Annotated in this window: 177 protein-coding genes and 4 pseudogenes (1 of these 181 only partly in view); 90 read left to right on the forward strand and 91 right to left on the reverse strand. The window is 73.1% G+C overall.

Annotated elements, in window-relative coordinates; all coding sequences use genetic code 11:
* Positions 1–259, forward strand: the 3' end of a protein-coding gene (locus IF55_RS17685) for a metal-dependent hydrolase (protein WP_030882675.1). Its footprint begins 533 nt before the window's first position; the window shows 259 of its 792 coding nt (coding positions 534–792); its start codon lies off the left edge, out of view; the stop codon is at positions 257–259.
* A gap of 50 nt (positions 260–309) precedes the next feature.
* On the opposite strand, the gene IF55_RS17690 is transcribed toward IF55_RS17685, so the two are convergent.
* The 3 genes from IF55_RS17690 to IF55_RS17700 form a co-directional block, all read right to left on the reverse strand.
* Positions 310–2,091, reverse strand: a complete 1,782-nt coding sequence (locus IF55_RS17690; protein ID WP_030882677.1) for an ABC transporter ATP-binding protein — start codon at positions 2,089–2,091, stop codon at positions 310–312.
* On the reverse strand, positions 2,088–3,935 hold the full coding sequence (locus tag IF55_RS17695; RefSeq protein ID WP_030882680.1) for an ABC transporter ATP-binding protein: 1,848 nt from the start codon (positions 3,933–3,935) through the stop codon (positions 2,088–2,090). Before IF55_RS17695 ends, IF55_RS17690 begins: the two co-directional genes overlap by 4 nt.
* Positions 3,936–4,130: 195 nt before the next feature.
* Positions 4,131–5,591 (reverse strand): Gfo/Idh/MocA family protein, encoded by a 1,461-nt coding sequence (locus IF55_RS17700; RefSeq protein ID WP_030882683.1) that lies wholly within the window; start codon positions 5,589–5,591, stop codon positions 4,131–4,133.
* A 317-nt stretch (positions 5,592–5,908) separates the two neighbouring features.
* On the opposite strand from IF55_RS17700, the gene IF55_RS17705 reads away from it, so the two are divergent.
* Positions 5,909–7,303: an alpha-amylase gene (locus IF55_RS17705; protein ID WP_245661240.1), complete on the forward strand. Its 1,395-nt coding sequence runs from the start codon at positions 5,909–5,911 to the stop codon at positions 7,301–7,303.
* A gap of 108 nt (positions 7,304–7,411) precedes the next feature.
* Here the strand turns inward: IF55_RS17705 and IF55_RS17710 are convergent, their stop codons facing one another.
* Positions 7,412–10,345 (reverse strand): FAD-binding and (Fe-S)-binding domain-containing protein, encoded by a 2,934-nt coding sequence (locus IF55_RS17710; RefSeq protein WP_030882688.1) that lies wholly within the window; start codon positions 10,343–10,345, stop codon positions 7,412–7,414.
* A 291-nt stretch (positions 10,346–10,636) separates the two neighbouring features.
* The gene (locus tag IF55_RS17715) at positions 10,637–11,080 is read right to left on the reverse strand and encodes a MarR family winged helix-turn-helix transcriptional regulator (protein ID WP_030882689.1); all 444 of its coding nucleotides are present in this window, start codon (positions 11,078–11,080) and stop codon (positions 10,637–10,639) included.
* Positions 11,081–11,215: 135 nt separating this feature from the next.
* Between IF55_RS17715 and IF55_RS17720 the strand changes: the two genes are divergently transcribed.
* Both IF55_RS17720 and IF55_RS17725 read left to right on the forward strand, forming a co-directional pair.
* Positions 11,216–13,105, forward strand: a complete 1,890-nt coding sequence (locus IF55_RS17720; protein ID WP_030882692.1) for an ABC transporter ATP-binding protein — start codon at positions 11,216–11,218, stop codon at positions 13,103–13,105.
* A gap of 154 nt (positions 13,106–13,259) precedes the next feature.
* Positions 13,260–14,567: an MFS transporter gene (locus tag IF55_RS17725; RefSeq protein WP_030882693.1), complete on the forward strand. Its 1,308-nt coding sequence runs from the start codon at positions 13,260–13,262 to the stop codon at positions 14,565–14,567.
* A 342-nt stretch (positions 14,568–14,909) separates the two neighbouring features.
* Here the strand turns inward: IF55_RS17725 and IF55_RS17730 are convergent, their stop codons facing one another.
* The 3 genes from IF55_RS17730 to IF55_RS17740 all read right to left on the reverse strand — a co-directional run bounded on the left by IF55_RS17730 (position 14,910) and on the right by IF55_RS17740 (position 17,532).
* Positions 14,910–15,773: an amino acid ABC transporter ATP-binding protein gene (locus IF55_RS17730; protein WP_169767228.1), complete on the reverse strand. Its 864-nt coding sequence runs from the start codon at positions 15,771–15,773 to the stop codon at positions 14,910–14,912.
* A 161-nt stretch (positions 15,774–15,934) separates the two neighbouring features.
* Positions 15,935–16,720: an amino acid ABC transporter permease gene (locus IF55_RS17735; protein ID WP_030882696.1), complete on the reverse strand. Its 786-nt coding sequence runs from the start codon at positions 16,718–16,720 to the stop codon at positions 15,935–15,937.
* A 14-nt stretch (positions 16,721–16,734) separates the two neighbouring features.
* A complete protein-coding gene (locus IF55_RS17740) occupies positions 16,735–17,532 on the reverse strand; it encodes an ABC transporter substrate-binding protein (RefSeq protein WP_106980419.1) in 798 nt (265 codons plus the stop codon).
* Between the two features lie 139 nt (positions 17,533–17,671).
* Between IF55_RS17740 and IF55_RS17745 the strand changes: the two genes are divergently transcribed.
* Positions 17,672–18,925 carry an amidase gene (locus tag IF55_RS17745; RefSeq protein ID WP_048832120.1) on the forward strand — a complete coding sequence of 418 codons (1,254 nt, stop codon included), beginning with the start codon at positions 17,672–17,674 and terminating at the stop codon, positions 18,923–18,925.
* A gap of 65 nt (positions 18,926–18,990) precedes the next feature.
* On the opposite strand, the gene IF55_RS17750 is transcribed toward IF55_RS17745, so the two are convergent.
* The 4 genes from IF55_RS17750 to IF55_RS17765 form a co-directional block, all read right to left on the reverse strand.
* On the reverse strand, positions 18,991–19,647 hold the full coding sequence (locus IF55_RS17750; protein ID WP_030882705.1) for a LutC/YkgG family protein: 657 nt from the start codon (positions 19,645–19,647) through the stop codon (positions 18,991–18,993).
* A complete protein-coding gene (locus IF55_RS17755; RefSeq protein WP_030882708.1) occupies positions 19,644–21,146 on the reverse strand; it encodes a LutB/LldF family L-lactate oxidation iron-sulfur protein in 1,503 nt (500 codons plus the stop codon). Before IF55_RS17755 ends, IF55_RS17750 begins: the two co-directional genes overlap by 4 nt.
* Positions 21,143–21,931: a (Fe-S)-binding protein gene (locus IF55_RS17760; RefSeq protein ID WP_030882709.1), complete on the reverse strand. Its 789-nt coding sequence runs from the start codon at positions 21,929–21,931 to the stop codon at positions 21,143–21,145. Before IF55_RS17760 ends, IF55_RS17755 begins: the two co-directional genes overlap by 4 nt.
* Positions 21,932–22,064: 133 nt before the next feature.
* On the reverse strand, positions 22,065–23,171 hold the full coding sequence (locus IF55_RS17765; RefSeq protein WP_030882712.1) for an NAD(P)-binding domain-containing protein: 1,107 nt from the start codon (positions 23,169–23,171) through the stop codon (positions 22,065–22,067).
* A gap of 164 nt (positions 23,172–23,335) precedes the next feature.
* Here IF55_RS17765 and IF55_RS17770 point away from each other — a divergent pair, with 164 nt between their 5' ends.
* From IF55_RS17770 to IF55_RS37315, 4 genes are all read left to right on the forward strand, one after another.
* Positions 23,336–23,587, forward strand: coding sequence for a hypothetical protein (locus IF55_RS17770; protein WP_030882714.1), 252 nt, complete (start codon positions 23,336–23,338; stop codon positions 23,585–23,587).
* Positions 23,584–24,099 carry a DUF6879 family protein gene (locus tag IF55_RS17775; RefSeq protein ID WP_030882716.1) on the forward strand — a complete coding sequence of 172 codons (516 nt, stop codon included), beginning with the start codon at positions 23,584–23,586 and terminating at the stop codon, positions 24,097–24,099. Before IF55_RS17770 ends, IF55_RS17775 begins: the two co-directional genes overlap by 4 nt.
* A 6-nt stretch (positions 24,100–24,105) precedes the next feature.
* Positions 24,106–24,957 (forward strand): helix-turn-helix domain-containing protein, encoded by an 852-nt coding sequence (locus IF55_RS17780; protein WP_030882717.1) that lies wholly within the window; start codon positions 24,106–24,108, stop codon positions 24,955–24,957.
* An 89-nt stretch (positions 24,958–25,046) separates the two neighbouring features.
* Positions 25,047–25,244 (forward strand): hypothetical protein, encoded by a 198-nt coding sequence (locus IF55_RS37315; RefSeq protein ID WP_078644598.1) that lies wholly within the window; start codon positions 25,047–25,049, stop codon positions 25,242–25,244.
* A 525-nt stretch (positions 25,245–25,769) separates the two neighbouring features.
* On the opposite strand, the gene IF55_RS17785 is transcribed toward IF55_RS37315, so the two are convergent.
* From IF55_RS17785 to IF55_RS17800, 4 genes are all read right to left on the reverse strand, one after another.
* On the reverse strand, positions 25,770–26,978 hold the full coding sequence (locus tag IF55_RS17785; protein WP_030882718.1) for an LLM class flavin-dependent oxidoreductase: 1,209 nt from the start codon (positions 26,976–26,978) through the stop codon (positions 25,770–25,772).
* 1 nt (position 26,979) lies between these two features.
* On the reverse strand, positions 26,980–28,023 hold the full coding sequence (locus tag IF55_RS17790; protein WP_030882719.1) for an ABC transporter substrate-binding protein: 1,044 nt from the start codon (positions 28,021–28,023) through the stop codon (positions 26,980–26,982).
* A gap of 176 nt (positions 28,024–28,199) precedes the next feature.
* Entirely contained in the window at positions 28,200–29,096 is an 897-nt protein-coding gene (locus IF55_RS17795) for an ABC transporter ATP-binding protein (protein WP_078644603.1), read from the reverse strand.
* Positions 29,069–29,923 (reverse strand): ABC transporter permease, encoded by an 855-nt coding sequence (locus IF55_RS17800; protein WP_030882725.1) that lies wholly within the window; start codon positions 29,921–29,923, stop codon positions 29,069–29,071. The genes IF55_RS17795 and IF55_RS17800 overlap by 28 nt, the downstream gene beginning before the upstream one ends.
* Positions 29,924–30,451: 528 nt before the next feature.
* On the opposite strand from IF55_RS17800, the gene IF55_RS17805 reads away from it, so the two are divergent.
* Positions 30,452–30,874 (forward strand): YjbQ family protein, encoded by a 423-nt coding sequence (locus IF55_RS17805; RefSeq protein ID WP_030882727.1) that lies wholly within the window; start codon positions 30,452–30,454, stop codon positions 30,872–30,874.
* 98 nt (positions 30,875–30,972) lie between these two features.
* Here IF55_RS17805 and IF55_RS17810 read toward each other — a convergent pair whose 3' ends face one another.
* The 5 genes from IF55_RS17810 to IF55_RS17830 all read right to left on the reverse strand — a co-directional run bounded on the left by IF55_RS17810 (position 30,973) and on the right by IF55_RS17830 (position 36,454).
* Entirely contained in the window at positions 30,973–31,965 is a 993-nt protein-coding gene (locus tag IF55_RS17810; protein WP_030882730.1) for a pirin family protein, read from the reverse strand.
* A 419-nt stretch (positions 31,966–32,384) separates the two neighbouring features.
* Positions 32,385–33,482 carry an NAD(P)/FAD-dependent oxidoreductase gene (locus IF55_RS17815; protein ID WP_030882733.1) on the reverse strand — a complete coding sequence of 366 codons (1,098 nt, stop codon included), beginning with the start codon at positions 33,480–33,482 and terminating at the stop codon, positions 32,385–32,387.
* A 187-nt stretch (positions 33,483–33,669) separates the two neighbouring features.
* Positions 33,670–35,151: a peptide MFS transporter gene (locus IF55_RS17820; protein WP_048832121.1), complete on the reverse strand. Its 1,482-nt coding sequence runs from the start codon at positions 35,149–35,151 to the stop codon at positions 33,670–33,672.
* Between the two features lie 72 nt (positions 35,152–35,223).
* Complete coding sequence (locus IF55_RS17825) at positions 35,224–35,847, reverse strand: helix-turn-helix domain-containing protein (protein ID WP_048832122.1); 624 nt, start codon at positions 35,845–35,847, stop codon at positions 35,224–35,226.
* Between the two features lie 211 nt (positions 35,848–36,058).
* Entirely contained in the window at positions 36,059–36,454 is a 396-nt protein-coding gene (locus IF55_RS17830; RefSeq protein ID WP_030882742.1) for a DUF5997 family protein, read from the reverse strand.
* Positions 36,455–36,513: 59 nt separating this feature from the next.
* On the opposite strand from IF55_RS17830, the gene IF55_RS17835 reads away from it, so the two are divergent.
* The gene (locus IF55_RS17835; RefSeq protein ID WP_030882743.1) at positions 36,514–37,326 is read left to right on the forward strand and encodes a LysR substrate-binding domain-containing protein; all 813 of its coding nucleotides are present in this window, start codon (positions 36,514–36,516) and stop codon (positions 37,324–37,326) included.
* Between the two features lie 33 nt (positions 37,327–37,359).
* On the opposite strand, the gene IF55_RS17840 is transcribed toward IF55_RS17835, so the two are convergent.
* Complete coding sequence (locus tag IF55_RS17840) at positions 37,360–37,941, reverse strand: TetR/AcrR family transcriptional regulator (RefSeq protein WP_030882745.1); 582 nt, start codon at positions 37,939–37,941, stop codon at positions 37,360–37,362.
* Between the two features lie 331 nt (positions 37,942–38,272).
* On the opposite strand from IF55_RS17840, the gene IF55_RS17845 reads away from it, so the two are divergent.
* The 5 genes from IF55_RS17845 to IF55_RS17865 all read left to right on the forward strand — a co-directional run bounded on the left by IF55_RS17845 (position 38,273) and on the right by IF55_RS17865 (position 44,266).
* Positions 38,273–38,848: a (2Fe-2S)-binding protein gene (locus IF55_RS17845; protein WP_030882747.1), complete on the forward strand. Its 576-nt coding sequence runs from the start codon at positions 38,273–38,275 to the stop codon at positions 38,846–38,848.
* Positions 38,845–39,837, forward strand: a complete 993-nt coding sequence (locus IF55_RS17850) for an FAD binding domain-containing protein (protein WP_030882750.1) — start codon at positions 38,845–38,847, stop codon at positions 39,835–39,837. Before IF55_RS17845 ends, IF55_RS17850 begins: the two co-directional genes overlap by 4 nt.
* The gene (locus IF55_RS17855) at positions 39,834–41,966 is read left to right on the forward strand and encodes a xanthine dehydrogenase family protein molybdopterin-binding subunit (protein ID WP_030882753.1); all 2,133 of its coding nucleotides are present in this window, start codon (positions 39,834–39,836) and stop codon (positions 41,964–41,966) included. Before IF55_RS17850 ends, IF55_RS17855 begins: the two co-directional genes overlap by 4 nt.
* Positions 41,967–42,154: 188 nt before the next feature.
* The gene (locus IF55_RS17860) at positions 42,155–43,309 is read left to right on the forward strand and encodes an XdhC family protein (protein WP_030882757.1); all 1,155 of its coding nucleotides are present in this window, start codon (positions 42,155–42,157) and stop codon (positions 43,307–43,309) included.
* A 150-nt stretch (positions 43,310–43,459) separates the two neighbouring features.
* The gene (locus IF55_RS17865; RefSeq protein ID WP_030882760.1) at positions 43,460–44,266 is read left to right on the forward strand and encodes a hypothetical protein; all 807 of its coding nucleotides are present in this window, start codon (positions 43,460–43,462) and stop codon (positions 44,264–44,266) included.
* A gap of 582 nt (positions 44,267–44,848) precedes the next feature.
* On the opposite strand, the gene IF55_RS37325 is transcribed toward IF55_RS17865, so the two are convergent.
* From IF55_RS37325 to IF55_RS17915, 11 genes are all read right to left on the reverse strand, one after another.
* Positions 44,849–45,439, reverse strand: coding sequence for a hypothetical protein (locus IF55_RS37325; RefSeq protein WP_245661241.1), 591 nt, complete (start codon positions 45,437–45,439; stop codon positions 44,849–44,851).
* The gene (locus IF55_RS17870; protein ID WP_211270003.1) at positions 45,433–49,629 is read right to left on the reverse strand and encodes an ALF repeat-containing protein; all 4,197 of its coding nucleotides are present in this window, start codon (positions 49,627–49,629) and stop codon (positions 45,433–45,435) included. The genes IF55_RS37325 and IF55_RS17870 overlap by 7 nt, the downstream gene beginning before the upstream one ends.
* A 112-nt stretch (positions 49,630–49,741) precedes the next feature.
* On the reverse strand, positions 49,742–50,845 hold the full coding sequence (locus tag IF55_RS17875) for a hypothetical protein (RefSeq protein WP_030882764.1): 1,104 nt from the start codon (positions 50,843–50,845) through the stop codon (positions 49,742–49,744).
* A 124-nt stretch (positions 50,846–50,969) separates the two neighbouring features.
* The gene (locus IF55_RS17880) at positions 50,970–51,527 is read right to left on the reverse strand and encodes an RICIN domain-containing protein (protein WP_030882768.1); all 558 of its coding nucleotides are present in this window, start codon (positions 51,525–51,527) and stop codon (positions 50,970–50,972) included.
* A 117-nt stretch (positions 51,528–51,644) separates the two neighbouring features.
* A complete protein-coding gene (locus IF55_RS17885) occupies positions 51,645–52,199 on the reverse strand; it encodes an RICIN domain-containing protein (RefSeq protein ID WP_078644612.1) in 555 nt (184 codons plus the stop codon).
* A 44-nt stretch (positions 52,200–52,243) separates the two neighbouring features.
* The gene (locus IF55_RS17890) at positions 52,244–53,686 is read right to left on the reverse strand and encodes an AbfB domain-containing protein (protein ID WP_245661242.1); all 1,443 of its coding nucleotides are present in this window, start codon (positions 53,684–53,686) and stop codon (positions 52,244–52,246) included.
* Positions 53,687–55,230: 1,544 nt separating this feature from the next.
* Positions 55,231–56,103, reverse strand: coding sequence for a TauD/TfdA dioxygenase family protein (locus IF55_RS17895; RefSeq protein ID WP_030882775.1), 873 nt, complete (start codon positions 56,101–56,103; stop codon positions 55,231–55,233).
* A 117-nt stretch (positions 56,104–56,220) separates the two neighbouring features.
* Complete coding sequence (locus IF55_RS17900; protein ID WP_030882778.1) at positions 56,221–56,916, reverse strand: hypothetical protein; 696 nt, start codon at positions 56,914–56,916, stop codon at positions 56,221–56,223.
* Positions 56,879–57,997 (reverse strand): GSCFA domain-containing protein, encoded by a 1,119-nt coding sequence (locus tag IF55_RS17905; protein ID WP_048832152.1) that lies wholly within the window; start codon positions 57,995–57,997, stop codon positions 56,879–56,881. The genes IF55_RS17900 and IF55_RS17905 overlap by 38 nt, the downstream gene beginning before the upstream one ends.
* An 80-nt stretch (positions 57,998–58,077) precedes the next feature.
* A complete protein-coding gene (locus IF55_RS17910; RefSeq protein ID WP_048832124.1) occupies positions 58,078–67,722 on the reverse strand; it encodes a non-ribosomal peptide synthetase in 9,645 nt (3,214 codons plus the stop codon).
* A complete protein-coding gene (locus tag IF55_RS17915; protein WP_063763991.1) occupies positions 67,722–71,741 on the reverse strand; it encodes a non-ribosomal peptide synthetase in 4,020 nt (1,339 codons plus the stop codon). The genes IF55_RS17910 and IF55_RS17915 overlap by 1 nt, the downstream gene beginning before the upstream one ends.
* Before the next feature lie 1,192 nt (positions 71,742–72,933).
* Between IF55_RS17915 and IF55_RS17920 the strand changes: the two genes are divergently transcribed.
* The 3 genes from IF55_RS17920 to IF55_RS17930 all read left to right on the forward strand — a co-directional run bounded on the left by IF55_RS17920 (position 72,934) and on the right by IF55_RS17930 (position 79,055).
* Positions 72,934–75,945: a non-ribosomal peptide synthetase gene (locus IF55_RS17920; protein ID WP_048832125.1), complete on the forward strand. Its 3,012-nt coding sequence runs from the start codon at positions 72,934–72,936 to the stop codon at positions 75,943–75,945.
* Positions 75,946–76,013: 68 nt separating this feature from the next.
* The gene (locus IF55_RS17925; protein ID WP_030882793.1) at positions 76,014–76,691 is read left to right on the forward strand and encodes a 4'-phosphopantetheinyl transferase family protein; all 678 of its coding nucleotides are present in this window, start codon (positions 76,014–76,016) and stop codon (positions 76,689–76,691) included.
* Between the two features lie 144 nt (positions 76,692–76,835).
* A complete protein-coding gene (locus tag IF55_RS17930) occupies positions 76,836–79,055 on the forward strand; it encodes an NADP-dependent isocitrate dehydrogenase (RefSeq protein ID WP_030882796.1) in 2,220 nt (739 codons plus the stop codon).
* A gap of 76 nt (positions 79,056–79,131) precedes the next feature.
* Here IF55_RS17930 and IF55_RS17935 read toward each other — a convergent pair whose 3' ends face one another.
* The 3 genes from IF55_RS17935 to IF55_RS17945 all read right to left on the reverse strand — a co-directional run bounded on the left by IF55_RS17935 (position 79,132) and on the right by IF55_RS17945 (position 81,147).
* Positions 79,132–79,827, reverse strand: a complete 696-nt coding sequence (locus tag IF55_RS17935; RefSeq protein WP_030882799.1) for an HAD family hydrolase — start codon at positions 79,825–79,827, stop codon at positions 79,132–79,134.
* 26 nt (positions 79,828–79,853) lie between these two features.
* Positions 79,854–80,336, reverse strand: a complete 483-nt coding sequence (locus IF55_RS17940; protein ID WP_030882801.1) for an Lrp/AsnC family transcriptional regulator — start codon at positions 80,334–80,336, stop codon at positions 79,854–79,856.
* Between the two features lie 115 nt (positions 80,337–80,451).
* Entirely contained in the window at positions 80,452–81,147 is a 696-nt protein-coding gene (locus IF55_RS17945) for a type 1 glutamine amidotransferase domain-containing protein (RefSeq protein ID WP_030882804.1), read from the reverse strand.
* Between the two features lie 360 nt (positions 81,148–81,507).
* Between IF55_RS17945 and IF55_RS17950 the strand changes: the two genes are divergently transcribed.
* Positions 81,508–83,007 carry an FUSC family protein gene (locus tag IF55_RS17950; protein ID WP_030882807.1) on the forward strand — a complete coding sequence of 500 codons (1,500 nt, stop codon included), beginning with the start codon at positions 81,508–81,510 and terminating at the stop codon, positions 83,005–83,007.
* Between the two features lie 41 nt (positions 83,008–83,048).
* Positions 83,049–84,179: a lactonase family protein gene (locus IF55_RS17955; protein WP_078644621.1), complete on the forward strand. Its 1,131-nt coding sequence runs from the start codon at positions 83,049–83,051 to the stop codon at positions 84,177–84,179.
* A gap of 244 nt (positions 84,180–84,423) precedes the next feature.
* Here the strand turns inward: IF55_RS17955 and IF55_RS17960 are convergent, their stop codons facing one another.
* The 5 genes from IF55_RS17960 to IF55_RS17980 all read right to left on the reverse strand — a co-directional run bounded on the left by IF55_RS17960 (position 84,424) and on the right by IF55_RS17980 (position 89,238).
* A complete protein-coding gene (locus IF55_RS17960; RefSeq protein ID WP_030882809.1) occupies positions 84,424–85,371 on the reverse strand; it encodes a sirohydrochlorin chelatase family protein in 948 nt (315 codons plus the stop codon).
* A 107-nt stretch (positions 85,372–85,478) separates the two neighbouring features.
* A complete protein-coding gene (locus tag IF55_RS17965; protein WP_037965257.1) occupies positions 85,479–86,459 on the reverse strand; it encodes an N-acetylglucosamine kinase in 981 nt (326 codons plus the stop codon).
* A gap of 109 nt (positions 86,460–86,568) precedes the next feature.
* On the reverse strand, positions 86,569–87,381 hold the full coding sequence (locus tag IF55_RS17970; protein WP_030882814.1) for an LURP-one-related family protein: 813 nt from the start codon (positions 87,379–87,381) through the stop codon (positions 86,569–86,571).
* Between the two features lie 24 nt (positions 87,382–87,405).
* Positions 87,406–88,083, reverse strand: a complete 678-nt coding sequence (locus IF55_RS17975) for a uracil-DNA glycosylase (RefSeq protein ID WP_030882817.1) — start codon at positions 88,081–88,083, stop codon at positions 87,406–87,408.
* Between the two features lie 69 nt (positions 88,084–88,152).
* On the reverse strand, positions 88,153–89,238 hold the full coding sequence (locus tag IF55_RS17980; RefSeq protein WP_030882818.1) for a WD40/YVTN/BNR-like repeat-containing protein: 1,086 nt from the start codon (positions 89,236–89,238) through the stop codon (positions 88,153–88,155).
* A gap of 254 nt (positions 89,239–89,492) precedes the next feature.
* On the opposite strand from IF55_RS17980, the gene IF55_RS17985 reads away from it, so the two are divergent.
* Both IF55_RS17985 and IF55_RS17990 read left to right on the forward strand, forming a co-directional pair.
* The gene (locus IF55_RS17985; protein ID WP_030882821.1) at positions 89,493–90,590 is read left to right on the forward strand and encodes an NADH:flavin oxidoreductase/NADH oxidase; all 1,098 of its coding nucleotides are present in this window, start codon (positions 89,493–89,495) and stop codon (positions 90,588–90,590) included.
* A 203-nt stretch (positions 90,591–90,793) separates the two neighbouring features.
* Positions 90,794–91,156: an ArsR/SmtB family transcription factor gene (locus tag IF55_RS17990; RefSeq protein ID WP_030882823.1), complete on the forward strand. Its 363-nt coding sequence runs from the start codon at positions 90,794–90,796 to the stop codon at positions 91,154–91,156.
* Positions 91,157–91,201: 45 nt separating this feature from the next.
* Here the strand turns inward: IF55_RS17990 and IF55_RS17995 are convergent, their stop codons facing one another.
* A complete protein-coding gene (locus tag IF55_RS17995; RefSeq protein WP_030882826.1) occupies positions 91,202–92,545 on the reverse strand; it encodes an FAD-dependent oxidoreductase in 1,344 nt (447 codons plus the stop codon).
* A gap of 843 nt (positions 92,546–93,388) precedes the next feature.
* On the opposite strand from IF55_RS17995, the gene IF55_RS18000 reads away from it, so the two are divergent.
* The 8 genes from IF55_RS18000 to IF55_RS18035 all read left to right on the forward strand — a co-directional run bounded on the left by IF55_RS18000 (position 93,389) and on the right by IF55_RS18035 (position 103,039).
* Positions 93,389–93,580 carry a hypothetical protein gene (locus tag IF55_RS18000; protein ID WP_030882829.1) on the forward strand — a complete coding sequence of 64 codons (192 nt, stop codon included), beginning with the start codon at positions 93,389–93,391 and terminating at the stop codon, positions 93,578–93,580.
* Positions 93,577–94,347 carry a GNAT family N-acetyltransferase gene (locus tag IF55_RS18005; RefSeq protein WP_048832126.1) on the forward strand — a complete coding sequence of 257 codons (771 nt, stop codon included), beginning with the start codon at positions 93,577–93,579 and terminating at the stop codon, positions 94,345–94,347. The genes IF55_RS18000 and IF55_RS18005 overlap by 4 nt, the downstream gene beginning before the upstream one ends.
* Before the next feature lie 196 nt (positions 94,348–94,543).
* The gene (locus tag IF55_RS18010) at positions 94,544–95,833 is read left to right on the forward strand and encodes an ATP-grasp domain-containing protein (protein ID WP_048832127.1); all 1,290 of its coding nucleotides are present in this window, start codon (positions 94,544–94,546) and stop codon (positions 95,831–95,833) included.
* Positions 95,834–96,075: 242 nt separating this feature from the next.
* Positions 96,076–99,342: a formate dehydrogenase gene (gene fdh, locus IF55_RS18015; RefSeq protein WP_030882835.1), complete on the forward strand. Its 3,267-nt coding sequence runs from the start codon at positions 96,076–96,078 to the stop codon at positions 99,340–99,342.
* A complete protein-coding gene (locus IF55_RS18020) occupies positions 99,339–100,331 on the forward strand; it encodes a 4Fe-4S dicluster domain-containing protein (protein ID WP_030882837.1) in 993 nt (330 codons plus the stop codon). Before fdh ends, IF55_RS18020 begins: the two co-directional genes overlap by 4 nt.
* The gene (nrfD, locus tag IF55_RS18025) at positions 100,328–101,317 is read left to right on the forward strand and encodes an NrfD/PsrC family molybdoenzyme membrane anchor subunit (protein WP_030882838.1); all 990 of its coding nucleotides are present in this window, start codon (positions 100,328–100,330) and stop codon (positions 101,315–101,317) included. Before IF55_RS18020 ends, nrfD begins: the two co-directional genes overlap by 4 nt.
* Positions 101,318–101,485: 168 nt before the next feature.
* The gene (locus IF55_RS18030) at positions 101,486–102,181 is read left to right on the forward strand and encodes an HAD family hydrolase (protein ID WP_030882841.1); all 696 of its coding nucleotides are present in this window, start codon (positions 101,486–101,488) and stop codon (positions 102,179–102,181) included.
* Between the two features lie 219 nt (positions 102,182–102,400).
* Complete coding sequence (locus tag IF55_RS18035) at positions 102,401–103,039, forward strand: TetR/AcrR family transcriptional regulator (protein WP_037964875.1); 639 nt, start codon at positions 102,401–102,403, stop codon at positions 103,037–103,039.
* A gap of 96 nt (positions 103,040–103,135) precedes the next feature.
* Here IF55_RS18035 and IF55_RS18040 read toward each other — a convergent pair whose 3' ends face one another.
* Positions 103,136–103,528, reverse strand: coding sequence for a tetratricopeptide repeat protein (locus IF55_RS18040; protein ID WP_037964881.1), 393 nt, complete (start codon positions 103,526–103,528; stop codon positions 103,136–103,138).
* 140 nt (positions 103,529–103,668) lie between these two features.
* Entirely contained in the window at positions 103,669–104,532 is an 864-nt protein-coding gene (locus tag IF55_RS18045; RefSeq protein ID WP_030882850.1) for a class I SAM-dependent methyltransferase, read from the reverse strand.
* Between the two features lie 72 nt (positions 104,533–104,604).
* Between IF55_RS18045 and IF55_RS18050 the strand changes: the two genes are divergently transcribed.
* Entirely contained in the window at positions 104,605–105,189 is a 585-nt protein-coding gene (locus IF55_RS18050; RefSeq protein WP_030882853.1) for a TetR/AcrR family transcriptional regulator, read from the forward strand.
* A gap of 119 nt (positions 105,190–105,308) precedes the next feature.
* On the opposite strand, the gene IF55_RS18055 is transcribed toward IF55_RS18050, so the two are convergent.
* The 6 genes and pseudogenes from IF55_RS18055 to IF55_RS18080 form a co-directional block, all read right to left on the reverse strand.
* Positions 105,309–106,010, reverse strand: a complete 702-nt coding sequence (locus IF55_RS18055) for a phosphatase PAP2 family protein (RefSeq protein WP_030882856.1) — start codon at positions 106,008–106,010, stop codon at positions 105,309–105,311.
* Between the two features lie 517 nt (positions 106,011–106,527).
* Positions 106,528–107,466 (reverse strand): M56 family metallopeptidase, encoded by a 939-nt coding sequence (locus tag IF55_RS18060; RefSeq protein WP_030882858.1) that lies wholly within the window; start codon positions 107,464–107,466, stop codon positions 106,528–106,530.
* A 173-nt stretch (positions 107,467–107,639) separates the two neighbouring features.
* Positions 107,640–108,200 carry a DUF5134 domain-containing protein gene (locus IF55_RS18065; RefSeq protein WP_030882861.1) on the reverse strand — a complete coding sequence of 187 codons (561 nt, stop codon included), beginning with the start codon at positions 108,198–108,200 and terminating at the stop codon, positions 107,640–107,642.
* A 203-nt stretch (positions 108,201–108,403) separates the two neighbouring features.
* On the reverse strand, positions 108,404–109,624 hold the full coding sequence (locus tag IF55_RS18070; RefSeq protein WP_048832128.1) for a GDSL-type esterase/lipase family protein: 1,221 nt from the start codon (positions 109,622–109,624) through the stop codon (positions 108,404–108,406).
* Positions 109,625–109,830: 206 nt separating this feature from the next.
* Positions 109,831–110,352: pseudogene (locus tag IF55_RS18075) on the reverse strand (TetR/AcrR family transcriptional regulator); the annotation flags it as partial.
* A gap of 307 nt (positions 110,353–110,659) precedes the next feature.
* Positions 110,660–111,046, reverse strand: a complete 387-nt coding sequence (locus IF55_RS18080; RefSeq protein WP_030882867.1) for a VOC family protein — start codon at positions 111,044–111,046, stop codon at positions 110,660–110,662.
* 102 nt (positions 111,047–111,148) lie between these two features.
* Here IF55_RS18080 and IF55_RS18085 point away from each other — a divergent pair, with 102 nt between their 5' ends.
* On the forward strand, positions 111,149–111,727 hold the full coding sequence (locus IF55_RS18085) for a GNAT family N-acetyltransferase (protein WP_078644630.1): 579 nt from the start codon (positions 111,149–111,151) through the stop codon (positions 111,725–111,727).
* Positions 111,728–111,759: 32 nt separating this feature from the next.
* On the opposite strand, the gene IF55_RS18090 is transcribed toward IF55_RS18085, so the two are convergent.
* From IF55_RS18090 to IF55_RS18105, 4 genes are all read right to left on the reverse strand, one after another.
* The gene (locus tag IF55_RS18090) at positions 111,760–112,689 is read right to left on the reverse strand and encodes an amino acid ABC transporter ATP-binding protein (protein WP_342668319.1); all 930 of its coding nucleotides are present in this window, start codon (positions 112,687–112,689) and stop codon (positions 111,760–111,762) included.
* A complete protein-coding gene (locus IF55_RS18095) occupies positions 112,686–113,597 on the reverse strand; it encodes an amino acid ABC transporter permease (protein WP_030882888.1) in 912 nt (303 codons plus the stop codon). The genes IF55_RS18090 and IF55_RS18095 overlap by 4 nt, the downstream gene beginning before the upstream one ends.
* The gene (locus tag IF55_RS18100) at positions 113,594–114,472 is read right to left on the reverse strand and encodes an ABC transporter substrate-binding protein (protein ID WP_030882895.1); all 879 of its coding nucleotides are present in this window, start codon (positions 114,470–114,472) and stop codon (positions 113,594–113,596) included. The genes IF55_RS18095 and IF55_RS18100 overlap by 4 nt, the downstream gene beginning before the upstream one ends.
* Before the next feature lie 168 nt (positions 114,473–114,640).
* Entirely contained in the window at positions 114,641–115,324 is a 684-nt protein-coding gene (locus tag IF55_RS18105; RefSeq protein WP_030882898.1) for a glycerophosphodiester phosphodiesterase, read from the reverse strand.
* Positions 115,325–115,757: 433 nt separating this feature from the next.
* Between IF55_RS18105 and IF55_RS18110 the strand changes: the two genes are divergently transcribed.
* From IF55_RS18110 to IF55_RS18120, 3 genes are read left to right on the forward strand one after another with little or no spacing between them, the layout of a single operon-like run.
* Positions 115,758–117,155, forward strand: coding sequence for a DUF6421 family protein (locus IF55_RS18110; RefSeq protein WP_030882900.1), 1,398 nt, complete (start codon positions 115,758–115,760; stop codon positions 117,153–117,155).
* A 35-nt stretch (positions 117,156–117,190) separates the two neighbouring features.
* The gene (locus IF55_RS18115; RefSeq protein WP_030882902.1) at positions 117,191–117,952 is read left to right on the forward strand and encodes an SDR family NAD(P)-dependent oxidoreductase; all 762 of its coding nucleotides are present in this window, start codon (positions 117,191–117,193) and stop codon (positions 117,950–117,952) included.
* On the forward strand, positions 117,931–119,031 hold the full coding sequence (locus IF55_RS18120; protein ID WP_030882903.1) for a threonine aldolase family protein: 1,101 nt from the start codon (positions 117,931–117,933) through the stop codon (positions 119,029–119,031). The genes IF55_RS18115 and IF55_RS18120 overlap by 22 nt, the downstream gene beginning before the upstream one ends.
* Before the next feature lie 974 nt (positions 119,032–120,005).
* Here IF55_RS18120 and IF55_RS18125 read toward each other — a convergent pair.
* Positions 120,006–120,734 (reverse strand): lysophospholipid acyltransferase family protein, encoded by a 729-nt coding sequence (locus tag IF55_RS18125; RefSeq protein WP_030882906.1) that lies wholly within the window; start codon positions 120,732–120,734, stop codon positions 120,006–120,008.
* 307 nt (positions 120,735–121,041) lie between these two features.
* Between IF55_RS18125 and IF55_RS18130 the strand changes: the two genes are divergently transcribed.
* The 5 genes from IF55_RS18130 (at position 121,042) to IF55_RS18150 (ending at position 125,775) form a co-directional block, all read left to right on the forward strand.
* A complete protein-coding gene (locus tag IF55_RS18130; protein WP_030882908.1) occupies positions 121,042–121,380 on the forward strand; it encodes a TlpA family protein disulfide reductase in 339 nt (112 codons plus the stop codon).
* A gap of 398 nt (positions 121,381–121,778) precedes the next feature.
* Positions 121,779–122,285, forward strand: coding sequence for a flavin reductase family protein (locus IF55_RS18135; protein ID WP_030882912.1), 507 nt, complete (start codon positions 121,779–121,781; stop codon positions 122,283–122,285).
* A gap of 220 nt (positions 122,286–122,505) precedes the next feature.
* Positions 122,506–123,291, forward strand: a complete 786-nt coding sequence (locus IF55_RS18140; RefSeq protein ID WP_030882914.1) for an electron transfer flavoprotein subunit beta/FixA family protein — start codon at positions 122,506–122,508, stop codon at positions 123,289–123,291.
* 60 nt (positions 123,292–123,351) lie between these two features.
* Positions 123,352–124,314 carry an electron transfer flavoprotein subunit alpha/FixB family protein gene (locus tag IF55_RS18145; protein ID WP_030882916.1) on the forward strand — a complete coding sequence of 321 codons (963 nt, stop codon included), beginning with the start codon at positions 123,352–123,354 and terminating at the stop codon, positions 124,312–124,314.
* Positions 124,315–124,488: 174 nt separating this feature from the next.
* The gene (locus IF55_RS18150) at positions 124,489–125,775 is read left to right on the forward strand and encodes a DUF6986 family protein (protein WP_030882919.1); all 1,287 of its coding nucleotides are present in this window, start codon (positions 124,489–124,491) and stop codon (positions 125,773–125,775) included.
* A 1,009-nt stretch (positions 125,776–126,784) separates the two neighbouring features.
* On the opposite strand, the pseudogene IF55_RS41470 reads toward IF55_RS18150, so the two are convergent.
* Positions 126,785–127,630, reverse strand: a pseudogene (locus IF55_RS41470) (hypothetical protein); the annotation flags it as partial.
* A 422-nt stretch (positions 127,631–128,052) separates the two neighbouring features.
* Positions 128,053–129,090 carry a LacI family DNA-binding transcriptional regulator gene (locus tag IF55_RS18160; RefSeq protein WP_030882924.1) on the reverse strand — a complete coding sequence of 346 codons (1,038 nt, stop codon included), beginning with the start codon at positions 129,088–129,090 and terminating at the stop codon, positions 128,053–128,055.
* 135 nt (positions 129,091–129,225) lie between these two features.
* On the opposite strand from IF55_RS18160, the gene IF55_RS18165 reads away from it, so the two are divergent.
* Positions 129,226–130,197 (forward strand): ROK family protein, encoded by a 972-nt coding sequence (locus tag IF55_RS18165; RefSeq protein ID WP_048832130.1) that lies wholly within the window; start codon positions 129,226–129,228, stop codon positions 130,195–130,197.
* Between the two features lie 119 nt (positions 130,198–130,316).
* Here IF55_RS18165 and IF55_RS18170 read toward each other — a convergent pair.
* Positions 130,317–131,597: pseudogene (locus IF55_RS18170) on the reverse strand (glycoside hydrolase family 27 protein); the annotation flags it as partial.
* 276 nt (positions 131,598–131,873) lie between these two features.
* Here IF55_RS18170 and IF55_RS18175 point away from each other — a divergent pair.
* The 5 genes from IF55_RS18175 (at position 131,874) to IF55_RS18195 (ending at position 138,891) form a co-directional block, all read left to right on the forward strand.
* Complete coding sequence (locus IF55_RS18175) at positions 131,874–133,136, forward strand: ABC transporter substrate-binding protein (RefSeq protein WP_030882942.1); 1,263 nt, start codon at positions 131,874–131,876, stop codon at positions 133,134–133,136.
* Between the two features lie 12 nt (positions 133,137–133,148).
* Complete coding sequence (locus IF55_RS18180; protein ID WP_048832131.1) at positions 133,149–134,132, forward strand: carbohydrate ABC transporter permease; 984 nt, start codon at positions 133,149–133,151, stop codon at positions 134,130–134,132.
* Positions 134,129–135,013: a carbohydrate ABC transporter permease gene (locus tag IF55_RS18185; protein WP_030882946.1), complete on the forward strand. Its 885-nt coding sequence runs from the start codon at positions 134,129–134,131 to the stop codon at positions 135,011–135,013. The genes IF55_RS18180 and IF55_RS18185 overlap by 4 nt, the downstream gene beginning before the upstream one ends.
* A 1,756-nt stretch (positions 135,014–136,769) precedes the next feature.
* On the forward strand, positions 136,770–137,435 hold the full coding sequence (locus IF55_RS18190) for an ATP-binding protein (RefSeq protein WP_048832132.1): 666 nt from the start codon (positions 136,770–136,772) through the stop codon (positions 137,433–137,435).
* A gap of 421 nt (positions 137,436–137,856) precedes the next feature.
* Positions 137,857–138,891: an NUDIX domain-containing protein gene (locus IF55_RS18195; protein WP_398245352.1), complete on the forward strand. Its 1,035-nt coding sequence runs from the start codon at positions 137,857–137,859 to the stop codon at positions 138,889–138,891.
* Positions 138,892–139,024: 133 nt separating this feature from the next.
* Here IF55_RS18195 and IF55_RS18200 read toward each other — a convergent pair whose 3' ends face one another.
* Complete coding sequence (locus IF55_RS18200; RefSeq protein ID WP_030882954.1) at positions 139,025–140,410, reverse strand: dipeptidase; 1,386 nt, start codon at positions 140,408–140,410, stop codon at positions 139,025–139,027.
* 173 nt (positions 140,411–140,583) lie between these two features.
* On the opposite strand from IF55_RS18200, the gene IF55_RS18205 reads away from it, so the two are divergent.
* From IF55_RS18205 to IF55_RS18215, 3 genes are all read left to right on the forward strand, one after another.
* On the forward strand, positions 140,584–141,921 hold the full coding sequence (locus IF55_RS18205; RefSeq protein WP_078644636.1) for a geranylgeranyl reductase family protein: 1,338 nt from the start codon (positions 140,584–140,586) through the stop codon (positions 141,919–141,921).
* Positions 141,922–142,318: 397 nt separating this feature from the next.
* Positions 142,319–143,623, forward strand: coding sequence for a sensor histidine kinase (locus IF55_RS18210; protein ID WP_037965195.1), 1,305 nt, complete (start codon positions 142,319–142,321; stop codon positions 143,621–143,623).
* The gene (locus IF55_RS18215) at positions 143,620–144,285 is read left to right on the forward strand and encodes a response regulator (RefSeq protein WP_030882960.1); all 666 of its coding nucleotides are present in this window, start codon (positions 143,620–143,622) and stop codon (positions 144,283–144,285) included. The genes IF55_RS18210 and IF55_RS18215 overlap by 4 nt, the downstream gene beginning before the upstream one ends.
* Positions 144,286–144,708: 423 nt before the next feature.
* Here the strand turns inward: IF55_RS18215 and IF55_RS18220 are convergent, their stop codons facing one another.
* The 3 genes from IF55_RS18220 to IF55_RS18230 all read right to left on the reverse strand — a co-directional run bounded on the left by IF55_RS18220 (position 144,709) and on the right by IF55_RS18230 (position 148,407).
* Positions 144,709–145,608 carry a DUF2797 domain-containing protein gene (locus IF55_RS18220; RefSeq protein WP_030882961.1) on the reverse strand — a complete coding sequence of 300 codons (900 nt, stop codon included), beginning with the start codon at positions 145,606–145,608 and terminating at the stop codon, positions 144,709–144,711.
* Positions 145,609–146,058: 450 nt separating this feature from the next.
* On the reverse strand, positions 146,059–146,850 hold the full coding sequence (locus IF55_RS18225; protein WP_030882963.1) for a maleylpyruvate isomerase family mycothiol-dependent enzyme: 792 nt from the start codon (positions 146,848–146,850) through the stop codon (positions 146,059–146,061).
* A 213-nt stretch (positions 146,851–147,063) separates the two neighbouring features.
* A complete protein-coding gene (locus IF55_RS18230; RefSeq protein WP_030882966.1) occupies positions 147,064–148,407 on the reverse strand; it encodes an MFS transporter in 1,344 nt (447 codons plus the stop codon).
* Between the two features lie 17 nt (positions 148,408–148,424).
* Here IF55_RS18230 and IF55_RS18235 point away from each other — a divergent pair, with 17 nt between their 5' ends.
* Positions 148,425–149,648 carry an ROK family transcriptional regulator gene (locus tag IF55_RS18235; RefSeq protein ID WP_030882968.1) on the forward strand — a complete coding sequence of 408 codons (1,224 nt, stop codon included), beginning with the start codon at positions 148,425–148,427 and terminating at the stop codon, positions 149,646–149,648.
* A gap of 342 nt (positions 149,649–149,990) precedes the next feature.
* Here the strand turns inward: IF55_RS18235 and IF55_RS18240 are convergent, their stop codons facing one another.
* A complete protein-coding gene (locus tag IF55_RS18240) occupies positions 149,991–150,836 on the reverse strand; it encodes an alpha/beta fold hydrolase (protein WP_030882970.1) in 846 nt (281 codons plus the stop codon).
* Positions 150,837–151,160: 324 nt separating this feature from the next.
* Here IF55_RS18240 and IF55_RS18245 point away from each other — a divergent pair, with 324 nt between their 5' ends.
* Positions 151,161–151,460, forward strand: coding sequence for an SHOCT domain-containing protein (locus IF55_RS18245; protein ID WP_030882971.1), 300 nt, complete (start codon positions 151,161–151,163; stop codon positions 151,458–151,460).
* Between the two features lie 157 nt (positions 151,461–151,617).
* Here the strand turns inward: IF55_RS18245 and IF55_RS18250 are convergent, their stop codons facing one another.
* Complete coding sequence (locus IF55_RS18250) at positions 151,618–152,181, reverse strand: ATP-binding protein (protein ID WP_078644639.1); 564 nt, start codon at positions 152,179–152,181, stop codon at positions 151,618–151,620.
* 273 nt (positions 152,182–152,454) lie between these two features.
* Complete coding sequence (locus tag IF55_RS18255) at positions 152,455–152,805, reverse strand: hypothetical protein (protein WP_030882976.1); 351 nt, start codon at positions 152,803–152,805, stop codon at positions 152,455–152,457.
* A gap of 219 nt (positions 152,806–153,024) precedes the next feature.
* Here IF55_RS18255 and cds1 point away from each other — a divergent pair, with 219 nt between their 5' ends.
* Positions 153,025–154,107 (forward strand): L-cysteine desulfhydrase Cds1, encoded by a 1,083-nt coding sequence (cds1, locus tag IF55_RS18260; protein ID WP_048832133.1) that lies wholly within the window; start codon positions 153,025–153,027, stop codon positions 154,105–154,107.
* A gap of 303 nt (positions 154,108–154,410) precedes the next feature.
* Here cds1 and IF55_RS18265 read toward each other — a convergent pair whose 3' ends face one another.
* The gene (locus IF55_RS18265) at positions 154,411–154,896 is read right to left on the reverse strand and encodes an SRPBCC family protein (protein ID WP_030882979.1); all 486 of its coding nucleotides are present in this window, start codon (positions 154,894–154,896) and stop codon (positions 154,411–154,413) included.
* Positions 154,897–154,961: 65 nt separating this feature from the next.
* Positions 154,962–155,819 carry a DeoR/GlpR family DNA-binding transcription regulator gene (locus IF55_RS18270; RefSeq protein ID WP_030882980.1) on the reverse strand — a complete coding sequence of 286 codons (858 nt, stop codon included), beginning with the start codon at positions 155,817–155,819 and terminating at the stop codon, positions 154,962–154,964.
* Positions 155,820–156,048: 229 nt separating this feature from the next.
* Here IF55_RS18270 and IF55_RS18275 point away from each other — a divergent pair, with 229 nt between their 5' ends.
* Positions 156,049–158,505, forward strand: a complete 2,457-nt coding sequence (locus IF55_RS18275; RefSeq protein WP_398245321.1) for a hypothetical protein — start codon at positions 156,049–156,051, stop codon at positions 158,503–158,505.
* Here IF55_RS18275 and IF55_RS18280 read toward each other — a convergent pair.
* The 4 genes from IF55_RS18280 to IF55_RS18295 all read right to left on the reverse strand — a co-directional run bounded on the left by IF55_RS18280 (position 158,475) and on the right by IF55_RS18295 (position 163,156).
* The gene (locus IF55_RS18280) at positions 158,475–160,928 is read right to left on the reverse strand and encodes a right-handed parallel beta-helix repeat-containing protein (protein ID WP_030882984.1); all 2,454 of its coding nucleotides are present in this window, start codon (positions 160,926–160,928) and stop codon (positions 158,475–158,477) included. The genes IF55_RS18275 and IF55_RS18280 overlap by 31 nt on opposite strands.
* Positions 160,929–161,025: 97 nt before the next feature.
* Positions 161,026–161,631 carry an Rv1733c family protein gene (locus tag IF55_RS18285; protein ID WP_030882986.1) on the reverse strand — a complete coding sequence of 202 codons (606 nt, stop codon included), beginning with the start codon at positions 161,629–161,631 and terminating at the stop codon, positions 161,026–161,028.
* Between the two features lie 171 nt (positions 161,632–161,802).
* Positions 161,803–162,630, reverse strand: coding sequence for an MOSC domain-containing protein (locus IF55_RS18290; RefSeq protein WP_030882988.1), 828 nt, complete (start codon positions 162,628–162,630; stop codon positions 161,803–161,805).
* A gap of 46 nt (positions 162,631–162,676) precedes the next feature.
* Entirely contained in the window at positions 162,677–163,156 is a 480-nt protein-coding gene (locus tag IF55_RS18295) for a DUF6643 family protein (RefSeq protein WP_030882991.1), read from the reverse strand.
* 422 nt (positions 163,157–163,578) lie between these two features.
* Between IF55_RS18295 and IF55_RS18300 the strand changes: the two genes are divergently transcribed.
* Positions 163,579–164,904 (forward strand): TerD family protein, encoded by a 1,326-nt coding sequence (locus IF55_RS18300; RefSeq protein WP_030882993.1) that lies wholly within the window; start codon positions 163,579–163,581, stop codon positions 164,902–164,904.
* A gap of 7 nt (positions 164,905–164,911) precedes the next feature.
* On the opposite strand, the gene IF55_RS18305 is transcribed toward IF55_RS18300, so the two are convergent.
* Complete coding sequence (locus tag IF55_RS18305; protein WP_030882995.1) at positions 164,912–166,081, reverse strand: glycosyltransferase; 1,170 nt, start codon at positions 166,079–166,081, stop codon at positions 164,912–164,914.
* Between the two features lie 215 nt (positions 166,082–166,296).
* On the opposite strand from IF55_RS18305, the gene IF55_RS18310 reads away from it, so the two are divergent.
* The 12 genes from IF55_RS18310 (at position 166,297) to IF55_RS18365 (ending at position 179,007) form a co-directional block, all read left to right on the forward strand.
* Positions 166,297–167,064: a glutamate racemase gene (locus IF55_RS18310; RefSeq protein ID WP_106980424.1), complete on the forward strand. Its 768-nt coding sequence runs from the start codon at positions 166,297–166,299 to the stop codon at positions 167,062–167,064.
* A gap of 106 nt (positions 167,065–167,170) precedes the next feature.
* Positions 167,171–167,737, forward strand: a complete 567-nt coding sequence (locus tag IF55_RS18315) for a hypothetical protein (protein WP_030883000.1) — start codon at positions 167,171–167,173, stop codon at positions 167,735–167,737.
* Between the two features lie 141 nt (positions 167,738–167,878).
* Complete coding sequence (locus tag IF55_RS18320) at positions 167,879–168,376, forward strand: NUDIX hydrolase (RefSeq protein WP_030883003.1); 498 nt, start codon at positions 167,879–167,881, stop codon at positions 168,374–168,376.
* A gap of 98 nt (positions 168,377–168,474) precedes the next feature.
* Positions 168,475–168,915, forward strand: a complete 441-nt coding sequence (locus IF55_RS18325) for a nitroreductase family deazaflavin-dependent oxidoreductase (RefSeq protein ID WP_030883005.1) — start codon at positions 168,475–168,477, stop codon at positions 168,913–168,915.
* A gap of 570 nt (positions 168,916–169,485) precedes the next feature.
* On the forward strand, positions 169,486–171,660 hold the full coding sequence (locus IF55_RS18330) for a hypothetical protein (protein WP_030883007.1): 2,175 nt from the start codon (positions 169,486–169,488) through the stop codon (positions 171,658–171,660).
* A gap of 58 nt (positions 171,661–171,718) precedes the next feature.
* The gene (gene pelF, locus IF55_RS18335) at positions 171,719–173,221 is read left to right on the forward strand and encodes a GT4 family glycosyltransferase PelF (protein WP_030883010.1); all 1,503 of its coding nucleotides are present in this window, start codon (positions 171,719–171,721) and stop codon (positions 173,219–173,221) included.
* A 17-nt stretch (positions 173,222–173,238) separates the two neighbouring features.
* On the forward strand, positions 173,239–174,723 hold the full coding sequence (locus IF55_RS18340; RefSeq protein ID WP_048832135.1) for a hypothetical protein: 1,485 nt from the start codon (positions 173,239–173,241) through the stop codon (positions 174,721–174,723).
* Between the two features lie 86 nt (positions 174,724–174,809).
* Positions 174,810–175,817: an SDR family NAD(P)-dependent oxidoreductase gene (locus IF55_RS18345; RefSeq protein ID WP_030883014.1), complete on the forward strand. Its 1,008-nt coding sequence runs from the start codon at positions 174,810–174,812 to the stop codon at positions 175,815–175,817.
* Between the two features lie 52 nt (positions 175,818–175,869).
* Complete coding sequence (locus IF55_RS18350; RefSeq protein WP_030883017.1) at positions 175,870–176,583, forward strand: nucleotidyltransferase family protein; 714 nt, start codon at positions 175,870–175,872, stop codon at positions 176,581–176,583.
* A gap of 9 nt (positions 176,584–176,592) precedes the next feature.
* The gene (locus IF55_RS18355; RefSeq protein WP_030883019.1) at positions 176,593–177,507 is read left to right on the forward strand and encodes an NAD-dependent epimerase/dehydratase family protein; all 915 of its coding nucleotides are present in this window, start codon (positions 176,593–176,595) and stop codon (positions 177,505–177,507) included.
* The gene (locus IF55_RS18360; protein ID WP_030883021.1) at positions 177,504–178,193 is read left to right on the forward strand and encodes a spherulation-specific family 4 protein; all 690 of its coding nucleotides are present in this window, start codon (positions 177,504–177,506) and stop codon (positions 178,191–178,193) included. The genes IF55_RS18355 and IF55_RS18360 overlap by 4 nt, the downstream gene beginning before the upstream one ends.
* A gap of 7 nt (positions 178,194–178,200) precedes the next feature.
* Positions 178,201–179,007, forward strand: a complete 807-nt coding sequence (locus tag IF55_RS18365) for an endo alpha-1,4 polygalactosaminidase (protein WP_037965201.1) — start codon at positions 178,201–178,203, stop codon at positions 179,005–179,007.
* Here the strand turns inward: IF55_RS18365 and IF55_RS18370 are convergent.
* Entirely contained in the window at positions 178,955–180,085 is a 1,131-nt protein-coding gene (locus tag IF55_RS18370) for an enoyl-CoA hydratase/isomerase family protein (RefSeq protein ID WP_048832136.1), read from the reverse strand. The genes IF55_RS18365 and IF55_RS18370 overlap by 53 nt on opposite strands.
* Positions 180,086–180,230: 145 nt before the next feature.
* On the reverse strand, positions 180,231–180,824 hold the full coding sequence (locus tag IF55_RS18375) for a histidine phosphatase family protein (RefSeq protein WP_030883027.1): 594 nt from the start codon (positions 180,822–180,824) through the stop codon (positions 180,231–180,233).
* A gap of 323 nt (positions 180,825–181,147) precedes the next feature.
* On the opposite strand from IF55_RS18375, the gene IF55_RS18380 reads away from it, so the two are divergent.
* From IF55_RS18380 to IF55_RS18390, 3 genes are all read left to right on the forward strand, one after another.
* Positions 181,148–181,372: a CbtB domain-containing protein gene (locus IF55_RS18380; RefSeq protein ID WP_030883029.1), complete on the forward strand. Its 225-nt coding sequence runs from the start codon at positions 181,148–181,150 to the stop codon at positions 181,370–181,372.
* Positions 181,373–181,417: 45 nt separating this feature from the next.
* Positions 181,418–182,182: a CbtA family protein gene (locus IF55_RS18385; RefSeq protein WP_030883033.1), complete on the forward strand. Its 765-nt coding sequence runs from the start codon at positions 181,418–181,420 to the stop codon at positions 182,180–182,182.
* 172 nt (positions 182,183–182,354) lie between these two features.
* Positions 182,355–184,775 (forward strand): ATP-binding protein, encoded by a 2,421-nt coding sequence (locus tag IF55_RS18390; protein ID WP_030883035.1) that lies wholly within the window; start codon positions 182,355–182,357, stop codon positions 184,773–184,775.
* 24 nt (positions 184,776–184,799) lie between these two features.
* Here the strand turns inward: IF55_RS18390 and IF55_RS18395 are convergent, their stop codons facing one another.
* Entirely contained in the window at positions 184,800–186,701 is a 1,902-nt protein-coding gene (locus IF55_RS18395) for a hypothetical protein (RefSeq protein WP_037965203.1), read from the reverse strand.
* Between the two features lie 255 nt (positions 186,702–186,956).
* Between IF55_RS18395 and IF55_RS18400 the strand changes: the two genes are divergently transcribed.
* The 3 genes from IF55_RS18400 (at position 186,957) to IF55_RS18410 (ending at position 190,584) form a co-directional block, all read left to right on the forward strand.
* Complete coding sequence (locus tag IF55_RS18400) at positions 186,957–187,757, forward strand: 3-hydroxybutyrate dehydrogenase (protein WP_030883039.1); 801 nt, start codon at positions 186,957–186,959, stop codon at positions 187,755–187,757.
* A 179-nt stretch (positions 187,758–187,936) separates the two neighbouring features.
* On the forward strand, positions 187,937–188,596 hold the full coding sequence (locus tag IF55_RS18405; protein ID WP_030883041.1) for a CatB-related O-acetyltransferase: 660 nt from the start codon (positions 187,937–187,939) through the stop codon (positions 188,594–188,596).
* A gap of 245 nt (positions 188,597–188,841) precedes the next feature.
* Positions 188,842–190,584: a carbohydrate binding domain-containing protein gene (locus IF55_RS18410; RefSeq protein ID WP_048832137.1), complete on the forward strand. Its 1,743-nt coding sequence runs from the start codon at positions 188,842–188,844 to the stop codon at positions 190,582–190,584.
* 341 nt (positions 190,585–190,925) lie between these two features.
* Here IF55_RS18410 and IF55_RS18415 read toward each other — a convergent pair whose 3' ends face one another.
* The 4 genes from IF55_RS18415 to IF55_RS18435 form a co-directional block, all read right to left on the reverse strand.
* On the reverse strand, positions 190,926–191,936 hold the full coding sequence (locus IF55_RS18415; RefSeq protein WP_078644644.1) for a helix-turn-helix domain-containing protein: 1,011 nt from the start codon (positions 191,934–191,936) through the stop codon (positions 190,926–190,928).
* Positions 191,937–192,781: 845 nt separating this feature from the next.
* Complete coding sequence (locus tag IF55_RS18420) at positions 192,782–193,573, reverse strand: SDR family NAD(P)-dependent oxidoreductase (RefSeq protein WP_078644647.1); 792 nt, start codon at positions 193,571–193,573, stop codon at positions 192,782–192,784.
* Entirely contained in the window at positions 193,570–196,092 is a 2,523-nt protein-coding gene (locus IF55_RS40695; protein WP_245661243.1) for an MFS transporter, read from the reverse strand. The genes IF55_RS18420 and IF55_RS40695 overlap by 4 nt, the downstream gene beginning before the upstream one ends.
* On the reverse strand, positions 196,089–196,622 hold the full coding sequence (locus IF55_RS18435; protein WP_030883051.1) for a 2,4'-dihydroxyacetophenone dioxygenase family protein: 534 nt from the start codon (positions 196,620–196,622) through the stop codon (positions 196,089–196,091). The genes IF55_RS40695 and IF55_RS18435 overlap by 4 nt, the downstream gene beginning before the upstream one ends.
* 259 nt (positions 196,623–196,881) lie before the next feature.
* Between IF55_RS18435 and IF55_RS18440 the strand changes: the two genes are divergently transcribed.
* Positions 196,882–198,360, forward strand: coding sequence for an MFS transporter (locus IF55_RS18440; RefSeq protein WP_030883054.1), 1,479 nt, complete (start codon positions 196,882–196,884; stop codon positions 198,358–198,360).
* A gap of 66 nt (positions 198,361–198,426) precedes the next feature.
* Here IF55_RS18440 and IF55_RS40700 read toward each other — a convergent pair.
* Positions 198,427–198,585 (reverse strand): annotated as a pseudogene (locus tag IF55_RS40700) (winged helix-turn-helix transcriptional regulator); the annotation flags it as partial.
* 69 nt (positions 198,586–198,654) lie between these two features.
* Here IF55_RS40700 and IF55_RS18450 point away from each other — a divergent pair.
* Positions 198,655–199,062, forward strand: coding sequence for a RidA family protein (locus IF55_RS18450; RefSeq protein WP_030883057.1), 408 nt, complete (start codon positions 198,655–198,657; stop codon positions 199,060–199,062).
* 340 nt (positions 199,063–199,402) lie between these two features.
* A complete protein-coding gene (locus tag IF55_RS18455; protein WP_030883059.1) occupies positions 199,403–201,565 on the forward strand; it encodes an alpha-amylase family protein in 2,163 nt (720 codons plus the stop codon).
* Between the two features lie 38 nt (positions 201,566–201,603).
* Here the strand turns inward: IF55_RS18455 and IF55_RS18460 are convergent, their stop codons facing one another.
* The 6 genes from IF55_RS18460 to IF55_RS18485 all read right to left on the reverse strand — a co-directional run bounded on the left by IF55_RS18460 (position 201,604) and on the right by IF55_RS18485 (position 209,048).
* Positions 201,604–202,590, reverse strand: coding sequence for a TolB family protein (locus IF55_RS18460; protein WP_245661244.1), 987 nt, complete (start codon positions 202,588–202,590; stop codon positions 201,604–201,606).
* A gap of 196 nt (positions 202,591–202,786) precedes the next feature.
* Positions 202,787–205,054, reverse strand: coding sequence for a xanthine dehydrogenase family protein molybdopterin-binding subunit (locus tag IF55_RS18465; RefSeq protein ID WP_078644650.1), 2,268 nt, complete (start codon positions 205,052–205,054; stop codon positions 202,787–202,789).
* On the reverse strand, positions 205,051–206,067 hold the full coding sequence (locus IF55_RS18470) for an FAD binding domain-containing protein (protein ID WP_030883064.1): 1,017 nt from the start codon (positions 206,065–206,067) through the stop codon (positions 205,051–205,053). The genes IF55_RS18465 and IF55_RS18470 overlap by 4 nt, the downstream gene beginning before the upstream one ends.
* A gap of 4 nt (positions 206,068–206,071) precedes the next feature.
* Positions 206,072–206,599, reverse strand: coding sequence for a (2Fe-2S)-binding protein (locus tag IF55_RS18475; protein WP_048832162.1), 528 nt, complete (start codon positions 206,597–206,599; stop codon positions 206,072–206,074).
* A gap of 83 nt (positions 206,600–206,682) precedes the next feature.
* Positions 206,683–207,846, reverse strand: a complete 1,164-nt coding sequence (locus IF55_RS18480) for a MalY/PatB family protein (protein ID WP_030883070.1) — start codon at positions 207,844–207,846, stop codon at positions 206,683–206,685.
* Between the two features lie 92 nt (positions 207,847–207,938).
* A complete protein-coding gene (locus tag IF55_RS18485) occupies positions 207,939–209,048 on the reverse strand; it encodes a hypothetical protein (protein ID WP_030883072.1) in 1,110 nt (369 codons plus the stop codon).
* A gap of 139 nt (positions 209,049–209,187) precedes the next feature.
* Between IF55_RS18485 and IF55_RS18490 the strand changes: the two genes are divergently transcribed.
* The 14 genes from IF55_RS18490 to IF55_RS18555 all read left to right on the forward strand — a co-directional run bounded on the left by IF55_RS18490 (position 209,188) and on the right by IF55_RS18555 (position 226,100).
* Positions 209,188–210,627 (forward strand): MFS transporter, encoded by a 1,440-nt coding sequence (locus IF55_RS18490; RefSeq protein WP_281180990.1) that lies wholly within the window; start codon positions 209,188–209,190, stop codon positions 210,625–210,627.
* A gap of 206 nt (positions 210,628–210,833) precedes the next feature.
* Positions 210,834–212,159, forward strand: coding sequence for an acyl-CoA dehydrogenase family protein (locus tag IF55_RS18495; RefSeq protein WP_037965206.1), 1,326 nt, complete (start codon positions 210,834–210,836; stop codon positions 212,157–212,159).
* Positions 212,160–212,351: 192 nt separating this feature from the next.
* Positions 212,352–213,983, forward strand: coding sequence for an acetolactate synthase (locus IF55_RS18500; protein ID WP_030883078.1), 1,632 nt, complete (start codon positions 212,352–212,354; stop codon positions 213,981–213,983).
* Positions 213,984–213,988: 5 nt separating this feature from the next.
* The gene (locus IF55_RS18505) at positions 213,989–215,047 is read left to right on the forward strand and encodes an LLM class flavin-dependent oxidoreductase (protein WP_030883080.1); all 1,059 of its coding nucleotides are present in this window, start codon (positions 213,989–213,991) and stop codon (positions 215,045–215,047) included.
* Between the two features lie 89 nt (positions 215,048–215,136).
* Positions 215,137–215,850, forward strand: coding sequence for an HAD family hydrolase (locus IF55_RS18510; RefSeq protein WP_245661246.1), 714 nt, complete (start codon positions 215,137–215,139; stop codon positions 215,848–215,850).
* The gene (locus tag IF55_RS18515; protein WP_030883085.1) at positions 215,850–216,983 is read left to right on the forward strand and encodes a carbohydrate kinase family protein; all 1,134 of its coding nucleotides are present in this window, start codon (positions 215,850–215,852) and stop codon (positions 216,981–216,983) included. The genes IF55_RS18510 and IF55_RS18515 overlap by 1 nt, the downstream gene beginning before the upstream one ends.
* Before the next feature lie 154 nt (positions 216,984–217,137).
* Positions 217,138–218,049, forward strand: coding sequence for an ABC transporter substrate-binding protein (locus tag IF55_RS18520; RefSeq protein ID WP_030883087.1), 912 nt, complete (start codon positions 217,138–217,140; stop codon positions 218,047–218,049).
* A 29-nt stretch (positions 218,050–218,078) separates the two neighbouring features.
* Entirely contained in the window at positions 218,079–219,128 is a 1,050-nt protein-coding gene (locus IF55_RS18525; protein WP_030883088.1) for a beta-ribofuranosylaminobenzene 5'-phosphate synthase family protein, read from the forward strand.
* 46 nt (positions 219,129–219,174) lie between these two features.
* Entirely contained in the window at positions 219,175–220,158 is a 984-nt protein-coding gene (locus IF55_RS18530) for a phosphoribosylaminoimidazolesuccinocarboxamide synthase (protein WP_051776161.1), read from the forward strand.
* The gene (locus tag IF55_RS18535; protein ID WP_030883090.1) at positions 220,158–221,516 is read left to right on the forward strand and encodes an adenylosuccinate synthase; all 1,359 of its coding nucleotides are present in this window, start codon (positions 220,158–220,160) and stop codon (positions 221,514–221,516) included. Before IF55_RS18530 ends, IF55_RS18535 begins: the two co-directional genes overlap by 1 nt.
* 84 nt (positions 221,517–221,600) lie before the next feature.
* Positions 221,601–222,857 (forward strand): amidohydrolase family protein, encoded by a 1,257-nt coding sequence (locus tag IF55_RS18540; RefSeq protein ID WP_048832139.1) that lies wholly within the window; start codon positions 221,601–221,603, stop codon positions 222,855–222,857.
* Positions 222,858–222,869: 12 nt separating this feature from the next.
* Positions 222,870–223,964, forward strand: coding sequence for an LLM class flavin-dependent oxidoreductase (locus tag IF55_RS18545; protein WP_048832140.1), 1,095 nt, complete (start codon positions 222,870–222,872; stop codon positions 223,962–223,964).
* Positions 223,964–224,701, forward strand: a complete 738-nt coding sequence (locus IF55_RS18550; protein WP_030883094.1) for a hypothetical protein — start codon at positions 223,964–223,966, stop codon at positions 224,699–224,701. The genes IF55_RS18545 and IF55_RS18550 overlap by 1 nt, the downstream gene beginning before the upstream one ends.
* Before the next feature lie 133 nt (positions 224,702–224,834).
* Entirely contained in the window at positions 224,835–226,100 is a 1,266-nt protein-coding gene (locus tag IF55_RS18555) for a CaiB/BaiF CoA transferase family protein (protein WP_063763994.1), read from the forward strand.
* A gap of 39 nt (positions 226,101–226,139) precedes the next feature.
* Here the strand turns inward: IF55_RS18555 and IF55_RS18560 are convergent, their stop codons facing one another.
* From IF55_RS18560 to IF55_RS18580, 5 genes are all read right to left on the reverse strand, one after another.
* On the reverse strand, positions 226,140–226,703 hold the full coding sequence (locus IF55_RS18560) for a TIGR03086 family metal-binding protein (protein WP_030883098.1): 564 nt from the start codon (positions 226,701–226,703) through the stop codon (positions 226,140–226,142).
* Positions 226,704–226,749: 46 nt separating this feature from the next.
* A complete protein-coding gene (locus IF55_RS18565; RefSeq protein WP_037965211.1) occupies positions 226,750–227,334 on the reverse strand; it encodes a hypothetical protein in 585 nt (194 codons plus the stop codon).
* A gap of 124 nt (positions 227,335–227,458) precedes the next feature.
* Positions 227,459–228,016, reverse strand: a complete 558-nt coding sequence (locus IF55_RS18570; RefSeq protein WP_037965214.1) for an NUDIX hydrolase — start codon at positions 228,014–228,016, stop codon at positions 227,459–227,461.
* Between the two features lie 40 nt (positions 228,017–228,056).
* Positions 228,057–229,214 carry an acyl-CoA dehydrogenase family protein gene (locus tag IF55_RS18575; RefSeq protein ID WP_048832142.1) on the reverse strand — a complete coding sequence of 386 codons (1,158 nt, stop codon included), beginning with the start codon at positions 229,212–229,214 and terminating at the stop codon, positions 228,057–228,059.
* Positions 229,215–229,229: 15 nt separating this feature from the next.
* Positions 229,230–230,390, reverse strand: a complete 1,161-nt coding sequence (locus tag IF55_RS18580) for an acyl-CoA dehydrogenase family protein (protein ID WP_030883104.1) — start codon at positions 230,388–230,390, stop codon at positions 229,230–229,232.
* Positions 230,391–230,686 lie beyond the last annotated feature (296 nt).

Genomic DNA, 230,686 nt, shown 5'->3' on the forward strand with positions numbered 1-230,686 from the left:
CGGCCCCGGCCAGGAGTACCTGTGGCTGGGCCTGCCGATCATCCTGGGGGCGCTGGTCCACGACATCGGGGACGCGCTGACCGTGTCCGGCTGCCCGATCCTGTGGCCCATCCCCATCGGCCGCAAGCGGTGGCACCCGATAGGCCCCCCGAAGGGCATGCGCTTCCGGGCCGGGAGCTGGGTCGAGCTGAAGGTCCTCACACCGGTCTTCATGTTCCTGGGCGGCCTCGGCGGGCTGGGCGCGCTCGACTACATCTGACCGCGCCCAGCCCCCTATCCCCGGACCTCCGGTGCCGGTCCGGCCGGCGGCTACTGGTGCCAGGAGCGCCACAGCGCCGCGTACGCGCCGTCGGCGGCGACCAGCTCGTCGTGGCTGCCCAGCTCGCTGATGCGGCCGTCCGCGACGACCGCGATGACGTCCGCGTCGTGCGCCGTGTGCAGGCGGTGCGCGATCGCCACGACCGTACGGCCCTCCAGCACCCGGGCCAGCGACCGCTCCAGGTGCCGGGCCGCGCGGGGGTCGAGGAGCGAGGTCGCCTCGTCCAGGACGAGCGTGTGCGGGTCGGCGAGGACCAGGCGCGCCAAGGCCACCTGCTGGGCCTGCGCCGGGGTGAGCGCGGTGCCGCCCGAGCCCACCTCGGTGTCCAGCTCCTCGTCGAGGGCGCGCGCCCAGCCGTCGGCGTCGACCGCGCCGAGGGCCGCCCACAGTTCCGCGTCGCTCGCGCCCGTCCTGGCCAGCAGCAGGTTGTCGCGGAGCGAGCCGACGAAGACGTGGTGCTCCTGGTTGACCAGCGCGACGTGCTCGCGCACCCGCTCGGCCGGCATCCGGGCCAGCTCCGCACCGCCGAGCGTCACCTCTCCGGTGCGCGGCGCGTAGATCCCCGCGATCAGGCGGCCGAGCGTGGATTTCCCCGCCCCGGACGGTCCGACCAGCGCGAGCCGGGTGCCCGGCCGTACGTCGAGCGAGACATCGTGGAGCACGTCGTGGCCGGACCGGTAGCCGAAGTGGACCTCGTCGGCGCGGACGTGCCTGCCGTCGGGGGCCACCCGGCCGTCGGCGTCCTCCGGTTCGATCTCCCGCACGCCCACCAGCCGCGCCAGCGACACCTGGGCCACTTGGAGCTCGTCGTACCAGCGCAGGATGAGGCCGATGGGGTCGATCAACATCTGGGCGAGGAGGGCGCCCGTGGTGAGCTGCCCCACCGAGATCCAGCCCCACAGCACGAAGACGCCGCCGAGGATCAGCACGGTGCCGAAGAGCAGCGCGTGCGACATGTTGATCACCGGGAAGAGCACCGTGCGCAGCCACATCGTGTAGCGCTCCCACTGGGTCCACTCCTTGACCCGTTGGTCGGAGAGGGCCACCCGGCGCGCGCCCAGCCGGTGCGCCTCCACGGTGCGTCCGGCGTCCACCGTCTCGGTGAGCGCCGCGGCGACCGCGGCGTAGCCGGCGGCCTCCGAGCGGTAGGCGCTCGGGGCCCGGCGGAAGTACCAGCGACCGCCGACGACCAGCACCGGCACGGCGACCAGCGCGCACAGCGCGAGCGGCGGCGCGGTCAGGCCCAGCGCGCCGAGCAGCAGCGCCACCCACACCACGCCGATGGCGAGCTGCGGCACGGCCTCCCGCATCGCCTCCGCCAGCCGGTCGATGTCCGTGGTGATCCGGGACAGCAGGTCGCCCGTCCCGGCGCGCTCCAGCACGCCCGGCGGCAGTGCCACGGACCGCACGAGGAAGTCCTCGCGCAGATCCGCCAGCATCTCCTCGCCGAGCACCGAACCGCGCAGCCGCACCATGTGCGTGAACACGCTCTGCACGGCCAGGGCGACCGCGAACAGCGAGATGGTGCGCCCCAGATGCAGGTCCTCCGTACCCTCGGACAGGTCCTCCACGAGGCCGCCCAGCAGATACGGGCCGATCATGGACGCGAGGACGGCGACGGCGTTCACCGTCACCAGCACCACGAAGGCCCTCCGGTGCCTGCGCAGCAGTTCGCCGACGTACGCCCGTACGGTCCGGGGCGTGCCGACCGGCAGGGTCGTCGCCGACTCCGGGGCGGCGGGGTCGTGCGCCGGCGGCGCGACGCCGATCATGCGGACTCCTCGATCTGCTCATTCTCGTTGAGCCGCGTCAGCTCGTCATCCAGCTCCGCGGCGGGTACGGGGTCCGGCTCGTCGTCGGTCTCGCGGGTGACGACCGCGCGGTACGCGGGGTCGGTGCGCAGCAGTTCCCGGTGCGCGCCCACGGCCGCCACCGCGCCGTCGCGCACGAACACCACGCGGTCGGCCCGGTCGAGGAGGAGCGGGCTGGAGGAGAACACCACCGTGGTGCGGCCCTCGCGCAGCGACCGCAGCCCCTCCGCGATCCGCGCCTCGGTATGCGAGTCGACCGCGGAGGTCGGCTCGTCCAGCACCAGCACCTCCGGGTCGGTCACCAGCGACCGGGCCAGGGCCAGCCGCTGGCGCTGGCCGCCGGAGAGCGAGCGGCCCCGCTCGGTGATACGGGTCCGCATCGGGTCGCCGGAGTCGTCCGCGGACGCCTGGGCGAGCGCGGTCAGCACGTCGCCGCACTGGGCTGCGGCCAGCGCGGTCTCGGCGGGGACATTCCCCGAGGCGGGCACGTCGAGGAGTTCGGCGAGGGTCCCGGACAGCAGCACCGGGTCCTTGTCCTGGACGAGGACGGCGGCCCGGGCCGCGTCCAGCGGCACCTCGTCCAGGGCGACGCCGCCGAGCCGCGCGGAGGCGGCCGCGGAGTCCTGCGTGCTGTGCCCGCCGAGCCGTTCGGCGAGCCGGCCCGCGGCGTCCGGGTCGCCGCAGACCACCGCGGTCAGCTCCCCGGCCGGGGCCCGCAGACCGCTGGCGGGGTCGTACAGATCACCGGTGAGCCGTTCGCCGTCCGGTCCGGGGCCGCCCCGCTCCGGCTCCCGGCCGCCCGGGTCGGTGACGCGCTCCAGCGCCAGCACCCGGGCCGCGCGCTGGGCGGACGGCCGGGAGAAGGAGTAGGCCATCGCGATCTCCTCGAACTGCCGCAAGGGGAACAGCAGAAAGGTGACCGTGCCATAGACCGTGACCAGCTCGCCGACGCTGATGTGTCCGTCCCGCGCGAGCCCGACGCCGTACCAGACCACCCCGATCAGCAGCAGTCCGGGCAGCGCCACCTGCACCGCCGCGATCAGCGCCCACATGCGGGCGCTGCGCACGGCCGCCCGGCGCACCTCCTGGGAGGCGCGGCGGTAGCGGGACAGGAACAGGTCCTCGCCGCCGATGCCGCGCAGCACGCGGAGCCCGGCGACGGTGTCCGTGGCGAGTTCGGTGGCCCGCCCCGCCTTGTCGCGCTGTTCGTCGGCGCGCCGCGTCGCGCGCGGCAGCAGCGGCAGCACGGCCAGCGTCAGCACGGGCACCCCGACCGCCAGCAGCCAGCCGATCCGGGGCTCGTAGACGATCAGCGCCACGCAGACGGCGACCGTGGTGATCAGGGCCGCCGTGAAGCGGGAGAACGCCTCGACGAACCAGCCGATCTTCTCCACGTCACCCGTGGAGACGGCCACCACCTCGCCCGCCGCGACCTGCCGGGTCAGCGTGGAGCCCAACTGGGCCGTCTTGCGGGCGAGAAGCTGCTGCACTCGCGCCGAGGCGAGGATCCAGTTGCTCACGCTGACCCGGTGCAGCATGGTGTCGCCCAGTGTCATGAGGATGCCGATCAGCGCCATCAGGCCGCCCGCGAGCGCCAGTCGGGCGCCGGAGCGATCGGAGACGGCCTGCACGGCCACGCCCACGGCGGCGGGGAAGAAGGCCACGGCGGCCATGTGGAGCGTTCCCCAGAGCGCGGCCTTGATCTGGCCGCCCAGTTGGTTGCTGCCCAGCCACAGCAGGAAACGCGGGCCGGAACGTACGTCCGGTCGGCCGGGATCGGTATACGGAAGGTCTCTGATCTGCATGGCATCTCACGGGTAGCGGTGCGCCGGCGGGTAGCCGTGAAAGGTTCGCCGTATTCGCCGTCCGAATTCAACTGGTTATCCGGAGTGAGCGGCCTGGCGCGGCCACGGGGCGCTGCCCCGAAGCGGCCCGGGGGCGGCGGCGCGGGTGAGACGCGGCGGCGGGGCCCGGCCGCGCGGGGCGGCCGGGCCCATGGCTCACTCCTCGGGCTTCCGCGAATCCATGCCCGGCCGCTTGTGCCGCCACAGGCCGCGGGTGAAGTCGGGGAATTCCTGCGGCGCGCCCTTCGCCTTGATGGAGGCGTTGCTCAGCGGAACGGGCGCGGTCCAGGTCGCCGCGTCGTACACGTCGAAGTCCGGGACCAGGCCCAGCCGCAGGGACTGCATCAGCCGGAAGATGAGGATGTAGTCCATGCCGCCGTGCCCGCCGGGCGGGTTGGCGTGCTCCTTCCACAGCCAGTGGTCCCAGTGGGCGTACTTCCCGAAGTCGCCCCACTGGTCGTCGGTGTGGTCCGGCTCGATGTAGATCCGCTCCGGGTAGTCCTCGAAGAGGCCCTTCGTGCCGCCGAGGCTGTTGACGCGGCTGTAGGGGTGCGGGGTCGAGACGTCGTGCTCCAGCCGGATCACCCGGCCCTTGGCCGTCTGGATGAGGCTGATGGTCCGGTCGGCCTCGATGTACGACTCCTTCCACGAGGGGTCGCCCGGCGGCACGTGCTCCTTGCGGTAGGCGGCGAGCCCCAGGGAGGGGGAGCCGACGCTGGTGATCCGTACGGCGCGGTCGCCCCGGTTGACGTCCAGGTAGTTGGCGACGGGGCCGAGGCCGTGGGTGGAGTAGATGTCGCCGCGCAGCCGGGTGTGCCACTGCCGCCGCCACCCGTTCTCGTAGTAGACGGGGTCGAAGAGCAGGGCGCGCAGATCGTGGTTGTACGCGCCCGCGGCGTGCAGCAGGTCTCCGAAGAGCCCCGCGTGCGCCATTCGCAGCACCCGCATCTCGTTCCTGCCGTAGCAGCAGTTCTCCAACTGCATACAGTGCCGCCGGGTGCGCTCGGAGAGGTTCACCAGCTCCCAGAGCTGGTGGAGTTCCATCGCCAACGGGCACTCCACGCCGACGTGCTTGCCGCTCAGCATCGCCGTGCGGCACATCTCGAAGTGCCAGTCCCAGGAGGTGGCGACGTAGACGAAGTCGATGTCCCCGCGCGCGCAGAGGTTCTCGAAGTCGTCCTCGCCGTTGGTGTAGACGGCGGGCATGGGCTGGCCCGCGGCGGTCACCTTGGCCGCGGCCCGCGCGGCCTTCTCCTTGACGATGTCGCAGAGCGCGACGACTCGCACCCCCGGCACCGCGAGAAACAGGTCGATCATGCTGCCGCCGCGGTTGCCGAGCCCGATGAGACCGACGCGGACCGTGGACCGGCGCTCGAACGGCACTCCGATCATCGTGGGCCCCCGCCGCTTCGGCTCGGCGGACAGATCTTCGGCCGCGGGCGCGCTCTGGGCCGCGGGTCTGCCGCCGGGCGCGGAGCCTGCGCTGTCGGCGGCGGCGCTCTGGGCGCTGAGCCCGCCGAGCCCCAGGCCGGCGCCGGCGGCGCCCGCCGTCCAGAGCAGGGAGCGGCGGCTGGGACCGGGTTCTTCGCCGTGGTTCTGCGGTGCTGCCTCGTTCATCGACCCTCCAGGGGAGCTGACGGTGCGTGGCCTGCGCAGGAACTTCGGTCAGGACCATGACGGGTGGTGCGGCAGGTGCGCAAGAGGCCCAGGCGATTCCCAAGGGCGAGCGAGGCGGTTCCGACGGCCGTACAGGGCGGTGGGCGACTGCGGTCCATGGCGATCGGCGGCGAGCGGCGGCCCCGTCGTATCCTCGGCGGTGCACCTTGACGTGTTCACCGCCGGACGGCAGTCTCCGTCCCAGAACCCCCACGGTGGCCTGGCGCGTGGCTGCCTTCGAGGGCACCAGCCGTGCCCGTACACCGAAGGAGCCGCACGTGTACCTGCGCACCCGCGTCCTGCGCGGCGCCGTGGCCGGGCTGACCGCCGCCGCCTGCCTCGCCGCCATCGCCCCGGACTCCTCACGGGCCACTCCGGCAGGCGGAAAGACCGTCACCGCCACCCTCTTCGAGTGGAAGTACGACGCCGTGGCCCGCGCCTGCGCCGAATCGCTCGGCCCCGCGGGCTACGGCTACGTCGAGGTGTCGCCCGCCTCCGAACACATCCGGGGCGACCAGTGGTGGACCTCCTACCAGCCCGTCGGCTACCGCGTCGCGGGACGGCTCGGCGACCGGAACGCCTTCCGGAAGATGGTCGAGACCTGCCACGCGGCGGGCGTCAAAGTGATCGCCGACGCCGTCGTCAACCACATGTCGGCCGGATCGGGCACCGGCACCGGCGGCACGCCCTACACCAAGTACGACTACCCCGGCTACTACCAAGTCCAGGACTTCCACGGCTGCCGCAAGGACATCAACGACTACCGCGACCGCGGCGACGTGCAGAACTGCCAGCTCGTCGGCCTCGCCGACCTCGACACCGGCAGTGCGTACGTACGCACCACCATCGCCCGATACCTGGACGACCTGCGCTCGCTCGGGGTGGACGGCTTCCGCGTCGACGCCGCCAAACACATCGCCGCGGCCGACCTCGCCGCCATCAAGGCCAGCATGGCCGACCCGGGCTTCTGGGTGTCCGAGGTGATCTACGGCGCGGGCGAGGCCGTACAGCCCGAGGAGTACACCGGCATCGGGGACGTCGACGAGTTCCGCTACGGAACGCACCTCGAAGCCGCCTTCCGCAGCGGCGACCTGACGAGCCTCCGGCACATCGGCGACGCCAAGCTCAGCAGCGGCAGCGCCCGTACGTTCGTCGACAACTGGGACACCGAGCGCAACGGCTCCACCCTCACCTACCGGGACTCGGCCGCCTACACCCTCGCCAACATCTTCATGCTCGCCTCGCCCTACGGCGCACCCAACGTCTACTCCGGCTACGCCTGGACCGACCGGGACGCGGGCCCGCCGGACGGCGGCGCGGCGCGCTGCGACAACGCCGCCTGGACCTGCACGCACGCCCGGCCGGACATCACCGCGATGGTCGGCTTCCGCAATGCCGTCGCCGACGCCCCGCTGGCCAACTGGTGGGACGACGGCCGCGGTGCCATCGCCTTCAGCCGCGGCGACAAGGGATTCGTCGCCCTCAACAACGGCGACACCGCCGTCAGCCGGACCTTCGCCACCGGCCTGCCCGCCGGGACGTACCGCGATGTCGTCGCGGCACGACCGGACGACCGCGCGGGCGGCACGGTCACCGTCGCGGAGGACGGCACGGCGACCGTGACGGTGGGTGCCAAGAGCGCGCTGGCCCTGCACATCGGCGCCCGGACGTAGCGGCTACGGACGGCCCGGACGTAACGGCTACGGACGCCCGTAGACCGCCCGCCCGCCCGCTCCTACCGGCCCCAGCCCCCACCGGCCGCCGTCCCCCCTCCGACCGCGTCAGACGGCGGAGGGGCGCGTCGCGCGCTCCAGTTCCAGCAGCACCGAGTGGTAACTGCGGCCGGTGGCGTGGTCCATGCCGATCTCGCACATCCGGTTCGCCGACAGATGGGCGTCGTACGGCCGCGACGTCACCTCCGCCGCCTCCCGTGCCGTGGCCGACTGCGTCAACTCCTTGTGCAGCATGCCGCGGTCGCCGGCGAAGGCGCAGCACCCCGCGTCGTCCGGCACCACCACCTCCCGTGCGCACGCCTCGGCGACCGTCACCAACTGCGCCTCGTCCCCCAGATGCCGCATGGAACAGGTCGGGTGCAGAACGGCCGAATCGATGGTCCGCAACACCGTCAGCTCGGGCAGCAGCTCCTCGGCCGCCCAGACCACCGAGTCGACGACGGTCAGCTCCGCGTGCAGCTTCCGGTTGTCCTCGGTGAGGTACGGCACCACCTCGTGGGCGATGCCCAGCGTGCACGATGTGGCGTCGACGACCAGCGGCAGCCGGCCGCCGGCCGTCCAGCCCCACGCGGCCTCGACGATGCGGTTGGCCATCACCGCGTTGCCCTCGTCGTACCCCTTGGAGTGCCAGATCGTCGCGCAGCACGTGCCCGCCACGTCCCCCGGGATCCACACCGGCTTTCCGGCGCGCTCCGAGACCGCGACCACGGCCTCCGGCAGGGAGGGCCCCGTGTACCCCGCGGGCTCCCCGAAGATCCGGTTGACGCAGGCCGGGTAGTAGACGGCGACCGCGCCGACGCGGCGCGTCGCCGGCAGCCTGCGGGCCGCCGCCCCCGGGATCTCCGGCAGCCACTCGGGCATCAGGTCGGGCCGTACGGCCTTGCGCGCGGCCCCGGTCACCGACTCCAGCAGCCGGTCGCTGATCTGCTGCGCCGCGCCCACCGCGAGCCGCGCGGACTTCTCCACCACCTTGAAGCGCTTGGCGGCCAGCGCGGCCGTGCGCTCCTCGCGGGGCGAGTGCCGCTGGTGCCGGAAGTCCTTCATCATCGCGCCGGTGTCGATGCCGACCGGGCAGGCGAGCTTGCACGTCGAGTCGCCGGCGCAGGTGTCCACGGCGTCGTAGCCGTAGCTGTCCAGCAGGCTGTCGGTGACCGGCGAGCCCGGGGACTGGCGCATCATCTCCCGGCGCAGCACGATCCGCTGGCGCGGCGTGGTCGTCAGGTCGCCGCTGGGGCACGTCGGCTCGCAGAAGCCGCACTCGATGCACGGGTCGGCGACCTCCTCGACCCGCGGGATGGTCTTGAGGCCGCGCAGGTGCGCCTTCGGGTCGCGGTCGAGCAGGACGCGCGGGGCGAGGATGGTCCGGGGATCGAGGAGCCGCTTGATGCGCCACATCAGCTCCGTCGCCCGCGGCCCCCACTCCAGCTCCAGGAACGGGGCGATGTTGCGGCCCGTGGCGTGCTCTGCCTTCAGGGACCCGTCGAAGCGCTCCACCGTGAGCGCGCAGAACTCGTCCATGAAAGCGGCGTACCGCTCCACGTCGGACGGCTCGGCCGCGTCGAAGGCGAGCAGGAAGTGCAGATTGCCGTGGGCGGCGTGGCCGGCCACGGCGGCGTCGAAGCCGTGCCGCTCCTGGAGCTCCAGGAGCGCTTCGCACGCTTCGGCCAGCCGCGACGGCGGAACCGCGAAGTCCTCGGTGATCAACGTCGTCCCGGACGGACGCGAGCCGCCCACCGCGGTGACGAACGCCTTGCGGGCCTTCCAGTAGCCGTTGATGACACCGGGGTCGCGGGTGAAGGCGTTGGTGACCGAGGGGACCGGCGCGGTGAGTTCGAGGCCGCCGATCGCCTCGTTCGCGATCCGCTCGTACTCCGTCAGGGCCGCCTCGTCGGGCGCGCGGAACTCGACCAGCAGGGCCGTCGCCTCCTTCGGCAGCTCCGCCCAGTCGGCCGGTACGCCCGCGACGCTGACGGAGGCCCGCAGCGTGTTGCCGTCCATCAGCTCCACGGCGAGCGCGCCCGCCTCGTTGAACAGCGGCACGGCCGCGGCCGCCGCCTGGAGGGTCGGGAAGAAGAGCAGGGCGGTGGAGGTGAGCCGGTGCAGCGGCAGGGCGTCGAAGACGACCTCCGAGATGAACCCGAGCGTGCCCTCGGAGCCCACCATCAGGCCGCGCAGGATCTCCACCGGCGTGGAACCGTCCAGAAAGGAGTCGAGACGGTAGCCGTTGGTGTTCTTGATCTCGTACTTCGCGCGAATCCGGGCCGCTAGCGCGCCGTCCGCCTCGATCTCCGCCTTGAGGGCCAGCAGCCCCGCGCACAGCTCCGGCTCGGCTTCCGCCAGCTTCTCGTCGGCCCCCGGGGCACCGGTGTCCACGACGGTCCCGGACGGCAGTACGAGCGTCAGGGAGCGGACCGTGCGGTACGAGTTCCGGGTGGTGCCCGCCGTCATGCCGGAGGCGTTGTTCGCGACGACGCCGCCCACGGTGCAGGCGATGGAGCTCGCCGGGTCCGGCCCCAGCACGCGGTCGTGCCGGGCGAGTGCGGCGTTCGCCCGTACGACGGTGGTACCGGGCTGGATACGGGCCCGCTCACCGTCGCCCAGGACCTCGATGCCCGCCCAGTGGCGGCGGACGTCGACGAGGATGTCCTCGCCCTGCGCCTGCCCGTTGAGCGAGGTGCCGGCGGCCCGGAAGACCACCTGGCGGCCCTTGGCATGGGCGTAGGAGAAGACGGCCGAGATGTCGTCCACGTCCTCGGCGAGCACGACTACCTGGGGCGTGAAGCGGTACGGGCTCGCGTCCGAGGCATAGCGCACCAGGTCGGAGACCTTCCACAGCACCTTCTCCGGGCCGAGCAGCGCCTCCAGATCACCGCGCAGCGGCTGCGGCGTGCCCTGGGAACGGTCGCTCGCGACGCGGTCGGGGGAGGGCGCCCGCGTCGTGGTCGGCCGGAGTGCGTCGGGGTCGGGCTCCAGCAGCGGCATGGTGCTCTCCTCGTGGTGCGTCTCGGCGCCCATGACTGGGCGCGAGCTTCGTGCGTGGTGTCGTGACGTCGAAGTGTCGAGATGTCGGGTTTGGGCCTCAGGGTCTCGGAATGCCGTACGGATTCATGGTGCCGGGTCGGGGTGTCGTCCCGGGCGGCGGGGTGTTCTCGGGCGGAGGGCGGAGGGCGGAGGGCGGAGGGCGGAGGGCGGAGGGCGGAAGATGGAGGGCGGAGAGCAGGACCAAGGGCCCAGGGCTGGGGCCGGGCCCGGGGCTGGACCCGGGGCAAGGGGTCAGCAGCGGCCGTTCGGCCCGGCCATGAGCTGGGTCAGGAGTTCGCTGAGCGCTTCGCGCTGCTCGTCGTCCAAGGGGGCCAGGATGTCCTCCGCGGCCGTCCGGCGCGCGTCGCGCAGCGCGCGGAGCGTCGAGCGGCCGCGGTCCGTGAGCTCGATCCGGATGACGCGGCGATTGGCCGGGTCCGGCACCCGGCGCACCGCCCCGGCCTCCTCCATCGCGTCGACCAGCGTCGTCACCGCGCGCGGCACGACCTCCAGCCGCTCGGCGAGGTCGGCCATCCGCGGCGGCGCGTCGCCGAAATGCGCGACGGTGCGCAGCAGCCGGGACTGGGCGGGGGTGATGCCCACCGGTTCGAGGAGGCGGCGCTGGGCGCGGTGGAGTCTGCGGTTCAGGCGCAGCAACTGTTCGGCGAGGAGGCCGGTCGGGTCGGGGGCCGTCATGATCACAGGATACAGGACTCCATGCATTGTGAGTATAGGTAACAATGAGCTATGCTCGGCGATGTTTCGTTGTCACACCGCTGAATCCGTTGTGAAACCGCACCTCCCTACACCCGAACCCCTGTGAAGGAGCCCATGCCCCGCGACGACATCGAATGGACGCCCCCATCCGCAGATCCGGAGCAGCCCGCGCAGTTGCGGCGCATCCTCCGGCTCTTCCGCCCCTACCGCGGCCGCCTCGCCCTTGTCGGGCTGCTGGTCGCCGCCTCCTCGCTGGTCTCGGTCGCCTCGCCGTTCCTGCTCCGCGAGGTGCTGGACGTCGCCCTGCCCCAAGGCCGTACGGGGCTGCTCAGCCTGCTCGCGCTGGGCATGATCGCCGCCGCGGTCGTCACCAGCGTCTTCGGCGTCCTGCAGACCCTCATCTCCACCACCGTCGGCCAGCGCGTCATGCACGACCTGCGCACGGGTGTCTTCGCCCAGCTCCAGCGCATGCCGCTGGCGTTCTTCACCCGCACCCGCACGGGCGAGGTCCAGTCCCGCATCGCCAATGACATCGGCGGCATGCAGGCCACCGTCACCTCCACCGCCACCTCGCTGGTCTCCAACCTGACCAGCGTCATCGCCACGGTCGTGGCGATGCTCGCCCTGGACTGGCGGCTCACCGTCGTCTCGCTGCTCCTGCTGCCGCTGTTCGTATGGATCAGCCGCCGAGTCGGCCGCGAGCGCAAGAAGATCACCTCGCAGCGGCAGAAGCAGATGGCCGCGATGTCCGCGATGGTCACCGAGTCCCTCTCCGTGAGCGGCATTCTGCTGGGCCGCACGATGGGCCGCGCCGACTCCCTCACCAAGGGCTTCGCCGCGGAGTCCGAGCGACTCGTCGGCCTTGAGGTGCGCTCCAACATGGCCGGCCGGTGGCGGATGTCCACCATCGGCATCGTCATGGCCGCCATGCCCGCCCTCATCTACTGGGCCGCGGGACTGGCGCTCCAGCTCGGCGGCCCCGCCGTCTCCATCGGCACCCTGGTCGCCTTCGTCTCGCTCCAGCAGGGCCTGCTGCGGCCCACGGTCAGCCTGCTCACCACCGGCGTCCAGATCCAGACCTCGCTCGCGCTCTTCCACCGCATCTTCGAATACCTCGACCTGCCGGTGGAGATCGACGAACCCGCGCAGCCCGTGCACCTCCAGACCGTCCGCGGCGACGTCCGCTTCGAGAACGTCTCCTTCTCATACGACCCGCAGGGGACCGGTGACCCGCAGGAGTCCGGTGCCCCTCAGGAGTCCGCTGACCCGAAGAGCGCGGAGGACCAGGAGACCGCCGACGCCGCGGGCCGGGCCCTCACGCTCAGCGGGATCGATGTGAGCGTCCCGGCGGGAGGCAGCCTGGCGGTCGTCGGGCCCACCGGCTCCGGCAAGAGCACGCTGAGCTATCTCGTGCCCCGGCTCTACGACGTCACGGGCGGCCGCGTCATGATCGACGGGGTCGACGTCCGCGACCTGGACTTCGACACGCTGTCGCGGGCGGTGGGGGTGGTCTCGCAGGAGACGTACCTCTTCCACGCCTCCGTCGCCGACAATCTGCGGTTCGCCAAGCCCGACGCCACCGACGACGAGATAGCCGCCGCCGCGAAGGCCGCGCAGATCCACGACCACATCGCCGCCCTGCCCGATGGTTACGACACCCTGGTCGGCGAGCGCGGTTACCGCTTCTCCGGCGGCGAGAAGCAGCGCCTGGCCATCGCCCGGACCATATTGCGCGACCCGCCCGTGCTCATCCTCGACGAGGCCACCAGCGCGCTGGACACCCGTACCGAGTTCGCGGTCCAAGAGGCGATGGACGCGCTCTCCGCCGGGCGGACGACCATCACCATCGCGCACCGGCTCTCCACGATCCGCGACGCCGACCAGATAGTCGTGCTCGACGGCGGTCGCATCATGGAGCGCGGCACCCATGACGAACTGCTCGCGCAGGACGGCCGGTACGCGGCCCTGGTGCGGCGCGACACGCGCCTCGCCCCCGCGGCCTGACCTCCCAGGGCACCGCGCAGACGCACCGCCGGACCGCGCAGACGCAGCGCGACCGGACCCTGTGCGGACCGAGCGCTGTGCGGACCGGGCGGGTCCGGTACCCCCGGCGTCCCGGTCGCGTTAGTGGGCGGCCGTGCCGGGGGAGTAGCGGATCATGACGAGTACCGATCACATAGCGGCCGGGCGCGGCGAGCCCTCCGGCGCGCGTCCCGTCTCCGCACTCCGCCAGCTCGCGGCGGCCTCTGTCGGGAACGCCGCCGAGTGGTACGACTGGTACGCGTACTCGTTCCTGGCCGTGTTCTTCGCGGATCAGGTCTTTCCCAAGGGGGCCGGGAACTCCCTCGTTCCGCTGCTCTCCACCTTCGCCGTCTTCGCCGTCGGCTTCTTCATGCGCCCCGTGGGCGGCCTGCTCATGGGGGCCGTCGCCGACCGCCACGGCCGCCGCACCGCGCTCACGGTCACCATCCTGCTCATGGGCGGCGGCAGTCTCCTCGTCGCCGTCACCCCCACCTATGCCGCCGCGGGCGTCCTCGCGCCGGTCGTCCTCGTCATCGCGCGGCTCGTCCAAGGGCTGTCCGTAGGCGGCGAATTCGCGGCGTCCACCACCTTCCTCGTGGAATCGGCGGGGCCGGGCCGGCGCGGCCTGTTCTCCAGCTTCCAGTACGTGTCCACCACCATCGGCCAGCTCCTCGCCTCCGGTGTGGCCGCGCTCCTCACTCATCTGCTCACGGACGGCCAGATGGGCGCGTGGGGCTGGCGCGTGCCGTTCCTGATCGGCGCGCTCATCAGCCTCGTGGGGTTCTGGGTCCGGCAGGGGGCGCACGAGACGCGCAGCGCGGAGCAGCGGGCGGCCGCCCGTCCCGCGCTCTTCGAGGCGTTGCGCAGCCATCCCCGCGAATCCCTGCTGATCTGCGGCATCACCGCGGGCGGCACCATCGCCTACTACACCTGGACCACCTACCTGCCCACTTACGCCGAGGTCAACGCGGGCTTCGACAAGGGCGACGCGCTGCTCGTCGGCACCATCTCGCTGGCCTTCTTCGCGCTGCTCCAGCCGCTCGGCGGGATGCTCTCCGACCGCATCGGCCGCAAGCCGCTGCTCCTCACCTTCGCGGTGGGCTTCGCCGCCCTCGCGGTGCCCCTGCTGCACGCGGTCACCGACGCGTTCCTCTCCCTCCTGCTGGTCCAGTGCGCGGGCATGGTCCTGCTCACCGGCTACACCGCGGTGGCCGCCGCCGTGAACGCCGAGGTCTTCCCCGCACGCGTACGGGCGGCGGGCATCGGCTTCCCGTACTCGCTGACCGTGGCGCTCTTCGGCGGGACCGCCCCGTACGTCGGCACCTGGTTCAAACAGGCGGGCCACGCCGGGGGCTTCCCCTGGTACGTCGCCGGGCTCTGCCTAGTCTCGGCCTGCGTCTACTGCGTCCTGCCGGAGACCGCGAAGCGCCCGATGGAGCGCTGAGCACCGCCCGGCGTGCGCTGAGGCACAGCCGCGGACCAGCACGGCACAGTGCAGCGGCAACGCGGCGGCGCCGCACCTCCCTGGGACGGGGAGATGCGGCGCCGCATGGGGAAGGCGTCTGTCAGACGAGCCAACCCACGAAGTGGACGACGCCGGCGAGCAGGTTGGTGAGGATGTTCATGGTGTTGCCTTCTCCTTGGTGCAAATGTGGGACCAACATCCGGCCCGCCATGGGGACTTGAGCCGGATGCGCGATGACGGTCTGCAGCCCGCCGCTTGCGCACCGTAAGCATCATGCGCCACAGGGTGATTTCGCAATCTCTCGCGGCACGATCACGCGTTCTAGCGAACGTCCGACCCCTTGTTCGTGTGTTCATCGGGCCCAGGGCCCGGTCGAGATCCGGGTTCAGGGCCCTCCGGGGAGAGTTCAGGGCTGTCCGGAGGGCCGACTCCGGCATCCACCGCGTCGATCTCCGTCGCCGCCGGGTCGAGTACGCGCGCGAGGAAGGACCGCGTACGGGCGTGCCGCGGGGCGCCGACGACCTGCTCCGGGGCGCCCTCCTCGACGATCACGCCGCCGTCCATGAACACCACCCGGTCCGCGACCTCCCGCGCGAAGCTCATCTCGTGCGTGACCACGAGCATCGTCATGCCCTCGTCGGCGAGCGAGCGCATCACCGCGAGCACCTCGCCCACCAGCTCCGGGTCGAGCGCCGACGTCGGCTCGTCGAACAGCATCAGCTCGGGGTCCATGGCCAGCGCCCGCGCGATCGCGACACGTTGCTGCTGGCCGCCGGAGAGCTGCGCCGGATAGGCGGACTCCTTGTCCGTGAGCCCCACCCGCGCCAGCCGCTCCCGCGCCACCCGCGCCGCCTCCGCCTTGTCGCGGCGCAGCACCCGCCGCTGGGCGATGGTCAGATTGCCCAGGGCCGACAGGTGCGGGAAGAGGTTGAACGACTGGAAGACCATGCCGATCCGCCGCCGCACCCGGTCGATGTCCACCTCCGGATCGGTGATCTCGACGCCGGCCACCGTCACCGTCCCGGACGTCGGCTCCTCCAGCAGGTTCACGCACCGCAGCAGCGTGGACTTGCCGGACCCGGACGGACCGATCACGCAGACCACCTCGCCGCGCGCCACCCGGAAGTCGATGCCGCGCAACACCTCCAGGTCGCCGAAGGACTTGCGCAGGCCGCGGACCTCTATCGCCGTGCCGTCCCCAGCACCCGCCCGGCCGCTCCCGTCTCCGCCGCCGCCCGCCGCGCTGCTCCCCAGCCTGCCGCTGCCGAGGCTGCCGCTGTCCACCTCGCCGCCGCCCACTCCACCGCTCCTCGCCGCGCCGCTCCCGGCGTCGCTCGTCACGCCGCTCACCTCGCCCTCGCCGTACGGGCCTCAAGCCGCCGCACGAGATGGCCGAGCGGCAGCGTGATGACCAGATAGCACAGCCCCGCGATCAGGATCGGGGTGAGGCTGCGATTCTGATTGAGGGCGTCCCGGCCGAACTTGGACAGCTCGTACTGGTCGAGCGAGAGCCCCAGCAAATACACCAGCGACGAATCCTTCGTCAGCAGGATCAGCTCATTGGTCAGCGGCGGCAGCACGATCCGGAACGCCTGCGGAATCACGATCGACACCATTGCCCGGCTCTGCGACATGCCCAGCGAACGCGCCGCCTCCGTCTGTCCCTTGGGCACCGCCTGAATTCCCGCCCGTATCGTCTCCGCCATATATGCCGCGCCGACGAGGCCGAGCGCCAGCATCACCGTCGCGTACTGGTTGATGGCGACCTGGAAGGCGAGCGGGACGCCGAATCCCAGGGCGATGAAGACCAGCAGCGTGGGAACGCCGCGGAAGAACTCGATATAGGTGACGGCCAGCCAGCGGTAGGGCGGGACTTCCGAGAGCCGCAGCAGCGCCAGCAGGAGCCCGAGAGCCAGCCCGAAGCCGAATCCGAGCAGGGTGTAGATGATGGTGTTGACGAGCGCCGTGGTGATGATGTCGGGGAACTGGGCCTTCGCGACGCCGGCGTCGAAGAAGGCGCGCCGGATCTCGCCCCAGTCGGCGGCGAAGACCAGCGTGAGCAGGATGGCGGCGAGCACGGCGTACTGGACGGCGCGTATCGCGCGGGCGCGCTGTCGGCGGGACATGGCCATGTGAGGCGGCCTCCTCACTTCTTGGGGGCGGCGGAGAACCATTTGCGGTAGATACGGTCGTAGCGACCGTCCGCCTTGGCCTTCTTGAGCACCTTGTTGACCTCCTCGCGCAGCGCGTCATTGCCGGTCTGCACGCCGAAGCCGTACTGCTCGCCCGTACGGAATTCGGCGGCCACCGCCAGCTCCGGGTTCTTCTTCGCGTAATCCAGGAGGACGCCGTTGTCATGGACGACCGCGTCGAGCTGTCCCGTCTTGAGATTGGTCAGGAGCAGGGCCAGGTCCTCGAACTGGACCTTGGTCGCCCCCGGGGCGTGCTTCCGCCCGTAGACCTCGCCGGTGGTGCCCTGCTGGACGCCCAGCCGCTTCCCCTTGAGATCGGCCAGGGACCGGTACGGCGCCCCCTTCTTGGCGAGCAGGGCCTGGGTCGCCTCGAAATAGCTGTCCGAGAAGTCCAGGTTCTTCTCGCGCACCGGCGTGATGGTCATGCCGGCCGCGGCGATATCGCACTTCCGGGTATTGAGGTCCTCGCCGGTCTGAATTCCCTCGAAGGGCGTGTCCACGATTTCCTGCTTCACCTTCAGATCCTCCGCGACCAGATCCACCAGATCCACATCGAAGCCCACGATCTTGTTGTTCTTGCGGACCTGGAACGGCTCGTAGGGCAGATGGGTGCAGGTCTTCAGCTTCCCCTTCTCGACCAGGCTCAGCTCCGAGCCGTCCGATCCGGAGACCTTGGTGCTGGTACAGCCGACCAGCAGGGCCAGAGCGGCGGTGGTGGCGGCGAGGGCGGACAGCGCTGAGCGGGTGAACACGACGCCTCCATGCTGCGATCGGCGAACAGTTGCTCATGATCAGTGAGTTGTGCCGCATCCTGCCACCGCCCGCAGCCCCTGTCTGCCCCCGCGCACGCGCCCGGCCAGGGAAAGCACATTGGCTCTAACCTCGGTGAGCATGAGAAAGCCGATGCTGGACACCGACCGGCTCTGCGACCGGATCGAACGGTTGGACGCGGACGTACGGGCCTTCATAGCCGAACCCGGACGCCGCGAGCGGCTGCGCGCCGAGGGCATCGAGGCCGCCGAAAGGGCCGCGCGCCGCCCCGAGGGCGCCGACGAACCGCCCCTGTACGGCGTAGCGGTCGGCGTGAAGGACATCATCCGCGTCGACGGCCTGCCCACGCGCGCCGGATCCGAGGTGCCCGCCGAGGCCCTGCACGGCCCCCAGGCCGTGGTTGTCGACCGGCTGCGGGCAGCGGGCGCGCTGGTGGCCGGGAAGACGGTGACGGCGGAGTTCGCCGTGCTCGCCCCGGGGCCCACCCGCAACCCGCACAATCTGGAGCACTCGCCCGGCGGTTCGAGCAGCGGTTCGGCCGCCGCCGTCGCGGCGGGCATGGTGGAGCTGGCGATCGGCACCCAGACCGTCGGCTCCGTGATCCGCCCGGCCGCGTTCTGCGGCGTGGTCGGCTACAAACCCACCCACGGCCGCATCCCCGTCGCCGGCGTCATCGACAACGCGCCCACGCTGGACACGGTCGGCGCCTTCGCGCCCGACGTCGCGGGCGTGGCGCGGGCCGCCGCCGTGCTCTGCGACGGCTGGCGGGAGGCCGCCGCGTACGACCGGCCGCCGGTCCTCGGCGTCCCGGACGGCCCCTATCTCCGGCGCGCCGAGGACGAGGCGCTCGCCGCCTTCGAACGCCAGGTCGAGCGGCTGGCCGACGCCGGATTCCCGGTCCGCCGGGCCCCGTTCATGGCGGACTACGACGAGATCGTCCGGCAGCAGTTCCTCGTCAACCGCTACGAGGTCGCCCGCACCCACGCCGACTGGTTCCCGCGCTACGAGCAGCACTACCGCGCGGAGACGGCGGCCGCGATCCGGGAGGGCCACGACGTCACGCGGGCGGACTACGAGGGCGCGCTGCGGCACCGCTACGAGTTCCGCGCCCGCCTGTCGCACACGATGGACGAGGCGGGCGTCGACCTGTGGATCACACCCGCCGCGCCCGGACCCGCGCCGCGCGGCATCGCCACCACCGGCAGCTCGATCATGAACCTGCCCTGGAGCTACGCCGGAGCGCCCGCCCTGACCGTCCCCGCGGACCGCTCCGCCGGCGGACTGCCGCTCGGCCTCCAGATCACCGCCGCGCCGGGAGCGGACGAGTACCTGATCGCGCGGGGCGCGGGGATCGAGGGGGCGGTCGCGGGGTGAGTGGGCGGCGTTTGGCGGGCGGGGAGGGGCCGGCCCGGGGGTACGACCGGCCGGCCGCCCGCCCGTCACCCCTCCGCCGCGTCCTCCACGATGATCACTTCGAGGGTGCGCGGGCCGTGTACGCCCTCCACGCGGTCCAGTTCGATGTCGCTCGTCGCCGACGGGCCCGAGATCCAGGTGAGCGGGTGGGCCGGGTCCAGCCGTTCCAGCCCCTGGACCACCGAGTCCACGACGTGGTCGCGGGCCCGTACCACGCAGATGTGGTGGTCGGGAACGAGCGTGATCCGGCGACGCCCCTGGTCGGGGCCGGCGTCGAGGACGATCGTGCCGGTCTCGGCGATCGCGACCGCGCACCCCGTGACGACGCTGTCCACCGCGTCCAGATCGCGCGCCGTGTTCTCGGCCGCGTCGGGCAGCCGCTCGACGTCCGCCTCCGCCAGCCACTCCGGCGGCAGCCCGGCCGGCACGACGACGCTGCGCGCACCGCGCTCGGCCAGCAGCCGGGCGATCAGCGCGGGCAGCTCGGCGGGGCCGCAACGGTGCACGTCGGCACGGTAGTCGGCCAGGTTCTCGGCCAGCAGGCCGACCCGTTCGGCGTGCGTACGGTCGCCGTGCGTCCGCCGGTAGTCGCGCGCCACCGGCTGGTCCTGCGGCCGCTCGTCCCGCGGCACGTCCGCCAGCGCGCGCCGCACCCTCCCCAGCACCCGCTCCCTGCTGCTCACTTCTCGCCCCTCTCGCCGCGCGTACGGGCCCACCAGTCCCGGAACGACTCCGCCGGCACCTCGGGCAGCTCGCGCGTGTCCGTCCAGGCGCGGCCGGGGCCCGGCAGCCGCTTGGGGTGGAACCGGCGGGTGCGGGCCGCGAGCCGCTGGCCGCCGCGGAGCGCGCCCGGATGGTCGAGCGCCCAGCGGGCGGCCCGCATCGCGGCGCGCTCGGCGGCGTGCCCCTTCGCGGGTTTGATGACCGCCTTCGAGCCGCGGAGCGTCACCTCCCCGCCCTCCACGACCCGTTCCCGCAGGTGGATCAGGACCTCCGGGATGTCGATGGCGACCGGGCACACCTCGTAGCACGCCCCGCACAGCGAGGACGCGTACGGCAGCGACGCCTCCAGGGAGCCGCCGACGCCCCGTAGCTGCGGCGTGAGGATCGCGCCGATCGGGCCCGGGTACGCCGACCCGTACGCGTGGCCGCCGGCCCGCTCGTAGACGGGGCACACATTGAGACAGGCCGAGCAGCGGATGCAGCGCAGCGCCTGCCGGCCGACCCGGTCGGCGAGCGTGTCCGTACGGCCGTTGTCGAGCAGCACCAGGTGGAAGTCGCGCGGGCCGTCGCCGTCGGCGGTGCCGGTCCAGGTGGAGGTGTAGGGGTTCATCCGCTCGGCGGTCGAGGAACGGGGGAGCAGTTGCAGGAACACCTCCAGGTCCTGCCACGTCGGCACGATCTTCTCGATCCCGACCACCGAGATGAGCGTCTCGGGGAGCGTCAGACACATCCGGCCGTTGCCCTCGGACTCGACGACGACCAGCGTGCCCGTGTCGGCCACCATGAAGTTCGCGCCCGAGATGCCCACCTTGGCGCTGAGGAACTTCTCGCGCAGATGCAGCCGCGCCGCCTCCGCGAGTTCGCGCGGCTCGTCGCCGAGCCCGTCCGGCGCGGGGCGGCCCCACGCCGCCATCCGCTCGCGGAAGATGTCGCGGATCTCGCCGCGGTTGCGGTGGATCGCCGGGACCAGGATGTGCGAGGGGAGATCGTCGCCGAGCTGCACGATCAGCTCCGCGAGGTCGGTCTCGTACGCGCTGATCCCGGCCTCGGCCAACGCCTCGTTGAGGCCGATCTCCTGCGTCGCCATCGACTTGACCTTGACGACCTCGCGCTCGCCGGTGTCCTGGACGAGCCGGGTCACGATGCGGTTCGCCTCGGCCGCGTCCACCGCCCAGTGCACGGTGCCCCCGGCGCGGGTGACGGACTCCTCCAACCGCTCCAGATAGTGGTCGAGGTGACGGAGCGTCCGGTCCTTGATGGCGGCCCCGGCGGCGCGCAGCGCGCCCCAGTCGTCCAGCTCCGCCACGGCCTTCGCGCGCTTGGCGCGGATGGTGTGGGTGGCGTGCCGGAGATTGCCGCGGAGCTGGGCGTCCTGCGTGGAGGCCGCCGCGGCCTCGGGGAACGGCGCGCGGGAGGCGGCGGGGTGGCTGCCGGGCATGCCGAGGTACGTACGGCTCACCGCGGGCTCCCTTCAACTGCGGCCCGCGCGGCGGAAGGCGGTGCGTCCTCCGTGGCGGCCAGGATCTCGGCGATGTGTACGGGCCGGGCCGCCGCGCCCTGCCGGGCCAGGGTGCCGCCGATGTGCATGAGGCAGGAGTTGTCGACGGCGCAGATGGTCTCGGCCCCGGTGTCCGCGATGGCGCGCGCCTTGTCGGCCCCCATCGCGGCCGAGACCGCGGCGTTCTTGACGGCGAACGTGCCGCCGAAGCCGCAGCACTCGTCCGCGCCCGCCAGCTCGCGCAGTTCGATGCCCCTGACATGCTCCAGCAGCCGCCGCGGCCGGTCGCCGAGGCCGAGCATCCGCAGCCCGTGACAGGTGGGGTGGTACGTGACGGTGTGCGGGTAGTACGCGCCGACATCCGTCACGCCCAGCACGTCGAGGAGGAACTCCGTCAGCTCGTACGTCTTCGGCACCGCGCTGGCCGCGGCCTCGGTCAGCTCCTCGCCCCGCCCCTCGGCCGACGCCTTCGCGCCGATCCGCGGGTAGTTGTCGCGGACCATCGCGGCGCACGAGCCGGACGGCGTGACCACGTAGTCGTACTCCCGGAAGGCCGCGGCGTAGCGGCGCACCAGCGGCTCGGTCTCGTGCCGGTATCCCGTGTTGAACTGGGGCTGTCCACAGCACGTCTGCGCGGGCGGGAAGTCCACCTCGACGCCGAGCCGCTCCAGCAGGGCGACGACGGCCTGCCCGGTGTGCGGATAGAGAGTGTCGTTGACGCAGGTGACAAAGAGCGCGACGCGCACGGAACCTCCTTCGAGCCTGCGGCCATACTGCCCCAGGGGCCTGGGGGTGTGAAGGATTCATCCGATGTCTGTCACGCCTTGCTCATAGTGGCGGGCGTGTCGAACCGCGACGCGAGCGGGGCGGCGCGCGCCGTCAGACGGCGACCGGCACGGGCTCGCGGGCGAGCAGTGCGCGAATGTCGCGGACGGCCATGCGGCCCGCCCGGTTCGCCCCGATGGTGCTCGCCGACGGGCCGTACCCCACCAGGTGTACGCGCGCGTCGCGGACCGCGCGGGTCCCCTCGACCCTGATCCCGCCGCCGCGCTCGCGCAGCCGCAGCGGGGCCAGATGGTCGATGACGGGACGGAAGCCGGTGGCCCAGACGATGACGTCGACGTCCACCGCGCGGGGCGCCTCCCCTCGCGCGCCGCCGTCCCAGGCCACCCCGGTCGGCGTGACGCGGTCGAACATCGGCAGCCGGTCCAGCACCCCGCTCTCCCGCGCCCGCCGCACCGCGTCCGTCAGCGGCAGGCCGGTCACCGAGACGACGCTGCGCGGCGGCAGCCCCTGCCGTACGCGCTCCTCGACGAGCGCCACCGCCGCCCGGCCGGCCCGCTCGTCGAACGGTCCCTCGCGGAAGACGGGCGGCCGTCGCGTCACCCACGTCGTACTGGCCGCCACCTCCGCGATCTCCATCAGATGCTGCGTCCCGGACGCCCCGCCGCCCACCACGAGCACCCGCTGACCTGCGAATTCCTCCGGCCCCGGATAGTTCGCGGTGTGGAGCTGACGTCCCCGGAACGTCTCCTGCCCCGGGTAGCGCGGCCAGAAGGGCCGGTCCCAGGTGCCGGTCGCGTTGATCACCGCCCGCGTCGACCAGTCCCCGTCGGACGTCCGTACGAGCAGCCGCCCGCCCTCGCCCTCCCGCACCTCCGCCACGTCCACCGGCCGGCGAACCCGCAGGTCGAAGGCGCGCTCGTACGCCGCGAAGTACTCCCCGATCACCTCGGACGACGGCCGCGACGGATCGGCCCCGGTCAGCTCCATACCGGGCAGCGCGTGCATCCCATGCACTTTCCCGTACGTGAGCGAGGCCCACCGAAACTGCCATGCGCCGCCGGGGTGCGGCGCGTGGTCCAGCACCACAAAGCCATCGCCGGGCCGGTACCCGGCCCGGCGCAGATGATAGGCGCCGGACAGGCCGGCCTGCCCGGCACCGATGACTACGACGTCCACCTCGCGCGCCCCGAAGTTGTTCATGGTTCTACTAACGGCGGAGGAGGGGGATTCCTTCCCGGCTTGCCAGGCTCGGCGCCGGTCCGACTGTCGAACTGATTTGCGCATTCCGAGACCTCTTGACGGGGGTGGTGAGGCGCAAGACAGTCGAGCAATCGAGTGCAAGTGGATCTGCAGGGGGAGCGGATATGAAGCTGCAATTCCTCGGGATCATCCCGAACACGCCGGATACGGACTCGCCGACGATCTGGCTGGACGAGGACAGCGGTGATCTGCTGATCCAGTCGTATCGGGCCAGCAAGGAGGAGGTGGAGGCGTGCCAGGCCATCGGGTCGGTCCCCGGGCACAGTACGGAAGTTCCGGACCATGAGGTGATCATCCGGCTGCCGAAAGTCATGCGACAGTACCTGCCGCCCCGCAACGGGGAGCAGGAACGATGACGAACCCCGTGCTTGAGGGGCTGGCAAAGGCTCGCCGCTCCGCTGTGCATCTGGAACTGCGCGACACCTATCAGCCCAGTGATCCCGAATTCATCGCGTGGCAGAACGGAAAGCGGCTGGACCCCGCCGCTGACCGTTCGACGTGGTGGCGGCCGTTCCTCGACGTGGTGACGGAGACGACGGCTCGCGGAGTGGTCATACGGCGCGCACGAGTCGTCTCGGAGCCCGTGACGGACTACATCCGGTACGAGTACGACGTGACTTTCCCCAATGTGGCGGCGGGGGAGCTGGTCCGCTGGCTGCCTCGGCGGAAGGCCGCTGACATTGGGCTTCCCGGTTCAGATCTGTGGATGTTCGACCGCGAGTCAGTACTGTTCACGCACTTTTCCGGCCTCGGGGAGGTCGTCGACCGGGAGTGGCGGACCGAACCGGAAGTCATTCGGCTGGTTGAGTCCGCCTTCGAGTCGGTGTGGGAGCGGGCTACTCCCCACGAGGAGTACGAACTGGTCTAGTGAGCCATGCCCCAATCAGCGTCATCCAGTGTCCAGCAAGCCCGGCAGCTCCTCGCTGAGCGCCTTCGGGAGCTGGTCAAGGACGCCGGGCTGGACGGCAAGGACCTTGCCGCGCTGTGCGGTTGGCATCCCTCCAAGGTGTCCAGGGTCTCAACGGCGAAGACGCAACCCAGCGCCGACGACATTCGGGCCTGGTGCCGGGCGTGCGGCGCGGAGGACCAGGCGGGGGACTTGATCGCCTCGCTGCGGGCCGTTGAGGGCATGTGGGTGTCTTGGCGCCGGATAGAGCGCGCGGGGTTGCGACGGTCGCAGGAGGACCGATTGCCGCTGTACGAACGGACTCGCCGGTTCCGCGCCTACTCGCCAGGACTGTTCCCGGGGCTGCTCCAGACGTTCGGGTACACAGAGGACGTACTGCGTGGCGTGCACCGACGGCGACGCGTGGTGATCGATGACGTGGCCGACGCCGTGGCGGCCCGCATGGAGCGTCAACGTGTGCTGAGGGAAGGGCAGCGCCAGTTCGCGTTCCTCGTGGAAGAGAGCGCGTTGGGCAACGCGTTGGGGGATGCCGAAACCCAAGCGGAGCAGCTCGACCACCTGCTGACTGTCGGCGCGCTGCCCAACGTCAGCATCGGCGTGATCCCTGTCGGCCTCGGGCGGCTCCGAATGCCCGTCGAGGGGTTCTGGATCTACGACATGGCGCAGGTCAACGTTGAGCTGGTGTCCGGATACCTCACGATCACGCAGCCCAGCGAAGTCACGATGTATGCGGAGACATTCGCCGAACTGGCAGGCCAGGCGGTGTACGGAGCGAAGGCACGCGCGCTGATGGCGTCGGCCATGGACTCACTCGGGTGAACGCCCCGCAATCGTGTGCAATCGGCTCGAAGTCAGAACGCGTGTGTTCCTAGCGTTGTCGCCATCCGCACAACGCGAAGGAGTCGGGCATGACCGAACCGACGAGATACAGCACGCCGCCGATTGATCTCCCGGACCCAACGCGCGTGGTGGAGCCCGCCCCGGCGCCCGACTGCAAAGGGTGCGCGGAACTGGCGAAGGTACGGGACTGGGCTCGGGCGGGTGGGGACATGACGACCGTGACGGACTGCAACGTGCGGATCGCGCGGCATCCCGAAGGCCACTGATGGTCACCAAGGTCCGCGTCGGCTCCCCGGCAGCCACGCGGCGCGCCTGAATCAAGACTCCGCCCCGCCCGCCTGGTCACTTATTTCCGGGCCGGCGCGGCGGGAGAGAAGCCCGCTCCGGCGGTGGGTCCCTGGACAGGTCGGACGCCGGAGCGGGTGTAACCCAGTCGCGGAGGAAATCCTCCGCGGCCCACGGGCCGCGCCACCGACCGTACGGCGGCGTGGCCTCCTATGAGAAGAGGAGGTCGGTACATGAGTGATGATGTGGCCGTCGAGACGTACGAGACACGCGTGCCTGACGCGGAAGGGTGGCGGGGCGTGCCCTTCCGGCACCCACGCAGCCTGCGACCCGCCCTGCGGGACGGAGGGAAGCACGACGGAGGACCGATGCCCCCGGAGGCTCCCCGTGAGCCGGAGCCGAGCGGGAGCGGCGGGGGCGAATGAGCCCCGGCTGGCCGCTATGACCCGCTGAAAGCGGCCCTGTCCGTGCTGTCCGTCCACACGGCACACGAACAGGGCCGCCCACTACCGCCCACCCCCCAACAGCAGTGGCGCGCCTCCAGGCGCCGAGGCCGGGCGGCCGTTGGTTGCGGGGATGCTGGTGAGCGGTGGGGCGGGGAGGTGGGGGAGGAGGCCGCGTGTGGCCAAATGGGGGGTCACGCCCTCGCCGAACCAGTAGGCCTCTTCGAGGTGCGGGTAGCCGGAGAAAACGAAGTGGTCGATTCCCAGGGCGTGGTACTCCTCGATCCGGTCGGCGACCTCGGCGTGGGAGCCGACCAGGGCCGTGCCCGCGCCGCCGCGGACCAGGCCGACGCCTGCCCAGAGGTTGGGCGAGATCTCCAGCTTGTCGCGGGCGCCGCCGTGCAGGGCCAGCATCCGCCGCTGGCCCACCGACTCGCTCTTGCCGAGGGCCTGTTGCGCGGCGCGCACCGTGTCGTCGTCCAGGTCTGCGAGCAGCCGGTCCGCCGTCGCCCACGCCTCGCGCGCGGAGTCCCGCGCGATCACATGCAGCCGGATGCCGAAGCGGACCGTGCGGCCCTCGCGCTCCGCGAGCCCCCGGATCCAGTCGATCTTCTGTTTCACCTGCTCCGGCGGCTCGCCCCAAGTCAGGTAGACGTCGACGTGCCGGGCCGCGACGGGCCCCGCCGCGGCCGAGGAGCCGCCGAAGAAGATCTCCGGCAGCGGATCGGGCGGCAGCGCCGTGAGACCGCCGCTGATCTGGAAGTGCTCGCCGTCGAAGTCGAAGGGCTCACCGCCCCACACCCCGCGCACGACCTCCAGGAACTCCCCGGTCCGCGCGTAGCGCCGGTCGTGGTCCAACCGGTCGCCGAAGCGGCGCTGTTCGGTCGAGTCGCCGCCCGTCACCACGTTCAGCAGCAGCCTGCCGCGCGTGAGGCGCTGGTACGTGGCCGCCATCTGCGCCGCCAGCACCGGCGAGATCACCCCCGGCCGGAAGGCCACCAGGAACTTCAGCCGTTCCGTGTGCTGGGACAGCGCCACCGTCGTCAGCCACGCGTCCTCGCACCACGTGCCCGTCGGCGTCAGCACCGCCTCAAAGCCCAGCCCCTCGGCCGCCTTGGCGATCTGCGCCAGATACTCGATGTCGGGCGCCCGTACCCCGCTCACCGGAGTGATGCGTGAGCGCTTGATGCCACCGTCCGTATAGGCGTGGCGGTCCACGAGCGTACGTCCGTCGCCGCCCGTCGGCAGGAACCAATGCAGATGCACGGACAATTCAGGAAACCTTTCCGTAAGTGCGCGGCGCGGTGGTGGAGGGCGGCAGGGAGCCGTTGAACCGGCGGTCCACGTAGTCCGCGAAGCGGTACGCGCGGGGGATGAGCCCGAGCCGCGCGAAGGTGTCGACGATCTTCTGTTCTGCGGCGACGGCCGCGTCGTCCACGGCCACCGGCACCCGGGTGCCGGCGCTGCGCCGCACGGCGTCCAGCGCCACCTCGTACGGCAGCCCGGTGTCCTTCGCCCACACCCCGGCCCAGTCCTCGGGATGCCGGTGCACCCAGTCCTGCGCCCGGCGCAGCCGCTCCACGTAGTCCCGCACCGCCGCCGACTTCTTCCGGTCCGCGAGCGCGGCCGGCGCGGCGATCTGGAAGCTCAGGCCGTTGACCACGCCCTGCCCGGTGGTGAGCGTGCGGGCCCCGGCCTTCCGCAGCGCCTGCGAGGTGTACGGGTCCCAGACCGCCCAGGCGTCCACCTTCCCCCGACTGAACGCGGCCAGCGCGTCGGCCGGCTGGAGCAGGCTCAGCCGTACGTCCTTCGGCGACAGCCCGGCCTTCGCCAGCGAGGCCACGAGCTGGTAGTGCGCGGAACTGCCCTGCGCCACCGCGATGGACCTGCCCCGCAGGTCCGCGGTCCGCCGCAGCGGCGAGTCCGCCCGGACCAGGATCGCGTCGGCCGCCGCCGAACCGTGCGTGGCCGCCACGACCTTGACCTTCGACCGCGCGGCGGCGGCGAAGACGGGCGGCGTGTTGCCGACCCCTCCGATGTCCACCGCCCCGGCGTTGACCGACTCCAGCAGCGGCGGCCCGGACGTGAACGTCGACCACTTGATCTTGTACGGCAGGTCCTTCAGCTCCCCGGCGGCCCGCAGCACGGCCTCGGAACCGCCCTTCTGATCACCGACGTTCAGCGTCACCGGGCCCCGTCCGTCCGTACGGCCCCCGCCCGCGTCCGCGACGGAGGAGCCGCCGCACGCGGTCAGGGCGAGCGCCGACAGGGAGAGCAGGAGGAAGAGCGGAGAGGGTGGGCGGAGGAGACGTCTCATGGCAGAGGTCCGTCCGATCGTTGGAGTCGTGCTGACGTGCGCGTCCTGTGCTGTGCCGGCGTGCTGACGTGCGCGTCCTGTGCTGTGCCGGCGTGCTGACGCGTGCGTCCTGTGCTGTGCCGGCGCGCTGATGTGCGCGTCCCGTGTCGTGGTGGCGTGCGCTTTCCGTGCCGCGCTCACGCGGATACCGGCGCCGCTCGCGGGCCGTCAGCGGTCTCGGGTGTGTCGGAGGCCGTCGGGCGGATCAGGCCGCCGTTCGCTTCGGGCGTGGCGGAGGCCGGCTGGCGGGGCGGGCCTCCGTCCGTCTCGGGCGTGTCGCGCGCGCCCGAGACGGCCCCCTCCACGCCGAGCCGCCCGAGGAGTTCGGCGCGCAGGGCCGCGAAGCCCGGCCCGGCGAGGTCGCGCGGGCGCTCCAGGCCCACCGTCCGCTCGTACGCGATCATGCCCCGGTCCATCACCAGTACCCGGTCCGCGAGCAGCAGCGCCTCCTCGACATCGTGCGTGACCAGCAGCACCGCGCAACCGCGCCGCTGCCACAACTCGGCCACCAGGCGCTGCGCCGTGATACGGGTCAACGCGTCCAGCGCGCCGAACGGTTCGTCGAGGAGGAGCAGATCGGGAGCCCGTACCAGGGCGCGGGCGAGCGACGCGCGCTGCGCCTCGCCGCCGGAGAGCGTCGCGGGCCAGGCATCGGTCCGGTGGCCGAGGCCGACCTCCCGCAACGCCTCCTCCGCCCGCGCGCGGTCGGGCCGGCCGGGCAGCCCCAGCAGTACGTTGCGCCACACGCGTTTCCACGGCATCAGCCGGGGCGCCTGGAAGGCGACGGCCCGGCGGCGCGGTACGAACACCTCGCCCGCGATCTCCCGGTCCAGCCCGGCCAGCACCCGCAGCAGCGTCGACTTGCCGCAGCCGCTGCGGCCGAGCAGCGCCACGAACTCGCCCTGCCCCATGGACAGTTCAAGGTGGTCGATGACGGCGCGGTCGCCGAAGGACCTGGTCAGCCCCGAGACCCGAACGGCCGCGGGGCCGGTGCCGGCCGAAGGGGTCACTGGCCCGTGAAGGTCGGTCGCCATTGCAGCAGCAGCCTTTCGAGGGAGCGGACGATGAAATCGGCGACGAGGCCGAGCACGGCGTAGACCACCAGACACACCACGATCACGTCGGTGCGCAGGAATTCCCGCGCCTGGTTCATCAGAAATCCGATGCCGTCATCGGCGTTGATCTGCTCGCCGAAGACCAGCGCGAGCCAGGCGGTGGCGAGGGCGTAGCGCAGCCCGGTCATGGCCCCCGGCAGCGCGCCCGGCAGCACGACATGCCGGACCAGCCCCCACCGGCCGAGCCCCAACGAGTCGCCCGCCTCCACGAGTTGCGGATCGACTCCGCGAATCCCCGCGTAGACGTTGAGGTAGAGGTGGAAGGCGACGCCCAGCGCGATCAGCGCGATCTTCGGCGCCTCGCCGATGCCCAGCCAGATGATGAACAGCGGGATCGCCCCGACCCACGGGATGCTCCGGAGCATCTGCACGGTCGCGTCCAACAGGTCCTCGCCGAGCCGCGACAGCCCGGATACGAGCGCGAGCCCGGTCCCGGCCACCACGCCGACCAGCAGCCCCACGGCGACGCGCCGCACCGAGACCAGCATCGCCGACGGCAGCGTCCCGTCGGCGAGCAGGTCCCGGGCGGTGGCGGCCATCGCCCCCGGCGACCCGAGCGTGTCGGGCCGCAGCACCCCGGTGGCGCTCGCTACCTGCCATGCCACGAGCAGCAGTACGGGGCCCCACGCGCGCCGCAGCCAGCGCGGCGACCACGAGCGGCGCGAACCGAGCGGAACGACACGTTCGAGCGATGGCGGGAGGGGCGGCGGGAGTGAGGTGTCCGGCGGGGCATGACTGACGCTCATCAGGGCTCCGAGGCAGCGGCGGAGTACGCGTCAGCGGCCCTGCCCGGAACGGAACGGGGCACGGCAGCGCGAGACGCGAGGGGAGGACGTACGTAAGGGAGGGGAGGCGCGCGGAGAAGCGCAGCGAGAAACGAGAAAGACGAAAGAGGGGGAGGGGTCAGCGGGCGCGACGACACGCGGCGGAGGCCACCCGCAGCAGGTCGATATGACCGCGCGTGATGAGCCGGGCTGACGTAGACATGCCGTGAACGTAGCCATCCCCGCGCCGCCCCGGCAATGGCCGTCTCACCAGGCGGACCTTTGTTGCGGCGGCCTTACGGGCGTACGTACGGGCCGGCGCATACGTACGTGGAGACGGGGCAGCGCGTACGGGCGTGGGGGCGGCGCGTACGGACGTACGTACAGGTCGGCGCGTACGGGCGTGCTCACCCGGCAGGGCCGGGGCCGCGCTGGGCCGGAGCGGGTCAACCGGTCGAGCGTCGGCGTCGGCGTGTGCGCGAGCGCGGGGGCATGCGTGAGGATGGAGCCATGGCAGACGCTTTCCGGACCAGCACCCTGGACATCACCACCGGCTCCGAGCAGACGGTGTACGACCTGACCGGCGACTGCGAGGCGTTCCTCCGCGACGCGGCGCCCGACCAGGACGGCCTCCTCAACATCTTCGTGCCGCACGCGACCGCCGGCGTCGCGATCCTCGAAACCGGCGCGGGCAGCGACGACGACCTCATCGCGATCCTGCGCGACCTGCTCCCCGCCGACGACCGCTGGCGCCACCGCCACGGCACCCCGGGCCACGGCCGCGACCACGTGCTCCCCGCCCTGGTCGCACCCCACGCGACCCTCCCAGTCCTGGCGGGCCGACTGGCGCTCGGCACCTGGCAGTCGATCTGCCTCGTCGACACCAACGTCGACAATCCGCAGCGCCAGGTACGGCTGAGCTTCCTGGGCTGAGGCGGCCCGGAACCCCTGCCACTTCGGCGGCGCGGGGTCGCGGATTCGCGGGCTGGTGGCGTTTAGGGGTCGCGGTCGGCGGCCTGGGGGTTCCCAGGTCAGCGGGCGCGGCCGCGGGGCTTGAGCGGGGCGTTCGGCAGTTCGGGGGCGGGGAGCGGGGCGCCGTCGTATCCGCTCACCTCGCCGTACCGGCGACCCGCCGCCCAGTCCTCGCGGGCGCGCACGATGTCGTCGTGCGAGCGGCCGACGAAGTTCCACCACATGACGATCTCCTCGCCGAAGGGTTCGCCGCCGAGCAGGACGAGGCGGGCCGGCCCGTCGCCGTCGTTCGTCAGAGTGAGGCGGGGGCGGCCGGGGGAGAGGTAGCCGAGTTCGGCCGGGCGCAGAGGGGTGCCGTCGGCCGTGACCGTACCGCTGTCGACGAGGACGCCGTGTTCGAAGGAGCGGTACGTGTCCAGGGACACGCCGGACCCGGCCGGCACGGTGATCTCCGCGCCCAGCAGGGGCGTGAAGACCCGCACCGGGGAGGACTGGCCGCACAGGTCGCCCAGGAAGACCCGTACGGTCGCGTCCCCGTGCTCGACCGGGGTCGGCACGTAGTGCTGGAAGTCCCGGGGCGCGTCGCGGTGGGCGTCGGGCAGCGCGAGCCACAGTTGCACCCCGTGCAGGATGGTGGTCCGCGGGGTCGACACCTCCGAGTGGCAGATGCCCCGCCCGCCCGTCATCAGATTCAGTTCGCCGGGCCGCACCGTCGCGTGTGTGCCCAGGCTGTCCCGGTGTTCGATCTCGCCGGTGAACAGCCAGCTCACGGTCTGGAGGCCGGTGTGCGGGTGCGGCGCGACGTCCATGCCGCCGGTGACGGCGACGTCGTCGGGGCCGTAGTGGTCCGCGAAGCACCAGGCGCCGATCAGGGAGCGGGCGCGCTGGGGGAGGGTCCGCCGTACGGTCATGGCGCGCGGGCCGCCGAGCGGTACGGCGCGCGGGGTGAGGACTTCGACGCCCGCGGGCCGCTCGTCCGCCGCCGGCTGCGGGTCGGTCGTCGCCTCCCGGCCGCACCGGATCTCGACGGGGCTCGTCTCGGCGTTGCTCATCGGCTGTCCACTCGCTCTCTGCCGCCTGGGCCGCTTCTGCCGCCGCCTGATCTGCGGCGTGGGCGGCTGCCATCAATGGTGGTTTTATCATCAACCATCGTGCGGTGCGGGCGGGGAGCGTCCGCCGCGCGGGACCACGCGCCGCCCGCCGAGCGGCACCGTCGGCTGCCTGGCCGCGTACGGCCGTGACTCGTCCGTACGGTGGTCCGGCGGCGTACGGCCCGTGGTTCGTGCGCCCGGTGACCTGGCCGCGTACGGCCCGTGGCCCATCCCGTACGGCGGCCTGATCGCGTACGGCCCGTGACCCGCCACACCCGCTGCCTGACCGCGTACGGCCCGTGGTCACCCCCTGCGCCCGCGTTCGGCCGCCCCGCGCCAGGGGCGGCCTTCGCGTCCGGCTTCCCCGGCCCCGCCCCCGCTCAGCGCAGCGGGTCGTACGCCGCCAGGTCGATGCCCGGGGCGGCGCGGAGGGCGAGGCGTGCGGCGACCGCTCCGGCGTAGGGGCCGATCGTCAGCCCGGAGGGGCCCAGGCCGTTGGCCACGATCAGGCCGGGGACCTGGGGCACGGGGCCGAGCAGCGGCAGGATGTCGGGGCCCATCGGGCGGAACCCGATGCGGGTCTCCATGTGCGTGGCGTCCGCCAGCCCGGGAGCCACCGCCAGGGCCTCGCCGAGCACCTCCGCCATTCCGGCGGCGGTGACCCGGTGGTCGAAGCCCGTGCCGTCCTCGCGGGTCGCGCCGACCACGACGCGCGAGTTCTCGAACGCCAGCAGGTAGTGCGGTGTGCGCGGCAGCACCACCGGCCAGTCGGCGGTGTCCGCGCCGGGCAGCCGCAGGTGCATGATCTGGCCGCGCTGCGGCGTGACGCGCGCCCGGACGCCGATCGGTTCGAGGAGCCGCGGCGACCAGGCGCCGGCCGCCGCGATCACGGCGTCCGCGCCGATGAACTCCCCGTCGACCCGCACCCCGCGGACCCCGCCGTCGACGACGATCGCGGCCGTGCCCTCGACGGTCCGGGCGCCGCGCCGGACGGCGGCGCGGCGCAGCGCGTCACGGACCGCGCGGCCGTCCAGGCGCGCCGCGCCCGGCAGGTGGACGGCCGGGCCGTCGTGGGCGAGGGGCGGGAACAGCTCGCGGGCCCGGCGGGCGCTGACCAGCTCCGCGTCCCCGGCCATGGGGGACTTCGCGGCGCGCTCCGCGACGAGCCGCAGCGCGTCCTCGGCCTCGGCCTCGGTGACCAGCCGCAGCGCCCCGACCCGCCGGTAGCCGAATTCGGTCTCCCCGTCGGCGGCCAGCGAGGCCAGCAGTTCCGGGTAGTGCTCCGCTCCGGCGACGGCGATTCGGTGCCAGTCCGGGTCCTCCACGCGGGACGACCACGGGCAGACGATGCCCGCTCCGGCCGATGTCGCGCGGCCCGGGGCCGTCGAGTCCACCAGGACCACGTCCGCTCCGGCCCGGGTGAGTTCGTAGCCGGCCGCCGCGCCGACGATGCCGCTGCCCACGATCACCACTCGCATGTCTCGCTCCTCCTGGTTCGGATGTGCTGCGCTTCGTTTCTTCCCGCCAGTTCTTCTCGCCGCGTCGCCTGGCCGCGTCTCCTCGCCCCTGCCTCGCCGCGCTCCCTCTCCCGCGTCTCCTCGCCCCCTCCTCGCCGCCCCCCCCCGCGCTCCCTCCCCACGTCTTCTCACCGTGCGGCGCTTTCTCTCACCGCACATCGCCCATGCGCCGCTGTATCCACGGAGATATCAGGTGCATGACAATGCCGGTCCCCATCACCGCGCCCCCGACCCCGGCGAAGTAGGCGATCTCGGTCGTCGGGCGGTAGAGCTGGACCAACTGCGCGTTGATGCCGCCGGCCGCGGCGGGGGCCAGGAACCACAGGCTCATCATCTGGGCGAGGAAGGCCCGCGGCGCGAGCCGGGTCGTGGCCGAGAGGCCGACCGGCGACAGGCACATGGACCCGCAGATCACCACGGCGTAGCTGGCCACCAGCCACCACGGGCTGGCGAGCGCGTCCACGCCGTGCAGCAGGCCGGGCCCGGCCATCAGCACGAACGAGGCGCCGCCGAGCAGCAGTCCGGTGGCGAACTTGCGCGGCGTGGCGGGCTGCCGGTTCCCGAGCGCGAGCCACAGCCACGCGAAGACCGGGGCCAGGACGAGCGTCGCGACCGGGTTCAGCGACTGGAACCACGAGGACGGCACCGTGAGCCCGAAGATCTCCAAGTCGGTCCGCTTGTCGGCGAACTGCGCGAGCACGGAACTCGTCTGCTCGTTGACCACCGAGTAGCACACCGCGCCGACGAACAGCGGGATGTAGGCGATCAGCCGGGACCGCTCCGCGGCATCGGTGTGCGGGCTGCGCAGCATCATGATCACGTACGGCACCGGCAGCACCACCGTCAGCACGGTCACGACATTGACCAGGGCGGGGACGGTCAGATTCCCCGTGGCCCCGAGTGCCGCGACCACGACGGCCGCCACCCCGGCGCCCGCCGCCGCGCGCGCCGTCACCCGGCGCCGCTCATCGGCGCGCAGCGGATTCGTCGGTACGTCCCCGGCCGCGCCCAGCCGCGGCCGGCCCCGCGCGTACGCCATCAGCCCCGCTGCCATGCCGACGGCCGCGAGCCCGAAGCCGAGGTGGTAGTCGACGCGCTGCCCGAGGGTGCCCACGAGATACGGCGCGATGAAGGCGCCCAGGTTGATGCCCATGTAGTAGAGGGAGAACCCGGCGTCGCGGCGGTTGTCGTCCGGTGCGTACAACTCGCCCACCAGGCTCGACACGTTCGGCTTCAGCAGCCCGGTGCCGACCACGATCAGCACCATCGACACGAGCAGCGCCGCCACGCCGCCGGGCAGCGCCAGGACCAGATGCCCGCACATGATCAGCAGGCCGCCCAGCAGGACCGCGCGGCGCATGCCGAGCAGCCGGTCGGCCACCCAGCCGCCCAGGACGCCGGACATGAACGCCAGGGCGCCGTAGCTCGACACCAGCGCCGCCGACGTCGGTTTGGCCAGCCCGAGGCCGCCGTCGGCGGTCCGGTCGTACAGGTAGTAGAGCAGGATCGCGGACATCCCGTAGTAGGAGAACCGTTCCCACATCTCGACGAAGAACAGCGTGGCCAGGCCGCGTGGGTGGCCGAAGAATCCTCGGTCGCGGCTCGGGGGAGCCGTCGTCAACTCGCTCATGGCCGCCTCTCGGTGAGTGGCGCGTACCGGTAGCAGTGAGGTGAAAGGTGAGAAGAGAGTGCGTGGCAGGGGTCAGTGGAGCGCGCCGTCGGGCCGCCGCAGCAGCGGGCGGTCCACCGCCCAGATGACCTCGGCGATGCCGGGGCCCCGGTTGTGGACGGCGTGCGGGACACGGGACTTGAAGTGGATCGAGTCGCCGGCGGCCAGCACCGCCGTCTCGTCCGGCAGCGAGAACGCCAGCTCGCCGCGGAGCACGTAGCAGAATTCCTCGCCGTCGTGCTGGGTGACCGGTGACGGCTCGGCGGTCGGGCGGACCTGGGTGGCCAGCACTTCGAGGCGCTGGTCGGGCAGGTCCGCGGTCAGTACGCGGTGCTCGCGCTCGCCGGTCACCACGCGCAGGGCGTCGGGGTCGGCTCCCCGGGTGATCGCGTACGCGTGCCGGCTCCGGCGGCCGGCCGTGCCCAGCAGCTCGACCGCGTCCACCTCCAGCGCGCCGGCCAGCGCGAACAACGAGGTCAGCGAGATGGAGTTGATGCCGCGCTCGGCCAGGGAGAGGAAGCCCGCCGACAGCCCGCAGTGGTCCGCCAGCTCCCGCAGCGTCAGCCCGCGTTCCGTGCGGAGCCGCTTGATCTCCGCTCCCACCTGCTGGGCCTTGCTGTCGGCCGCCGGTCCGGCCGGACGCGCGTCGTCCACCACGTCCCCGCCCCTTCCTTCGGGTACCGGGAGTTTAGTCACACCAAACAGAAACGTTCAATACTGAAACGCCCGCCACATGCGTGCCCTACGTGTCGCGCGTGCTCGTACGCGCCGTACGCACGAGAACACCCCCGGCCGGCGGCCGGGGGTGCGGGTGGTGCCGCCCGGCCGTATCGACGTACGGCCGGGCAGGCCGAGGGGGGAGTGGCGGTCAGCTCTGCTGCTCGTCGCGCTCCGCCGCCTTCTTGGCCTTGATCCGCGCGTTCTCCTTGCGGACCTCGGCCTGGGTGGCGCGCTCGTGCTGGAGCCATTCGGGCAGCTCCTGCTTGAGCGCGTCGATCTGCTCCGTGGTGAGGGCTTCCGTGACCCCGCCGCGCGCGAGCCCCGAGATGGAGACGCCGAGCTTCGCCGCGACCACCGGCCGGGGGTGCGGGCCGTCGCGCCGCAGCTCCAGCAGCCACTGGGGCGGGTCGGCCTGCAGGGCGTTCAGCTCGGCGCGCGAGACGACACCCTCTTGGAACTCGGCGGGGGTGGCCTCTAGGTACACACCCAGCTTCTTCGCCGCGGTCGCGGGCTTCATGGTCTGGGTGGTCTGGTGCGACTTCATGGTCCCCAGGGTATCGATCGTGTGCGCTACCGCCGACCAGGAGCCGGTAGCCTGACCTGGTGACCGGCGCCCAGACACCCTCTTCCTTCCAGCTCGCGTACGTACCGGGGGTGACGCCCGCCAAGTGGGTGCGGATCTGGCACGAGCGGCTGCCGGACGTCCCGCTGTCCCTGGTCCAGGTGGCCGCCGCCGACGCCTGCGGGGTGCTGCGGGACGGCGGCGCGGACGCGGCCTTCGTGCGGCTGCCGGTCGACGGTACGGACCTCAGCGCGATCCCGCTCTACACCGAGACGACGGTCGTCGTCGTGCCGAAGGACCACGTGGTCGCGGCGGTGGACGAGGTGTCCCCCGCGGAACTGGCCGACGAGATCGTGCTGCATCCCCTCGACGACACCCTCGACTGGGAGCGGCGGCCGGGGCAGCCCGCCAAGGACCGCCCCGCCACGACGGCGGACGCGATCGAGCTGGTGGCGGCGGGGGTCGGGCTGCTGGTCGTGCCGCAGTCGCTCGCCCGGCTGCACCACCGCAAGGACCTGACCTACCGGCCGCTCACGGACGCCCCTCAGTCGCGGGTGGCGCTGTCGTGGCCGCAGGAGAAGACCACGGATCTCGTGGAGGACTTCATCGGGATCGTCCGCGGCCGGACCGTCAACAGCACCCGGGGCCGGACGCAGGCCGCGGCCCAGCAGTCGAAGAAGGCCAGGCGCCCGGAGGGCGAGGGGGCACGCCGTAAGCCCGCGGGCGGCACGCCCGCGGCCAGGCCGGCGGGGGGCAGTCCAAGGGGCGGCAGCGGCGGCAGGCCCGGTACGGGAGGCAAGTCCCCGAAGGGAAACAAGGGGAGCAAGGGCGGCAAGCCCCGTCGGCGGTCGTAGCCGACCGGTCACGCCCGCACACCGCCTCCTAGCTCACTGCCCGCCGGGTGCCCCGGCCCGCAGTCCGTCCATGACCAGGTCCAGGAGCCGGGTGGCGCGGGTCTCCCAGTCGCCGTGCGGGTCGATCTGCCAGAGGCCGGCGATGGCGAGCATGAAGTCCTCGGGGGTGACCCCCGGGCGGATGGTGCCGGCCTTGTGGTTCGCCCGCAGCAGGCACGTGACGGCCGAGGTGATGGGGCCGTAGCCCAGACCGGCGAGGGTGCCGCAGCCGCTGGTGGCCTTGCGCAGCGCGTCGGCGAGACCGGCCTTGACCATGGCGTACTGGGCGAGCTGGGCCATCCACTCGCGCAGCGCCTGGTCGGGGGCGTGGTCCGCCAGCAACTGGGCCGCGGCGTCGGCGACCTGCTGGACCCCGTACTGGTAGACCTCCAGCACGAGGGACTGGCGGTTGGGGAAGTTGCGGTAGAACGTGCCCTGGCCGACGCCGGCCTTCTTCGCGATGGCGCTCAGCGGGACGTCGCCCGAGCGCGTCAGCTCCTCCAGCGCCACGGTCAGGATGCGCTCGCGATTCCGTTGCGCGTCCGAGCGCAGCGGCGCGTCTTTTCTCTCCTGCACTCGCCCTCCTCCCCGGAGTCACGGCTTCCCGGTCGCGTCGATCACGGTCAGCGCACCCGCCGAAATCCCGGCTTCCCGGAATCACGGCTGGAACCGCCTTGTTAAGCGGACAACTGTCCGTTAGGTTGAAGCCCAACGGACAAGTGTCCACTTAGGTCCACCTTAGCGGCATCCACGACCGGTGGCGATCGTGGCCGGTCGTACCGTCGCCGGTCGCGTCGCAGGTGGCCGGGGCTCCGGAACCGCCCGGCCGCCCGTCCGACCACGCCGGGACCAGGGGGCCGCGCCCCGAGACCCCGCCGCGTACCGCATACGCGAAAGAAGGCTGATCATGGCCCTACCGACGACCAGTGCCATAACCCTGAACATCAACGGCGAGAAGCACAGCCTGCCCGTGGACCACCGCACCACCCTGCTCGACGCGCTGCGCGAGCGACTCGATCTGACCGGTACGAAGAAGGGCTGCGACCAGGGCCAGTGCGGCGCCTGCACGGTGCTGATGGACGGCCGCCGGGCCGTCTCCTGCCTCCAGCTCGCCGTCGCCGCCGAGGGGCGCGAGATCACCACCATCGAGGGCGTCGCGGACGGCGACACGCTGCACCCGGTGCAGCAGGCATTCATCGACCTCGACGGCTATCAGTGCGGCTACTGCACGCCCGGACAGATATGTTCCGCCCTCGGCGTGATCGAGGAGCACGCCGCGGGATGGCCGAGCGCGGTCACCGCCGACGTGCGGCCCGAAGCGGGGCCGCCGCCGCTCACCGCGGAGGAGATCAGCGAGCGGATGAGCGGCAACCTCTGCCGCTGCGGCGCGTACGCGTCGATCGTACGGGCGGTCGCCCGGGCGGCCGGCGTCGAGACGGACGGCGCCCATACCGCCACGGAGGACAAGGAGACGGCGGCATGAGGGAATTCGGCTACCAGCGGGTCCACGACGTCTCCGGCGCGGTCGCGCTGCGCGGCGCGGACCCCGAGGCGCGCTACCTCGGCGGCGGCACCAACCTCGTCGACCTGATGAAGACCGGCGTCGAGCGGCCCGCGCACCTCATCGACGTGCGCGAACTCCCCCTCGGCCGCATCGAGTCCACCCCGGACGGCGGACTGCGCGTCGGCGCCACCGTCACCAACAGCGAACTGGCCGCCCACCCCGAGGTGCGGCGCGCCTACCCGGCGTTGGCGCAGGCCGTCCTCGCGGGCGCCTCGGGCCAACTGCGCAACATGGCGACGGTCGGCGGAAACCTGCTCCAGCGCACCCGCTGCGGCTACTTCGCCGACACGACCCAGCCCTGCAACAAGCGCGCCCCCGGCAGCGGTTGCCCCGCCATCGAGGGCGAACACCACAACCACGCCATCCTGGGCGCCTCCGCGCACTGCGTGGCCACCCACCCCTCCGACATGGGCGTGGCGCTCGCCGCCTTCGACGCCGTCGTCCACTACGAAACGGCGGACGGGCCGGGCGAGTTGCCGCTCGCCGAGTTCTACCTGCCCGTGGGGGACACCCCGCACCTGGAGACCGCCCTGCCCTCCGGCGCGCTGATCACCGGCATCACCCTGCCGCCGGCCCCCGTCGCCGCCGTCTCCCGCTACCGCAAGGTCCGCGAGCGCGCCTCGTACGCCTTCGCCATCGGCTCGATCGCCGCCGCCCTCGACGTCGAGGACGGGACCGTACGCGAGGTGCGCCTCGCCTTCGGGGCCGTCGCGTCCCGGCCGTGGCGCGCCCGTACGGCCGAACAGGCACTGACCGGGGGCCCGGCGACCGCCGCCGCGTTCGCCGCCGCCGCGGACGCCGAACTGGCCGCCGCCGAGCCGCTGCCCCACAACGGATACAAGGTGACACTGATGCGCAACCTCGCCGTCGCCGTCCTGACCGAACTCGCCGAGGAGGCCGCCCGATGACCGTGACGACGGGAACCACGGCGGTCACGGGCGCCGTCGGCACCGCCCACACCCGGGTGGAGGGCCGCGACAAGGTCACCGGGGCGGCCCGGTACGCCGGGGAGATCCCCTTCGCCGACCTCGCCCACGGCTGGCTGGTGCTGTCCACCGTGGCCCGCGGCCGGGTCCGCGCCGTGGAGACCGGGCCCGTGCTCGCGATGCCCGGCGTCCTCGCCGTGCTGCACCACGGCAACGCCCCGCGCGTCGAGTCGGAGTACATGGGCCCCCTGGGGCCGCCCGACCCGATCCTCCAGGTCTTCCAGCACGACCGGGTGCCGCACTTCAACTGGCCGGTGGCGCTCGTCGTCGCCGAGACCTCCGAGCAGGCGCGGGAGGCCGCCGAGGCGCTGACCGTCCAGTACGACGAGGAGCCGCACGACGTGGCCTTCTCGGCGGACCACCCCGGCCTCTACACGCCGGGCGAGATCATGGGGCAGGCGCCGGACACCGAGAAGGGGGACCTCGAAGAGCGGCTGGCCGCGTCCGCGGTCGTGGTGGACGAGCGGTACACCACGCCCGAGGAGCACCACAACCCGATGGAGCCGCACGCGGCGACGGCGTGCTGGGACGGCGGCCGGCTCGAAGTCGTCGACTCCAACCAGGGCAGCACGCTCGTGGCGCAGGAGCTCGCGCACCTCTTCTCCCTCGACGCCAAGTCCGTGCGCGTACGGTCGGAGCACGTCGGCGGCGGCTTCGGCTCCAAGGCGGTCCGCCCGCACCAGGTGGCCGCGGTGATGGCGGCGACCATGCTGCACCGCCCGGTCCGCGTCGTGCTGACCCGACGTCAGATGTTCTCGCTCGTCGGCTACCGCAGCCCCACCGAGCAGCACATCCGGCTCGGCGCCGACGCCGACGGGCGGCTGCTGGCCCTCGATCACCAGGCGTTCTCCCTCACCTCGACGTTCCGCGAGTTCGTCGAGTTCAGCGGCGGCGTATCGCGCGTCATGTACGACGCCGAGGCGCACCGCACCGCACACCGCCTCGTACGGCTCGACATGCCCACGCCGAGCTGGATGCGCGCGCCGGGCGAGGCGCCCGGCTCCTTCGCGATGGAGTCCGCCGTCGACGAACTCGCCGAGCGGTGCGGCATCGACCCGATCGAGCTGCGGGTGCGCAACGAACCGGCGGCCGGACCCGTCTCCGGGCTGCCCTTCGCCACCCGCCGGGTGCTCGACTGCTTCGAGAAGGGCGCCCGCAGGTTCGGCTGGGCGGACCGCGACCCGCGCCCCGGCGTGCGCCGGGACGGGCGCTGGCTGCTCGGGACCGGCACGGCCGCCGGGTCGTTCCCGGTCCTCGCCGCTCCGTCCTCGGCCGCCGTCACGGCGGAGGCGGACGGCGCCTTCACCGTACGGATCACCGCCGCGGACATCGGGACCGGGGCGCGTACGGCGCTGACCCTCATCGCCGCCGACGCGCTGGAGGTCGCCCCGGACCGCGTCCGCGTGCAGATCGGCGACAGCGACTTCGGGCCGGCGACCCTCGCCGGCGGCTCCATGGGCACCCGCTCCTGGGGCTGGGCCGTCACCCGGGCGGCGGGCGAACTGCGCGAGCAACTGGCCCTGGGCGGCACCATTCCCCCGCAGGGCATCACCGTGCGGGCCGACACCTCCGAGGTGATCGGCGCGCTGGCGGCCAAGGAACGGCACTCCTTCGGCGCCCAGTTCGCCGAGGTCGCCGTGGACGTCGCCAGCGGCGAGGTGCGCGTCCGGCGGATGCTCGGGGTCTTCGCCGCGGGCAAGATCGTCAACCCGCTGACCGCGCGCGGCCAGCTCGTCGGCGGCATGATCTGGGGGCTGTCCATGGCCCTGCACGAGGAAGCCGTACGGGACCGCGCGTCGGGCGCCGTCGTCGGCGCCGACCTCGCGGGCTACCACTTCTCCGCGAACGCCGACATCCCGCACATCGAGGCGGACTGGGTGGACGACCCCGACCCCGACGACCCGGTCGGCATCAAGGGCATCGGCGAGGTCGGCATCGTCGGCGCCGCGGCGGCCATCGCCAACGCCGTCTGGCACGCCACCGGCGTACGCCACCGCAACCTGCCGATCCGCCCCGACCGCGTCATCGCCGCGGGCGGCGGGGCCGCCTGAGCCCCGGCGGGAAGTGGGACGGGAGCGTTTGAGACACGGGCGGGGCGGGGCCGCGTAACACCGGGCGGGGCGGGGCCGGTCGGGCCTTTGGCCCGGCGAGGCCGTCGGTGGTCGCGCCCCGCCCCGTTCCCTGTCTCGCCCCGCCCCACCCCACACCCGCGTCCGGCCCGTACCGAGAGGAGACCGAGATGCTGGACATCGCCGACGAGCTGAACCAATGGGTCAAGGAGGGCCGCGACTTCGCCGTCGCCACCGTCGTGGCCGTCGAGGGCAGCGCGCCCCGGACGCCCGGAGCCGCGCTCGCCGTCGACGGCGACGGCGTCGTCATCGGCTCCGTCTCCGGCGGCTGCGTGGAAGGCGCGGTGTACGAACTGTGCGTACAGGCCCTCCAGGACGGCGAACCGGTCCTGGAACGGTTCGGCTACAGCGCCGAGGACGCCTTCGCCGTGGGCCTGACCTGCGGCGGCGTCATCGAGGTCCTGGTCACCCCGGTGGCCGCGCACGCGCCCGGCCGCCAGGTGTTCGCGGCGGCGCTGGCCGCCGCCGCGCGCGGCGCGACGACGGCCCTCGTCCGCGTCGCCCGCGGCACCGCCGGGACACCGCCCGGCGGCGCGCTGCTCGTCCACCCCGACGGCACGTACGAGGGCGGCCTCGACGGAGCCCCGGAGCTGGACCGTACGGCGGCGGCGGAGGCCCGCGCCCTGCTCGCCGCGGGCCGCACCGGCACGGTCGATGTCGGGGCGGCCGGCCGCCACTGCGAGCCCGACACGACCCTGCTCGTCGAGTCGAGCGTGCCGCCGCCCCGCATGATCGTCTTCGGTGCGGTGGACTTCGCCTCGGCCCTCGTGCGGACGGGCAAGTTCCTCGGCTACCACGTGACCGTGTGCGACGCCCGGCCCGTCTTCGCCACCCGTGTCCGCTTCCCCGAAGCCGACGACATCGTGGTCGAATGGCCGCACCGCTACCTCCAGCGCACCGCCACCGACGGCCGCACCGTCCTGTGCGTGCTGACCCACGACGCCAAGTTCGACGTCCCCCTGCTGGAGACGGCCCTGCGGCTGCCGGTCGCCTTCGTCGGCGCGATGGGCTCGCGCCGCACCCACGAGGACCGCGACCGCCGCCTCCGCGACGTCGGCGTCACCGAAGCCGAACTGTCCCGGCTCCACTCACCCATCGGCCTCGACCTCGGCGCCCGCACGCCCGAGGAGACCGCCCTCTCCATCGCCGCCGAGATCGTCGCCGCCAGAGAGGGGGGCACGGGCCGCCCCCTCACCGGCGCGCACACCCCCATCCACCGCGCCCCGGCACCCGGCGGGGTGGGGGCGAACGTGGCGGCGGCCTGACGGTCGCGGTCGGCATCGGAGAGGGTCGTGCCCGCCGCCGGTACTCGGTGATCGCCGGGCATTCCGTGCGGGAGATCGCCGGGTTACGGTGAAGATCCCTGGCGGAGGCCGGTGCAGCAGCGGCCGTGAGAGCCCATACAGGAGAGACGGATGACTCTTCCCCCGGCCGCGACCGAGACGTTCGAGGAGTTCCTGGCACGACTCCAGAGTGGGCGAGCCGGGCATGAAGGGTTTCCGGCCGGCTCGTACGACGGTGCTCCCCCGCCCTGGTACGCGCAGGTCATCGGCGTGCTCTTCGAGGGGCAGGAGGCGGCGACGGCAGTGGCGTGGGCCCGCCGGGTGCACGGCGAACTCGGCCGCCTCGGGGGCGAGGTGCCCTTCGCGGTGGTGCACGACTGGCACGCGGGCACGGTGGCGCCGATGCTGGCGGCGGCCGCCGCACGGCGCGGCGACGACGCCGGGGGGCAGGAGGCGGTGTGCGCGCTGCACGTACGGGCGCTGGCGGGGGAGCGGGTCGCGGCGAAGGCGTGGGAGGCGGCGCTCGGGGCGGCCCTGCCGGACCTCTACCGGCACGCGTACGCCTACGACGAGGCGTACGCCACGGCCTCCGCCGACGCCCACGCCTACGCGATGGCCAACGACTACGGCGAGCGGAAGGCCGCCGAGTTCGCCGACGGCTACGCGAAGCTCAGCACCGGCGCCAACGCCCGTTCCTACGCCGCCGCCAACGCGCTGGCGAACGCGCGGGCCGCCGCCCTCGCCTACGCGTCGGCGGACGCGCACGCCTACGCCGAGACGTACCCCTTCGCGTACGTACGCGCCTGCGTCCTGGCCCTCGCGGACCGGGAGGAGGCCGAGGACCGGGACGGCGCCGCGGACCGGGACGGGCGGCGCCGGGAGGTCTGCGCCCGGCTGGCCGCCGGACTGGCCGACAGCCTGGGCCGGGCGGCGGCCTAAAGTCGTGGCGTTATCGGACTGGCCCCGGGGGCCGGAGCCTGAGGTTTCCCAGGACCGGGGAGCCGGCGTTTCCCCAGATCACACAGCTGGTGCCGTGGGAGCGGCACGAGGGAAGTCGAGCAATGGTCGCTGGCTGTGCTTCTTCCTTCTGCTGGTACCAGTGGTTCGCACGGCGCGGCACTGTAAATGCGACCGCTCCGGGGCTCTGCTCCGACGACCGGCCGGAGAAGGGGCCAGTCGAAAGCCTTCTGCCCCCACCGTCCTGCTGGATCAGGGCCTCACGAACCATTCGCTCCTGGCTCACCCGGGCCACCATCCAGCACCGCTGGTGGCTGGACGGACAAGATCCCGCTGCCGAACTCCAAACCCCGGTCGACGGGGTGGCCGCCGGTCACGGCATTGATCTCTATTGCCGGATTCTACGAACCGTATCCCCCCGTGGCCGGTGGCCGAGGGACACTCGGCCACCGGCCAACAACGCGGGCCCGACAGTACCTACGGCTTGTCGGACAAGCCAGCCAGGAAAGGCTTGCCGTACAGGATCTGGCAGCGGTACAGGTAGGGTACCCGTACCGCGGAACCTTATGACGGGTTGTGTGGAGTGAGTTCTACCATCCCGCTCCCAATGGCCTCTGTCATGAAAGTCGATGGGGTCTGCAAAATTCTTGATGCGATTTGACTCTGCACGATCAACCTGTCGGGGGCCCCAGGGACTCGCTGTCCGTCATAAAGGACGAGCGAGTTCCAGTCGTCCGGCTCGCAGATGCCGCGTCGATCAATGATCAGGGCGCGAGTGAGCGTTGGAATTTCCGCTGCAGCTGATGTGACAGCCGCTTCTACTTTTTCCACCTCTTCGACAGATAGGTGATCCAACCAGAATGTCTGGATCTCGCAGCCGAGCGGCTCGTAGGAGTAATTGTCGATTAGATGCGTGTCTGATGAGAACCACCAGTTCACATTGACAGACGCGATTCGAAGGGCAAGAAGGCGATCAAGCTCATCCTGCCCCACAGGGACATCATTCCCCTCAACGTCGATCACCATGACCGGTCCAAGGGCCGGGTGGCGAAGTTGAATCCCATGCTTCGCGAGGATTTCAACTTGCTCGGCGAGGACTGATGTAGCAGCAGACTCTCGGTACCATCGAATGAAAGGATCGTACATGGCTAACATGTCGTCGGTAGTGTGAAGATGTGCACGTTCTCGTCTCCGAATGCTTTCTTGGCTTGTTTGACAGCCGACTCTGGCGTGTTGTCGGCTAGATAGTAAATCGCCTTGACGCCGGCCTCATCTGCGGCCCACTTGGATATTTTGAGAAGCTTTCCAAAATTCGATGGGTTCTTTGCCTTGGCGCCGCCGCCCACGAAGATATATTCCCCGTTTGGTCCAAGAACGTCAAGGCCGCTCTTCCCTACGTTTGGCATGTGGATCGGTATATCTTGCCCCTTGGAGTCCTTGGCGACAGTGCCGCCGACCAGCTTCGCAATGAACTCCTCGCGTCTTGGGCCCAAATTCCCGGAATCGTGTCCGCCATTGACGAAGGCCCGCGCGTTTCCAGTCGGCGCATAGAGTGTTCCAGCCCTGCCGGAACTAACATTGTAAACCCTGCGGACACCGGACCAGGAGCGGGTGTCTGCTATTTCGCGCAGCTCGCCATCGAGGGTACGGATACGGTCGCCTGCCGCGAGTCTTCTGGTTTCCGGACGATGCTGCTGGTTGGTCGCCCTTTGATTTTCCCTGGCGATGGCCATGCTGGTGGCGGCGTGCCAGGCTTTGGGGAAATTCCCAGGCGCCGCCAGGCCCTTAGGCTTCGGCTTTTTCGGGCAGAAGGGAGCTCTCTTGTTTGCCTCCTCGAGGACCTCCTCCGTTTCCTTGATCACCTTTTTTGCCTTAGCCGACTCATCTAGGAGCTTATCGATGCCAACCAGACGCCTAACGGCTTTGATGATCTCTGGGAATTTCTCAACGGCCTTGAATGCCTTGCCCCAGGGGAGATTGTTTACTAGCGCCCAGAAGCATGCCTCGACGTTCCCTTCGCTGTAACATTTTTGAATGTCCTTGACGTCGAAGAATTCTTCGAGAAGCTCGCCGCCGATTTCCTTGAGGAGATCCTTGAATTCAAAACTTGCCAGCTTCTGGTATTCTGCGTACATCTCGGGCGTTATGCCGACATCTTCGATGTCCCGCTTGTCCCTTGAAGTCAGTTCGCGGCCGCTAACCTTGCCGGAATTGGCAGCTTCTTCTCGAGCTCTGGCCGCCCGATCATCCCGCTCTTTCTCTGCCTGCTTGGCTGCCTCGTCAGCTTCCTTGGCGTATTCGAGGGCGTTATCGGCTGCCTTCTTCGCTGACTTGGCATGCGACTCCGCGGCTTCGGCGAGCTTGTCGGCGGCGACGGCGTCCTTTTGTGCCTGGGTCGCGGCGCTCTGGGCAACGGTGGCTTCGCGTTCGGCGAGGTCTGCGGCGCTATTGGCGGCGGAGGCGTGCTGGTCGGCCTCAGCGGCGGCGCCGCGGGCGCGGGCTGCTTCGGCTTCGGCTTGGTTGGCGGCGTCGCGGGCGGCTGCTGCGTCCTTGTAGGCCTGGGTGGCGGCTTGGCGGGCGAGCTGGGCGTCGGTCTGGGCCTGGGCGTCGGCCTGGTTGGCGCGGGCTGCGGCGGACCTGGCCTTGGCTCCGTCGGCTGCTGCTTCGGCGGCGGACTTCATGGCTGATGCGGCCGAGCGTGCTGCGTCGGCCGAGGACCGGGCGGCGTCGGCTGCGGCCTGGAAGGCCGGGGCGACCTGGGCGTTGGCCTTCTTCGCGGCGTCCTCGGCGGCTTCGGCGGCCTTGACTGCTTCGGCGGCCTTTGCTTCGGCCGAGTCGACCTGTTCCTGTCCCATCTCCTGGGCGGCCTGGGCTACTTCGGCGGCGAAGTCGGCGTCGACGTCCTTGCCGGAGAAGGGGGCCGTCAGGGCGATGGCGGTGTTGGCGGGGTCGGCGATGCCGGCTGCGGTGCTGCGAGCTGCCGCGGATGCCTGGAGCGCGATGGTGGCCTGCAGCCGGGCCATGGCGGCTTCGCGGACCGCGCCTTCGGCCTCGCCCTTGGTGCGGTTGGCCGCCTGCAGGGCGTTGTTGGCCTCGGCCGCGGCCAGTCCGGCCAGGCGTGCGGCCTCGTGCGCGGCGACGCCGGCGCGGGCTTCCTGGGCGGTGGCTTCGGTGGCGTTGGCGTTGGCCCGCATGGCCGCGGCGTGGGTGGCAGAGGCCTCGGCCTCGGTCTTGTTCGCTGCCGCGTTGGCGTTGGCAGCGGCGGCTTCGGCCTTGTTCGCCGCGGCGTTGGCCCGTGCGGCATGTGCGGTGGCTTCCGCCGCCGCTGCCCGTGCCCGAGCTGCCGCACCCGCTGCCTCGGTGGCCGCGGAGCGCGCCTGGATCGCCGCGCCGCTGGCCCTGTCGGCGGCGTTCTGGGCCTGGCCGGCCGCCGCACCAGCGGTGCTGGCATCGGCCTTTGCTGCGGCCGCCGCAGCCTGGGCCTCGACGGAATAACCAGTGCCCTTGGCTGCGGCCGCCATCGATGCGGTGGCTTGAGCCCGAGCAGTTTCTGCGTCGGACTTGCGCTTGGCTTCACGCGCTCTGTCCCTGGCTTGACGAGCCTCAGCTTCCATACCGCTGGCGTTCGCGTCCGCCTTGGCGGCGATGCCTTCCTTCTCTGCCGCATCCGCCCGGGCCTTGGCTGCGGTGGCTCCTGCGGCCTGGGCCTCTGCTCGTGCCGCCGATGCCGTACGTGCTTCGGCCTCCGCACGCGCCCGTGCCGCGGCGGCGTTGTCGCGCTCGTGCTCGGCCCGTTCCCGTGCCTGGGCAGCCAGATTGCGCTCGCGTTCGGCGATCTTGCGCTGTTCGGCGGCTATCTTCGCCTGCCGTTGGGCTTCGCTTCTGGCCTCTTGGGCCTTCTTCGCGTGGGCCCAGGCTTCCTTCTCGGCCTCCTCGGCCGCGATGCGGGCCTGCTTGGTCTTGGCGGCCGCGCTGGCTGCGGTCTGGGCCTGCTTGTCGGCGGCTTTGGCGAGCTGGGCTGCGGCCTTGGCGTGCTCCTGGGCGTTGGCCCGCCACTTCTCGGCCTGCTGCTCGTGCAGTTCCGCCTGGTTCTTGGAGTTCAGCCCGGCGGCGTCGGCTGCGGTGGCGTCGACGGCGTGCTGGGCGGTCTGGCCGGCCTTGGCGGCCGCGTCCGCTGCCGCCGCCATGCCGGAGGCGACCTCGGCCCACTGGGTGCCGTAGGGCAGTCCGGTGTCGACCAGCACGTCGGTCTGCACCTTGGCCTGCGCGGCTGCGACCTTGGCCCGCTTGGCGGCCTCGACGGCGTATCCGACCTGTCTGGCGACCTCGTCCTTGACCTGGCCATAGTCGGACAGGGCCTTGCCGGCCCGGTCGGCCGAGAGCATGCGGTCGGCCTCACGCGCGGCCGATGCCGCTTGGGCCATGGCGTTGGACGCTTCCTTGAGCGCTTTCACCGCGTCGCCGTTGACGGCGATCAGCTTGGTACGGGCCTCGGCCGCGCGGGCGGCCTGCCGGGCCAGCTCCCGCAGCTTCTCCGCCGCCTCCTGGGCTTCCTTCTCGGCCTTCTCGTGGGCCGCCCGGGCGTCGGCATCCTTCTGCGCCGCGACCTGGTAGCCCTTCTCCAGGAACTCCTCGATCTTGGCGTCGTCGTTGGTGTCCAGCGCGGCCTGGGCGGCCTTCTTCACCTCCGGGCCGCCGGAGGCGGCCAGCATCTCCACGCGCTTGCGGTTCTTCTCCGCGCGCTCCTTGGCGTTCTGCTCGGTCTTCTCGTCCCGCTGCCGGGCGATCTCGGCGCCGAACGCCAGGAAGTCGGCGCGATCCTTGGCCGAGCCCTTCAGGGCGTCTTCGACCGCCTGGTTGAAGTGCGGGCCGCCGGTACCGCGCATCGCCTCGATCTGCTGGCGGTTCTTGACGTCGGTGGCGTTGTTCTTGTCCTTGGCCCGCTGGCGGGCCTCGGCCTCGCCGTGTTCGAGGAACTCCCGGATCGCATTGGGATCATCGCTCTCCAGGGCCTTCTTGGCGGCCTCGCGGACTTCCTCTTCCTCGTCGAACTCCGCGTAGTCCTCGACCAGTTGCCTATCGCGTTCCGCGCTGATCTTTGCCAGTTCGGACTGCGGCGCGGCTGTCGGCGCAGTCGGCTTCGGCAGGGTGGCGGCCAGACGGTCCAGTGTGGCCAGCGCCTGCGTGGCCGACGCCGCCTCGGTGCGCGTAGTGGCAGCAGCAGCGGCTTCGCCGGTCGCGCCGCCGAGAACCGCTAGGACGACGGCCGTGGACAGGGCCGCTCTCATCACTCTGGCTACGTCGTTGCGTAACAGTCCGGCCTTGGGCCGGAATCTACCCGTCATGGGAAGGCTCCTCATTGAAATTGGACAGAAAAGTCGCCCTGCCCTGTATTGGGGCGGGGTGGTCTGATTCGGTCGGCCCGCCGATCGGGGCCAACCGCGTGTGCGGGGCCGATCAGCCTTTGACGCGGTTCTCGCTGTCGCGGGCCCGGTCGAAGATGTCCTTCCAGGACTTCGCCGTTTCGGCTGCCTCCGCCTGCTCCTTGGCCCAGGTTTCCTGGTTGGCCTCGGCCGGCTCGGTGATGTTCTTCCAGAGCTTGTCGGCGGTCTCCTGGGATGCCTTGGCGATGTTCTTCCAGTGCTCCGCCTGAGCCGTGGCGGCGGCCTGCTCGGCCAGCCATGCCTTCTGCGCGGCGTCGGCGTGTTCGGCCACGGACTGCCAGGCCCGTTCGGCATCGGCCCTGGCCTTCGCGGCGTCGGCCGCGCCCCTGATGGCCTCTTCGGCTGCTGCGGCTTCCTTGATCAGGCGGGACAGCGTGTGGTGCCGCGCCGTCTCCGCGTCGGCCATCCGCATCCGGTAGGCCTCCAGGTCCAAGGCCGCGCCGTTCGCCCAGCCGTAACCGAAGAACTCCTCGATGTCCGCGTCAGTGCTGCCGACCCGCAAAGCCCACTGTGCCGCCACCTGCACCTGCTCACCCGGGTCCTGCTCGGCGCGGGCGCGCACAAAGTCCCGTTCGCTTGCGGTGACTTCCCGCTGGTGCTCCGCATCGGCTTCCCTGGTCTCCCGGTCACGCTGCTGGGCTTGGGCGTATCCGGTCTTGACGAACGCGGCCTGGTCGGCAGCAGTGCCCTTCAGCGCACGCTCAGCCGCTATATGCACCTCGGGGGAGAACGCCATGGTGTGCGTCCGCGCCACCCGTTCGCAGAACGCCTTGTTCCGGGAACGGGCCTCCCGCGTTCTCTGTTTGGCGTAGTCATAGCCGCCACCGGGCGTCAGCCATTCCGCGATCGCCTCGTCCCCACGAGAATTGCGCAGCACGTTCCACGCTGACACACGTATCTCGGCAGGCAGATACGACTTCGCCAGCGAGGTGACGTACGCACGCGCCTCCGCGGCCGCATCAGCCACCGTGAGGGGGGCCTGCTCCGATCGCTGGTGGACTGTGACGCTGATTGGCACGCGGGCTTCGGCGAATGCCGACACCGTTCCCGCGAGACTGCCGCCGCCGGCCAGCAGGCTGACCGCCAGTGCCTGTGTGACCCACCTCTGACGACTCACTCCAGAACCTTTCACTGATATGCGTTTCATAGCGGTGCTCTCATCGGCAAAGGGCCGTTGCTGCATTTGTGGCCTGTCCTCCACCACATTCATCTGCCGCGGTTTCGCGGCAGGGCGCGAGAGGTCACTTGACCACCTGGATGCGCCACAGCTGGGCATCGGTCTGGTTGCAGTACCACTGCTGTGCTGGCACGCCGTCGCCCGTCTGGGCACCAGCTATGTCCAGGCAGCGGTTTTCGGTGTGTGTAGGGCGCAGCTGGAAGAGGCCTTTGGGCTGGTCGACAAGGACGAGCTGCCAGCGCTGCTGCTTGCCTGCGACGCACGTCCACTGCTGGACTCTGGCGCCGGCCTTGGTGCTGCTGTTCTCCACCTCAAGGCACTTGCCGCTGGGCACGGAGACCACCTCGAAGGAGGAGCCGACGACGGCGACCGTTTGCCACTGCTGGGCGGGGTCGGTGCCGTCGCAGGTTCTCTGCTGTGCCGGCATGCCGTTTCCGGTTCCGCCGTGTTCGATTTCCAGGCACTTGCCGCTGTGCGCGGCCTGCAGCTGCACGACCGGTTCCCCGATGGGGACGGCGGAGAGATAGCTGGCTCCTTCCGCGTGTGCGGTGGTCGCGCCGCCCGCCAGTGCGGCGACGCAGGAGACCGTGGCAAGCGCGGCTCGGGCGATCCGGGACATCATGGGATCCGTTTCTCTTTGAGGGGTAAGCGGTGCCCCATACGGTTGGGCACCGCGGTGTATCCGGCGCTGCCGAGCCCGCCGGAGTGCGAGGAGCAGCTCGGCGGGGCTTCGGGGAGGTCAGGGCTTGGCCGGCAGAATCCGCCACCGCTGGGCGGGAGAACCGTTGCAGTACCACGACTGCGCGTTCGCGCCGTCCTCCAGGCTCGCGTTGCTGATATCCAGGCAACGGTCCAGGGCGTGCGTGGGGCGCAGCTCGTACAGCCCGTCGGCGATCTCGACCATGATCACCTTCCAGCGCTGCTGCGGACCGTCGGTGCACCACCACTGCTGGACGTTCGAGCCGGCCTTCGTGCCGCCGTTCTCCACTTCGAGGCACTTGCCGCTGTGCTCGGCCCGCACCTCGAACGCCGCTGAATCGGTGGGGACGAGCTCGAAGAGCTGATTGGCGAGGCCGTCGACACACGTGGACTGCACCGCGTTCGCGCCGTTGCCGAGGCTGCCCTGCGCGAGGGTGAGGCACTTGCCGCTGTGCGCCGCCTGCAATTGCACGAAAGAGGATGTGGCCGTGGCAGCACGGGGTTTGGCTTCACCGGCGTGTGCGGGGATCGCACCGCCGGCCAGTGCGGCGACGCAGGAGGCTGTGGCCAGCGCGGCTCGGATGATCCGAGGCATCGGGTGTTCCGTTCTTCTTGAGGGGTGGGCTCGGCGGGGGCGGGTCAGCCCGCAAGCGGGGAGGAGATCTTCCAGGTGGCGTCCTGGGCGAAGTCCTTGCCGGTGTCGTAGCGGTGCTTGCCGCTCTTGTCTCCCGCGTAGAGGTCGCCCTGGAACTGGCGCAGCCAGCGGCCCGGCTGGCTCGCCGACTCGAAGGACGTGCCGGAACCGGCCAGGCCCTTGCGGGCGCACCAAGTGGCGTCCTTGGCGAAGGCCGCACTGCGGTCGTTCGCGGAGATCCGCACCCGGAGGTCCTTCTGCATCAGGTAGTAGCCGGGCTTGCGGACCGACTCGAAGGAGTAGCAGCCGGGCTGCATGGCGAGCGAGGGCACGATGACCCAGGTGGCGTCCTCGCGGTCGGCCTGCTGACCCTCGGCGTCGACGGGAGCGAGGAAGGCCGCTCCCCCGTCCACGCTGGACTGGCGGATGTACCAGCCGGCCTGCTTGCCACTGCTGGGCTGGAAGGACTGCCGCTTCGCCCGCTCCTGGCTGTCCTCCCGAAGGAAGCGGGCAACGTCCTCGTCGCTGCCGGCCAGCGCCTTCTGCGCCGCGGCGACCAGACCGGGGTACATCCCGGTCTTCTCGGCCCCGGCCTGGATCTCCAGAGCGCGCCGGCGGTTAGCGTCGGCGACCTTCTTGCGACGGGCCTCGTCGTCACGCTTGTATGCCTGTTCGGCCCCGGCGTGGAGGAACTCCTTCCAATCCGCCGGGGCGGAACTGTTCAGCGCCGCCTGGGCCGCCGCGTACAGGTCGGTGTCCCGGGCGTCGGCCGGAACGCTGCGGATCAGCTCGCGGATGAAGTTGTCGTCGCCGAGGTTCAGCATGGCCTCGCTGGGGGTGATGGCGAACAGCGCGGCGACGTTCGTGCGGGCGGCCAGTTCCTTTCGCCGCTGGGCCTCCTCGCGGTTCTTCTCCTCCAATTCCTTGAGTTCATTGGCCACGTCGCGGTCATGCGCCTCGCGGGCCCCGTTGGCGATGAACTTCCGCCAGTCGGCCGGACTTCCTGCCAATGCGCGCGCGGCCGCGGCCTTGACCTCGGCACCTGCGTCCTGGTGCTTCATGACCCTGCGGATGAAATTGTCATCGCTGAGAGCCAGCAGATCCGGAGTGACCGGAATGCCGACGGCGATCAGTGCCTGGGCCTTGGCCTGTCGGGCCGCCCGCTCGGCGTCGGCCCGGTCTTGCTCCCGCTGCTTGTCGACCTCGTACGCTTCATGGATGCCGGTGGCGACGAACCGCGCGTAGTCGTCGGCAGACGTACTGGCCATGGCCTCTTCGGCGGCTATGCGTACTGTCTCCAGACGCTCTCCGGCCTCCCGGGCCTTCTCCCACAGCGCGAAGACGAAGTCCCGGTCACTGAGCAGCAGCACGTCCGGGCTCGGGTCCAGATGAACCACCGACGCCGCGGCGACCCGCTGTTCGTCACTGGTGCCGATATCAGCGGGCATGACAGCCGCACCTGACGGCGCGGCGGCAGCGACGGCAGGTACGGCCATGCCTGCGACCACGGTCAGCGCGGTGGCGGTCACGACCCCACGCGTGAAGACGCTCCGCATACGCCCGGAGGCTGAGTGAGTGTTGCGCATTCTGATTTCAGCAATCCCTTCTATCAATTCAAAAAATGGGTAAACCCAGTGCGGGTGACCCTTGTGTGAGCTGAGGATTAGTCGATGTATTGCGGCAGCGGTTGTTCATGGCCCTCGAAGCACCCGCGTCGCCGCGAAATCGATGGTTATGAGCACGGGAGTCAGCCGGAGCGGCGCGCTTCTCCTCGCCGGTAGCGCAGGCGTCGCCGCCGGTCGCCCAGCTGCGGAATTTGCACTGTTGTCCCGTGGTCGACAGGGAAGCGCTGACTTCCTGGAATGCGACCCGTGCTGGCGGACACTGGGTCCTGCTGCTCACCGTCAACAGCAATAGAGGTCGTGCGGCATACCCTGTGAACGCCAGACGTCCGTGTCAGCGGAGCAGCTGGAGTTGAAGAGGTTCGATGCACGCACGTTGTACGAGTCCGTCCTCACGTGCGGCCCGTCGGTAATGGCCGGAGAGGCGAGCGCAGGCAGGGCAGGGGCGAGCTGGTCCTGGCGGGACTACCGTTCGCGGTGTCCGGTGCAAGTCTGTCGGACGTGTCTCGCTGCCTGGTGTCGCCGGGCTGTTCGGGCGGGCTCGATATCAGAGCCGATCGGCCGAGGCCGGCGGCGACCGGCGTGAAGCCCTTTGAGGGCCGGGTGTCGTCGTTGGCCGCCGTGAACGAGGGGCTGACCGCGGTCCCGACAACGATCTCGAAGCGCAGGTTGCTCGCGATGGCGATCGGGCCCGCCCCCCCTGCTGCTTGGCGGCCTTTAGCGTGTACGTCTCCGAAAGCAGGGCTTCCAAGGCGGCCTTGAGCTTCTTCCGCGCAGCCTCCTCCTTGGCGGCAACCGCGTCCCCGTGCGGCTTATCCGCTTCGGCGGTGACCTTCTCCGGCTCGGCGTAGCCCTCCGGCCCACTCCGCTCCTGTGTCGCGGCCCGGGCATCGGCTAATGGCGGGTCTGCGGAGAGCGGCACGGCGGGGCCGACTGCGGTGGCAGCAGCCGCCGCCGCAGGCGCGCGACGATGCTTCACTTGATCCCTTTTCTCGGACGGAAAGCAGGCGAAGGCCGTCACGCTGAACATGGTCACGCAGCAGCCATAGCGCGGATCATATGGCCCAGATAAAGACTGAAGAAAGCGAAATCTCCGCCCAGTCATTCCTTGGTCAACGGCGAGCGACCGGACCAAATGGGGCGTACACGGATAGTTGCCCTCGTCCCCTGCGAACCCTCCGTGATCTATTTCACTCACTCCCAGGGAGAAGGTGCGATACCTGATCGGCCGTCACCCTCCCTGTCGGCACGCGGCGTTGCGCGCCGACGGGGCGGGTGACGGCCCGTAGATCTGGCCAGAGGCCGACGCCTCGATCCGTGCATCGGCCGTCCTGTCGTCGAGCACGGCTCTCGCGAGGTCGGACGCTGAGTCAGGCCCGGGGGCGCTGCCCCTTGATGGCGATGCGCTGGCCGTACCGCGAGTGCGGGTAGTAGTCCCACGTCGCGTGGTGCTGCACGCAGCGGTTGTCCCAGAACACCAGGGTGTTCGGGGCCCAGCGGACCCGGCAGGACAGCATGGGCGTGCCGGCGATATGGGCGTAGAGCATGTCCAGCACGGCGCGGCTCTCGGCGCGCGTGAGCTGCGGTATGTGGGAGGTGTAGGCGCCGTTGACGAACAGCAGCTTGCGGCCGGTCTCGGGGTGGCGCGCCACCACGGGGTGCTCGTTCTTCGGCACGACGTAGTCGGCCGGCGGGGTCTCGCCCTGCCAGGGCAGCAGCCCGTCGTGGACCGCCGTCAGCCCGTCGAGGAACGTCTTCATGGCCGGTGACAGCAGGTCGTACGCCAGGTGCATGTTGGCGAACAGCGTGTCCCCGCCGCTGCCGATCTCCGGGGTGCGGGTGATGTAGAGCATCGAGCCGAGCGACGGTTCGGCGTCGGCGGTGCCGTCGGCGTGCCAGCCGTTGCCCGCCACCGCGCGCGACTCCTTCGTGGTGCTCAGTTCGAGGATGTACGGGTCCGAGCCCTCGACCGGCGCGGCCACCAGGTGCAGTTCGCCGAAGTACCCGGCGACCCGCTTGTGGTCCTCGCCCGTGATGGTCTGGTCGCGGAAGACCAGCACGTGGTGGGCGCGGAAGGCCCGCTTCAGCTCGTCGACCTGATCATCCGTCAGCTCCTTGGAGAGGTCCAGGCCGGAGATCTCCGCGCCGGTCAGCGGGGTGAGCGGGTCGACGCCGATGGAGTCGTAGACCTCCGGCGGCCTGGTGGTGATGCGCTCGACGGCATCCAGTGCGTACTGCTCCATTCCATCCTCCTGGGTAGCGGGGCTGTGGCGATCGGGGCTTCGGGGATCGGTGGTCTGTGATCAGGGGGCGGGCTGCGTAGGGCGGTTGCGGGGGGTACGGGCTACGGCCGCCGGGGCTCACAGGCCCCGGTCCAGCAGCTCCGTCAGGATCAGCCGGCCGAACGCCAGATTGCCGTGGATCACGTCGTTGCTCTCGCACAGTTCGGGGCGCTGGAAACCGTCCTCGCCGGTCACCCGCGACCGCAGATCCACGATCTCCACGCCCCGTTCGGCCAGCGCGCCGCGCACGCACTCCTGCGCCGCCTTGAAGACCACGGGGTCGGAGAAGCTCGGCACCCGCTGCGGCCCCGTCACCGCCAGCACCCGCAGGCCCAGGCCGCGCGCGTGCGCGTAGAAGGCCAGCGCGTCGCGGACCGTCGCGCGGACGATGGCGTCGAACAGCGGGCCGGCGAGGAAACCGGGCGGGAAACCGCCGTCGCGGGTGCGGTAGATGTGCCAGTTCTGGGTGGTCGCGATGAAGTGGGCGCTGAAGCCGAACGTCGCCACCAACGGCACCGTCAGCCCGTCGAGACCGGGCGCGTCCAGCTCGGTCAGGAAGCCGCGGTAGTACGCGTCCGCCTGCGGCTTGCGGAAGACGACGTCGCCCCCGCGCACGTCGAAGAAGTCGGCGTTGAAATCCCGCCCGGCGCCGATCGGGCCGCCGCTGAACGCGATCCCGGCCTCCTTCGCGGCCCGGCCGATCGGCCCGGCGTGCGAGTCGCCCAGCAGCAGGAACCTAGCGGGGGTTGTAGTAGTCGAGTACGGCGTCGTCACACCAGAAGTCCTCTCCGGTGGCAGGTGCGGCGGGCTCGGCGGACCGCGGCGGTCCGGGGTCGGCGCGGTTTGGGGCGGGTGCTTCGGCGGGGCATTGGGCGAGGCCGTCGAAGAAGTGGCGCATGACGAAGGCGACGCCCTCCGGCGACACGGTGCGCAGGTTCGGCTCGTAGCGCGTCGCCTTGAAGGGGAAGCCCGTGACCAGCTCGTACGCCGGGAAGTAGTCGACGTGCCCGCGCTCCAGGGCCAGTTGCCCGGCCACCGCCCGCAGCACGGACTTGGAGTACGTGGTGGCCGTGAGCGCGTGGCCGCCGGTGGCCGTCGCGGTCAGCGGCACCGGCGACACGGTGAGCAGCACCCGCAGCCGCGGATTGGCGGCGCGGGCCAGCTCGACGGCCGCGGACAGGTCGTCGTACACCTCGGCGAAGGTGAAGTTGTGGAACGCGTACCGCTCGGCGTCGTACGAGCCGCGCACCGTGCCGGGGCAGACCGGGTGCACGACGCCCGTCGCCCGGTCCCGCCACGCCTCGGTCAGCCCGAGGGTGAAGACGAGGACGCCCGCCCCGGCCACGGCCCCCCGGACGGCTTCGAGCGTCGACCGGCGCGCGGCCAGCGCCTCCTCGGCCGTGGCGTGGCCCGCGGGCTCGACGGCCGGGCGGAACGGATCGTAGAAGCGGCCGTCCTCGCTCCACACCTCGTCCGGCGGCGCGGACTCGCCGTGCGCCCAGGACAGCCACTGCCGCAGCATGGCGGCGGTGTAGATGTTCCCGGTGCGGAAGGAGAACACGCCGTAGTGCCGCGCCGTCCGCTCGGCCTCCGTCAGCCCCGGCGGGGCCGGTTCGGCGTCGCGCCAGTTCATGCCGCGTTCGCGCAGCGCGCGGCCGATGTGGCGGGCGAAGCACGAACCGGCGGTGAGGACGGGCTCGTCCTGCCCGATGCCGAACTTGGGCGACCACAGACCGCCGATGTCCGCCATGTCCGGCTCGGCCACGGCGGAGCGCCAGAACGAGCGCGGCGGCAGCGATTGATAGGGGTTGCCCGTCGCGGTGCCCGGGCTCGGCCCGGTGCCGGTGGTGTCCAAGTCCAACTCTCCTGTCGTGGGCGGCTCGTCGGGAGGCTCAGGGGCGGCGGCTCGTGGGCGGTGCCGGTCGGCGGCCGGGCTCAGCGCGCCGCGGTGTCCGGCAGCGGCGCGGGGCCGGGCGGCGGTACGGAATCCGGCGGTGCGGCGTGCTCCGTCCACGCGGCGTTGACGGCGTCGGCGATAGCCCGCACCTCCGGCGGCCGGACGATGCCGTAGTGCGTGGTGTCGAGGACGTACGCGCCCGCGAGCTCCGGCAGCAGCGACCGCCACTGCCGCTGCTGCTCCGGTACGGGCCCCAGCACCGGCAGCCCCGCCACCGGCCGGGCGGCGAGCCACAGCCGGCTCGGCGTGCCGGACAGCGGCGGCGGCTCGTGCCCCGCCATGCCCGCCAGGTTGGCGCGGCAGCAGCGCGCCAGCCGCTCGGCGTACGCGGCCGCCTCCTGGCTCGCGGGCGAGCCCGCGCCGCCGCCCTGGCCCAGCTCATGGGCGAAGACCGCTTCGAGCTGCGTCTCGTCGTACGCGGCGAAGCGCGGCCCGGAGTCCGGCGGCGGCGGGTCCACCAGATGGAGCCCGGCCGCCGGGCGGCCGTTCCGTTCCGCCTCGGCCGCCATCGACTGCGCCACCCAGGCCCCGAAGGACCAGCCGGCGAGCTGCCACCGCCACTCCCCGTGCGGGAAGCGGGCCTGGAGCGCGGCGTGGTAGCGGCGCGCCCGTTCGGCCGGCGACCAGGGGAGCGGGTCGGTCCGGCGCAGCCCGGGGTCGGCGATCAGGCAGACGGCGAGCCGCGGATCGAGGGCCGAGACCAGCGCCCGGTACGCCTGGATGTCGCCGCCGACGGGGTGGACCAGGCACAGGACGTCGCGCCCCTCGCCCGGCTGCCACACCTCCAGCTTCACGGGGGGCTCGGCGGACGCCCGGGCCGCCGCGACGGATGCCTCGGAGGCGGGTTCGGCGGACGCTTCGGCGGTCGTCTCGGTGGTCGCGCCGGACGACGTACTGATCGACTGGGCGGGAGGGCCGGCGGGCGGGTCGGCGGGTGCCGCCTCGTGGAGCCGCGCCAGCACCTCGGCCAGGCTCACCTGGTGGCTGAGCTGGGACAGCTCCAAGTCGACGCCGAAGTGGTCCTTCACCTCGGCGATGAGATCGAGGAGGGTCAGCGAGTCGGCGCCGTGGTCGTAGAGCGAGGCGGCGGGGTCGAGTTCGTCCAGGCCCAGCCAGTCGCACAGCCGGTCGGCGAGCCGATCCGCGGCCGAAGCCGGAGCCGGAGCCGAAGCCGGAGACGAAGCCTGAGGCGGCGCGGGGGAGTGGGCGGGGGCCGCATCGCGTACGACCGCCCCCGACGGCGTGCCGCCCCTCGGGGCACCGGCGTCCGGCGCGTAGAAGCCGCGCGCCCGCTCGATGTCCGTCGTGGAGACCAGCAACTGCGGCAGTTGCAACTGGAGCGCCTGCGCGAACAGCCGCTGCCCCTCCTTCACCGCCAGGCCCACCGTCAGATGCGCCTGGTGGCGGGGGTCCGAGCGCAGCGCGTCGCGGGCCATGCCGACCTCGCTCCAGATGTCCCAGTCCACGCCGATCCGCACCGTCGTCTCGGCCTCCCCGGCGCGGTGCCGGGCGAAGCCGTCGAGGAGGCCGCCCGCGGCGGCGTAGTCGAGCTGGCCGACGCCGCCGAACTGCGCGGCCATCGACGAGCAGTACGCCGCGAACACCGGCCGGTGGCGCTCGATCAGCCGCTCCACCAGCAGCGCGCCGCGCGTCTTGGCGGCCATGGCCCGGCGCATCGCGGCGGCGTCGCGCCGGGCGATCAGCGAACCGGCACCCGTGCCCGCGGCGTGCACGACGCCGTCGATCCGGCGGGCGGGGGCGAGTCCGTCGAGCCGGGCCATGATCTCCTCGGGCGCGGCCCCGGCGAGATCGGCCTCGATCAGCTCGACGCGGTCCGCCCACGGCACCAGGTCCGCCGGCAGCTCCGGCCGCCGGGCCAGCAGCAGCACGCGGCCCTCGGAGTGCTCCAGCAGCCAGGCCGCGACGCTGGCACCGATCCCGCCGGTGCCGCCGAGGATCAGGTACGTGCCGCCGTCCGCGGGCAGCGCGAAGGGCGCCGTCGCGGCGGGCGCGGGCACCGGCAGCAGCGCCTGCCGCCACCAGTAGCCCTGGCGCAGGGCGAGCCGGCGCGGCAGCGCCGTGGCGGCGTCGGCCCCGGCGAGGAGGGCGGGGAGCAGGGGCGCCCAGTCGGCCGGATCGGCGCTGGGCAGGTCCAGCCAGTGGCCGTCGACCGCGCACTCCTGCGGCGCCACCTCGCAGACGCCGGCCAGCAGGGCGGCCTCGGGGCGCGCCACGGCCCCTTCGACCGGCTGGGCCCGGTAGGAGAGCCACCAGGGGCGCAGCCGGGCCGCCGGCCACGCCAGGCCGCCGACCGCCTGGAGGAGCGCGGCCGGGGTGTCCACGCAGGCCCATTGGGCGCGCGCGAGCGCGTCCTCGCCCACCGGGCCGTCGACGGCCAGCGGCAGCGCGTGCAGCCAGTCGACGCCGGCCGCGCCCGCCTCGGACAGCTCCGCCAGGAGGAGGCGCAGCGAGTCCGGGTCGGCCGGGTCGACCTCGTACGCGTCGTCGCCGAGGCGGGCGAAGGCGTCCGCCGCGCCGACCCGTACCACCCGCTCGTACGCCGCCTCGAAGGGGCGCAGCGCCGCGCGCGGCAGCGGCTCGGCCGCCATCACGACCAGCAGGCCGGGCGCGGCGGACGCGGCGCCGGCGGTCGCGCGGGCGAGCCGCACCCAGTGCGGCTGGTGCAGCCAGTCGGCCTCGGGCAGCCGCTGCGGCAGCTCCCAGCCGTCCGTGCCGGGCGCCGTCGCGGGCGGCTCGGCCTTGGGGGCGGCGCGTTCGAAGTCGTAGTCGGCCAGGGCGAAGACGGGCGGCGGGAAGTCCCAGGGCGCCTGCGCCGGTCCGGCCGGCCACTGGAGCGTGGCCCCCGCCAGCCAGGCGGCGACCGCAGCCTCCGGCGTCAGCTCCGCTGCGAGGCGCGGCTGTGTCTCCGGCGTCCCGGGTGCACCCTGCGTCTCCTGCTTCTCCTGCGAAGCGTCCGAAGGGGTCACCTCGCCGGTTCCGACCGCGCGCAGCCAGGCCGCCGCGCCGGCCGCGTCCGGGCGGACCGTCGCCACCCGCAGGCGCCGCTGGACGCGGCCGGCCTGGAGGTGGCGCAGCACCTGCCCGTACGCGGCGGGGTGGGCCGTCAGATAGTCGGCGATGCGCAGGGCGTCGGCGCGCAGCCCCGCCGTGCTGCTGCTGGAGAGCATCAGGCAGGGCCCGGCGGTGGGCGGCGGCGCGGACTCGGCGGCCTCCAGCACCAGATGGGCGTTGGTGCCGCCGATGCCGAAGCTGCTCACCGCGGCCACCCGCGGCCGCCCGGCGGGCCAGGGCTCGGACCGGGTGGGGACGCGGAACGGCGCGAGGTCGTCGGCGAGCCGCGGGTTGGGACGGCGGAAGTCGACGTTCGGCGGGATCACCCCGTGGTGCACGGCCAGGGCGGCCCGTACGAGCCCGATCACGCCGGAGGCGGCGCCCAGGTGGCCGATCTGGCTCTTCACGGACGCCAGCGCGCAGCTCCGCGGCCCGGCCGGGCCGAACGCCTGGCGCAACGCGCCGACCTCCACCGGGTCGCCGAGCTGGGTGCCGGTGCCGTGCGCCTCCACGTACCCGATGTCGGCGCCGTCGCGGCCGCTGCGGCGCAGCGCGGTGCGGATCGCCTCGCGCTGCCCGGCCAGCGAGGGCGCGCTGTAACTGAGCTTGCCCGAGCCGTCGTTGTTGAGCGCCGAGCCCGTGATCACCGCGTAGACGGTGTCGCCGTCCCGGCGGGCGAGCCGCAGCGGCTTGAGCACCACCGCGCCGACGCCGCTCCCCCCGATGGTGCCGCTGGCGTCATCGCTGAACGGGCGGCAGTGCCCGTCCTTGGAGAAGATGTGCTGCGGCCGGTAGCGGTAGCCGTCCCCGAGCAGGGTGTCGACCAGCACCCCGCCCGCCAGCATCACATCGGCGTCCCCCTGCCGCAGCAGCCCCGCGGCCACATGGACGGCGGTCAGCGAACTGGCGCACGACGCCTGCACGGTGAGAGCCGGCCCCGTCAGATCGAGGTGGTAGGCCACCTTGGTCGCGAGGAAGTCCTTCTCATGATGGAGCGCGAGCTGGAACCCGTCGGGCAGCCGGCCCGGATCGGCGTCGCGGAGCATGGACTGGAAGTAGGTGTTCTCCCCGCACCCGGCGACGATTCCGATGCGCTGCCGCTTGGGCGCCGCGACGGATTCGGGCGCCCCGGCGGAATCCGCGGGCCCGGTGGGCCGAGTGGTCCCCGTGATGCCCGCGTGGGCGAGGGCCTGGACGGAGGTCATCAGCAGGTGGCGTTGCTGGGGGTCCATCAGGCGGGCCTCTTGGCGGCTGAGGCCGAAGTGCTCGGGGTCGAAGGCGAGGAGGCCGGTCATCCGGCTGCGGGCGCCGACCAGGCCGTCGGGGGCGTCGAAGTGCTCGATGCCGCGGTCGCCGCGCTCGACCATCTCCCAGAAGGCGGCCAGGTCGTCGGCGCCGGGCAGCCGTACCGCCATGCCGACGACGGCGATCGGCTCGTCGGCGGCCCCGGCCGCCCCAGGGTCGGCCGCTTCCGTGGCCTCCGCCTCGGTGGCCGTCGCCCGTCCGTCGAGGAAGCGGGCCAGCCGGCCGATGGTGACATGCTCGAAGAGGTCGGGGATGGTGAAGCGGAGGTCCGGTTCCGCCGTGCAGCGCAGGTGGAAGCGCATCAGGTCGAGACTGGAGGCACCGGCGTCGAAGAAGCGTTCGTCACGGCCGACGGGCCGGCCGACGACCGCCTCGAACAGCTCGGAGAGCCGGGTCTCGCGCGCGGAGCGGACCGGCGCGGCGGCGGCGCGCGGGCGCAGTTCCTCGCCCGGCGCGGTCAGCGCCAGCCGCCGGTCCAGCTTCCCGCTGGGGGTGAGCGGCAGCGCGTCGAGGAGCCGGAAGCGGTCGATGCGGGCGTACGGCGGGAGCAGCGGCGCGAGGTGGGCCGCGAGCGCCTCCCGCGTGGGGCGCGGCGCACCGGCGCGGCTCTGGAGGCAGGCCGTCAGCCGGTCGCCGTCCCGGACCACCACCGCCTGCACGAGGTCCGGGTGGCGCAGCAGCGCCGCCTCGATCTGGCCCAGCTCCAGCCGGTACCCGCTCAGTTTGATCTGCTGGTCGTCGCGGCCGAGGTAGTGCAGCAGGCCCTGCCGGTCGAACCGCGCCCGGTCGCCGCTGCGGTAGAAGGTGCCGAGGCCCGGCACGTCCACGAACCGCTCCTCGTTGAGCGCCGGATCGCCCAGATAGCAGGGCGCGGCCATCGTCCCGCCGATCAGCAGCCGGCCGGGGGAGCCGGGCGGCACGGCCTCGCCCGCCTCGTCGACGACGCGCAGCCAGGCGCCGGCGACGGGTCTGCCGATGGCCGGCCGGGCCGGCCAGCCCGCCGGGTCGCCGTCCAGGCACAGGGCGCTGACGACGTGCGTCTCGGTGGGCCCGTAGTGGTTGTGCAGGCGCGCGCCGGGCATGCCCGCGAACCAGCGGCGGATGGCGTCGGTGCACAGCAACTGCTCGCCCGCCGTGATCACTTCCCGCAGCCGGGAGGGGTAGCGGCCCAGCCGCACGCCGTGCTCGGCCAGCAGTTGCAGGGCCACGTACGGCATGAAGACCCGCTCCACGCCGGCCGCTTCGAGCTGTTCCAGGAGCGCCGGCGCGTCCTGCCGCCAGCGCGGCCGTACGAGCGTGAGGCACCCGCCGCCGCACAGGGTGGTGAAGATCTCCTGGAAGGACACGTCGAAGGACAGCATCGAGAACTGCTGGGTGACGGCACCGCCCGCCAGCCCGCCCGCCTCGGCCTGCCAGTGCAGCAGATCGCACAGCGTACGGTCCGGCACCTGCACGCCCTTCGGCGTACCCGTGGAGCCGGAGGTGAACAGGGTGTAGAGCGGCCGGCGCCCGCCGTGCGGCGGGACCGGCGGCGCGGCGGCGGCCGACAGGGCCACCGGGTGGCGGGGCAGCGCGGCCGGGGCGATCGCGTCGACGGCCCCCTCGCCGCCCGGCGCCACCAGGACGCACAACGGGTCCACCTGGTCCAGGATCTGCCGCAGCAGCGCCGGCGGGTACGACGCGTCGAGCGGGACGATGGTGAGGTTGAGCCGGGCCAGCGCCAGCAGCGCCACCACGTGCTCGACCGACGGCTCGAAGTGCAGCGCGACGCGGCGCGGCCGGTCGTCGTGGTCGGGCAGCGGGAAGCGGGTGCGCAGCTCGTGTGCGAGCGCGGCGGCGTACGCGTCGAGTTCGGCGTACGTCACGGTCCGCTCGCCGGTCGCGAGCGCCTGGGCGCCGGGCGTACGGCGGACCTGGCGGGCGAACCCGTCGGCGACGGTGGTGAACTCCGGCGTCAGCGCGGGGGCGCGGCCGGGGTCCGGCAGCCCGCGCCGGTACGGGGCCACCAGCTCGGCCAGCGTGTCCGTACCGCCCTCGGCCAGGCGGTCCAGGGCGCGCCGGAACAGCTCGTCCAGCGCCCGTACCGTGTCGGCGTCGAACGGGCCGTCGGCGTACTCCCACAGGCAGTCGAAGCCGGCGCCGCGCTCGACCACCGACAGCGTCAGCGGGCATTTGGGATCGGCCGCCGCGGGCCACAGGGGGCGGGCGGCGCAGCCGGGCAGCGCCAGGGCGTCGAAGTCCGTGTTCTCCAGGACGAACATGAAGTCGAAGGGCGGGCCGTCGGGGCGCGGCCCCTGATCGGCCAGTACGTCGGCGAGCGCGACGTCCTGCCGGTCCAGTACCCGCCGGGCGGCGGCGCCGTGCCGCTGGAGCTGGGCGCGCAGGCGTTCCGCCGGGTCCAGGTCGAGCGGCAGCAGCACGGTGTTGGCGAACATGCCGACGCCGGACTCGAAGTCCTGCACCGGGCGGTTGGCCACCGGGCCGGCGATCCGCGGCCGCGCCCGGCCGGTCACGCCGTACAGGCTCCAGGCGAACACGGCCAGCAGCACCTGGAACCGGGTGAGCCCCAGCTCCGCGCCGAGCCCGTCGAGCACCCGCCGCCGGTCCGCGCCGAGCGAGGTGTGCAGCAGCCGCCCGGTGCCGCGGGCCGGGACGGGGCCCGGGTCCACCGGTTCTGTCTCGTCCGGGGCGCCGTACTCCTCGGCCAGCGCGGCGCGCTGGGCCCGGTACGCGGGGTGCGCGAACCACTCGGCCTGCCAGGCGGCGTAGTCGAGCGGCGTCGGCACCGCACCGGCCTCGGCACCGGTCTCCGCACCGCCCGCGCCCTCCTCGCCGGGCCGGGGGCCGTTCAGCGCCGCCGCGTAGTCCGCCGAGAGCTCACGGAAGAGGACATTGAGCGACCACCCGTCCACGGCGATGTGATGCAGCCGCAGCAACAGCACCCCGCCCTCCTCGGCGGGCAGCCAGCACGCCTCGAACATCCGCGGCCGCCCCAGGTCGAAGGGGACCCCGAAGAACCGATCGGCCACGGCTCGCCAATCGGCTCCGCCGGGGGCCGGCTCCGTGACGGCCGGCTCGCCGCCGACCGGCGACGGGCTGGTTGCCGCCGTGCCGCCTGCTGCCGCACTGTCCGGTGCCGCGCCGGGCGGCACCTGCCCCGGCGGCGCCGTCCACGGGTCGTACGGCTCGCCCACCACCTGTCGCAGCCCCTCCGGTGCGGCCTCGAAGGCGGTTCGCAGGGCCGGGTGGCGGGTCACCAGGCGCCGTAGCGCGTGCCGGAGGGCGGTGGTGTCGAGGGGGCCGTCGATCCGGAAGGCGAGGCCGACGTTGTACGCGCGGGAGCGCGGGTCGCGCTGCTGGAGGAGCCAGAGGCGCTGCTGTTCGGAGGTGGCGGGGGCCGAACGGGCCCCCGAGGGCGGTGCGGGCGCCGGGTACGGGGACTCGCCCTCCGCCCGGCCCGTCGCGATCTCGGCGGCCAGTTCCTCGAAGGTCGCGCGCAGGACGAGGGCCTGCGGCACGTCGTGGCCCCAGCGCCGGCGGATCTCGAAGCGCAGCCGCAGCGCCTTGAGGGAGTCGCCGCCGTTCGCTATCCAGCGGTCGCCGAGCCCCAGCCCGGAGGCGCCCAGCACGCGGCCCGCGAGGTCGAGGACCTCGCGCTGGTGGCCGGAGGCCGCGAGGCCGTCGGCCTCGGCGCGCCGCCAGGGCGCGTCGGCGCGGCGCAGCAGGGCGCGCTCGTCGACCTTGCCGTTGGCGTTGCGCGGCAGTCCGTCGACGCGGTGCAGCCGGTGCGGGCGCATGTACGCGGGCAGTACGGCCGTCAGATGCCGGTCGAAGTCGTCGAAGGACAGGTCGGCGTCGAGGACCAGGTAGGCCAGGAGCTCGTTCGGCCCGTCGGCCGTGTCGCGGCGGGTGCACACGTGGGCCTGGCGTACGGCGGGGTGGGCGGTGATCCGCGCCTCGATCTCGGCGGGCTCGATGCGGAACCCGCGCACCTTGACCTGCCGGTCCACGCGCCCGACGTAGGTGATGAGCCCGTCGGCGTCCTGGCGCACGAGGTCGCCGCTGCGGTAGTGGCGGGCGCGGCCGCCGTCGAGCCAGGGCAGCCGGACGAACCGGCGGGCGGTCTCGTCGGGCAGGTTGCGGTAGCCGGCCGCCAGCGCCTCGCCGGTGATGAGGAGTTCGGCCACCTCACCCGGTTCGGCGCGCCGGACGCCGTCGACCACGGGCACCGCCTCGGTGCCGGGCAGGGCGCGCCCGATCGGCACCACCTCGCCGTCGAAGTCGCGGGGGATCGGGTAGCTGACGGCGAAGGTGGTGGTCTCGGTCGGGCCGTAGCCGTTGACGAGCCGGGTGCGGCTGGCGGGGTTGGCGCGGTACCAGCGGCGGATGACGCCGGCGTTGAGCTGTTCGCCGCCCACCAGCACCTGGCCGACGCCGGAGAAGCAGTGCGGCGCCTTGTCGACCACCGCGTTGAACAGCGCGGCGGTCATGAACAGCGCGTCGATCCGCTCGCGGTCCAGGGCGGCCGCCAGCAGCTCGGGGTCCTGCACCGTCGCGTCGTCGAGGATCACGCAGCGGCCGCCGGTCAGCAGCGGCACCCACACCTCGAAACTCAGCGCGTCGAAGGCGGGGTTGGACACGCCGGCGAACCGCTTGGCCTCCTCCAGCCGGAGCCAGCCCGGCCGCGCCAGCCGCAGGATTCCGGCGTCGCGCACCTCGACGCCCTTGGGCAGGCCGGTGGTGCCGGAGGTGTAGAAGAGGAACGAGAACGGGGCCTCGGCGGCGGGGGGTTCGGGCGCGGCGCCGTCGTGCGCGGCGTCCGAGCCGCCGTCGAGCAGCGCGGCCACCGGCAGCGGCGCCACGTCCGCGGGCAGCCCGTCCGGCGCCGCGCCGCCGTGGATCACGGCGACGCTCGCCGAGTCGGCCAGGATGTGGCGGCGGCGCTCGGGCGGGCTCTGCGCGTCGAGCGGTACGACCGCGGCGCCCAGCCGCAGGATGCCGAGCATCGCGCAGATCAGTTGCCAGGAGCGCGGCAGGCAGACCGCGACCGCCTGGCCGGGGCCGACGCCGCGGCGGCGCAGGGCGCGGGCGACGGCGGCGCTCTCGGCGTCGAGCCCCGCGTAGTCGAGCACCGTCCCGCCGTCGGCCACCGCGACGGCGGCCGGGGTGCGGCGGGCCTGGGCGAGGACGTTCCGGGCGAGGCCGGCCGCCGGGCGGCCGGCCTCGGGTTTCGATGAGGGAGCCATCAGTTCTCCTGCGCCGGGACCGGATCGGGCCTCCGCTCTGCGGGCGGCTGGGTACGGGCTGCCGTGTCGTGATCCGCTGCGACCTGGTCCGCATCGATGTGATTCGCGCCAACCTGGTCCGCATCGACGCGGGCCGTCGCGACGCGGTCCGCTGCGGCGTGGTCCGCATCGATACCGTCCGCCGAGGCGCGGGCAGCCGTGATGCGGGCCGCTTCGGCCTCGATCACCGCGGCGACCTGGGGGATGCCGTCGTCCTCCAGCAGTTCCCAGTGGTCGCAGGTCATCGACTCCACGAGGTAGTCGCCCTCGGCGCGGCGGCGCCAGAAGCCGCGCACGTCGCGCAGGAAGTCCTCCTCGGCGCCCTCGACGGCCTGCATCAGCAGGAGGCGGGCCGCGGTCGACGGCGGCGTGTAGTCGCGGGCCGTGTCCCGGTTGTGGCAGTAGATGCGGTAGTACTGCTCGATCTGCTCGTCGTCGATGCCCGGGTACATGCCGTTGAACTTGACGAGCTTGTCGCGGAACTCGGCCATGCTGACGGGCTCGATGCCGGGCCGGTTGTCCGGGTCGTCGCTGCCCTGGGCGTCCAGCAGCACGACGCTCATGTCGGTGTGCCCGGCCCGCGCGAGCAGCCGCCCCATCTCGTGGGCGATCAGGCCGCCGAAGGAGAGCCCGGTGATGATCAGCGGGCCGTCCGGCAGGGGTTCGATGAGCTTCAGGTACGACTCGGCCATGGCCTCGACCGAGGGCAGGAACGACTCGCCGGGGTTCACGCCGGGGGACTGGATGCCGTAGACGCCGTACTCCGGCCCGAGCGCCTTGGCGAGCGACAGATAGCAGAAGGCGGTGCCGCCCGCCGGGTGGACGCAGACCACGCGGGGCCCGTCGCCCGCGCGGAACTCGATCAGGTTGCTCGGCGGCCGGCCGTCGGCGCCCCGCCGCAGCCGCCCGCCCAGTTCCTCGATGGTCGGGTGCAGCATGATGTCGCGCAGCGGCAGGGCCTCGCCGAACTCCTCCTCGATCGCGTGAGCCATCTTGATCGCGGAGATGGAGCTGCCGCCGATGTCGAAGAAGCTGTCCCGGATGCCGATCCGGGACCGCAGCAGCAGCCGCTGCCAGATCTGGTAGAGCGTCAGCTCGATGTGATCGCGCGGGCTGGCCGTGTTGACCTGTACGGGGGCGTCCTCGCCGGCCCGTGCCAGCAGCGCCGCGCGGTCGAGCTTGCCGTTGACGGTCAGCGGCAGGCTCGGCCGCTCCACGAAGAGCGCCGGGATCATATAGGCGGGCAGCCGGCGGGACAGCGCCTCCCGCCATTCGCCCACCGTCCACGGCTCGGTGTCGCCCCGGCCGACGCAGGCCACCAGCCGCTGCTCGCCGGTGGGCCCGTGGTCCGCCAGCACCGCGGCCTCGCGCACGCCGGGCTGTTCCAGCAGCACCGCCTCGATCTCGCCGGGCTCGATGCGGAAGCCGCGCAGCTTGACCTGGCGGTCGCCACGGCCGAGGAACTCGATGTCGCCGTCGGGCAGCCGGCGCGCCAGGTCGCCGCTGCGGTACATCCGCTCGCCGGGTACGAACGGGTCGGCGACGAACCGTTCGGCGGTCAGGTCCGGCCGGCCGAGGTAGCCCCGGGTCAGGCCCGCGCCGCCGACGTAGATCTCGCCCGCCACGCCGACCGGCACCGGCTCCAGCCGCTCGTCGAGCAGGTACACGCGGGTGTTGGCCAGCGGCCGGCCGATCGGGCACTGCCGTGCCTTCGGCGTCGGCTCGACGTAGGCGGTGCAGTAGACCGTGGTCTCCGTCGGCCCGTAGCCGTACAGCACGCGCAGCTCGGGCATCAGCCGTGTCATGCGGTACAGCGCCCCCTCGGGCAGCGACTCCACGCCCGTCAGCAACTGCCGCACCATCAGCCCCGCCAGCCGCTCCTCGGGCGCCTCGTCGATCCACTTGATGAACGCGGGCGGCAGGAACGTCTGCACGATGCGGTGCTCACGCAGCCAGTCCATCAGCGCGCCCGGGTCGCCGCGCAGCTCCTCCGGCACCAGATGCAGGGTGCCGCCGGTGGTCAGCGGGAGCAGCGTCTCCTGCACCGAGGAGTCGAAGCCGATGCTCGACCAGAGCGCCGCGCCCTCGCCGGGCTCGGCCCCGAACTGCCCCAGCCCGTGGTCCAGCAGGTTCAGCACATTGCCGTGGGTCGCCGCCACCCCCTTGGGCCGGCCCGTCGACCCCGAGGTGTAGATGACATAGGCCAGCCCGGCCGGGTCGTTCACGATGCCGGTCCGGCTCTCGCTCCCGCCCTCGGCCTCCATCTCTGTCAGCCGCGACCAGCCCGCCGGCGGCTCGTCGGCGTCGCTGAGCACCAGCGCGGCGTCCGCCACCATCTCCGTCAGCCGCTCCAGCGGCAGGACGGGATCCATCGGCACATAGGCCGCGCCCGCCTTGAGCACGCCCAGGACGCCGACCACCAGGGCAGCCGAACGCCCCGTGTGCAGGCCGACCCGCTGCCCGGGGCGCACCCCGCGGGAGATCAGCGCGTGCGCCAGCCGGTTGGCGCGCCGCTCCAGCGTGCCGTAGTCGAGCCGGTCACCGGCGCTCACCAGCGCCGCCCGGTCGGGGTTGGCCCGCGCCTGGGCCTCGAAGCGCTCGACGACGCCGCCCGGCGCCCCGGCGCGGACGCCGCCGTTCCCGTCCTCCAGCGCCTGCCGCCGCTCCCGCTCGTCGAGCAGCGGCACCGCCCGCGCCGGGCGCGCGGGGCCCTCCGCCATCGCCGCGAGCACCCGCCGCAGATGGCCGGCGTAGCGCTCCGCGGTCGCCGCGTCGAAGAGGGCGCCCGCGTAGTCCAGGCCGCCGGTGATACGGCCGTCCTCCTCCGAGAGCGACAGCGTCAGATCGAACTTGGCCACCGCGTACGGCGTCTCCAGCGGCGACACCTCGACGCCCGGCAGGTCCAGCTCCCCGCCCTGATTGTCCTGCCACGCGAACATCGTCTGGAACAGCGGCGTATGGGCCTGGCTGCGCGGCGGGTTGACCAGCTCCACGACCCGCTCGAACGGCAGGTCCTGGTGGGCCATGGCGGCCAGCGCCGTCGTCCGCACCCGCTTGAGCAGATCCGCCACGGCCGGCTCGCCGGAGAGGTCGATCCGCAGCGCCAGCGTGTTGACGAAGAAGCCGACCAGGCCCTCCAGTTCGCTGCGGCGGCGGTTGGCGACGGGCGTGCCGACCACCACGTCGTCCTGGCCCGACAGCCGGGAGAGGGCCAGCGCCCAGCCCGCCAGCACGGTCATGTACAGGGTGCTGCCGTTGCGGCGGGCGAGGTTCTTGAGCGCGTCGGTCAGCTCCGGGCCGAGTTCGATGGGCACCGATCCGCCGCGGTAGTCCTGCTCGGCCGGGCGCGGCCGGTCCGCCGGCACCTCCAGCAGCGCCGGGGCCCCCGCCAGCGCGGTCCGCCAGTAGTCGCCGTCCTCGTCCGGCCCGTCCTCGGCGAGCCACTGGCGCTGCCAGGCGGCGTAGTCCGCGTACTGCACCGGCAGCGGCGGCAGCGGGCTCTCCTCGCCGCGCCGGAACGCGGCGTACAGCTCCCCGAGCTCCCGCGTCAGGACCGTCATCGACCAGCCGTCCGACACGATGTGATGCAGCGTCAGCAGCAGTGCGTGATGGTCGGCGCCGAGCGTGATCAGCCGGCCGCGCGCGAGCGGGCCGGCCGCCAGGTCGAACGGCTCGGCCGCCGCCTCCCGCGCCAGCTCCGCCAGCCGCTCCTCCGCGTCGGGGGAGCCGGACAGATCCTGCGAGCGCAGGGCGAACCCCGTGTCCGGCGGATCGACCACCTGAAAGGGCGTGCCCGCCGTGGCGACGAACCGGGTGCGCAGCACCTCGTGCCGGGCGGTCAGCGCGTCGAGGGCGCGGGCCAGCGCCGCCGGGTCCAGCGGGCCGCGGAGCCGGAGCGCCAGCGGCATGTGGTACGCCTCGCTCGCGCCCGGCAACTGCGCCAGAAACCACAGCCGCTGCTGGGAGAAGGACAACTCCATTGGCGCCGCGCGGTTCTTCAGCGGTTCGATGGCGGTCTGCTTCCGCGCCGCCGGACGGCGATCGGAGGCAGAATTACGGAACGTCTGATTCGCCGACAAAACCAGCCCTTTCCCTGTGGGGGAGGCTCAATCACTTCGGATCATTGTGGATCGCTGGATGACTTCGGTTCGCTTCGGTTCACCGGCCACCGCGCGGCATCGGGTATTCGGTGCGGTGATCGCATGCCGCCGCCCCTTCACCGGGAACGGCCGAACCCCCGCCGCGGCCGGCACGGCCGCCCGAACCGCCGCTCCGGACACCGTGCTCGGGTGAATCCGGAAAACGTCCGTACGGCGTCGGCGGGGAGAAGGCCGGCGGGCCGCTGAAGGCCCATAGGCGGCGGGCCGCCCGGGCCGCGGCACCGGCCTCCGCGCCGCGCGGCCCCGCGCACCGGCGCGTACGGCCCCGGGCCGGGCGCGGCCGGTGGCGAGGCGTACTCGTAGCGGGCGCAAGGGAGTTGGAGGATTTTCTTCGGGGGTGTTGTTCTGCTCACGGCGGGCTTCTGTTTCCTCACGGTTTTCCATCGCGGCGGCGGTATTCCGGAAGAGAGGATCGGCTCGCGACGCTTCCGCTAACGCATGACTGCCTCCGGGGCCCGCGTGATCGCTTTCGGCCGTCGGTCGAGGCCGGTTCGGCCGGCGCCCCAAGTGCCCATGATGCGCACCAACTTTCCGTACTGCCGGACGGATATCACCAGGAACACGGCGTCCGGTTCGAGTGCTGTGGTGGCCACTTGGTCACCCAGGGATGATCGATCAGGTCCGCTGAGTGTGTCAATGGTCGATGGTTCCACTTCCGGTTCTGCCCGGCTTCGGTTTCGGGTACGGCCGAGTAATACGCGGCCGTAACCCGGGAACGCCGTCGCTAAACGTTGCGGATTCCGATCGCAATGAGGCAGATTGAGGGCGCCTCACGGCCGAGGGGCCCCACCCGGCCGTGGCACGAGAGCTCAGAGCCTGTGTCATATCCCTGGCCGGGCGCCCGACGCCTGGCACGCACGCTCGCGGCGTTGCCGAAAGGCCCTAGTAGCTCCGCTACAAGGACCTTCCGGCGCCTTGCGATCGCACGCACCAGACGCCGTGCGCTGATCCGACCAGGGATATGACACAGGCTCTCAACACCGACCACCACGACGGCCCCAGGACGTGTTCGATGACCGAAGCTCCAGCAACTCCGCGAACCCCGGATCACACCAGCCACCCCGCGCGCCCCGCGTCGGCCGCGCAGAGCGGTATCTGGTTCAACGAGTCACTGGCGGACTGCGGGACCGTGCACAACATCGCGTTCACCCTGCGCCTCGACGGCGAACTCGACGTCGAGGCGCTGCGCCGCGCCTGCGCCGCCGTCCTGGCCGCGCACCGGCAACTCGGCTGCGCCATCGAGGACCGGGCCGGTGTGCCGCACCTCGTCCCGGCCCCGGTCCAGCCGGAACTGGTCGTCGAGCCGGAGCGCCCGGACGCCCTGCGCGCCCACACCATGGCCCCCTTCGACCTTGCCCGCGGACCGCTGTTCCGGCCCGTGCTCCAGGTCATCGGCGCCCGCGCGCACCGGCTGCTCATCACCGTCCACCACATCGTCTTCGACGGCCTGTCGATGGAGACGTTCCTGACCGACCTCGCCGCGCGCTACGAGGCCGAGACCGCGCAGGGCGAGCCCGGCCCGCTGCCGCCCGTACCGGAGGAGGCGGCGGACGCCGAGGAGGCGCGGATCGCCGCCAAGCTGCCCGCCGCGCGCCGGTACTGGGCCGAGCACCCGCCGGGCGACGACGACGTCGTCCTCCCCGGCCTGGAAGGGGCCGCCCACGGGGTGGCCGACGGGGCCACCGCGGAGTTCCGCTTCCCCGCCGGCCTGCACGCGCGGCTCGGCCCCCTCGCCGAGCGGATCGGCGTGAGCCGCTACGAACTCCTCATCGCCGCCTTCCACGCCCTCCTCTTCCGCTACGGGAACCCGACGCCCGTCACCGCCCTAGACCTCGGCACCCGCACCCCCGACCAGCGCCGCCACATCGGCGTGCACGTCAACGAGCTGCCCTTCGCCTCCGCGCCCGAGGCCGACGCCCCCTTCGACGAGTACGCCCGCGCCGTACGGGCCGGACTCCGCGAGCTCTACCAGGTGCGCGACGTCCCCCTCGGGCGGGCCGGGGCCAGGGTGCGGCCCGGCGTCGCGCTCGCGCCCGTGACCCTGTCCTACCGCCGCATGGGCCCCGCGCCGCGCTTCCCCGGCCTGGACGCGTCGGTGGAGTGGCAGATCTCCAACCACACCGCCCGCAACGCGCTGCGCGTCGAACTGACCGACACCGCCGACGGACTCGACGCGATGCTCCAGTACCCGCCGGACGCCATGGCGCGCGAGGGCGCCGAGAGCATCGGCCGGCACTGGCTCTCGGTCCTCGGCCACCTGACCGCCGCGCCCGCCACCCCGCTCGCCGAACTGCCGCTCCTCGACCCGGACGCCCGCGCGACGCTGCTGACCGGCTGGAACGACACCGCCCGGCGCTACCCGGCCCGTACCGTCCCGGAACTCATCGCCGAACACGCCGCCCGCACCCCCGACGCCGTCGCCGTCGCCCACGCGGACCGCCGCCTGACCTACGCGGAGCTGGACGCCGACGCCGCCCGGCTCGCGGCCCGGCTGCGCGCCCGCGGCATCGGCCCCGGCGCCCTCGTGGCCGTACGGGCGAGCCGCACGGAGCGGCTGCTGGTGGCCCTCCTCGGCGTCCTCAAGGCCGGGGCCGCGTACGTACCGCTCGACGCCGAGTACCCGAGCGAGCGGCTGACGTACGTCCTGGAGGACTCCGGAGCCGTCCTCGAACTGACCGACACCGACCTGGCGCCGCCCGCCGCCGACGGCCCGCCCGCTGACCTGGCCCCGCCCGCCCCCGGCGACCTCGCCTACGTCATCTACACCTCCGGCTCGACCGGCCGCCCCAAGGGCGTCCAGATCGAACACCGCGCCCTGACCAATCTGCTGTGCTCCGTCCAGGAGCTGCTGGGCGCCCGCTCCGGAGCCACCTGGCTCGCGCTGACCTCGGTGTCCTTCGACATCTCCGGCCTCGAACTCTTCCTCCCGCTGATCACCGGCGCCACCGTGGTCGTCGCGAGCGAGAGCCAGACCCGCGACGGCGCCGAACTGAGCGCGCTGGCGGCCCGGCACGGCGTCACGCACGTACAGGCGACCCCCACCGGGTGGGCGATGCTCCTCGACAGCGGCTTCGACGTGCCCGGCGTCACCGCGCTCGTGGGCGGCGAGGCGCTGCCGCTCGCCTTCGCCCGGCGGCTGCGCCCGGCCGTCGCGCGGCTCGTGAACGTATACGGGCCGACGGAGACCACCATCTGGTCGACGGCGCAGGAGATCGGCCCCGACCCGGACCGGGTCACGATCGGCCGCCCGCTCGCCAACACCCGCGTGTACGTCCTCGACGAGCGCCTGTCGCCGGTCCCGGTCGGTGTGCCCGGCGACCTCTACATCGCCGGCGCCGGTCTCGCCCGCGGCTACGTCGGCCGCCCCGGCCTGGACGCCGAGCGGTTCCCGCCCGACCCGTACGGGCGGCCGGGCGCCCGGATGTACCGTACGGGCGACCGGGCGCGCCACCGCCCCGACGGGCGGCTCGAATTCCTCGGCCGCTCCGACGACCAGATCAAGCTGCGCGGCTACCGCATCGAACTCGGCGAGATCGAGTCCCGGCTGCTGGCCGCGGACGGCGTGGACCGGGCCGCCGTCGCGGTGCGTGACGGCCGGCTGGTCGGCTACCACGTCGGCGCCGCGGACGCGGGCGGCCTGCGCCGGGAACTGGCGGCGGCGCTGCCCGCCTACATGGTGCCCGAGGTCTTCGTCGCCCTGGACGCCCTGCCGACGACGCCCAACGGCAAGCTCGACCGGGCGGCGCTGCCCGAGCCGCCCGAGGCCGCCGCGCCGTCGGCTTCGGACGGCTCGGCCAGCCCGCTGGAGGCGGTGCGGGAGATCTGGTGCGAGGTGCTGCGGCTGCCCACCCTGGGCGACACCGAGGACCTCTTCGACCTCGGCGGCCACTCGATCACCATGACCCAGATATCCACCCGCATACTGGAACGGCTCGACGTGGACGTGCCGCTCTCCGCCTACTTCGACGAACCGACCGTACGGGGCATCGCCGCCGTGGTAGCCGACCTCCAGGAGGCGCAGTGACGAGCACCGGCCGCGACGAACGCACGCACGTACCGCCGCCCCGCGGGCCCCGGGACGACGGGCCCGCCCTGCTCGCCGAGGTGCTGCCCGCCGCCGCCGAGACGGCGGAGACCTTCGAGGACCCCGCCGACGCGCGCCTCTTCCCCGAGGAGGAGGCGCTGATCGCCAAGGCCGTCGACAAGCGGCGCCGCGAGTTCACCACCGCCCGGCACTGCGCCCGGCAGGCCCTCGCCCGGCTCGGCCTCCCCCCGGCCCCCCTCGTGCACGGCGAGCGCGGCGCCCCCACCTGGCCGGCCGGCGTCGTCGGCTCCATGACGCACTGCGACGGCTACCGCGCCGCCGCTGTCGCGCGGCGCGCGGACCTCGCCTCCCTCGGCATCGACGCCGAGCCGCACGGCCCGCTCCCCGAGGGCGTGTACGAGTCCGTCACCCTGCCCGCCGAGCGCCGCCACCTCGGCGGCCTGGCCGCGCTCCGGCCGGACGTGCACTGGGACCGGCTGCTGTTCAGCGCCAAGGAGTCCGTCTACAAGACGTGGTTCCCGCTGACCGGCGCCTGGCTGGACTTCGAGGAGGCGCACCTGGAGTTCGAGGCCGCGAGCGGCGGCGCGGCGCGGGGTACGTTCGCCGCCCGCCTGCTGGTCAGCCGCGACGACCCGGAGGGCCGCGCCCTCACCGGCTTCCAGGGCCGCTGGCTCGTACGGGACGGGCTGGTCGTCACCGCCATCGCGTACCCGCCGGCCGCCTGACGCCCGTCTCGCGACCGTATGCAGGGCTCTGTCCCGTCACCGCTCCCTCCTGCGCGCCTGGAGGGGCAGGGCCCTGTCGAGCCGGGGGCCGCCACGGGATATCTTGATATCAAGCAATGTTGCAGACGTGGAGCGGAGCACCGGGTGACTGACTCGACCATCATCTACACACACACCGACGAGGCCCCGGCCCTGGCGACGTATTCGTTCTTGCCTGTGGTCGAGGCATACGCCTCGACGGCCGGAGTCGCCGTCGAGAGCCGTGACATCTCCCTCGCCGGACGCATCCTGGCCGGCTTCCCCGAGCGCCTCACCGAGGAGCAGCGGGTCGCCGACGCCCTCGCCGAACTGGGCGAGCTGGCCAAGACCCCCGGCGCGAACATCATCAAGCTGCCCAACATCTCCGCCTCGATCCCGCAGCTCAAGGCGGCCATCGCGGAGCTCCAGGGCCAGGGCTACGCGCTGCCGGACTACCCGGACGACCCGAAGACCGACGAGGACCGCGATATCCGCGCCCGTTACGACAAGGTCAAGGGCAGCGCCGTCAACCCGGTGCTGCGCGAGGGCAACTCCGACCGCCGCGCCCCCGCCTCGGTGAAGAACTACGCCAAGGCGCACCCGCACCGCATGGGCGCGTGGACGGCCGACTCCAAGACGAACGTGGCGACCATGGGCGCCGACGACTTCCGCTCCACCGAGAAGTCCGCCGTCATCGCCGAGGACGGCTCGCTCCGCATCGAGCTGGCCGGGGACGACGGCACCACCACCGTGCTGCGCGAGTCGGTACCGGTCCTCAAGGGCGAGGTCGTGGACGCCTCCGTGCTGCGGGTCGCCCCGCTGCGCGAGTTCCTGACCGCGCAGATCGCCCGCGCCAAGGCCGAGGGCGTGCTGTTCTCGGTGCACCTGAAGGCCACGATGATGAAGGTCTCCGACCCGATCATCTTCGGCCACGTGGTGCGCGCCTTCTTCCCGAAGACGTTCGCGGAGTACGGCGAGACGCTGGCCGCCGCGGGCCTGACCCCGAACGACGGCCTCGGCGGCATCCTCAAGGGCGCGGCCGCCCTCCCCGAGGGCGCGGCGATCAAGGCGTCCTTCGAGGCCGAGCTGGCCGAGGGCCCCGAGCTCGCGATGGTCGACTCCGACCAGGGCATCACCAACCTGCACGTGCCGAGCGATGTCATCGTCGACGCCTCCATGCCGGCCATGATCCGCACCTCCGGCCACATGTGGGGCCCGGACGGCGGCGAGGCCGACACCCTCGCGGTGCTCCCGGACAGCAGCTACTCCGGCGTCTACCAGGCCGTCATCGAGGACTGCCGGGCCAACGGCGCCTTCGACCCGTCGACCATGGGCTCCGTGCCCAACGTCGGCCTGATGGCGCAGAAGGCCGAGGAGTACGGCAGCCACGACAAGACCTTCGAGATCCAGACCACCGGCACGGTGCGGGTCGTCGACGGCGGCGGCGCCGTGCTGCTGGAGCAGACGGTCGGCGCGGGCGACATCTTCCGCATGTGCCAGACCAAGGACCTGCCCATCCAGGACTGGGTCAAGCTCGCCGTCACCCGCGCCCGCGCCACCGGCAGCCCGGCCGTGTTCTGGCTCGACGAGGGCCGCGCGCACGACGCGAAGCTCATCGAGAAGGTCCGCGCCTACCTCGCCGAGCACGACACCGAGGGCCTGCGGATCGAGATCATGACGCCCGTCGAGGCGACCAAGTTCTCCCTGGAGCGCATCCGCCGCGGCGAGGACACCATCTCCGTCACCGGCAACGTGCTGCGCGACTACCTGACCGACCTCTTCCCGATCCTGGAGCTCGGCACGAGCGCCAAGATGCTCTCGGTCGTCCCGCTCATGAACGGCGGCGGGCTGTTCGAGACCGGCGCCGGCGGCTCCGCGCCCAAGCACGTCCAGCAGCTCGTCAAGGAGAACTACCTGCGCTGGGACAGCCTCGGCGAGTTCCTGGCGCTGGCCGTCAGCTTCGAGCACCTCGCGCAGACCACGGGCAACGCGCGCGCCCAGGTGCTCGCGGACACCCTCGACCGCGCGACGGCGACCTTCCTCAACGAGGACAAGTCGCCGAGCCGTCGCCTCGGCGGCATCGACAACCGCGGCAGCCACTTCTACCTGGCGCTCTACTGGGCCCAGGAGCTGGCGAAGCAGACCGAGGACGCGCAGCTCGCCCAGGCGTTCGCCGCGCTCGCCAAGACGCTGGCCGAGCAGGAGCGGACCATCGTCGACGAACTGGCCGCGGTGCAGGGCTCGCCCGCCGACATCGGCGGCTACTACCAGCCCGACCCGGCCAAGGCCGCGTCCGTGATGCGCCCGTCGGCCACCTTCAACCAGGCGCTGGCCATGCTTGCCTGATCACCTGCTCTGTAGAACCCACCGCACTGCCCGGCCGGAATTCCGTTCCGGCCGGGCAGTGTGCTGTGGTCGGTCGTCACGAGGCGGGCGCCGGCCGGACGATCCAGTCGTACGCGGCCTCGGCGCTGAAGTCCGACTGCCCGCCCGCGAAGAGCAGCCCCGCCGTCGCGAACGCCGGATCGCTGGCCGTGCCCGGTACGTACGGGATGGCGACGCAGCGCATGCCGGCGCGGTGCGCGGCCTCGGCCCCGGGCGGCGCGTCCTCCAGGACCACGCAGTCCGCGGGCGCGGCGCCCCTGCGCCGGGCCGCCTCCAGGAAGATGTCCGGCTCGGGCTTGCCCGCGGCCACCTCCTCCGCCGAGACGAAGGTCGTGAGCAGCGCGTCCAGGCCGGTGGCCGCCAGTACCGCGCCGATCGTCTCGCGGGAGGAGCCGGACGCCACCGTCATCGGCACCCCGGCCGCGTGCAGCCGCTTCACGAAGTCGCGCATCCCGGGGAAGACGTCCGTACGCTCCTTGGCCAGCTCCAGGTACGCGCGGTTCTTCGCGGCGAGCAGTTCGTCCACGGGCGCGTCGATGCCGTACTCGCGGCGCAGCGCCGTCAGCGTCTCGCGGGTGCCGATGCCGATGAAGCGGGTGTGCTGCTCCCAGTCGAAGTCGGTCACGCCGTACTGGGCCAGGACCCGCCGCCCCGCTTCGTAATAGTTCGGCTCGCTGTCCACGAGCGTTCCATCGAGATCGAAGATGACCAAGGTGTTCTGGGCAGTGCTCATACCCTTAAGGATGCCAAGCCCCACGATCACGCGGGCCGACGGCCCGCCCGCCCCACGGCGTCGACCAGCGGCAGCATCCGGTGCGGCACCCGCTCGCGCAGCGCCACCTCCGTCCGGGTCCGTACGACGCCGGGCAACTGGATCAGCCGCTGGATGACGTCCTCCAGATGCTCCGCGTCACGGGCCACGACGCGCGTCAGCAGATCCCCGCCGCCCGTCGTCGAGAACGCCTCGATGATCTCCGGAACCCCCGCGAGCCCGTCCCCCACGTCGTTGAGCCGGCCCTGCGTGACCTCGATGTGGACGAAGGCGAGCACGGGGTGGCCGAGCGCGGCCGGGGACAGCCGCGGCGCGTACGCCGTGATCACCCCGTCCCGCTCCATCCGGTCCAGCCGCGCCTGGAGCGTGCCGCGCGCGACGCCGAGCGCCCGCGCATACTCCCGCACGCTGGTGCGCGGCTGCTCCAGCAGCAGCCGGAGGATCTTGGCGTCGAGCTCGTCCACGGCCATGGGCCAGCGCCTCCCGAATGGTCGGTGAACCGGTCCGAGGACTGTACCAATGGCCCAGCGGCCCGCCCCCGGCCCGCTGCGGGGAACGGGCCGGGGGCGGGCCGCTGGACAGGGCTCAGGCCAGCTTCTTCAGGAGTTCGGCGGCGAGCGGGGCGGAGGAGGCCGGGTTCTGGCCGGTGACCAAGGAGCGGTCCGCCACCACGTACGGGGCCCACGGCGCCCCCTCCTGGAAGTCGGCGCCCATCTCCACGAGCCGGTCCTGGAGCAGCCACTTCGCCCGCTCCGCGAGCCCGGCCTGCCGCTCCTCGGCGTTGGTGAAGCCGGTCATCCGGTAGCCGGCGAACACGTTGGAGCCGTCCCCCTTCACGGCGGCGAGCAGCGCGGCCGGGGCGTGGCAGACCACCCCGAGCGGCGTGCCCGCCTCCAGGGCCGCCACGAGCAGCGCCCCGGACTCGGGGTCCGCGGCCAGGTCCTCCATCGGCCCGTGACCGCCGGGGTAGAAGACGGCGGCGTAGTCGGCGAGGTCCACGTCGGCCAGCTCGACCGGCCGCCGCAGCTCGGTGAAGGCGGCGAGCGACGCCGCGACGCGGTCGGCGCCCTCCTGCCCGCCGTTGGCCTCCGGCGCCAGGCTCCCCTGGTCGACGGTCGGCACGACGCCGCCCGGCGTGGCGACGACGATCTCGTGCCCCGCCGCCTTGAACGCCTCGTACGGCGCGACGGCCTCCTCCGCCCAGAAGCCGGTCGGATGCTCGGTGCCGTCGGCCAGCGTCCAGTGGTCGGCGCCGGTCACAACGAAAAGGATCTTCGACATGGTGTCTCTCCGAGGAACTCCGAGGGTGTACTTCGCGCGCGTCACGTCCGTGTGGCGACACCTCGACCGTAAGACGCCCGGCCCACGGAGAACCAATGGGCAGGCCATATGGTCCAGCGGGCCGCGAGTGGTCCGATGGCCCCGTCCCGCCTGCCTGGAAACCGCACCGGACTGTACCAATGGCCCAGTCTCAGCGCTCTTCCTTGAGCCAAAGGCCCTCCCAATGCTTTGATGATCCTGTCAACGGCGCTGCGGATTCCGCGGCGCCTTTTTCGCGTCTTTCGCGTCCACGATGTCCATGATGTCCACCCCTATTCGTCCCCGACAGCGGTGAAGGAGCGGCAAGCTGTGCTCAAGAGGATGCTCGTGGCCCCGGACCCGGAGCTGCTGCGGCTGCGCACCTCGGCCCGCGCCGTGCTCGGCATCGGCCTGGCCGCCGCCGTCTCGTACCTCCTGGGGCACTCGCTCACCGCGGCCGTCGCCGGCGGCCTCGCCGCGCTGCTCGCGCTCTTCACCGTCGGCGACCCCAGCGTCCGCCGCCAGGCCGTCACGACCGCGCTGCTCCCGGCGGTCGGCTTCCCCGTCCTCGCCCTGGCCGCGGCCCTGCACGGCCACCCCCTGGCGCGCGACGCCGCGTTCCTCGCCGTCGTCTTCTGCGGCGTATACGCCCGCCGCTGGGGCCCGCGCGGCCACGCGCTCGGCGTCTTCGGCTTCATGATGTTCTTCGCGACGCAGTTCCTGCACGCCGTGCCGGAGCAGCTTTTGCAGATCTACGCCTCCGTGGCGCTGGCTCTCGCGTGCGCCGCCGCCGTCCGCTTCGCCGTCTGGCCCATCGAACGGCGCACCCCGCCGCAGCCCGTCGCCGCCCCGCCGGCCGCCCGCGGGCTGGCCCGGCACACCACCCGCCAGGCGTTCCAGGCGGCCGTGGCCTGCGGCCTCGCGCTGGCCGTGGGGCGGCTGGTCTCGGACGAGCGCTGGTACTGGGCCGTCGGCACCACCTGGTGGATCTTCGTCAACACCGCCTCACGCGGCGAGACCCTGGTACGGGGCTTCCGCCGCGTGGTGGGGACCGTCACCGGCATCGCCGCCGGCCTGCTCGTCGCCGTGCCGCTGCACGGCGCGCCCGCGCCCACCGCCGTCCTCCTCGCCCTCTGCGTCTTCGGTCTCTTCTACAGCGCCGGGCCCTCCTACAGTTGGATGATCTTCTTCGTGACCGTGCTGGCGGGCCTGCTCTACGGCCTCCTCGGCGTTCTCCACCCCGGCCTGCTCGCCCTGCGCCTCGAACAGACCGCCGTCGGCGCGCTCGGCGCGGCCCTGGCCGTCGCCGTGGTGCTCCCCGTCACCACCCACACCGCCACCGACGCCTGGATCCAGCGCGCCCTGCTGTGCGTACGGCACTGCGCGGCGGACGCCGCCCGGCGGCTCGCCGGCGACGAGGCGGCCGACCCCGCGCCGCGCGTCGCCGAACTGGAACTGCTCCTCGGCCGCGTCCGCGTCTCCCTCGCCCCGCTGCTCCACCCGATCAGCCCGCTGCGGACCCGCAAGGGCCGGGCCCGGCAGGTCATGGCGGCCCTCGACGACTGCGCCCGCCAGGTGCGCGGCCTCGCCGCCGTGGCCGCCGACCCCGACGCCTCGCACGACGCCCGGCTCACCGCCGCCTGCCGGCGCGTCGAAGCGGCCGTACAGAGCCTCGTCGCGCCGGGCGACCGGGCCGACTCCCCGGCTGCCGCGCTCGCCGGCGCGCCCCACCACCCCGGCGCGGAACGGGCCCTCGCGCACCTCCACGACCTGGAAGCCGCCCTCGCGGCCCTCGCCGCCCCGCTGCGCGGCACCTCGCGCGCGCCGTACGCGAAGGCGTGAGCGCGACGCGGTGATCCGGAACCCTGTTAGCGTCTGCTCCCATGGAGACGGTCCCTGACCAGCGCGGACATGGACCGGGACAGACCGGGCAGCGGACCGGAACAGAAGAAGCGGCGGAAGGCGGCACAGTGGGCGGCACGCAACATCGGGCGTACATCGGATCGTTCAGCGCGGGCGGCGGCCTCGGCATCACCGTCGCCGACGTCGACCCCGACACGGGCGCGCTCACGGCCGTCCACTCCACCGACGCCGTCGAGAACCCCTCCTACCTCGCCCTCGCGCCCGGCGGGAGGGCGCTGTACGCGGTCAGCCAGAACGACGACGGCGCGGCCGTCGCACTCTCCCTCGCCGACCCGGCCCGCCCCGAGCCGCTCGGCCCGCCGGTCCCCGTCGCGGGCGCCGCGCCCACCCACCTCACGCTCGCCCTCGGCCACCTGCTCACCGCCAACTACCGCTCGGGCAGCGTCACCGCGCTCCCGATAGCCGGCGACGGGCGGCTCGGCGACCCGGTCTCGGTCCTCCAGCACGAGGGCAGCGGCCCGGAGCCCGACCGGCAGCAGGGCCCGCACGCGCACGGCGTGCACCCCGACCCCTCCGGCCGCTGGGCGCTCGGCGTGGACCTGGGCACCGACTCGGTGTGGGTCTACGCCCTCGACGCCCCCGGCGGCCGGCCGGTCGTGCACCACGAGACCCGGCTGTGGGCGGGCAGCGGCCCCCGGCACCTGGTCTTCCACCCCCGCGGACACCGCGCGTACATCGTCAACGAGCTGGACTCGACGCTCACCACCTGCCGTTGGGACGCGGAGACGGGCGAGCTCGCGCCGATCGGCACGACGCCGGTCGCCCCCCAGGACAGCGAGTCCGTCAACTTCCCCTCCGAGGCGGCCATCGCGGCGGACGGCCGCTTCCTGTGGGTCGCCAACCGCGGCCACGACAGCATCGCCACCCTCGCCCTCGACGCGACGGGCGACACCCCGGCCCTGGTCACCACGGTCGACTGCGGCGGGCGCCGTCCCTGGGACCTGGCCCTGCACCCCTCGGGCCGGCACCTCTACGCCGCGAACGAGGGCAGCGGCGACGTCACCTGGTTCGACGTCGACCCGACGACGGGCGAACTGACCCGCGGCGGCGCCATCCCCGCGCCCAGCGCCTCCTGCGTCATCCTCGGCTGAATCGCTGAATCGCTGAATCGCTGAATCGCTGAATCGCTGAATCGCTGAATCGCTGAATCGCTGAATCGCTGAATCGCTGAGCTCCCGTCCGGGGCATCGACACGGACGCCGAACAGCCCGAAGGGCCCCGAGTGGGGCCCTTCGGGCACAGGCGTTCGCTGTGTCGGGCGGCGCCGAGCCACGCCGCCCTGTGTCGTCATGTCTCGGTGTCCCGACGTCTCGACAGGGAAGCGAGCGACGGGTGTTACTGGCGGGGCGCGTCGGCGTACGGCGCGCCCTGGGCCGTCGGCTGCGTCGGGATGCCCAGCACCGTCGCGTACTTGGCCAGCACCAGCTTGCCGACCGCGCCGTAGGCGCCCAGCGCCTCGGCCGCGGCGCAGTCCGCCTCGGCGGCCGCGGTGCCGGGCACGCCCGCCGCGACCTCGGGGCCGATCAGGTAGGGCGCGAGGGCCAGTTGGCGCGAGCCCGCCTTGCGCAGTTCCTCGGCCGTACGCGCTATGGCGCCGTCCTCGTCCAGCGCGGCGGCCATCACCGGCACGGCGAGCCGGGCGGAGAGCAGCATGCCCGTGATCCCGGCGGCCTGGACGGCCTCGTCACCGCCGACCGTCGCGAGGATGATCCCGTCCGCGGCGGTTGCGACTGTGAACAGGCGGGCGCGGTCGGCGCGGGCGAGACCCGCCTCCGAGAGCCGAACGTGCAGGGCCTCGGCGAGCAGCGGATGCGGACCGAGCGCGTCGGTCAGCTCCGCGGCGGAGCCGCTGTTCATGACCGCGTGGCGTATCCGCCGCAACAAGGCGTTGTCGGGACCCGCCAAGAGCGGCACGGTGACGGCGGCGGGACCCGCTTCGGCGTCCGATCCCTCCTGGTCATCGGCGTCCCGCCGGGCGGCGACGCGCGCGTCGCGCTCGGCCGCGACATGGGTGAGCACGGCCTCCAGGGCCGGGAACTCGTCCCCTTCGCCGTCCACGTAGCCGATCCGGGCGTCGAGCCCGGGCAGTTCGGAGCGGGCGATGCTCAGCACCTCTTCGGCGAGGCCGCGGGTGGCATCGTCGGGGGTCCCCGGCACGGCCAGGACCAGTGGCGGCGCCCCGACGGGCGCCGCCACCGGTTCCGGCCGCCGGTGCCGTCCGGGCTGGCGGGGACGTGGCATTCGTACAGGCAGGCCAGGCGCGGGCCCTGTGGGGGAGCTCATGGCGCCGCATGCTATCCGCTCGCGGGGCCCCGCTGTTCGGGAGGGGGCGACAGTGTGCTATCTGTCCGGATATGTTCGGCGGTTCGTACGACTTGATGCGGAAGTGGTCACCCCGAAATGGAGAGCATGAACGGATCGGGCGGCAGCAGCAGACGATCCGCCGCGAGCGCCGAGGCGATCCGCAGCGCCCCGTCCAGCGGGCCGCCCGCCGCCTCGACCAGCTCCGCGTACGGCAGTTGCTGCTGCAATTCCGCACGCAGCGGTACGAGCAGGGGAGCGCCGATCCGGAACACCCCACCGGTGAGCGCCACTTCGTACCGCTCGTGCCGCGGCTGTCCCCCGGGCCGGGGGCAGACGGCCGCCGCGGTCTCGGCGATGTGGCGGGCGGCCGTGGCGAGGACGTGCCGCGCGACCGGGTCGCCGGCCGCCGCGCAGCGGGCCACCTCGGGCGCGAACGAGGCGAGCACGGCGGGCCGGTCGGTGCGCGGGTACAGCTTGCCGGGCAGCCCGGCCGCCGGCCCGAAGACCGCTTCCGCGCGGGCCAGCAGCGCGGCCGAGCCGCCCGTACGCCCGTCGTGGGCGCGCAGCGCCGCCGTCAGCCCGGCCTGGCCGATCCACGCTCCGCCGCCGAGGTCCCCGAGCAGATGGCCCCAGCCGTCCGCGCGCCGCCAGCCGCCCTCCCGACTGAGGTCGGACCCGATGGCGATCATCCCGGTGCCGCCGGCGACGACCGCGCCCGGCCGCTGGCCCAGCGCCCCGGCGTAGGCGGTCACCGCGTCGGCCGCGAGGGCGAGCCGGCCCACCCCCAGCTCCGCGCGGAGCGCCGCGGGCAGCGTCTCGCGCAGGTCGTCGCCGAGGCTGGCCATGCCCGTCGCGCCCACGCAGGCCGCGTCGGCGCGCTCCGCTCCGGCCTCGCGCAGCAGGCGGCGGGCGGCGGGCAGCACGTGGGCGAGGAAGGCGCGGGCGTCGATGCCCGCGTCGCCGGTCGCCACCGGGTCGGGGGTGTGCCAGGTGCGGGCGGGGGCGTCGAGGTCCGCGCGGGCCACGGCGATCCGGACGCCCGAACCGCCCGAGTCGACGGCGAGCACCGTGCCGGGGACGGGGCCGGCCGGTCCGTCGGCGGCAACGCTCGTACGCGCGTCGCCGCTCGGGCCGCCGTCCGCGTCCGCGTGCCCGTGGGTGTCGTCGCTCACCGGATCAGCCGAGCCCTCGGGCGTCCTGCTTGAGCGCCGTGTCGACGGTCAGGGCCGTGGCCACGACGAGGCTCAGCAGCGGGTCGGCGAGCTGGCGGTGGATCTGCAGCACGTAGTTGTCCGCCGTCGTGAACATCGTCTTGGCGAGCCCTTCCCAGGTCTTGGTGATCCGGGCGATCTCGGTGTCGGTGTGGTCGACGATGGCGAAGTTCCAGGCCCGCCAGTTCTCGGCCTTGATGGCGCCGATCTGCTCGCCGCCGGAGACCAGCGCAAAATTGATCTTGCCGATGGCGTTCTGCTGGACGATCTCGCCCAGCGGCTGCCCGTCGGGCCGCTCGACGACCACGCGGGACTTGATGAGCTTGGCCGGCCGGGTCAGCAGGAGCTGCGGGCGGCCCTGGGCGTCCCGGATCTCCAGCTTGTGCGTCATGTACTGGTCGAGGCTGGAGACGAACCGCAGCACCTTCTTCGCCGCGCTCTGGCCGACCTCGACCACCGTGCCGAGCGTGCGGCCGTGCTGGTCGAAGACGCTGTACTCGTTCGTCACCTCGATCAGCTTGGCCTTCTGGTTCACCACCAGGACCGGCTCGGTGAAGAGGGTGCCGCCGCCGTGCGCCTCCGGCGCCACCTTGGCCTGGCGCTGGACCTGGTCCTGAATCCGCGCCGGGTCGTGTGTGGCCGGAACGGCTCCCTCCGAGGGCGGTCGCCCGGGATGCGTGTGCTCGGTCCACTGGCTGCCGTCCCACCATCTCAGCAGGTGAGGGGTGCCCTGCGGATCGGCGTACCACCCCGCGGGGATGTTCGTCTGAGTCGTCATGGCCGGACACCCTATCCCCGGACGTCAGGGAATCAGCCAGTTCACCGGCGCCGCTCCCTGCCGTACCAGGAGGTCGTTCGCGCGGCTGAACGGGCGGGAGCCGAAGAAGCCGCGATCGGCCGACATGGGGGAGGGGTGCGCGGACTCCACGGAGGGGACCTGCCCGAGCAGCGGGCGCAGATTGCGGGCGTCGCGGCCCCACAGGATCGCCACCAGCGGGCCGCCGCGCGCCACCAGGGCCTTGATCGCCTGCTCGGTGACCTCCTCCCAGCCCTTGCCGCGGTGCGCGGCCGGACGCCGGGGCGCGGTGGTGAGCGCCCTGTTGAGGAGCAGGACGCCCTGCTGGGTCCAGGGCGTGAGGTCGCCGTTGGACGGCCGGGGCAGCCCGAGGTCGGTGTGCAGCTCCCGGTAGATGTTCTCCAGGCTGCCGGGCAGCGGCCGCACGTCGGGCGCGACGGAGAAGCTCAGCCCCACGGCGTGCCCGGGGGTGGGGTACGGGTCCTGACCGACGATCAGAACCTTCACCTCGTCGAAGGGTTGCTGGAAGGCGCGCAGCACATGGGCCCCGGCCGGTAGGTACGTACGGCCCGCCGCGATCTCCGAGCGCAGGAAGTCGCCCATCGCGGTGATCCGTCCGGCCACGGGCTCAAGTGCCTTCGCCCAGCCGGGTTCGACGATCTCGTTCAACGGTCGTGCAGCCACGGGGCGTCACTCTACTGGCTCCCTCCGGCGCCCCACGACCGCGCCCCCGAGCCCGCTCTCCTGGCTCCCTCACCCCACCACCGCGGCCCGTACGCACAGCACGTCCGGCAGGTGCGAGGCGATGAGCCGCCAACTGTCCCCTTCGTCCGCGCTCGCGTACACCTCGCCGTTGCGATTGCCGAAGTACACCCCCGCCGGATCGGCGTCGTCGAGACACATGGCGTCGCGCAGCACCACCCCGAAGTGCGGTGCGTCGGGGAGCCCGGCGTCGAGCCCCGTCCAGCTCGCCCCGGCGTCCTCGGTGCGGAAGACCCGGCAGTGCCGCCCGGCGGGCACCCGGTCGCTGTCGGCCTCGATCGGGAAGACGTAGGCGACGTCCGCCCGGCGCGGGTGGGCGGCGACGGCGAAGCCGAAATCGGAGGGGAGCGAGGCGCCGACCGGCGTCCACGCGCCGCCCGCGTCGTCGCTGCGGTAGACGCCCCAGTGGTTCTGGAGATAGAGCCGGTCGCGGTCGACCGGGTCCTGCGCGATCTTGTGCACGCACTGGCCGAACTCCGGGTACTGGTCGGGCAGGAAGACCGCCTGCACCCCGGCGTTCGACGGGCCCCAGCTCGCCCCGCCGTCCAGCGAGCGGTACACGCCGCCCGTGGAGACGGCGATGGTCACGGCGTCGCTGTCGCGGGCGTCCGTGATCACCGTGTGCACGCCCTGCCCGCCGAAGCCCGCGCCCCACTCCCGCCGCGTGGGGTGGTCCCACAGCGACCGTACGAGCTCGAACGTCTCGCCCCCGTCCGCGGAGCGGAACAGCGCGCCCGGCTCCGTGCCCGCGTAGACCACGTCGGGCGCGCCCGCCTCCGCCGGGTGGAGCTGCCAGACCCGCTCCAGGGAGGCGCCCGTGTCCTTGGGGAACTGCACCGCGGGCCGCGACGGCTCGTGCCAGGTCGCGCCGAGGTCGTCGGAGTGGAAGACCGAGGGGCCCCAGTGCGAGCTGTCCGCGCCGACCAGTATCCGGGGCGCGGCGCGGCGGGTGTCGAGCCCGATCGAATAGACGGACTGCGCGGGGAAACGGGGCTCGTCGAATCCCCAGTCGCCGCCGCGCCGCCGCGCGAGGAACAGACCCTTCTTGGTGCCGACCGCCAGCATGACCTCAGTCATGGCAAGCCACCTCCGGGACGCCGTTGTCTCAGTTACGGGTCAGTGTGCACCCACCCACTGACAATGGCCCCCGCAGCGGTATCCCCGCAGGTCAGTCGGGCTGTCGGCGGATCTGGGCCCGCGCCGGCGGGAACGGGTGCCGGAGGCGGAGACGGCGGGCGGGACGCGCGCCGCCGCTTAATTTGACAGTCGTCGTACTACGGCGTTTATCGTACAAGAATGGCCGGGTCCCTCGTGTGCGAACGGAGCCTTCGATGAGCAACCTCTTCCAGCCGTACCGACTGCGGTCGCTGACCATCCCCAACCGCGCCTGGATGGCGCCGATGTGCCAGTACAGCGCGGCGGCCGACGGCCCCCTCCAGGGCGTGCCCACCGACTGGCACCTCGCCCACCTCGGCGCTCGCGCCGTCGGCGGCGCCGGCCTGATCCTGACGGAGGCCACGGCCGTATCGCCCGAGGGCCGCATCTCGCCCCTGGACGTCGGGCTGTGGAACGAGGAGCAGCGCGAAGCCTTCCGGCGGATAACCCGCTTCCTGGAGTCGCAGGGCGCCGTCCCGGCCGTCCAGATCGCGCACGCGGGGCGCAAGGCGTCGACGGCCGCCCCCTGGCACGGCGGCAGGCAACTGCGCCCGGACGAGGGCGGCTGGACGACGGTCGCGCCCTCCCCGCTCCCCTTCACGGACGACGGCCCCGTGCCGCGCGAGATGACGACGCGGGACATCGAGCGCGTCGTGGCGGACTTCGCGCGCACCGCCGAGCTGGCCCTCGCCGCCGGGTTCAAGGTCGCGGAGGTCCACGGCGCCCACGGTTACCTCATCAACGAGTTCCTGTCGCCGCACAGCAACCACCGGGACGACGAGTACGGCGGCTCGTACGAGAACCGCACCCGGTTCGCCCTGGAGGTCGTCGACGCCGTACGGGCCGTGTGGCCCGAGGAACTGCCGGTGTTCTTCCGGATCTCCGCCACCGACTGGCTCACCGAGAACCCCGAGGACCCGCGCGAGGGCTGGACCGGCGAGGACACCGCGCGCTTCGCGAAGGACCTGCTGGCGCACGGCGTGGACCTGCTCGACGTGTCCACCGGCGGCAACGCCCCCGGCGCCGCCATCCCCGTCGGCCCCGACTACCAGGTCCCCTTCGCCGCCAAGGTCCGCGAGGAGACGGACCTGCCCGTCGCCGCGGTCGGCCTGATCACCGGGGCCCGGCAGGCGGAGGAGATCCTCGCCTCCGGCCGGGCGGACGCCGTGCTCCTCGGCCGGGAACTGCTGCGCGACCCCTACTGGGTCAACAGCGCCGCCGTCGAACTGGGCGACGAGCCGCGCCGCCCCGTGCAGTACGCCCGCGCGTACTGACGAAGACGACGGCGACCGTACGGCCCTGAAGCGCGCCACCCCCGCCGGTACGGGCCCCGCCGCCCCACCGGCGGGGCGAGGCCCCTCCGGGGCCCGCGTACTACGGTGAGCCCGTACCCGTACGCGTACCACCGACGCGGCCACCGGTCCGCCCGGCGGACCGGGCCGCCCCCCGTACGACCGACCGGCCAGGAGGAGCAGCCGTGCAGACCCGGACCAGGGCGCGGACAGGCGGCCGCACCCTCGACCACCCCGCGCCCGCCCAGTTCCGGCTGGAGAGCGTGCTCCACGCCCTCTCGGACCCGATGCGCCTGCGGATCGTACGGACGCTGGAGGCCGCCGGGAGCGAGCAGCCGTGCTCCGTCTTCGACCTGCCGGTGTCCAAGTCCACCAGCACCCACCACTTCCGGGTGCTCCGCGAGAGCGGTGTCATCAGCCAGACGTACCGCGGCACGGCCAAGATGAACGAGCTGCGCCGCGACGACCTCGACGCGCTCTTCCCCGGCCTGCTCGACAGCGTCCTCGTGGCCGCGCACCGCCAGGACGAACGGCTCGGCGGCGGCTGAGGGCCGCCGCTCCGCCCCGCCCGCGCCTCCCCGGAGCCCGGGTGCTCAAGCCCGCCCGTTCGCGGCGGTCAACAGGCCCTCCCAGTCGGCGATCTTCACCGTCGTACGGCCCAGGGAGCGCCCCAGTTCCGCCTCGGCCGCCTCGATGCCGAGCCATCCCGGCCACTCCACCACGGGCTGACCCGAGCGCCGCAGCGCGTCGCGGGGATCGGCCGCGGGGCGCCGCTCCGCGAGCGCGTCGGCGTCCGCGAGGAGCGAGGCGACGGTCTCCTTGGCGCAGGAGCGGTTGGTGCCGATCACGCCGGTCGGACCGCGCTTGATCCACCCGGCGACGTACTCGCCCAGGGAGGGCGCTCCGTCGCGCAGTACGCGCCCGTGCGCGTGCGGCACCGTTCCGCGCTGCTCGTCGAACGGCAGCCCCGCCAACGGCACCCCCCGGTATCCCACCGACCGCAGGACCAACTCCGCCTCGATGTCCTCGAAGACGCCCGTGCCGACCACGCCGCCGTGTCCGTCCGGCGCGGTCCGCTCGAAGCGGACGGCGCGCACCGCGTCGTCGCCGAGCACCGCGACGGGGCGCAGGAAGAAGCGCAGCCGGATGCGGCGGGGGAGGCCGCGGGGCGGGGCGCCGCACCAGCCGCGGATGACGTCCACGTTGCGCCGGTTGGCGGCGGGCAGCTCCGAGGGGTCGGCGAACGCCGGGTCGAGGGCGGCCTCTTCGGCCCGTACGGAGATCTCGGCGCCCGGCAGCGCCCCCAGTTCGCGCAGCTCCTTGGTGGTGAACTTGGCCTGGGCCGGGCCCCGCCGCCCCACCAGGTGGATGTCCGAGACCCGGCTGCCGGCCAGGGCGCGCAGCGCGGCGTCCGGCACGTCGGTGGGGCGCAACTCCTCGGGTCCGCGCGCCAGTACCCGTGCCACGTCCACCGCCACATTGCCGACGCCGATGACGACGGCGGAACGCGCCCCGAGCGCGAAGCCGCCGGGCGCGGCGTCCGGGTGGGCGCTGTACCAGGAGACGAACTCGGTGGCGGAGAAGCTGCCCGGCAGCTCCTCGCCGGGCACCCCGAGCCGCCGGTCGGTGCCGGCGCCCACGCAGTAGACGACCGCGTGGTAGAGGTCGAGCAGCCGGTGGACGGGCACCCCCGCCGCCCCGACCAGCACATTGCCGAGAAAGGCGACGCGCGGGTGCTCAAGGACGGAACGCAGGTTGTTCTGCAGCGACTTGATCTTCTCGTGGTCGGGGGCGACGCCATAGCGCACCAGACCGTAGGGGCAGGGCAGCCGGTCCAGGACGTCCACCGTCACCCCCGGTACGGACTCTTGCTGGACGAGCGCTTGCGCGGTATAGACCCCGCTCGGCCCTGACCCGACGACCGCGACACGAAGCACGGCGGAGCTCCTTCCCGAGGGACCCGCCCAGCATCCCACCGAGGAGCGAAAGGGGGGAGACGCCCATGCGGCGCGTCCCGGTACACGTCGCCGTGACCTGCCCCGTGGTGTTGAGCGGGCAGGTCCCGACGGGGCTGGACAGCCTCGCTGCCGCACCGTGTGGGCTAACCTGCTGCGGAAATGACCGACTTCGCCGAAGAAGCTCGTTCTCGCGCCGCGCGTTTGCTGAGGATGGCAGCCACGACGGACAGCCGGGTCCGAGCCCAGATCATCGAATACGCCCACTCCACACCTGACCCGCCGCACATAGGCCCATTCGGTATCCATACGACGGGTTGCCCCCGTTGTCGTCGGACCATGTGGCAGCAAGCCGATACCCACGGTTTGTTCTGGGTCTGTGCGTCGTGCGGTCATGTGGAAGGGCAAAGCCAAGATGGGCTGTGACTGTCCAGTACCAAAGGTCAACGGGCGGTGCCCCGTCTGTAAGTGGTACCCCGAAGCGCGAGGCGTGACGGCATGCGGTGCGGTGTTCTAGAACCGATCACGATATACCCCAGCTTGAAGAGCGGCGTTTCGGCCATCGCCGCGCGGCTGGAATCGCCGCGTCCGGTCGCGTGTCCGCGCCTCGATCATGGCCGGGCGCCGGCGGGGTACGTCCTCAAATGATGCTGTTCGCCCGGGGTGTACGTACTGGAACGCGGCAGTCGCCGGGCTGCTCCCGGTCCCTCCTGACGTCTGCCGACATCTCCCGAACTGCTGCCTCGGGTCGGCTTCGTGGGCGTGCGACGACGTGATCCGGCCGTGATTCTCTGGATTTCCAAGATCGTTTGAAGTGTGTGGCCTATGAATGTGATGCTGGGCGCGGGCCTGCCCGAGCCCCTGCTGAGCAGCGGATTCGGCGGGCCCGAACGGAACGCGGAGCGCACGGGGCACGAGTGCGCGCGACACGAGGTGCACAGCACATGGAGTCAGGGAGCGGCGTGGCACAGGACGTCGGGCGCGGAGGACAACGGCATGACGGGACGGGAACGGTGAACGGTTCACCGGGCCGTGAGGACCGCACGTCACTGCGGTCCGCCGACGGATCGACACGCGTCGGTTTCCGTGCCGGTGAGTGGCGCGGCCATCCGCGCGCCACCGCCGTACGGATCGAGGCCGGTACGCCCGCCGCGGCCGCCGACCTGCTGCTGCGGGAGCTGCCCGGCTGGCTGGTGGTCACCGACGACACCCTGGCCGCCCCGCTGGCCGACGCCGGGGCCGAAGTCCAGCGCCGGGCCCACCGCTACGGCCGGGACCTGGCCGTACAGCCTCCCGACCCCGGGTGGCCGCACCCGGCGCTCCCCGCCCCGCTCCGCCTGCGCCCGGCGGCTGAGGTGCCGGCGGAGCACCTGGAAGAGCTGTGGCTGGCCGCGTACGCCGCCGGCCACCCCGACCGGGAGCGCTACGAGCGGGCGGCCGACGGGGTCGCGGCCCTCGCGAGCCTGTGGCGCGGTGAACTGTTGGGACCGACGCTGCCCTTCAGCGCGGTGGCCGTGGACGCCCGGGGCCCCGTCGCGGTGCTCGCCGTCCACGCCCTGGAGCGGCCCTGGATCACTGAGATCTTCAGAGACCCCGCGCCGCGCGGGCGCGGCCTCGGCACCGCGCTGCTGCGGTACGCGGTCACCGCGGCGGCCGAGCACGGGCTCTCCGACCTGGGGGCGTCGGTGACCGTGGGCAACGTCCGGTCCAGCCGCATGCTGGAGCGCGTCGGCTTCCGGCGCCTCGACGACAGCGTCGACCTGAGACTCCCCGCCGCTCCCTGAGCGTCGTCTCCCCGGCCCGTAGCCACCGGAGCTCCATGAGTTTCACACGCCGCACGACCGCTCGGAGCCCCCACCCCACCGTCGGCCTACGGTCGCGTCCCGCCGCGTTCCGTCCCGTCTCCGCCGTTCCTTCCCCACCAGCGGCCCTCCGGCTGCCGGTTCCGCATCCCCGATTCGACCGATGAGAGCCCCCCACATGCCCCACCCCACCCTCGTGATCATCGACGGCCCCGGCGGCCCCACGCCGGACTGGTACCTGTCCAGGCTCTGCCCCGACTACGACGTCCACGTCCTGTGGCGCCCCGGCCCGGACCCCGCCGCCCACGAGCGGCGCGTGCGCACCTTCGACTCGTGGTGCGCGCACGTCGGTGTGCCCGCCGACGCCGACCTCACCGACTACACCGTGGAGTACGCGAAGCGGCACTCGGCGGACGGCATCGTCGCGTTCAGCGAGATCCCGGTGGTCGAGGCGCACACCGCCGCCGCGGAACTGGGCCTGCCGGGCAACCCGCGCGAGTCGCTGCCCGTCCTGCGCAACAAGACCCGGCAGCGGGCCGCGTTCCGGGCGGCGGGCGTGCCCGTACCCCGGTTCGCCGAGGTGCGCACGGCGGAGGAGTTCCACGAGGCCCGGCACACGGTCGGGCTGCCCGCGGTGCTGAAGCCCGTCGTCGGAGCCGGCAGCATGGCCACCCACGCGGTGGACGCGGACGACGACCTGGACGAGATCTGGGCGCAGGCGTGCCAGGCGTACGTGAACGACCCGCGCGGCGGCGCGCGGCCCCTGTTCATCTTGGAACAGCGGCTCATCGGCTCCCAGTGGTACCCGGACGCGCGGTACGGCGACCACGTCAGCGTCGAGTCCATCGTGCGGCGCGGACGGGTCACGCATCTCGCGGTGACCGACAAGTTCCCGCTGTCGCCGCCCTTCCGCGAGAACGGCAGCATGCTCCCCTCGGTGCTGCCGACAGAGCGGGTCCGGGAGATCGAGGCGTGCGCGACGGCCGCCGTCGAGGCCCTCGGCCTCACCGATTCCGCGGTCCACACCGAGTTCAAGCTCACAGCGGAGGGCCCGATGGCGATCGAGGTGAACTGCCGGATCGGCGGCGGGGCTGTCGAGATGCTGCACCACAGCGCCGGTTACGACTTTGTGGCGGCCACCGCGGCCGTGGCGACGGGCGGGGGACTGCCCGCCGCACCCGAACCGCACCGTTACGCCGGCTGGCTGATACCGCAGCCGCCCGACCGGCCCGTGGTCCTGTCCCGAGTGCCCTCGACCTCCGAGATACTCGCGATTCCCGGCGTCCGTGAGGCCGTCGTGCCGCACGAGGTCGGCGCGCGCCTCTCCCCGGAGCGGGGCAGCGCCAACTACCTGACCGACGTCATCGCCGTGTCCGACCGGCCGGAACAGCTCCTCGACTGCTTCGACCGGCTGACCGCGCCGGGCCTGTTCGCGTTCCACGGTCCCGAGGAGCCCGTGGCCGGCTGACAGCGGACTCATCGGCCGCGCCGGGCGGGGAGCTGACAGCGGACGGACCGGCCGCGCGGGGCGGGGAGACGGCCGGGCCGTCTCCCCGCCTTTCTCACCCACAAAATCGCCGTAAATTCCCCGATCGGCCGAGTGAACGCGCTGCCGAAGGGCACCTGGAGCCGGCAGGCACGACCTTGGATACACGGCCTCGGTCACACCGCCCGCACCGGAGCACGAGTCGACGACGCGTGGGAGAGCCCATGGGGATACGTACGAGAATCCGCGCCTGGCCCGCCTACCGGCAGGCGACCGGCGCGGACCCACTGGGCCGGGGGCGCGCCGCGATGTCCCCCCGGAGCGCCGCGCTGCGCGCCCGCACCAGCGCCGCGGACCGGGTCGTGAAATCGGTCTGCCCGTACTGCGCCGTCGGCTGCGGCCAGCAGATCTACGTGCGGGACGAGCGCGTCACGCAGATCGAGGGCGACCCGGACTCGCCCGTCAGCCGGGGCCGGCTGTGCCCCAAGGGGTCGGCGACGCTCCAGCTCACGACCGGTGATTCCCGCCGTCACCAGGTGCTGTACCGGCGCCCGTACGCGAGCGACTGGGAGCCGCTGGACCTCGACACGGCCATGGACATGATCGCCGAGCGGGTGGTGGCGACCCGTCGGGAGACCTGGGAGTGGGAGCGGGAGGGGCGGCGTGTCGCCCGTACGCTCGGCATCGCCAGCCTCGGCGGCGCGACGCTGGACAACGAGGAGAACTACCTGATCAAGAAGTTGCTGACGGGGCTCGGCGTGGTCCAGGTCGAGAACCAGGCGCGGGTGTGCCACAGCTCCACCGTCGCCGGGCTCGGCACGTCCTTCGGGCGCGGCGGCGCGACCACCTTCATGCAGGACCTCCAGCACGCGGACTGCATCGTCATCGAGGGCTCCAACTTCGCCGAGGCGCATCCGGTCGGCTTCCAGTGGGTGATGGAGGCCAAGGCGCGCGGCGCGCGCATCATCCACGTCGACCCCCGCTTCACCCGCACCAGCGCCCTGAGCGATCTGCACGTGCCCATCCGGGCCGGCAGCGACATCGCCTTCCTCGGCGGGATCATCAACCACGTGCTGACCGAGGAGAAGGACTTCCGGGAGTACGTCCTCGCGTACACCAACGCCGCCACGCTGGTCGGCGAGGACTTCCGGGACACCGAGGACCTCGACGGCGTCTTCTCCGGATTCGACGCCGAGCAGGGCGCGTACGACCCGGAGAGCTGGCAGTACGAGGGCGCCGAGGTGCAGGCGCCGGCCGGGGACGTGGAGCAGTTGCACGACGAGCGGCTGCGCAACGCGCGGGCGACCGGAGACCCCGCGGGCCACGCCGAGACGCACGGCTCGGGCGGACCCCAGGCCGACGCCCAGGCCCCCGGCGACCCCACGCTGAGCCACCCCCGGTGCGTGTACCAGATCCTGAAGCGGCACTACGCCCGCTACACGCCCGAACTGGTCGAGCGGGTCTGCGGGGTGCCGAAGGAGACCTTCAGGCAGGTCTGCGACGCGCTGACGGAGAACTCGGGGCGCGAGCGGACCAGCGCGTTCGTCTACGCGGTCGGCTGGACCCAGCACACCGTGGGCTCGCAGTACATCCGGGCGGCGAGCGTGCTGCAACTGCTGCTCGGCAACATCGGCCGGCCGGGCGGCGGCATCCAGGCGCTGCGCGGCCACGCCTCCATCCAGGGCTCCAGCGACATCCCCACCCTCTTCAACCTGCTGCCCGGCTATCTGCCGATGCCGCACGCCCACACCCACGAGGACCTGGACGCGTTCGTCACGGCGAGCCGCACGGACAAGGGGTTCTGGGGCGACATGCGGGCGTACTTCGTGAGCCTGCTCAAGTCCTACTACGGCGACGCGGCGACGCCCGAGAACGACTTCTGCTTCGACCACCTGCCGCGGCTCACCGGCTCGCACAGCACGTACGACACCGTCCTCGCCCAGTTGAACGGCGAGTGCAAGGGCTACTTCCTGATGGGCGAGAACCCCGCCGTCGGCTCCGCCAACACCCGGCTCCAGCGGCTCGGCATGGCCGCCCTGGACTGGCTGGTGGTCCGGGACTTCTCCCTCATCGAGTCGGCGACCTGGTGGCGCGACGGCCCCGAGATCGAGACCGGGGAGCTGCGTACGGGCGACATCGGCACTGAGGTCTTCTTCCTCCCGGCGGCGGCCCACACGGAGAAGTCCGGCTCGTTCACCAACACCAACCGCTGGCTCCAGTGGCACCACGCGGCCGTGGAACCCCGGGGCGACGCGCGCAGCGACCTGTGGTTCATGTACCACCTCGGCCGCCGCGTCAAGGCCCTCCTGGCCTCGTCCGACGACCCGATGGACCGGATGGTGCAGGATCTGACCTGGGACTATCCGGTGGAGGGAGCACTGGAGGAGCCCGTGGCCGAGGCCGTGCTGGCCGAGATCAACGGGCATGGCCCGGACGGCGCGCCGCTCGCCGCGTACACCGAGCTGAAGGACGACGGGTCCACGCGGTGCGGCTGCTGGATCTACTGCGGCGTCTACGCGGACGGCGTCAACCAGGCCGCCCGGCGCACCCCGCACACCGAGCAGGACTGGGTCGCCGCGCGCTGGGCGTGGGCGTGGCCTGCGAACCGCCGCATCCTCTACAACCGGGCCTCCGCCGCCCCCGACGGCGCGCCGTGGAGCGAGCGCAAGGCGTACGTGTGGTGGAACGGCGACGACGGGCGGTGGACCGGCCACGACGTGCCGGACTTCGTCCCCGACCGGCCGCCCGGCCATGTGCCGCCGGAGGACGCGACGGGCCCCGACGCGCTGCGCGGCGACGACGCGTTCATCATGCAGGCGGACGGCAAGGGCTGGCTGTACGCGCCGGCCGGGCTGCTCGACGGGCCGCTGCCCACCCACTACGAGCCGCAGGACTCGCCGTTCCCCAACCTCCTGCACCCCGCCTGGCGGCGCTCGCCGACCCGCCGCCTCTATCCGACGGACGGCAACCGCTACCACCCCAGCGGCGACGAGCCGGGCGCCGACGTCTTCCCGTACGTGCTGACCACCTACCGGCTGACCGAGCACTTCACGGCGGGCGGCATGAGCCGCTGGACGCCCTACCTGGCCGAATTGCAGCCCGAGCTGTTCTGCGAGGTGGGGCCGGGGCTCGCGGCGGAACGCGGCCTGGAACACGCGGGCTGGGCGACGATCGTCACCGCCCGCAACGCCATCGAGGCGCGCGTCCTGGTCACCGACCGGCTGAAGCCCCTGACCGTGCACGGCCGGACCGTCCACCAGATCGGCCTGCCCTTCCACTGGGGCCCCAACGGCACCGTCACCGGCGACGCCGCGAACGAGCTGGTCGCCATCGCCCTCGACCCCAACTCCCATATCCAGGAGGACAAGGCGCTGACCGCCGACATCCGGCCCGGACGCCGCCCGCGCGGCCCGGACCTGCCCCGCCTGGTCGCCGGGTACCGGCGGCGCGCGGGGATCACCGACCGCACCGGAATGGAGCGACCCGTATGACCGGCCGTCTGCTCAGTGGACCGGAACCCGATCCGGCGGGCGACGCCGGCCACCTGGACGCACCGCCCCGCGTGGGCTTCTTCACCGACACCACCGTCTGCATCGGCTGCAAGGCGTGCGAGGTCGCGTGCAAGGAGTGGAACGCCATCCCCGAGGACGGGCTGTCGCTCACCGGCATGTCCTACGACAACACGGAAGGGCTCGGCGCCTCGACCTGGCGGCACGTCGCCTTCATCGAACAACCGTCGACGGCTCCGTCGGCGCCGCCGGCTCCGTCGGCTCCCTCCGGCAGCCCCGGCCCCGGCCCCGGCTCCGTGCCCGTCCCGGACGGCCGTACGGAGCTGCCGCTCACCGACCAACGCGCCGCGACCGCCCCGGCGGCCGGGGGCGAGGGCGGCGACCTGCGCTGGCTGATGTCCTCGGACGTCTGCAAACACTGCACGCACGCCGCCTGCCTGGACGTCTGCCCCACCGGCTCGCTGTTCCGCACGGAGTTCGGCACCGTCGTCGTCCAGGAGGACATCTGCAACGGCTGCGGTTACTGCGTGCCCGCCTGCCCGTACGGCGTCATCGAGCAGCGGTCCTCCGACGGCCGCGCCTTCAAGTGCACCCTGTGCTACGACCGGCTCGGCGCGGGCCAGGAACCGGCCTGCGCGAAGGCGTGCCCCACCGAGTCCATCCAGTTCGGCCCCCTCGACGAACTGCGTGAACGGGCCGCGCTGCGCGTGGACCAACTGCACGCGGCGGGCGTCGAGGACGCCCGGCTCTATGGCGACGACCCCGCCGACGGGGTGGGCGGCGACGGTGCGTTCTTCCTGCTCCTCGACGAGCCGGAGGTGTACGGACTGCCACCGGACCCCCAGGTCACCACCCGCGATCTGCCCGCGATGTGGCGGCACGCGGGCGCGGCGGCGCTGTCGCTGGCGGGCGCCTTCGCCGCCTCGTACGCGCTCCCGGCACTGACGCGACGAGGGAGGGGGCGGCGATGACTCGCACTGGCGGAAAAGGCGGCAAGGGCAGGGGCAAGGGCGAGGAACTGATGGTCCCGCGAGCCGAGTTCCGCTCCTACTACGGACGTCCCGTGATCAAGGCCCCGGCCTGGGCCGCCCGTGACATCGCCGGGTACTTCTTCCTCGGCGGCCTCGCGGGCGCGGGCTCGGTGCTGGCCGCCGGGGCGCACCTGACGGGACGGACCACGACGGCGCGGGCCATGAAGGTCTCCTCGCTCGCGGCCATCTCCCTCTCCACCGCCGCGCTCATCAACGACCTCGGCCGCCCCGGCCGGTTCCCCTACATGCTCCGCGTCCTCAAGCCGACCTCGCCGATGAGCGTCGGCTCATGGCTGCTGTCGGCCTACGGGCCCGCGGCCGGCGCGGCGGCCCTGTGCGCGGTCACGGGCCGCGTGCCGCGCGCCGGAGCCGCCGCGACCGCCGCCGCGGCGCTGCTCGGGCCCGCCGTCGCCACGTACACCGCCGTACTGGCCGCGGACACCGCCGTCCCCGCCTGGCACGGCGCCCACCGCGAACTCCCGTACCTCTTCGCCGCGTCGGCGACGGCCGCCGCCGCGGGCATGGCCCTGGTCGTGGCCCCGGCACGGGAGAGCGGCCCGGCGCGCTGCGCGGCCGCGCTGGCCACCCTGGCCGACCTCGGCGCGACCAAGGCCACCGAGCGGCGGCTCGGCATGGTCGCCGAGACCTACCGGGAGGGGAAGGCCGGCAGGCTGCTGCGCTGTGCGCGGGGGCTCATCGGGGCCGGGGCGGCCACGGCGGCCCTCGCGGGCGGGAAGAGCCGCCCGGCGGCGGTCGCGGGCGGACTCGCCCTGCTCGCGGGATCGGCCTGCACCCGGCTCGGCGTCTTTGCCGCGGGCATCGCCTCGGCGGAGGACCCGGTCTATACGGTCGTCCCGCAGCGCGAGGCGAAGGCGCGGCGGGAGGCGGCGGAGGCGGGGGAGGCGAAGGGGGCGGCGGGTGCGTAGCAGGGGCGGGCCGCCGGCCCGGTGCCGTTCTCGCCTGCCGGCGGGGCGTGCTGACGGCCGCCCCGCCGGGGAGCGTGCCGAGGGCCGACGGGCCGGTTCGGTCCGGCGCCCGCCGCCCCGCGCGCCGTTGGCGCCGTCGCCGCCGCCGGGCGGGGGAGACTGGGCGACATGACTGTCAAAGGCGTCCTGTTCGATTTCTCCGGCACCCTCTTGCACGTCGAGACCGCGCGGTCCTGGCTCCGCGCCGCGCTGCGCGCCACCGAAACCCACGTCGACGAGGAGGAGTTGGACCGGCTCGCGCGGCTGCTGGACGAGGCGGGCGCGCTGCCCGGCGGCTCGACCCCGCGTGCCGTCCCCGCGCGGCTGGCCGACGCGTGGGCCCGGCGCGACGAGGACGCGAACCTGCACCGTGTCGCCTACCTGGGCCTGGCGCGCCAAGTGCCGCTGCCGAACCCCGAGTTGTACGAGGCGCTGTACGTGCGGCACAAGGAGCCCGCCGCCTGGCAGCCGTACCCGGACGCCGCCGAGGTGCTGGGCGAGCTGCGGCGCCGGGGCGTCCGTACCGCCGTGGTCAGCAACGTCGGCTGGGACCTGCGCCCCGTCTTCCGCGCGCACGGACTGGACGGCGACATCGAGGCGTACGTGCTGTCGTACGAGCACGGGGTGCAGAAGCCCGGCGCGCGGCTCTTCCAGGCGGCCTGCGACGCGCTCGGGCTCGCGCCCGGCGACACCCTCATGGTCGGCGACGACCCGTACGCCGACGCCGGGGCGGCCGCGATCGGCTGCGCGGTACACCTGGTGGACAAACTGCCCCCGGCGGAACGGCCCGACGCGCTCCGCCGCGTGCTCGACCTCGTCGGGTGAGCCGCCGGCCGTGGCGAGAAGGCGAATTGGCCGCCGGCGCCGTCGGCGGCGCGGCCCTTGACGGAGGGCCGCGCACGACAAAAGACCGCCGATTTCGGGCGATCCCCCGCGTCGCCCGAAATCGACGGAGATACCGGACTGCGCCTGCTCAGGGGGGCGGGTGGGCCGGATGCCCTCTGAGTATATTGGCTCGGAGCCAGTCAACGCAGGAGTTACAGCATGGTCCCGCGCAGCGCGTCGGTCAATGAGGAGTTACGCCGCCGTTCCCGTGAACGTTTTTTGCAGGCGACGGTCGAGCTCGTCGGCGAACGCGGGTACGAGGCGACCACGCTCGCGCACATCGCCGACCGGGCGGGGGCCGCGCGCGGCCTGGTGTCGTACTACTTCCCCGGCAAGCGGCAGCTCCTGCAGTCCGCCGTGCACCGCCTGATGCATCTGGAACTGGCGGCCGGGCTGGAGCGGGAGCCGCGGACCGAGGACGGACGCGAACTCCTCGCGCGGGCCATCGACGCGATCCTGGGGCTCGCCCGGGATCATCCGCTGCTGATGCGTACGCACATGGCGGGCATCCTCCAGGCGGAAGGTTTCATCCAGTGCCCGGAGCAACAGCGGCTCGCGACGCTGCTCCGCGACACGGTGGTGAGCTACGGTTCGGCCGACCCGGACACCGACTACCGGCTGCTGCGGGCGCTGCTGATGGGGGCGGTGGTGGCGGTGCTGCTGCCGGGCGCCCCGATGCCGGCGTCCCGGCTGCGGGCCGAACTCTTCCAGCGGTACGAGCTCGACTGGACGCTCGGCGTACCGCCCGCCGACACTCCGCCGAACCTCGCGCCGCGGCGGGTGAACGGACAGGGGTAGCGCGGGGGAACCGGGCCCGCGGGGGCGGCGCGGTTCCCCCGGCGCCGGGGCTGGGCGGGCGTGCGCGCTCCGCGCCCGGCAGGGGCGCGCAGCCTGTCAGTCCGTACGGACGGTGTGCAGGACGCGGCGCGGCGTGGGGGCCTCGTCGCCGTTCATGGCGGCGGCGAGCCGCAGGTGCGGCGCCGCCTCGGCCGCCCGGCCGGCCCGCTCCAGGGTGCGGCCGAGCATCAGATGGGCGTACGCCTCGACGGGGTCGCGCTCCAGGACGCGCCGCAGCTCCGCCTCGGCCCGGCCCAGTTGGGCCGAGTGGTAGTACGCGCGGGCGAGCAGCAGCCGGGCCGCGAGGTGGTCCGGCGCCTGCTCGACGACGGGCGTCAGGATGCGGGCGGCCTCGGCGTAGTCCTTGGCCTCGATGTAGAGGTGGGCGCGCTCGTACTCCTCGGCGGGGGAGAAGGGGGTGGCCGGGGTGAAGTTCGGGAACCGCGTCATGGTCGTCGCTCCTTTCCTCCCCGCCAACATGAATGAAGCTTGAACTATTTCCGGATGGGGGTGCCGGTGCCGCACGGCGGTCCGCACCGGCCTGGCCTGGCCTGGGCCGGGTTCCGGGCCGTGCGGGCCGGCCGCACGGTTCACGCCCCGCCGGTCCGTACCGCGGCGACCGCCACCGTGGTGTACCGCATGGTGAAGCCGCCGCCCACCGCGTCCACGGCGGCGCCGACGCCCGCCAGCACCTCCGCCAGCCGCTCGGGCGGCAGCGTGGTGTGGGGGCCGGTGGTGGGGAGCAGATCCAGCCACGCGTCCCGCGTGTACGTCCACTCCCAGTCGAATCGCCACTCCTCCGGCTCGCCGTACGCGCCCGCCTCCCGTATGCCGTCGGCGGCCTTGGCGCACAGCGCCGCGTAGGCGTCGTCGGTCGAGGCCGACCATTGGCGGGCGGCGAGCGAACCGGGCAGGACGCGCTCGTAGACCTCGGTGAAAGCCTCCGTGAGCCCGGGCGGCAGCCCGCCCGCGTTCCAGAAGGCGGCGAGCAGGCCGCCCGGCCGCAGCGCCCGCGCGGCCTTGGCCGCGCCCGCGACCGGGTCCACCCAGTGCCACGCCTGCGCGGCGACCACCGCGTCGAATTCCCGGCCGGCCGGGTCCCACGCCTCGAACGCGGCGACCTCGACGGGGAGCCCGTGCCGCCGGGCGAGTTCCGCCATCCGGGCGTCGGCGTCGACGCCGAGGACTTCGCAGCCGGCCGCCGCGAACTGCTGGGTCACGATGCCCGTACCGCAGCCGACGTCGAGAACCCGGGGCGGGTGATCAGGGGCGCGGTCGGGGCCCTTGGCCGTACGGGCGCAGGCGGCGACAGTCCGGTCGATCAGGGCCTTGGGGTAGCGGGGCCGGGCGCGGTCGTAGCGCTCGGCGTCCACGCCGAAGGACTCCGCCATCTCGCGGTGCTCGTGGGGTTCGGGGGCAGGGTGGGGCGACTGCCCCGCGGGTACAGTGGGCATGTGCCCACTATGAGTGGGCGTCTGCCCACTCGTCAACGCGGGCGGGCGTACGAGGCGAGGAGGAGATCCACGGTGCCGACCGGCGTAGCCATCCAGGATGTGCGGGAGCAGTTGTTCGCCGCCGCCGAACGCGTCCTGCTCCGGGACGGTCCGAGCGCGCTGACCAGCCGGGCGGTCACCGCCGAGGCCGGCTGCGCCAAGGGTGTGCTGCACCGGCACTTCGCCGACTTCGACGCCTTTCTCGCCGCCCTCGTGCTCGACCGCGTCGCCCGCCTCGACGCCCGGACCGCCGCCCTGCGCGCCCGCGCGGGCGACGGCGCCGTCGCGGACAACCTCACCGCGGCGCTCACGGACCTCTTCGAGTCGGTCGCCGTGGCCATCGTCGGCCTCGTCACCTCCCGAGACGACCTGCGCGCCCGCCTCCGTCGCACCACCCCGACCGGCATCCCGCTGCTGACCGAGGCCACCGCCATGATCGCCGCCTACCTCGCCGCCGAACGCGAACTCGGCCGCATCGCCCCCGACGCCGACATCGACACCCTCGCCCCCATGCTCATCGGCACCGCCCACATGCTCTTCGCCGACCGCAAGGGCACCCCGCCGACGTCCGCCGCCCTTCACAAGGCCGTCGAAACCGCGCTCCTGGGCGCCATGTGAACGCCACGGGAGAGGGGTCGGGGGCGCAGGGCGCGCGTACTGCCTCGCGCCCGTTGTCCTGACGTGCCGTCAGGACAACGGGCGCTGGCTTCCCTCCCTCCTCGCCCTCGTCGGCGTCGCTAGCCTCGTCGCCACACCCCAAGCCCGTACGCGCCCACCGCCCCCATCAGCAGCGCTGCCCCCAAGAGCGCGCCGCCGACGACGTCGGAGAGCCAGTGCACGCCCAGGTAGACCCGGGTGAGGCTCACGCCGGCGACGGAGACGGCCGCGGCGGCCGTGGCGGTTCCGAGCCATGTGCTGCGGGTGCCGTGCAGGGCCAGCAGCCATACCAGGAGGCCGCACACCACGGTCGCCGTCAGGGCGTGGCCGGAGGGGAAGGCGGCGTAGCGCGCGGAGTCCACCGGGTCCGGCCAGTGCGGGCGCGGGCGGTCCACCGCGGCCTTCAGGCCCTGCTGGAGGACCGTGCCCAGGGCGGCCGTGGCCGCCGCCCAGAGCGCGAGCGGGAGTTCGCGCCGCCATACGAGCCAGGCCCCGACCGCGAGCAGTGCCGCTCGCATCGCGGTGGGCGACCACACCCAGTCCGTGAGCACGCGCGCGGCCCGCGTGAGGCCGGGCTGCCCGACGGCCACCCGGTGCAGCACGTCGGCCACCGACCGGTCCAGCGACACCAGCGGCCCCCACTCCAGCGCGACCAGCGTCAGGAGCACCGCCGACACGGCGGCGAGCAGCGCGCCCGCGCGCAGACAGCGCGCCGCGCACCGAGCACGCGGACAATCCGGCGGCGTAGCACGCCCGGCAGGCGGCGGGAGCGGAACGGACATGCGCAGATCGTCGCCGATTCCGCAGCCGCCCGCTATCGCGATGCCGCCCGCCAACGGCGCGGCTCGCCCACCCCAGGTACGCTCCGACCCCGCTCGTCGACCGCCGTGGCGCGCCCCGCCCCTTGCCGCAGACCATCGCAGCGCGCCCCGCGCCGCGCCGGCCGCCCTCTCGCAGTGCGTGCCGTGCTCGGGCGGCCCCCGCCCTGTCGTGGTGCGTCCCGCGCCGGGGCCGACCGTCCTGTCGCACTGCGCTTCGCGCGCCAGCAGGTCTCGCCGCCCCCTGCCGTAGCACGTTCCAGCCCCTGGCCCGGCCTCGCCGCCCCTGCCGTAGCGCGCGTGCCAGCAGGCCCCGCCCCCTGGCCCGGCCTCGCCGCCGGCGCCCCTCCCGGCAGGCGTCACCCCGCCGCGCCGTCCGGCACGGACGCTCCCAGCCGCAGGGGGAGGCGCCCCCGGCCGCCTCGCGGCCGCCACGCCCCGGACGAACGCTCATTCCGGGTGAACAGCGCCGGTCACGGCGCTACCGCAGCGCGCTCAGCCCCGGCATGAACGCCACCAGCAGCGGCACGACGGGAACGAGCGCGGCGGCCGCCGTCAGCCGCAGGCGTCGGCCCGCCGTCAGCCGGGGGGCGGCCGACAGCAGTCGGTGAACGCGCTGGGGGACCTGCGCCACTTGGTTCGGGCAGGGCCCGAACACCCCGCGCTCCTCGTTGAGTTGGACGAGCGCGAGCGCGATCGTCAGCCGACCGAAGCGCCGCGAGGCGACATCGTCGGCGGCCAACTCGACCAGCCGGTGCACCTGATCGCGGAACCCCGCGAACACCGGCACCTGCGGGAACCCGGCGGCCAGCGCCGAAGAGCAGTGCAGCAGCCAGTCGTGGCGGGCGCGCGCGTGGCCCTGCTCGTGCGCGAGGACCGCGTCCAACTGCGACCCTTTGAGCCGCCGCAGCGCCGCCGTCGTGATCACCAACTGGGCGGCGGCACCGCCCGGCAGCCACCAGGCGTCCGGCCGGTCGCCCTCCAGGACGACCAGGCGGTCCGCGCCCGCCTCCTCGCCGGGCAGCAGCGGCGAGCGTACGAGCAACTCGGCGCGGCGCTGCTTGCGGCGGGCGCGGGCCCCGCGGATCTCGCGCGTCAGCATCGCGGCGGTCCACATCGCGCCGCAGGCGAGGGCGACGGCCACCGGCGCGGCCCACGGCCCGTACGCGGTGAGCGCGTAAGCCTCCACCACTCCGCGTGGCGCGGGCGCGAAGACGTTGCCGCGCACGGCGTCCCACGCCGACGCGGCGCTCAGCGCCATCGCGAGCGCGCAGCAGAGCAGCACGGCCACCACCACGCACTGCCATACCCACAGGGCCAGTACGGGTTCGCGATCGGGCCAGTCGGAACGGGTCAGCACGCGCGGCGCCATCGCCGCGACCAGTCCGCCGAGGACCAGCAGTGCGAGCGGGACCATCATGGCCGTCAGCCTATGAGGGCGCGTCCACCCCGGGTACGGTCCCGCGCGGGAAGTGACGCATGCCACTCGGGTGTACTCGGTCACCATGAACGGGCCCCGGCGACCGTGATCGCCTGCTGGTATTCAAGGGCTCGCGGCAGACGGCGATACGCGTCCGGCGGGGCGAGCGGCCCTCAGAGGGTGAGCAGCATCGCGAGCATCCCGATGCCCATCGACAGCCTGCACGCGTTGGTCAGTTCGGCCCGGCCCGGCAGCGGCAGCTCGCCCGTGGCGATGGCCACCGCCGGCACCAGACGCGCCACGGTCCGTACGACGTACACCGCGAAGTACACCATCAGCAACCCGGTCAGCAGCGGCGTGCCCGCCGGCACGTGCCCGCCCGCGTGGTGCGCGGGCCCGGCGGCGCCGCCCGTCATCGAGAGCGCCATATAGACCATCGCGAACGCGCCCACGGCGTGGTGCAGATGATGCGCCTGCGCGATGGTGCCCCGGGACAGCAGCAGCGCCCGCAGCCCCGCCGCGCCGAAGACCAGGCCGAACAGCGGCGGCCCCCACGGCCGCTGATCGAGCACCCCCGAGGGCACCGCCATCACCGCCATGCCCAGCCCCATCAGCGCGTCGCCGCCCGTGGCCCGGCGGCGCTCGGCCGCGCCCCGTATCCGCACCAGGCAGTACGCGCCGGTCAACGCGCACAGCGTCACCAACAGCCAGCCGACCAGCGGTGGTCCATGCACGGCACACCTCCCTGGGGACACCCCTCACGGATGCCCGGAAGATGCCCACCGCCGTACGCACGCAAGCGGCGCACGGACGTAATGGGGGAGCGCGGCGGCGGTGATCGCCGCATCGGGGACGGTGCGCGGGCGGGGGCGGCGCCCGGGGCCGTACGGCACGCGCCGGCCGCCCGTCAGGTCAGCGACCGTCAGAAACGGGCCGCTCAGGCGCGGTCGGCGGGGGAGGGGCCATCCGCGGCGAAGGGGCCGTCGGCGGCGAACGGGCCCTCGGGGGCGAAGGCCAGAGCCGCGAAGCGCTCGCCGATGCGGCGGTGCGCGGCGGCGTCCGGGTGGAGCTCGTCGGGCAGCGGCAGCTCGGCGTAGTCCGCCTCGCCGTAGAGGTCCCGCCCGTCGAGGTAGTGCAGGTTCGCGTCGGCGGCGGCCCGCTGCTCCACCACGCGGCTCAGTTCGTCCCGGATGACGTTCAGGGTCAGCTTCCCGGCGGCCCGCTCGGCGGGGTCGCCTGTCGCCCGGAACCGGATGCGCCCCTCGGCGACCCCGCTGAAGTCCGGGGCACAGGGGCCGGGGGTGTCCTCGTGGATGGGGCACAGGATGGGCGCGAGAACGAGCAGGGGGGCGTCCGGGTGGCCTTCGCGGATGGTGTCGAGGAAGCCGTGCACGGCCGGGCCGAAGGCGCGCAGCCGCATCAGGTCGGCGTTGACGATGTTGATGCCGAACTTGACGCTGATCAGGTCGGCGGGGGTGTCCCGCATCGCGCGGGCGGTGAACGGGTCGAGCAGCGCGCCGCCGCCGAAGCCCATGTTGACCAGTTCCACGCCGCCGAGCGAGGCGGCCAGCGCGGGCCAGGTGGTGGTGGGGCTCGCGGCGTCGGAGCCGTGGCTGATCGAGCTGCCGTGGTGCAGCCACACCCGCCGGCCGTGGTCCGGCGCGGGCTCGACGGGGGCGTCGGTGCGCAGCGCGAGGAGTTCGGTGGTCTCGTTGTGCGGCAGCCAGATCTCGATGTCCTTGGCGCCGCCGGAGAGGCCGTCGAAGCGCAGGGTGCCGGGCGCGCCGGTCCGCTGTTCGGCGGTGCCGGCCGCCATGTCGATGGTCAGGGCGTTGCCGCCCGGCACGCTGCCCTGTCCGGCCGGGGCGCCGTCGACGACGAGGTCGTACAGGCCGTCCGGGCGGGGCGGCGCGCCCACGTAGATCCGCTTGGTGGGCCGGGTCTCCAGCTCGACGGCGGTGGCGCGGGTGCGGAAGGCCAGCCGTATGCCCGAGGGCTGGGACTCGGCCATGGCGAGCTGCCCGTCCGTGTTCTGGGCGCGGGCCCAGGCGGGCAGTCGGTGCGGCAGCACGCCGTGCTCGGTGTGCTCCAGATCGAGGGCGCCGCGCAGCAGCTCCTCGGTGATGGGGGTGGTGATCCAGTCGTGCTCGGTGCTCATGGTGCCAACCTGTCGGTCGTGTCGTTCAGGGGTGCGGGCTCTTCGGTCGCGCCCGCCGGCCGCGCGGGCGGGGGCTCGGGGCGGTCTCGGGGCGGTACGGGGCCGGGCCTAGGGCGTTTCTGATGGATCTCCGTGGGTGAAGGAGCGGCGTCCGGTGCGTGCTCTCGGCGTGCCGGCCGGAGGCCCGCGTACTGGACGTACTTGGGCCGCGACCAGGACTCCTGCGAGTTGGGGGCGCTGTGGCTGAACCCGCCGGCCGACTCCAGGCTGACGTAGCCGTGGAAGACGCTGCCCAGCAGCCGGACCGCGTGGGTCTGGTCCGGTTCCGCCAGGTCGTAGCCGCGCAGGATCGCCCGCGTCATCTGCGCGTGCCGGACCCCGGCGCTCGCGGCCGCGGTCTCGTCGTCGAGCCTGAGTTGGGCCGCCGTGTAGCGGCCGGGGTGTTCCCGGGCGTAGTCGCGGTAGACGTTGGCGAAGGCGGTGAGGGCGTCCTTGCCGGCCCGGCCGGCCAGTGCGGCGGCGCACCGGTCGGCGAGTTCCTCCAGGGCGAGCAGGGCGATCTTGGTCCTGAGGTCCTGGGAGTTCTTCAGGTGCGAGTAGAGACTCGCGACCTTGACGTCGAACTGCCGGGCGAGCGCCGAAACGGTCACCTGGTCGAAGCCGACCTCGTCGGCCAGCTCCGCTCCGGCCTGGGTCAGGCGTTCCGCGGTCAGCCCTATGCGTGCCATATCGGTCCTCTCGTTTGCCAGAACCCACTATGCATTTGCCTAAAGCTTTTAGGCAAATCGGATCGCTCTTTAGCCTGATCGCCGGTACTCATCTCGGAGCGGGCCCGCCTGGAAGGCTGCGGCCATTCACCCGGATGGCCTAACGAAGGGTTCGACCGGGAGGAAACGGCGAAGGCGCCCCCGGACGGGGACGCCTCGCGAACGGTGAGCCGGACAGCGGGTAGGGCGACGAGCAGGACAGCGGGTCGGCGGGGGCCGGACAGCGGGCCGGGCGGCGGGCCGGGCGGCGGGCCGGGCGGTACGGGGATCAGGCGCGGAACCGCAGCGGATGGTCCTCCGGCACCTCCACCAGCACGATCCGCACCCTGTCGGGATCGCTGACCCACATCTCCACGAGCCCCCAGGGCTCCCGCACCGGCGGCCGCAGGACCTCGACCCCGGCCCGTACCAGCTCGTCGTGGGCCGCCGCGACGTCCGCCACCTGGAGCCACAGCCGCATGCCGGGCGCGGGCGGCTCGTCGGAGCGGCCGGAGAGTTCGAGGAAGCCCCCGCCCAGGAAGTAGACCGTGCCGCGTTCGGGGCCCGTACCGAACTCCCGGTACACCGCCAGCCCCAGCGCCGTGCCGTAGAACGCGCGGGAGCGGTCCGGGTCGGTGGGCCGCAGGAGAGTCCTGCTGCTGAGTACGTGAACCATGCCCGCGACCCTACGCACCGCCTCCGGGTTAGGCTCGTACGCCGCGAAAAGATCGTACGGACTCGTACGCCGCGCAAGATCGTACGGAGAGGACCCCACCGCATGGACGCCGCACAGAGCCGCACCGCCGAGGCCGCCCCGGCTTCCGACCCGGCCTCGGCGCCGGACTTCCGGATCGCCGCGCGGGCCGACATCCCGGCCGTCGTGGAGCTGATCGAGTCGGCGTACCGCGGCGACGCCAGCCGCGCCGGCTGGACCACCGAGGCGGACCTCCTGGACGGGCAGCGGACCGACCCCGAGGGCGTCGCCGCCGTCCTCGACGCCGAGCACGGCCGGCTGCTGCTGGCCGAGCGGGACGGCGCGCTCGTCGCCTGCTGCCAGCTCGAACACCGCGGCGACCACGCCTACTTCGGCATGTTCGCGGTGCGCCCCGCGCGGCAGGGCGGCGGCCTCGGCAAGGCCGTCATGGCGGAGGCGGAGCGGTTCGCGCGCGCCGAGTGGGGCGCGCGCGAGATGCGCATGACGGTGATCCGGCAGCGCGACGACCTGATCGCCTGGTACGAGCGCCGGGGCTACGAGCGCACCGGCGAGGTGACGCCGTTCCCGTACGGCGACGAGCGGTTCGGCATCCCGCGCCGCGCCGACCTCGCCTTCGAGCTGCTGGTCAAGCCGCTGGCCTGAGCCGCCGGGCGGGCCAGGGCCCTCCTGCTCGCCTACAGCCGGCCCGCCGCGACGATCCGGCGCAGGAAGCGCCGGGTCCGCTCCTGGCGGGGCGCGCCGAAGATCTCCTGCGGCGTTCCGCGCTCCAGCACCACCCCGCCGTCCAGGAAGCACACCTGGTCCGCGACCTCCCGGGCGAACCCCATCTCATGGGTGGCCAGCACCATCGTCATGCCGTCCTCCTTGAGGTCGCGCACCACCCCCAGCACCTCGCCCACCAGCTCCGGGTCGAGCGCCGCGGTGATCTCGTCGAGCAGCAGCAGCCGGGGGCGGGCGGCCAGCGCCCGTACGATCGCGACGCGCTGCTGCTGGCCGCCGCTGAGCCGGTCCGGATACTCGCCCGCCTTGTCGGCGAGGCCGAGCCGCTCCAGGAGCTCGCGCGCCCGCTCCCGCGCCGCCTCGCGGGAGACGCCGTGCACCCGGCGCGGGGCGAGCGTGATGTTCTGCTCCACGGTCATGTGCGGGAAGAGGTTGTACGCCTGGAAGACCACGCCGATCCGGCGGCGCACGGCGTCCGGGTCGACGCGCGGGTCGGTGATCTCCTCGCCGTCCAGGAAGATCGCGCCGTCGTCGATCTCCTCCAGCAGATTCGCGCAGCGCAGCAGCGTGGACTTGCCGGAGCCGGACGCGCCGATCAGCGCGGTCACGGTGTGCGAGGGCACCTCCAGATCCACATCGCGCAGCACCACCGACCGGCCGAAGCTCTTGCGCACCGCCTCCAGCCGCAGCACCGGCTCGGAGGTCTCGGAGGTGCGGCCCGCCTCCCCGTCCGTACGGTCAGACGTGCTCGTACGGTCAGACGTGCTCGTACGGCCCGACGTGCTCGTACGGTCCGACGTGCCCGTACGGTGCGACGCGCTCGTACGGTCCGAAGCGCCCGCTCTGTCCGGCTCGGCCGTCCGGACCGGCTCCGGCTCGGTCATACGATCCCTCCCTGCGCCCGGCGGCGGTCCGTGCGGGCCGTGATCCAGTCCGTGAAGCGGGTCATGGGGATGGTCAGCGCCACGAAGATCAGCCCCGCGACCACGTACGGCGTGTAGTTGAAGCTCTTGCCCGTGATGATCTGCGCCGCGTACACCGCGTCCACCGCCCCCGCGATGGACACCAGCCCGGTGTCCTTCTGGAGCGACACCAGGTCGTTGAGGAGCGGCGGCACCACCCGCCGCACGGCCTGCGGGAGCACCACGTAGCGCAGCGTCCGGCCGGCCGACAGGCCCAGCGAGCGGGCGGCCGCGCGCTGGCTCGGATGCACGGACTCGATGCCCGCGCGGAAGACCTCGGCGACGTACGCGGAGTACGTCAGCGTGAGCGCCGCGCCGCCCAGCAGCACGGGGTTGGAGGTCACCCCCTGGAGCCGCAGCGCCGGAACGCCGAAGACCACCAGCAGCAGACAGATGATCAGCGGCAGGCCGCGGAAGAAGTCGGTGTACGCGGTGGCGAGGGCGCGCAGCGGGAAGAACACCGGGCCGCGCAGGGTGCGGGCGACGGCGAGCAGCAGCCCGAGGGCGAGGACGCACGCGCCGCAGATCACCAGCAGGCGGACGTTGAGCCAGAGCCCGTCGAGCACCTTGGGCAGCGCCTCGCGCGCGTAATGGGCGGAGAAGAACGTGTCGCGGGTGCGCGGCCAGCCGGGGGAGCGGGTGATCACGAAGTAGAGCACCACGGCGGTCACCAGCGAGCTGACGGCCGCGATCGCCGTCGCCCGGCGCGCCCGGGTGCGGTGGAAGCGCTCGCGCGCGATCCGCCGGGCCGACGGCACGTATCTCCCCGGCTCCCCGGGCCCTTCGGGGTCTCCGGGCTCCTCCCGCGCCACGGCCTCTCGCGCGCTCATTTCAGCACCGGCGCGTCGACGGCCTCGGAGAGCCACTTCTTCTCGATCCGCGCGAGCGTGCCGTCGCGGCGCAGCGCGTCCACGGCGCCGCTGACGCACGGGGTGAGCCGGGAGCCCTTGTCGAGGACGAGCCCGAACTGCTCCGTCCTGCCGCCGGTGTCCGCGAACTGCCCGACCACCTCGGCGTCCTGGACCTCGCTGGAGGTGATGTAGAAGGCGGTCGGCAGGTCCACGACGATCGCGTCGACCTGTCCGTTCTTGAGCGCCGTCTTGGCGAAGTCGCTCTTCTGGTAGACGGCCGGCCGCCGTTCGGGCCGCACGATGTCGGTGAGGACGTCGAGGCTGGTCGTGCCGACCTGCGCGCCGAGCTTGGCCTTTCGGAGGTCGGCCACGGTCTTCGCCTTCGCGGCGGGGGAGTCCTTGAGGGCGATGACGGCCTGGCGGACGTCGTAGTAGCCGGACGAGAAGTCGACGGCGTTCTTCCGCTCGTCGCTGATGGAGATCTGGTTCAGGTCGAAGTCGAATTTCTTCGCGCCCGGCGCGAAGGCGTTGTTGAAGGGGACCGTCTGCCAGAGCACGTCGTCCCGGCCGTACCCCAGCCGGTCGGCCACCGCGTACGCGACCGCCGACTCGAACCCCTTGCCGCTCGCGGGATCGTCCTCCTGGAACCAGGGCGCGTAGGCGGGCTTGTCCGTGCCGACGGTCAGTTTGCCGGGCGTCTGCGTGGTCAACTTCCCCTTGGCACAGGTCTCCTTGGACATCGCGGGGGACTTGGAGGCGTCGGCCTCGTCCTGCGGTGCGCAGCCGACCACCGCCGTGAGCAGCAGGACGGCGGCGGTGGCGGCGAGTCGTACGTGCTGGTTGGCGACGGGCATGGCGGGAGACTCGCAGGCCGACCGGGGTCTGTCCAGATCATTTCGGCAACCGTCCGAATAGCGGAAGAACGTTGCCAGTTCATGAATTCCGGCCGGGGCGACGGCAGTTCGGCGGAAGGCGTGTGAGTCCGGATACGGCGGGCGGGGCTCCGCCGTACGCGGGCGGGGCTATGCCGTATAGCGCGCCGCGTTCTTGATCTCCGGGAAGTCGGTGGTGCCGCCGTCCAGGCCGAGGCCGCGCGCGAGCTTCAGATGCTCGGGGGTGTTGACGACCCAGCCGATGACCTTGAGCCCGGCGGCGTGCGCGAGCCCCACCAGCTCCAGGGTCAGCCTGGTGATGTCCAGTACGAGCAGGCCGGCGCCCACGGCCTTCGCCCGGTCGACCACGTCGAGTCCGTAGTACTGGGCGACCAGCCCGGTCCGTACGCCCGGCAGCAGCTTCGCGATCTCGGCGAGCGCCGCGTCGTGGAACGAGATCACCTCGACGCGACCGGTCGCATCGCGCCGCCGCAGCACCTCGGCGAGGGCGCGGGCCGCCGCCGCGTCCTTGATCTCCGCCTGGATCGGCGCCCGTACGGCCTCCAGGACCTCCTCGAAGACAGGGACGCGCTCGCCGCTCCCCGCGTCGAGGCCGCGCAGCTCGTCGAGGGTGAGGTCGGCGATGGGGCCCTCGCCGTCGGTGGTGCGGCCGACATCGGCGTCGTGCATCACGACGAGCGCGCCGTCCTTGCTCAGATGCAGGTCCAGTTCGATGGCGTCCATGCCTTCGCGGTCCGCGCGGACGAAGGAGCGGAGGGTGTTCTCGGGCTCGACGCCCATCACCCCGCGGTGGCCGATCGTGAGGAAAGGCAAAACTCTCTCGCTTCCGTCGTCGGTGGCTGGAGCGGACGGCCGCAGCCTAATGGGGGCCGCCGGCGGGGCCGGGGGCCTCGACGGGCGGACGCGCGGGCGCCTTCGGGGCCCGGAGGCGGCGCGGCGCCGGGGCGCGTACGGGGCGGGGCGCGGGCGGCGGCCCGGTCCCGTCACCCGTGGGTGGGCGAGTCCCGCGGGCGCTGACGCCGGGGTCGTGGCGGCGTCGGCGGACCCTTGCGCGTTCACCCGGATACCGCAACCCCTACCTCTGTGCCGGAAGTGGCGGAACCCGTTCCGCGGACCGATGCGCGCAGGAAAAACAGCGGCGATATAGGGGGGTCGACAGGATAATTTATCGAGACTCCCCTTGAGTGGGTGAAGGACACATGGATACGGTGTCTTAACGCCAGGTTCTCCAGTGGAGGGATCAGTCATGACACAGACGCTTACGTCCGCGGCCGCGGGCTCCGGTGCGGCGACCGCCGAGCGCGTGGTCGAGCACCCGGCCTGGTCCACCCTCAAGGAGGCCGTGGAGACGATCCGCCCCTGGCAGTCCAAGGACGGCTCCATCGATTTCGAGGCGGCGGGCGCGCCACCGGGCGAGGAGGCGGTGGCCCAGGTGGAGCGGGTGATAGGGGCTGTCGAGCAGCTCGCCCCGCTGCTCCCGCACGACGCCGCGTACCACACGGCCCTCGTCGCCGATCTGCGCCGGTGGGCCGAGGACGGCTTCGCCGTGCCCGACTTCCTCGACTCGCTGCTGGCCTTCCAGCCCGCCGCCGAGCGCGTCGACGGCCGCCAGCACCTCGTGGTCTTCCCGATGTACACGCAGAACGGGAACCCCGACCGCAACCTCGAAGCCGTCGTCCTGCGCCTCGTATGGCCCGACTGGCTGGCCGAGCTGGAGCGCACCCGCTACGACAACCCGCTCTACCTCGGCATCACCTTCGAGGACTTCACCGCCGGCTACGACACCAACTCCGCCGTCCTCTTCCCGGAGACGATCGCCGTGCGCGAGGCCCCGGAGCGGTTCTCCTGGGGCGGCATCTTCTGCGACCGCGAGGCGGCCCGCTTCCGCCGCGTCACCGAGTCCGCCGTCGAGACCCTCGGCCTCGAACTGCCCGCGGACATCGCGGAGATGGTCGGCGACCAGGACCGCTGCCAGCAGGCGTTCGTCCTGTGGGACATGGTCCACGACCGCACCCACAGCCACGGTGACCTGCCCTTCGACCCCTTCATGATCAAACAGCGCCAGCCGTTCTGGATGTACGGGCTCGAAGAGCTGCGCTGCGACCTCACCGCCTTCCGGGAGGCCGTCAAGCTGGAGGCCGACGGCTACCGCCAGGGCCGCGACGTGCAGTACGCCGTCCTCTTCGACCGGATGTTCCGCTTCCCCGTCACCGGCGAGCGGGTCCGCAACTACGACGGGCTCGGCGGCCAGCTCCTCTTCGCCTACCTCCACCAGCACGACGTCGTACGCTGGACGGACAACACACTGCACATCGACTGGGACCGCGCACCGCAGGTCACCAACAAGCTGTGCGGCGAGATCGAGCAGCTCTACCGCGACGGCATCGACCGCCCCAAGCTCGTCCACTGGTTCGCCGCGTACGAGCTGGTCTCGACCTACCTCGCCCCGCACCCCGGTTCGGTGTGGGCCAAGGGCCCCGACGCCCTCGACCTGAACCAGCCGCCGCGCAAGCTCGTGGACGACGTGCTTCCGGACGAGTTCCCGCTCAGCATGTTCTATGAGGCCCTCTCGAAGAAGCTGCGCAAGGTGATCGCCTCCACCAAGGGCATCACCGCCGAGAGCGCCGGGCGAGTGGCCGCGTGAGCGAGCACGGAGAACTGCGGGAAGGGGCGAAGACCATGAGCACACCCACGACGAACGGCGGCCGGCTGGACGGCGCGGTCGTGGCGGTGGCCGGGGCCGCGGGCCCGGCGGGCCGCGCCGCACTGCTGCGGCTCGCCGAGGCCGGGGCGACCGTCGTCGCCGCCGACGCGGACCCCGCGCGGCTCGCCGAGGCCGTGGACGCGGCCCGGTACGCGCACGGTGGGGCCACCGTCACCGGCGACACCGTGGACCTGCTGGACCTGGAGGCCACCCGCTCCTGGGCGGACCGCACGGAGAAGGAGTTCGGCCGTATCGACGGCCTGGTGCACCTGGTCGGCGGCTGGCGCGGCTCCGCCACCTTCGCCGAGACGGACCTCGGGGACTGGGCGAAGCTGGAGAAGCTGCTGGTCCGTACGGTGCAGCACACCTCGCTCGCCTTCGAAGGCGCCCTCAAGCGCTCCGGCAACGGGCGGTATCTGCTGACCAGCGCGGCGGGAGCGTCGAAACCCACCGCCGGTAACGCCGCCTACGCCGCCTCCAAGGCCGCCGCCGAGGCGTGGACCCTCGCGCTCGGCGACGCCTTCCGCAAAGCGGGGGGCGAGAGCGGCCCGGCGGCCGCGGCTGCCATCCTGGTGATCAAGGCGCTCGTGCACGACCAGATGCGCGCCGAGCGCCCGAACGCGAAATTCGCGGGCTTCACGGACGTCAAGGACCTGGCCCAGGCCATCGTCGGCGTCTGGGACCGCCCCGCCACCGAAGTGAACGGAACCCGTCTGTGGCTGACCCCCGAACCGTGACCGAGGCCCCGGCGGCCACCGACGCCGTGCGCCGCCACGACCCCGAGCTGCGCGGCTTCGCCAGCGACAACTACGCCGGCGCGCACCCGGAGATCCTGGCGGCGCTCGCCCTCGCCAACGGCGGTCATCAGATCGCCTACGGCGAGGACGTCTACACCGAACACCTCCAAGACGTCTTCCGCGCCCACTTCGGGCCGCGTGCTGAAACGTTTCCGGTGTTCAACGGGACCGGCGCCAACGTCGTCTCGCTGCAAGCCGTCACCGAGCGCTGGGGCGCGGTGATATGCGCCGACGGCGCGCACATCAACGTCGACGAGTGCGGCGCGCCCGAGCGGGTGGGCGGCCTCAAGCTGCTCACCGTCCCCACCCCCGACGGCAAGCTCACGCCCGAGCTCATCGACCGCGAGGCGTTCGGCTGGGACGACGAGCACCGGGCCATGCCGCAGGTCGTCTCGATCACCCAGACCACGGAGTGCGGCACCTGCTACACGCCCGAGGAGATCCGGGCGATCTGCGACCACGCGCACCAGCACGGCATGACGGTGCACGTCGACGGCTCCCGCCTCGCCAACGCCGCGGCGACCCTCGGCGTCCCCTTCAGCGCGTTCACCACCGACGCCGGCGTCGACATCCTCTCCTTCGGCGGTACCAAGAACGGCCTGCTGTTCGGCGAGTGCGTCGTCGTCCTCAACCCCGACGCCGTACGGGCCATGAAGCACCTGCGCAAGCTGTCCATGCAGCTCGCCTCCAAGATGCGGTTCGTCTCCGCCCAGTTCGAGGCGCTGCTCTCCGGCGACCTCTGGCTGCGCAGCGCCACCCACGCCAACGCGATGGCATCCCGCCTGGCGCGCGGGGCCCAGGCCGTGGACGGCGTCGAGGTGGTCCACCAGGTGCAGGCCAACAGCGTCTTCGCCCGCCTCCCGCACGACGTGAGCGAGCGCCTCCGCAAGCGCTACCGCTTCTACGACTGGGACGAGCCCACCGGCCTCGTCCGCTGGATGTGCGCCTTCGACACCACCGAAGCCGACGTGGACGCCTTTGTAGCCGCCCTCACAGAAGAAATGACCGCCCACCGCTGACGCGAAGCGCCGTGCCCGGCGCGATGCCCACCCGCAAGCCCGCCCTCCGCCGACGACAGTGCGCCCGACCGCACGAGCCCAAGCGGCTCGGCCCGGGCGCACTGCCGCGCCTCCGCGCCGGCCGGGCGCCGTGGCGTCCCCTGGCCCCGGGCGTGCCAGACTGCCTGCGCTGGTCGCGTACGCTCCGTGGGGCCCCTTGTTCCTCCGCGTGCCAGGCCGCCCGCCCCGGCCGTGTACGCGCCGTGGTCCACCCGGCGGTGCGCGCTTTGGCGGCGCGACCGCGCGGCGCTCGCCGCTGCCTCGCCCGTGGGCGTAGGGCGCGCTGTGACCGGCGATGTGCGCCCGGAGGAAGCGGGGCAAAGCTTGCCGGGATGGGTGCTGGCCCGCTGAACGACAGTGCGCCCGACCGTACGAGCCGAAGGGCACGGGCCGGGCGCGTACGACGGCGTCTCCTCCTCGCGACGCGCGGGGGCCACCCGTGCCCCGCCCTCCGCACGCGTGCGTGCCCGGCACGTGGCGACGCCACGACGAACACCGCGCCGTGCCCCCGGCAGGCGCAGCGCGGTGCTGGAGCGGTCGTGCGGGTGTCTGCGGCGCGCATCGCCCGCCCCGGCCGCGTACGCGCCGTGGTCCACCCGGCGGTGCGCGCTTTGGTGGCGCGAGCGCGCGGCGCTCGCCGCTGCCTCGCCCGTGGGCGTAGGGCGCGCTGTGACCGGCGATGTCGCCCGGAAGCAGTCGTCCACCGCGTGTTGGGCGGCGCCCTATCCCGCTGACGACCGTACGAGCCGAAGGGCGCGGGCCGGGCGTGTAGGACGGCGGCGCCACGCGCGCACGCGTGCGCGCTTCCGCGGCGTGAGCGCGCGGAGCGTGGCGGCGCCACGACGAACACCGCGCCGTGCCCCCGGCAGGGCACGGCGCGCACGCCGGCCGCGCGGCGGCGGGGCACACCGGTGCGAGAGCCCCCAGCGGGAGCGTCAGTGGCTGTGGAGGGCCTTGGCCTCGGCGGGGGTGGGGGCGGTGCCGCCGAGGTGGGCGGGGACCCACCAGGGGTCGTCGGAGTCCTTGGGGCGCACGGGGTAGGCGCGCTGGGCGGCCTCCAGCAGTTCCTGGATCCGCGCCCGCAGCCGCTCGGTGATGGAGTCCGCGTGCTCGGCCGGGTCGGCGGCCATCGGCTCGCCCACCCGCAGCGCGATCGGGATGTGGTGGCGGCCGAAGTCGCGTTTGCGCCCCTTCGTCCACAGTCGCTGCGTGCCCCACAGAGCCATCGGCAGCAGCGGCACCCCGGCCTCCTGGGCCAGCCGTGCCGCACCGGACTTGAAGTTCTTCAGAGTGAACGACTCGGATATCGTCGCCTCCGGGAACACCCCGATGATCTCTCCCGACCGCAGGGCCTTGAGCGCGTGCTTGTACGCCTCCATGCCGGCCGCCCGGTCCACCGGGATGTGCTTCATCGCGCGCATCAGCGGGCCCGAGATCTTGTGCCGGAACACCGACTCCTTGGCCATGAACCGCACCAGCCGCTTGGCGGGCCGGGCCGCCATTCCGCAGAAGACGAAGTCGAGATAGCTGATGTGGTTGCTCACCAGAACCGCCCCGCCGCGCCGTGGGACGTTCTCCGTGCCCTGGGCGTCGAAGCGCAGGTCGAGCACTTTGAACATGGTGCGGGCCGTACCGATCACCGGGGGATAGACGAGCTCTGCCATATCGGGGGACCCTTCTGTTCCTCGGGAGGGTTCTCCCGACGGAAGTTACGCGGCCGTAGGTTCTCGGCTTTCGGCAGATCGTGCCTGATGTCGGGCCCGGCGGCCACCTTGCGGGCGTTCGGCGCCGGGAGATTCTCATCACGTCGCGTCACGTCGCGCGCGGTGCTCCGGCGCGGCCGAAGCTACACCCGGAGCGGACGGGACATCAGGAAGAGCCGATTTCCCGTCGCGGGAATCCTCACGGCCGCTCGGGCGCTGCACCGTTGTCGGGCCGGTGCGGGACGAGGACGAAGCAGGGAGGGCCGTGGTGCGGGCGCAGGGCGACGAGGAGCGCGACGGAGAGCGGCTGAGCGCGGCCGAGATCGGCGCGGAGCTGGGGGAGAGGGCGACGCTCGTCCAGTTCTCCAGCGCCTTCTGCCAGCCGTGCAGGGTCACCCGCCGCACCCTGGACGAGGTGGCCCGCATGGTCGAGGGGGTGGCCCACGTCGAGATCGACGCCGAGGCCCGGCTGGAGCTCGTACGGGCCCTCGGCGTCGACCGCACGCCGACCGTCCTCGTCCTCGACGCGGCCGGCCGCGTCGTGCGCAGGGCCGCCGGGCAGCCCCGCACGGTGGACGTCATCGCCGCGCTCGGCGCGGCCGTCTGAAGGCGGCCGCCGACGATGCCCGCCCGACGGACGAGACCTGAGCGGCACCGGACGGCGCCCGAGCGGCAGCCGATCCCGCCCGAGCGGAGCCCGGCGGCCCCCGAACGAAAGCCATCGGCCCCCGAACGAAAGCCATCGGCCCCCGAGCGACAGCCATCGCCCGAGCGGCAGCCGATGCCCCCGCCCCGTCCGCCCGTGAGACGGCTCCCACCTGGCAAGACCCCCTTGACGCTGCGTACGACGAATCGTCAGGGTGACGACATGCGGCCTGGATCCCTCCTTCTCTACGGACGTGCGCACGTCGACCTGTTGCGGACCGCGAGCGCCCGCTGTCCGCGCGCGTGAGCGGACGCGACGGCATCTCTCCCGGCTCGAACCTCCAGCAGAAGGACTCCTCCATGACGGCCTCACCCGGCCTCGGCACGCCCCAGCTCGCCGCCCCCGAACTCCTGCGCTCCGTCTTCCGCCGGCACGCCGCGGGCGTCGCGGTGATCACCGCGCGCGGCGCGAAACCGGTCGGCTTCACCGCGACCTCGCTCACCTCCGTGGCCGCCGAGCCCCCGCTGCTCTCCTTCGGCGCCGGTACGGGCTCCTCCAGTTGGCCCGTATTGGCCGAGGCCGAGTACGTGGGCGTGCACATCCTCGGCGAGCACCAGCGGGAGCTGGCCGCCACCTTCGCCCGCAGTGGTGTCGACCGCTTCGCCGAGCCGACGTCCTGGCGTACGGGCCCGGAGGGCGTGCCGCTGCTCGACGGCGTGCTGGCGTGGCTGGTGTGCCGGGTGGTGGCCCGGGTGCCGGCCGGCGACCACCGGCTGGTGCTCGCGGAGGTGGTCGCCGGCGACCCGGCGGGGGCGGGCCGGCCGCTCCTCTACCACCAGGGCCGCTTCAACGCCCTGCGCGACTGACGCGCCCCGTCCCCGACGCCTTCGCCCACCATTTCCCGACCCGTTCCCCGACCGTAGGCAAGGTCACAGTTCAGCGGCCTTGCTTCCGGGGAATGAGCTGGATGTACTGACGAGTAATATTTCGTTCGGAGCGGGGCCGCCCCGGACGGAATCCGCCCCACAAGGCGCCTATGCTGCCTGCACAAGGCAGCCGAAGAGACGATGCAGTAGGAGAGCCGGCGTGAGCTTGAGGATCGTTGTCTGTGTGAAGTACGTGCCCGACGCCACCGGCGACCGGCACTTCGCCGAGGACCTGACCGTCGACCGCGACGACGTGGACGGCCTGCTCTCGGAGCTCGACGAGTACGCGGTCGAGCAGGCGCTGCAGATCGCCGACGAGGCGGATGAAGCCGAGATCACCGTGCTGACCATCGGCCCCGAGGACGCCAAGGACGCGCTGCGCAAGGCGCTGTCCATGGGTGCCCACAAGGCCATCCACGTCGAGGACGACGACCTGCACGGCACCGACGCGCTGGGCACCTCCCTGGTGCTCGCCAAGGCCGTCGAGCACGCCGGCTACGACCTCGTCATCTGCGGCATGGCCTCTACCGACGGCGGCATGGGCGTGCTCCCGGCGATCCTCGCCGAGCGTCTGGGCGTGCCGCAGGTGACCCTGCTCTCCGAGGTCTCCGTCGCCGACGGCAAGGTCACCGGCCGCCGCGACGGCGACACCGCCAGCGAGCAGTTGGAGGCGGCGCTGCCGGCCGTCGTGTCCGTGACCGACCAGTCGGGCGAGGCCCGCTACCCGTCGTTCAAGGGCATCATGGCCGCCAAGAAGAAGCCCGTGGAGTCCCTGGACCTCTCCGACCTGGGCATCGAGGCGGACGAGGTCGGCCTCGACGGCGCCTGGACCAAGGTCGACGACGCCGCGGAGCGTCCGGCCCGTACGGCGGGCACGATCGTCAAGGACGAGGGCGAGGGCGGCAAGCAGCTCGCCGAGTTCCTCGCGGGCCAGAAGTTCATCTGAGCGCCCGACGGCCCGTACGCACCCTCACCCGCCTCGTCTTCCCCGCAGGAGAGCAGAACCATGGCTGAAGTCCTTGTCTACGTCGACCACGTGGACGGCGCCGTCCGCAAGCCCACCCTCGAACTGCTGACCCTGGCCCGCCGCGTCGGCGACCCCATCGCCGTGCACCTCGGCCCGGGCGCCGAGGAGGCCGCGAAGGTCCTCGGCGAGCACGGCGCCGTCAAGGTCCTGGCCGCCGACGCCCCGGAGTTCGGCGACTACCTCGTCGTGCCCAAGGTCGACGCGCTCCAGGCCGCGTACGAGGCCGTGTCCCCGGCCGCCGTGCTCGTACCCTCCTCCGCGGAGGGCAAGGAGATCGCGGCCCGCCTCGCCGTCCGCATCGGCTCCGGCATCATCACCGACGCCGTCGACCTGGAGGCCGGCGACGAGGGCCCGGTGGCCACGCAGTCCGTCTTCGCGGCCTCGTTCACCACCAAGTCCCGCGTCACCAAGGGCACCCCGGTCATCACCGTCAAGCCCAACTCCGCATCCCCCGAGGCCGCCCCGGCCGCCGGCGCGGTCGAGCAGCTCGCCGTCTCCTTCGGCGAGCAGGCCACCGGCACCAAGGTCGTCTCCCGCACCCCGCGCGAGTCGACCGGCCGCCCGGAGCTGACGGAGGCCGCGATCGTGGTCTCCGGCGGCCGCGGCGTCAACGGCGCCGAGAACTTCCCCGTCATCGAGGGCCTGGCCGACTCGCTCGGCGCGGCCGTCGGCGCCTCCCGCGCGGCCGTCGACGCCGGCTGGTACCCGCACTCCAGCCAGGTCGGCCAGACCGGCAAGTCCGTCTCCCCGCAGCTCTACATCGCGGCGGGCATCTCCGGCGCGATCCAGCACCGGGCGGGCATGCAGACCTCGAAGACCATCGTGGCCATCAACAAGGACGCCGAGGCCCCGATCTTCGACCTCGTCGACTACGGCGTGGTCGGCGACCTCTTCGACGTCGTCCCGCAGCTCACCGAGGAGGTCAAGACCCGCAAGGGCTGACCGCGCGCAGCGAGCGGCGGCGGTTCGTACGACCCGGTCGGGGCCGTACGGGCCGCCGCCGCGCGTCCGGCGCCGGCGGAGCGCCTGTTGACCCCCGTATGCCGTGCCGTTAGCTTCGCCCCACGAACTTCCACAAAACGTTGATGTGGTGGGCGGACAGCGGGAGGGCGCCGGATGGGACAGCACGAGACGGCCGCGACCAGCCTCGGCCAGGCCGTACGCGACGAGCTCGACGCGTCCCTCGCGGCCGTCGACGCCGACCTCGCGCGCCGCTACCCGGGCGACCCCGGCACCCGGCAGCCCGTCCACACCGTCTACGTGCCCGCCGACGCCTACGCCGCCGACACCGTGCGCACCTGGGGCGAACGGGCCCTCGCCGCGCTCGACGAGCACGCCCCCGACGCCGCCTCCCTCGCCGCCGTCCTCGGCATCCCCGACGACCTCGCCGAACCCGTCCACACGCGCGTACGGGCCAAGCTGGAGCGCGAACCCGTCGAAGACCTGCGCGTCGACTTCGAGGACGGCTACGGCCCGCGCACCGGCGCCGACGAGGACGCCGACGCCGCCCGCGCCGCCGAACTCACCGCCGCCGCCTGCCAGGACGGCACCGCGCCCCCGTACATCGGCATCCGGATGAAGAGCATGGAGGCCGCCGTCCGGGACCGCGGCATCCGCACCCTCGACATCTTCCTCACCGGCCTGATGGACGCCGGCGGCCTCCCCGCGGGGCTCGTGCTGACCCTCCCCAAGACGAGCCGCCCCGAGCAGGTGGCCGCGATGGCGCGGCTGGCCGAGGAGTTCGAGCGGGCGCGCGGCCTCGCCCCCGGCCGGATCGGCTTCGAGATCCAGATCGAGACCACCCAGGCCATCCTCGGCGCCGACGGCACCGCCACCGTCGCCCGCATGATCGACGCCGCCGGCGGACGCGCCACCGCGCTGCACTACGGCACCTACGACTACAGCGCCGCCTGCGGCATCGGCGCCGCCCACCAGTCCCTGGACCACCCGGCCGCCGACCACGCCAAGGCCGTCATGCAGGCCGCCGCCGCGGGCACCGGCGTCCGGCTGTCCGACGGCTCCACCAACGTGCTGCCCGTCGGCCCCGCCCGCCGGGTCCACGACGCCTGGCGCCTCCACCACCGGCTCGTCCGCCGCTCCCTGGCCCGCGGCTACTACCAGGGCTGGGACATGCACCCGGGCCACCTGCCCACCCGCTACGCCGCCGTCTACGCCTTCTACCGCGAGGGGCTGGAGCGGACCGCCGCCCGCCTCGTCGCGTACACGCACCGCGCGGGCGGCGACATCACCGACATCACGGACGAACCCGCCACCGCCCGTGCCCTCAGCGGCCACCTGCTGCGCGGCCTGGACTGCGGCGCGGTCGACGCCGCCGAGACGGCCCGGCTGACCGGCCTCACCCGCGCCGACCTCGAAGCGCTCGCGGGCCGTCCACGGAGATGACCGGCGCCCGCACCTGCCGTCACTCCCGGCGCGCCGCGCGCCGCCGGCCGCGGTGCCGGAACAGCCGAGCCCGCTGCGAGAGCCTGCTGCGCATCCGGACCGTCACGGCGAAGGCCACCAGCAGGATCAGCACCCCCAGGCTCGCCGCCTGCCACACCAGCGACTGGAGCACCGTCACGACTCCTATGAAGGCGATCCCCAGCAGGAACACCATCTCGCGCAGCTCCTTCTTGAGCTGGTACGAGCGGCTGGAACGGATCCGGACCGTCGCCAGCCACTGCTCGCCCAGCCCCAGCCCCCACCACAGCCGCCGGTCCAGGAAGACCCACGGCAGATCGGGGTACGTCCCCAGCGCGTCCAGGGAGCTCGGATAACGGCTCGTCATGTCCCCGCCGTGCAGATACGTCCGCCGCTCCTGCACCTCCGAACTGGCGCGGATCGCCTTCAGCTCCAGGGTGGGCACGATGCCGTCCCGGTCCGGGAACCCCTCGATCACGACGCTGTCCCCGCTGCCCACCCCCAGCAGCTCCAGCGTCATCTCGTCCAGCAGGCACACCTCGTGCTCGGCGCTGGCCCGGTCGCCGTCCTGCACCCGGCAGGCCACATAGTTGGGCGGACCGAAGAAGAACCGCGTCCACCGGCTGCCGCCGTGCCGCACCTGCGCCGGCACGACCGTGACGGCCTCGCCCGGCTCCAGCCCCAGCCCCACCCGCAGCGAGTGGTCCACCTGGAGCGTACGGAGGTCGTCGGGCGCGATGTCGGGGGCGACCACCACATTGGCCAGCGCGCCCAGCCGCTCGTGCCGGGCCGCCGGCAACTGCGCGTTCTGCACCATCAGATGGGACGGGCCGCCCAGCTCCCGCGCCAGCCCGGCGGAGACGCGCACGACGCCCGCGCCGCGCTGATCGAAGAGGTTCGGCGTCCGGCACGCCGGATAGTGGTGGGCGGGCAGCTCGTTGAGCGGATGGATGTCGTCGTAGACGGTGGACGCCGGGGCGTCGGGCGCGTACTCCTCCAGGCCCGAGCGGGTGGCGCGCTCCTCGTCCGCGAAGAGCCGGGTGCCCTTCTCGCACAGGTGCCGGTCGCCGCGGGCCGCCGCGCTGAACTCCTCCGGCGTGGCGCCGAACCAGTCCCGCAACTGCCGCGACTCCGAGAGGAGTTCCGTCAGCAACTGCCGCTCGCCCGGATGGTCGCGGGGGACCCCGGAGCCGTCGTGCAGCACCCCGTACCGATTCACGTACGCGTACATGCCGCCCAGCAGCTCGCCCGACGGCAGCTCCGCGCGGAACACGTCACCCGGCAGTATCACCCGGTGGTACTCGCCGACCGGATCGAAGATCCCCTCGCTCGCGTCGACGAGCTCCAACTGCGCGGCGTCCAGCCAGGTCACGAACAGGTCCATGACGCGGCCCGGCGCCCGGTACGGCGACGACGACACATAGCCCATCGGCGACACATACGCGGACACCCCGATCCCGACCCCCGACACCCGCACCTTGGCCATCGGGATCGTCGCGGAGACGCCCGCGCCCTCCATCTTGTGGCAGAGCTGCGCCGGACAGGCGTTGGACCCCACCGAGAGCACGGGGAACCGGTCGCCGACGAGCGTCTGGTTGGCGCTCATCAGCGCGTAGTTGAGGGGCACGGGCTCCTCGGACCCGGGATCGGCCCGGAACCCGCCGGGCGGCGGCTGCACCTGCCACTTGGCGAGGCGGCGGCCCGCCACCGGGCGCAGCCGCAGCAGGCGGCGCTGGTGCAGCAGCCCGGACTCGGCGGGCCAGGCGCCGGGGTAGATCAGCGGATTCTCGCGGGGCGCGTCGGCGAGGCCGAGCGCTTCGAGCGTACGGTCGTCCACGGTGCTCCTGGTCGTGAGGCGGTGTGTGACCGAGCTGATACCGGAGACCGAGCGCCGCACACGGAACCGCGGTGGCGCCGGTGACACGGCGCTCCGCTCCGGTGAGGAAGAGATACCCCAACTCCATGCCGAAAGCGCGCCGTGGACGCCGAAGGTACCCCGGTCGTGGGACGGCGCCCGTGCGTTGACGGCGTGTCCGCCTACGGCTCGGGGGCTGCGTACGGGTCGGGGGCTTACGTACGAGCCGGGGTCGGTCCGCCCGGGACGTGGGCCCCGGCCTACGGCTCGGGGCACGTCCACGACCTCAGGGGCGCCCGGTGGCTTGCGGCAGCGCGGTGGTACGCGTCGCCGGGTCACGGGCACGGGGCACGGGTCGCGACTCCAGCGGCTGCCGATGGCGGTGGCGGTGCCGGTGGGGCGGGCTACGCGCCCGGCCGCGGCGGGAGTTCGCCCGAGCCGCGGGCGACGAGACGGGTCGGCAGGACGGTCTGGCGTGGCGCTTCCGTCGCGCCCTCCAGCCGGCGGAACAACTGCTCGGCGGCCGTGCGGCCGAGCCGCGCGGCGTCCTGGGCTATCACCGTGATGCCCAGGAGGTCGGCGAGTTCCAGGTCGTCGAAGCCGACCAGGGCGACGGGGTGCGGCCGCTCCGCGAGGACCCGTACGGCGGTCACCGTCACCCGGTTGTTGCCCGCGAACACGGCGGTCACCGGCTCGGGCCCGGACAGCACCCGGTCGACCTCGGCCCGTACGTGCTCGGGGGCGGTCGGGCCCAGCGAGACCCACGACTCGTCGACGGGCAGCCCGGCCTCGGCCATCGCGGTGCGGTAGCCGCGCAGCCGCTCGCTCGCGGTGTGGATGCGCGGCTGGTCGCCGACGAAGGCGATCCGGCGGTGGCCGTGGGCGATGAGGTGGGCGACGCCCTCTCGGGCGCCGCCCATGCTGTCGGAGAGCACGGCGTCGGCGTCGATCAGCCCGGCCGGGCGGTCCACGAAGACCGTCGCGATCCCGGCCGCTATCTCGGGCTCCAGATAGCGGTGGTCGCGGCCGGCCGGGATGATCAGCAGGCCGTCGACGCGGCGGGCGCAGAAGGCGAGCGCCAGCTCCTGCTCGCGCTCGGGGTCCTCGGCGCTGGAGCCGTTGATGAGCAGCGCGCCGTGGTCCCGGGCGACCTCCTCGACGGCGCGGTTGAGCGGCGCGTAGAACGGGTCCGCCAGGTCTTCGAGCACCAGGCCGACGGAGGCCGTGCGGCCCTTGCGCAGGACGCGGGCGCTGTCGTTGCGGCGGAAGCCGAGACCGGTGATGGCCTCCCGCACCCGCCGCTCGGTGTCGGGCGTCACGCCCGGCTCGCCGTTGACCACCCGCGACACGGTCTTCAGGCCCACCCCGGCACGCGCGGCGACGTCCTTCATGGTCGGCCGGGCGCCGTAGCGGGGCTGCGGGCTGCGAGAGGTGTCGGCCACGGTGACTCGTCCTGTCGTTGCTGCTGTACGTACGGGAGTGACGTCGAGCATAGAGCCTGGACAACGTTGTCAAAGGCGGCGAGACTATCGATCTGCAACCCCGCCGCCGCCTGTGGACCTGGAGACATCGCACCCATGCACACCGACCTCGTCGCCGCTCTCGACATCGGCGGCACCAAGATCGCCGCCGCTCTGGTGGACGGGGACGGGCGGCTGCTCGTCCGCGCCCAGCGGTCCACCCCCGCCCGCGAGGACGGCGCGACGGTCATGGGTGTGGTGAACGCGGTGCTCGAAGAGCTCAAGGCGTCCGGCGACTGGTCGCGGGTACGGGCCGTAGGCATCGGCAGCGCGGGCCCCGTCGACGCGTCGAACGGCACCGTCAGCCCGGTCAACGTGCCCGGCTGGCGCGGCTTCCCGCTGGTCGCGGAGGTCACGAAGACCACCGGGCCGCTCCGCGTCGTGCTGGTCGGCGACGGGGTGGCGATGACGGCCGCCGAGCACTGGCAGGGCGCGGCCCGCGGCCATGACAACGCGCTGTGCATGGTCGTCTCCACCGGCGTCGGGGGCGGGCTGGTGCTGAACGGCCGGCTGCACCCCGGCATCACCGGCAACGCGGGCCACATCGGCCACATCAGCGTCGACCTCGACGGCGACCTGTGCGCCTGCGGCTCGCACGGCTGCGTGGAGCGCATCGCCAGCGGCCCCAACATCGCCCGCCGCGCCGTCGAGAGCGGCTGGCGGCCCGGACCGGACGGCGATGCGACCGCCGCCGCGGTCGCCGCCTCGGCCCAGGCCGGCGACCCCCTCGCGCTGTCCTCCTTCCAGCGCGCCGCCCAGGCCCTCGCCGCCGGCATCGCCGCGACCGCCACCCTCGTGGAGCTGGAGGTCGTCGTCATCGGCGGCGGCGTCGCGGGCGCGGGCGAGACCCTCTTCGCCCCCCTGCGCGAGCAGCTCCGCCGCTACGCCACGCTCTCCTTCGCCACCGGCGTCGAGGTCGTCCCCGCCCAGCTCGCCGGCGACGCGGGCCTGGTCGGCGCCGCGGCCGCCGCCGCGGAGGCACTGGGCCTGTGGAGCGCGCGGCACGCGATGCCGGCCCGTACGGCGTAGGTACGGAAGGCCGCGCCGCGGGTGCGGGGTGGGGCGGTGAGGCGACGGGGCCTCAGCCGTACCGCGGGTGCCGGGTGGGCCGCGCGGCGGGGCGGAACTCGCCGGGGGCCTCAGCCGTGCCGCACCGTCGAGACGCGGTAGACAGCCGTGCCGTGGGCCGGGACGGTGGCGCTGATCTCGCCGTGGGTGTTGCGCTGCTTGTGACTCCAGAGGTCGCGGAGCCGGTAGGTGGGGGCGGCGGGCAGACCGGCGGCCGTGGCCGTGGTGGTGATGGCCTGGGCCCGGTCCGTCTCGTTGAAGAGGGCGACGGCGCGGTCGCCGTCCCGCAACTGCTTCACGATGACCCAGCGCCCGCCGTCGGAGGACAGCACCGTGCCCTGTTTGCCGAGCGCGTCCTGGTCGAGCGCGATGATCTCGCGGTTGGAGACGATCTCGTACGTCGCGGGGGACGCCGTGCGCAGATCGGTGCCGATGAGCAGGGGCGCGGCCATCATCGCCCACAGGGAGAAGTGGCTGCGGTACTCGGTGTCCGTCATGCCGCCGTTGCCGACCTCCAGCATGTCGGGGTCGTTCCAGTGGCCGGGGCCCGCGTACGGGGCGAGCGGCAGGTTCCGCTTGAGGATGGAGAGCATGCTGCTCCACCGGTCGCTGATGTCGCCGGTCGTGCGCCACAGGTGGCCGACGTCGGCGGCCCACTCCCAGGGCCTGTTCTGTCCCCATTCGCACAGGCCGTAGACGATGGGCCGGCCGGTGGCCTTCAGCGCGTCGCGCATCGTGATGTAGCGCTGCTCGGCGTCCAGACCGAGGTTGTTGCAGTTGTCGTACTTCAGGTAATCAACGCCCCAGGCCGCGAACTGCTGGGCGTCGGACTTCTCGTGGTGCAGCGCCCCGGGGAACCCCGTCGCGCTGCACGTCTTGACCCCCGCGCTGGTGTAGATCCCGAACTTCAGCCCCTTGGAGTGGACGTAGTCGGCGAGGGCCTTGATGCCGTTCGGGAAGCGCCGCGGGTCCGGGACCAGCTTTCCGGCGGCGTCGCGCTGCGGGAGCGCCCAGCAGTCGTCGAGGTTGACGTACTGGTATCCGGCGTCCTTGAGCCCCTTGGCGACGAAGATGTCGGCGACGGACTTGACCATCGACTCGTTGAACTCGGCCCGGCACTGCGTCGAGTTCCAGTTGTTGAAGCCCATGGGCGGCGTGGCGGCGAGCCCGTCGGGAAGTCGGGGCGCCGGGGCCCCGGCCGCGCTCGCGGACCCGGGGTCCCGATCGGCGGCGTCCCCGGGGGCGGCGTTCTGGGCGGCGGCGGGCCCGGACAGTCCGGACGGGCCCGCCGTACAGAGCAGAGCGGCGGCGAGCAATCCGATGACTCTTCGGCCGGTGAAAGCGGAGAGAAGGTGGCGCATGGAGCGGTACTCCGTCCTCCAGAGGAATACATGGCGTCATGTACGTGTCACCTACGCGCGTTTACGGTAAGCCGTGTTGGAGTCTGTTGGAAGAGATGCGGTAACAGTTGCCGAGCTTCCCGTCAAAACCCTTGACGGTGCCCCGACTTGACGGTGAGATCCCCACACTCGCGTTCGGTTGTGTTCGATTGCACCCCTGAGGAGGGGGACATGGCACAGTCATCGTTCAGTGGGTCGGCCGGACAGTACAGCGGCATAGGAGACGCGGGACATCGGATGTCCCGCCGGACGCTGCTACGGGCCACCGCACTCGGCACCGGGGCGGTCGCCCTCCCCGCACTGCTCACCGCCTGCGGCAGCGGCCCCGGCGGCGACAGCGTCACCCTGGGCTCCAACGCCTCGGACCCGGTACCCAAGAAAGCGTTCGCGGACGCCTTTGACGCTTACGAGAAGACCTCGAAGAAGAAGGTCAAGGTCAACACCGTCGACCACAACAGCTTTCAGCAGAACATCAACCGCTATCTCAAAGGCAGCCCCGACGACGTCTTCATGTGGTTCGCCGGCTATCGGATGCAGTTCTTCGCGAAGAAGGGGCTGCTCACCGACATCAGCGACCTCTGGCCGGAGTTCCAGGGCTTCTCTAAGGCGCTGAAGGACCAGTCCACCGGCGAGGACGGCAAACAGTACTTCGTGCCGTACTACTACTATCCGTGGGCCGTGTTCTACCGGAAGAGCGTCTTCCAGCAGCACGGCTACGAGGTGCCGAAGACCTTCGACCAGTACACGGCGCTGGCCCGCCGGATGCGGAAGGACGGCCTCGTGCCGATCGCCTTCGGCGACAAGGACGGCTGGCCCGCCATGGGCACCTTCGACTATCTCGACATGCGCGCCAACGGCTACGAATTCCACCTCTCGCTCATGCGCGGCAAGGAATCCTGGACCGACCCCCGGGTCAAGCGCGTATTCGACCTCTGGCGCGGCATCCTCCCCTATCACCAGCAGGGCGCCAACGGCCGCACCTGGCAGGAGGCGGCGCAGAGCCTCGCCCGCAAGCAGGCCGGGATGACCGTGCTCGGACTCCCGCACCCCGGCCAGCAGTTCACCGCCGCCGACCGCGCCGACCTCGACTTCTTTCCCTTCCCGGAAATCGACTCGCGGTACGGGCAGGAGGCCGTGGAGGCGCCCGTCGACGGCTTCCTCCTGGCGAAGAAGGCCAAGAACAAGAAGGGCGCGAAGGACCTGCTGAAATACCTCGCCACACCGGACGCCGAGGAGCGCTATCTCAAGAGCGACCCCAACAACGTCGCCGTCAACGACCGGGCCTCCACCGCCTCGTACAACGCCCTGCAGAAGAAGGCCGCGGACCTCGTCTCCGGCGCCCGGCAGATCTCCCAGTTCATGGACCGCGACACCCGGCCGGACTTCGCGCAGACCGTGATGATCCCGTCCATCCAGCGCTTCATCAACGACCCCGACGATATCGACGGGCTGCTCAAATCCATCGAATCCCAGAAGAAGACCCTGTTCGCCGCCGAGTAGGAGCCACGTGCCGTGCCTTCAGCCATCCCACGGCGCGCCCGGCGGCGCGGCCCGCGGAGATTCACGCGTCGCGATCTTCTGGTCACCGGCGTGCTGCTGGGCCTGCCGATCCTCCTCGACCTGGCCGTCATCTGGGGGCCGACCCTCGCCTCCGTCGGCCTCTCCTTCACGAGCTGGGACGGGATCGGCGACATCGAATGGGTCGGCGGGCGGAATTACCACGACCTGTTCACCGACTACCCGCCGTTCTGGCCGGCCGCCCGCAACAACCTGCTGTGGCTCGCCTTCCTCGGACTGATCGCCACGCCTTTCGGGCTGCTGCTGGCCGTACTCCTCGACCGCGGCGTCCGCTTCAGCCGTTTCTACCAGTCCACCCTCTATATGCCCGTGGTGCTCTCGCTCGCCATCGTCGGCTTTATCGCCCAACTGATCCTCTCCCGCGACCAGGGCGCGCTCAACGCCGTACTCGCGCGCGACAATCCGGTGGACTGGCTCGGCGACCCCGACCTCAATATCTGGATGATCCTGCTCGCGGCGGGCTGGCGGCACACCGGCTATGTGATGATCCTGTACCTCGCCGGGCTGAAATCCGTCGACCCGTCGCTCAAAGAGGCCGCGGCCATCGACGGGGCGGGCGCGCGCCAGACGTTCTTCCGCGTCGTCCTGCCGACGCTGCGCCCCGTCAATGTCATCGTCGGGGTCATCACCGTCATCGAGGCGCTGCGCGCTTTCGACATCGTCTACGCCGTCAACCAGGGCCGCAACGGCCTGGAACTGCTCTCCGTACTAGTCACCGACAACATCATCGGCGAGGCCGCCCGCATCGGCTTCGGTTCCGCCATCGCCGTCGTCCTGCTCGTCGTCTCCCTGGGGTTCATCGTGGCGTACCTGGTCCAGGAAATGAGACAAGGAAAGGTCCCGGGCGGGGACCGGGAAACGAGAAGAGGAAAGGTACCGGGAAAGGCCCAGGAAAAGGGAGAGGAGGAGCGCCGGTGACCGCCCCCGCCCTCCCGCCCCGCCCCCGCGTCCGGCCGGGCCGCCTGGGCCTGCACGCCTTCCTCCTCACCGTCTCGCTGGCCTTCCTCGCGCCCCTGCTGCTGGCGGTCTACGCCTCCCTGCGCCCGTACGAGGAGACCGCCGAGCACGGCTATTTCTCGCTGCCGCGCCATCTCTCCCTCGACTACTACCGCCAGGCGTTCAGCGACTCGGGAATGAGCAGGTATTTCGCCAACTCGCTCCTCATCGCGGTCCCGGGCGTGCTCATCACCCTCTTTCTCGCCTCCTTCGCGGCCTTCGCCCTCTCCCGGCTCCGCCTGCGCGGCGCGACCGCCCTGCTCATCGTCTTCACCGCCGGCAATCTGCTCCCGCAGCAGGTCATCGTCACCCCGCTGTACGTACTCTTCAACCGCGTCCCGCTGCCCTACTGGATGTCCGACTCGCTGACGATGTACGACTCCTACTGGGCCGTCATCGTCGTCCACATCGGATTCCAACTCGGCTTCTGCGTCTTCGTCCTCGCCAATTACATGCGCACCCTGCCCATGGAGATCCTGGAAGCGGCCGTAGTCGACGGCGCGGGCGTATGGACCCAGTACTGGCGCGTCACCCTCCCCCTCTGCCGCCCAGCCCTGGCCGCCCTCGGCACCCTTCAATTCACCTGGATGTACAACGACTTCCTCTGGGCCCTGGTCTTCATCTCCACCGGCGACAAACTCCCCATCACCTCGGCCCTCAACAACCTCAGGGGGCAATTTTTCACCGACTATAATTTGCTGGCGGCGGGCTCCGTCCTCGTCGCACTGCCGACGATCCTCGTATTCTTTCTGCTCCAGCGCCATTTCATCGCGGGGCTGACCCTGGGAGCAGGAAAGGGCTAGCGACCCCTGCGCCGCGCGACGCGCCTTCCTGGCCCCCCGTCACTCAACTCGCCGCGTCCCACGGCAGCCACTCCTCCCGATCCGAGCCCTCGGCGACCAAGGGGGGAGGCCCGGGGCCGCAGGCCGTGGGGGCCGCGCCGCGCATAGCCGCCGTGATGGGGAGCTGCCGCTCCGGGGCGGCGTGGGCGCCGCCGCTGAAGCAGCCGGGCGGGGAGGCCGGATCGGGCGGCCAGGCGAAAACGAAGCCGATGACGCCGTCCGGGGCGCCCAGGCCCTGGCCCTTCGGGGCGTTCCGTGCTCTTCGGGCCCACAGCGGAGCATCGAGGGGACAGCGGGGGCTGGGCTGGGGTCGGCTCGCCCCCTGCGGGTGCGCTGCGCCGGCAAGTGCCGCCGCGAGGCATGGCGCAGAGGTGCCGTGGATGGGCTGTGGGCGCCACTCATAGGTAGGGGACCGTTGCCGCCCGACAAAAGGGCCTTTCCGGACGCGGAATCGAGCGGCAACCTCACCCTGTTGCCCATTCAACCTTCCACTTCGGACATATCGGGCGCGCTGGTCGCTGGAAGGGTCTTCGTCGTCCAGGCCCCCTGCCGCCCACTGCGGGCAGGTGGGGGGCGGAGCGCCGCTGCGCTGCACCGCTGGTCGTTGCCGCGAGAGGGTCGAGGCCGGGGCGTTGTGGCAGGGCTTCGAGGTCTACTCATGGGTAGAGTTGGGTTGCCACCCGACAAAAGCGCCTTTTCGGACACGTAATCGCGCGCTAACCCCACCCCGTTGCCATTTCAACCTCTCAGGCCGGGCATATCGGGCGCGCTGGCCGTCGCGGGGGACTTCCCCCACCCTCGGACCCTCGCCATACGGGCGGAAACGGCACCCGGACGGTAAGCGCACCCGGCGCAGCGCAGCGCGCCGTCCCGCTGCCGCTTGTCGTGGATCACAGGCCCGCGCTCCTCCGCGAGCCGCACCCGACGATCCAGCCATGGCCACTTCGCGGCAGCAGCCAGCGGCGAAGCGCAGCGAGCCTTCTCTGACCTCAGCTTCAACTCCACCTGCAGGCAGCGAACCGGCGTCGGCCCGGCCCCCTCCCCTCCCGCTGCCAGCGCCTTGGACCCGGAGGGTCCGAGACGAAAGCCGCACCCGACCGGGCGCAATACCGTCCCACCCAGCGACGATCCGTGACGCCCACCCCCACCGGCCCGCAGCCGGCGAACCAACCTCAACTCGGCCCCGCCGCCACTGGTATGAACCTCAAGACGCAGCGCGCCCCGCACCAGCACCCCGCAACCACCAGCACAACGCAACGCGCCGCCCCCTGCCGCCTGTCGTGGATCACAGGCCCGCACCCCTCCCAGAGCCGCATGACCACGGCGCTACCGTCCGCCGCCGCTGCCCGCCGCCCGCCGCAGTCCGCCCACCACCGTGCCGCTGTCTGCCCGCCGCCGCCCACCGCCGTCCGCTCGCTGCCCGCCGCAGTCCGTCCACCGCCGTCCGCTCGCTGCCTGCCGCAGTCCGCCCACCACCGTGCGCCGCTGTCTGCCCGCCGCCGCCCACCACCGTCCGCCTGCTGCCCGCCGCCCACCGTTCGCCGCTCAGAGTCCGCCGCCCGTAGCCGCCGCCCGCTGCCCGTAGCCGCCGGCCGCCCACCACCGTCCGCCCGTCGCCCGCCACCGTCCGCCCGCCGCCCGTAGCCGCCGCCCACCACCGTCCGCCACCACCGCCCACCCGCCACCACCCCCCGCCAACCCGTGCGAGACTCGCCCGATGACGGCGCATCTGATCTCGGTCATTGGCAGCAGTCCCGGAGTCGGGAAGTCCACTCTGTGCGGCGCTCTCGCCCGCCAGTACCGCGATGCCGGGGCGCGCGTCGACCACTTCGAGGAGGCGGACATCCTCACGCGGCCCGCCTTCGCGCCCGTGGCCGACGAGTTCGCGGGCGGGACGGGCAGCGTGCGCCCTGAGACCCTGGTCGAGGCCGTTCGGACCTATGTGTCGCAGGCGCGGGCGGAGGGCGTGGACGTGTTGGTGACGGACGCGCTGATCCCGTTCGTGCCGTCGCTGGTCGCGTGGGGGCACGAGGAGGCGGCGATCTCCGCGGTCGTACGCGACCTGGTGACGGCCGTCGAGCCGACGCCGGTGACGGTGGTGTACCTGCGCGACGATCCGGACGTGGGACTGCGGCGCGCGCTGGAGCGGGAGGGGCCCGAGTGGGCCGACTGGTACGTCGGCCGCCTCGCCGGGTCGCCCGGCACGCGCTCCGTGACCAGCCTGGCGGCCGCCGCCGAACACCTGCGCCGTGAGGCCGAGCTGACGCTGCGACTGCTGGCCGCGACGCCCTGGACCGTCGTGGCCGTGGATGTCGCGGGCCGTTCCGCGGCCGAGGTCGAGGAGTGCGCCCGGCGCGGACTCGCCGGACCCCTCGGGGCGTGACCGGGGTGGCGCACCGCCCCCCCCGGCGTGCGCCCCCGCGCACATACGGGCGCTCGGCCCGTCACCGTGTGCCCCGTGCCGCCTCCCCGTCCCTCCCTCCGCGGCGCCGCTCGTACGCGTTTTCGTGGCAAGGTGTTCCGGGCAATTCAAAGGGGGCTACGAAAAGGGGGGCACCGTGATCGTTTGGCTGAACGGTCCGCTCAACGCCGGGAAGACCCGTACGGCGCGAGAACTGGTGAGTCTCATTCCGGGCAGCACCCTCTACGATCCCGGAGTGATCGGCGGACTGCTCCGCTCCCTCCTGCCGCCGCAGCGGCTTGTCGACGCCGTCGACTACCAGGACCTGCCCATGTGGCGGAGGCTGGTCGTCGACGGCGCCGCCGCGCTGCTCGCCGAGGTCGGCGGCGTATTGGTGGTCCCCATGACGCTGCTCCGGCAGGAGTACCGCGATGAGATATTCGGCGGGCTCGCGGCCCGCCGCATTCCCGTACGGCATGTGCTGTTGTCACCGGATGAAACGATCCTGCGCTCCCGTGTCCCGCACCACGCGGAATTCCCGGCGGCCTCGGCGGCGAACGCACGGAACGTACACCGCGCCGAAAACGCGGGGAACGCAAGCGGTGCCGAAAATGCGGGGAACGCACACCGTGCCGAAAACACCGGGGCCGAGAGGAACCCGGCGGACGCGGGAAACGCCCGGACCGCGGGACACGCCCGGACCCCGGGGAACGCCGGAGCCGCGCGAAACGCCGGAGCCGCGGAAAACGCCGGTACAGCGCAAAACGCCGGAATCGCGGGAATCGCGGCGACAGCGGGAAACGCCGGGTCCGATCGATACGCGCCCGACCACATCGCGCGCTATCGCGAAGCCCTGCCATGGCTCGGTGCCGACGCCTACGTCCTCGGCACCGGCGCCCTCACCCCCCGTCAGGCCGCCGAGCGGATAGCCGACGCCATACGGACCGGCGCGGCCGGCTGCTGCGACATCGTGCAGACCCCGGAGCCGCGCGCCGAGACGACCGCCGCCGGGGTGCTGCTCTTCGACGAGGACGACCGCGTGCTCCTCGTCGACCCCACGTACAAGCCGGGCTGGGAGTTCCCCGGCGGCGTCGTGGAGCCCGGGGAGCCGCCCGCCCGCGCCGGCATGCGCGAGGTCGCCGAGGAACTGGGTCTCGAACTCGCCGACGTGCCCCGGCTGCTCGTACTCGACTGGGAACCGCCCCGCGCCCCCGGCTTCGGCGGGCTGCGCCTCCTCTTCGACGGCGGGCTGCTGCCCCGCGACACCGCCGACCGGCTGCTGCTGCCCTGCGCGGAACTGCGCGGCTGGCGCTTCGTCACCGAGCAGGAGGCCGAGCTGATGCTGCCGCCCGTACGGCGCACCCGGCTCCGCTGGGCCCTGCGCGCACGCGAACAGGGACGCCCGCTCAACCTCGAAGCGGGCGTCCCCGTCGGTTGAGGGGCCGTTGAGGGCCGGCGGCGGTCGACCAGGTGAGGGCCGGCGGAGCCCCAGGTGAGGGCCGGGCGGGCTAGCCGGGACCGGAGGCCGCCGGTTCACGACGCCCTGAAACCGGGCTGCCCGCCCCCGCCGTTCAGCGCTTGCTGTCCGCGTAATTGATGAGGAAGACCGCCTCCGCCAGCGACAGCCGCTCCAGCTCCTGGGGCGAGACGCTCTCGTTGACGGCGTGGATCTGCGCCTCCGGCTCGCTCAACCCGATGAGCAGGATCTCCGCCTCGGGGTAGAGCTGCGCCAGGGCGTTGCACAGCGGAATGGAGCCGCCCATTCCGGCCGTCTGCATCTCCTCGTCCGGGTACGCCACGCGCATCGCCGCGGCCATCGACGCGTACGCCGGGCTCTCGGTGTCGGCCCGGAACGGCTGCCCCTCGCCGATCTGCGCGACCTCCACCCGCGCGCCCCACGGCGCCGCCGCCCGCAGATGCGCGGTCAGCAGCTCGGTGGCCTCCGCCGCGTCCTGGCCCGGCGGCACCCGCAGGCTCACCAGCGCCCGCGCGCCCGCCTGTACGGACGGGGTGGCGCCGACGACCGGCGGGCAGTCGATGCCCAGGACGGTGACGGCCGGGCGCGCCCAGATCCGGTCGGCCACCGAGCCGGTGCCGATCAGCTCGACGCCGTCCAGCACCCTCGCGTCCTTGCGGAACTGGTCCTCCGGGTACTGCAACCCCTCCCAGGACGCGTCCGCCGCCAGCCCCTCGACCGTCGTCGAGCCGTCCTCGGCGCGCAGCGAGTCGAGAACGCGGATCAGCGCCGCGAGCGCGTCCGGCGCCGCGCCGCCGAACTGACCCGAGTGCAGATTGCCTTCGAGGGTGTCGACCTGGACGCGGACGAGCGTCATCCCGCGCAGCGTCGCCGTGACGGTCGGCAGCCCCACCCGGAAGTTCCCGGCGTCACCGATGACGATGGTGTCGGCGGTCAGCAGCTCGGGGTGCGCCCGCGCGTACTGCTCCAGGCCGCCCGTGCCCTGCTCCTCCGAGCCCTCGGCGATCACCTTGACGTTCACGGGCACGCCGCCGTGCTCCTTGAGCGCGCGCAGCGCCGTCAGGTGCATGATCAGGCCGCCCTTGCAGTCCGCGGCGCCGCGTCCGTACCAGCGGCCGTCGCGGTCGGTCAGCTCGAACGGCGGCGATAGCCAGGCCGACTCGTCCAGCGGCGGCTGCACGTCGTAGTGCGCGTACAGGAGCACGGTCGGCGCGCCCTCGGGGCCGGGCAGGAAGCCGTAGACCGACTGCGTGCCGTCCGGGGTGTCGAGCAGGGCCACGTCCTGGAACCCCTCGGCGCGCAGCGCCTCGGCCACCCAGTTGGCGGCGGCCTCGCACTCGCTCCGGGGGAACTGGTCCGGATCGGCGACCGACTTGAAGGCCACCAGCTCGGCCAGCTCCGCCTTGGCCCGCGGCTGAAGGGAGGCGACCGTACGGGCGAGCGCGGGATGTGCGGTCGGCGAGGTCGAGGCATGCTCCATGGAACGCTCCTTGTGGGCGCGACGTTATGTCCGTACGTGGGCGTCCGTGTGCGGGGTCCGTACGCACGGACGATTTCGGAGGTCCGATCTTCCCATAGGGGGATCGTCGTACGGCGGCCCGTAGGATGCGGGCGACAGCCGGAGCCAGGCAGCGAGCGGGAGTAGAAGCACAGGTGAGCAGCGACAACGCAGCCCAGGACAGCGGAGCGACCGACGAGTCGGTATGGGACGTCGTGGTGGTGGGTGCGGGGCCAGCGGGGGCCTCCGCCGCCTACGCCGCGGCCGTCGCCGGCCGCAGGGTGCTGCTGCTGGAGAAATCCGAGCTGCCCCGCTACAAGACCTGCGGCGGCGGCATCATCGGGCCGTCCCGCGACTCCCTGCCGCCCGGCTTCGAACTGCCGCTGCGGGACCGCGTGCACGCGGTCACCTTCTCTCTCAACGGCAAGCTCACCCGCACCCGCCGCGCCAAGCAGATGCTCTTCGGCCTCATCAACCGGGCGGAGTTCGACGCGTCCCTGGTGGAGACCGCCAAGGACGCGGGCGCCCACGTCCGTACGGGCACCACCGTCTCGCGCGTCGAACAGCACGGCGCCTCCGTGCCCGACCGGCGCACCGTCGCCGTCGTGCTCGCGGACGGCGAGATCGTGCTGGCCCGCGCCGTGATCGGCGCGGACGGCAGCGCCAGCCGGATAGGAGCGCACGTCGGCGTCAAGCTCGACCAGGTCGACCTCGGGCTGGAGGCGGAGATCCCGGTGCCGCCGACGGTGGCCGAGGACTGGGCCGGCCGGGTGCACATCGACTGGGGCCCGATCCCCGGCAGCTACGGCTGGGTCTTCCCCAAGGGCGACACCCTCACCGTCGGCGTGATCTCGGCGCGCGGCGAGGGCGCCGGCACCAAGCGCTATCTGGAGGACTTCATCGCCCGCCTCGGCCTCGCGGGCTTCGAGCCGAGCGTCTCCTCCGGCCACCTGACCCGCTGCCGCGCCGACGACTCGCCGCTCTCCCGCGGCCGGGTGATCGTCTGCGGCGACGCGGCCGGACTGCTGGAGCCCTGGACGCGCGAGGGCATCTCCTTCGCCCTGCGCTCGGGGCGGCTCGCGGGGGAGTGGGCGGTCCGCATCTCCGAGGCGCAGGACGCGGTCGACGCCCGCCGCCAGGCCCTCAACTACGCCTTCGCGATCAAGGCCGGGCTCGGCGTGGAGATGGGAGTGGGCCGCCGGATGCTGACCGCCTTCGAGCGCCGCCCCGGCATCATGCACGCCGCCGTCACCAGCTTCCGGCCCGCCTGGCACGCCTTCGCGGACATCACCCGGGGCACGACGACGCTCGCCGAGATCGTACGGACCCACCCCATGGCCCGCCGCGCCCTCAGCGCCATGGACCGCCCGCAGCCGGGAAACCGGGCGGCGGGCGGGCGAGGCGGCATCCGCGGCGGGAAGCGGGCGGAGCAGCCACCGGCGGAACACCCGGGCCCCCGCACGGAGAACCAGCCGGGGACGCAGGCGGGGTAGGGGAGCGGGCACCGGAGACCGGAGACCGGGGGCGGGGGCCGGCGTTGGGCGGTGGACCGGCGGGGGTTGGGTACGGGGTAGGAGACCGGCCGGGGTAGCGGACCGGGCACCCGGTCTCGGGCATCGGGCATTGGGTACCGGGCCCGAGTGGGCTCGCCGCACCGCTGCCGATGCCCCCCGAGTGGGGCTCCCGCGCCGCTGCCGATGCCCCGCCCGAGCGGGCCTGCCGCACCGCCGCCGATGGCCGCTTCGGGTGCCCCGCTTCGAGCAGAGCCGCCGCACCGGGGCCGGTGCCCCGGCTCCGTACGGCCCGTACGGCCCGTACTCCCCACGGAGTAGGGGCGAGCACCACGCGCGGCCGACGCGCCCGGCGCCGCCGCCGTCTAGCGTTGCGGACATGAGCGGCGAGAGGCGGGCGCCAGGGGTGCGGCCGGCGCGGGGGCGCGACGAGGGCCCGCCGCGGGCGGGCGAAGGGGACGCCGGGGGCCCGCCCTGGGAGCGATGGCTCAGCCGGCCCGCCGCGCGTCTGCCCTGGTTCTCCTCGCTCGCCGTCGCCGTGATTCAACAGGTCGGCACCGGCTTCGCCGCCCACGGCCAGCCCGACCGCGTCCCCGTCGACCTGTTCGCCAGGGCGCTGCTCCTGATCGGCCCGCTCTTCATGGTGGTGCGGCACCGCCGCCCGGCCCTCGCGGTCTTCGGCGCGTCGATCGCCACGACGGTCTACCTCGCCGCCGGCTACCCGTACGGACCGGTCTACTTCAGTACCGTCATCACCTGCTTCGCCGCCGTGCTCGCCGGGCGCCGCCGCGCCGCCTGGGGAGCCCTGGCCCTGCTCTGGACGGGCCAGGCACTCGTCTCGCACTGGCTCTACCGCTGGCTCCCGCCGTCCGGTGACGGCCCCGGCGGCTGGGCGTCGGGCTCCGGGACCGCGGCCTGGCTGCTGGTCGTCCTCGCCGCGTCGGAACTGGTGCGCGGCCGCCGCGAGCAGTGGGTGCGCGACCGCGCGGAACGGGCGGCCGCCGAACGCCGCCGCGCGGACGAGGAGCGGCTGCGGATCGCCCGCGAACTGCACGACGTGCTGGCGCACAGCATCTCCGTCATCAACGTCCAGGCAGGCGTCGGCCTCGCGCTCCTCGACCGCGACCCCGAGCAGGCCCGTACCGCCCTGACCACCATCAAGGCGGCCAGCAAAGAAGCGCTCGGCGAGGTACGCCAGGTCCTCGGCGCCCTGCGCGCCCCCGGCGACGCGCCCCGCTCGCCCGCCCCGGGACTGGACCGGCTCCCCGAACTGACGGAGCAGGCGTCGAGCGCCGGGCTCGCCGTGGACATCGCCGTCAAGGGCGAACGGGCCGAACTGCCGCCCGGCACCGATCTGGCGGCCTTCCGCATCGTCCAGGAAGCCCTCACCAACATCGTCCGCCACTCCGGCTCGCGCACCGCCCGGGTCCGCCTGCGGTACGCGCCCGACCTTCTCGAACTCCGCGTCGACGACGACGGCCCCGGCACGGCCGGCACCACGACGGGCGGCGGCAACGGCCTCGTCGGCATGCGCGAACGCGTCGCCGCGCTCGCCGGCGCCATCGAGGCGGGTCCCCGGCCGGACGGCGGGTTCCGCGTCGTCGCGCGCATCCCGCTCGGGCCGCCCGGCCGGGGCGATCGCGCGGCTACGGCGGCCCCACCCCAGGACAAGGAGAAGCCGTGATCCGCGTACTCCTCGCCGACGACCAGTCGCTGGTACGCGCCGGGTTCCGGGCGCTGCTCGACGCCGAACCCGACATCGAGGTGGCGGGCGAGGCGGCCGACGGCGAACAGGCGCTGGAGGGGGTACGCGCGCTGCGCCCCGACGTGGTCCTCATGGACATCCGCATGCCGGTGCTCGACGGCCTCGCCGCCACCCGCCGTATCACCGAGGACCCCGCGCTCTCCGAGGTGAAGGTCGTCATGCTCACCACCTTCGAACTGGACGAGTACGTCTTCGAGGCGATCCGCTCCGGGGCCTCGGGCTTCCTCGTCAAGGACACCGAACCGGACGAACTGGTGCGCGCCGTACGGGCCGTCGTCGGCGGCGACGCCCTCCTCTCGCCCGGCGTGACGCGCCGCCTGATCGCGGAGTTCGCCGCCCGCTCCAAGGAACCGGCCGCCGCGGCCGGCCTCGCCGAACTGACCGAACGCGAACGCGAGGTCATGACGCTCGTGGGCCTCGGCCTCTCCAACGACGAGATCGCCCGCCGCCTCGTCGTCTCCCCGCTCACCGCCAAGACCCACGTCAGCCGCACCATGATCAAACTAGCCGTCCGCGACCGCGCCGGCCTCGTCGTCCTCGCCTACGAGTCGGGACTCGTACGCCCAGGATGGCTCGGCTAAGAGCCACGGCACGGGCAGGAGCTCTCACGCCTGACGCCTCACCCCCTATGCGCCGCCGCTTCTCGCACGTCCCCACCTCCTGTACGTCCGCAGCCGCCCCCATACGCCCCCGCCTCCTGTCCGCCCGCAGCCCCGCCCCATGCGTCCGCGCCTCTTGTACGTCCGCAGCCGCGCCATACGTCCGCGCCTCCTGTACGTCCGCAGCCGCCGGCACGTCCTTGGGCCCCGTGCGTGCGCGGGCCCTGTGCGTGCGCAGCCGCCGGTACGTCCTCGTGCCCCGTACGGCCGCGGCTCCTCAGGTCCGCGGGTCTCGTACGTCCGCGGGCTCTGTACGTCCGCAGTCGCGCGTACGTCGTCGGGCCCCGTACATCCTCGGGCCCCGTACTTCCGCAGCCGTCCGTAGTCCGTGAGGGGCTCAACGCTTCAGAACAGGGCGTCGGGTTCGGAGGGCGTCGGCGTCGGCGCCCGTACGGTCACGGTCGTCGCCGCGTCGGGCGGGGCGGCCGACAGGGGCCAACCGGCCAGTTGCCGCGCGTCGGCGAGCAGCAGCCGGCCGTCGGCGGCCGTCACGTACAGGTCCGGGCCGGCGACCGCCGCCACCGTGCCCGCCAGCGTCCGGCCCGCCTCCGGCTCGACCGTGCCGTCGGGCGGGCGCAGCCGCCCGAGGTGGAACGCGGCGTCGTGGTGGACCGGCCGGAAGTCCACGACGGACAGTGACTCCGGCAACCCGGGCAGGCCGCGCGCCCGCTCGTGCAAAGCGGCCAACTCGGCCGCCCGGAGCGGTCGCGGCGGCAGCGCGTGCCGCGCGGAGCGCTTCGCCGCGTACGGGAACCGGTCCGGCACCGCCAGCGCCGTGCCCAGCACCGCCTCCGCCCGTCGCGCGGCCATCAGCGGACCGCGCCCCAGCAACGCGTAGGACAGCGCCGCCTGTTCGAGAAGCCGAACCCCCTCACGCTCGGTGGCCGTGATGCCCACCTTGATCAATTCCGGCCCGAACCAGGCCAGATAGACGTCGTACGGGCGCGGGTCATCGGCCATGGTGTCGGCGGCCACCGAGTGCGAACGGTCGAGCCGCGCGCACGCCGGGCACTGCGCGGAGACCGCCGACGGGGACAGCGAGGCATCCTCAGGGCACGGCGTGTGCCGCCCGCCCCGGCGCACCCCGACGCAGCGGCGCCGCGCCCCGAAGGTGAACGCCAGCGGCCGGTCCGGCGGCAGCGGCGAGGAGTGCTCACCGCGCCCCGGGTGGCGCCAGGACAGGGCGGGCCCCGAGTGATCCCACCGCAGCCCCGTGCACTGCCAGTCCTCGGGCTCCGAGCTCATCCCCGCACCGTAACCGAAGCCCCGAGGCCGTTCGCCGCTGGTTCCGCGCCGTATCGCCGACAGGGGCAGGGCGCCCCACCCCGACTCACCGGCCTACGCGCTCGCCCCGCCCGTACTCACCCCCTCCCGTACTCGCTCCACCCTCGCCCGTAGCCATCCCGCCCCGTACGCACCTCACTCGGCGCGGCCCGCGTCCACCCCCTTCCGCATCGCCTCACCCCGCCCCGTACGTACCTCACTCGGTCCGGCCCGCAATCCGCCGTCTTGCGCGCTCGCCTCTCCCCGGCCCGTAGTCACCCCACTCGGCCCAGTCCGCGTCCGCCCTCTTCCGTGCTCGCCTCAGCCCACTCGGCCCGGCCCGCATTCACTTCCTTCCGCACCCACCTCACCCCGGCCCGTACTCACCCCCCGTTCGTACTCACCCCCGTTCGTACTCACCCCCGTTCGTACTCAGCCGCGCCTCCCGATAGTCGACTTCTTCCGCCATAGGTCAGCCAGTGACGCGTCGCCCGTAACGCTCACTCGCTCCAGCGGAAGGCGGTTCCACAGCACGAGGTAGAGGGAGCCCGCGTCCCCGCCGAGCTCGCAGTCGACGGCCTCTTTCTCCACATCGCCCGCCCCGTCGGCCGTCGTCCCCTTCGACGGCCCCAGGCCGCGTATGGTGCGCGGTGCTTCCTCCGACAGACGCATCGTCCAGACGTCCTCGGTGTCGGTGGCCCGTATGCGCAGGGTGCGCGGTGTGCGCGTACGGGCCTTGCTCGTCGCCAGGCCGTGGAATCCGACGATGATCTCGTCGATCCCGTCGGCCGCGAAGTCGGCCGGGAACGGCGAGAACTCCGCTCCGAGCGCCGCCTGGGCGTCGACGCGATGGATCGCGAGTTCATGGGCCTGCCGGCGGGCCCAGAAGTGGAGCGGCGACGGTGCCGGCAGGAAGGTCCAGCACGCGAGGTCCGGGGGCGCGGCGGCGAGGGCAGCGACGAGGCGGCGGTGCCCGTCGCGGAACCACTCGACCAGGTCTTGCCCCTCCGGCCCGGCGGCCGTGGACAGCGGAAGAGGCTCGGTCAGCCCCTCGGCCACGTAACGGATCGCCCAGCGGTGCACCTGCCCCAGGTGCGTCAACAGGTCACGCACCCGCCACTCGGGGCAGGTCGGCACCGGGGCGTCGAGCCCCGCTCGCTCGGCGGCCTCGGCCAGCAGCGGGCCGTCTCGCCGGATGGCTTCGATGTGAACGGCGGTGTCCATACGGAAGATTGTGGCAGCGCTCACCGACAACGCCCCGGTTATCCACAGGCCCCATCGACGACCACCCGCCCGCTTTTCCACAGGGGGCGCCCAGCACGTGGGGCGCCGAGCACGCGCCCATCGCCGCCGCGCACCGATCACCCTCCGCGCACCGATCGCCGCCCGTGCACCGATCGCGTACCGATCATGCTCCGCGCGCCGATCGCGTACCGATCACGCTCCGCGCGCCGATTTCCGAGTGAGGTAGGCGATGGCCGCGGCGACGGCGGCGAGCAGTGCGACCGTCGTGAGCGCGGTCGGCAGCGACCAGCGGTCGGCGAGGAAGCCGATGGCGGGCGGGCCGAGCAGCATGCCGCCGTAGCCGAGGGTGGAGGCGGCCGCGACGCCGCTGGGTCCGGCCAGTTCGCCGGCCCGGCCGATGGCGACCGGGAAGATGTTGGCGAGGCCGAGGCCGGTGACGGCGAAGCCGAGGAGCACCAGCCACGTGGCGGGGGCGAGAGAGCCGATCAGCATGCCCACGGCGGCCGTGGAACCGCCGGCGACCAGTGCCCTGGTCTGGCCGAGCCGTTCGAGGAGCGCGGTGCCGGAGAGCCGTCCGAGGGTCATGGTGGCGGCGAAGACGGAATAGCCGGCGGCCGCGAGACCGGGCCGGGCGTGCAGGTCCTGCTGGAGGTGGAGCGCGCCCCAGTCGGCCAGCGCGCCCTCGCCGTACGCCGTGCACAGGGCGATGAACCCGAAGACGGCGACCAGGCGGCGCGCACGGCCCTTGAGCCCGGCAGCGGAGGAAGAAGTGGGGGAAGAAGAGGAGGAAGAAGCCGCCGCGGAAGCGGTGGACGTAGCGGATGTAGCGGACGTAGCTGATGTGGCAGACGTGGCAGATGTAGCGGCAGCAGGGGCAGCCCGGGGAGCCGGGGCAGCAGGCGCGGCCGCCGCACGGAGCGGCGCGCGGTGCGACAGCAGTACGCGGCCGGCCGCCGCCGTGAGGACCAGTCCCACCACGGTCAGCACCAGCAGGTGACGGGTGGGGGAGAGCGCCCCGGCGACCAGTCCGCCCAGCCCCGCGCCGAGCATCCCGCCGAGGCTGAACGCCGCGTGGAAGCTGGGCATGACGGGCCGGCGCAGGGCCGTGACGAGGTCGACGGCCGCCGCGTTCATCGCGACGTTGATCCCGCCGTAGGCCGCGCCGAAGACGAGCAGGACGAGGCCGAGGGCGAGCGCGGAGTGGGTCAGCGGCGGCAGCGCGATGCTGAGCGAGAGCAGCACTCCGGCGGCGACGGTGACCGGGTGGGTCCCGAAGCGGTGGCACAGCCGGCCGGTCACCATCATGGTGGCGACCGCTCCGGCGGAGACGCCGAGCAGGGCCAGTCCGAGATCGCCCGCGGAGGCGCCGGTCTGCTCCTTGATCGCGGGGATGCGGACCACCCAGCCGGCGAAGATGAAGCCGTCGAGGGCGAAGAATATGGTCAGGGCGGTACGGAGGCGGCGTAGGGCGGGGTCGGGCGTCGTACTGCGCTGGGTCCCCGTTATGGCCGTCCGTATTTTGTTTAGCGTCGGCACAAAGCCAGAATAGGGGCGTGACCCAGAATCGGACAACACGACTGGAGCGGGGCCGCAGCGCCCTCGGCCCGGCGCTGGAGCTCGTACACACCGGCCGCGCGCCCACCCGCGCCGTGCTCACCGCCGAACTCGGCGTGACCCGGGCGACCGCCGGCGCCGTGGCCGCCGAACTGGAGGCGCTCGGCCTGATCCAGGTCGACTCGCGGCCGACCGCCGCCGCGGGCTCCCAAGGGCGCCCCTCCCACCGGCTGTCCATCGCGCCCCGCGGCCCCGTCGTCCTCGCCGCCCAGATTCACGCCGACGGCTTCCGCGCCGCCCTCGTCGGGCTCGGCGGACGCCTGGTCGCCACCGCTCCCGGCTGCATGACCGTCCCCGCCGACCCCGCCCGAGTGATCGACGCCGTCGTCGAGGCCGGGGCCGGGCTGCTGCGCGAGAGCGGCCGCCGCTGCCTGGGCGCGGGGCTGGCCGTGCCCTCCGCCGTCGCGGAGCCCGAGGGCACCGCCCTCAACCCGATCCACGTGGCCTGGGCGGCCGGCGCCCCGGTCCGCGACCTCTTCGCCGAAAGCCTCGCCAAGGCGGGCGTCCCCGGCCCGGGGAACGTGCCCACCGCGGGGTTCACGGGCAACGACGTCAACCTCACGGCCCTCGCCGAACACCGCCACGGCGCGGGCCGCGGCGCCCGGCACCTGCTCTGCGTGGCCACCGGCCACCGCGGCGTCGGCGGGGCGCTCGTACTCGACGGCCGGCTGCACACCGGCTCCTCGGGGCTGGCCCTGGAGGTCGGCCACATCCCCGTCAACCCTGACGGACGGGCCTGCCACTGCGGCAGCCGGGGCTGCCTCGACATCGAGGCCGACCCCCTCGCCTTCCTCACCGCCGCCGGCCGCGTCCCCGGCCCCGAGGGCTCCCTGCTCCAGCAGTCCCGCGACCTGCTCCGCGGGGAGTACGGCGACCCGGCCGTACGGGCCGCCGCCGACCTCCTCATCGACCGCCTCGGCCTCGGCCTCGCCGGCCTCGTCAACATCCTCAACCCCGACCGCATCATCCTCGGCGGCCTCCACCGCGAGCTCCTCGACGCCGACCCCGAGCGGCTGCGCGCCGTCGTCGCGGACCGCAGCCTGTGGGGGCGCAGCGGAGGGGTACCGATTCTGCCCTGCACCCTCGACCACCACAGCCTGGTGGGCGCTGCGGAACTGGCCTGGCAGCCGGTACTGGACGACCCCCTGGGGGCGCTCGGCTGAGCCCGGCCCCTGCCGAAGGTCTCCGGCGACAGCCTCCAGCGAAGGTCTCCGGCAACGGGCCCCGGGGGCGCGCCGGACCGGCCGCCCACGCCGACTCGTACGCACCCGAGCGCGGCCGCGGGCGTCGGCTCCTGTACGGGCCCGGACCCGGCCCCGGCCGCTCGCGCTTGCTCGTACGGGGCCCGGACCCAGGCCCGGCTGCCCACGCCGACTCGTACGCACCCGAGCGTGGCCGCTCGCGCTCGCTCGTACGGGCAGCCCCGGCCACTCGCGCTTGCTGAGGACTCGTCCGCCTTGCCCGGCTTCCCCGGCTCGCCCGGGGCCGAGGCGGTACGCGCGTGATCAGGCCAGGCGCGGCGGGTTCTCCTTCATGAAGCGGCGCACTTCCACAGCGAGGGCGACGGGGTTGTCCAACGGCACCAGCGTCCGCGCGTCGGGGATCGGCGTATACCGCCCCCGCGGCAGCAGCGCGGCCAGCCGCCGGCCCGTGGCGGGCGGCATCATGCGGTCCTCCGCGCCCCAGGCGACCAGCGCGGGCCGGTCGAAGTTCCGCAGCTTCGCCGCGGCGTCGAGATACGTACTCGCAACGGTGCTGCGGCAGAACTTGGCGAAGTCCCGGCGGATGTCGCGGCTGGTGAGCAGCGGCCGGTACCAGCGGCGCACCGAAGCGTCCGGGATGCGCCGCTTCGCCATCCCGCCCAGCGAGATCGGCGCCCGCGCCAGGAGCGGCACCCGGAACGACTGGAGCAGCAGATAGAGGCCCCCGGGGACGCTGCTCGCCACCTTGAGGAGCTTGCCCTGGACGCCGGGCGGATAGTTCTCCAGCGCCTCGCACGAACTGAGGACGAGCCGGCCGACCCGCTCGTCACGGACGCCCACCAGCAGTTGGGCGGTTCCCGCGTCGTTCTGGACGAGGGTGACGTCCCGCAGGTCGAGGCGGTCAAGGAAGTCCGCGAGGACCATGGCGACGCCGCGCGCCGACAGGTCCGCGTCCGGCCGCATGGGTCTGCGGTGGCTCCCGATCGGCAGTACGGGCACGACCACGCGGAACTCGTCCCGCAGCTCTTCCACCACCGCGTCCCACACCGACTCGTCGAATCCGAGCCCGTGGAGGAGCACGATGACCTCGCCGTCGCCTCCCGTGTCCGTGTAGTCGATGACACCGGCGTCGAGTTCGACTTCGGGCATGGCCGCCGCCTCTCACGTGATGGACCGGTCCAGTCCAGTACGACGCTACCCAGCCTGCGGGCCACCCGTCCGCTGCCCCCCCGTCGTACGGCCCGGCGTACGGCCCGGCGTACGGCCCGGCGCCCGCGTACTCCCCGCGAAGTACGCCAAGTGCCGCTGACCGTACGACGACCGGCGGCCCCGCGACGGCCACGCTCGGTGGTGTCGGAAGAACGAGAAACCGGCAGCAACGGAGCAACGGACGCCACCACCCGTCACCCATTGGCCATCAGTCAGCAGTAATCAGTCATCCGTCATCAGCCGACACCAAGGAGCTGAACTCTCATGAACACCCTCGCCCAGAACTGGTCCGGCGGCGGCCCCGGACCGTGGATGCTGTTCTTCCCGCTGATGTGGGCCCTGGTCGTCGTCTGCGCCGTCACCCTGCTGCGCCGCACGGTGTGGCGCGGCCGCGGCGGAGCCCGGCGGTTGGACGCCGCGACCGGTCCGTACGCCGAGAAGTCCCCGATCGCCGTCCTCGGGCGACGCTTCGCGGCCGGCGAGATCGACGAGGAGGAGTACTGGCAGCGCGTCTCCGTCCTGGAGGAGCACTTCGGCGGCGTCGCGAAGGAGCGCGCCGCGTGACCCAAGAATCCGGCGCATCCCGCGGCACCCACACCCATGGGGCACGCGCGGCTCGCGGATCGTGCGGGGGAGCGTCCCGCGCGCTCATGTCGCCCACGGGGGTGGCGGCATCAGCGCGCGTACGGGGCGCGTGAAATGTGCGCGAGCGGGGCTCCGCTCAGCCCAGAACGGCCGACCGGGCGGGCGTCGGCTCGCGCGGTGCGGCTGTCCGGAGCGGTGGCGCGGATTGTTCGAACGAGACGGTGGTCTCGGGCGCGCAGAGTGGGGTCGGCGGTTCGACGGCGGGGGCGGGCGGCACCGGGAGCGTGAACCAGACGGCCTTCCCAGTGCCGTCCTCCCGGGTGCGGATGCCCCAGCTCTCGCTGACCGCCGCGATCAGGGCGAGCCCGCGCCCGTGGGTGCTGCACTCGTCGCCCTCGTCCTCGTCCTCGCCGTCGTCGGGGGCCGTGGCGGCGAGGCTCGGCAGGCGGGGGTCGTGGTCCTGCACCGAGACCGTGAGCCGGTCGATCAGGAGGACGATCTCCACCGTGCACTGCTTGTCGGGTTGCGCGTGGCGGTGGACGTTCGACAGCAACTCGGTGACCCCGAGCGCCGCGGGGTCGATGAGCGGATCGAGATGCCAGTACCGCAACTGCGCGGATACGATTCTGCGGACCTGTCCGATCCGTGACGGCAGGGCCTGAAGCTCCACCGTGCAATGCCTGCTCGGCCGGCTGATCACGGCTGCGACTCCCTGAAGAAGTAGGGCTAGCCTGACACAGAAGCAGATACAAACGCGGGCTGAAAACGGTTCCTGCGGGTGTGACGTCCTCGGTGCGGCGACCTGCGGTATGGCGGCTGGCGAGCCGACCGGTGACGGAGCGCTGGATCCGGGCGTTGGATCCGAGCGTTCGATCCGAGCATGAGATCTCAGCGTCACGGCCGGTGAACCCTCAGTGATGCTCGTACGAGTCAAGGGTCGACCGGAATCGGCGCCCGCGCAACTCGTGCCCCCTCAGTCCCTGGATTCCCGGGGGCCTCGGGTGTGCGCCGTACGTACCGCGTCCAGGAAGCGGCTGGTCGTGCCCGCGCCGGTATCGCCGGCGGCCTCGCGCTGATCCAGGGTGAGCAGATAGCGGGTGCCGTTCACGGTGGCGCGGGCGCGGCCGCGGGCCGCGAACCAGGGCCGGCTGGCGTGCACGGAGTCCACGGGGGCGCTGTCGATCTCGCGGCCGTAACTGGTGAGCAGCTCCAGCCGGCCGTCCTTGATCTTGATCTGCCCGGCCCGGGTGAGAGAGCGGAGAAACCGCTCGATCCGCACCCCTGTCGCCTTGAACTCGGACGCCGCGAACTCTGCCTCCGCCACGGTGCGCCACCTCCCCGGTCGAAAGTCGAACCAACCGCCTGCCCGCAGTCTGCCTGCGAGACGGCTCGTGCACCAGTGCCCAATTATGATCGAAACGTCCGAGAGCTCCCGATGAGCCCGGAAGTCATCGTGAGGAGCGGCGTGAACAGCACAGTACGACCGGGGGCGGCGGACGCGACGGGACCGGTCCCAGGGGGCCCCGCCACCCCCACGCTCGACGTGGACCGCACCGACACCGGCTACCGGAGCTGGCTCAAGGAGGCCGTCCGCAAGGTCCAGGCCGACGCCAACCGCTCCGCCGACACCCACCTCCTGCTCTTCCCGCTGCCGGAGCGGTGGGGGATCGACCTCTACCTCAAGGACGAGTCCACCCACCCCACCGGCAGCCTCAAGCACCGCCTCGCCCGCTCGCTCTTCCTGTACGGGCTGTGCAACGGCTGGATCCGGCCCGACCGGCCCGTCATCGAGGCGTCCAGCGGCTCCACGGCCGTCTCCGAGGCGTATTTCGCCAACCTCGTCGGCGTGCCCTTCATCGCGGTCATGCCGCGCACCACCAGCGCGGAGAAGTGCCGGCTGATCGAGTTCCACGGCGGGCAGTGCCACTTCGTGGACGACCCTCGCACCATGTACCAGGAGGCGGCGGCGCTCGCGGAGCGCTCCGGCGGCCACTACATGGACCAGTTCACCTATGCCGAGCGGGCCACCGACTGGCGGGGCAACAACAACATCGCCGAGTCCGTCTACAGCCAGCTACGGCTGGAGCGGCACCCCGAGCCCGCCTGGATCGTCGCCACGGCCGGTACCGGCGGCACCTCCGCGACGATCGCCCGCTACGTCCACTACATGCAGTACGACACCCGGGTCTGTGTCGCCGACCCCGAGAACTCCTGCTTCTTCGAGGGCTGGCGGGACCACGACGCCGACGCGAGCAGCGACCGCGGCTCCCGCATCGAGGGCATCGGCCGCCCCCGCATGGAACCGAGCTTCGTACCCGGCGCGATCGACCGCATGATGAAGGTCCCCGACGCCGCGAGCGTCGCCGCCGTACGGGCCCTGGAGCGGGCGATCGGCCGCAAGGCGGGCGGCTCCACGGGGACCGGGCTGTGGAGCGCCCTGAAGATCGTCGCCGAGATGGTCGCCGAGGGGCGCACCGGCAGCGTCGTCACCCTCATCTGCGACCCGGGCGACCGCTACCTCGACAAGTACTACTCGGACGCGTGGCTGGAGGACCAGGGCCTGGACATGGCCCCGTACGCCGAAACCCTCGCGTCCTTCCTCGCGACCGGCCGCTGGCCCGAGTAGCCTCCGCTGGCCTGCTGCCAGGCCCCCCACCGGGCCCGCCGCAGGCCCCGCCCCGGCGCGCACGTCATACGGCCGTCAGCCGTCAGTTGCCGCCGGTCCAGCGCCCGTATCGCCGGCCCGGTCGGCCCGCCGCCAGGGTCCGCCGAGTCTGCCCGGACTCTCGCCGTCCCCCCCCCGCGCACGTCATACGACCGTCAGCCGTCAGCCGTCAGCCGCCAGTCCAGCGTCCGCATCGCCGGCCCGGTCGGCCCGCCGCCAGGGCCCGCCGAGTCTGCCCGGACTTCTCGCCGCCCCCCCCGCACGTCATACGGCCGTCAGTCGCCGGTCCAGCGTCCGTACCGCGTCGCGGAAGGCGCGTCCGAACCCCGGTCGGGAGAGGCGCAGCGCGGCCCGCACCGGGGCCGCCGCGTCCACGGCGAACGTCCAGCGCACGCGCGTGCCGGCGTCGTTTCCGGAGCCGAGCGGGGCGAGCCGCCACTCCTCCAGGAGGGCGCGGACGCCGGGGGTGTTCACCTCGTCGACGCGGTAGGCGTACCGTTCCGGCGCCTCGGCGGCCATGATCGTTTCGATGAAGCGGACGCCGCCGACGAGCCGGACCTCGCGGCCCCGCGCCCCGTCGACCGGGCGGGCCAGGGTGACCGCCCGGTACCACGTGGGCCACTCGGTGACCTTCTCGGCCAGCGCCCGGTAGACGGCCTCCGGCCGCGCCGCGGCGTCGGCGGCGAAGACCAGGCGCAGCGGGGCGGTGTCCACGAAGTCGAGCCCGACAGGGCGGAGTCGGCGTGCCATGGAACGTGCACCCCCAGCGGGATCGGCGACGTGACCGGGCGGGGCACACCATAGCTGACAGGGCGTCAGGTGTCTGCGTCGCCTTCGGAGCCGACGCCTTCGGGGCCGACCACGACCAGCTCCGACAGATGCTCGGAGATCTCCGAGCGCGCCGGACCCGGCAGCCCCGCGTCCGTCACCAGCGCGTCCACGTCCTCCAGCGCCGCGAACGAACTCAGCCCGACCGTCCCCCACTTGGTGTGGTCCGCGACCACCACCACCCGCCGCGCGGAGCGCACGAAGTGCCGGTTGGTCTCGGCCTCCGCGAGGTTCGGTGTGGACAGCCCGGCCCGCACCGATATGCCGTGCACGCCCAGGAAGAGCACATCGAAGTGGAGGGAGCGGATCGCGGCGTCCGCCACCGGCCCCACCAGCGTGTCCGACGGCGTACGGACGCCGCCCGTCAGCACCACCGTCGCGGCGCCGGGCCGGGGCCCCGCGCCGCCGCTCGCCGCCGCCCGCTGCGCGTTGTAGAACACGTCGGCCACCCGCACCGAGTTCGTCACCACCGTCAGGTCCGGCACCTCCAGCAACTGCTGGGCCAGCGCGAACGCGGTCGTGCCGCCCGCCAGGGCGATGGCGCTGCCGGGCACCGCCATCCGCGCGGCGGCCCTGGCGATGTCCTCCTTCGCGCTGAGCTCCAGCCCCGACTTGGCCTCGAAGCCCGGCTCGTGCGTGCTCGCCTCCGCGACCGGCACCGCCCCGCCGTGCACCTTCTCCAGCACACCCTGCCGGGCGAGCGCGTCCAGGTCGCGACGGACCGTCATGTCCGACACGTTCAGCTTCCGGGTCAGCTCGTTGACCCGCACCCCGCCGCGCCGCCTGACCTCGTCGAGGATCAGGGCGCGCCGCTGCTCCGCGAGGAGGTTCTGGTTGTCGCTCACCCGGCCCGTCCTTTCCGACCTCTCCGATCGGCCGTCGCGCGCTGTCGCGCGTTCTCGCGGGCTCATCCTCCCACGCGGGTATGACAGCCACTCGCCCGAGCGTTCCCATCGTCATCCGGCCCGTACCGTCCGGATCACGATTTCGCCTCACCCGCCCGGCCGCGGGTGTTGTCAGTGCCCGAGGGCACAATCCTCCTAGCGAACCACCACACCGGGATCGGGGGACACGGTGGCACCGGCCGCTCACGACGAAGCGTCAGCAGCACAAGACACCGCAGCACAAGACACTGCAGCACAGGAAGCCCGGACGAGCGGCACGGCCCGCGGCGGGCAGCGGGACCGCCCCGCGCTGGAGCTGCTCGTCCACGGGGTGGGCGGCACCACCCCGCAGGAGATGCTCAACGACGCGCGCATCGAGCGCGTCACCGGCGACACCACCGCCGGCATCTACCGCCGCTCCGGCGACGCCGACGCCGAGCAGCGCCCCGCCGACGCGGAGCAACGTCCCGACGCCGAGCAGCGCCCCGCCGACGGCCGCGAGGAGCCGGTCCGCGAGGCGTACGTCTGGTGCGACCTCACCTCCGGCGACAGCTCCCGCGCCCTGTGGCTGGTGCTGCTCCCCTTCATGGTCGCCAACCTCGCCCACTGGATGCGGCCCTCGGCGACGGGCCGGGCCCGGACCGTGCGCGCGTACGGCCTGATCATGCGGCTCGTCGCCCTCAGCCTCACCGTCCTGTTCACCGCCGCCGCCTGCGAGGTCGCCCTGGACCTCACGGCCTGGCAGTGCGCGGGCACGGCCTCCTGCGCCATCGGGAAGTCCTGGCTCGGCTTCATGGCGCCGGAGGGGGGCGGCTGGTGGAGCCAGCCCGGCAGGCGGCTCGCGCTGGCGGCCGCCGTGCCCGCCGCCATAGTGGCCCTCCTCTGGTTCCTCTCGCACCGCACCTGGAGCGCGTACGAGTCCCAGCAGCCGGCCGGGCGTCCCCTGGAGGACGACGACCCGGCGGGCGCGGGCCGCCCCGCGCTCTGCCTGCCCGGCTTCTGGTACGGCCGGCGGCTCGTGGCCCGGCTGCGCGCCGCCCACACCGCGGCCGGGTTCCTGACCGTCGCCGCCGCGATCTCCTGGGCGGCGTCCCGCTACGACCGCCGGCCGGACGGCGACCCCTGGCTGGACGCCGCCGGATGGTGGCTGCACGCCCTGGTGATCTCCACGGGCGCGTTCATCGTCTACGTGGTGTGCCGCCGCGGCCGCAGCGAGACCCGCGCCGACGACGCCCTCGACCGGGCCACCGCCCGGGCGCTGCCCCTCATCTCCTTCGCCGTGCTGCTGCTCTCCGTGGTGCACGCCGCCTGGGACCGCCCCGGCTGGACCTCCAGCGGAATGCTGCCCGGCAACGGCGCCTTCGGGGGCATCGCCCTCGCCCAGGGTGTCCTCGTCGTCGGCCTCGCCGTCGCCGCCCGCGCGCTCTACCAGGGGCCGCCCGCGGAGCGGTCCCCGCTGCGCGGCCTCGCCGGGCCCGCCGTCGCGATGCTCGCCTGCGCGCTCGGCGGCGTCCTGTCCGGCGGGGTCGCCCAGTGGATCGCCGACTGGCTCGACCGCGGCCGTACGCCAGGCATGGGCGAGGGAGCCGTCGAAGGGCCGCCCGTGGTGCTGTCCTGGCAGGCGTCGATCATCCCGGTGCTGCTCTCCGCGCTGCTGCTCCTGGTGCTCTACTTCGTATGGGCGACCCGCGTGCGCAAACAGCGGCTGCTGCGCACCATCCCCGACGGCTACCCGGACGAGCGCCCCGACGAGACGCGTACGGGCGCCATCGCCGGGACCATCGCGCGCGCCGGCCTCACCGACGCCGCCCCCTGGGTGGTCGGCACGGTCTCCTCGGTCACGCTCGTCCTGGGCGGCGTCGCCGTCGCCGGCGCCTGGAGCACCCAGGAGGTGCCGGGCAAGGCCGCCGAGGGGACGACCGGTCTCATAGAGGCCGGCGCGCAGACCGCCCAGACGCTCGGCTCGTGGTTCATGGGGCTCGTCTTCGTGCTCCTGCTGGCCTGGGGCCGGCGCGCCTACCGCGACCCGTCCGCGCGCCGCACCATCGGCATCCTGTGGGACGTCGGCACGTTCTGGCCGCGCGCCGCCCACCCCTTCGCGCCGCCCTGCTACGCGGAGCGGGCCGTCCCCGACCTCACCTGGCGCATGGAGACCTGGACGCGGCGCACCGAGGGGCGGCTCGTGATCTCCGGGCACTCGCAGGGCAGCGTCCTCGCCGCCGCCGCGGTCTGGCAGCTCGACCGGCGCACCCGCAAGCGCGTCGCCCTGCTCACCTACGGCTGCCCCCTGGAGCGGCTCTACGGGCGCTGGTTCCCCGCCTACTTCGGCCCCGCGCAGCTCGCCTCGCTGCACGCGGACATTCACTGCTGGCGGAATCTGTGGCGGCTGACCGACCCGATCGGCGGCCCCATCCGGCTGCCGGAGAACGCGGGCCCCGAGGTCGACCGCGGGCCCCTGAAGGACCCCCTGGCCTACGGGCGCACGATGGAGCACCCGCTGCCCGTGCCCATCCTCGGCCACTCCGACTACCAGGCCGACCCCGGCTTCGCCGAGGAGCGCGCGGCACTCCTCGCCCGGCTGGGACCGCCCCGGATACCGGCGCAGCCGGGGCCCGCTCAGGGCAGCTCGGGCAGATCCTCCGAGTAGAGCAGCGTCAGCTCGTCGGTGCTCGGGTCGGGGAGCTGCGCCACCCGGCCCGCGTGCCGCTCGACCATCGCCTCGAAGGTCTGCCGGGCGGTGCGGCCGTTGCCGAACGCGGGCCCCTTGGGCAGCTCGGTGAAGTATTTGAGCAGCGCCTCGGAGGTGCCCTCGCCGAGCCGGTACTCCTGCTCCTCCGCCTGCTGCTCGATGATGCGCAGCAGCTCCCGCGGCGTGTAGTCGCCGAAGGTGATGGTGCGCGAGAAGCGGGACGCCACCCCGGGGTTGACGGACAGGAAGCGCTCCATCTCGGCGGTGTACCCGGCGACGATCACCACGACCGCCTCCCGGTGGTCCTCCATCAGCTTCACCAGCGTGTCGATGGCCTCCCGGCCGAAGTCCCGGCCCGAGTCCTCGGGGGAGAGGGCGTACGCCTCGTCGATGAAGAGCACCCCGCCGCGCGCCCGGTCGAACGCCTCCTGGGTGCGGATGGCGGTCGAGCCGATGTGCTCGCCGACCAGGTCCACCCGGGAGACCTCCACCAGGTGGCCGCGTTCCAGCACGCCGAGGGAGGCGAGGATCTCGCCATAGAGCCGGGCGACGGTGGTCTTGCCGGTGCCGGGGGAGCCGGTGAAGACGAGGTGGCGGCGGACCGACGCCGCCTTGAGCCCGGCGAGCTGACGGCGCCGGCCCACCTCGATCATGTCGGTGAGGGCGCGCACCTCCCGCTTGACGCTCTCCAGGCCGACCAGCGCGTCGAGCTCGCCGAGCACCTCCGCCGACGGCCGTACGGCGCCGGCGGCCGTCGGCTCGGGCGCGCCCGGCTCCGGGGCGCGCGGCCCCGGCACCCCGCCCAGCAGCCCCACGGTCTGCACGGCCGGCTCCACCGGGGCCGAAGAGGGCCCGCGCCCGGCGGCGGGGGAGACCGAGGGAATGGGGGCCATGGGGGCCGTGTCGATGAGGGTCGCGCTCTCGTCGCTCGTGCAGTCCTCGCTGACCGGGCCGTCCTCGGCGAACTCGTAGCCGCCGCGCGCGCACCGCTCCGTGCGGCAGCGGGTCAGCGTCGTGCGGCAGCCGTCGATGATGTGGAAGCCGTAGCCGCTGCTGCCCGTCACCCGGCAGCCGTGGAAGGTGCCGCGGCCCTCCGCCGACACATAGAACCCCGCCTCGATGGGCGAGGTCACCGTGCAGCGCTCGATGGCGGGGTCCGCGCCCTTGGTGACGATGACGCCGGTCGCCGCCCCGTCGATGGTGCAGTTGGCCAGCGTGCCGCCGCTGCCGTGGTCGCGGAACCACGCCCCGGTCGCCGCGTCGCGTATCCGGCAGTCGTCGAGCTGCGCGGTGGCGCCGTCGCTCACCGACACGGCCGTGTTACGGACCTGCGATATGTCGCTGTCCACGACGTCGGCGCGGGAGCCGCGGTCGAGGACGAACAGCGCGTCGGGCACGTCGCGCACCCGGCAGGAGTCGAGGACGGCGGTCGCCCCGTCGCTGACCCAGACCGCCGGATAGTCGCCCGTACTCTCCTTGATCTCACACTGGTTGGCGTCCACCCGCGTGCCCGGGTCCCACACGGACAGGCCGTTGCGGCCGAACCGGCGCACCGTGGAGCGCGTCAGCGTGAGCACCGAGCGCGACCGCAGGTCGACCGCGTTCTCCGGGATGTCGTGGATGTCGCAGTCGGAGAGCGTGAGCACCGAGTCCGTGTCGAGGGTGACGCCGTCCGCGGAGGTCCGGTGCACCTGGCAGTCGGTGAGGTGCCCGGTGGCGCGCGCGGCCACCTGCACGCCGCTGCCCTTGATCTCGTACACCTCGCAGCCGACGGCCTCCAGCGCGGTGCCCTCGCCGGTCATCGCCAGCCCGGCCCCCGAGGCGTGGTGGATACGGCAGCGCTCCAGGCGCGGATGGCCGCCGCCGCGCACCGCGACCCCGGACTGGCCGGCGGCCACCACCTCGCACTCCTCGAAGACGCCGCCCGCCCCGTCCAGCACGCTGATGCCGATGCCGCCCGGATTGTCCACGGTGCAGCGGCGCACCGTGGGCCGGGCCCCGCCGCGCACCTCGATGCCCACCGCCGAGCGGGTCGCCACCCGCAGGCCGGTCAACTCCGGTGCGCCGTCCTCGACGAGCAGCGCGGGCACGGTCGAGTCCTGCCCCTCGACGTAGAGGTCGTGCAGGGCCGCGGAGCCCCGTACGGTCAGCGGCACGCCCTCGGTCGGCGCGATCCGCACCGAGCCGCGCGCGCTCTCGCTGCCGCGCAGCGTGACGGCCCGGACCACGACGAGGTTCTCCCGGTACGTGCCGGGGGAGATGGACAGCACGTCCCCGTCGGCCGCGGCCTCCAGGGCCGCGGCGAGGGAGGCGTACTCTCCCGTACGCCGCCGCCACCGCGATGTGCCGGTGTGCGTCACCTGGACCGAGCCCTGTGCCATGGTGCTGTTGTGCCCCCACCTCGTGGTTACGTTCACCGCGTACTGACGTGTACTGGCGGCACCACCGTAGCGTGCGCGGGGGACGGGAGTTGACCGGTCAGCTCCCCGCGCCCGCCCGGCCCCAGGTCTGGCCCGCCCGGGCCCAGGCGCGGTCCCAGCGCGCGTACCTTCTGCGCATGAGCCGCCGCACGATCAGCCGGCGGACGCCCTCGACGAGCCCGGCCGACGCACCGGCCGTGCCGAGCCCCGCGAGGGCGGCGTGGGCGGCGGCCGTGGTGGTGTCCATGGGGCGGGCGGCGGCCCGGCCTCTGTCGTCGGTCCACAGCGGGAACCGGTCGCCGGCGGCGGCGACCCGCCGGGCGCTGACGACGCCCGTGTGCGTACTGCCGCCCGGCGCGGTCCAGTTGGCCAGCACCCGGCGGTGCTGCGGGCGGTGTCCGGAGGCGGTCTCGGGGTCGGGTTCCATCGGCGGCCTGGGCATGAGCCGCACGGTGGTCGCGGTGACCAGATGCCGGTGCTGCTGCTGTTCCCGCACGGTCTGCCGCAGCGCGCCGTGGGCGAGGGAGCCCACGGCCCAGCCGGCCGCCGGGGCCGCGACCAGCATCAGCAGTACGGCGATCAGCCCCACCCACGCCTCGACGAGGTCCGTTCCACGGCGCAGTGGGTTGTGCCGCCACCGCCAGATGACCGGAGTCTTGTGCACGGTGCTGCACCCCCTTCCGCGTCCGTAAATACCTCACTTGAGGGGTTACATGCGCGAGGCGGCGGGGGAGAGAGCAAAATCACCCTTTGCACCAGGAGGCCCCCGGGGTGCGTTGACGCGGGGCGCCGCGGTGGTGCGCCGACGCGGGGCGACGGGCGGGCCGCCGCGGGGTTACTCCAAGACCTCGAACGCGTCCCCGACCCGCAGCGTTCCCGTGGTCTCGGGGACGAGGTTCTGCCCGAACACGAGCTGATCGCCGACGCGGTGGTGGCGGGCGAGCGTGCGCAGCGGCTCCTTGCCGCGCTCCGCCGTGCGCTGGTCGGTCGTGGTGATCACGCAGCGCGCGCAGGGCTGGGCCACCCGGAAGGCGACCTCGCCGATGCGCACCCGCCGCCAGTCGTCCTCGGCCCAGGGGGCGACGCCGTCGATGACGACGCTGGGCCGGAAGCGGTTCATGGGCAGCGGGCCCTCGTCCGCGTGGTCGCCCTGCGCTATCAGGGAGTTGAGCGCGTCGAGGGAGGCCGCCGTGGTGAGCAGCAGCGGAAAGGCGTCGGCGAAACTCACGGTCTCGCCGGGCCGGGCGTACTCGGGCTTGATCGGGCGGCGGTGCTGCGGGGCGTCGAGATAGCGCAGCCGGGCCTCGACGCCGAGGAAGTCGCTCGCCCACGCGTCGGCGGCGGCGCCCGCCGGCACCGCCTCGACCTTGTCCCGGAAGATCTGCACCGTGACCGTGCAGATCTCGTCCGGCACCGCGACGTCCAGCGGCTCACCGCCCGGGGCCGTGAGCCGGACCCCGCCGCCGGGCAGCGGACGCGCCGACGCCAAGGCGAGGCGCGGCTGCTGCCGTTGAGTGATCATCCTGCCGTCGGGCTCGGTCAGCACCCATCTCCGGTCCCCGGCGAGCCCCCACGGCTCCACGGCCGCCTCGCCTGGCGCGAACCCCGCGACCGACTTCACCGGATAGACATGGACCGCGTTCAACACTGGGTTGTCAGGCATGCGGTCAGTTTGCCAGCCGGGTCGGACAATTGAGCGATCGGCCAGGTCAGTAGCCCCCCTGCTGGGGGTACTGGCGGCCGTACTGCTCGTCGTACGGCGACGGGGCCGGGCGGGGCGCGACGGGCCGCATGGCCTCGTACCCCGAGATCCCCGCGGGCCCCGGGACCCCCGCGGGACCCGAGGGCGCCGCCGGGCGCTGCTGGTACTGCTGCTGCGGACCCGGGTAGCCGCGCGGTCCGCCCGCCTGCTGCGGGATGTACGGCGCGGGGGCCTGCTGGAGCGCCGGCTGCTGCGCCGCGGCGGGGTAGCCCTGCGGCGGCGTCTGCTGGGACGGCCCCGACGGCAGCGCGGGCAGCGCGGCCGGGAGCGCGGGGAAGTGCCCGCTGGAGTCGTACGGGGACGGGACCCGGATCGGCGCGATCTGCGGAGTGCCCCGCTCGGCGACGAGGCTGTCATAGATAGGGGTGTCCGGGAACGACGACGCGGCGTAGTAGCCGCCGCCGTAGGAACTGCGGGGGGAGGTCATAGCCCATAAGTTAAGCCCACCGCCTAGGCCCGGTCTACGGGAAGGTAGCACCAACCCCCTTCTGACCTGCAAATACACAGGTCGGACCACAAGGGGCACATCAGGACACACCCGCATGATTGGCCGCCCCTGTCACAGGGGTTTCGGGGCCTCGGGGCGCCCTCGCGCGCCGGCCCGGGACGGTCCGGGCTCGGGGGGTGCTCGGGGGACGGCCGCCGGAGCGGAGCCGAACCTTCCGTACAACTCGGCTGTGCCGCCGACGAGTTCGCCCGCGAGCGGAGCGTCCGGTACGGGCGGTGCGGCGCGCCGCGGCCTGCCCGTGGGCGCCGCAAAGCGAGCGAACCTGCGAAAAGCGGTCGCCGAGGTACGTTGGGACCGGGTACAGACCGGCCGCGTCGACGGCCCGTTCGGAGGGGTGGAGCATGACCATGCGCAAGGGCGCCAATGTGCAGATTCCGGCATCGACGGTGCGGGTCGAACTCGGCTGGCGCACCGGCGCCGGAGTGCCGGACGTCGATGCCTCCGCGCTGCTGCTGCTCTCGGGGAAGGTCCGCTCCGACGCGGACTTCGTCTTCTACAACCAGCCGGCGCACGCCTCGGGCGCGGTGCGCCACGAGGGCAAGAGCCCCGCGGGCGGCGCGGTCACCGACACGCTCGCCGTCGACCTCGACCGCGTCGAGCCCGCCATCGAGACGATCGTGATCGCGGCCTCCGCCGACGGCGGCTCCTTCGGCCAGGTGCCGGGGCTGTGCGTCCGGGTGCTCGACGCGTCGAGCGGCGCGGAACTCGCCCGGTTCGACAGCGAGGACGCCACGGTCGAGACGGCCTTCGTCCTCGGCGAGCTCTACCGCAGGCAGGGCGCGTGGAAGTTCCGCGCGGTCGGGCAGGGGTACGGCACCGGGCTCGCCGGCCTGGCGACCGACTTCGGGATCAGCGTGGACGAGCCCCAGCAGGCCGCCCCCGTGCCCGCCGCGCAGCCCGCGCCCGTACCGCCGCCGCCCGCCCCGATGCCGCCGGCCGCCCCCGCGCCGGCGGCCCCCGCGCAGACCGCGCCGCAGCCGCCCGCGCCGCCCGTCGCGCCGCCGCCCGCCCCGCCCGCGCCCGCCCCGGTGCGCCTCACCAAGGTGACGCTCACCAAGGAAGCGCCGTCCGTCTCGCTGACCAAGCAGGGCGGCACCTCCGGCGCGATGCGCGTCAACCTCAACTGGGAGGTCCGCAAGCAGTTCAAGGGCTGGGGCCAGAAGCTCGGCAAGGCCATGGCCATGCACGCCGACCTCGACCTCGACCTCGGCGCGCTCTACGAACTCACCGACGGCACCAAGGGCGTGGTCCAGGCGCTCGGCAACTCCTTCGGCTCGCTGCGCCAGGCCCCGTACATCCACCTCGACGGCGACGACCGGACCGGCGCCTCGGCGGCCGGCGAGAACCTCACGATCAACCTCGACCACAAGGCCGAGATCGCCCGCGTGCTGGTCTTCGTCACGATCTACGAGGGCGCCAGGAGCTTCGCCAACCTGCACGCCACGGTCACCCTGACCCCGCAGGGCGGCGCACCCATCGACTTCTCGCTCGACGAGTGCACCGTGCCCTCCACCGTCGCCGCGCTCGCCCTGATCACCAACACCGGCGACGACCTGATGATCCAGCGCGAGGCCCGCTACCTCGTGCCGGACCGCGGCGTCAGCCCGCAGCGCACCCTGGACCGCGCCTACGGCTGGGGCATGAACTGGACGCCCGGCCGGAAATAGGGTCCGCTCACGGCGCGGCCTCGGGGCGGGCGTACGTACGCCCCTTCCAGGCCGCGCCGCGGCCCCGGTAGTGCTGCACCGCGGAGTCGACGGTCATCGCCAGATACGCCGCGGCGGTCAGCGGCAGCAGCGGGGCGAGCCACAGCGGTTGCCGGTAGTAGCGCAGGATCGGCAGATAGCTGCCGGTCATGACGGCCCAGGCGCAGCCGCCGAGCAGCGCCGGGGCGGCGGCGCCGGCCGCGGCCCCCGCCACCAGCGCCACGGGCGGCGCGAGGTACACCACCGCGAGCCCCGCGACCGTGCCCAGCAGCACCAGCGGGTTGTGGCGCAACTGCGCGTACGCGCTCCGCGACACCATCCGCCACAGCGGCCCCAGGCCCGTGTACGGCCGGACGCTCTCCACCCGGTCCGCGAGCCCCAGCCAGATCCGCCCGCCGGTCCCCTTGACGGCCCGCGCCAGCGTCACGTCGTCGATCACCGCCTGCCGGATGGCCTCCGGAATCCGCGCCCGCTCGGCCGCCTCCACGCCGAGCAGCACACAGCCGCCCGCCGCTGCCGCCGTCCGCCCGCCGGGCCGGTTGACCCAGCGGAACGGGAAGAGCTGCCCGAAGAGGTACACGAACGCCGGGACGATCAGCCGCTCCCAGGCGGTCACCACCCGCAGCCGGGCCATCTGCGACACCATGTCCAGGCCGTTGGTGCGCGCTGCGGAGACCAGCTCGCGCAGGCTGTCCGGGCCGTGCGCGATGTCGGCGTCCGTCAGCAGCAGGTACTCGGCGTCCGTACGGGCGCGGGCCAGCGCCATCCCGTGCCGCACCGCCCACAGCTTCCCCGTCCAGCCGGGCTCCGGCTCGCCCGGCGCATCGACGGTCAGGGGCAGCCCGCCACCCTCGGCCGCGAGCCTTCGGGCCAGCGCTCCCGTGCCGTCCGAGCTGCCGTCGTCGATCAGGAAGACCTCGGCCCGGCCGGGGTAGTCCTGGGCCAGCAGGGTGGGCAGGCTCAGCGGCAGCACCTCGGCCTCGTCGCGGGCGGGCACCACCACCGCGACGGACGGCCACTCGGCGGGCGGCGCGCGGTCCGGCAGCCTGACGTCCGTACGCCAGAAGAAGCCCTGTCCCAGCAGCAGCCACCCCCAGGCGGCCAGGGAGACGACGGCGATCCAGGTCAACGCGTTCACCCGCCGCAGTCTGCCTCACCCGCCCGCCGGGCCGGCGGAGGCCCCCACGCGATCGGCGCGGAGGGCGGCGGAGGCCGCCGGCGAGGGGCGCCCCCACGGGAGGAGGCCCCCGCACGAGCGCCGCGGAGGGCGGCGGAGGGACATCCCCGGCGGCCGCCCCCGCACGCCCGCCCGGAGGCCGCCCCCGGTAAGGTGATCGGGTGAAGATCGCGCTGATGGACTCTGGTAACGGGCTGCTGGCCGCGGCGGCCGCCGTGCGCCGGCTGCGACCGGACGCGGACCTGGTGCTCTCCTCCGCGCCCGACACACTGCCCTGGGGCCCCCGGAACGCCGAGGAGGTCACCGAGCTCTCCCTCGGCTGCGTACGGGCCGCCGCCGCGCACCGCCCCGACGCCCTGATCGTCGCCTGCAACACCGCCTCCGTGCACGCCCTGGACGCGATCCGCGCCGAGCTGGAGCCGGAGATCCCCGTGATCGGGACCGTCCCGGCGATCAAGCCCGCGGCGGTCGGCGGCGGCCCGGTCGCCATCTGGGCGACCCCCGCCACGACGGGCAGCCCGTACCAGCGCGGGCTGATTCGCGACTTCGCCGCCGGGGTCGAGGTCACCGAGGTGGCCTGCCCGGGCCTCGCCGACGCGGTGCAGCACGCCGACCCGGAGGCCCTGGACGCCGCGGTGGCGGTGGCCGCCGGTCGTACACCGCACGATGTAAGGGCCGTCGTCCTGGGCTGCACCCATTACGAGCTGGTGGCCGAGCGCATCCTCGCGGCGGTGCGGCGGCCTGATGCCCCGCCGCCCGCGCTCTACGGCTCGGCCGATGCCGTCGCCGCCCAGGCGCTGCGCCGGATCGGCGAGCGGCCGGCCCCCGAGGCGGAGCCCACCGGCGCTCTGACGGTGCTGCTCGGCGGCCAGGAGGCGGCTCTGGAGCCGGCCTCGCTCACCTATTCGGAGGGTCGCGTTCTGGCGGTGGTCAGTCCGGCCTGACAACAGGGGCCGACCTGGAGGAATGGACCAGGGTGAACATGGGTACGGACGGTGCGGGACGTTCGGCCCCCTGCTGCCATGCCCGAATATGAGTAGGCTGCCTTCCATGAAGGACCACACCGAGGACGAGAAGCCGGGCGTGACCCCGCACATCCCCGATGTATGGACCGGGCGCGCCACCAACAGAGTGCAGTGGCTGCTGGCCGCCGCAGGCGCGGCCTGCGTGGCCCTGGGCGTGCAACTGGCCGTCGATTCCGCCTGGACCTCCGGGCTCGCGCCGCTCGTGATGGCCGTGGTCGGCTGCCTCGCGGTCGGCCTGCTGATGCTGTACGGGACCCTGGCCTTCGTCCACGTGGCGGTGCGGGTCGACAAGGAGGCCCTGGAGGTCCGCTGCGGCCACATGGGGCTGCCCCGCCGCCGCATCCTGCTCTCCCATGTCGTCGACGCGGACTTCGCGCCCTCCGTCACCCCGCGCCAGTGGGGCGGCTGGGGTTACCGCTGGCGCCCCGAGATCGGCACCGCCGTCGTGGTGCGCCGGGGCGAGGGGGTCGTGGTCCGGCTGGGCGACGGCCGGTCGTTCACCGTGACCGTGGACGACGCCGAGACCGCCGTACAGGTGATCCGCGACCTGCTGCACCTGCCGCCCGGCCGCGCGGTGCGCGTCCGCCCGTAGCCGGGCCGATTCCCGGCCACGTACGGACGATGTCCGAGTCACGCCCAACCCGGGCCGCCGCCAGGCGGTCCGGGTCTCGTGTCTTCGGGGCGGGCCGCGTCGTCCCCGCGGCATGATCGGTACGCCCATTACCCTCGGGGCATGGCGACTCCCGACTTCATCCGAGAACTCCGCGCGACCGCGGGCCACCAGCTCCTGTGGATGCCCGGCGTCAGCGCGATCGTCTTCGACGACCAGGGCCGGGTGCTGCTCGGCCGCCGGGCCGACAACGGCCGCTGGTCGATCATCGGCGGCATCCCCGAGCCGGGCGAGCAGCCGGCCGCGACGGCCGTGCGCGAGGTGTACGAGGAGACCGCCGTGCGCGTCGTCCCGGAGCGGGTGCTGGTGGTCGAGGCGCTGGACCCGGTGACGTACCCCAACGGGGACGTCTGTCAGTTCATGGACATCTGCTTCCGGTGCCGCGTCGTCGGCGGGGAGGCGAAGGTCAACGACGACGAGTCCCTGGAGGTGGGCTGGTTCTCGCTGGACGCGCTGCCCGCCATGGAGGAGTTCGCCATGACGCGGATCAAGCAGGCCACCGGGGACGAGCCGACCTGGTTCCGGGGAATCGACGACGCGGCGGAGTCGGCGCGGCGGTGACGGCGGCCGGGTGGTAGACAAAGATCGCGAATGGCGCCGGCCGCGGAACGGCCGGGTACGACGCCGCGAGACCGCTCTGTGACGAGGAGAAGGACACCATGGCGCTAGAGGGCGAGTACGAGCCGAGCCCGAACCCGCAGGTGCGCGAACAGGTCGAGCTGTTCGAGCGGACCGGGGGGAGGGAGGGGAACACGATAGTGGGCAAGCCCGTCATCATCCTCACGACCCGGGGCGCGAAGTCCGGCAAGATCCGCAAGACCCCGCTGATGCGGGTGGAGCACGGTGGTTCGTACGCCGTGATCGCCTCGATGGGCGGCGCGCCCAAGCACCCCGTCTGGTACTTCAACGTGGTGGCCGACCCGCGGGTCGAGCTGCAGGACGGGGCCGAGCGCAAGGAGTACACGGCGCGCGAGGTCTCCGGCGAGGAGAAGGCGCTGTGGTGGGGGCGGGCGGTCGAGGCGTACCCGCCGTACGACGACTATCAGCGCAAGACGGACCGTGAGATTCCGTTGTTCGTGCTGGAGCCCGTGGGGGCCTGAGCCCGGCGGGCGGGTTCCTTCGGACAGCAGGAGCGGGCGGTTCCGCCACCCCGGCCAGTGGTGCGGGTGTGGCGGAGCCGCCCGTTCCTGTATGTACCTGACATTTGGGAGGGCCATCATTCGGCCGATTTCCGGGCGGCCGTGTCCGTCGGACACACGCCCCACGAACATCGGAGCGGGCTAGTCGATCAGGAGGACTAGACCAATACCGGTCCAGGTCACCACATGTGCCACCGACACGGGCGACCGCCGCTCCGCTGTGGCCCGCGTGATTGTTGCCGCATGCATTCAGGACAGTGGGCGGGCGGGCGATGGCCGCTTCCTGGGCGGTGTGCGACTCGCGGCACTCCGGTTTGCCGCAATATATGGCTGTGCGGTTGAGCGTGGGCGTGGGGCCCGTGCAGGGGCGCAGGAGGGGCGAGCTGAGCCGGGGTGGGGAGCTCCGGCCGCCGTTGGGGTCACACCGCACTCGAAAGACGACATCGGTTTCGCGTGCGGGCGCGCTCTTCGGCTTGCGCACGCGCCTTTACCGGACGGCGCCGCTGCGGTCCGTCCCGGGGGGAGATCAGCATGGGGCATCTGGCCCGACTGGCATCGGCCTGCGCCGCCGCCGCACTGCTCGCGATGGCGCTGCCGGCGGCCGGAGCGAGCGCCGCGGACGACACGCCCAGAGTCGACTTACGGCTCCTGGTCGTCGACGACGGGCAGCCCGCCACCGCGGCGATCCGCGCCGAACTGACCGGCGCCGGCACGCCGTTCACCACCGTCCGGCTCGCCGACAGCGGCCGCCCCCGCATCGACGAGGCGTTCCTCAGCGACACCGTCGACGGACGGCCGCGCGCCAAGTACCAGGGCGTGGTACTGCCCAACGACAACCCCTTCGGGGCCGATTCCCCGGAAATGGACGCGCTGGCCGCGTACGAGAAGCGCTTCGGCATACGGCAGGTGGACGCCTACACCTACGCCCGCCCGGCCGTCGGCCTCGAACTCGCGCAGGACTCCGGCTACATCGGCCCGCTGGACGGCCGGGTCGCGCAGGTGACGGCCGCCGGCGCCGCCGGACCCTTCAAGTACCTCCGTGGAAACGTTCCTTTCGAGGACAACGACCCGTCCGTGAACGAGAGCTACGGCTACGCGGCCGTGCCGCTCGCCAAGCAGCAGGACGGCGCGACCTTCACCAGCCTCCTCGACACCGCGATCCCCGGCAGCTCCGCCCGCGGCTCCCTGATCGGCGAGTACCAGCACGACGGGCGCAGCGAACTCGTGGTGACCTTCGTCTACAACGAGTACCAGAGCCAGCAGCGGCTCGTCTCGCGCGGCATCGTGGAGTGGCTGACCCAGGGCGTCCACCTGGGCGCCTCCCACAACTACTTCTCCATCCACGTCGATGACCTCTTCGCCGCCGACGACCGCTGGGACAGCGACCTCAACTGCACCCCCGGCGACGTCGACTGCCCCGGCGGCACCGAGCCCGACACCAGCCCCATCCGCATGACCACCGACGACGCCGAGCACGCCAAGCAGTGGTCGCAGCAGCGCGGCATCAAGATCGACTTCGCCTACAACGGCGGCGGCAGCGTCGAGTACAAGGCGGAGCACCGCGGCCAGGACCCGCTCGCCGACAAGATCGTGGCCGACCAGGGCGCGTTCCGCTGGATCAACCACACCCTGACCCACGCCTGGCTCGGCTGCGTACAGGACCTCAGCGTCGTGCCCTGGAAGTGCCAGACGGACTCCAGTGGCAAACCGCGGTGGACCCCGCGCTCCGAGATCGTCTCGCAGATCCAGGACAACCTCGACTGGGCCAAGAAGGAAGGGCTGGCCGTCGAGCCGCACGAGCTGGTCACCGGCGAGCACTCCGGCCTCTCCACCACCCCCCAGCAGCCCGACGACAACCCCGAGCTCGCGCCCTCGCTCACCGCGACCGGCGCCACCTGGCTCGGCAGCGACACCTCCCGCGAGAAGGGCCAGCGCAAGGTCGGCCCCGCGCTCACCGTGCCCCGCTACCCGATGAACGTCTTCTACAACGCGGGCACCGCCGCCGAAGAGGTCGACGAGTACAACTGGATCTACGGCAAGAAGTCCGACGGCGGCAGCGGCACCTGCGAGAACTCCACCACCACGACCTGCCTGCCCGAACCGCTCGACACCGAGACCGGCTACGCCTCGTACATCGTGCCGCTCGAAGCCCGGATCGCCCTCGGCCACGTGCTCGGCAACGACCCGCGCCCGCACTTCATGCACCAGTCCAACCTCGCCGAGGAACGCATCGGCTACCACGTGCTCGACAAGATCCTCGACGAGTACAAGTCGCTGTTCGCCGACAGCACCCCGCTGGTCAACCCCCGGATGCGGGACGCCGGCGCGGAGCTGCGCGAACGGGCCGACTGGCAGCGGGCCGTGGCCGCCGGACAGGTCACCGCCTACCGGATCGGCTCGGCCGTCACCGTCGAGGCGCCCGCCGGCGTCAAGGCCCCCGTCACCGCCCCGGACGGCACCGTCCAGAAGACCGGGAACTCCCAGGCGCCCTTCGGCGACGCCTACGCCGGGCAGCGCTCCGGCTGGGCCGTGCCCGCCGCCGGGCAGAGTGACATCGCCCTCGACCTCCCCGCGGCGCTCACCCCGGCCCCGGCGACACACGCCGGACCCGCCGCGCAACTGCCGCCCCCGGCCGCCGGACTCCCGGTACCGGCCGGCGTGCGCCACCCGGTGAGCTACGGCCCCGGAGACACCAACCGGCGGTAGGAGGACCGCCGTTCCGCACCGTCTCCAGGGAAGTACCGATCGGGGAGAAGCGACTTCCATGCACGAACCGCCCGCCGGACCGGGGTTCGGCACCGTCTCGGTGACGCTGCTCACCGAGGGCACCTATCCGCACAGCCACGGCGGCGTGAGCGTCTGGTGCGACCAACTCGTCCAGGGCATGCCGGACGTCGATTTCAACATCATCGCGGTGACCGGGACCGGCCAGGAGAAATTCGCCTGGCAGCTCCCGGGCAACGTCGAGAGCTGCGTATGCCTGCCGCTGTGGGGGGCCGCGCCGGACGGCCCGGCCCCGCGCCGCCGCGCCATGCGCCAATTCCTGGAAGGCTACGAGAAGTTCCTGTGCGCGCTCCTCGACCCCGACCAGGAGTACCACTTCTCCGACGAGCTCTACCGGCTGGCCGACTACGCCGAGCGCGGCACCCTCTCCGCGGCGCTGCGCTCGGAGGCCGCCGCCCGCACCCTCGCCCGGCTGTGGACCGACCCCCGGCTGCCCACCGCCGCCGCCCGGCCCACCCTGCACGACGCGCTGACCGCCACCGACCTGCTCGAACACGCGCTGCGCCCACTCGCCGCGCGCCCCGAGCCCGGCGGCGTCGCGCACGCGGTCAGCGGCGGCCTCGCGACGCTGCCCGGACTGCTCGCCCACCACCGCCACGGCACGCCGTTCCTCCTCACCGAGCACGGCATCTACCTGCGCGAACGCTATCTGGGCTTCCGCAAGGAGCCCTACCGCTGGCCCGTACGGGCGCTGATGCTCGGCTTCTTCCGGCTGCTCGCCCAGGAGAGCTACCGGTGCGCCGCCCTCGTCACGCCCGGCAACCGCTACAACCGGCGCTGGGAGGAGCACGGCGGCACCTCGCCCGACCGCATCCGCACCGTCTACAACGGCGTGGACCCCGCCGCCTTCCCCTTCGCCGGACCCGAACCCGAGGAACCCACGCTCAGTTGGGCCGGCCGCGTCGACCCCATCAAGGACCTGGAGACCCTCATCCGCGCCTTCGCGATCGTACGGTCCGAGATGCCGGCCGCCCGGCTGCGGATCTTCGGCGGCACCCCGCGCGGCGCGGAGGGCTACCGCAAGGGCTGCGAAGCGCTCGCCGCCGAACTCGGCGCGGCCGACGCGGTCACCTTCGAGGGACGCGTCGAGGACATCCGCGACGCCTACGCCGCCGGGAACGTCGTCATGCTCTCCAGCATCAGCGAGGGCTTCCCCTTCACCCTCATCGAGGCCATGTCCTGCGGCCGCGCCACCGTCTCGACGGACGTCGGGGGAGTGCGCGAGGCCGTCGGCGACAGCGGACTCGTCGTGCCGCCCAGGGACCCCGAGCGGATGGCCCGCGCCGCGCTGCGGCTGCTGGGCGACGAGGAGGAGCGCACCAAGATGGGCCAGGCGGCCAGGCTGCGGGTGATCGAGCAGTTCACGCTCCGCCAGACGATCACCGCCTTCCGCGACATCTACCACGAACTCGCCGGCACCCCGGGCCGGTTCGCGGCCGCGGAGGCCCCCGCCATGGCCATGGCAGCGGGCGGTGCCGGATGAGCGGCTTACTCAGACTCGTGCCTCCCGACGACCCGGAACCCGTACCGCGGCTGCACTGGGGGCCGCCGCCCGACGGCGGCCCCGCCACCACCCGCCGGCTGCGCGCCGCCGCCGAAGGCCCCGCCCGGCCGCGCCGCCGCCCCGGCTGGGCCGCCGACCCGCTCGACGAACTCGCCGAGGAACTGGCGGAGGTCTGCGCCGCCGCCGTGCACCCCGACGAGATCGCCGCGGTCCTCGAAGCCGACGGCATGACGGCCGAACAGGCCGCCGAACGCTACGGCCGCCGCGACGCCTTCGAACTCGCCGAGGACCTGTTCGCCAAGGTGCCCCGCGCCTACCCCGAACCCGGCCCCCGGCCCGACCCCTGGCAGGCCGCGCCCTGGCAGTCCCTGCTGCGCGCGGTCGTCTTCACCCTCCCCGGCCTCGGCTACGGACTGGCGGAACCCTTCCTCGCGGCCTCCCGCGAGCAGCGGACGGCGAGCATCGCCGCGCTCGTCGCCTCCGCCCTCGTCGCCTGGGCCTGGAACCAGGGGCTCGCCCACCGCGCCTACGGCCGGCTCGCCTCCGGCGGCCCCGCGGCCTGCGCCCGGACCCTGCGGCTCGGCGCGCCGCTCGGTGCCCTGCTCGCCTTCGCCTGCGCGCTGGCCTTCCCCGCCCCCGGCGGGGTGACGGCCTTCTCCGCGGGCCAGGCGCTCTACCTGGGGGCCGCCACCGTCCTGCTGGTCCTCGGCGGCGAACGGCTGCTGCTGTACTGCCTGCTGCCCACGGCCGCCGGGGCCGCCCTGCTCCTTACGGCCGACCTGCCGGGCTGGGCGCGCACCCTCCCGCTGCTCGCCACCGTCGGCGGCGCGGCCGGGGCCGCGGCCCGCGCGACCGTACGCGCCACCCGCGACGCCCCGCCGTCCGCCCCGGCCGCCGCGCCCCTGACCGCGTCCGTCCCGTACGGCCTGTTCGGCCTCGCCTGCGGCGTTCTGACGACCTTCGCGGCCCTCGGCGACCGGCTCTGGTACGGCGACGGCGCGCCCGCCTCCGGCCCCGTCGTGATCGCCCTGACCCTCAGCATGGGGGCCGCCGAGTGGCTGCTCTACCGCTGCCGCGGACTGTCCCTGCGCGCCCTCGCGCACAGCACGAACACGGGCGGGCTGCTGCTGCGCGCCATGCGGGTGCTGGCCATATGCCTGAGCACCTACCTCGGGGCGCTGGCCGTACTGGCCCTCGCGACGACGGCGCTGTGGCCCGGCAGCCCGCCGCTGACCGTGCCGCGCGACCTCGCCCTGCTCCTGCTGGGCGCGGTGCTGTGGACGGGGCTGCTGCTCCAGGCGCTCGGCACCGCCTGGGCCCCCGCCCTGCTCTGTATCGGCGCGGCCGCCGGGGAAGCGGTCGCCTTCACCCTGCGGTCGGCCGGGCCGACCGCCGCCCAACTCGCCCTGTGCGGCGGGGCCGCGGCCGCCCTGTTCGCCGTCGCCACCGCGCGGCTCGGCCGGATCACCACGCACCGCTGAACGGCACCAGCACCCCTGAACGGTACGCAAGCCCGTAGAGGAAACATGCCGCAAAAAGCGGCATGTCGCACTAGAGGAGCATCCGCATGACCGCAACCCCCCAGGCCCCCGTCGCCGTCACCGGCGCGGAGGGCTTCATCGGCTCCCACCTCGTCGAGGCGCTCGTCGCCGCCGGCCGGCGGGTACGCGCCATGGTGCAGTACAACTCCTTCTCCTCGTTCGGCTGGCTGGAGACGCTGCCGAAGGAGGTGCTGGCCGAGACCGAGATCGTGCTCGGCGACGTACGCGACCCCGGCTCCGTGACCGGCCTGGTCACCGGCGCCGACACCGTCTACCACCTCGCCGCCCTCATCGCGATCCCCTACTCCTACCGGGCGCCGCACAGCTATGTGGAGACCAACGTCACCGGCACCCTCAACGTCCTGGAAGCCGTACGCCACCTGGGGACGCCCCGCCTCGTCCACACCTCCACCAGCGAGACGTACGGCACCGCGCTGACCGTGCCGATCACCGAGGACCACCCGATCAACACGCAGTCCCCGTACGCCGCGTCCAAGGCCGGCGGCGACCGGCTCGCCGACAGCTACCACGCCAGCTTCGAGACGCCCGTCGTCACCCTGCGCCCCTTCAACACCTACGGCCCCCGCCAGTCCATGCGCGCCGTGATCCCCACCGTCATCGCCCGCGTCGCCGCCGGGGAGCGCTCGCTCGACCTCGGCGACCTGCGCCCCACCCGCGACTTCAGCTACGTCAAGGACACCGTCGCCGCGTTCCTCGCCGTCGGCACCGCGCCCGCCGAACACGTCGTCGGCCGGACCTTCAACGCGGGCACCGGCCGGGAGATCTCCATCGGCGACCTCGTGACCCTCATCGGCAAGCTCATGGACGCGGAACTGGAGGTCCGCGAGGACACCCGCCGCGTGCGGCCCGCCGCCTCCGAGGTGATGCGGCTGCTCTGCGACGCCTCACGGCTGCGCGCCGCCACCGGCTGGGCCCCCGCCCACCACCTCGAAGAGGGCCTCGCCCGCACCATCGAGTTCTTCCGCGACCCGGCGAACCTGGCCCGGTACAAGACCGACATCTACAACGTCTGACGAGATGTCAAGAGGAGTCAGTGCCATGTCAGTTCCCAAGGAGAAGGACCCCATGCACGCAGTCATCCTGGCCGGGGGCAAGGGCGTCCGCCTGCGCCCCTACACCACCGCGCTGCCCAAGCCCCTCGTCCCCATCGGCGACCAGCACGCGATCCTGGAGATCGTCATGCGCCAGCTCGCCGCCGCCGGCTTCACGAGCTGCACCCTCGCCATCGGCCACCTCGGCCACATCATCCGCGCCTACGTCGGCACCGGCGCCCAATGGGGCCTGCGCGTCGGCTACACCACCGAGGACAGCCCCCTCGGCACCATGGGCCCGCTGCTCACCATGCTCGACCGGCTCCCCGAGCACTTCCTCGCGCTCAACGGCGACATCCTCACCGACCTCGACTTCGGCGACGTGCTGCGCGACCACCGCTCCTCCGGCGCGCCCCTGACCATCGCCACCTACGCCCGCCAGGTCGCCATCGACTTCGGGGTGCTGACCACCGAGTCCGACCGCGTCGTCGGTTTCACCGAGAAGCCCAGCATGGACTACCGCGTCTCCATGGGCGTCTACGGCATCTCCCGCGACGCCCTCGCCCGCTACACCCCCGGACTGCCGCTCGGCTTCGACGAACTGGTCCTCGACCTGCTCGCCGAGGGCACCCCGCCCCACGCCTACGCGTTCGACGGCTACTGGCTCGACATCGGACGGCCCGACGACTACGACCGGGCCAACGCCGAGTTCGCCGGCCGCCGCGACATGCTGATCAAGGGAGTGTGACGAGCCGACATGCGCATCCTCGTCCTGGGCGCCGGCGGCTTCCTGGGCGGCCACACCGCCCGGCGGCTGCGCGCACTGCCGGGCGCGCGGGTCACGGACGGGGGCCGCACCCCCGCCCGTACCCCCGGCGACGGCTTCACCGCGGACCTCGCCACCGCCGACGGACCCGGCCTCGCCGACGCCCTGCGCGCCCTCGCCCCCGACGCCGTCGTCAACTGCGCGGGCGCCACCGGCGGCAGCCCCCTCCACCTCGCCGGGGCCAACGCCCGCGGCCCCGCTCTCCTCAGCGAGGCCCTCCAGGCCGCCGCCCCCGGCGCCCGCCTCGTCCACCTCGGCTCCGCCGCCGAATACGGCGCCCCCGACGGGCCCCGCCCCTCCGCCGAGTGCGACCCGGCCCGGCCGCTCGGCCTCTACGGCGCCACCAAACTCGCCGGCACCCTCGCCGTCACCGAATCCCCCCTGGACGCCGTCGTGCTCCGCGTCTTCAACCCCGTCGGCCCGTACGCGCCCGAAGCCACCCTGCCCGGCCGGCTCGCCGCCGAACTGCGCCGCGCCGGCCCCGACGGCACCGTCGCCGTCGGCGACCTCTCCGCCTGCCGCGACTTCGTCGACGCCCGCGACGTCGCCGACGCCGTGGCCCGCGCCGTCACCGCGCCCGGCCCCCTGCCCCGCCTCATCAACATCGGCAGCGGCACCGCCCGGCCCGCCCGCGCCCTCGCCGAAGGGCTCGCCCGCGCCGCCGGGTTCCGCGGCCGCGTCGACGAGGGCGGCCACGGATCGCGGCGCTCCCCGGCCGTGCCCTGGCAGCAGGCCGACATCACCACCGCCCGCACCGCCCTCGGCTGGACACCGCGCCGCCCCCTCGACGACTCCCTCGCCGACCTCTGGGCCGCCCACGACCGCAGCGCGGAGCCCGCGCGATGACCGCCCCCGCGTGCGATACGGGGCGACGGCTGCTCGTACCGCTGTACGTCCACCCCGCCGTCGCCCCCCAGGCATGGACGGCGCTGCTGCGCACCGCGACCCGGCTCGAAGGGGTGATCCTCAACGCCGCGGACGGCCCCGGCACCCGCCCCGACCCCGCCTTCACCGCCGCCGCCACCCGGCTGCGCGGCGCCGGCGTACCGCTCCTCGGCTACGTCGACACCGGATACGGCCGCCGCCCGCTGCGCGCCGTCGTCGCGGACATCCGCCGCCACCGCAAGTGGTACGGCGTCGACGGCGTCTTCCTCGACCAGGCCGCGGCACAGGCCGCGCTCGTCCCCCGCTACCGCAGACTGGCCGTCGCCGCCCGGGTGCTGGGCGCGCACCGCACCGTGCTCAACCCCGGCACGTACCCCGACCCGGCGTACGCCGAGATCGCCGACCTCCTCGTCACCTTCGAGGGCGACTGGGCGACGTACCAGCGCGCCGAGGTCCCGGCCTGGGCGCACGGCCACCCGCCGCGCCGCTTCTGCCACCTCGTCTACGCCGTGCCGCACGGCCGCGCCGACGACGTGGCCCGGACCGCCGAACGGCGCGGCGCCGCCGTGCACTACGCGGTCCCCGGAGCCGGGGCCAACCCCTGGCAGACCGCGCCGCCGGCGGCCGCGACTCGACAAGAAAGGTAGGACACTGGTGACCGTACGACCCGTCCGCGCCGCGCTGCTCGTCCTGCTCGCCCTGGCCGTCGCGGGCTGCACCCAGGCCGGCCTGCCCGAGCCGCGTCAGGCGTCCCCCGCCGGGCACCGCTGGCAGCCCGAGCCCGGCACCGCCTGGCAATGGCAGCTCGACGGCCGCGTCGACACCAGCGTGCCCGTCCCCGTGTACGACATCGACGGCTTCGAGAACAGCGCGCGGACCGTCGCCGCCCTGCACGCCCGCGGCGCCAAGGTCATCTGCTACCTCAACGTCGGCGCCTGGGAGAGCTTCCGGCCCGACCACGCCAAGTTCTCCGAGAAGCTGCTGGGCGCCAACAACGGCTGGGGCGGCGAGCGGTGGCTGGACATCCGCCGACCGGACCGGCTCCGCCCGATGATGGCCGCCCGCATGGACATGTGCCGGAAGAAGGGGTTCGACGCGGTGGAACCCGACCTCACCGAGGCGTACCGCAACCGCACCGGGTTCACCGTCACCGCCGCGCAGCAACTCGCCTACAACCGCATGATCGCCGGCCTGGCCCATGAACGCGGCCTCTCCGTCGGGCTCAAGAACGACGTCGACCAGATACCGCAGTTGGTCGGCGACTTCGACTTCGCCGTGAACGAGGAGTGCGCGCAGTTCGGCGAGTGCGCCGCACTGCGGCCCTTCATCGAGCACGGCAAAGCCGTCTTCCACGTCGAATACAAGCTGGAGCCGGGCGAGTTCTGCGACCAGAGCAAGCGGCTCGGGCTCAGCTCGATGCAGAAGCGCCTGAAGCTGGACGCCTGGCGCCGCCCCTGCTGACCTCGGCGGCCGGGCCGGCCGCAGCCGGACCGAGCCCGAGTTCGGCGTCGCCGAGCGGCGCGAAGAACCGGGCCACGTCGTCGTCGGTCACCGCCTGGAGCGTCGCCGGCGACCAGCGCGGCCGCCGGTCCTTGTCGATCACCTGGGCGCGGATGCCCTCCACGAGGTCGGGCAGGGCGAACGCCGCGCACGAGACGCGGAACTCCTGGTCGAGTACGGGCCGCAGCGCGCCGAGGGAACGGGCGGAGCGCAGCGCGCGCAGGGTCACCTTCAGGGCCGTCGGCGACTTCCCCATGATCTGCTCGGCGGCCTCCTTGGCCGCCGCGATCCCGGTGTCCGAGAGCCGCTCGACGATCTCCTCGACCGTGCCGGACGCGTAGCAGGGGTCGATCCACTCCCGCCACTCCTCGAACACGCCCGGCGGCGCGGGGCGCGCCTCCGCCCGTACGGCGGCGTCCGCGTCCGTGGTGGCCAGGGCCGCCACGAGCGCTCCCAGCCGGTCGGACGGGACGAAATGGTCGGCGAAACCGCACAGCAGCGCGTCGGCCGCGCCCATGGAGGAAGAGGTCAGGGCGAGATGGGTGCCCAGCTCGCCGGGGGCCTGGGCGAGGAGATGGGTGCCGCCCACGTCGGGGACGAAGCCGATGGCGGTCTCCGGCATGGCGACCCGCGACCGCTCCGTGACGACCCGGACGCCGCCGTGCGCGGAGACCCCGACCCCGCCGCCCATGACGATGCCGTCCATGATCGCCACATACGGCTTGGGGTACTCGGCGATACGGGCGTTGAGCAGGCACTCGTCGCGCCAGAAGCCGGCCGAGGCGTCGCCGCCCGCGGTGGTGGCGTCCGCGTGGATGGAGCGGATGTCGCCGCCCGCGCACAGGCCGCGCTCACCGGCCCCGGTGATGACCACGGTGGCCACGTCGTCGTCGAGCTCCCACGCGCGGAGCGCGGCGTCGATGCGCCGGACCATGGAGTGGGTGAGGGCGTTCAGCGCCCGGGGGCGGTTGAGGACGATCCGGCCCGCCCGGCCGTCCTTGCGGAAGAGGACCTCGTCGTCGGGGGGAGGGGTGGTCATGTGGCGGAACCTGTTCTCGTCAAAGGGGGGTATGGCCGGGGGCGGGGCGTGCCGCCACGCGGCGACTTGCGGGTGGAAGCGGCGGGCGCGACGCGTCGGGGCGGGGGACGCGAGCCTGCCCACGAACATATAGTTGGACGTCCTACTAAGTCCAGGGTTCCGGGGGCCCGGCCCCGAGCGGCCGGCCGCAGCGCAGATTCCACCGCCCCGCGCCGCCGGTCAGCTCCGTCAGCGTCAGCGGCGGCACGTCGAGCCGCCAGAAGACCTGCGGGGGGAGGCCGACCGCGTACACGACCGCCGCCCGTACGGCCGCGGGCTCCGCGACGGCGAGCAGTCGGCCCTCCGCGCAGCTCGCCAGCCAGCCCCCGACCCGCGCGACCAGCGCGGCAACGGACTCGCCGCCGTGCGGCGCGGCTTCGGGGTCCGCCAGCCACTCGGCCACCGCCGCGGGCTCGGCCCCGGCCACCTCCGCCAGCGACCGGCCCCGCCAGCGGCCCGCGTCCAGGTCACCGAGGGCGGGAACCGCGTCCGCCGCCGCCAGCCCCAGCGCCTGTGCCGTCTCCCGGCACCGCCGGGACTCCGCGCGCGCCTGGCGGTCGGAGCGCGGCAGCCCGCCCGCCACGGCGCGCGCCTGCCGCGACCCCGCGCCGTCCAGCGGAGCGTCGTCGCCGAACCGCGCCTCCCGCAGCTCCGCGCCGACCGCCGGCGTCACCAGCAGCACCCGTACTCGCCCCGTCATCGTGCCCCCATTCCTCCGCGTGCCGTCGGCTGTGCGCCGGAGCGTTCGACTTGCGGCCCCCAGGAGATCACGGCCGTCGCGGCGGCCGACGCCGGGGCGTACGGCATCCGGACCGCCGCGCACCGTGGCGGCGCGGATCACGGCGCGGTACGGTCGCGTGGACATGACGACGGTGTGACGGAAGTCCGGTGAGAATCCGGCACGGTCGCGCCACTGTGAACCAGGCCGACGCCCCGACTCCGGGCGGCGGCAGGGAAGTCAGACCCCGCACCGTCGTCCACGGCACCAACGACCGGGACGCGTGTTCCCCAGGAGGTTCTGCCATGGCACACCCCGCCGCCCCTGCCCCGAAGGCCCCAGCGGCACCGGCGATCACCCCCATCTCCCTGAAGAAGATCGCCCCTTGGGCCGTCTTCTTCGGCGTCCTGATGCTGGTGCTCCTCTACTTCGTCGGCGCCGAGCAGGGCGCCACCTCGCTCATCTCCGGCGCCGACGTGCACGAGTGGGTGCACGACGGCCGCCATCTCCTCGGCTTCCCCTGCCACTGACACCCGCCACCGCGCACCGACACCCGGAACAAGGGGAACGCACTCGTGAACTCCATATCCGTACGGGCCCTGCTCGTACGCGGCATGCTCGCCGGCCTCGCCGCCGGCGTACCCGCCCTCCTCGTCGCCTACCTGCTCGGCGAGTCGAAGGTCGACTCCGCCATCGCGTACGAGGACGGGCACAGCCATGACCACGGCGTCGAACTGGTCAGCCGCACCCTCCAGGCCACGGGCGGGCTCGCCACCGGCGTCCTGATCTACGGCGTCGCGCTCGGCGGCATCGCGGCCCTCGCCTTCTGCGTCGCTCTGGGGCGGGTCGGCGGGTTCGGCCCGCGGGCCACCGCCGTCCTGATCTCCCTCGGCGCGCTGCTGACCGTCTATGTCGTGCCGTTCCTGAAGTACCCGGCCAACCCGCCGGCCGTCGGCGACCCCGACACCATCGGCAAGCGCACCACGCTCTACTTCCTGATGATCGCGCTCAGCGTCCTGCTCGCCGTCGGCGCCCTCATCCTGGGCCGCCGGCTCGCCCCCAGGCTCGGCAACTGGTACGCGACCGTCACGGCCGGGGCCGCCTTCGCCGTCGTCATCGGCGTCGCCTACGCCGTCCTGCCCGCGATCGACGAGGTGCCCGAAGGCTTCCCGGCCACGCTGCTCTGGCAGTTCCGGCTCACCGCCCTGACCATCCAACTCGTCCTGTGGACCGGCTTCGGCCTGCTCTACGGCCACCTCGCCGAACGGCTCCTCGTCCCCAAGGCGGCGTCCGGGCAGCAGCCCGACCCCGCCGCCAGGACGGCCGCCACCGCCCGCTGACCCAGTACGGGCCCGGCCCCGCCCCGCGCGGAGCCGGGCCCGCGCACGGCATACGGCGCACGGGCGCTGCCCCCGCGCGGACTCCCTGCCCATTCCCACGTACTCCCCACGCACTCCCATGCCGGTGATCTTCCCGATAACGTGACCGGAGCGGCGAACTGGGGAGGAAACCGTGGATCCGTTCACCACGACGGCGGTGCTGTCGGCGCTCAACACGGTGGGGCAGGGGGCCATGTCGGGGGCCGCCGGCGAGCTGGGCAGACGCACCTCGGAAGGGCTGGCCGGGCTCGTACGGCGGCTGTGGCACCGAGGCGACGACGGCGTCACACGGTTCGCGGCCCCCGCCGACGACGATGAACGGCGGCGGCTGGCCGCCCTGCTCATCGAAGAGGCCCGCCGCGAACCCGGGTTCGCCGACGACCTCGCGGCGTGGCTGCGCACGGCCCGCTGGCTGGAACCCGCCGCCCCCGCCGCCGTGGCCCGGCCGCGACTGCTCCCGCCCGGAACGGCCGTGTTCACCAACCGCGACCACGTCCTCGCCGACATCACCGCGCTGCTCGACGGCCCGGACGGCGGCGGGAACACGGGCGACGGAGGCACGGGCGACGGGGAAACGGGCCCGCGCGTCGTCGTCCTGGTCGGGCCGGGGGGCATCGGCAAGACCGCGACCGCCATCCACTGCGCCCGCGCGCTGGCGGGCCGCTTCCCCGACGGACAGCTCCACACCAATCTCCAAGGGGAGTCGGCGCGGACCGCCGTCGCCCCATCCACCGCGCTCGTACGGTTCCTCGCCGCCCTCGGCGTGCCGCCCGACCGGACGCCGGCCGACGAACAGGGCCAGGCCGACCTCTACCGCGATTGCACGGCCGGCCGCCGCATGGTCGTCGTGCTCGACAACGCCCACTCGGCCGCGCAGCTCACGCCCCTCCTCACCGCCGCCCCCGACTCCCTCGTCCTCGTCACCAGCCGCCACCGACTGCCCGAGCTCGTACGCGACTACGGCGCCCGCGTCATCCGCCTCGACCCGCTGACCGCCGCGGACTCCGTGACCCTGCTGACGCGCATCGTCGGCGCCGACCGCGTCGCGCCGCACCGCCCGCACGCCGAGGCGGTCGCGGCCCGGTGCGGCGGGCTGCCGCTCGCGCTCTGCGAGACCGGGGCGCGGGTCGCGGTGCGCGACCACCTCAACTGGCAGGTTTTGGAGCGGGAGTTCGCCCGCCGAGACGCCGCATCCGGACCTGGAGGCCCGACAGCCATGGGCGACGCAGCCGACCGTGCCGACGACGACCCCGCCCACCGCGCCACCGACCTCTCCTACCGCGACCTCCCCGCCCCGGCCGCCCGCCTCTACCGGCTGCTCGGCCTCCGCCCCTGGCCCGGCATCCCCGTCGGAGCCGCCGCCGCGGCCGCCGGCGTCCGCGAGGACGAGGCGCGCCGCCTCCTCGAAGACCTCGCCGACGTCCACCTGCTGGAAGAGGTCGGCGAGGAGCGCTACCGCCTCCACGACGTCGTACGGCGCCACGCCGAGCGGCGCGCCCACGAGGAGGACGGCCGCAGGGGAACGGCGGACGCCGTGCGTCGCATGGCCCTGTGGTACCTGCGCTTCGCCGTGGCCGCCGACGCCCGCGTCATCCCCGGCCGCTGGCACCTCGGCCCCGCCTACGGACAGTTGGGGGCGGACGACGGCATCGGCTTCGACTCCGCCCGTACGGCCCTCGCCGCGCTCCGGCGCGAGCACGACAACCTCGCCGAGGCCGTGCGCGCCGCCGAGGAGTACGGATTCGACGACCTCGTATGGCAGTTGTGCGAAGCGACCTGGTCGCTGCACCTGCGGCTGGGCCTGCACGAGCAGTGGGTCTCGACCCACCGCAGGGGCGTACGGGCCGCCGCGCGCCGCGCCGAGGAGTTCGGCGACCCGCGGGCGGAGGGCCGGATGCGCACCCAACTGGCCTTCGCCTACATGGGACGCGGCCAATTGCCGGACGCGGCGAGGGAACTGGCCGACGCGGCGGCGGCGGACGAGCGGGCCGGCCACCGCCGCGGACAGGCCACCGCCGTGGAATCGCTCGGCCTGGTGCGGCTGAGGCAGTGGCGGTACGAGGACGCCGAGGAGTGCTTCCGGCAGGCGAAGGACATCCTGCGGGCCATCGAGCCGGGCGAGGACGGCGAACAGGACGTACCGCGCGGACTGGCGCTCCTGGAGCACCACATCGGCCGCGCCCTGCGCGGCCAGGGCCGGCACGCCGACGCCGTACTCCAACTCCGCTACGCCCTGACCCAGTTCCACGATCTTCCCCAGCGCGACCGCTACAACGAGGCCCGCGTGCGCATGAGCCTCGGCGAGACCCTGCTCGGCGCCGGCGAGCCGGCCGCCGCCCGGACACCCCTGGACGAGGCCCTGGCGGTACTGGACTCGGAAGGCGCAGCCCTCCAGCAGGCGGACGCCGCCGAACTGCGCGCCGCCTGCGCCAGAGCGCTGTCGGACAGGGCGGACGAGGCCCGCCATCTGCGGGTGGCGCGCGGTTTGTACGAGGCGTTGGGGGACGGCGCCGCGGTGGCGCGGCTGGACGCGCGGCTGGGGGAGTCGGGCTGAGGGCGGGGCCGCTCGGCCGGGCGGCTACTCGGGGTGTGCGGCGGCGGCACGCTCGACGGTGACGCGGCGGCGCGAGGCGCCCGTCACCACGACGATGCCCGCCGCCGTCGCCTCGTCCAGGGACTTGCCGCCCGAGAGCCAGGCGTGCAGGGCGGACGCGTAGGCGGCCGGGTCCGTCAGGTCCGGGCGGCCCAGGGGGTCGGGCGCGCCGGTCAGGTGAACCACGTCGCCGGCGCGGGTGCGCGCGGTCAAGCGGCCCGCGCCGGTCACGTACGCGGCGAGCGCGCAGTGCGGATGACGGGCGAGGACGTCCGCCGCCCAGGCGGCCGGCGGGCCCAGGCGCGGGTCGTCGCGCGGCCCGTACCGCACGATGACATCGGCGATCCGCAGGCGGTCGGTGTCCAGGGTGTCCTCGTGCACGACGGTGTGCGCCGCGTCCGCCTCCGTCTCCGGGCCCGACGGTACGGGCTCGCGCGCCGGGTCGGCGTAGCGGGCGACCGCGATCTCCGGCGGACCGGCGCCGAGCAGCCGGGTCAGCACCCGCAGCGGCGCGGTGCGCTCGGCCGGTTCGTACGGCGGGAGCGGCAGCCGGTCGAGGAGCGCGGGCGCGGCGGGTTCGGGGATGCCGATGAGGCGGTAGAAGGCCCGGCGGAGCAGCGCGGCCGAACGGCCCGGGTCCGAGGTGGTCTGTTCAGCCAACTCCGAGTAGCGGGCCGCGTCATGACGGACCATCACACGATCGAGCTGAGCGCGCAGGCTGTCGTGGGGGCGGAGCCGGGGCGCGGTGCGGCCGAGGGCGGCGACGGGGGAGTCCGGGTCGAGGTCGGCGTCGGCGAAGGCGCCCAGCAGGACGGGCGTGCCGAGGGCGGCGGCGTAGAAGGTCACCGATCCGTGGTCGCCGAGCACGCAGTCGGCGGCGAGCAGGGCCTGGCGCCAGCCGTCGAGCGGGGATATGAGGGTGAGCCCGGCCCGCCGCGCCCCGTCGAGCCAGGCCCGTACCTGCCCGGAGCCGTGGCCGTACCAGATGTTGGGATGCAGGACGGCCGCCGTGCGGTACTCGTCGGCGGGGAGTTCCGACGCGAGGCGGGGGAGCAGTGAGGGGAGCAGGTCGCCGTCGGGAGCGAGCGAGGGGAGCGGGTCGCCGTCGTCGGGGCCGTCGGGGCCCAGGCCCGTACGGTCCTCGTCGCCGCCGCTGTCGGTTCCGTGGCCGTCGCCGAAGAGCGCCCGTGGCGACCAGGTGGAGTTGACCAGGATCAGCCGCTGGCCGGGGGCGACGCCGAGCGCGCGGCGGAAGCGCTCGCGCAGCGGCCGGGCGTCGAGGGCCCGGTCGTAACAAGGGTCGCCCGCGAGCACGGCGGTCGCGGCGGCTTCGGGGCAGGCGGCGGTCAGGCGCGCGAGCTGTTCGGGGTGGGAGAGGACGGTCGCCGACGCGATGGGGCGGCCGTCATGCAGCAGCCACTCGCGGGAGAGGCCGAAAACGGGCGGAGGCGACCGGTGTCCGGTGTCCGGTGTCCGGTGTCCGGTGTCCGGTGTCCGGTGTCCGGTGTCCGGTGTCGCCAGCCTCTTATTGTAGCCAATGCCGTGTGACAGCACGGCCAACTTGCCCTGAAGAAGCTCCAGTTCGCCGCCGTAGCTCGCCGACACCACGAGGTCCACCGGCGTCTCCTTCGCCTGCTCCCACGGCAGCACCGGCAGCTCCGCCGCCGCGAGGAGTTCCGGGACCCCGGCGAGGAAGGGCGAGGACCCGGTGCACGTGGCCAGCGCCTGCACCCGCAGGTCGTCGCGGAACAGCGGCAGCACATCGAGCAGCCGGGTCGCCGACGTCACGTTGTGCACGACGAAGAGCACCCGGCGGGTCCGGCTCCGCGTCACCCACCGCACCGCGTCGCCCCCGACCGGAACCCGCAGTCGCAGCCCCTCCGTCACCCGCCACTCCCGCCGTACGCAATCGCCACCGATGCCACTGAACGCCACTGATGCTTCTGAAGGCCAGTGATGCTTCTGAAGGCCAGTGATGCCGCTGAAGGCCAGTGATGCCTCCGGACGCCTCCGCACCAAGAACGCCGCGCGATGGTACCTCCCGGCGGCGGGGACGGGCCGCCCGGCCGCCGGGCCGCGTGCGGAAGGGCGGGCCGAACCCCTCCACCCGTACGCCGAGGGCAGCGGCCTAGGCTGGCGCCCATGACCGTCACCAGCGCGCCGGACCCCGCCCAAGCCCCCCACCTCGACCTCGCCGGCCGTACGGCCCTCGTCACCGGCGCGGCCGGCGGCATCGGCGCCGCCTGCGTGCTGCGGCTCGCCGCCGCCGGGGCGGCCGTACGGGCCGTGGACCGGGACGGCGCGGGCCTGGCGGAGCTGGCGGGCCGGGCCGCCGGGCTCGCGGGGCCCGTCGAGCCGGTGACCCTCGACCTCACCGATCTCGACGCCGCCGAGCGCGCCGCGGCCGGTACGGACATCCTCGTCAACAACGCGGGCATCCAGCTCGTCCGCCCCATCGAGGAGTTCCCGCCCGAGGTCTTCTCGACCGTGCTCACGGTCATGCTGGAGGCCCCCTTCCGGCTTGTACGGGGCGCGCTGCCGCACATGTACGGGCAGGGGTGGGGGCGGATCGTGAACATCTCCTCCGTGCACGGGCTGCGGGCCTCGCCCTACAAGTGCGCGTACGTCGCCGCCAAGCACGGCCTCGAAGGGCTCTCCAAGGTCACCGCCCTCGAAGGCGCCGAGCACGGCGTCACGTCCAACTGCGTCAACCCCGGTTACGTCCGCACCCCGCTCGTCGAGAAGCAGCTCGCGGACCAGGCGGCCACCCACGGCATCCCCGCCGAGCGTGTGCTCACCGAGATCCTGCTCGCCGACTCCGCCCTGAAGCGGCTGGTCGAGCCGGCTGAAGTGGCCGAGGCCGTCGCCTACCTCTGCGGCCCGCGCAGCTCCTTCGTCACCGGGGCCTCGCTGACCATGGACGGCGGCTGGACCGCCCACTGAGCGGCCGGCGCGCCTTGTGGCGCCGGGCCCCGGCCCGTACGGCCGTGCTGTCCGTAGCGGGGCTCCGGGCCGTACGGGGAATTGATTCGCTCGCGGCGAGGAGAAATGGTTCGCCCGCGGCGAGGAGCGTTGCGATCATGAACGGGTCATACCGCACCATTCGAGGAGTCCGATCCGTCATGTCAGCCGGTTCCCCGCTGCTGCCCGCCGACCCGACCGTCGTCCACCCGATGCCCGGGCAGCCGCGGGTGGTGCTGCTCAAGCCGCTGGTCACGTCGCCGTTGATCGAGGTCGGGGAGTTCTCGTACTACGACGACCCGGACGATCCGGAGGCGTTCGAGACGCGCAACGTGCTGTACCACTACGGGCCGGAGAGGCTGGTCATCGGGAAGTTCTGCGCGCTGGGGGAGGGCGTGCGGTTCATCATGAACGGCGCCAACCACCGCATGGACGGGCCGTCGACGTTCCCGTTCCCCATCATGGGCGGCTCCTGGACCGACCACTTCGACCTCATCACGGGGCTGCCCGGCAGGGGCGACACCGTGGTCGGCAACGACGTGTGGTTCGGGTACCGGGCCACCGTGATGCCCGGCGTCCGGATCGGCCACGGCGCGGTCATCGCCTCGGGCTCCGTGGTCGTCGACGACGTGCCGGACTACGGCATCGTCGGCGGCAACCCGGCCCGGCTCATTCGGCGCCGCTTCGACGACGAGACCGTCGAGCGGCTGGTCGCGCTCGCCTGGTGGGACTGGCCCGCCGAGCACATCACCGAGCACATCCGCACCATCATGTCCGGGAGCGTGGCGGAGCTGGAGGCGGCGGCACCGGGCCGCCGGTAGTCGTCATCGGCCCTCCGTCGAGGCTCGCCGGTAGCCGTCGTCGGCCCCCTGCCGAAGCCCGCCGGTAGCCGTCGTGGCCCCGCCGAATCCCGCCGGAGGGCCGCCAGTTGTGCGAACACCTTGACGGGGGCTTGGTCTAGTCCAATCATGTGAGCCGGTTCCTCCTGTACGTCCAGTACCGCTGTTCCCCCACGGAACAGCGGCGGCGCGCCGCACACGCGCCGTCCCACCCACCGGGAGAACGCATGAGACGTTTCAGACCGCTCCGGGCAGGCCTCACCGCACTGGCCACCCTCGCCGCCTCGGCGGGCCTGGTGCTGGGGATCGGGGGGACGGCCCACGCGGCCAAAGCCCTGCCCCCGCACGTATTCGCCCCGTACTTCGAGGCGTACAGCAACGACAACCCCGCCGACCTCGCCGCGAAAGCCGGGGTGAAGTACCTGACCATGGCGTTCCTGCAGACCGCCACCAAGGGCTCCTGCACCCCGTACTGGAACGGCAACCAGGCCCAGCCGGTCTCGCCCGAGATCTTCGGCAAGGACTTCACCACCATCCGCTCGCGCGGCGGTGACGTCATCCCCTCGTTCGGCGGCTACACCGCCACCCACAACGGCACGGAGATCGCCGACAGTTGCACGGACGTCGACGCGATAGCCGCCGCGTTCGAGAAGGTCATCACCACCTACGACATCCCCCGCATCGACCTCGACATCGAGGACAACTCCCTCACCAACAGCGCCGGCATCGACCGCCGCAACAAGGCCATCAAGAAGGTGCAGGACTGGGCCGCCGCCAACGGCCGCTCCATCCAGTTCTCGTACACCCTCCCCACGACGACGAGCGGCCTCGCGGACAGCGGGCTGGCCGTGCTGCGCAACGCGGTGAGCAACGGCGCCCGCGTCGACGTCGTCAACATCATGACCTTCGACTACTACGACGGCGCCACCCACCAGATGGCCCTCGACACCCAGCGCTCCGCCGCCGGGCTGCAGAGCCAGCTCGCCCAGCTCTACCCCGGCAAGACCCCCGCACAGCTCTGGGGCATGATCGGCGTCACCGAGATGCCCGGCATCGACGACTACGGCCCGGGCGAGACGTTCACCACCGCCGACGCCGCCACCGTCTACAACTGGGCCGTCGAGAAGGGCATCAACACCCTCTCCTTCTGGGCGCTCCAGCGCGACAACGGCGGCTGCCCCGGCACCGGCGGCTCCGACACCTGCTCCGGCATCGAGCAGGACACGTGGTTCTTCAGCCACGCCTTCGAGCCGTTCACCGGCGGCGGGCCCGCCGCCGACGACTTCTCCCTCGCCACCGCGCCCGGCGCGGCGACCGTCCCCCAAGGCGGCTCCGCCACCGCGACCGTGACCACCGCCGTCACCAACGGCACCGCCCAGCGCGTCGAACTGACCACCCAGGGCGCCCCGGCCGGCGTCACGGCCACCGTCGACCCGACGAGCGTGACCGCCGGCGGCACGGCCAAGCTCACCGTCACCGCCGCCGCGACCGCCGTACCCGGCCGCTACCCGATCACGGTCAAGGGCACGGCCGGAGCCGTCAGCCACTCGGCCACCTACACCCTGACCGTCACCGGACCCGGCGGCGAGGGCACCCCCGTCAACGGCGGCTTCGAGACCGGCGGCCTCGGACCGTGGACCTGCCAGCCGGGCGGCGCGGTGGTCGACACCCCCGTGCACTCCGGCACCCACGCACTGCGCGTCTCGCCCACCGGCAGCCAGACCGGCGAATGCGCGCAGACGCTCACCCTGAACCCCAACACCCGCTACAACCTGACCGGCTGGGTCCAGGGCGGCTACGCCTACATCGGCGTCAAGGGCGACGCCACGGCGAGCGCCTGGTCCGCCGCCGGCGACTGGACCAAGCTCACCGTCCCCTTCACCACCGGCGCCACCGGCACCATCACCGTCTACACCCACGGCTGGTACGGCCAGAACAGCGTGTACGCGGACGACTTCGCCATCACCTGACGAGGGCGCTCCGCTGAGGGGTGTCCACGTGTGTAGCCGGCCCGCCCTGACGGAGGTCAGGGCGGGCCGCTGTGCCGTGGGCTGTGCCGCGGGCTGTGCCGGGCGTACGGGCGTATGGCGCAGCCGAGGGAGGGGCGGATGTGGGTCGCACACCGGGGGCAGGCTTCGGGCTGGATGTCGGGCCGCGTGTGGGGCCGGGCCGGGCCGGGGCCGCGCCCGACGAGTTGGGGCAGGCGCCCGGCCGTACGCCGGGGGCGGGCTTCGGACTCGATGGCGGGCCGCATGCGGGGACGGGGCCGCGCTCGGTTTGTTGAGGCCGCCCGGCCGAAGGCCCGCCGCCCTTACCGGCCGGGGCGGATCGCCCCCGGCGTGTGGCCGAAGCGGTCGCCGAAGACGCGGGTGAAGTGGGCCTGGCTGGCGAAGCCCCAGCGGTGCGCGATCTCGGCGACCGTCAACCGGCGGGAGCCGTCGTCGGCCAACTGCTCGCGGGCCCTGGCGAGCCGCAGTTCGAGGATGCGGCGGGAGGGGCTCACGCCGGACGGCTCGAAGATCCGGCTGAGCTGCCGGGCGGACACCCCGACCGCCTCGGCCACTCGCCCGGCGCTGAGCGCCGGGTCGGACAGGTGCCGGCCGATGTACTCCTCGGCGACGGCCAGCCGCGAGGCCGGTCCGGCCGTCGCCGCGCCGTCGCCCAGCCGGGACGCGGCCAGCGAACGGACCAGGTCGAGCACGGTGGCCGCCGTCGCCGCCGGCTCGCCCGTACCGCCCCGCGCCGTGAAGTCCGCCAGTACCGACCGCAGCGCGGAGACCAGCGGGCCCTCGCCCACCGACCGCCGGCCGAACAGCAGCGGCGTCGGCACGCCACCAGCGGCGCAGTTCTCCGTGAACACCTCGCGCGGGATGTCCACCAGCAACTGCCGCATGGCGCATGGGAAGCCGAAGAGGTACGAGCGCCGGGTGTCGTAGAGGACCAGGTCGCCCTCGGCCGGGGTGAGGCAGTCGTCGCCGTGGAAGAAGACGCCGCGCCCGGACACCAGCAGGGAGGCGAAGACCGAGTCCTTCGGCAGCGCGCGGCAGGTCTTCGCGGCCCGCTCGATGACGTGCTCGTTGCCGGTGATCTCGGCCAGCCGCAGGCCGCCGAGCCGGAAGTTGGTCTGCCGCGCCAGCAGGCCCTGCTCCGAGTAGGGCGAACAGGTCAGGCCCACCAGGGCCCGCCGGTTGTAGTCCTCCCACAGTTCGACGCGGTCCGCCGGATCGACGGACCGCGTCGAAATCGTCGAGACGGCGGGCAGAGGAGGGTCAGCGGGCGCGGCGGTCGCGGACGAGGCCGTGGCGGTGGGGTGCTCGGGCATCGGGGGCCTCCTTACCGTGCGCCTGCCCGCCGCATGCGGCGCGCGGCACGTGGCACCTGGCGCTTGCGTGCCCCTGGGCTCCCGCGCCCGCTCCGGGGCAGCCGCAGCGTAACGCCCGGCCCGAGCCCGGGCCAACGGTTCGGACCGCCCTTTCGGCCGGGTACGTGCCGAGGCCGGGCGCGCGCTGCGGCCCGGCACGCGTCGTGGTCGGGTACGTGCCGCGTTCGTGTACTTGCTGTGGCTGCGCACGGGTTTGAGCCAGGTACGTACTGCGGTCGGGCGCGCGCCGCGTCCGTGTACGTGCGGCCTGCACTTGAGCCCGGGGGCGTGCCGCGTCCGGGTACGCGCTGTGGTCGGGCACGAGCCGCGGCCGCGCAGGCGCTACGGCCGCGTACGCGCTTGAGCCGGGGTACGTGCCGGGGCCGGGCACGCGCTTGAGCCGGGCTCGTGCTGCGGCCGGGTAGGTGCCGCGTCCGGGTACGTGCGGCACGCGCTTGAGCCCGGGGCACGCACCGCGTCTGTCGCGCTGCGGTCGCGTACGCGCTTGAGTCGGGGTACGTGCCGCGACCGGGCATGCGCTGCGGCCGGGCATGCGCTTGAGCCGGGCACGCGACTGAGCCGGGTTCGTGCCGCAATCGGGTACGCGCTGCGGCCGGGCACGTGCTGTGCCTCGGCCGGGCGCGCGCCCCGGCCGGGCACCCGTTTCAGCCGGATACGCGCCCGACCCGGTACCCGCTTCAGCCAGATACGCGCCCGACCGGGCATCCGTTTCAGCCGGGTACGCGCCGCAGCCGAGGACACGTTTCAACTGAGCATCCCCCCGCAGGTGAAGGGTTCGCGGGCGGTCAGACGGCCGAGTAGCCGCCGTCGACCGTGAGGATGGAGCCGGTCATGTACGCGGCCGCGGTCGAGCACAGGAACGCGATGGCCGAGGCGACCTCGTGCGGGCTTCCCAGCCGCCCGAGCGGCAGTCGGGAGAGCACGGCGCGGGCCGCGTGCGGATTGTCGAGGACGCCGCGGGCGAGCGGGGTGGCGACGAAGCCCGGGGCGACGGCGTTGACCCGGATGGCGTCGGCGGCGTACTCGGCGGCCAAGGACCGGGTGAGCTGGGTGATGCCTCCTTTGCTGGCGCTGTAGGCGGGCCGGTCGCGGCTGCCGAAGAGGGCGAACATCGAGGAGACGGTCACGACGCACCCGCCGCCCCGCGCCAGCAGCGGCCGCGCCGCCTGACAGGCCGTCATGGCCGCGTCCAGGTTCACCGCCAGGACGTGGTCCCAGGCCGTGCGGCCGTACTCCGCGCGGTCCCGGCTGACGCCCGCGCAGCAGATCAGGCAGTCGAGGCGGCGGGACTCCGCGATCCGGCGGGCGAGTCCGTCCCGGTCGGTGACGTCCTGTTCCTCGACGCGGACCCGTTCGTGCGCCGGGAGATCGCGCGCGGCGGCGGGCGGCAGGCCGAGCGCCCGCACGTCCGCGCCCAGTTCCGCGAGGAGTACGGCCGTCGCGGCGCCGATGCCCGAGGTACCGCCGGTGACCAGGACGTTCCGCCCGGCGAACGAACCCGGGGCGAACGCCCCCAGCACGTCGCCACCGCCACCGGCACTGCCACCGCCACCGCCACTGCCCACGTCGCCGGTCATGTCGCGGCCTCCGGGCCGCCCGCGGGGGAGGGCCGACCCTCCGGAGAGCGCAGGTCGGCGCTCGGCCTCACCAGGATCTTGATCTGACCGTCCGGCCCCCGCGACAGCGGGCCCAGGCCGTCGGCGACCACGTCGTCGAGCGCCACGACCGACGTCACCACCGGCGTGAGGTCCACGCCGTCCCGCCCGACCAGGCGCATGAGTTCGGGGTAGGTGTCGCGGTAGCCGACGCTGGCCACGATGGACTGCTCGTTGTCGACCAGCGCCCAGGCGTCGAGCCGCACCCGGCCGCCCAGCCCCACCAGGACGACGCGGCCCCCGCGCCGGGTCGCCGCCAGACAGGTGTCGAGCGCGTCCTGCGCCCCCGCCACCTCGAACGCGACGTCGACGCCCTCCCCGCCGGTCAGCTCGCGGACCGCCGCGCCGGCGCCGCCCGCGCGGCCGGCGTCCACCGTGTCGGTCGCCCCCAGCCGGGCCGCCAACGCCCGGCGGTCGGGCGCGACATCGACGGCGATGATCCGCGGCACGCCGCGCTCGGCCGCGAGCCGCACGGTCAGCAGGCCGATCGGGCCGAGCCCGACGACCGCGAGCGACGCCGGAGCGCCCCCGGCGCGCCGCAGCGCGTGCAGGGCGACGGACGCGGGCTCGAAGAGCGCCGCCTGCTCCAGCGGCACGTCCGGGGGAAGCCGGTGCACCATGTACGCGGGCAGCGCGGCGAACTCCGCGAGGCCGCCGTCGCCCATCAGCCCGGCGAAGCCGAAGTGGCGGCAGATGTTGTACTCCCCGGCCCGGCAGCGCGGGCAGTCGCCGCACCGGTAGTGCGGTTCGACGGCCACGCTGTCGCCGACAGCGAGCCCGGAGACCGACGGCCCGAGGGCGGCCACCGTCCCGCAGAACTCATGGCCGAGCACGAGTGGCGCCCGCGCGCCGGACGCGGGGTGCGGCGCGCCGACGGGGATCGCGTGCGGCCCGTCCGCGTACTCGTGCAGGTCGCTGCCGCAGATGCCGCAGTACGCGACCGCCACCAGCACCTCGCCGGGCCCGGGTTCGGGTACGGCCCGCTCGACCACGCGGACGTCCCCGCGCCCGTACCAGACCGCCGCCCGCATCCGCCGCCCCCCGCCGCGTACGCCGGAGCCGGGACCATCGCCCGTACGGGCCTCCGGGCCCGCCCCCGCGCCCGTACCCGCCTCCGAGCCCGTACGGGCCTCCCCGCCTCCCCGGACAGGATTCGCGCGGGCGGCGCGCCCGGCCGCCCGTCGTCCGAGTACGCGCGGGGCGGTTTCGCGCAGGCCGAAGGAGAGGAGGACCACGACCACGGCGCCGCCCGCGGAGATGAACATGGCGGTCTGCGGGCCCCAGGCGTCCGATGCGCGGCCGGCGATTACGGGGGCGAGGAAGCCGCCGGCGAGTTCGCCGGCCCCCATGACGAGGCCGAGGGCGGTGGCCAGGGACCCGCGGGGGACCGTCTCGGCGGGGATGGTGGCCATGATGAGGGTGAAGCAGCCCAGGCCGGTATAGGTGAGCACGACGACCGCGCCGAGCACCACCGGCCCGTCGAGGTACACCACGGCCAGCGGGCAGACGGCGGCGACCGCGCTGAAGAGGATCATGGTCCGCTTGCGGCCGATGCGGTCGGAGACCGCGGGGGTGACGAAGCCCCACAGCACCCACGCCACGCCGAAGCACGTCATCACGCGGCTCATGGTCCCCGCGGAGAAGCCCTTGACGTCCTGGAGGTAGGTGGGCGTGAACGTGATGATGACGATGAACCAGGTCAGGTAGGAACAGGCGGCCAGCACGCACAGCAGGATGTTCCGGTGCCGCAGCAACTCCCGTACGGACAAGCGGTCGCCGGCGGGTGCGGGGGACGGCCCGGCTACCACGGGCCCGGTCGTCGGGGCGCGGGGGACCGGGGGCCGTTCCCGTACGGACCGGCCGATCCACGCCGCGATGAGCAGCCCGGGAACGATCGTCAGCAGGAACGCCGTCCGCCACCCGTACTGCCCCGCGACCCACACCACGGCCAGCGGCGCGAGGATGCCGCCCAGCAGCCCGGCCGAGGAGCCCTGGAGCAGCCCCATGTTCAGGCCGCGGCGCTCCGCCCGCGATGCCTCGACCATCAGCGACTGCGACAGCGGCAGCACCGCGCCCTCCGCCACGCCCATCAGCGCGCGGGCGAGCAGCAGACCCGTGAACCCGGTCACCAGGCCGCCCGCCGCCGAGAAGCAGGAGAACAGCACGACGGCCGTGATCAGGAGCGGTTTGCGGCGGCCCAGCCGGTCCGAGAGCCGGCCGCACAGCAGCCCCGACAGCGCCCAGGTGAGCGCCAGCACCCCGGACAGCGTGCCCAATTGGGTGTTGGAGAGGTGGAAGTCGTCGCTGATGAAGGGGGCCAGGAAGGACAGCGCCTGCCGGTCGAAGAAGACGAAGCCGAAGGCCAGGAAGAGAATCAGCAGCAGTCTGTTCTCGTACGACCGGGCCGCGCCGTCCGGCGGCGGGGACGGCGTCCGGCTCACCGGAACAGCGAGTCGACGTGATCGGCGCCGAGGCCCACCCGCTCGTAGTGGGCGCGGCACATGGCGATGTAGTCGTGGACGTCGAAGTACCCGGCGCTCTCGCCGTTCTCGTCCAGCCAGATCAGCGGGCCCTTCACGATGAAGAGCGTCTTCATCGGCTCTCCGCTGTCGTACGCGACCAGGGTGTGGCCCTCGCCCGGCGCCTCGTACACGAAGTCGCCGGCGCGCGCGGTCCAGGGGCGTTCGAGATAGCCCCAGGTGCCGGAGATCGTGTACGCGAACACCTCGTGCGGGTGGTAGTGCCGGTTCACCAGCCCGGCCTGTTCCGCCCGCAGGATGTCGGCCCAGGAGTTGTCCTTCACGTTGATCCACAGCGGCCGCGAGCCGACGGTCTCGGTGAACGGCACGTAGTAGCGGTCGTCGTCGGTGGCCGCCTGGGCGAGATAGACCTCGGGCAGCGCGTCGGGCTTGCAGGAGTCGCGGATCGGCTTGAGGTCCTTCCAGAACTCGCCGCCGGGTGCTTCGGGCATGGTGGTCTCCGCTCCGTCGTTCGGTATCCGGCCTGGGGGCAGCCGTTCGGTGTCCGTCCCGCGGACGGCCGGGCCGAGGCCGTCCGGCTCGCGGCCGGTCAGGCCTCGGTCCAGTCGCCCGGTCAGCAGTGAACTCCCGCCGGCGCGGGCATGTCTTTCCTCTGGCGGACATCGCCGCTTGCCTGTTCGGGACATCGGACACCGGACAGGGGACATGACATGACCGGGGACAGGACCGCGACGCCACCTGGAGGCCCGTATGCAGGACGCTCCCGAGGACCTTCCGAGCCCCGCGCCGGCGGGCCGCAGGATCCAGCCCTGGCACACCCTCTGGCTGCTGCTCCTGCTGGGATGGACGGTCAGCGCCGCCGACCGGGCGGTGACCGGCCCCGTCGTCACGTGGATGATCGACAACGGCGTCGGCTTCCTCGCGGACGCCCGCCACCCGCACGCGCTCGGCGGCCTCATCGGCGGCCTGTTCTTCGCCGGCTACATGCTCACCCAGTTTCCCGGCGGCTACCTCGGCGACCGGCACGGCCACCGCACGCTCATCGTCGTCAGCCTGGTGTGGGCCGGTGCGGCCACCATCGCCACCGGACTCGTGGGCGGTCTCGTCGCGTTCATCGTGCTGCGCGTCGTCACCGGCCTCGGCGAGGGCGCGTTCTACTCCAACGACCGCACCCTGATCACCGCGGTCACCCCGGAACGCCACCGCGGCCTGGGCATGGGCGTGGTCATCACCGGACTCGCGCTCGGCATCACCGTCGCCACCGTCTTCACCCCCCACTTCATCGGCGTCGGCGAGCGCGTGCTGCCGCGCGCCGAGGCGTGGCGGATGGCGTTCTGGATCCTCGGCGTCGCGACGCTCGCCGTGGCCCTCCTCCTCGCGGTGCGCTTCCGCGCCCATCTGCGGGCCGGGGCCGTGGCCCGCGCCACGGCGCGGCTCGCCGGATACTCCGCCGTCTCCCTGGCGCTGATCATGGCCGTCTACCTGCTGGGCGACCGGGCGGGCCTCGCGGGACTGTGGATCGCGCTGCTCGAAGTCGCCCTCGCCGTCGGCCTGGTGCTCTTCGCCCTCCTCCGCAAGGGCGCCGAACTCGGCCCGGTGCTCAAGAACCGCGACCTGAACCTGATCTACCTCGCCAACATCGCCATCCTGTGGAACCTCTGGTTCTTCAGCTTCTGGTCGGTGTCCATCGTCGCCGGGGCCGCCCACTCGTCGTTCATGAGCGCCGCCCTCACCGCGGGCTTCAATGCGGGCGCCGGGCTCCTCGGCTTCCCGGCGGGCGGCTGGCTCTCGGACCGCACCCGGCGGCGCGGCTGGAGCCGGAAATCCGTGATGCTCTCCTGCACCGGCGTCCAGGCCCTGCTCACCGTCGCCTTCGCCTGGTATCTGACCGCCGCCGCCCGCCCCGCGCTGTGGATCATGGGGCTGCTGCTGTTCACCGCGAGCCTGTTCTTCAACGCCCTTCAGCCCGTCGGCCACGCCTGGACCGCCGAGATCGCCGAACCCCGCATGCGCGGCTCCGCCTTCGGCATGGAGAACCTCATCGGCGAGACGGGCGCCGTCCTCGCCCCCGCCGTCGGCGGCGCGCTGCGCGACGCCACCGGCGACTGGACCCTGGCCCTCTGGCTGGACGCCGCGCTCGTCGCCGGCTGTTTCGCCGTGCTCGCCGCCGTACGGGCCGGCGCCCCGTCCCGTACCGCCGAAGCGGCCACCGCCGCCACCGTGCCCTGAGCCCTGGGGGTGAGGCGCCCGTCCCCGGAGCCGGGCGCCGCGACCGCTCCGGCGCCGGAGCGGGGATCAGGCGTCGAAGCGGTGGCGGGCGGCCTCGATGCGCTCGAAGTAGCGGTGCGTCCAGCGGCACATCTCGTCGACGGTCGCGCGCAGGCCCTGGCCCGGCTCGGTGAGGGTGTATTCGACCCGCTGTAGGACGGTGGGGTACACGTGAGTAACCACAAGAGAGCGACCCCGCGCCGTGGCACGGGCGGGCACGAGCCCGCGGGCGCTCAGGACGAGGAGGAAGACAGCATGGCCGTCAACCTGGTGGATCCGAGCGGATTGCCCAAGATCGACGTCTACCGGCAGGTGTCGATCGCGACGGGGTCGAGGCTGGTCTCCATCGCCGGCCAGGTCGCCTGGGACGCCGAGGGGGCCACGGTCGGCGAGGGCGACCTCGCGGCGCAGGTCGAGCAGTGCTACCTCAACATCGGCACCGCTCTGGCGGCGGCCGGCGGCTCCTTCGACGACGTGACGCGGCTGACCGTCTACGTCGTCGACTGGACCCCGGACAAGCTGCCGCAGTTCATGGAGGGCATCTCCCGGGCGTCCGCGAAGCTGGGCACCACCCCGGTCCCGCCGTCCACGCTGCTGGGCGTCGCGGCCCTGCACGTCCCCGAGCACCTGGTCGAGATAGAGGCCACCGCGGTCCTCGACTGAACGGAGAGTCACTGGGTCCCGCACGGCTGCTTTGCACGCTTGACGCGCGGGAATTGACAGCGTATGAGGAACCGCTGTCGACCGTGCCTTGTCTCATTTCTCCCGTAAACCGCAAGTCGCGATCGAGACGATTCCTTCCAGAGGCGATTTCTCCCGCCCATTTCCAGAAATGATCAGTAAACGATCAGGCAGAATTCTCGGGCGCCGGGCATAACCGGCAGCGGCACCGAAGCCGAAGCCGGCAGCGGAATCGCAGCCGTCAGCGGACCGGAGCCGAAACCGGCGACGGGACCGAACTCGAAGCCGGCGGCGGAGCCGACACGAGAATGAGGGAGAAGCCGTGCACGCAGAGCGAAGATTCGGCCGGAGAAGGCTCTTACAGGCGGGACTCGGGGCCGGCGGCGCCCTGGCGGCGAATCTGCTGCCAGGGCCGGCCGGGCTGCCCGGGGCGCGCACCCCGGCCGCCTGGGCGGCGGTACCCGCCGAGGCCCCGCCCGGAGCGGAGCGCCTCGGCGGCGGATTCCCGGACTGGAGCCGGTACGCGCGGCTGGCCGACGCCACGTTCGACGACGACGCCGAGCCCGCGGCCCTGAAGCCGGTGATCGCCGCCCTCAAGGCGCAGCACGTCAGCGTGATCGAGGTCGACACCATCCTGTCCAACTGGCTGACGGACGCCGAGTACACCGCGCATCTGAAAACGATCAAAACGTTCGTGGGCCTGGCGCACCAGTCCGGGATACGGGTCGTCATGTATTACCCGTCGCTGGAACTGATCAGCGCGGGCGGCGAGAAGGGCCCCTCCTTCTACAAGAACAGCCACGGCAAGGACTGGGTGCAGCGCTCCCTGGACGGGAAGCCCAATGTCTTCTACGGCAGCCTCGTCGTATGGGTGGACCCGGGCGACGAGAGCTGCTGGATGAGCCCCAACTCCCCGTGGCGCGACTACTACCTGGGCCGGATCAAGCTGCTCGCGGCCACCGGCGTCGACGCGATCTGGCCGGACGTGCCGATCTACTTCGACGGCGCGGCCGACTGGTGCGACGCCTCCACCTGGGCCGCGACCGCCTTCAAGGCCGACACCGGCCTCGACCTGCCGACGAAGAAGGACTTCAACAATCTGGCCTTCCGCCGCTTCGTCGAGTGGCGCCACCGCAATCTGCACCAATGGCAGGTCGACATCGCCGCCGCCGGCGCGTCCGTCAACCCGGAGCTGGTCACCTTCTCCGAGACGGTGAGCATGGACTACCAGTACGCCACCCTGATCGGGCTCGACGGCGCGTACACCCGGCAGACGCCGGGGCTCAGCCAGTGCTGGGAGGTGGACATCCTCAGCAACTACGACGGCATGCGCCACGCCACCGCCTCCGACTGGACCTGTCTGATCTCGATGTACAAGTACGCGCGGGCCGCCAGCGGTGCCAAGCCCGCCTGGGCGTTCTCCTACGGCTGGAAGGCCGACGACGCCTCCCTGGTGATGGCCGAGGTGCTGGCCGCCGGCTGCAACGCGTACGAGGTCAAGACCCCGTTCAAGAGCGACAGCGCCGACCTCCCCATGCGCACCCGCATGTACGGCTTCGTCGAGGCGCACGAGAAGGAGCTGTACGACACGACGACGCTGGCGGACGTCGGCGTCTACCACTCCGCCGCCTCCCGCGACTTCGTCAGCCCCTCGCCCGGCAACGGCATGTACGTCACCACCAAGAAGCCAGCCGGGGTCAAGGAGTGGTGGGCCAGTGAGGCCGAGGAGAGCTGCACCCGGCAGAAGTGGCTCGGCGAGTTCCGCGGCACCGTCAAGGCCCTGGTCTTCGAGCACATCCCCTTCACCACCGTCACCAGCCCCGGCCTCACCGCCGCCGACCTGGCCGGCTACCGGGCGCTGCTGCTGCCCAACCTCCAGGCCGTCTCCGACGCCGAGGCCGAGGTGCTGCGGGGCTTCGTCTCGGGCGGCGGCACCGTCGTGATCACCGGCCCCGCGCCCACCGCGTACGACCAACTGGGCACCGCCCGCACCGAACTGGCCCTCGCCGACGTGCTCGGCTTCGGGAAGGCCGACCCGCTGCCCGCGAGCAAGGAGAACCGGTTCGGCTCCGGCGTCTGCTGGTACTTCCAGGCCCTGCTGGGCCACAGCTACCTGGCCAACACCGACCAGGCCAGCGCCGACCGGCTCCTCGCACCGGTCCGCGCGGCGGCCCCGCCGCGGGTCAAGCTCGTCGGCGACCGCCGCATCCACCTGGAGGCGGGCCGGCTCGGCGATGACACCATCGTGCAACTGGTCAACTTCTCCGGCTTCGGCGACACCCCCGCCGCCTTCAAGGTCACCCCGGCGGCCTGCTCGCTCTCCTTGGTCGTCCCGGCCGGCAAGCAGGTCAAGGCGGTCACCGTCAGCTCGCCCGACAACCCCTCGCCCGCCCCGCGGCCGGTCACCTGGACGGTCTCCGGCGACGAGGCCACCGTCGCGCTGACCGTCACGCAGTACTCCCTCGTGACGATCACCACGGGCTGATCCTCTTCTCGGTTCCCTGCGACGCCCTACGCGACGCCCTACGACCCGGGGACGCGGATACGCCACAGCGATGTGGGCCGCTCCTCGTCCCCGGGATGGGACTCGAAGGCGATCCACCGCCCGTCCGGCGACCAACTGGGCGCGCCGTCATAGCCGTCGCCGCGCGTCACCCGCACCGGCCGGCCCCCGTCGGCGGACATCACGAAGATCTGCGGCACCTCCAGGCCGCCGGAGGTGGAGGAGAACACCACCGACCGGCCGTCCGGCGACCAACTGGCGTCGGTGTGCTCGCCCGACCCCGTGGTGAGCCGCCGCAGCCCGCCGCCGTCCGCGTTCACGACGTACAGCGCCCACGCGTCGCTGTGCTGCTCGCGGCGCTGGAAGACGAGCCGGTCGCCGCGCGGCGACCAGTTGGGCTGCCGGTTGTCCGTACCGGTCGCGGGGCCGTCCAGCAGCCGGGTCTGTCCGCTGCCGTCCCGCCGCACCTTCCACAGCGAGCCGAGCGCGGACCGCTCCGGCCGCGCCGCCGCGGCCTCCTCGCCGCCGTCCTCCGGATCTTCCTCCTCCGGAGCGGCGCTCCCCGGGGCCTCCCGTTCGACGCTCTCCTGGAACGCGATCCAGTCCCCGCGCGGCGAGAAGCTGGGCTCCAGATACCCCGAGTCGCCGCCGTGCCGGGTGACCCTTACGGGCCGGCCGCCGCCCGGCGGCAGCACCCAGATCTCGTCCCGCTCCGCCCGGTCGGAGGCGAAGGCCACCCCGGCCGACGGATGCCAGCTCGAACCGGGCAGGTTCACCGCGGCCTGCCCGGCCTCGTCGAGCAGCGTCCGGGGGCCGCCGCGCGCCGGCCGGCCGGACGGCCCGCCGGGCCCCGGCGGCAGCACCCGCAACGCGGCGGGCCCCGCGTTGTAGCCGTCGTGGAAGAGGGTGAACAGCATGGAGGTGCCGTCCGGCGAGAACGCCGGGTTCTGCGCGCTGGACCGGCCGTCCGCGCGGTACACCAGCTCGGCGCCGTCCCCGCGCGTCACCCGCTTCTCCGCCGGAGGCCGTCCCGTAGGGCCCTTCGATTCTGCCTGGCCCGTGGGCCCCGTCGTACCGCTCCCGGACGGGCGCGGCGGCTCGGCCGGTGAGCCGCACGCCGTCAGAACGAGGGCGGACAGGAACGCTGCGACGTACGGACGGCTGCGCATCGCACCGACAGTAGCGGAGTCAACTCCCGTACCACTACGGGCAATTGCCGTTTCGGTCATCCTCCGGCGCGAGCACGTCCTCCACCCGGATGGGCAGCGCCCGGTGCCGGCGGCCCGTCGCGTGATGGATCGCGTTGGCGATGGCGGGCGCCACCCCCACCAGCGCCACCTCGCCGCACCCCTTCACCCCGAGCGGATTGACCAGCGGATCGGGTACGTCGACGAAGTCCACGTCGACCCGGCCGACATCGGCGTTGACCGGGACGAGGTACTCGGCCAGATCCGCGTGGTGGAACCCGCCGTGGCGCGGCTCGGGCTCGCCGCGCTCGCGCAGCGCCGCCCCGATGCCCCACACCACGCCGCCGCGGATCTGACCGGCCGCGGTCACCGGGCTCGCCACCCGGCCGCAGTCCACGACGCTGACCACGCGCGGCACCCGCACCCGCCCGATGGCCGGCTCGACGCGGACCTCCACGAAGTGGGCGATGAAACTGAACGCCGAGAAGCCGGGGTACTCGGGCCCGGCCGGCGTGGGCAGCCCCGCCCGCAGCCGGTCGACGGCCCGCGCGGACTGCCCCGGCGGCAGGGAGACGGCCTCGACCACGGCCTCCGGCCGCCCCGCCGCGGCCCGTTCGGCCGCCGCCGCGACCGTGTCGAGGGGCCCCTCGTCCGGCGCCCCGAGGCACGACCGCAGTCGCCGCAGCGCGGCGTGGACCGCGGGCAGCGCCGTGGCCGTCCCCCACGACCCCGCCGTCAGATGCTGCGGCACCTCGCCCGTGTCGCCGACGCCGACCCGTACGCCGCCGGCCGAGATCCCCAGGTCCAGGGCGACCGTACGGGCGATCGCCGTCCGCAGGCCCTGCCCCATCTCGTGCCCGGACACCTCCACCGCGATCCGCCCGTCGGCCGCCAGCCGCAGCCGCGCGACGGCCGGGCCCGCCGAGGCGCGGTACGCGCCGGCCGCCACGCCCCACCCGACGAGCGTGCCGTCGGCCGCGCGCATCGAGCCGGGCCGGGGCGTACGGGCCGCCCAGCCGAACAGCTCCGCGCCCCGGCGCAGGCACGCGGCGAGATGGCGGGAGGAGAACGGTCGGCCGGTCACGGGGTCGGACCCCGTGTCGTTGGCCAGCCGCAGCGCCACCGGGTCGTGCCCCGTGGCGCAGGCGATCTCGTCCACCGCCGATTCGAGGGCGAACACGGCCGCGTGCTCGAAGGGCGCGCGCATGAACCCGGGGGTCTGCACATCGGTGCGGGTGAGCCGCTGATGCCCGCGGAAGTCCCCGATGCCGTACAGGCGCGCGGTGACGGACGTGAAGTCGGAGGCGAACAGGTCGTGCCGTGAGGTCTGCTGCCGCGTCTCGTGGACGAGGGCGGTGAGGAGCCCGGAACGGTCGGCGCCGAGCCGGAGGCGGTGGCGGCTCGCGGGCCGGAACGTACTCCCGTGGAACGTCTGCGTCCGGTCCACCACGAGTTTGACCGGCCTGCCGAGCCGGCGCGCGGCGACGGCCAGCGGGCCCACGTGCGACTGGAGCCACGTCTTCTGCCCGAAGCCGCCGCCGACCTGCGGCGAGACCACCCGCACACGGGCGGGGGCGATGCCGAGCTGGCGGGCGAGGCCGTGCCGCACCGCCCCCGAGTTCTGCGTGCACTCGTGCACCACGAGGTCGTCGCCGCGCCACTCGACGACCGTGCCCAGCAGCTCCATCGGCACCTGGTGCTGCGCGCCGATGTCGTACTCCGCGTCGAGCCGCACCGGGCTCCGCGCGAACGCCGCGTCCGCGTCGCCCATCGCGAGGTCCGCGAACATCGGCTGGGGGAGCGCCGCCGCCTGCCCCACCGTCTCGGCCCCGGCCGCGTCGAGGGTCACGGCCACCGCCGGCGCCGCCTCGTACCGCGCCTCGACGAGAGCCGCGGCCTCGGCGGCCGCGACCGGCGTCTCCGCCACCACCAGCGCGATCGGCTGACCGCGGTAGGCGATACGGTCGTCCAGCAGCGGTTGCAGGGACTGGAAGCCGTAACCGCCGCTCAACCGGTAACCCGCCGGGCGCAGTTCGTGCTCCTCGAACCGGGTCACCACCAGCAGTACGCCGGCCACGGCGCGGGCCGCGGCCGTCTCCACGCGCGCCACGCGCCCCCTGCCGACGGTGGCGACGGCGAGCGCGGCGTGGGCCAGGCCGGGCGGCGTGCGGTCCGCGGCGTAGCGAGTCGCGCCGGTCACCTTCTCGTAGGCGTCGATGCGGGGGACCGGCGCGCCGCCCGGCCCGCTTCGGGCGTCGCTTCCCCGGCCCGTCGGCGCGCTCACGCGACCGCCCGTCCGGCCGCCCGTTCCGCGGCCGTACGCAGCGCCCGCGCGACGACCCGCGCTCCGAGGCGGACCTTGAAGGCGTTGTGCGCGCCCGGCCGGGCGTCGGCGAACGCGGCCTCACCCGCGCGTACGGCGGCCTCCTCGGTCAACGGGCCTCCTACGACGGCCCGTTCGGCCGCCTCGGCGCGCCACGGGCGGGTGGCGACGCCGCCGAGCGCGACCCGGCAGTGCGCGACGCGCCCCCGTTCGTCGAGGGTGAGCGCCACGGCGGCGGACGCGAGCGCGAAGGCGAACGACTCGCGGTCGCGGACCTTGTGGTAGACGGAGCCGCGCCCGGCGGGGGCGGTCGGGACGCGGATGCGGACGACGAGTTCGCCCGCGCCGAGGGTGTGCTCCTCGTGCGGGGCGTCGGCCGGCCCGCGGTGGAGGTCGGCCAGCGCGATCGTACGGGCGCCCCGCGGCCCGTACAGGTCGAGGCGGGCGTCGAAGGCGAGCAGGGCCACCGCCCAGTCGCCGGGGTAGGCGGCGGTGCAGGCGTCACTGGTGCCGAGCACGGCGTGGCCGCGGTCGAGGCCGCCGCGGGCCGCGCAGCCGCTGCCCGGGCGCCGCTTGGCGCAGTCGAACGCCGGGCCGCCGCGGAAGTAGCCGCACCGGGTGCGCTGGAGGAGGTTGCCGCCCACCGTCGCCATGTTGCGCACCTGCGGGGAGGCGGCCTTGGCCAGCGATTCGGCCAGCGCCGGATAGTCCGCGCGCAGCACCGCGTCCTCGGCGACATCGGCCATCGACGCGCCGGCCCCGAAGACCAGTTCCTCCGGCCCGGCCGTGTCGAACCCGGCCAGCTCCGGCAGCCGGCCGATGTCCACGACGGCCGACGGGGCCTCCACGCCCAGCTTCATCAGGTCGTACAGGCTCGTACCGCCGGCCAGCGGCCGCGCGCCGGGCCCGCCGTCGGCGAGGGCGGCCACGGCCTCGGCGAGGGTGGCGGGCGCGCGGTAGGAGAAGGGGCGCATCGGCTCAGCCCTCCGTGGAGCGCGCGGAGTCCGCGTAGTCGCGGACGGCGGCCACGATCCCCGGGTACGCGCCGCACCGGCACAGATTGCCGCTGAGGTACTCGCGGATCTCCTCGTCGTCCCCGGCGTGCCCCTCGGCCACGCACGCCAGGGCCGACATGATCTGGCCGGGCGTGCAGTAGCCGCACTGGAGCGCGTCATGGTCGATGAACGCCTGTTGCAGCGGGTGCGGGGTGCCGTCCGGCGCGGCCAGTCCCTCCACGGTCGTCACCGCCCGGCCCCGGGCCTGGACGGCGAGGGTCAGACAGGCCAGCACCCGGCGCCCGTCGACGAGGACGGTGCACGTGCCGCACTGGCCGTGGTCGCAGCCCTTCTTCGCGCCCGTCAGCGCCAGCCGCTCGCGCAGCACGTCGAGGAGCGATTCGCGGACGTCCACCGCGGCGCGCACCGCCGTTCCGTTGACGGCGAAGGCCACTTCCAGCGGGTCGCCGGCGCTCGGGCCGTGCTCCGGCCGCGTCGCCGTGTCGGTCATCGTCTCCTCCGGGTGCTGCGGATACGGGCGTACGGGCGGACGTACCGGGGTGCGGGGGCGCGGGGCGTGCGGGCGGCGGGCGGTCACGGGCGCTCCCGTACGGCCTTGGCGAGCGCGTCGACGATGCGCCGGAGCAGGGGGCGGGAGGTGGCGAAGTTGAGCCGTACGAAGCCGTGGCCGGCCGCGCCGAACACGGAGCCGTCGCTGAGGGCGACCTTGGCGTGCCGCAGGAAGAAGCCGCCGGGGTCGTCCAGGCCGAGCCGGCGGCAGTCCAGCCACGCCAGGTAGGTCGCCTCCGGCGTGCGGTAGCCGACCTCCGGCAGTTCGGCGGCGAGCGCCCGGTCCAGGAACCGCCGGTTCCCGTCCAGGTGGTGCACCAGGCGCCGCCGCCAGGCGTCGCCGTCGCGGTAGGCGGCGATGTTGGCGACGATGCCCAGCGTGCTCGACCCGTGCCGCGCGTGAAAGGGCAGTTCCCGCCAGCCCACCACGTCCTGTGGGTTCGTCAGGATCACTTGGGAGCACTTGAGCCCGGCGATGTTCCATGCCTTCGACGCGGAGGTCACCGTGATGGTGTGCGCCGCGGCCTCGGGGGAGAGGGAGGCGTACGGCAGGTGCCGGTGGCCGGGGTAGACCAGCCCCGCGTGCACCTCGTCGGCGATCACCCGCGCTCCGTGCGCGCTGACGACAGCGCGCAGCCCCGTCAGCTCGGCCCTCGTGAACACCCGGCCGGCCGGATTGTGGGGGCTGCACAGGACGACGGTCCGGGCGCCCGCCGCCAGCGCCGCGCCGATGCCGTCGAGGTCCAGCGTCGGGCGCCCGCCGTCGGGCGTCAGGGCCACCTCGACGAGCGGGCGGCCCAGCGCCTCGACGATCTCGAAGAACGGGGGGTAGGACGGCGTCGGGACGACGACGGGCGACCCCGGCGGGCTGTAGGCATCGATGCCCAGGCCGATGCCGGTCAGGATGTCGGGCACCAGGAAGATCCGCTCGGCCGGGACGGACCAGCCGAAGTTCCCCCGCAGCCAGTCGGCGCAGGCGGCCGGCAGCCCCGTGCGGATGTCGCGCAGCGGGTACCCCGTCTCGCCGCGGTCGACGGCCCGGTGCAGCGCCTCCCGTACCTCCAGCGGCGGCGGGAAGTCCATCTCGGCGACCCACGCGCCCAGCACCGAGGGGCCGTTCCGCCCCCACTTCAGGGAGCGCCGCGCCAGCGCGTCGGCTACGCCGATGCCGTCGAACTCGGATGTCATGCCGCGACCGCCCGCCGCCGTCCAGTAGGGCCCAGGGATGGTGCACAGGATGCAGAGGTTGCAGAGGATTCAGTGCGAGAACAGCCGCTGATTCAGTGCGAGAACAGCCGCAGTCCCGTACGGACCAGGACGATTCCGTGCTCCCGGCAGGCCGCCTCGACCTCGTCGCTGCGCCGCGAACCGCCGCCCTCGACCACGCAGCGCACGCCGTGCCCGGCGGCGACGTCGACGTTGTCCCGGAACGGGAAGTAGGCGTCCGAGGCGAGCGTGCACGGCGCTTCGCGCGCCAGCCACGCCGCGCGCTCGCCGGCGTCGAACTCCTCGACCCTCCGCAGCACGGTGTTCACCCGCTCCTGGAGCGGCGTGCCGTCCGGGAACGCGGCGCCGGCCAGCCGCGGATGGCGCCGCAGCCGCCAGCGGTCGGCCTTCTCCCCGGCCAGCCGCACGCAGTCCACCCGCGACTGCTGCCCCGTGCCGATGCCGACGGTTCTGCCGCCGGACACGTACGCCACCGAGTTCGACTGCGCGTACCGCGCCGCGATCAGACCCAGCACGGCGTCCGCGCGCAGCTCCTCGGTGAAGCCGTCCGCCGCGCCGAGGGCGGCGCCGTCGATGGTCACGGGGTCCCGGTCCTGGACCAGGCGCACCCCGAAGACGTCCCGGACCTCCTCCGGCGGCGGTACGTGGCCGGGGTCCATCTCCAGTACCAGGAACGCGCCGCGCTTCTTGCGGGACAGCGTCGCGAGGACGCCCGGCTCGTACGCGGGGGCGATGACGCCGTCGGAGACGACCCGGGCCAGCAGCCGCGCGGTGTCCGCGTCGACGGGGTGCGACAGGGCCGCCAGGTCGCCGTAGGACGAGCGCGGATCGCAGTCCCGGGCCCGCGCGTACGCGGACGCCACCGCCGACAGCGGGCCGTCCAGGGCGAAGGTGGCGCGGGCCGTCGCGTCGACGTCGCCCGCGAGGGCCGCCCCCGCCGGGGAGACGTGCTTCATGGAGGCCGCCGCGGGCGCCCCGAGCGCGTCGCTCGCCGCCCGTACCAACTGCCAGCCCTGGAGCGCGTCGAGGAGATTGACGACAGAAGGCGTGCCATTCAATACGGAGAACGGCAGCGGGCCGCCGTCCGGCATTGTCACCATGGCCCGGGCCTGCTGGGGGTTCAATCCGTATTTGAGCGGTAAGCCGGTCTGACTGCTCGGCATTCGAATGACCTCTCCTGTGTCAACAGCAGTTGGTCGGCAGGCGGCCGGCGGGTGCGTCGGGCGCTCGGCGCGGCGGCCGGGGAGCACGGTGCCCGGACACGGTAGCGGCAGGCCCGTGGCGGCCGTCAACCCGCTGACCATGCCGCCTCGGCCGCCTCGGCGCACCGCTCCCCGAGGTGTCCCCTTGCTGCCGGGGTACCGGTCCCCATACGCTCCAACGAGCTGTCCGCGAACGGTAAATGAGCCGGTTCGCCGAAGGAGGAGCCCCGCCGCCTTGGACGTAGAGAAGAAATCGGATACCCCGAACAGAGTATTACCGGCGGGCCCGGCCCCGGCAAGCTTTTCGTGGAGCTATTGGTCGCGATTCGCGCTCGTCTACTGCTGCGGGATTCTCACGGCCATGAGCCTGGGCAAGATGGCGCCCGTCGCCGTGGAACTGCGCGGCGCGCTCGGGCTGTCCCTCGACCAGATGTCGCTGGTCACCTCCGCCACGACGGCCGTCGCCGCGCTGTTCGGCATCCCGATGAGCTATCTCCTGGTCCGCTTCCCGCTCCGCTGGGCCCTGGTGACCGGCTGTCTGGTCATGGCGGCGGCGGGCTTCCTCGGCTCGCGCACCGGCGGGTTCGGCTCGATGATGGCGACCCGGCTGGTGGAGAGCCTCGGCTACGTGGCCGTGGTCGTCGCCGCGCCCGCGGTGATCATCTCGATGGGCGGCGGAGTGCGGCGCACCACCGCGCTCGCCGTGTGGGGCACCTTCTTCCCCGGCGGCCTGGCGCTGGGCCTCTTCGCCGGCGGCCTGCTGTCGGCCCGGTTCGGCTGGCGCACCTGGCTCGCCGTCGCCGCGGGCGCGCTCCTGGTGATGGGCGTCGTGGCCGCGATCGTCCTCGGCCGTGAGCACCGCGCCGACGACGACGGCGAGGAGACGGGCGTCGAGGACACGGGCGTCGAGGACACGGGCGTCGAGGACGCCGGCGGGGGCGCCGAGGGCCGGGCCGGGGCGGCGGGGGCGCGGCGCAGGTTCGTACGGCCGCTGCTGCTCGCCCTCGGGTTCGCCACCGCCAGCGGATCGATCGTCGCCGTCGTCTCCCTGCTCCCCACCTATCTGCACGAGGAACTGTCCGTCTCCACGGCCGAGGCCGGCACCCTGACCGGCGGCGTCTCGCTGGTCGGCGCGGTCGGCGGCTTCCTCAGCGGCTGGCTGCTGCGCCGCGGCGTGCCCGTGCGCCGGGTCTTCACGGCCTCGCTGCTCATGCCGCTCGGCACAGCCGTCGCGTTCCTCAGCTCGGCGGGCGTCGCCCTGAGCGCCCTCGGAGCGGTGATCGTGGCCATCGCCAACGAGATGGTCGTCGCCGCCGTGTTCGCCACGATCCCGGCGGTCGTCCGGGCCCCCGCCGACATCGGCATCACCAACGGCCTCGTGGCCCAGATCGGCAGCGTGGGTTCGCTGGCCGGACCGCCGATGGCCAGTTTCGCGGTGCTCGCGGCGGACGGCTGGTGGGCCGTGGTGCCCACGGTGCTGCTGGTGTGCGCGGCCGGCACCGTACTGCTGCGCGTTTCCGTCCGCCGGCCCCCCGCCTGATTCCGGCGGCACCGAGCGGAAACGCAGTTCAGCGCCGTGCCGCCGGATAATTGATCCATTCCGGATCGCGCCGCCGACGGATATGAGCCAATTCGATAAGATCGGCATTGTCACCCGGCCGTGCGTGAGTATGCTGAACGCGGTCGACCACCGGATTGATTGATCATTCGGCGTTGCCCGGCGAGGCCGCCCGGAGGTGGGGACGCGTGATCCACGATCAGAATTCCGATCTCTTGGACGAAGTGCGCGCCGAAGTACGGACCTGGCTAAAGGAGAATTGGCAGGTCAACCTGTTGCTCGGGGAATGGTGGCAATTGCTGGCGGACGCCGGTTTCGCCTTTCCCACCTGGCCCGCCGGCATGGGCGGCCGGAAAACGCGGCGCGAAGCGGCCAAGGTCATAACCGAGGAAATCGGCCGGGCCGGCGCGCTCGGCCCGCCCGGCGGCGTCGGCCAGATGATCGGCGGCCCCATCCTCCTCGAATTCGGCACCGAGGAGCAGCGCCGGCGCTGGGTGCCCGCGCTGGCCGCCGGAGCCGAATCCTGGTGCCAGCTCTTCAGCGAGCCCGGCGCCGGCTCCGACCTCGCCGGCCTCCAGCTCCGTGCCGAGCGCGACGGCGACCGATGGGTGGTCAACGGCCAGAAGCTCTGGTCCCGGGAGGCCGAGACCGCCGAGCGCGGCCTGCTCCTCGCCCGTACCGATTCCTCCGTGCCCAAGCGCAAGGGCATCAGCTACTTCGTCGTCGACCTCGACCAGGACGGCGTCGAGGTGCGGCCCATCCGGCAGATGAACGGCCGCGCCACCTTCAACGAGGTCTTCCTCACCGACGTCGTCGTCCCCGCCGAGAACCTTGTCGGCGCCCTCGGCCAGGGCTGGCCGGTGGCCCAGGCGTCCCTCATGTACGAGCGGCTGGAGGTCGGCGGCGGCGGAGTGCTCCGGCCCGCCCGCATCGCCTCGCCCGGCCGGCGCGGCGGCATGCTCGACCGCCGGATCAGCGACCTCGTCGAGGAGAGCCGCCGCGCCGAGCGCGAGCGGCCCGTCGTCCCCGGAGTCCGTACGCCCGCCGCCATGACCCGCCTCGCGCGGGACGTGGGCAAGAACCAGGACCCGCTCGTACGCCAGCGGATCGCGGCCATGCACGCCATGTCGGAGGCCAACCGCATGCGCGTCCGCCAGGCGCGGGCCGTGCGCCGCAGAGGCCGCGAGGCCGGGCCCGAGGCGTCCATGGGGAAGCTCGTCAGCTCCGAACTCGGCCGCGAGGCCCGCGACATTAGCCTCTCGCTGCTGGGCGCCGAGGGAATGGTGACGGAAGGCGACATCACCGCCGGCGGCGCGTTCCAGCAGATGGCGCTCTCCGTGCAGTCCCTCTCCATCGCCGGCGGCACGGACGAGATCCAGCGCAATCTGATCGGCGAACGCCTCCTCGGACTGCCCCGCGAACCGGAAGTGGACCGCGACGCCCCCTTCCACCAACTGCGCGTCGGCACGCAGGAAAAGGAGCCGGACGACAGCGGCGCCGGACCGCGCCGGTAAGCCGCACCACCGCGCGACGAAGACGGCCGCACACCGCGGCCCGTACGGACGTATTGGCATCGGCGCCACCGGGAGCAGCGTGAACCACGCGAGTTCGGCAAGCACCGCGATGACGGCCATCCCTTCGAGCCCGGCCGGTATGTCGCTGACGGCCGGTACGTCGAACGCGACGGCGCGGTCCGGGAGGCGCCCGTGAGCACCGCACGCGACCTCGACGCGGAAGGCGGCGCGCTGGCCGTCGCCGCGCTGCGCGACGCCGGGGTGGACACCGTCTTCACGCTGTCCGGCGGCCACATCTTCTCGCTGCTGCACGCGGCGGCCGAGGCCGGCCTGCGCGTCGTCGACGTCCGCCACGAACAGACGGCCGTCTTTGCCGCAGAGGCGTACGCCAAGCTCACGCGCCGCCCCGGCGTCGCGCTGCTCACCGCCGGGCCCGGCATCACCAACGGCATCAGCGCCCTGGCCGGCGCCTGGTTCAACGGCTCCCCGCTCGTCGTGCTCGGCGGCCGGGCCGCGCAGCGCCACTGGGGCTCCGGCTCCCTCCAGGAACTCGACCATGTCCCCCTGGTCGCGCCCGTCACCAAGGCGGCCCGTACGGTCACCGCGACCGGCCGCATCGCCGACGAGGTGCGCGACGCGCTCGCGCTGGCCACCAGCCCGCACCGCGGCCCGGTCTTCCTGGACTTCCCCATCGACGTGCTCCACCGCCGCGCCGCCGCCACCCCCACCCGGCCACCGGCCCCGCCGCCGTCCCCCGCCCAGGCCGACCCGGACGAGGTCGACAAGGCCGCCGCCCTGCTGGCCGGCGCCGAGCGGCCCGCCCTCGTCGCGGGCGGCGACGTCTGGTGGGGCGGCGCCTGGCCGGCGCTGCGCCGCTGCGTCGAGGAGCTGCGGATACCGGCGTTCATGAACGGGCAGGGGCGCGGCTGCCTGCCCGCCGACCACGAACTGGCCTTCGCCCGGACCCGGCGGGCCCTCACGGAGGCCGACGTCGTCGCGGTCGTCGGCACGCCGCTCGACTTCCGGCTGTCCTTCGGACGGTTCAAGGACGCGCGGGTCATCCACATCGTCGACGATCCGGCCCGTCGCGCCGCCCACGTGGCGACGGCCGCGGCGCCCGCCGGGGATCTCACCGCGATCCTCGACGCCATGGCCGCGTGGCGCGGCGAGCGCCGCGGCCACGAGGAGTGGATCGACCGGCTCCGGGAGCGGGAGCGGGCCCTGCGCCGCGCCGAGGAGGCGCAACTGACCTCGGACAGCGCGCCCATCCACCCGGCGCGGGTGATCGGGGAGGTACGGGCCCAGCTCGACCGGGACGCCGTCGTGGTCGGCGACGGCGGCGACTTCGTCTCGTACGCCGGGAAGTTCCTCGACTCCCACCGCCCCGGCCACTGGCTCGACCCCGGCCCGTACGGCTGCCTGGGCAGCGGCGTCGGATACGCCGCCGCGGCCCGGCTGTGCCACCCCGGCCGCCAGGTCGCCCTGCTCCTCGGCGACGGCGCGTTCGGCTTCTCCGCGAGCGACGTCGACACCCTCGTACGCCACCGGCTCCCCGTCGCCATGATCGTCGGGAACAACGGCATCTGGGGGCTGGAGAAGCACCCCATGCGCGATCTCTACGGCAGCGACATCGCCGCCGACCTGCAACCGGGGTGCAGATACGACCAGCTCGTCCAGGCGCTCGGCGGCGCCGGGGAAGTGGTCGAACGCCCGGCGGACATCGCACCGGCGCTGCGCCGCGCGTTCGCGGCGTCCGTGCCCTATCTCGTGAACGTGCTGACGGACCCCAAGGTCTCCTACAAGCGCTCCTCGAAACTCGGATGATTGCCATGAACCCAACGACTGGCCATGTCGCGCCCGCGCGGGAGCGGCTGCACTTCGGCGTACTGCAGTTCTTCTCCTGGCCGGGCCGGAAACACCCGCTGCCCACCGTCTACGACCGGGCGCTGAACCGCATCGACATCATGGAGCGGTCCGGGGCGTACGAGGCCGTCTGGCTGGCCGAGCACCACTTCACGACGTACTCCGTGTCGCCCTCGGTGAGCGTCATGGGGGCGCTGGTGGCCGCCCGGACCCGGCGGCTGCGGATCGGCACCGCCGTGTCCCTGGCCCCCATGTACCACCCGCTGCGGCTCGCCGAGGAGATCGCGCTGCTCGACGTCGTCTCCGGCGGACGCGTCAACTGGGGCGCGGGCCGCGGCAACGACCCCGGCGAGTTCCAGGTGTTCGGCCTCGACCTCGACAGCAGCTACGCGCGGTTCCGCGAGAACGTGGACATCGTGCTGCGGGCCTGGCAGGACGAACGCCTCACCTACCACGGCGACTTCCATACGTTCGAGGACGTCGAGGTGTTGCCCAAGCCCCTCCAGCGGCCGCACCCGCCGGTCTGGCTGGCGTCCTCGTCGCCCGACGCGATCGCCTGGTCCGCGGCGGCCGGCCACTCCATCCTCATGGACCCGCACTCCACCCACGCGGACATCGGCGTCAAATACGCCGCCTACCGCGCGGGGCTCGCGGACGCCGGCCACCCCGTCGACGGGCGGGTCACCCCGATGGCCCGGCTGATCGCCGTCGCGCCGACGGACGAGGAGGCGCGGGAGATCGCGCTGCGGGGCGCGCGGTGGACCGTGGGGTCGATGAGCGACCCCTCCCGGCGCAAGTACTCCAAGCGGCTGCGGCCGGGCGCGCCGCCGCCGGACGAGGGGGCCCGCCGGAGCGCCGTGGACCGGTATGTGGACGACGTCATCATCCACGGCAGCCCGGCCAGGGTCGCCGAGCGGATTCAGGCCCTTCAGGAACAGATTGGGCTGCACTACCTGCTCTGCGCCCCACTGAGTCACAGCTCATTCCTGCTCTTGACAGACGAGGTGATCCCGAAGCTCGTGTGAGGCATAATTTTCCCACCAGGCCGAACAGGAACACCGAATGCCGAGCGTCCCCATGCGACGCGGCCGTCGGCCTTTTCACCGAGTTCCGTGTGATCACCCGTTGGGGGCTGAGCTTGATCGTCAACCAGTGTCTGCTCGTCGATGGGGACGACACGCTATGGGAGAACAACATCTATTTCGAGCGTGCCATCGAGGAGTTCATCGACCTCGTGTTCCACGACCGGACGACCCGCGCCGAACTGCGCGCCATGCTCGACGAGATCGAGACCGCCAACTGCAAGGTGCACGGCTACGGCGCCAAGAGTTTCGTGCGGAGCCTGCACGAATGCTATGAGCGCGTGCACGCGCAGGTCGCCTCCGTCGACCACGCGCAGGCCATCGCCGAGCTGGGCGACCGCATCCTCGACCAGGTGCCCGTGCTGATCCCCGGAGTGCGCGAGACCCTGTCCCACCTCCAGCGCCGCCACCGGCTGATCCTGCTGACGAAGGGGGAGTTCGATGAGCAGACCACCAAGGTCGAACGGTCCGGGCTCGCTCCGCTCTTCGAGGACGTCGTCGTGGTCCCGGAGAAGACCGTCGACACGTACACCACGGTGGTGGAGCAGGCCAAGGCCGACGCCGAGCGCACATGGATGATCGGCAACTCCCCGAAGTCGGACATCGTGCCCGCCCTCGCGGCAGGGCTGCGCGCCGTGTACGTACCGCACCCCGACACCTGGGTGCTGGAGCGGCAGCCCGTGCCCGAGGCCCCCGACCACCTGCTCCAGCTCGCCCGCTTCTCCGACCTGGCGGAGCACTTCTGATGGACCGCCGCCCGCGCCTGGTCGCCGTCGGGGACGCGCTCGCCGACATCGTCGTCGCGGCAGGGCCCGGCGACTGCGAGGCGCTGGGCGTCGCCCCGGGCACGGCGGCCTTCCGCGACCGCGCGGCCCTGGAGGCCGCCGTGGCCCGCCTCGCCGGCGGCGGCCCGGTGGCCCCCACCGCGGGCGGCAGCGCCGCCAACACCTGCGTCGCCTTCGCGGCGAGCGGCGGCCACGCGTCGCTGCTGACGGCCTCGATGACGGACGATCTGGGGCGGTCGATCGCCGAGGACCTGGCCGCGCGCGGCGTGCGTGTACCGCTGCCGCGGGGGTTCAGGGCGACGACCGGAGCGTCCGGCACTGTCAGTGCGGCTGACGTGGACAGTGCGGCCGACGCGGTCCGGGTGGCCGAGGCGGCCGGCCCGGTCGGCGCGGTGAGCGACTTCGCCGCGACCGGCCGATGTCTGGTGCTGCTCCTGCCCGACGGTGAGCGGGCCTTTCTGATCTGGCAGGGCGAACCATGGCGGCTGCGGGCTCTGCGGGAGGCCGTGGCCGCCTACTTCGTCCGGGACGAGCCGTGCGACGCGGTGCTCTTCGAGGGGTATCTGCTCGCGGCCGACGAGGGGCTGGAGGTGGCGCGGTCCGTCCTGGCCCGGGCCCGGGCCGTCGGCGCGGCCCGGGTGCTGGCCCTCTCCGACCAGCGGCTCGTGCTGGAGCACCGGCGACGCTTCGAGGCCGTGCTGGCGGCCGGGGTGGACGTCGTCGTCGGCAACGAGGCCGAGGCGACGGCGGCGACCGGCAGGGCGACGGCGCGGGACGCGGCGGCCGAACTGGCCCGGCGGGGCGCGCTGGCCGTCGTCACGCTGGGCCGCCGCGGGGCGCTGGTCCACGGCCCCGCCGGGCGCCACCTGGTGACCGGTGCGGAGATCGTCCCGGCTCCGAGCGCGCTCGGAGCCGGGGACGCGTTCGCCGGAGGGTTCCTGTTCGGCCTGCTCTCCGGCGCGGAGCACTCCGTGTGCCTGGCGCTCGGCACGGGCCGGGCGCGGGCGGTGCTGAAGGTCAGGCAGGCGCGCGCGCCCGTCCGCGGGCCCACCGGCGGCGCGCCGCCGATGACGTCGGCCGGTGAAATTCCTTGACCCTTTTATCTGCTGTCACGCGACCGTACTCGTATGCCTTTGGACATGACTGACGGCGGAATTCTGTTGAACAGAACGACGCTTGCTCCGACCGCACGGATGTGTTTAGCCTTACCGGGCGAGAAAACCCCTTTGTGAGAAGGAGATCGTCGACGTGACGACTACGGTTCGCACCGAAGGAATTGGTCCCTCCGCGGTTTTCGCACTCCCTTGGCTGGTGGCGGCCGAGCGCGGCTACTTCGCCGCCGAGGACATCGAAGTGGAATTCGTCAAGAATCGGGCCGAACAGACCCTCACCGAGCCCGCCGAAGACCATCAGCTCGTCGACTCCATCCGCAATCACGTGCCGTTCGAAGAGGGCCGCGTCGATCTGTACCGGGCCTGTGAATGGGGGCAGATCCGGCGGGCGCACGACAGCCGGCGGGGCGCGAAGATCATCGGAAAGCGGTCCTCCATCGCGGTGATGGCTCTGATGGCGGCGCCCGGTTCGCCGTACACCTATCCGCAGACCCTCGCGAACGCCCCGATCGCCGTCAGCTTCCACAACGGCAACCACTACGCGGCCATCCAGATGCTGGAGGGGTTTCTGACGGGCCCTGAGATCAAGACGGTCGGCTATCACACCCTCGACGGCTACCACGCCGTCAAGAAGGGCGAGGCCGCCGCCGTGGCGCTCTCCGAGCCGTGGATCGCGCTGGCGGAGAAACAGGGATTCCAGAAGGTCATCGAGACCCATTACGCGGGCCTGGAACTCGCCGCGCCCGACTTCGACCCCGCCGTGTACGCGGCCTGCAACCGGGCCATCGGCCGCGCCATCGCCGACATCAACGCCGACAAGCGCCGGTATCTGCACTACCTCATCGACTCGCTGCCGGAGGAATTCCACGGCGAGCTGACCCCGGACGACTTCCACCTGCCCCGGCTGCGCTACGCGGAGCCGGCCCCGTACACCCGCGAGGAGTTCGAGAAGTCCTACGCGTGGATGCGGCAGTGGGGCCTGATCGAATCCGGCGCGGCATACACGGATCTGGTCGTCGAACTCCCCGGCACGGACGCCCGCAAATAACCGGCGCACCACTTCGTGAGGGAGCGAACATGTCCGAGACCGACTCGCAGGAATGGGGCGTCCGGGTCCGCACCGGATGCCGCGTCAGCTTCACCCTCATCGACCTCAACGGCGAGACCGGCCGGCGCAACGGCATGGCGTCCATGGCGCTCCGCTCGCCCGGCTTCGAGGCCCTGGTCCTGCCGGCCGAGCACGACACGGTCGAGACCGACGAGAACGGGGCCGCCCACGCGGACGCCGTGACCGCGCTCCTGGAACGGCTGCGCACCGCCTGGGACGGGCCCGCCGCCCGCGTCGTCATCACCAAGGGGCTGCCGCCGCACACCGGCTTCGGCTCCGGCACCACCACCGCGGTCGCGGTCGGCCGCGCGTACGCCCAGTTCACCGGCCGGCCCATCGACGGCGCGGAGATCGCGCGGGCCGCGGGCCGGGCGGGCACCTCGGGCGCCAGCCCCAACCTGATCGAGCGCGGCGGCTTCCTGGTCGACGGCGGGCACCGCAACCCCGACGACTTCTCCGACGACCCGAAGCGCTACCTCGTGCCGACCCGGTACGCGGGCGGCGGCCGGCGGCCCCCGGTGCTGATCTCCACGCCGTTCCCCACCTGGCCGATCCTCGTGATCATCCCGAACGGCCACCAGATGCACGGCGAGGTGGAGCGCGAGTTCTTCGCCCGTACGCTGCCGATCCCCGCCGAAGAGGCCCGGCGCACCGCCCACGCCGTCCTGATGAACCTCGCCACCTCCGTCATGGAGGCCGACTACCGGGCCTTCTGCGAGGCCGTCAACTTCCTCACGTACGAGAGCTACTTCAAGCAGAAGCAGATCGGCATGCAGTCCGACCAGGTCGTCTCCCTCCTGGAGGAGGCCCGGAACGGCAAGGAGATCGACGCCATCGCGATGAGCTCCGAAGGCCCGATGTGCTACGCCTTCACCCGCCGGCCGCGGGCCGCCGTGGAGCGCCTCACCGAGCTGCGCGAGAGCGGCGTGGTGCGCGAGTTCTGGTTCAGCGGCGCGCGGAACGCGCCCGCCACCGTCGAGTGGATCCCCGCCCTCGACGACCTGTCCCTGGTCGACTGAGAGACCCCTTGGCCGGCTGAGCGGCCGCGAGCGGGAGGACAGCGCGTTGCCGAAGAGGTATTCCACGAAGAACCTGGTCGCCCGGCGGGAGCCGGAGCCCGGCCGGAGCGGGGTGGGGCGGTTCGAGTTCACCGACGACTACTCCGTCTTCCACTACGGAAAGATGCCGGACCGGATTCCGGACAAGGGCCAGGCGTGCTGCCGCATCGCGGCCTTCAACTTCGACCTGTTCGCCCGGGCCGGCATCCCCACTCACTACCGCGCCTTCCACCCGCCCAACGAGCTGGAGTTCACCCTCCTGCGCGTCATCGACCCCCAGCGCCAGCCGCTCGCCCCCACCGACGTCAACCACCTGATCCCGCTCCAGGTCATCTTCCGCAACATCATCCCGCCCGGCTCCTCCGTACTCCGCCGCCTCGCCCTGGGACGGCTCACACCGGCCGACATCGGGCTGACCGCGCCGCCCCGGCCGGGCGCCGTCCTGGACCGCCCGGCCATCGAATACACCACCAAACTGGAGGAGATCGACCGCTTCGTCGACCGCGGCGAGGCCGCCAAGACCGGCGGCCTGGACGGCGACCAGCAGGCCGCCCTGGAGGAGCGCACCCGCGCCGTGGACGAGATCGTCACGGAGCACGCGCGGAGCGTCGGCCTCGTCCACGCCGACGGGAAGGTCGAGTTCGGCCGCGACGACCGCGGCACGCTGCTCCTCGTCGACCACGCGGGCACGCCCGACGAGGCCCGGCTGCTGCTCGACGGGGCCCACGTGAGCAAGCAGGTCTTCCGCGACCACTACGCCGCGTGCGGCCTCCAGGACCGGGTCGAGGACTGGGTGCGCGAAGGGCGCCCCCGCGCCACCTGGCCCACCCCGCCGCCGCTGCCCGCCGAGGTCGTGGCGCTGGCCGCGGAGATGTACCGCTCGCTGTGCGAGACCTGGACCCGTACGCGCGTATGGGGCGCCCGCCCGCTGGACGAGGTCGTGCGGCGGCTCGCGGACGCCGTGCCCGGGGCCGGCCGGGGCGGTGCGTGATGGACCTGGTCATAGTCGGCTGCCAGGCCGGCGACGAGGGCAAGGGCAAGATCACGGACCTGGTGAGCGAGGGCGCGTACGCCGTCGTCCGCTACCAGGCCGGCCCCAACACCGGGCACACCGTCGTCGCGGACGGCGGCGAGCACCGCTTCGTACAGGTGCCCGCCGGGGTGCTGCGCGGCGCCGTCGGCGTGCTCGGCGGCGGCTGCGTCGTCGACCCGCGCTCCCTGCTCACGGAGCTGGCCGACCTCCGGGACGGCGGACTCGACATCGACCTGCGGATCAGCGAGTCGGCGCACGTGATCTTCCCGTACCACATCGCCCAGGACATCGCCCAGGACGACTGGCGCGGCGCGGAGCTGGCCACCTCGGCGGCGACCGGCTTCGCCGACGGCACCGGCCGGATCGGCACCACCCGCCGCGGCGTCGGGCCCTGCCGCGAGGACAAGGTCGCGCGGATCGGACTGCGCCTCGTCGACCTGCTCGACGCGGACCTGCTCGCCGCCCGCCTGTCCCGCATCGTCCCGCTCAAACGGGCCCTGCTGGAACGGGTCTTCGGCCGCCCGGACGGCGCGGAACCGGTGACCGCCGAGGTCGACCGGCTCGTCGAGGAGTACGGAGCGGCGGGCCGCGCCCTGGAGCCGTATCTGTGCGACACCTCCACCTGGCTGCGCCGGGCCCGGGCCGAGGGCAAGTACCTCGTCTACGAGGGCTCGCAGAGCTTCGGACTCGACCTGGAACAGGGCACGTACCCGTACGTCACCAGCGGATTCACCGGCGCCGCCGGGGTGACGGTGGGCACCGGCACCTCCCCGGCGCAGCGGTTCACCGTCCTCGGCGTCGCCAAGGCGTACATGGTGCAGGTCGGCGGCGGCCCGCTGGTCGGCGAGCTGACCGGAGCCACCGCCGAGCACCTGGTCAGCCGCGGCCGGGAATGGGGCACCGTCACCGGGCGCCGCAGGCGCGTCGGCTGGTTCGACGCCCCCATGGTCCGGCGCGCCATCGCCGTCGAGGGCATCACCGAACTCGTCCTGACCAACCTCGACGTGCTCGCCGGACTGGACGAGGTCCAAGTGATCACGGGCTACCGCGTCGGCGGGCGGACCGTGGACGCCTACCCCGTGCGGCTGCGGGACGCCGCCGCGGCGACCCCCGTGCTGGAGCGGCTGCCGGGCTGGCCGGAGCAGGACTGGACCGAGGTGGCGCACCGGGGCGCGGCGGCCCTGCCGGCGGCCGCCCGGCGGTACATCGACCGGCTGGCGGCGCTCCTGGACGTGGAGATCATCGCCGCGGGCGTCGGCCCGGACCGCCGGGACACGGTCCCGCTCTCCGAGACCTCGCTGCTGTCCGAGAAATGAGCGCGACCCCGCGTCCCGGCGGCGCACGGAGCGCCCACCAGCCGCCGCCGGAATCCGCGGACGCGGTGGAGGAGGGGACGGGACGTGGGTGAGCAGCGCGTCAACCGATGCCTGATCACGGCCGAGCGGGTCTGGGACGGCCGGGCGCCCGAGCCCGTCCGCGAGGGCTTCGTCCGCATAGAAGGCGAGCTGATCACCGCCGTCGGACGCCGCGCCGACCTCGGCGCCGACGCCGCCCGCGACACGCCCCACATCGACCTGCCCGGCGCCACGCTCCTCCCCGGCCTCGTCAACGGCCACGTCCACATGGCCCTGTCCGGCTCGGACACACCCATCCGCGACTACCGGCGCGAGGCCCGCGCCGGCGACGCCGCCCTGGCCGTACGCGCGGTGCGCAACCTGCGGTCCGCCGTCGAGTCCGGCGTCACCACGGTGCGCGACCTCGGCACCGTCGACGAGGTCGCCTTCCCGCTGCGCGCCGCCGTCGCCGACGGCCTCGTACCGGGCCCGCGGGTGCTCGCCGCCGGCCGGCCGATCACCGTGACCGGCGGCCACTGCCACTGGTTCGGCCACGCGTGCGACACCGCCGCCGAGGTCCGCGTCGCCGTCCGCCGCCAGGTCCGCGACGGCGCCGACTGGATCAAACTCATGCTCAGCGGCGGCAATCTGACCCCGCGCAGCAACCCGCTGCGCCCCCAGTACAGCGCGGCGGAGGTCCGGGCCTGCGCCGAGGAGAGCGACCGGCTCGGCGTGCCGCTCGCGGTCCACGCCTACGACCCCGTGAGCATCCGCCGCGCGGTGGACGCCGGGGCCCGCACCCTGGAGCACTGCCTGTTCGAGACGGAACGGGGCATCGAATACGACCCGGTCACCGCGGAGCTGATGGCCGAGCGCGGCATCGCGTTCGTCCCCACCATCAGCGGCGCGATGCACCGGATGCGCGACGCCGCGCCCGGCACGCCCGCGCCGGTCGCCGCGCGGTTCCACAAGAAGCAGACGCGGATCCGCGAGGTCTTCCGGAATCTGCTGGCGGCGGGGGCGCCGGTGGTCGCCGGGTCGGACGCCGGGGTGCCGCAGCGGTGCTTCGACGGCTTCCCGGCCGACCTGGCCGCCCTCGTCGGGGACGACGGCATCGGAATGACCGCACGCCAGGCGCTGGCGGCGGCGACCTCCGGGGCCGCGGAACATCTGGGAATCAGTGATACGGGCGTCCTCGCACCGGGCCGGCGGGCGGATCTGCTCGCGGTGCGGGGCGACCCCCTGCGCGATATCAGCGCCATCGTCCAGCCCATCGTGGTCCTCGCCGGAGGAGTACAGGTGCTAAGGCCCCCGGGGGCCTGACAGGAGCGGCACATGAAATTCGGGATATTCTTCGAGCTTTCGGTACCGCAGCCACTGGCGCGGGATGCCGAGATGAAGACCTACCAAGACGCGCTGGAACAGTGCCGGCTGGCCGACGAACTGGGATTCACCACGGCCTGGGCGGTGGAACACCACTTCCTCCAGGAGTACTCCCACTGTTCGGCCCCCGAGGTGTTCCTGACGGCCGCCGCCATGTCCACCGAGCGGATTCGGGTCGGACACGGCGGCGTCGTCTGCGTACCGCAGATCAACCACCCCATCCGGGTCGCGGAGCGCGCCGCCGTGCTCGACATCGTCTCCGGCGGCCGCCTCGACGTCGGCACCGCCCGGGCCTCGACCATCACGGAACTCGGCGGCTTCAGGGCCGACCCCGACAGCACGAAGATCTCCTGGGACGAGTACGTCCATGTGCTGCCCCGGCTCTGGACCGAGGAGCGCACGGCCTACGAGGGCACCACGTTCTCCTTCCCCGAACGGCCCGTCGTCCCCAAGCCCGTACAGGACCCGCACCCGCCGCTGTGGGTGACCGTCACCTCGCCGGGGACCGAGCGCGACGCCGCCGACCGCGGCATCGGCTGCCTCGGCGTGGCCGCGGCGAGCTTCAAGGAGCAGGAGGCGCGCACCGCCGACTACCGCAAGCGCGTCCAGCAGTGCGACCCCGTCGGCGCCGTCGTCAACGACCAGGTCGCCACCATGAACTACCTCTTCTGCCACGAGGACGACGCCGTCGCGAGCCGGATCGGCGGCGCCATGTTCACCGGCTTCGGGCTGCTCAACAGCCACCTGCTGTGGGCCCGCGAGGTCTACCCCACACCGGCCTACCGGTCGCTCGGCAACCTGGCCGCGGGCAGCGTCGCGCAGATCCGGCACGACGATCCCGGCGAGCGGCGCCCCATCCCCGACGGCATCGCCATCGGCAGCCCCGACCAGATCATCAAGGCCATCGGGATATGGGAGTCCATCGGCGTGGACGCCATCAACTTCCTGCTCAACACCACCGATCTGGTGCCGCAGGAGCAGGTGCTCGCGAGCATGCGGTTGTTCGCCGCGGAAGTCATGCCCCACTTCGAGAAGGAGGCCCGCTGATGCTCATCGGTACCGCGGACCCCGAGGCGCTGGCCGCCGACGCCCCGTACGTCACCTCCCTCGCCACCGAGCCCCTGGTCTGCCGCGGCGTGGAACTGCTCCAGGCCGTGTACGAGGTGCACAGCGCCGCCCGGCTCGACCTGCTGCCCCCGGCCCTGCACCCCGTGAACCCGCCGGCGATCACCCTGACGGTCCTGACGGCGCGCGAGAGCGAGGCCGGCCCGTTCGCCCTCGCCGAGACCCGGATCGTCTGCCGCAGCGGCGTCCGCAGCCGGGGCTTCCAGGTGTCCTGCTTCGTCCAGGGCGCCGCCGCCGGGCGACTCCTCGCCGACCGGTGGGGATTCAAGGCCCGCGCGGCCGAGATCGAGGTACGCCCCCGCCACCTCGGCACCACGGCCGTGGTGCGGTGCGACGGCGCGCCCGTACTCGACCTGCGGATGCTGCACCCGCAGGCCATCTCCGCCGCCGACGTGCAGTTCACCGACAGCATGCAGCTCGCCCGGACGGCGGCCGGCCACCGGCTCGTACAGGTCGAACGGGCGTACAGCATCGAGACCGTGGAGCGCGGCCGGCCATCGCTGCGCGTGTTCGACGGCGCCGCGCTGGGCGAGCCGCGACTGCGCCCGACCCAGCCCGTGTCGGCGCTCGCGCTCACCGGCGAACTGACCATCCGGCCGGTCCGCTATGTGTGCCGGGCCGACATCAGCGCCTTCGAGGGGACGGAACGAGTTGGCTGAGCAGCCGAGCCCGCGCGACGAACGAGACGAACGAGATGAACGCGACAAACGAGGCGCACGCGGTGAACGCGGCGAACCAGCCGCCCCGCACGTCGAGCCCGCCTATCTGCGCGGACACGAACGGGCGGCGCCCATGCAGAAGGGGCCCGGCGGGCCGCTGCGAGGCGTCCGGGTGGTGGACCTCACCCGCGCCGTCTCCGGCCCCTTCTGCACCATGATCCTCGGCGACCTCGGCGCCGAGGTGATCAAGGTCGAGCCGCCGGCGGGCGACCTCCCGCGGTTCGCCGGGCCGTTCACCACGGACGACACCGGGCGGCAGATCGGCGGCCTCTTCGGCAGCATCAACCGCAACAAGCGCGGCATCGTCCTCGACCTGTCCACCCCCGCCGACCGCGAGACGCTGCTCAGGCTCGTGGACACGGCGGACGTCCTCGCCGAGAACTACCGGGCGGGCGTCATGGAACGGTGGGGCCTGTCCTACGAAGCGCTCCACGCGCGCAACCCGGCGATGGTGTACGCGGCGATCCGCGGCTTCGGCGACCCGCGCACCGGCAGCAGCCCGTACGGGGACTGGCCCGCGTACGACGTCGTGGCGCAGGCCATGGGCGGGCTCGTCAGCATGACGGGCGCCGACGCGTCGCAGCCGGTGCGGGTCGGCCCCACCATCGGCGACCTCTACCCGGCCGCCCTCTCCGCGATCGGCATCGTCTCCGCCGTGCTGCACGCCCGTCAGACCGGACAGGGCCAGATGGTCGACGTGGCCATGGTCGACTCGATCGTCTCCCTCTGCGAAACGGCCGTATACCGCTATTCGTACACCGGCGTCGTGAGCCGGCCCACCGGCAACAGCCATCCGCAGCTCGTGCCCTTCGACATCTATCCGACGAAGGACGGGAAATGCGCGATAGCCGCGCCGACCCCCAACCACTGGAAAATCCTCTGCGATGTCATCGGGCGCCCGGAACTCGTCGACGACGAGCGGACGAATTCCAACGGCGCCCGGGTCGCGAACGCCGAATTCGTGCAACAGGCGGTGACGGAGTGGACGGCCGAACGGACGACCGCCGAGATAGCGGAAACGCTGGGCGGCCGCGTCCCGGTGGGCCCCGTCAACGACGCCGCCGACCTCTTCACCGACCCCCATGTACGGGCCCGGGACATGCTCGTCGCCGTCGAGCAGCCGGCGGGCGCCCGCCCGGTGGTCTTTCCCAACTGCCCCATCCGCTTCACCTCGACGCCCTCCGGCGTCTACCGCCGGCCGCCGCTGCTCGGGGAGCACACCGAGGAGGTACTGGCCGAACTGAACTGTATAGGCAGCCCGGACAGCCCGGACAGCCCGGACAGCCCGGACGGCCCCGACGGAATGGCCCCCGGGGGCGGAGCGGCACAATCGCCGTAGCGAACCCGCCGCTCGCGGCAGGTCCTTCGTGAACCGCCTTCAGCCGCGGCGACCCGTCAGGGCCAGCAGCCTGGCCTGCGGGTCGTCGCCGGCGGCCGGGGCCGTGTCCAGCTCGGCGAACCCCCACTGCTTCAGCATCTGCGGCCGCGCGTCGAAGATCGCCGTGCACGCCTCGACGAGCTCCGCCGGCAGCCGGGGGTCCTGCCCGGCCGCCGTGCCGATGTCCCAGCCGTGGATCAGCACGTCGATGAACCGCTGCCGCGCGTAGACCCGGCCCGGCCGCTCCCCGTACGACAGGGGCCACAGCCGCTCCATCGCGCCCTCGGCCGCGAACGCCTCGGCCGCGGCGGCGGCCGACGCCTCGTAGGCGCTGACCGGATCGTCCCGGAGCAGATCGCCGTCGAGGCTTTTCCCGACCTCCTCGATCGTGCGGCCCAGGCCGAGTTCCCGGACCCAGAAATTCCCCGCCACCAGATGGTTGACGATATGCCGTATGTCCCAGCCCGGACAGGGGCTCGGCGCGTCCCATTGATCCGCACGGACGCCGCCGATGAATTGGCCGGTCGAGCGGAGCGATTCCTCGTGTAAGGCTCGAACATCCATGGCAGCACATTAGGCGATTTCCGCTGCGCTTCCCATGGGAATGACGCTATTCCCGATCCCCGGTGGTGTCGAGAATCCGCTGAATCGACCGGTCGTACGCGCAGGTGCGGCCGAACGCCTTCGCCGCCAGCGAGCGGCGGAACGCCGGGTCCACCGCCGCCACCTCGCCCCCGGCGGCCCCGAGGGCGCGCAGCACCTCGCCGTAGTCCGCCGGATCCACGACGGGCAGCACGCTCGGGAAGTTCTTGGCGGCGGCCCGCAGCATGGCCGGGCCGCCGATGTCGATCGAGTCCAGCGCCCCGGCGATGCCGTCGTCGGCCACGAGATCCTTGAAGTTGCAGGCGAGCACGTCGATCCGGGGGATGCCGTGCTGATGCGCCTCGGCCTCGTCCGACGCGTTGCCCCGCCGGTAGAGCAGCCCGCCGAAGACCGACGGGTGGAAGGCCCGCACCCGGCCGCCCATCATCTCCGGCACCCCCGACAGGTCCCCGATGACGGCCGCGTCCATGCCCGCGTCCCGCAGCAGCCCCGCGGTACCGCTGGTCGCCACGAGCGACGCGCCCAACTTCCGCAGCCCGGCCCCGAATTCCACGATGCCGGTCTTGTCCGTCACCGACAGCACTGCGTACATCCGGCCATCCCCTCCGTCGTCCTCGCACGAGCGCGACCACTCGCGGTGTCCTGGGCCGCCGGCGGACTCCGATCCCGATCCCGCGTCCGGTCTTGTTTCCGGTCCCGTCTCCGGTCTCGCGGACTCAGCCGGCGAACAGCTTCTCCACCCGGGACAGCGTCTCGCGCACATTCGCCTCGTCGATGGCCGCGTGCGCCTCGTGCGGCGTCAGCCAGCGCAGCGGCGCGTCCGAGTGCTCCGGCCGTACGGCGTCCGGATGCCCGGTGGCCAGGACGAACCGCAGGTCGGCGTGGTCGTGCGCGGGCTCCCGGCTGCTGGCCGGCACGGGCACGACCGCCGCGTGCACGATCTCCGCGTCCGGCCAGGGCGCCAGATCGCTCAGCCCCGTCTCCTCCTGCCCCTCCCGCACGGCGATGGCGAGCGGATCGCTCTCGCCCGGATCGCCGTGCCCCCCGACCAGCAGCCAGGACTCGTGGCGCTTGTGCCAGCGCAGCAGCACCCGGCCGCTGCCGGGGTGGACGATGAACGCGGAAGCGGTGATGTGCAGGGGCAGCGACCGCGACCAGGGGTCCTCGGCGGTCTCGATGAGGGAGCGGATCCGCTCGACGTCGGCGCGCTCCGCGTCGTCGTGCGGGGTGAGTCGGGCGAGCCTGTCGGCGGCTGACTGCTGTGCGGCAAACATACGACGCATCCTAGGGTCTCGGTCCGCCGCGTTTCAGGGATCACCCGGCCTCCCTCGGCAGCCCCAACACCCGCTCGGCGAGGACATTCCGCCGCACCTCGCCGGTCCCCGCGCCGATCGTCGCGCCCCGCCCCGCGAGAAGCGCCTCCTGCCACTCGCTCAGGCCGTATCCGGCCCCCTCCGGACGCACGAGCGCCGCCGCCCCCAGCACGTCGACCGCGATCTCGCCGAACCGGCGCTCGAACTCGGAGCGGGCGAGCGCCGCTACGGCCGCCTCGGCGCCGGTGTCCTTCCCCGCGGCGATACGGGCGGCGAGCCGCAGACCGGCAGCGCGCATCAGCGTGATCCGGGTGTACGCCCACGCCAGCCGCGAGCGGACCGCCGGCTCCTGCGACCGTCCCGACTTCCGCGCCTGGCGGACCAGTTCCCAGAACCGCTCCTCGAATACGAGGTGCGCGGACGCCGCCTCGTGCGCGCGGCCGTGCGAGAGCGCCGTCATCGCGGCCGCCCAGCCGCCGCCGACGCCGCCGATGACATGCGACAGCGGGGCGCGCGCCCCCTCGAACCGGACCTCGCCGAGACCTGCGGAACCGGTCAACTCCCGTACCCGGCGGACACGGACGCCGTTCGCCGACGCCAGCGGGACCAGGACCAGGGACAGCCCATCGCGGGCGGGGGAGGCCGGGGACGTACGGCACAGCACGGCGACCATGTTCGCCCGGTGCGGGTCCGCGACCCAGGTCTTCACCCCGCTGACGACGACCTCCTCGCCGCGCACCTCCCCGGCCGTCGCCACCGCCGCCAGGTCACTGCCGTGGTCCGGCTCCGAGAAGCCCAGGCAGTAGCGGTCCGCGCCGGAGACGATGCCCGGCAGGAGAGCGGAGCGCTGCGCCGGCGTGCCGTGCTCCAGGACGGCCGGCCCGATCAGGTGCTCGCCGACGCCGCGCCGGACGAGCGGGGCGCCGGCCCGCGCGCACTCCTCGGCGAGGGCGAGGACGTCCAGCGGCCCGAGCGCCGACCCTCCGTACGCCCTCGGCCAGGCCGGACAGATCAGCCGCGCGCCCAGCAGCCGCCGTTCCCACTGGTCGTACGGGCCGCCGGGGGCCGGGGCGTTGGCCCGGACCCACTCGCGGACGTACCGGCGGAACGCGCCCGCCTCGCCTCGTTGCACGGTGCCCCTTGCCCTGTCCTTCGTCATGACTTTCTCCCGGACTCAGATGCCGATGCGCTGGGCCAGCAGTTCCCGGTGGTACGCGCCGTCGCCGAGCATCAGCTCGCTGCTCTTGGCCCGCTTGAAGTACAGATGGGCGGGGTGCTCCCAGGTGTAGCCGATGCCGCCGTGGATCTGGATGTTCTCGGCGGCGGCGTGGAAATACGCCTCGGAGCAGTACGACTTGGCGAGGCTCGCCAGCGCGGGCACCTCGTCGTCGCCCTCCGCGGCCGCCCAGCCGGCGTGGTACGCCGCCGCCCTGGCCGACTCGACCTCGACGAGCATGTCGGCGCACTTGTGCTTGATCGCCTGGAAGCTGCCGATCGGCCGCCCGAACTGGACGCGCAGCTTGGCGTATTCGACGGACATGTCGAGCACCCGCTGGGCGCCCCCGGCCTGCTCGGCCGCCAGGGCGATCGCCGCGAGGTCGAGCATCTCGGCCACGGCCGGCCGGCCCCCGCCGTCGGCGCCGACGAGGCGGGCGGGCGTACGGTCGAAGCGGAGCCTGGCGAGCTTGCGGGTCTGGTCCAGGGTGGGCACGGGCGTGGCGGCGAAGCCGGGCGCGCCCCGGCGCACGGCGAACAACGACACCCCGGCCGGGGTCCGTGCCACGACGAGCACCAGGTCGGCGACGTGGCCGTCGGGGACGTAGAACTTCTCGCCGCTGAGCCGCCAGCCGCCGTCCGCCGCCGCGGCTTCCGCTCCGCCGGCCTGTGTCGCGGGGGCCGGCGCTTCGGTGGCCTCCAGGGTGACGCCGTCGGCGTCCCAGCGGCCGGAGTGTTCGGTGAGCGCGACCGTCGCGATGCGGCGGCCGGCGGCGATCCCGGGCAGGAAATCCCGCTTGGCCCTCTCGTCGTCCGTGGCGAGGAGGAGATTGGCGGCCAGCGCGACGGTGGAGAAGTACGGGGCGCAGAGCAGCGCGCGGCCCATCTCCTCCAGGACGACGACCAGTTCGGCATAGGAGTGTCCGGCGCCGCCGTACCGTTCCGGAATGGTCAGGCCCTGGAGGTCCAGTTGTTCCGCCATCTGCCGCCAGACGGCGGGGTCGAAGCCTTCGGCGCTCTCCATGAGCCGGCGGACCTCGGCCTCGGGTGACTTCTCGGTGAGGAAACGGCGTACCGTGCGCCGTAACTCCTCCTGGTCGTCGCTGAAGGGATAGCTCACAACCGCTCCCGTCGGCTCGCACAAAACACGCGGAGTAAATCTAGGGGATCGGCTCGCGGCGCGGAAGGCGGCGGAGTGGGAAAGGGATTCCCGGGCCGCGCGAAGCGATGGCCCCCCCCGGGAGCATTCTGGTGGATTCGGGGCACCGGCAAAGATCGAATACGGCCGCCCCGGCCTCCGGGGTGTGAGATTTCGCCGCTGGTCACCTGGTAATCGCGGTGCTCATGGGGTTTCAGTCAACTCGCCCTGCACCGGGTGACCTTGACTGATCGAGGGGCAATGATAATCTTTGATTT

The sequence above is a fragment of the Streptomyces varsoviensis genome (assembly GCF_000718635.1).
Lineage (GTDB): Bacteria > Actinomycetota > Actinomycetes > Streptomycetales > Streptomycetaceae > Streptomyces > Streptomyces varsoviensis.

Excerpts from the sequence above, each read along its gene's own strand:
- IF55_RS17880 (WP_030882768.1), bottom strand. The coding sequence starts at position 51,527 with ATGATGTCCCGGATCGCCCGAGCCGCGCTTGCCACGGTCTCCTGCGTC.
- IF55_RS18490 (WP_281180990.1), top strand. The coding sequence starts at position 209,188 with ATGCCGCCTCGGCCGCCTCGGCGCACCGCTCCCCGAGGTGTCCCCTTG.
- IF55_RS18300 (WP_030882993.1), top strand. The coding sequence starts at position 163,579 with ATGACCATGCGCAAGGGCGCCAATGTGCAGATTCCGGCATCGACGGTG.
- IF55_RS17895 (WP_030882775.1), bottom strand. The coding sequence starts at position 56,103 with ATGGAGCAGTACGCACTGGATGCCGTCGAGCGCATCACCACCAGGCCG.
- IF55_RS18355 (WP_030883019.1), top strand. The coding sequence starts at position 176,593 with ATGCGCATCCTCGTCCTGGGCGCCGGCGGCTTCCTGGGCGGCCACACC.
- IF55_RS18525 (WP_030883088.1), top strand. The coding sequence starts at position 218,079 with ATGTCCGAGACCGACTCGCAGGAATGGGGCGTCCGGGTCCGCACCGGA.
- IF55_RS17770 (WP_030882714.1), top strand. The coding sequence starts at position 23,336 with ATGAAGCTGCAATTCCTCGGGATCATCCCGAACACGCCGGATACGGAC.
- IF55_RS18060 (WP_030882858.1), bottom strand. The coding sequence starts at position 107,466 with ATGATGGTCCCGCTCGCACTGCTGGTCCTCGGCGGACTGGTCGCGGCG.
- IF55_RS18400 (WP_030883039.1), top strand. The coding sequence starts at position 186,957 with ATGACCGTCACCAGCGCGCCGGACCCCGCCCAAGCCCCCCACCTCGAC.
- IF55_RS18070 (WP_048832128.1), bottom strand. The coding sequence starts at position 109,624 with ATGAGCACCGAGCACGACTGGATCACCACCCCCATCACCGAGGAGCTG.
- IF55_RS18375 (WP_030883027.1), bottom strand. The coding sequence starts at position 180,824 with ATGACGGGGCGAGTACGGGTGCTGCTGGTGACGCCGGCGGTCGGCGCG.
- IF55_RS17920 (WP_048832125.1), top strand. The coding sequence starts at position 72,934 with ATGACCGAAGCTCCAGCAACTCCGCGAACCCCGGATCACACCAGCCAC.
- IF55_RS18010 (WP_048832127.1), top strand. The coding sequence starts at position 94,544 with ATGCCCCACCCCACCCTCGTGATCATCGACGGCCCCGGCGGCCCCACG.
- IF55_RS18345 (WP_030883014.1), top strand. The coding sequence starts at position 174,810 with ATGACCGCAACCCCCCAGGCCCCCGTCGCCGTCACCGGCGCGGAGGGC.
- IF55_RS17970 (WP_030882814.1), bottom strand. The coding sequence starts at position 87,381 with ATGACGACTCAGACGAACATCCCCGCGGGGTGGTACGCCGATCCGCAG.
- IF55_RS18545 (WP_048832140.1), top strand. The coding sequence starts at position 222,870 with ATGAAATTCGGGATATTCTTCGAGCTTTCGGTACCGCAGCCACTGGCG.
- IF55_RS18100 (WP_030882895.1), bottom strand. The coding sequence starts at position 114,472 with ATGCCCGTCGCCAACCAGCACGTACGACTCGCCGCCACCGCCGCCGTC.
- IF55_RS18045 (WP_030882850.1), bottom strand. The coding sequence starts at position 104,532 with ATGCCCACTGTACCCGCGGGGCAGTCGCCCCACCCTGCCCCCGAACCC.
- IF55_RS17890 (WP_245661242.1), bottom strand. The coding sequence starts at position 53,686 with ATGCCCGCTGATATCGGCACCAGTGACGAACAGCGGGTCGCCGCGGCG.
- IF55_RS18125 (WP_030882906.1), bottom strand. The coding sequence starts at position 120,734 with ATGGCAGAGCTCGTCTATCCCCCGGTGATCGGTACGGCCCGCACCATG.
- IF55_RS18440 (WP_030883054.1), top strand. The coding sequence starts at position 196,882 with ATGCAGGACGCTCCCGAGGACCTTCCGAGCCCCGCGCCGGCGGGCCGC.
- IF55_RS17800 (WP_030882725.1), bottom strand. The coding sequence starts at position 29,923 with ATGAGCGTCAGTCATGCCCCGCCGGACACCTCACTCCCGCCGCCCCTC.
- IF55_RS18000 (WP_030882829.1), top strand. The coding sequence starts at position 93,389 with ATGAATGTGATGCTGGGCGCGGGCCTGCCCGAGCCCCTGCTGAGCAGC.
- IF55_RS17885 (WP_078644612.1), bottom strand. The coding sequence starts at position 52,199 with ATGCCTCGGATCATCCGAGCCGCGCTGGCCACAGCCTCCTGCGTCGCC.
- IF55_RS18150 (WP_030882919.1), top strand. The coding sequence starts at position 124,489 with ATGGGACAGCACGAGACGGCCGCGACCAGCCTCGGCCAGGCCGTACGC.
- IF55_RS17725 (WP_030882693.1), top strand. The coding sequence starts at position 13,260 with ATGACGAGTACCGATCACATAGCGGCCGGGCGCGGCGAGCCCTCCGGC.
- IF55_RS18135 (WP_030882912.1), top strand. The coding sequence starts at position 121,779 with ATGACGGCCTCACCCGGCCTCGGCACGCCCCAGCTCGCCGCCCCCGAA.
- IF55_RS18165 (WP_048832130.1), top strand. The coding sequence starts at position 129,226 with ATGCACACCGACCTCGTCGCCGCTCTCGACATCGGCGGCACCAAGATC.
- IF55_RS18225 (WP_030882963.1), bottom strand. The coding sequence starts at position 146,850 with ATGGACACCGCCGTTCACATCGAAGCCATCCGGCGAGACGGCCCGCTG.
- IF55_RS18515 (WP_030883085.1), top strand. The coding sequence starts at position 215,850 with ATGGACCGCCGCCCGCGCCTGGTCGCCGTCGGGGACGCGCTCGCCGAC.
- IF55_RS17945 (WP_030882804.1), bottom strand. The coding sequence starts at position 81,147 with ATGTCGAAGATCCTTTTCGTTGTGACCGGCGCCGACCACTGGACGCTG.
- IF55_RS18575 (WP_048832142.1), bottom strand. The coding sequence starts at position 229,214 with ATGACGAAGGACAGGGCAAGGGGCACCGTGCAACGAGGCGAGGCGGGC.
- IF55_RS17865 (WP_030882760.1), top strand. The coding sequence starts at position 43,460 with ATGACTCTTCCCCCGGCCGCGACCGAGACGTTCGAGGAGTTCCTGGCA.
- IF55_RS18350 (WP_030883017.1), top strand. The coding sequence starts at position 175,870 with ATGCACGCAGTCATCCTGGCCGGGGGCAAGGGCGTCCGCCTGCGCCCC.
- IF55_RS18175 (WP_030882942.1), top strand. The coding sequence starts at position 131,874 with ATGTCCCGCCGGACGCTGCTACGGGCCACCGCACTCGGCACCGGGGCG.
- IF55_RS17810 (WP_030882730.1), bottom strand. The coding sequence starts at position 31,965 with ATGAGCAACGCCGAGACGAGCCCCGTCGAGATCCGGTGCGGCCGGGAG.
- IF55_RS18210 (WP_037965195.1), top strand. The coding sequence starts at position 142,319 with ATGAGCGGCGAGAGGCGGGCGCCAGGGGTGCGGCCGGCGCGGGGGCGC.
- IF55_RS18040 (WP_037964881.1), bottom strand. The coding sequence starts at position 103,528 with ATGACGCGGTTCCCGAACTTCACCCCGGCCACCCCCTTCTCCCCCGCC.
- fdh (WP_030882835.1), top strand. The coding sequence starts at position 96,076 with ATGGGGATACGTACGAGAATCCGCGCCTGGCCCGCCTACCGGCAGGCG.
- IF55_RS17845 (WP_030882747.1), top strand. The coding sequence starts at position 38,273 with ATGGCCCTACCGACGACCAGTGCCATAACCCTGAACATCAACGGCGAG.
- IF55_RS18035 (WP_037964875.1), top strand. The coding sequence starts at position 102,401 with ATGGTCCCGCGCAGCGCGTCGGTCAATGAGGAGTTACGCCGCCGTTCC.
- IF55_RS18420 (WP_078644647.1), bottom strand. The coding sequence starts at position 193,573 with ATGACCGGCGACGTGGGCAGTGGCGGTGGCGGTGGCAGTGCCGGTGGC.
- IF55_RS18310 (WP_106980424.1), top strand. The coding sequence starts at position 166,297 with ATGGACTCTGGTAACGGGCTGCTGGCCGCGGCGGCCGCCGTGCGCCGG.
- IF55_RS17850 (WP_030882750.1), top strand. The coding sequence starts at position 38,845 with ATGAGGGAATTCGGCTACCAGCGGGTCCACGACGTCTCCGGCGCGGTC.
- IF55_RS18475 (WP_048832162.1), bottom strand. The coding sequence starts at position 206,599 with ATGACCGACACGGCGACGCGGCCGGAGCACGGCCCGAGCGCCGGCGAC.
- IF55_RS18320 (WP_030883003.1), top strand. The coding sequence starts at position 167,879 with ATGGCGACTCCCGACTTCATCCGAGAACTCCGCGCGACCGCGGGCCAC.
- IF55_RS17915 (WP_063763991.1), bottom strand. The coding sequence starts at position 71,741 with ATGGAGTTGTCCTTCTCCCAGCAGCGGCTGTGGTTTCTGGCGCAGTTG.
- IF55_RS18410 (WP_048832137.1), top strand. The coding sequence starts at position 188,842 with ATGAGACGTTTCAGACCGCTCCGGGCAGGCCTCACCGCACTGGCCACC.
- IF55_RS17815 (WP_030882733.1), bottom strand. The coding sequence starts at position 33,482 with ATGCGAGTGGTGATCGTGGGCAGCGGCATCGTCGGCGCGGCGGCCGGC.
- IF55_RS18360 (WP_030883021.1), top strand. The coding sequence starts at position 177,504 with ATGACCGCCCCCGCGTGCGATACGGGGCGACGGCTGCTCGTACCGCTG.
- IF55_RS17790 (WP_030882719.1), bottom strand. The coding sequence starts at position 28,023 with ATGAGACGTCTCCTCCGCCCACCCTCTCCGCTCTTCCTCCTGCTCTCC.
- IF55_RS17795 (WP_078644603.1), bottom strand. The coding sequence starts at position 29,096 with ATGGCGACCGACCTTCACGGGCCAGTGACCCCTTCGGCCGGCACCGGC.
- IF55_RS18555 (WP_063763994.1), top strand. The coding sequence starts at position 224,835 with ATGCAGAAGGGGCCCGGCGGGCCGCTGCGAGGCGTCCGGGTGGTGGAC.
- IF55_RS17940 (WP_030882801.1), bottom strand. The coding sequence starts at position 80,336 with ATGGCCGTGGACGAGCTCGACGCCAAGATCCTCCGGCTGCTGCTGGAG.
- IF55_RS18110 (WP_030882900.1), top strand. The coding sequence starts at position 115,758 with ATGACACAGACGCTTACGTCCGCGGCCGCGGGCTCCGGTGCGGCGACC.
- IF55_RS17715 (WP_030882689.1), bottom strand. The coding sequence starts at position 11,080 with ATGACGGCCCCCGACCCGACCGGCCTCCTCGCCGAACAGTTGCTGCGC.
- IF55_RS18055 (WP_030882856.1), bottom strand. The coding sequence starts at position 106,010 with ATGTCCGTTCCGCTCCCGCCGCCTGCCGGGCGTGCTACGCCGCCGGAT.
- IF55_RS17695 (WP_030882680.1), bottom strand. The coding sequence starts at position 3,935 with ATGCAGATCAGAGACCTTCCGTATACCGATCCCGGCCGACCGGACGTA.
- IF55_RS18380 (WP_030883029.1), top strand. The coding sequence starts at position 181,148 with ATGGCACACCCCGCCGCCCCTGCCCCGAAGGCCCCAGCGGCACCGGCG.
- IF55_RS17745 (WP_048832120.1), top strand. The coding sequence starts at position 17,672 with ATGAGAAAGCCGATGCTGGACACCGACCGGCTCTGCGACCGGATCGAA.
- nrfD (WP_030882838.1), top strand. The coding sequence starts at position 100,328 with ATGACTCGCACTGGCGGAAAAGGCGGCAAGGGCAGGGGCAAGGGCGAG.
- IF55_RS17855 (WP_030882753.1), top strand. The coding sequence starts at position 39,834 with ATGACCGTGACGACGGGAACCACGGCGGTCACGGGCGCCGTCGGCACC.
- IF55_RS18195 (WP_398245352.1), top strand. The coding sequence starts at position 137,857 with ATGACGCTGCTCCGGCAGGAGTACCGCGATGAGATATTCGGCGGGCTC.
- IF55_RS18030 (WP_030882841.1), top strand. The coding sequence starts at position 101,486 with ATGACTGTCAAAGGCGTCCTGTTCGATTTCTCCGGCACCCTCTTGCAC.
- IF55_RS18265 (WP_030882979.1), bottom strand. The coding sequence starts at position 154,896 with ATGGCACGCCGACTCCGCCCTGTCGGGCTCGACTTCGTGGACACCGCC.
- IF55_RS18085 (WP_078644630.1), top strand. The coding sequence starts at position 111,149 with ATGGACGCCGCACAGAGCCGCACCGCCGAGGCCGCCCCGGCTTCCGAC.
- IF55_RS18370 (WP_048832136.1), bottom strand. The coding sequence starts at position 180,085 with ATGACCACCCCTCCCCCCGACGACGAGGTCCTCTTCCGCAAGGACGGC.
- pelF (WP_030883010.1), top strand. The coding sequence starts at position 171,719 with ATGCACGAACCGCCCGCCGGACCGGGGTTCGGCACCGTCTCGGTGACG.
- IF55_RS18560 (WP_030883098.1), bottom strand. The coding sequence starts at position 226,703 with ATGGATGTTCGAGCCTTACACGAGGAATCGCTCCGCTCGACCGGCCAA.
- IF55_RS18115 (WP_030882902.1), top strand. The coding sequence starts at position 117,191 with ATGAGCACACCCACGACGAACGGCGGCCGGCTGGACGGCGCGGTCGTG.
- IF55_RS18415 (WP_078644644.1), bottom strand. The coding sequence starts at position 191,936 with ATGCCCGAGCACCCCACCGCCACGGCCTCGTCCGCGACCGCCGCGCCC.
- IF55_RS17700 (WP_030882683.1), bottom strand. The coding sequence starts at position 5,591 with ATGAACGAGGCAGCACCGCAGAACCACGGCGAAGAACCCGGTCCCAGC.
- IF55_RS17960 (WP_030882809.1), bottom strand. The coding sequence starts at position 85,371 with ATGAGCTCCCCCACAGGGCCCGCGCCTGGCCTGCCTGTACGAATGCCA.
- IF55_RS18200 (WP_030882954.1), bottom strand. The coding sequence starts at position 140,410 with ATGGAGCATGCCTCGACCTCGCCGACCGCACATCCCGCGCTCGCCCGT.
- IF55_RS18220 (WP_030882961.1), bottom strand. The coding sequence starts at position 145,608 with ATGAGCTCGGAGCCCGAGGACTGGCAGTGCACGGGGCTGCGGTGGGAT.
- IF55_RS17935 (WP_030882799.1), bottom strand. The coding sequence starts at position 79,827 with ATGAGCACTGCCCAGAACACCTTGGTCATCTTCGATCTCGATGGAACG.
- IF55_RS18290 (WP_030882988.1), bottom strand. The coding sequence starts at position 162,630 with ATGCCTGACAACCCAGTGTTGAACGCGGTCCATGTCTATCCGGTGAAG.
- IF55_RS17710 (WP_030882688.1), bottom strand. The coding sequence starts at position 10,345 with ATGCCGCTGCTGGAGCCCGACCCCGACGCACTCCGGCCGACCACGACG.
- IF55_RS18095 (WP_030882888.1), bottom strand. The coding sequence starts at position 113,597 with ATGAGCGCGCGAGAGGCCGTGGCGCGGGAGGAGCCCGGAGACCCCGAA.
- IF55_RS17775 (WP_030882716.1), top strand. The coding sequence starts at position 23,584 with ATGACGAACCCCGTGCTTGAGGGGCTGGCAAAGGCTCGCCGCTCCGCT.
- IF55_RS17735 (WP_030882696.1), bottom strand. The coding sequence starts at position 16,720 with ATGGCCATGTCCCGCCGACAGCGCGCCCGCGCGATACGCGCCGTCCAG.
- IF55_RS17830 (WP_030882742.1), bottom strand. The coding sequence starts at position 36,454 with ATGAAGTCGCACCAGACCACCCAGACCATGAAGCCCGCGACCGCGGCG.
- IF55_RS17780 (WP_030882717.1), top strand. The coding sequence starts at position 24,106 with ATGCCCCAATCAGCGTCATCCAGTGTCCAGCAAGCCCGGCAGCTCCTC.
- IF55_RS18080 (WP_030882867.1), bottom strand. The coding sequence starts at position 111,046 with ATGGTTCACGTACTCAGCAGCAGGACTCTCCTGCGGCCCACCGACCCG.
- IF55_RS18505 (WP_030883080.1), top strand. The coding sequence starts at position 213,989 with ATGAACCCAACGACTGGCCATGTCGCGCCCGCGCGGGAGCGGCTGCAC.
- IF55_RS18485 (WP_030883072.1), bottom strand. The coding sequence starts at position 209,048 with ATGCCGAGCAGTCAGACCGGCTTACCGCTCAAATACGGATTGAACCCC.
- IF55_RS18315 (WP_030883000.1), top strand. The coding sequence starts at position 167,171 with ATGAAGGACCACACCGAGGACGAGAAGCCGGGCGTGACCCCGCACATC.
- IF55_RS17910 (WP_048832124.1), bottom strand. The coding sequence starts at position 67,722 with ATGGCTCCCTCATCGAAACCCGAGGCCGGCCGCCCGGCGGCCGGCCTC.
- IF55_RS17820 (WP_048832121.1), bottom strand. The coding sequence starts at position 35,151 with ATGAGCGAGTTGACGACGGCTCCCCCGAGCCGCGACCGAGGATTCTTC.
- IF55_RS18325 (WP_030883005.1), top strand. The coding sequence starts at position 168,475 with ATGGCGCTAGAGGGCGAGTACGAGCCGAGCCCGAACCCGCAGGTGCGC.
- IF55_RS18090 (WP_342668319.1), bottom strand. The coding sequence starts at position 112,689 with ATGACCGAGCCGGAGCCGGTCCGGACGGCCGAGCCGGACAGAGCGGGC.
- IF55_RS17805 (WP_030882727.1), top strand. The coding sequence starts at position 30,452 with ATGGCAGACGCTTTCCGGACCAGCACCCTGGACATCACCACCGGCTCC.
- IF55_RS18295 (WP_030882991.1), bottom strand. The coding sequence starts at position 163,156 with ATGACCTCCCCCCGCAGTTCCTACGGCGGCGGCTACTACGCCGCGTCG.
- IF55_RS18190 (WP_048832132.1), top strand. The coding sequence starts at position 136,770 with ATGACGGCGCATCTGATCTCGGTCATTGGCAGCAGTCCCGGAGTCGGG.
- IF55_RS17870 (WP_211270003.1), bottom strand. The coding sequence starts at position 49,629 with ATGACGGGTAGATTCCGGCCCAAGGCCGGACTGTTACGCAACGACGTA.
- IF55_RS17765 (WP_030882712.1), bottom strand. The coding sequence starts at position 23,171 with ATGAACAACTTCGGGGCGCGCGAGGTGGACGTCGTAGTCATCGGTGCC.
- IF55_RS17950 (WP_030882807.1), top strand. The coding sequence starts at position 81,508 with ATGCTCGTGGCCCCGGACCCGGAGCTGCTGCGGCTGCGCACCTCGGCC.
- IF55_RS17980 (WP_030882818.1), bottom strand. The coding sequence starts at position 89,238 with ATGACTGAGGTCATGCTGGCGGTCGGCACCAAGAAGGGTCTGTTCCTC.
- IF55_RS18405 (WP_030883041.1), top strand. The coding sequence starts at position 187,937 with ATGTCAGCCGGTTCCCCGCTGCTGCCCGCCGACCCGACCGTCGTCCAC.
- IF55_RS37325 (WP_245661241.1), bottom strand. The coding sequence starts at position 45,439 with ATGTTAGCCATGTACGATCCTTTCATTCGATGGTACCGAGAGTCTGCT.
- IF55_RS18020 (WP_030882837.1), top strand. The coding sequence starts at position 99,339 with ATGACCGGCCGTCTGCTCAGTGGACCGGAACCCGATCCGGCGGGCGAC.
- IF55_RS18330 (WP_030883007.1), top strand. The coding sequence starts at position 169,486 with ATGGGGCATCTGGCCCGACTGGCATCGGCCTGCGCCGCCGCCGCACTG.
- IF55_RS18470 (WP_030883064.1), bottom strand. The coding sequence starts at position 206,067 with ATGCGCCCCTTCTCCTACCGCGCGCCCGCCACCCTCGCCGAGGCCGTG.
- IF55_RS18240 (WP_030882970.1), bottom strand. The coding sequence starts at position 150,836 with ATGCCCGAAGTCGAACTCGACGCCGGTGTCATCGACTACACGGACACG.
- IF55_RS17720 (WP_030882692.1), top strand. The coding sequence starts at position 11,216 with ATGCCCCGCGACGACATCGAATGGACGCCCCCATCCGCAGATCCGGAG.
- IF55_RS17690 (WP_030882677.1), bottom strand. The coding sequence starts at position 2,091 with ATGATCGGCGTCGCGCCGCCGGCGCACGACCCCGCCGCCCCGGAGTCG.
- IF55_RS18565 (WP_037965211.1), bottom strand. The coding sequence starts at position 227,334 with ATGTACGCAGTGCTGTCGGTGACGGACAAGACCGGCATCGTGGAATTC.
- IF55_RS18245 (WP_030882971.1), top strand. The coding sequence starts at position 151,161 with ATGAACACCCTCGCCCAGAACTGGTCCGGCGGCGGCCCCGGACCGTGG.
- IF55_RS18480 (WP_030883070.1), bottom strand. The coding sequence starts at position 207,846 with ATGACATCCGAGTTCGACGGCATCGGCGTAGCCGACGCGCTGGCGCGG.
- IF55_RS18570 (WP_037965214.1), bottom strand. The coding sequence starts at position 228,016 with ATGTTTGCCGCACAGCAGTCAGCCGCCGACAGGCTCGCCCGACTCACC.
- IF55_RS18450 (WP_030883057.1), top strand. The coding sequence starts at position 198,655 with ATGGCCGTCAACCTGGTGGATCCGAGCGGATTGCCCAAGATCGACGTC.
- IF55_RS18535 (WP_030883090.1), top strand. The coding sequence starts at position 220,158 with ATGGACCTGGTCATAGTCGGCTGCCAGGCCGGCGACGAGGGCAAGGGC.
- IF55_RS17985 (WP_030882821.1), top strand. The coding sequence starts at position 89,493 with ATGAGCAACCTCTTCCAGCCGTACCGACTGCGGTCGCTGACCATCCCC.
- IF55_RS37315 (WP_078644598.1), top strand. The coding sequence starts at position 25,047 with ATGACCGAACCGACGAGATACAGCACGCCGCCGATTGATCTCCCGGAC.
- IF55_RS17955 (WP_078644621.1), top strand. The coding sequence starts at position 83,049 with ATGGAGACGGTCCCTGACCAGCGCGGACATGGACCGGGACAGACCGGG.
- IF55_RS17860 (WP_030882757.1), top strand. The coding sequence starts at position 42,155 with ATGCTGGACATCGCCGACGAGCTGAACCAATGGGTCAAGGAGGGCCGC.
- IF55_RS18550 (WP_030883094.1), top strand. The coding sequence starts at position 223,964 with ATGCTCATCGGTACCGCGGACCCCGAGGCGCTGGCCGCCGACGCCCCG.
- IF55_RS18280 (WP_030882984.1), bottom strand. The coding sequence starts at position 160,928 with ATGGCACAGGGCTCGGTCCAGGTGACGCACACCGGCACATCGCGGTGG.
- IF55_RS18435 (WP_030883051.1), bottom strand. The coding sequence starts at position 196,622 with ATGCCCGAAGCACCCGGCGGCGAGTTCTGGAAGGACCTCAAGCCGATC.
- IF55_RS18145 (WP_030882916.1), top strand. The coding sequence starts at position 123,352 with ATGGCTGAAGTCCTTGTCTACGTCGACCACGTGGACGGCGCCGTCCGC.